This is a genomic window from Flaviflexus ciconiae (assembly GCF_003971195.1).
GTDB classification, from domain to species: Bacteria; Actinomycetota; Actinomycetes; order Actinomycetales; family Actinomycetaceae; genus Flaviflexus; species Flaviflexus ciconiae.
The window spans coordinates 1-230,686 of the sequence record NZ_CP034593.1; the positions used below are offsets into that span (position 1 = coordinate 1).

General features: G+C 60.1%; 208 protein-coding genes, 4 tRNA genes, 12 pseudogenes and 1 riboswitch (1 of these 225 cut by a window edge). Of the genes and pseudogenes, 158 read left to right on the top strand and 66 right to left on the bottom strand.

The window, feature by feature from the left end; translation table 11 throughout:
* Nucleotides 1–1,845 precede the first annotated feature (1,845 nt).
* The 4 genes and pseudogenes from EJ997_RS12785 to gndA all read right to left on the bottom strand — a co-directional run bounded on the left by EJ997_RS12785 (nt 1,846) and on the right by gndA (nt 4,371).
* The gene (locus EJ997_RS12785; RefSeq protein WP_164719642.1) at nt 1,846–1,983 is read right to left on the bottom strand and encodes a hypothetical protein; all 138 of its coding nucleotides are present in this window, start codon (nt 1,981–1,983) and stop codon (nt 1,846–1,848) included.
* A gap of 256 nt (nt 1,984–2,239) precedes the next feature.
* The gene (locus EJ997_RS14010) at nt 2,240–2,434 is read right to left on the bottom strand and encodes a DNA-3-methyladenine glycosylase I (protein ID WP_407644333.1); all 195 of its coding nucleotides are present in this window, start codon (nt 2,432–2,434) and stop codon (nt 2,240–2,242) included.
* Complete coding sequence (locus tag EJ997_RS14015) at nt 2,361–2,642, bottom strand: DNA-3-methyladenine glycosylase I (protein WP_407644334.1); 282 nt, start codon at nt 2,640–2,642, stop codon at nt 2,361–2,363. The genes EJ997_RS14010 and EJ997_RS14015 overlap by 74 nt, the downstream gene beginning before the upstream one ends.
* Nucleotides 2,643–2,934: 292 nt before the next feature.
* Nucleotides 2,935–4,371, bottom strand: a pseudogene (gene gndA, locus EJ997_RS00015) (NADP-dependent phosphogluconate dehydrogenase).
* A gap of 232 nt (nt 4,372–4,603) precedes the next feature.
* On the opposite strand from gndA, the gene EJ997_RS00020 reads away from it, so the two are divergent.
* On the top strand, nt 4,604–5,014 hold the full coding sequence (locus tag EJ997_RS00020) for a hypothetical protein (RefSeq protein ID WP_126702754.1): 411 nt from the start codon (nt 4,604–4,606) through the stop codon (nt 5,012–5,014).
* Between the two features lie 21 nt (nt 5,015–5,035).
* On the opposite strand, the gene EJ997_RS00025 is transcribed toward EJ997_RS00020, so the two are convergent.
* From EJ997_RS00025 to EJ997_RS00035, 3 genes are all read right to left on the bottom strand, one after another.
* Nucleotides 5,036–5,389 (bottom strand): hypothetical protein, encoded by a 354-nt coding sequence (locus tag EJ997_RS00025; protein WP_126702755.1) that lies wholly within the window; start codon nt 5,387–5,389, stop codon nt 5,036–5,038.
* 1,084 nt (nt 5,390–6,473) lie between these two features.
* Nucleotides 6,474–8,687: an NADP-dependent isocitrate dehydrogenase gene (locus EJ997_RS00030; RefSeq protein WP_126702756.1), complete on the bottom strand. Its 2,214-nt coding sequence runs from the start codon at nt 8,685–8,687 to the stop codon at nt 6,474–6,476.
* Nucleotides 8,688–8,871: 184 nt separating this feature from the next.
* On the bottom strand, nt 8,872–10,056 hold the full coding sequence (locus tag EJ997_RS00035; protein ID WP_126702757.1) for a DUF808 domain-containing protein: 1,185 nt from the start codon (nt 10,054–10,056) through the stop codon (nt 8,872–8,874).
* A gap of 124 nt (nt 10,057–10,180) precedes the next feature.
* Here EJ997_RS00035 and EJ997_RS00040 point away from each other — a divergent pair, with 124 nt between their 5' ends.
* Entirely contained in the window at nt 10,181–11,806 is a 1,626-nt protein-coding gene (locus EJ997_RS00040; protein WP_126702758.1) for an FAD-binding dehydrogenase, read from the top strand.
* A 108-nt stretch (nt 11,807–11,914) separates the two neighbouring features.
* Here the strand turns inward: EJ997_RS00040 and EJ997_RS00045 are convergent, their stop codons facing one another.
* Nucleotides 11,915–12,799, bottom strand: coding sequence for a patatin-like phospholipase family protein (locus EJ997_RS00045; protein WP_126702759.1), 885 nt, complete (start codon nt 12,797–12,799; stop codon nt 11,915–11,917).
* 63 nt (nt 12,800–12,862) lie between these two features.
* Between EJ997_RS00045 and EJ997_RS00050 the strand changes: the two genes are divergently transcribed.
* On the top strand, nt 12,863–13,216 hold the full coding sequence (locus tag EJ997_RS00050) for a DUF488 domain-containing protein (RefSeq protein ID WP_126702760.1): 354 nt from the start codon (nt 12,863–12,865) through the stop codon (nt 13,214–13,216).
* Nucleotides 13,217–13,342: 126 nt separating this feature from the next.
* On the opposite strand, the gene EJ997_RS00055 is transcribed toward EJ997_RS00050, so the two are convergent.
* From EJ997_RS00055 to EJ997_RS00070, 4 genes are all read right to left on the bottom strand, one after another.
* Nucleotides 13,343–14,065 carry a pseudouridine synthase gene (locus tag EJ997_RS00055; protein ID WP_164719644.1) on the bottom strand — a complete coding sequence of 241 codons (723 nt, stop codon included), beginning with the start codon at nt 14,063–14,065 and terminating at the stop codon, nt 13,343–13,345.
* A gap of 97 nt (nt 14,066–14,162) precedes the next feature.
* Complete coding sequence (locus EJ997_RS00060; protein ID WP_126702762.1) at nt 14,163–15,278, bottom strand: ATP-binding protein; 1,116 nt, start codon at nt 15,276–15,278, stop codon at nt 14,163–14,165.
* On the bottom strand, nt 15,275–16,750 hold the full coding sequence (locus EJ997_RS00065; RefSeq protein WP_126702763.1) for an AAA family ATPase: 1,476 nt from the start codon (nt 16,748–16,750) through the stop codon (nt 15,275–15,277). The genes EJ997_RS00060 and EJ997_RS00065 overlap by 4 nt, the downstream gene beginning before the upstream one ends.
* Entirely contained in the window at nt 16,747–17,874 is a 1,128-nt protein-coding gene (locus tag EJ997_RS00070; RefSeq protein ID WP_126702764.1) for a metallophosphoesterase family protein, read from the bottom strand. Before EJ997_RS00070 ends, EJ997_RS00065 begins: the two co-directional genes overlap by 4 nt.
* Before the next feature lie 101 nt (nt 17,875–17,975).
* On the opposite strand from EJ997_RS00070, the gene tpx reads away from it, so the two are divergent.
* Nucleotides 17,976–18,476, top strand: a complete 501-nt coding sequence (gene tpx / locus EJ997_RS00075) for a thiol peroxidase (protein WP_407644335.1) — start codon at nt 17,976–17,978, stop codon at nt 18,474–18,476.
* A gap of 328 nt (nt 18,477–18,804) precedes the next feature.
* Nucleotides 18,805–19,878: a patatin-like phospholipase family protein gene (locus EJ997_RS00080; protein WP_126702765.1), complete on the top strand. Its 1,074-nt coding sequence runs from the start codon at nt 18,805–18,807 to the stop codon at nt 19,876–19,878.
* A 113-nt stretch (nt 19,879–19,991) separates the two neighbouring features.
* On the opposite strand, the gene zupT is transcribed toward EJ997_RS00080, so the two are convergent.
* The gene (gene zupT, locus EJ997_RS00085; RefSeq protein ID WP_126702766.1) at nt 19,992–20,792 is read right to left on the bottom strand and encodes a zinc transporter ZupT; all 801 of its coding nucleotides are present in this window, start codon (nt 20,790–20,792) and stop codon (nt 19,992–19,994) included.
* A gap of 158 nt (nt 20,793–20,950) precedes the next feature.
* On the opposite strand from zupT, the gene EJ997_RS00090 reads away from it, so the two are divergent.
* The gene (locus EJ997_RS00090) at nt 20,951–21,799 is read left to right on the top strand and encodes a ketopantoate reductase family protein (protein ID WP_126702767.1); all 849 of its coding nucleotides are present in this window, start codon (nt 20,951–20,953) and stop codon (nt 21,797–21,799) included.
* Nucleotides 21,796–22,389: a GNAT family N-acetyltransferase gene (locus EJ997_RS00095; RefSeq protein WP_126702768.1), complete on the top strand. Its 594-nt coding sequence runs from the start codon at nt 21,796–21,798 to the stop codon at nt 22,387–22,389. The genes EJ997_RS00090 and EJ997_RS00095 overlap by 4 nt, the downstream gene beginning before the upstream one ends.
* 184 nt (nt 22,390–22,573) lie before the next feature.
* On the opposite strand, the gene EJ997_RS00100 is transcribed toward EJ997_RS00095, so the two are convergent.
* Together EJ997_RS00100 and EJ997_RS12790 are read right to left on the bottom strand one after the other, a co-directional pair.
* A complete protein-coding gene (locus EJ997_RS00100) occupies nt 22,574–23,116 on the bottom strand; it encodes a YceI family protein (protein ID WP_126702769.1) in 543 nt (180 codons plus the stop codon).
* Between the two features lie 192 nt (nt 23,117–23,308).
* Nucleotides 23,309–23,476: a hypothetical protein gene (locus tag EJ997_RS12790; RefSeq protein WP_164719647.1), complete on the bottom strand. Its 168-nt coding sequence runs from the start codon at nt 23,474–23,476 to the stop codon at nt 23,309–23,311.
* 53 nt (nt 23,477–23,529) lie between these two features.
* On the opposite strand from EJ997_RS12790, the gene EJ997_RS00105 reads away from it, so the two are divergent.
* The 5 genes from EJ997_RS00105 to EJ997_RS00125 all read left to right on the top strand — a co-directional run bounded on the left by EJ997_RS00105 (nt 23,530) and on the right by EJ997_RS00125 (nt 31,853).
* Complete coding sequence (locus tag EJ997_RS00105) at nt 23,530–24,783, top strand: M18 family aminopeptidase (RefSeq protein WP_126702770.1); 1,254 nt, start codon at nt 23,530–23,532, stop codon at nt 24,781–24,783.
* Nucleotides 24,784–25,365: 582 nt separating this feature from the next.
* On the top strand, nt 25,366–27,216 hold the full coding sequence (locus tag EJ997_RS00110) for an ABC transporter substrate-binding protein (RefSeq protein ID WP_126702771.1): 1,851 nt from the start codon (nt 25,366–25,368) through the stop codon (nt 27,214–27,216).
* Between the two features lie 305 nt (nt 27,217–27,521).
* The gene (locus EJ997_RS00115) at nt 27,522–29,006 is read left to right on the top strand and encodes an ABC transporter permease (RefSeq protein ID WP_228201516.1); all 1,485 of its coding nucleotides are present in this window, start codon (nt 27,522–27,524) and stop codon (nt 29,004–29,006) included.
* Between the two features lie 43 nt (nt 29,007–29,049).
* Nucleotides 29,050–30,078 (top strand): ABC transporter permease, encoded by a 1,029-nt coding sequence (locus EJ997_RS00120; protein ID WP_126702773.1) that lies wholly within the window; start codon nt 29,050–29,052, stop codon nt 30,076–30,078.
* Entirely contained in the window at nt 30,075–31,853 is a 1,779-nt protein-coding gene (locus tag EJ997_RS00125; protein ID WP_126702774.1) for an ABC transporter ATP-binding protein, read from the top strand. Before EJ997_RS00120 ends, EJ997_RS00125 begins: the two co-directional genes overlap by 4 nt.
* 264 nt (nt 31,854–32,117) lie before the next feature.
* On the opposite strand, the gene EJ997_RS13665 is transcribed toward EJ997_RS00125, so the two are convergent.
* The gene (locus EJ997_RS13665) at nt 32,118–32,249 is read right to left on the bottom strand and encodes a hypothetical protein (RefSeq protein ID WP_265936832.1); all 132 of its coding nucleotides are present in this window, start codon (nt 32,247–32,249) and stop codon (nt 32,118–32,120) included.
* A gap of 54 nt (nt 32,250–32,303) precedes the next feature.
* On the opposite strand from EJ997_RS13665, the gene EJ997_RS00130 reads away from it, so the two are divergent.
* A protein-coding gene (locus EJ997_RS00130) for an IS3 family transposase (protein ID WP_126702775.1) occupies nt 32,304–33,526 on the top strand; the annotation gives its coding sequence in 2 pieces (ribosomal slippage) (nt 32,304–32,589 and nt 32,589–33,526; 1,224 coding nt in all).
* Here EJ997_RS00130 and EJ997_RS00135 read toward each other — a convergent pair.
* A complete protein-coding gene (locus tag EJ997_RS00135; protein WP_126702776.1) occupies nt 33,487–34,047 on the bottom strand; it encodes a PH domain-containing protein in 561 nt (186 codons plus the stop codon). The genes EJ997_RS00130 and EJ997_RS00135 overlap by 40 nt on opposite strands.
* A gap of 365 nt (nt 34,048–34,412) precedes the next feature.
* On the opposite strand from EJ997_RS00135, the pseudogene typA reads away from it, so the two are divergent.
* The 5 genes and pseudogenes from typA (at nt 34,413) to dapC (ending at nt 40,073) form a co-directional block, all read left to right on the top strand.
* A pseudogene (typA, locus tag EJ997_RS00140) lies at nt 34,413–36,340 on the top strand (translational GTPase TypA).
* Nucleotides 36,340–36,798: a hypothetical protein gene (locus tag EJ997_RS00145; RefSeq protein WP_126702777.1), complete on the top strand. Its 459-nt coding sequence runs from the start codon at nt 36,340–36,342 to the stop codon at nt 36,796–36,798. The pseudogene typA and the gene EJ997_RS00145 overlap by 1 nt, the downstream one beginning before the upstream one ends.
* A gap of 205 nt (nt 36,799–37,003) precedes the next feature.
* Nucleotides 37,004–38,563: a VanW family protein gene (locus EJ997_RS00150; protein ID WP_126702778.1), complete on the top strand. Its 1,560-nt coding sequence runs from the start codon at nt 37,004–37,006 to the stop codon at nt 38,561–38,563.
* 53 nt (nt 38,564–38,616) lie between these two features.
* Complete coding sequence (gene fdxA / locus EJ997_RS00155; protein ID WP_126702779.1) at nt 38,617–38,940, top strand: ferredoxin; 324 nt, start codon at nt 38,617–38,619, stop codon at nt 38,938–38,940.
* On the top strand, nt 38,940–40,073 hold the full coding sequence (gene dapC / locus EJ997_RS00160; protein WP_126702780.1) for a succinyldiaminopimelate transaminase: 1,134 nt from the start codon (nt 38,940–38,942) through the stop codon (nt 40,071–40,073). Before fdxA ends, dapC begins: the two co-directional genes overlap by 1 nt.
* A gap of 292 nt (nt 40,074–40,365) precedes the next feature.
* On the opposite strand, the gene EJ997_RS00165 is transcribed toward dapC, so the two are convergent.
* The 3 genes from EJ997_RS00165 to EJ997_RS00175 are packed head-to-tail and all read right to left on the bottom strand — an operon-like array spanning nt 40,366 to nt 43,322.
* Nucleotides 40,366–41,199 carry an NUDIX domain-containing protein gene (locus EJ997_RS00165; RefSeq protein WP_126702781.1) on the bottom strand — a complete coding sequence of 278 codons (834 nt, stop codon included), beginning with the start codon at nt 41,197–41,199 and terminating at the stop codon, nt 40,366–40,368.
* Entirely contained in the window at nt 41,189–41,785 is a 597-nt protein-coding gene (locus EJ997_RS00170; protein ID WP_126702782.1) for a Maf family protein, read from the bottom strand. The genes EJ997_RS00165 and EJ997_RS00170 overlap by 11 nt, the downstream gene beginning before the upstream one ends.
* Nucleotides 41,763–43,322 carry a DUF885 domain-containing protein gene (locus EJ997_RS00175; protein WP_126702783.1) on the bottom strand — a complete coding sequence of 520 codons (1,560 nt, stop codon included), beginning with the start codon at nt 43,320–43,322 and terminating at the stop codon, nt 41,763–41,765. The genes EJ997_RS00170 and EJ997_RS00175 overlap by 23 nt, the downstream gene beginning before the upstream one ends.
* Before the next feature lie 97 nt (nt 43,323–43,419).
* Here EJ997_RS00175 and EJ997_RS00180 point away from each other — a divergent pair, with 97 nt between their 5' ends.
* The 3 genes from EJ997_RS00180 (at nt 43,420) to EJ997_RS00190 (ending at nt 46,538) form a co-directional block, all read left to right on the top strand.
* Nucleotides 43,420–44,427: an adenylate/guanylate cyclase domain-containing protein gene (locus EJ997_RS00180; RefSeq protein ID WP_126702784.1), complete on the top strand. Its 1,008-nt coding sequence runs from the start codon at nt 43,420–43,422 to the stop codon at nt 44,425–44,427.
* Between the two features lie 110 nt (nt 44,428–44,537).
* Complete coding sequence (locus tag EJ997_RS00185; RefSeq protein WP_126702785.1) at nt 44,538–45,215, top strand: response regulator transcription factor; 678 nt, start codon at nt 44,538–44,540, stop codon at nt 45,213–45,215.
* Between the two features lie 3 nt (nt 45,216–45,218).
* On the top strand, nt 45,219–46,538 hold the full coding sequence (locus tag EJ997_RS00190) for a sensor histidine kinase (RefSeq protein WP_126702786.1): 1,320 nt from the start codon (nt 45,219–45,221) through the stop codon (nt 46,536–46,538).
* A 325-nt stretch (nt 46,539–46,863) separates the two neighbouring features.
* Here the strand turns inward: EJ997_RS00190 and EJ997_RS00195 are convergent, their stop codons facing one another.
* Nucleotides 46,864–47,346 (bottom strand): GtrA family protein, encoded by a 483-nt coding sequence (locus tag EJ997_RS00195; protein WP_126702787.1) that lies wholly within the window; start codon nt 47,344–47,346, stop codon nt 46,864–46,866.
* An 18-nt stretch (nt 47,347–47,364) separates the two neighbouring features.
* Here EJ997_RS00195 and EJ997_RS00200 point away from each other — a divergent pair, with 18 nt between their 5' ends.
* On the top strand, nt 47,365–48,498 hold the full coding sequence (locus tag EJ997_RS00200; RefSeq protein ID WP_126702788.1) for a 5-(carboxyamino)imidazole ribonucleotide synthase: 1,134 nt from the start codon (nt 47,365–47,367) through the stop codon (nt 48,496–48,498).
* Nucleotides 48,495–48,983: a 5-(carboxyamino)imidazole ribonucleotide mutase gene (gene purE / locus EJ997_RS00205; RefSeq protein ID WP_126702789.1), complete on the top strand. Its 489-nt coding sequence runs from the start codon at nt 48,495–48,497 to the stop codon at nt 48,981–48,983. The genes EJ997_RS00200 and purE overlap by 4 nt, the downstream gene beginning before the upstream one ends.
* Here purE and EJ997_RS00210 read toward each other — a convergent pair.
* From EJ997_RS00210 to EJ997_RS00225, 4 genes are all read right to left on the bottom strand, one after another.
* The gene (locus EJ997_RS00210) at nt 48,949–50,292 is read right to left on the bottom strand and encodes an LCP family protein (protein ID WP_228201517.1); all 1,344 of its coding nucleotides are present in this window, start codon (nt 50,290–50,292) and stop codon (nt 48,949–48,951) included. The two genes, purE and EJ997_RS00210, sit on opposite strands and share 35 nt — an antisense overlap.
* Before the next feature lie 82 nt (nt 50,293–50,374).
* Complete coding sequence (locus EJ997_RS00215; protein ID WP_126702790.1) at nt 50,375–51,538, bottom strand: LCP family protein; 1,164 nt, start codon at nt 51,536–51,538, stop codon at nt 50,375–50,377.
* 184 nt (nt 51,539–51,722) lie between these two features.
* A complete protein-coding gene (gene rfbB / locus EJ997_RS00220) occupies nt 51,723–52,712 on the bottom strand; it encodes a dTDP-glucose 4,6-dehydratase (RefSeq protein WP_126702791.1) in 990 nt (329 codons plus the stop codon).
* A gap of 23 nt (nt 52,713–52,735) precedes the next feature.
* Nucleotides 52,736–54,043: a UDP-glucose dehydrogenase family protein gene (locus tag EJ997_RS00225; protein ID WP_126702792.1), complete on the bottom strand. Its 1,308-nt coding sequence runs from the start codon at nt 54,041–54,043 to the stop codon at nt 52,736–52,738.
* A gap of 436 nt (nt 54,044–54,479) precedes the next feature.
* On the opposite strand from EJ997_RS00225, the gene EJ997_RS00230 reads away from it, so the two are divergent.
* The 10 genes and pseudogenes from EJ997_RS00230 to EJ997_RS00275 all read left to right on the top strand — a co-directional run bounded on the left by EJ997_RS00230 (nt 54,480) and on the right by EJ997_RS00275 (nt 67,696).
* On the top strand, nt 54,480–56,450 hold the full coding sequence (locus tag EJ997_RS00230; protein ID WP_126702793.1) for a peptidoglycan recognition protein family protein: 1,971 nt from the start codon (nt 54,480–54,482) through the stop codon (nt 56,448–56,450).
* A gap of 359 nt (nt 56,451–56,809) precedes the next feature.
* Nucleotides 56,810–58,789, top strand: coding sequence for a S9 family peptidase (locus EJ997_RS00235; RefSeq protein WP_126702794.1), 1,980 nt, complete (start codon nt 56,810–56,812; stop codon nt 58,787–58,789).
* A 293-nt stretch (nt 58,790–59,082) separates the two neighbouring features.
* On the top strand, nt 59,083–60,096 hold the full coding sequence (locus EJ997_RS00240) for a glycosyltransferase family 2 protein (RefSeq protein ID WP_126702795.1): 1,014 nt from the start codon (nt 59,083–59,085) through the stop codon (nt 60,094–60,096).
* Nucleotides 60,093–61,042: pseudogene (locus EJ997_RS00245) on the top strand (glycosyltransferase); the annotation flags it as partial. The gene EJ997_RS00240 and the pseudogene EJ997_RS00245, both read left to right, overlap by 4 nt.
* Nucleotides 61,043–61,259: 217 nt before the next feature.
* The gene (locus EJ997_RS00255; RefSeq protein WP_126702798.1) at nt 61,260–62,168 is read left to right on the top strand and encodes an NAD-dependent epimerase/dehydratase family protein; all 909 of its coding nucleotides are present in this window, start codon (nt 61,260–61,262) and stop codon (nt 62,166–62,168) included.
* A complete protein-coding gene (locus tag EJ997_RS00260; protein ID WP_126702799.1) occupies nt 62,165–63,247 on the top strand; it encodes a glycosyltransferase family 4 protein in 1,083 nt (360 codons plus the stop codon). Before EJ997_RS00255 ends, EJ997_RS00260 begins: the two co-directional genes overlap by 4 nt.
* Nucleotides 63,244–63,786, top strand: a complete 543-nt coding sequence (locus EJ997_RS13305; protein ID WP_228201518.1) for a lysylphosphatidylglycerol synthase domain-containing protein — start codon at nt 63,244–63,246, stop codon at nt 63,784–63,786. Before EJ997_RS00260 ends, EJ997_RS13305 begins: the two co-directional genes overlap by 4 nt.
* A complete protein-coding gene (locus tag EJ997_RS13310) occupies nt 63,705–64,169 on the top strand; it encodes a lysylphosphatidylglycerol synthase domain-containing protein (RefSeq protein WP_228201519.1) in 465 nt (154 codons plus the stop codon). Before EJ997_RS13305 ends, EJ997_RS13310 begins: the two co-directional genes overlap by 82 nt.
* Nucleotides 64,166–65,899, top strand: coding sequence for a DUF2142 domain-containing protein (locus tag EJ997_RS00270; protein ID WP_126702800.1), 1,734 nt, complete (start codon nt 64,166–64,168; stop codon nt 65,897–65,899). The genes EJ997_RS13310 and EJ997_RS00270 overlap by 4 nt, the downstream gene beginning before the upstream one ends.
* Nucleotides 65,900–65,974: 75 nt before the next feature.
* On the top strand, nt 65,975–67,696 hold the full coding sequence (locus EJ997_RS00275; protein ID WP_126702801.1) for a DUF2142 domain-containing protein: 1,722 nt from the start codon (nt 65,975–65,977) through the stop codon (nt 67,694–67,696).
* Between the two features lie 287 nt (nt 67,697–67,983).
* Here the strand turns inward: EJ997_RS00275 and EJ997_RS00280 are convergent, their stop codons facing one another.
* The gene (locus EJ997_RS00280; RefSeq protein ID WP_126702802.1) at nt 67,984–68,598 is read right to left on the bottom strand and encodes a dTDP-4-dehydrorhamnose 3,5-epimerase family protein; all 615 of its coding nucleotides are present in this window, start codon (nt 68,596–68,598) and stop codon (nt 67,984–67,986) included.
* A 111-nt stretch (nt 68,599–68,709) separates the two neighbouring features.
* Here EJ997_RS00280 and rfbD point away from each other — a divergent pair, with 111 nt between their 5' ends.
* Nucleotides 68,710–69,567, top strand: a complete 858-nt coding sequence (gene rfbD / locus EJ997_RS00285; protein ID WP_126702803.1) for a dTDP-4-dehydrorhamnose reductase — start codon at nt 68,710–68,712, stop codon at nt 69,565–69,567.
* Between the two features lie 262 nt (nt 69,568–69,829).
* Here the strand turns inward: rfbD and rfbA are convergent, their stop codons facing one another.
* The 3 genes from rfbA to EJ997_RS00300 form a co-directional block, all read right to left on the bottom strand.
* Complete coding sequence (gene rfbA, locus EJ997_RS00290) at nt 69,830–70,699, bottom strand: glucose-1-phosphate thymidylyltransferase RfbA (protein ID WP_126702804.1); 870 nt, start codon at nt 70,697–70,699, stop codon at nt 69,830–69,832.
* A gap of 344 nt (nt 70,700–71,043) precedes the next feature.
* Nucleotides 71,044–71,679: a TIGR03089 family protein gene (locus EJ997_RS00295; RefSeq protein ID WP_126702805.1), complete on the bottom strand. Its 636-nt coding sequence runs from the start codon at nt 71,677–71,679 to the stop codon at nt 71,044–71,046.
* On the bottom strand, nt 71,676–72,509 hold the full coding sequence (locus EJ997_RS00300; RefSeq protein WP_126702806.1) for an inositol monophosphatase family protein: 834 nt from the start codon (nt 72,507–72,509) through the stop codon (nt 71,676–71,678). Before EJ997_RS00300 ends, EJ997_RS00295 begins: the two co-directional genes overlap by 4 nt.
* Before the next feature lie 197 nt (nt 72,510–72,706).
* Between EJ997_RS00300 and EJ997_RS00305 the strand changes: the two genes are divergently transcribed.
* From EJ997_RS00305 to EJ997_RS00315, 3 genes are read left to right on the top strand one after another with little or no spacing between them, the layout of a single operon-like run.
* On the top strand, nt 72,707–73,072 hold the full coding sequence (locus tag EJ997_RS00305) for a WhiB family transcriptional regulator (protein ID WP_126702807.1): 366 nt from the start codon (nt 72,707–72,709) through the stop codon (nt 73,070–73,072).
* 6 nt (nt 73,073–73,078) lie between these two features.
* Nucleotides 73,079–75,982 carry a glycosyltransferase gene (locus EJ997_RS00310; protein ID WP_126702808.1) on the top strand — a complete coding sequence of 968 codons (2,904 nt, stop codon included), beginning with the start codon at nt 73,079–73,081 and terminating at the stop codon, nt 75,980–75,982.
* Nucleotides 75,979–77,367 (top strand): DUF5719 family protein, encoded by a 1,389-nt coding sequence (locus EJ997_RS00315; protein WP_126702809.1) that lies wholly within the window; start codon nt 75,979–75,981, stop codon nt 77,365–77,367. Before EJ997_RS00310 ends, EJ997_RS00315 begins: the two co-directional genes overlap by 4 nt.
* 148 nt (nt 77,368–77,515) lie before the next feature.
* Here EJ997_RS00315 and EJ997_RS00320 read toward each other — a convergent pair whose 3' ends face one another.
* Nucleotides 77,516–77,962, bottom strand: a complete 447-nt coding sequence (locus EJ997_RS00320; RefSeq protein WP_228201520.1) for a metallopeptidase family protein — start codon at nt 77,960–77,962, stop codon at nt 77,516–77,518.
* 36 nt (nt 77,963–77,998) lie between these two features.
* Between EJ997_RS00320 and EJ997_RS00325 the strand changes: the two genes are divergently transcribed.
* The gene (locus tag EJ997_RS00325; protein ID WP_228201523.1) at nt 77,999–78,379 is read left to right on the top strand and encodes a DUF3499 domain-containing protein; all 381 of its coding nucleotides are present in this window, start codon (nt 77,999–78,001) and stop codon (nt 78,377–78,379) included.
* Nucleotides 78,372–78,533 (top strand): hypothetical protein, encoded by a 162-nt coding sequence (locus EJ997_RS12795; protein ID WP_164719649.1) that lies wholly within the window; start codon nt 78,372–78,374, stop codon nt 78,531–78,533. Before EJ997_RS00325 ends, EJ997_RS12795 begins: the two co-directional genes overlap by 8 nt.
* 219 nt (nt 78,534–78,752) lie before the next feature.
* Here the strand turns inward: EJ997_RS12795 and EJ997_RS00330 are convergent, their stop codons facing one another.
* Entirely contained in the window at nt 78,753–79,616 is an 864-nt protein-coding gene (locus EJ997_RS00330) for an RDD family protein (protein WP_164719651.1), read from the bottom strand.
* 84 nt (nt 79,617–79,700) lie between these two features.
* Here EJ997_RS00330 and EJ997_RS00335 point away from each other — a divergent pair, with 84 nt between their 5' ends.
* Complete coding sequence (locus EJ997_RS00335; protein ID WP_126702812.1) at nt 79,701–80,705, top strand: stage II sporulation protein M; 1,005 nt, start codon at nt 79,701–79,703, stop codon at nt 80,703–80,705.
* A 104-nt stretch (nt 80,706–80,809) separates the two neighbouring features.
* Here EJ997_RS00335 and EJ997_RS13315 read toward each other — a convergent pair whose 3' ends face one another.
* The 5 genes and pseudogenes from EJ997_RS13315 to EJ997_RS00360 all read right to left on the bottom strand — a co-directional run bounded on the left by EJ997_RS13315 (nt 80,810) and on the right by EJ997_RS00360 (nt 86,038).
* Nucleotides 80,810–81,640: a DUF58 domain-containing protein gene (locus EJ997_RS13315; RefSeq protein ID WP_323052644.1), complete on the bottom strand. Its 831-nt coding sequence runs from the start codon at nt 81,638–81,640 to the stop codon at nt 80,810–80,812.
* A 451-nt stretch (nt 81,641–82,091) separates the two neighbouring features.
* Nucleotides 82,092–83,062: pseudogene (locus EJ997_RS00345) on the bottom strand (AAA family ATPase).
* Between the two features lie 25 nt (nt 83,063–83,087).
* The gene (locus EJ997_RS00350) at nt 83,088–84,212 is read right to left on the bottom strand and encodes a DUF4350 domain-containing protein (protein ID WP_164719652.1); all 1,125 of its coding nucleotides are present in this window, start codon (nt 84,210–84,212) and stop codon (nt 83,088–83,090) included.
* Complete coding sequence (locus tag EJ997_RS00355) at nt 84,209–84,832, bottom strand: hypothetical protein (protein WP_126702815.1); 624 nt, start codon at nt 84,830–84,832, stop codon at nt 84,209–84,211. Before EJ997_RS00355 ends, EJ997_RS00350 begins: the two co-directional genes overlap by 4 nt.
* 3 nt (nt 84,833–84,835) lie before the next feature.
* A complete protein-coding gene (locus EJ997_RS00360; protein WP_126702816.1) occupies nt 84,836–86,038 on the bottom strand; it encodes a hypothetical protein in 1,203 nt (400 codons plus the stop codon).
* Nucleotides 86,039–86,360: 322 nt separating this feature from the next.
* On the opposite strand from EJ997_RS00360, the gene mtrA reads away from it, so the two are divergent.
* The 7 genes and pseudogenes from mtrA to EJ997_RS00395 all read left to right on the top strand — a co-directional run bounded on the left by mtrA (nt 86,361) and on the right by EJ997_RS00395 (nt 94,816).
* Nucleotides 86,361–87,041 carry an MtrAB system response regulator MtrA gene (mtrA, locus tag EJ997_RS00365; protein ID WP_126702817.1) on the top strand — a complete coding sequence of 227 codons (681 nt, stop codon included), beginning with the start codon at nt 86,361–86,363 and terminating at the stop codon, nt 87,039–87,041.
* A complete protein-coding gene (mtrB, locus tag EJ997_RS00370; RefSeq protein ID WP_126702818.1) occupies nt 87,038–88,669 on the top strand; it encodes an MtrAB system histidine kinase MtrB in 1,632 nt (543 codons plus the stop codon). Before mtrA ends, mtrB begins: the two co-directional genes overlap by 4 nt.
* Nucleotides 88,666–90,327 (top strand): LpqB family beta-propeller domain-containing protein, encoded by a 1,662-nt coding sequence (locus EJ997_RS00375; RefSeq protein WP_126702819.1) that lies wholly within the window; start codon nt 88,666–88,668, stop codon nt 90,325–90,327. Before mtrB ends, EJ997_RS00375 begins: the two co-directional genes overlap by 4 nt.
* 121 nt (nt 90,328–90,448) lie before the next feature.
* Nucleotides 90,449–91,315, top strand: a complete 867-nt coding sequence (locus EJ997_RS00380; protein ID WP_126702820.1) for a ComF family protein — start codon at nt 90,449–90,451, stop codon at nt 91,313–91,315.
* A 120-nt stretch (nt 91,316–91,435) separates the two neighbouring features.
* On the top strand, nt 91,436–92,077 hold the full coding sequence (gene hpf / locus EJ997_RS00385) for a ribosome hibernation-promoting factor, HPF/YfiA family (RefSeq protein WP_126702821.1): 642 nt from the start codon (nt 91,436–91,438) through the stop codon (nt 92,075–92,077).
* 263 nt (nt 92,078–92,340) lie between these two features.
* Nucleotides 92,341–93,768, top strand: a complete 1,428-nt coding sequence (locus EJ997_RS00390) for an FAD-dependent oxidoreductase (protein ID WP_126702822.1) — start codon at nt 92,341–92,343, stop codon at nt 93,766–93,768.
* Nucleotides 93,768–94,816, top strand: a pseudogene (locus EJ997_RS00395) (lipoate--protein ligase family protein). Before EJ997_RS00390 ends, EJ997_RS00395 begins: the two are co-directional and overlap by 1 nt.
* A 424-nt stretch (nt 94,817–95,240) precedes the next feature.
* On the opposite strand, the gene EJ997_RS00400 reads toward EJ997_RS00395, so the two are convergent.
* The 3 genes from EJ997_RS00400 to EJ997_RS00410 form a co-directional block, all read right to left on the bottom strand.
* Nucleotides 95,241–96,269 (bottom strand): FtsX-like permease family protein, encoded by a 1,029-nt coding sequence (locus tag EJ997_RS00400; RefSeq protein WP_164719654.1) that lies wholly within the window; start codon nt 96,267–96,269, stop codon nt 95,241–95,243.
* A gap of 68 nt (nt 96,270–96,337) precedes the next feature.
* Nucleotides 96,338–97,027, bottom strand: coding sequence for an ABC transporter ATP-binding protein (locus EJ997_RS00405; protein WP_206501715.1), 690 nt, complete (start codon nt 97,025–97,027; stop codon nt 96,338–96,340).
* On the bottom strand, nt 97,024–97,881 hold the full coding sequence (locus EJ997_RS00410; protein WP_126702824.1) for a peptidoglycan-binding domain-containing protein: 858 nt from the start codon (nt 97,879–97,881) through the stop codon (nt 97,024–97,026). The genes EJ997_RS00405 and EJ997_RS00410 overlap by 4 nt, the downstream gene beginning before the upstream one ends.
* A 725-nt stretch (nt 97,882–98,606) precedes the next feature.
* Here EJ997_RS00410 and EJ997_RS00415 point away from each other — a divergent pair.
* Together EJ997_RS00415 and htpX are read left to right on the top strand one after the other, a co-directional pair.
* Nucleotides 98,607–99,350, top strand: coding sequence for a hypothetical protein (locus EJ997_RS00415; protein ID WP_126702825.1), 744 nt, complete (start codon nt 98,607–98,609; stop codon nt 99,348–99,350).
* Between the two features lie 407 nt (nt 99,351–99,757).
* Nucleotides 99,758–100,627: a zinc metalloprotease HtpX gene (gene htpX / locus EJ997_RS00420; RefSeq protein WP_126702826.1), complete on the top strand. Its 870-nt coding sequence runs from the start codon at nt 99,758–99,760 to the stop codon at nt 100,625–100,627.
* Between the two features lie 135 nt (nt 100,628–100,762).
* Here the strand turns inward: htpX and EJ997_RS00425 are convergent, their stop codons facing one another.
* The gene (locus EJ997_RS00425) at nt 100,763–101,260 is read right to left on the bottom strand and encodes a YajQ family cyclic di-GMP-binding protein (protein WP_126704882.1); all 498 of its coding nucleotides are present in this window, start codon (nt 101,258–101,260) and stop codon (nt 100,763–100,765) included.
* Nucleotides 101,261–101,381: 121 nt separating this feature from the next.
* Between EJ997_RS00425 and EJ997_RS00430 the strand changes: the two genes are divergently transcribed.
* The 5 genes from EJ997_RS00430 (at nt 101,382) to ppk2 (ending at nt 103,081) form a co-directional block, all read left to right on the top strand.
* Nucleotides 101,382–101,462 (top strand) — tRNA-Tyr (locus EJ997_RS00430).
* 99 nt (nt 101,463–101,561) lie between these two features.
* Nucleotides 101,562–101,637: transfer RNA gene (locus EJ997_RS00435), tRNA-Thr, on the top strand.
* A 32-nt stretch (nt 101,638–101,669) separates the two neighbouring features.
* Nucleotides 101,670–101,743: transfer RNA gene (locus EJ997_RS00440), tRNA-Met, on the top strand.
* Nucleotides 101,744–101,797: 54 nt separating this feature from the next.
* Nucleotides 101,798–101,968 (top strand): 50S ribosomal protein L33, encoded by a 171-nt coding sequence (gene rpmG / locus EJ997_RS00445; RefSeq protein ID WP_054953237.1) that lies wholly within the window; start codon nt 101,798–101,800, stop codon nt 101,966–101,968.
* Between the two features lie 264 nt (nt 101,969–102,232).
* Nucleotides 102,233–103,081: a polyphosphate kinase 2 gene (ppk2, locus tag EJ997_RS00450; protein WP_126702827.1), complete on the top strand. Its 849-nt coding sequence runs from the start codon at nt 102,233–102,235 to the stop codon at nt 103,079–103,081.
* Between the two features lie 66 nt (nt 103,082–103,147).
* Here the strand turns inward: ppk2 and EJ997_RS00455 are convergent, their stop codons facing one another.
* Entirely contained in the window at nt 103,148–103,930 is a 783-nt protein-coding gene (locus tag EJ997_RS00455) for an META domain-containing protein (protein WP_164719656.1), read from the bottom strand.
* A gap of 169 nt (nt 103,931–104,099) precedes the next feature.
* On the opposite strand from EJ997_RS00455, the gene EJ997_RS00460 reads away from it, so the two are divergent.
* Nucleotides 104,100–104,975: a phosphotransferase family protein gene (locus EJ997_RS00460; RefSeq protein ID WP_126702829.1), complete on the top strand. Its 876-nt coding sequence runs from the start codon at nt 104,100–104,102 to the stop codon at nt 104,973–104,975.
* A 413-nt stretch (nt 104,976–105,388) separates the two neighbouring features.
* On the opposite strand, the gene EJ997_RS00465 is transcribed toward EJ997_RS00460, so the two are convergent.
* The gene (locus EJ997_RS00465; protein ID WP_126702830.1) at nt 105,389–106,276 is read right to left on the bottom strand and encodes a macrolide 2'-phosphotransferase; all 888 of its coding nucleotides are present in this window, start codon (nt 106,274–106,276) and stop codon (nt 105,389–105,391) included.
* A 168-nt stretch (nt 106,277–106,444) separates the two neighbouring features.
* Here EJ997_RS00465 and EJ997_RS00470 point away from each other — a divergent pair, with 168 nt between their 5' ends.
* Complete coding sequence (locus EJ997_RS00470; RefSeq protein WP_126702831.1) at nt 106,445–107,563, top strand: UDP-N-acetylmuramate dehydrogenase; 1,119 nt, start codon at nt 106,445–106,447, stop codon at nt 107,561–107,563.
* Nucleotides 107,564–107,909: 346 nt separating this feature from the next.
* Here EJ997_RS00470 and EJ997_RS00475 read toward each other — a convergent pair whose 3' ends face one another.
* Nucleotides 107,910–109,142, bottom strand: a complete 1,233-nt coding sequence (locus EJ997_RS00475) for an MFS transporter (protein ID WP_206501719.1) — start codon at nt 109,140–109,142, stop codon at nt 107,910–107,912.
* Between the two features lie 71 nt (nt 109,143–109,213).
* Between EJ997_RS00475 and EJ997_RS00480 the strand changes: the two genes are divergently transcribed.
* Nucleotides 109,214–109,765 (top strand): TetR/AcrR family transcriptional regulator, encoded by a 552-nt coding sequence (locus tag EJ997_RS00480; RefSeq protein ID WP_126702832.1) that lies wholly within the window; start codon nt 109,214–109,216, stop codon nt 109,763–109,765.
* Nucleotides 109,766–109,892: 127 nt separating this feature from the next.
* On the opposite strand, the gene EJ997_RS00485 is transcribed toward EJ997_RS00480, so the two are convergent.
* From EJ997_RS00485 to EJ997_RS00495, 4 genes and pseudogenes are all read right to left on the bottom strand, one after another.
* Nucleotides 109,893–110,438: a Na+/H+ antiporter NhaC family protein gene (locus EJ997_RS00485; protein WP_126702833.1), complete on the bottom strand. Its 546-nt coding sequence runs from the start codon at nt 110,436–110,438 to the stop codon at nt 109,893–109,895.
* Between the two features lie 196 nt (nt 110,439–110,634).
* Complete coding sequence (locus tag EJ997_RS13320) at nt 110,635–111,567, bottom strand: FAD-dependent oxidoreductase (RefSeq protein ID WP_265936864.1); 933 nt, start codon at nt 111,565–111,567, stop codon at nt 110,635–110,637.
* Nucleotides 111,550–112,575: pseudogene (locus EJ997_RS13325) on the bottom strand (NADH:flavin oxidoreductase); the annotation flags it as partial. The gene EJ997_RS13320 and the pseudogene EJ997_RS13325, both read right to left, overlap by 18 nt.
* Nucleotides 112,576–112,974: 399 nt before the next feature.
* Nucleotides 112,975–114,015 (bottom strand): adenosine deaminase, encoded by a 1,041-nt coding sequence (locus EJ997_RS00495; protein WP_126702834.1) that lies wholly within the window; start codon nt 114,013–114,015, stop codon nt 112,975–112,977.
* Between the two features lie 81 nt (nt 114,016–114,096).
* Here EJ997_RS00495 and EJ997_RS00500 point away from each other — a divergent pair, with 81 nt between their 5' ends.
* Complete coding sequence (locus EJ997_RS00500; RefSeq protein WP_126702835.1) at nt 114,097–115,380, top strand: phosphotransferase; 1,284 nt, start codon at nt 114,097–114,099, stop codon at nt 115,378–115,380.
* Between the two features lie 128 nt (nt 115,381–115,508).
* On the opposite strand, the gene EJ997_RS00505 is transcribed toward EJ997_RS00500, so the two are convergent.
* The 4 genes and pseudogenes from EJ997_RS00505 to EJ997_RS00520 all read right to left on the bottom strand — a co-directional run bounded on the left by EJ997_RS00505 (nt 115,509) and on the right by EJ997_RS00520 (nt 121,234).
* A complete protein-coding gene (locus EJ997_RS00505; RefSeq protein ID WP_126702836.1) occupies nt 115,509–117,620 on the bottom strand; it encodes an acyltransferase family protein in 2,112 nt (703 codons plus the stop codon).
* Between the two features lie 29 nt (nt 117,621–117,649).
* Nucleotides 117,650–118,336 carry a response regulator transcription factor gene (locus EJ997_RS00510; RefSeq protein ID WP_126702837.1) on the bottom strand — a complete coding sequence of 229 codons (687 nt, stop codon included), beginning with the start codon at nt 118,334–118,336 and terminating at the stop codon, nt 117,650–117,652.
* Nucleotides 118,321–119,742: a sensor histidine kinase gene (locus EJ997_RS00515; RefSeq protein ID WP_126702838.1), complete on the bottom strand. Its 1,422-nt coding sequence runs from the start codon at nt 119,740–119,742 to the stop codon at nt 118,321–118,323. The genes EJ997_RS00510 and EJ997_RS00515 overlap by 16 nt, the downstream gene beginning before the upstream one ends.
* A gap of 281 nt (nt 119,743–120,023) precedes the next feature.
* Nucleotides 120,024–121,234 (bottom strand): annotated as a pseudogene (locus EJ997_RS00520) (pyridoxal phosphate-dependent aminotransferase).
* 480 nt (nt 121,235–121,714) lie between these two features.
* On the opposite strand from EJ997_RS00520, the gene EJ997_RS00525 reads away from it, so the two are divergent.
* The 8 genes from EJ997_RS00525 to rplL all read left to right on the top strand — a co-directional run bounded on the left by EJ997_RS00525 (nt 121,715) and on the right by rplL (nt 126,768).
* A tRNA-Trp gene (locus tag EJ997_RS00525) sits at nt 121,715–121,790 on the top strand.
* 56 nt (nt 121,791–121,846) lie between these two features.
* A complete protein-coding gene (gene secE / locus EJ997_RS00530; RefSeq protein ID WP_164719658.1) occupies nt 121,847–122,098 on the top strand; it encodes a preprotein translocase subunit SecE in 252 nt (83 codons plus the stop codon).
* 14 nt (nt 122,099–122,112) lie between these two features.
* A complete protein-coding gene (nusG, locus tag EJ997_RS00535; protein ID WP_228201524.1) occupies nt 122,113–122,886 on the top strand; it encodes a transcription termination/antitermination protein NusG in 774 nt (257 codons plus the stop codon).
* 64 nt (nt 122,887–122,950) lie between these two features.
* Nucleotides 122,951–123,379, top strand: a complete 429-nt coding sequence (rplK, locus tag EJ997_RS00540) for a 50S ribosomal protein L11 (RefSeq protein WP_126702840.1) — start codon at nt 122,951–122,953, stop codon at nt 123,377–123,379.
* 92 nt (nt 123,380–123,471) lie between these two features.
* Nucleotides 123,472–124,182, top strand: a complete 711-nt coding sequence (gene rplA / locus EJ997_RS00545) for a 50S ribosomal protein L1 (RefSeq protein ID WP_126702841.1) — start codon at nt 123,472–123,474, stop codon at nt 124,180–124,182.
* A 2-nt stretch (nt 124,183–124,184) separates the two neighbouring features.
* Nucleotides 124,185–125,549: a glycosyltransferase family 39 protein gene (locus tag EJ997_RS00550; protein WP_126702842.1), complete on the top strand. Its 1,365-nt coding sequence runs from the start codon at nt 124,185–124,187 to the stop codon at nt 125,547–125,549.
* Nucleotides 125,550–125,800: 251 nt separating this feature from the next.
* On the top strand, nt 125,801–126,322 hold the full coding sequence (rplJ, locus tag EJ997_RS00555) for a 50S ribosomal protein L10 (protein ID WP_126702843.1): 522 nt from the start codon (nt 125,801–125,803) through the stop codon (nt 126,320–126,322).
* A gap of 53 nt (nt 126,323–126,375) precedes the next feature.
* Nucleotides 126,376–126,768 carry a 50S ribosomal protein L7/L12 gene (gene rplL / locus EJ997_RS00560; RefSeq protein WP_126702844.1) on the top strand — a complete coding sequence of 131 codons (393 nt, stop codon included), beginning with the start codon at nt 126,376–126,378 and terminating at the stop codon, nt 126,766–126,768.
* A gap of 121 nt (nt 126,769–126,889) precedes the next feature.
* Here rplL and EJ997_RS00565 read toward each other — a convergent pair whose 3' ends face one another.
* Nucleotides 126,890–127,474: an N-acetylmuramic acid 6-phosphate etherase gene (locus EJ997_RS00565; protein ID WP_206501867.1), complete on the bottom strand. Its 585-nt coding sequence runs from the start codon at nt 127,472–127,474 to the stop codon at nt 126,890–126,892.
* A 117-nt stretch (nt 127,475–127,591) separates the two neighbouring features.
* Here EJ997_RS00565 and EJ997_RS13040 point away from each other — a divergent pair, with 117 nt between their 5' ends.
* The 12 genes and pseudogenes from EJ997_RS13040 to EJ997_RS00620 all read left to right on the top strand — a co-directional run bounded on the left by EJ997_RS13040 (nt 127,592) and on the right by EJ997_RS00620 (nt 141,987).
* Nucleotides 127,592–127,747, top strand: a complete 156-nt coding sequence (locus EJ997_RS13040) for a hypothetical protein (protein ID WP_206501725.1) — start codon at nt 127,592–127,594, stop codon at nt 127,745–127,747.
* Nucleotides 127,748–127,947: 200 nt separating this feature from the next.
* Nucleotides 127,948–129,591 carry a glycoside hydrolase family 3 protein gene (locus tag EJ997_RS00570; protein WP_164719660.1) on the top strand — a complete coding sequence of 548 codons (1,644 nt, stop codon included), beginning with the start codon at nt 127,948–127,950 and terminating at the stop codon, nt 129,589–129,591.
* Nucleotides 129,546–130,721, top strand: coding sequence for an exo-beta-N-acetylmuramidase NamZ family protein (locus EJ997_RS00575; protein ID WP_126702846.1), 1,176 nt, complete (start codon nt 129,546–129,548; stop codon nt 130,719–130,721). The genes EJ997_RS00570 and EJ997_RS00575 overlap by 46 nt, the downstream gene beginning before the upstream one ends.
* A 138-nt stretch (nt 130,722–130,859) precedes the next feature.
* On the top strand, nt 130,860–132,554 hold the full coding sequence (locus tag EJ997_RS00580; protein WP_126702847.1) for an ABC transporter substrate-binding protein: 1,695 nt from the start codon (nt 130,860–130,862) through the stop codon (nt 132,552–132,554).
* 70 nt (nt 132,555–132,624) lie between these two features.
* Nucleotides 132,625–133,620 carry an ABC transporter permease gene (locus EJ997_RS00585; RefSeq protein WP_126702848.1) on the top strand — a complete coding sequence of 332 codons (996 nt, stop codon included), beginning with the start codon at nt 132,625–132,627 and terminating at the stop codon, nt 133,618–133,620.
* The gene (locus EJ997_RS00590; protein ID WP_206501727.1) at nt 133,613–134,620 is read left to right on the top strand and encodes an ABC transporter permease; all 1,008 of its coding nucleotides are present in this window, start codon (nt 133,613–133,615) and stop codon (nt 134,618–134,620) included. The genes EJ997_RS00585 and EJ997_RS00590 overlap by 8 nt, the downstream gene beginning before the upstream one ends.
* Nucleotides 134,617–135,513 carry an ABC transporter ATP-binding protein gene (locus EJ997_RS00595; protein ID WP_126702849.1) on the top strand — a complete coding sequence of 299 codons (897 nt, stop codon included), beginning with the start codon at nt 134,617–134,619 and terminating at the stop codon, nt 135,511–135,513. Before EJ997_RS00590 ends, EJ997_RS00595 begins: the two co-directional genes overlap by 4 nt.
* Entirely contained in the window at nt 135,510–136,385 is an 876-nt protein-coding gene (locus EJ997_RS00600) for an ABC transporter ATP-binding protein (protein WP_126702850.1), read from the top strand. The genes EJ997_RS00595 and EJ997_RS00600 overlap by 4 nt, the downstream gene beginning before the upstream one ends.
* A 2-nt stretch (nt 136,386–136,387) precedes the next feature.
* The gene (locus EJ997_RS00605; RefSeq protein ID WP_206501728.1) at nt 136,388–137,269 is read left to right on the top strand and encodes a MurR/RpiR family transcriptional regulator; all 882 of its coding nucleotides are present in this window, start codon (nt 136,388–136,390) and stop codon (nt 137,267–137,269) included.
* A 129-nt stretch (nt 137,270–137,398) separates the two neighbouring features.
* A pseudogene (locus EJ997_RS00610) lies at nt 137,399–138,274 on the top strand (N-acetylglucosamine kinase); the annotation flags it as partial.
* Nucleotides 138,259–140,982, top strand: a complete 2,724-nt coding sequence (locus EJ997_RS00615; protein WP_126702853.1) for an FAD-binding and (Fe-S)-binding domain-containing protein — start codon at nt 138,259–138,261, stop codon at nt 140,980–140,982. The pseudogene EJ997_RS00610 and the gene EJ997_RS00615, both read left to right, overlap by 16 nt.
* A gap of 18 nt (nt 140,983–141,000) precedes the next feature.
* Entirely contained in the window at nt 141,001–141,987 is a 987-nt protein-coding gene (locus EJ997_RS00620) for an acetylxylan esterase (protein ID WP_126702854.1), read from the top strand.
* A gap of 191 nt (nt 141,988–142,178) precedes the next feature.
* Here the strand turns inward: EJ997_RS00620 and EJ997_RS00625 are convergent, their stop codons facing one another.
* The 4 genes from EJ997_RS00625 to EJ997_RS00640 are packed head-to-tail and all read right to left on the bottom strand — an operon-like array spanning nt 142,179 to nt 145,907.
* Entirely contained in the window at nt 142,179–142,670 is a 492-nt protein-coding gene (locus EJ997_RS00625) for a response regulator (protein ID WP_126702855.1), read from the bottom strand.
* Nucleotides 142,667–144,343 (bottom strand): ATP-binding protein, encoded by a 1,677-nt coding sequence (locus tag EJ997_RS00630; RefSeq protein WP_126702856.1) that lies wholly within the window; start codon nt 144,341–144,343, stop codon nt 142,667–142,669. The genes EJ997_RS00625 and EJ997_RS00630 overlap by 4 nt, the downstream gene beginning before the upstream one ends.
* Nucleotides 144,340–144,531, bottom strand: a complete 192-nt coding sequence (locus EJ997_RS00635) for a hypothetical protein (RefSeq protein WP_126702857.1) — start codon at nt 144,529–144,531, stop codon at nt 144,340–144,342. Before EJ997_RS00635 ends, EJ997_RS00630 begins: the two co-directional genes overlap by 4 nt.
* Complete coding sequence (locus tag EJ997_RS00640) at nt 144,528–145,907, bottom strand: SLC13 family permease (protein WP_228201525.1); 1,380 nt, start codon at nt 145,905–145,907, stop codon at nt 144,528–144,530. The genes EJ997_RS00635 and EJ997_RS00640 overlap by 4 nt, the downstream gene beginning before the upstream one ends.
* Nucleotides 145,908–146,918: 1,011 nt before the next feature.
* On the opposite strand from EJ997_RS00640, the gene rpoB reads away from it, so the two are divergent.
* From rpoB to tuf, 6 genes and pseudogenes are all read left to right on the top strand, one after another.
* Entirely contained in the window at nt 146,919–150,365 is a 3,447-nt protein-coding gene (rpoB, locus tag EJ997_RS00645; RefSeq protein ID WP_126702859.1) for a DNA-directed RNA polymerase subunit beta, read from the top strand.
* Between the two features lie 76 nt (nt 150,366–150,441).
* Nucleotides 150,442–154,332 (top strand): DNA-directed RNA polymerase subunit beta', encoded by a 3,891-nt coding sequence (locus tag EJ997_RS00650; protein WP_126702860.1) that lies wholly within the window; start codon nt 150,442–150,444, stop codon nt 154,330–154,332.
* Between the two features lie 249 nt (nt 154,333–154,581).
* The gene (gene rpsL, locus EJ997_RS00655) at nt 154,582–154,956 is read left to right on the top strand and encodes a 30S ribosomal protein S12 (RefSeq protein ID WP_126702861.1); all 375 of its coding nucleotides are present in this window, start codon (nt 154,582–154,584) and stop codon (nt 154,954–154,956) included.
* Nucleotides 154,956–155,426 (top strand): 30S ribosomal protein S7, encoded by a 471-nt coding sequence (rpsG, locus tag EJ997_RS00660; RefSeq protein ID WP_126702862.1) that lies wholly within the window; start codon nt 154,956–154,958, stop codon nt 155,424–155,426. Before rpsL ends, rpsG begins: the two co-directional genes overlap by 1 nt.
* Before the next feature lie 38 nt (nt 155,427–155,464).
* Nucleotides 155,465–157,582, top strand: a complete 2,118-nt coding sequence (gene fusA / locus EJ997_RS00665; protein WP_126702863.1) for an elongation factor G — start codon at nt 155,465–155,467, stop codon at nt 157,580–157,582.
* Nucleotides 157,583–157,690: 108 nt separating this feature from the next.
* Nucleotides 157,691–158,883: pseudogene (tuf, locus tag EJ997_RS00670) on the top strand (elongation factor Tu).
* Between the two features lie 432 nt (nt 158,884–159,315).
* On the opposite strand, the gene EJ997_RS00675 reads toward tuf, so the two are convergent.
* Nucleotides 159,316–160,299 carry an MFS transporter gene (locus EJ997_RS00675; protein ID WP_126702864.1) on the bottom strand — a complete coding sequence of 328 codons (984 nt, stop codon included), beginning with the start codon at nt 160,297–160,299 and terminating at the stop codon, nt 159,316–159,318.
* A gap of 69 nt (nt 160,300–160,368) precedes the next feature.
* Between EJ997_RS00675 and EJ997_RS00680 the strand changes: the two genes are divergently transcribed.
* The 12 genes from EJ997_RS00680 to EJ997_RS00730 all read left to right on the top strand — a co-directional run bounded on the left by EJ997_RS00680 (nt 160,369) and on the right by EJ997_RS00730 (nt 172,261).
* Entirely contained in the window at nt 160,369–161,010 is a 642-nt protein-coding gene (locus tag EJ997_RS00680; protein ID WP_126702865.1) for an HAD family hydrolase, read from the top strand.
* A gap of 69 nt (nt 161,011–161,079) precedes the next feature.
* Complete coding sequence (locus EJ997_RS00685; RefSeq protein ID WP_126702866.1) at nt 161,080–161,889, top strand: aldo/keto reductase; 810 nt, start codon at nt 161,080–161,082, stop codon at nt 161,887–161,889.
* Nucleotides 161,890–162,114: 225 nt separating this feature from the next.
* Nucleotides 162,115–162,201: riboswitch (SAM riboswitch) on the top strand.
* Between the two features lie 5 nt (nt 162,202–162,206).
* Nucleotides 162,207–163,178 carry a methionine ABC transporter ATP-binding protein gene (locus EJ997_RS00690; protein WP_126702867.1) on the top strand — a complete coding sequence of 324 codons (972 nt, stop codon included), beginning with the start codon at nt 162,207–162,209 and terminating at the stop codon, nt 163,176–163,178.
* Nucleotides 163,175–163,861, top strand: coding sequence for a methionine ABC transporter permease (locus tag EJ997_RS00695; RefSeq protein ID WP_126702868.1), 687 nt, complete (start codon nt 163,175–163,177; stop codon nt 163,859–163,861). Before EJ997_RS00690 ends, EJ997_RS00695 begins: the two co-directional genes overlap by 4 nt.
* 310 nt (nt 163,862–164,171) lie before the next feature.
* The gene (locus EJ997_RS00700; protein ID WP_126702869.1) at nt 164,172–165,014 is read left to right on the top strand and encodes a MetQ/NlpA family ABC transporter substrate-binding protein; all 843 of its coding nucleotides are present in this window, start codon (nt 164,172–164,174) and stop codon (nt 165,012–165,014) included.
* 245 nt (nt 165,015–165,259) lie between these two features.
* Nucleotides 165,260–166,024: an isocitrate lyase/PEP mutase family protein gene (locus tag EJ997_RS00705; RefSeq protein ID WP_126702870.1), complete on the top strand. Its 765-nt coding sequence runs from the start codon at nt 165,260–165,262 to the stop codon at nt 166,022–166,024.
* 320 nt (nt 166,025–166,344) lie between these two features.
* The gene (locus EJ997_RS00710) at nt 166,345–167,115 is read left to right on the top strand and encodes a DeoR/GlpR family DNA-binding transcription regulator (RefSeq protein ID WP_126702871.1); all 771 of its coding nucleotides are present in this window, start codon (nt 166,345–166,347) and stop codon (nt 167,113–167,115) included.
* A 45-nt stretch (nt 167,116–167,160) separates the two neighbouring features.
* Nucleotides 167,161–168,576 carry an FGGY family carbohydrate kinase gene (locus EJ997_RS00715; RefSeq protein WP_126702872.1) on the top strand — a complete coding sequence of 472 codons (1,416 nt, stop codon included), beginning with the start codon at nt 167,161–167,163 and terminating at the stop codon, nt 168,574–168,576.
* Nucleotides 168,577–168,606: 30 nt separating this feature from the next.
* Nucleotides 168,607–169,995 (top strand): NAD(P)/FAD-dependent oxidoreductase, encoded by a 1,389-nt coding sequence (locus tag EJ997_RS00720; protein WP_206501729.1) that lies wholly within the window; start codon nt 168,607–168,609, stop codon nt 169,993–169,995.
* 1 nt (nt 169,996) lies between these two features.
* Nucleotides 169,997–170,161 carry a hypothetical protein gene (locus EJ997_RS13045; protein WP_206501730.1) on the top strand — a complete coding sequence of 55 codons (165 nt, stop codon included), beginning with the start codon at nt 169,997–169,999 and terminating at the stop codon, nt 170,159–170,161.
* 5 nt (nt 170,162–170,166) lie between these two features.
* Nucleotides 170,167–171,237 carry an NAD(P)/FAD-dependent oxidoreductase gene (locus EJ997_RS00725; protein ID WP_206501731.1) on the top strand — a complete coding sequence of 357 codons (1,071 nt, stop codon included), beginning with the start codon at nt 170,167–170,169 and terminating at the stop codon, nt 171,235–171,237.
* 484 nt (nt 171,238–171,721) lie between these two features.
* A complete protein-coding gene (locus EJ997_RS00730) occupies nt 171,722–172,261 on the top strand; it encodes a hypothetical protein (protein WP_126702873.1) in 540 nt (179 codons plus the stop codon).
* A 144-nt stretch (nt 172,262–172,405) separates the two neighbouring features.
* Here the strand turns inward: EJ997_RS00730 and EJ997_RS00735 are convergent, their stop codons facing one another.
* Nucleotides 172,406–173,740, bottom strand: coding sequence for a family 4 glycosyl hydrolase (locus EJ997_RS00735; RefSeq protein ID WP_126702874.1), 1,335 nt, complete (start codon nt 173,738–173,740; stop codon nt 172,406–172,408).
* Nucleotides 173,737–174,477, bottom strand: coding sequence for a DeoR/GlpR family DNA-binding transcription regulator (locus EJ997_RS00740; RefSeq protein WP_126702875.1), 741 nt, complete (start codon nt 174,475–174,477; stop codon nt 173,737–173,739). Before EJ997_RS00740 ends, EJ997_RS00735 begins: the two co-directional genes overlap by 4 nt.
* Before the next feature lie 89 nt (nt 174,478–174,566).
* Between EJ997_RS00740 and EJ997_RS00745 the strand changes: the two genes are divergently transcribed.
* From EJ997_RS00745 to EJ997_RS00780, 8 genes are all read left to right on the top strand, one after another.
* Nucleotides 174,567–175,559, top strand: coding sequence for a carbohydrate kinase family protein (locus EJ997_RS00745; RefSeq protein ID WP_126702876.1), 993 nt, complete (start codon nt 174,567–174,569; stop codon nt 175,557–175,559).
* A gap of 25 nt (nt 175,560–175,584) precedes the next feature.
* Nucleotides 175,585–176,931 (top strand): ABC transporter substrate-binding protein, encoded by a 1,347-nt coding sequence (locus tag EJ997_RS00750; RefSeq protein WP_126702877.1) that lies wholly within the window; start codon nt 175,585–175,587, stop codon nt 176,929–176,931.
* 2 nt (nt 176,932–176,933) lie between these two features.
* Nucleotides 176,934–177,872 carry a carbohydrate ABC transporter permease gene (locus EJ997_RS00755; RefSeq protein ID WP_126702878.1) on the top strand — a complete coding sequence of 313 codons (939 nt, stop codon included), beginning with the start codon at nt 176,934–176,936 and terminating at the stop codon, nt 177,870–177,872.
* Nucleotides 177,872–178,675, top strand: a complete 804-nt coding sequence (locus EJ997_RS00760) for a carbohydrate ABC transporter permease (RefSeq protein ID WP_126702879.1) — start codon at nt 177,872–177,874, stop codon at nt 178,673–178,675. The genes EJ997_RS00755 and EJ997_RS00760 overlap by 1 nt, the downstream gene beginning before the upstream one ends.
* Nucleotides 178,676–179,018: 343 nt before the next feature.
* Complete coding sequence (locus EJ997_RS00765) at nt 179,019–182,720, top strand: sugar-binding protein (RefSeq protein ID WP_126702880.1); 3,702 nt, start codon at nt 179,019–179,021, stop codon at nt 182,718–182,720.
* A 182-nt stretch (nt 182,721–182,902) separates the two neighbouring features.
* On the top strand, nt 182,903–183,505 hold the full coding sequence (locus EJ997_RS00770) for an HAD family hydrolase (RefSeq protein ID WP_164719665.1): 603 nt from the start codon (nt 182,903–182,905) through the stop codon (nt 183,503–183,505).
* 183 nt (nt 183,506–183,688) lie between these two features.
* Nucleotides 183,689–183,886, top strand: a complete 198-nt coding sequence (locus EJ997_RS00775) for a hypothetical protein (RefSeq protein WP_126702882.1) — start codon at nt 183,689–183,691, stop codon at nt 183,884–183,886.
* 350 nt (nt 183,887–184,236) lie between these two features.
* On the top strand, nt 184,237–185,898 hold the full coding sequence (locus tag EJ997_RS00780; protein WP_206501733.1) for a SulP family inorganic anion transporter: 1,662 nt from the start codon (nt 184,237–184,239) through the stop codon (nt 185,896–185,898).
* Between the two features lie 187 nt (nt 185,899–186,085).
* On the opposite strand, the gene EJ997_RS00785 is transcribed toward EJ997_RS00780, so the two are convergent.
* The gene (locus EJ997_RS00785) at nt 186,086–187,477 is read right to left on the bottom strand and encodes a uracil-xanthine permease family protein (RefSeq protein ID WP_126702883.1); all 1,392 of its coding nucleotides are present in this window, start codon (nt 187,475–187,477) and stop codon (nt 186,086–186,088) included.
* A 205-nt stretch (nt 187,478–187,682) separates the two neighbouring features.
* Here EJ997_RS00785 and EJ997_RS00790 point away from each other — a divergent pair, with 205 nt between their 5' ends.
* The 33 genes and pseudogenes from EJ997_RS00790 to EJ997_RS00950 all read left to right on the top strand — a co-directional run bounded on the left by EJ997_RS00790 (nt 187,683) and on the right by EJ997_RS00950 (nt 207,694).
* A complete protein-coding gene (locus tag EJ997_RS00790; protein ID WP_126702884.1) occupies nt 187,683–188,306 on the top strand; it encodes a MerR family transcriptional regulator in 624 nt (207 codons plus the stop codon).
* 103 nt (nt 188,307–188,409) lie between these two features.
* Nucleotides 188,410–189,360: an NAD-dependent epimerase/dehydratase family protein gene (locus tag EJ997_RS00795; protein WP_126702885.1), complete on the top strand. Its 951-nt coding sequence runs from the start codon at nt 188,410–188,412 to the stop codon at nt 189,358–189,360.
* Nucleotides 189,361–189,825: 465 nt separating this feature from the next.
* On the top strand, nt 189,826–190,134 hold the full coding sequence (gene rpsJ, locus EJ997_RS00800) for a 30S ribosomal protein S10 (RefSeq protein WP_126702886.1): 309 nt from the start codon (nt 189,826–189,828) through the stop codon (nt 190,132–190,134).
* 8 nt (nt 190,135–190,142) lie between these two features.
* On the top strand, nt 190,143–190,808 hold the full coding sequence (gene rplC, locus EJ997_RS00805; RefSeq protein WP_126702887.1) for a 50S ribosomal protein L3: 666 nt from the start codon (nt 190,143–190,145) through the stop codon (nt 190,806–190,808).
* Nucleotides 190,809–190,810: 2 nt separating this feature from the next.
* On the top strand, nt 190,811–191,455 hold the full coding sequence (gene rplD, locus EJ997_RS00810) for a 50S ribosomal protein L4 (protein WP_126702888.1): 645 nt from the start codon (nt 190,811–190,813) through the stop codon (nt 191,453–191,455).
* A complete protein-coding gene (rplW, locus tag EJ997_RS00815; protein WP_126702889.1) occupies nt 191,452–191,751 on the top strand; it encodes a 50S ribosomal protein L23 in 300 nt (99 codons plus the stop codon). The genes rplD and rplW overlap by 4 nt, the downstream gene beginning before the upstream one ends.
* Before the next feature lie 29 nt (nt 191,752–191,780).
* The gene (rplB, locus tag EJ997_RS00820; RefSeq protein ID WP_126702890.1) at nt 191,781–192,617 is read left to right on the top strand and encodes a 50S ribosomal protein L2; all 837 of its coding nucleotides are present in this window, start codon (nt 191,781–191,783) and stop codon (nt 192,615–192,617) included.
* 9 nt (nt 192,618–192,626) lie between these two features.
* Complete coding sequence (gene rpsS / locus EJ997_RS00825; RefSeq protein WP_126702891.1) at nt 192,627–192,908, top strand: 30S ribosomal protein S19; 282 nt, start codon at nt 192,627–192,629, stop codon at nt 192,906–192,908.
* A 34-nt stretch (nt 192,909–192,942) separates the two neighbouring features.
* Nucleotides 192,943–193,320, top strand: coding sequence for a 50S ribosomal protein L22 (rplV, locus tag EJ997_RS00830; protein WP_126702892.1), 378 nt, complete (start codon nt 192,943–192,945; stop codon nt 193,318–193,320).
* On the top strand, nt 193,320–194,096 hold the full coding sequence (gene rpsC, locus EJ997_RS00835) for a 30S ribosomal protein S3 (protein WP_126702893.1): 777 nt from the start codon (nt 193,320–193,322) through the stop codon (nt 194,094–194,096). Before rplV ends, rpsC begins: the two co-directional genes overlap by 1 nt.
* Nucleotides 194,097–194,098: 2 nt before the next feature.
* On the top strand, nt 194,099–194,518 hold the full coding sequence (gene rplP, locus EJ997_RS00840; protein WP_126702894.1) for a 50S ribosomal protein L16: 420 nt from the start codon (nt 194,099–194,101) through the stop codon (nt 194,516–194,518).
* Nucleotides 194,518–194,757, top strand: a complete 240-nt coding sequence (gene rpmC / locus EJ997_RS00845) for a 50S ribosomal protein L29 (protein ID WP_126702895.1) — start codon at nt 194,518–194,520, stop codon at nt 194,755–194,757. The genes rplP and rpmC overlap by 1 nt, the downstream gene beginning before the upstream one ends.
* 8 nt (nt 194,758–194,765) lie before the next feature.
* Complete coding sequence (gene rpsQ / locus EJ997_RS00850) at nt 194,766–195,047, top strand: 30S ribosomal protein S17 (protein ID WP_407644336.1); 282 nt, start codon at nt 194,766–194,768, stop codon at nt 195,045–195,047.
* A gap of 68 nt (nt 195,048–195,115) precedes the next feature.
* Complete coding sequence (rplN, locus tag EJ997_RS00855; protein ID WP_126702897.1) at nt 195,116–195,487, top strand: 50S ribosomal protein L14; 372 nt, start codon at nt 195,116–195,118, stop codon at nt 195,485–195,487.
* Nucleotides 195,488–195,829, top strand: a complete 342-nt coding sequence (rplX, locus tag EJ997_RS00860; protein ID WP_126702898.1) for a 50S ribosomal protein L24 — start codon at nt 195,488–195,490, stop codon at nt 195,827–195,829.
* On the top strand, nt 195,826–196,395 hold the full coding sequence (rplE, locus tag EJ997_RS00865; protein WP_126702899.1) for a 50S ribosomal protein L5: 570 nt from the start codon (nt 195,826–195,828) through the stop codon (nt 196,393–196,395). Before rplX ends, rplE begins: the two co-directional genes overlap by 4 nt.
* An 87-nt stretch (nt 196,396–196,482) precedes the next feature.
* Complete coding sequence (rpsH, locus tag EJ997_RS00870; RefSeq protein ID WP_126702900.1) at nt 196,483–196,881, top strand: 30S ribosomal protein S8; 399 nt, start codon at nt 196,483–196,485, stop codon at nt 196,879–196,881.
* 15 nt (nt 196,882–196,896) lie between these two features.
* Nucleotides 196,897–197,433 carry a 50S ribosomal protein L6 gene (rplF, locus tag EJ997_RS00875; protein WP_126702901.1) on the top strand — a complete coding sequence of 179 codons (537 nt, stop codon included), beginning with the start codon at nt 196,897–196,899 and terminating at the stop codon, nt 197,431–197,433.
* On the top strand, nt 197,433–197,804 hold the full coding sequence (rplR, locus tag EJ997_RS00880; RefSeq protein WP_126702902.1) for a 50S ribosomal protein L18: 372 nt from the start codon (nt 197,433–197,435) through the stop codon (nt 197,802–197,804). The genes rplF and rplR overlap by 1 nt, the downstream gene beginning before the upstream one ends.
* 26 nt (nt 197,805–197,830) lie before the next feature.
* A complete protein-coding gene (rpsE, locus tag EJ997_RS00885) occupies nt 197,831–198,535 on the top strand; it encodes a 30S ribosomal protein S5 (RefSeq protein WP_126702903.1) in 705 nt (234 codons plus the stop codon).
* Complete coding sequence (rpmD, locus tag EJ997_RS00890) at nt 198,535–198,708, top strand: 50S ribosomal protein L30 (RefSeq protein ID WP_126704888.1); 174 nt, start codon at nt 198,535–198,537, stop codon at nt 198,706–198,708. The genes rpsE and rpmD overlap by 1 nt, the downstream gene beginning before the upstream one ends.
* Nucleotides 198,708–199,165 (top strand): annotated as a pseudogene (rplO, locus tag EJ997_RS00895) (50S ribosomal protein L15). The gene rpmD and the pseudogene rplO overlap by 1 nt, the downstream one beginning before the upstream one ends.
* Nucleotides 199,166–199,326: 161 nt before the next feature.
* Nucleotides 199,327–200,613: a preprotein translocase subunit SecY gene (gene secY / locus EJ997_RS00900; protein ID WP_126702904.1), complete on the top strand. Its 1,287-nt coding sequence runs from the start codon at nt 199,327–199,329 to the stop codon at nt 200,611–200,613.
* Between the two features lie 5 nt (nt 200,614–200,618).
* Entirely contained in the window at nt 200,619–201,179 is a 561-nt protein-coding gene (locus EJ997_RS00905) for an adenylate kinase (RefSeq protein ID WP_126704889.1), read from the top strand.
* Entirely contained in the window at nt 201,179–202,006 is an 828-nt protein-coding gene (gene map / locus EJ997_RS00910; protein ID WP_126702905.1) for a type I methionyl aminopeptidase, read from the top strand. Before EJ997_RS00905 ends, map begins: the two co-directional genes overlap by 1 nt.
* 304 nt (nt 202,007–202,310) lie before the next feature.
* A complete protein-coding gene (infA, locus tag EJ997_RS00915) occupies nt 202,311–202,532 on the top strand; it encodes a translation initiation factor IF-1 (protein ID WP_126702906.1) in 222 nt (73 codons plus the stop codon).
* A gap of 53 nt (nt 202,533–202,585) precedes the next feature.
* Entirely contained in the window at nt 202,586–202,699 is a 114-nt protein-coding gene (gene rpmJ / locus EJ997_RS00920; protein WP_126702907.1) for a 50S ribosomal protein L36, read from the top strand.
* Between the two features lie 120 nt (nt 202,700–202,819).
* A pseudogene (gene rpsM / locus EJ997_RS00925) lies at nt 202,820–203,187 on the top strand (30S ribosomal protein S13).
* A 41-nt stretch (nt 203,188–203,228) separates the two neighbouring features.
* Nucleotides 203,229–203,627, top strand: a complete 399-nt coding sequence (gene rpsK, locus EJ997_RS00930) for a 30S ribosomal protein S11 (protein WP_126702908.1) — start codon at nt 203,229–203,231, stop codon at nt 203,625–203,627.
* A 76-nt stretch (nt 203,628–203,703) separates the two neighbouring features.
* Nucleotides 203,704–204,708 carry a DNA-directed RNA polymerase subunit alpha gene (locus EJ997_RS00935; protein WP_126702909.1) on the top strand — a complete coding sequence of 335 codons (1,005 nt, stop codon included), beginning with the start codon at nt 203,704–203,706 and terminating at the stop codon, nt 204,706–204,708.
* Between the two features lie 21 nt (nt 204,709–204,729).
* Nucleotides 204,730–205,305 (top strand): 50S ribosomal protein L17, encoded by a 576-nt coding sequence (gene rplQ / locus EJ997_RS00940; protein ID WP_126702910.1) that lies wholly within the window; start codon nt 204,730–204,732, stop codon nt 205,303–205,305.
* Between the two features lie 215 nt (nt 205,306–205,520).
* Complete coding sequence (locus tag EJ997_RS00945) at nt 205,521–205,877, top strand: cupin domain-containing protein (protein ID WP_228201529.1); 357 nt, start codon at nt 205,521–205,523, stop codon at nt 205,875–205,877.
* Between the two features lie 173 nt (nt 205,878–206,050).
* On the top strand, nt 206,051–207,694 hold the full coding sequence (locus EJ997_RS00950; RefSeq protein WP_126702912.1) for a CAP domain-containing protein: 1,644 nt from the start codon (nt 206,051–206,053) through the stop codon (nt 207,692–207,694).
* A gap of 69 nt (nt 207,695–207,763) precedes the next feature.
* Here the strand turns inward: EJ997_RS00950 and EJ997_RS00955 are convergent, their stop codons facing one another.
* The 3 genes from EJ997_RS00955 to EJ997_RS00965 all read right to left on the bottom strand — a co-directional run bounded on the left by EJ997_RS00955 (nt 207,764) and on the right by EJ997_RS00965 (nt 209,214).
* A complete protein-coding gene (locus EJ997_RS00955) occupies nt 207,764–207,958 on the bottom strand; it encodes a hypothetical protein (protein WP_126702913.1) in 195 nt (64 codons plus the stop codon).
* Nucleotide 207,959: 1 nt separating this feature from the next.
* Nucleotides 207,960–208,292 carry a hypothetical protein gene (locus EJ997_RS00960; protein ID WP_126702914.1) on the bottom strand — a complete coding sequence of 111 codons (333 nt, stop codon included), beginning with the start codon at nt 208,290–208,292 and terminating at the stop codon, nt 207,960–207,962.
* A 151-nt stretch (nt 208,293–208,443) separates the two neighbouring features.
* On the bottom strand, nt 208,444–209,214 hold the full coding sequence (locus EJ997_RS00965) for an ROK family protein (protein WP_126702915.1): 771 nt from the start codon (nt 209,212–209,214) through the stop codon (nt 208,444–208,446).
* Nucleotides 209,215–209,272: 58 nt separating this feature from the next.
* Here EJ997_RS00965 and truA point away from each other — a divergent pair, with 58 nt between their 5' ends.
* The 7 genes from truA to EJ997_RS01000 all read left to right on the top strand — a co-directional run bounded on the left by truA (nt 209,273) and on the right by EJ997_RS01000 (nt 215,311).
* Complete coding sequence (gene truA, locus EJ997_RS00970) at nt 209,273–210,187, top strand: tRNA pseudouridine(38-40) synthase TruA (RefSeq protein WP_126702916.1); 915 nt, start codon at nt 209,273–209,275, stop codon at nt 210,185–210,187.
* Nucleotides 210,188–210,343: 156 nt separating this feature from the next.
* Complete coding sequence (rplM, locus tag EJ997_RS00975) at nt 210,344–210,787, top strand: 50S ribosomal protein L13 (RefSeq protein WP_126702917.1); 444 nt, start codon at nt 210,344–210,346, stop codon at nt 210,785–210,787.
* Between the two features lie 36 nt (nt 210,788–210,823).
* Complete coding sequence (rpsI, locus tag EJ997_RS00980; protein WP_126702918.1) at nt 210,824–211,312, top strand: 30S ribosomal protein S9; 489 nt, start codon at nt 210,824–210,826, stop codon at nt 211,310–211,312.
* Between the two features lie 409 nt (nt 211,313–211,721).
* The gene (gene glmM, locus EJ997_RS00985; protein WP_126702919.1) at nt 211,722–213,068 is read left to right on the top strand and encodes a phosphoglucosamine mutase; all 1,347 of its coding nucleotides are present in this window, start codon (nt 211,722–211,724) and stop codon (nt 213,066–213,068) included.
* Nucleotides 213,069–213,074: 6 nt separating this feature from the next.
* On the top strand, nt 213,075–213,776 hold the full coding sequence (locus tag EJ997_RS00990; RefSeq protein WP_126702920.1) for a DedA family protein: 702 nt from the start codon (nt 213,075–213,077) through the stop codon (nt 213,774–213,776).
* A gap of 55 nt (nt 213,777–213,831) precedes the next feature.
* On the top strand, nt 213,832–214,173 hold the full coding sequence (locus EJ997_RS00995; RefSeq protein ID WP_126702921.1) for a hypothetical protein: 342 nt from the start codon (nt 213,832–213,834) through the stop codon (nt 214,171–214,173).
* 376 nt (nt 214,174–214,549) lie between these two features.
* Nucleotides 214,550–215,311: a nucleotidyltransferase domain-containing protein gene (locus EJ997_RS01000; RefSeq protein ID WP_126702922.1), complete on the top strand. Its 762-nt coding sequence runs from the start codon at nt 214,550–214,552 to the stop codon at nt 215,309–215,311.
* Nucleotides 215,312–215,402: 91 nt separating this feature from the next.
* Here the strand turns inward: EJ997_RS01000 and EJ997_RS01005 are convergent, their stop codons facing one another.
* Together EJ997_RS01005 and coaA are read right to left on the bottom strand one after the other, a co-directional pair.
* A complete protein-coding gene (locus EJ997_RS01005) occupies nt 215,403–216,431 on the bottom strand; it encodes an alpha/beta hydrolase fold domain-containing protein (RefSeq protein WP_126702923.1) in 1,029 nt (342 codons plus the stop codon).
* A 271-nt stretch (nt 216,432–216,702) separates the two neighbouring features.
* Complete coding sequence (gene coaA, locus EJ997_RS01010; protein WP_126702924.1) at nt 216,703–217,656, bottom strand: type I pantothenate kinase; 954 nt, start codon at nt 217,654–217,656, stop codon at nt 216,703–216,705.
* A gap of 50 nt (nt 217,657–217,706) precedes the next feature.
* Between coaA and glmS the strand changes: the two are divergent.
* From glmS to tsaD, 14 genes and pseudogenes are all read left to right on the top strand, one after another.
* Nucleotides 217,707–219,555: pseudogene (gene glmS / locus EJ997_RS01015) on the top strand (glutamine--fructose-6-phosphate transaminase (isomerizing)).
* A gap of 4 nt (nt 219,556–219,559) precedes the next feature.
* A complete protein-coding gene (locus tag EJ997_RS01020) occupies nt 219,560–221,053 on the top strand; it encodes an NAD(P)H-hydrate epimerase (protein WP_126702925.1) in 1,494 nt (497 codons plus the stop codon).
* Complete coding sequence (gene alr / locus EJ997_RS01025; protein WP_126702926.1) at nt 221,046–222,170, top strand: alanine racemase; 1,125 nt, start codon at nt 221,046–221,048, stop codon at nt 222,168–222,170. Before EJ997_RS01020 ends, alr begins: the two co-directional genes overlap by 8 nt.
* A gap of 25 nt (nt 222,171–222,195) precedes the next feature.
* Nucleotides 222,196–222,492, top strand: coding sequence for a tRNA (adenosine(37)-N6)-threonylcarbamoyltransferase complex ATPase subunit type 1 TsaE (gene tsaE / locus EJ997_RS13870; protein WP_323052618.1), 297 nt, complete (start codon nt 222,196–222,198; stop codon nt 222,490–222,492).
* Nucleotides 222,489–222,683 (top strand): hypothetical protein, encoded by a 195-nt coding sequence (locus EJ997_RS13875; RefSeq protein ID WP_323052619.1) that lies wholly within the window; start codon nt 222,489–222,491, stop codon nt 222,681–222,683. Before tsaE ends, EJ997_RS13875 begins: the two co-directional genes overlap by 4 nt.
* Nucleotides 222,683–223,012: a hypothetical protein gene (locus EJ997_RS01035; RefSeq protein WP_126702927.1), complete on the top strand. Its 330-nt coding sequence runs from the start codon at nt 222,683–222,685 to the stop codon at nt 223,010–223,012. Before EJ997_RS13875 ends, EJ997_RS01035 begins: the two co-directional genes overlap by 1 nt.
* 113 nt (nt 223,013–223,125) lie before the next feature.
* The gene (locus tag EJ997_RS01040; protein ID WP_126702928.1) at nt 223,126–223,383 is read left to right on the top strand and encodes a hypothetical protein; all 258 of its coding nucleotides are present in this window, start codon (nt 223,126–223,128) and stop codon (nt 223,381–223,383) included.
* A 45-nt stretch (nt 223,384–223,428) separates the two neighbouring features.
* On the top strand, nt 223,429–223,818 hold the full coding sequence (tsaB, locus tag EJ997_RS01045) for a tRNA (adenosine(37)-N6)-threonylcarbamoyltransferase complex dimerization subunit type 1 TsaB (RefSeq protein ID WP_126702929.1): 390 nt from the start codon (nt 223,429–223,431) through the stop codon (nt 223,816–223,818).
* Nucleotides 223,815–224,138, top strand: a complete 324-nt coding sequence (locus tag EJ997_RS01050; protein WP_126702930.1) for a hypothetical protein — start codon at nt 223,815–223,817, stop codon at nt 224,136–224,138. The genes tsaB and EJ997_RS01050 overlap by 4 nt, the downstream gene beginning before the upstream one ends.
* Nucleotides 224,135–224,803 (top strand): GNAT family N-acetyltransferase, encoded by a 669-nt coding sequence (locus tag EJ997_RS01055; protein WP_126702931.1) that lies wholly within the window; start codon nt 224,135–224,137, stop codon nt 224,801–224,803. The genes EJ997_RS01050 and EJ997_RS01055 overlap by 4 nt, the downstream gene beginning before the upstream one ends.
* Before the next feature lie 185 nt (nt 224,804–224,988).
* Nucleotides 224,989–225,711 (top strand): succinate dehydrogenase cytochrome b subunit, encoded by a 723-nt coding sequence (locus EJ997_RS01060; RefSeq protein WP_126702932.1) that lies wholly within the window; start codon nt 224,989–224,991, stop codon nt 225,709–225,711.
* Between the two features lie 14 nt (nt 225,712–225,725).
* Entirely contained in the window at nt 225,726–227,690 is a 1,965-nt protein-coding gene (locus EJ997_RS01065; RefSeq protein ID WP_126702933.1) for a fumarate reductase/succinate dehydrogenase flavoprotein subunit, read from the top strand.
* Nucleotides 227,687–228,421: a succinate dehydrogenase/fumarate reductase iron-sulfur subunit gene (locus EJ997_RS01070; protein WP_164719667.1), complete on the top strand. Its 735-nt coding sequence runs from the start codon at nt 227,687–227,689 to the stop codon at nt 228,419–228,421. Before EJ997_RS01065 ends, EJ997_RS01070 begins: the two co-directional genes overlap by 4 nt.
* A gap of 113 nt (nt 228,422–228,534) precedes the next feature.
* On the top strand, nt 228,535–229,578 hold the full coding sequence (gene tsaD, locus EJ997_RS01075) for a tRNA (adenosine(37)-N6)-threonylcarbamoyltransferase complex transferase subunit TsaD (RefSeq protein ID WP_126702935.1): 1,044 nt from the start codon (nt 228,535–228,537) through the stop codon (nt 229,576–229,578).
* 229 nt (nt 229,579–229,807) lie between these two features.
* On the opposite strand, the gene EJ997_RS01080 is transcribed toward tsaD, so the two are convergent.
* Nucleotides 229,808–230,686: the 3' portion of a class I SAM-dependent methyltransferase gene (locus EJ997_RS01080; protein WP_126702936.1), read on the bottom strand. It continues 276 nt past the right edge of the window; 879 of the gene's 1,155 nt are visible here — the last part of the coding sequence; the start codon falls outside the window, past its right edge — the gene reads right to left on this strand; it ends in the stop codon at nt 229,808–229,810.

Here is a 230,686-nt window from a genome sequence, read left to right on the forward strand (position 1 = left end):
AAAACATCAGCCTAATGCCGCGAGAGTCGTAGTGATTCAACCCTCCGGGAATATAGTTGCACTTTCAATGGTTTACCCAGATGTGACCAGTACACGATCAGGAAGAAGAACAATGGCTCAGACAGGTGCCCCAGGTGACCATGGAGTTCGGGCTCAACTCTTTTGGCGACATCACTCCGGATGCTACGGGGAAAGCCCAGTCTGCAGCGCAAGTCATCCGGGAAGTTGTGAGGAAGCTGTTTTGCCGACTCCGTGGGCATCGATGCCATTGGCTCGGTGAGCATCACCGAGATGATTACGCGATATCGTCTCCCGACATGGTCCTCGCTGCCATTGCCTCCCGCACCGAAAGAATTAAGCTCGCACCGCGGTAACGTTCTGTCGTCCGATGATCCCCTGCGGGTGTACGAGCGCTTCGCGACCCTCGATGCTGTCAGCAACGCAGGGCCGAGGTCGTTGTCGGTCGCGGTTCTTTCACGGAATCCTCCGCTGTTTGGCTATAAGCTTTCTGACTACAACAGCTCTTTGAAGAGAAGTTCGAGATCTTCGCGGAGGCACCAAGGAACGCCCGATCCGCTGGTCCGGTTCTCACCGAGCACCGATCGAGGCGCGATCCTGACGCCCCGCACCGAGAATGGCTGTCGGCCTGGTAGGCGTGGGTGCTCCCCGGAGTCCGTGATTCGTTCCGTCCAGCCGGTATCCCATGATGCTTGCCATCATCGGCGTACCCCGCCCGCTTCCGCCCTTCGTTGACTTACGAGGGGCTCAGAAGGAGTTCGGAGTGAAGGAGCCGATGAGGCTCGGCATGCATTCGCCTGGCACATTGCCGAGACGGACGAGAAGGCTCGTGAAGAGCTGTGGAAGCCTTCCGCAGAACCGTAGCCGCATTGGACGGGAGAGGGATGGCGGACCCCACCTACGAAAGCTACATTGATGAGATCGAGAACGGCGCGCTGTCGTCGGTTCACCCGAGACGGTTGCTCAGAAGATGTTCGAAGCTATCAGGATCTCGGCGTTGATCGCTTCGACTTCAAGTACGCCAACGGCCCATGCTCACGAGCAATGATGAACTCAATCGAGCTGTACGACACCAAGGTGCTCCCGAGGGTTCGTGAGATGATCCTCAGAGTTCTAAGGTTCCTCTCATCTAACCTGCCATTCTAAAAGTAGACGGAAATGCCAATCATTCAGTCTGTAAAGAGATGGAACTACGTAGCGGTAGTCGGCTTTGCCGAATACGAAGTAGACGGTGACACGGTCACCGCCCGCACACCGAGGTCGATCCTGACCACGGCGGCAAGGGCTACGCAGAAGATCGTCGAGCAACTACTGGCGGATGCTAAGTCGGCTGGCCAGGATGTCCTCCCAGTCTGCCCTACGTTGCCTCCTACATCGCAAGCATCCCGAATACTCGAGCTTGTCCCGAGGAACAGAGGCACGGTTCCGACTTGCCTGAGATCCGCTAAGCGGAACAACCTAACGAGATGGGTGATGACGGGTGCGAAAGCACTCTTCATCACCCATTTCGCTATCACTTTTGGACAGTTTGTAGGGTGTTGCCGATCGTGGTGGACCTTGGTTGCTTGACCGACTCCGTAGTGCTACGCCAGCGCTTTATTCTTAGCCACGCCATGTCCAGCCCTGGGAGGCCTCTCCGGACCTGTCAGTCGCCTCCGTATGACTGGTGCGGAACGTCGCTATATCAAGGGAAAGTTGTCATTCCGTCCTGATTGTGCGCCGCTTTTCCGCGGGGGAGCTCCGTGGGAGTTCTCATTCTGCCGGTGTGTGATGAGCGGTTTAGCCTCGAGGCATGAATATTGAAACAGGCCGAAACGCGACGTCGTTCTACCTCGACTGTGCACTCACCGCTGCCGCCGCGTGGGCGGTGCCACGGCCGCGCAGTCCAAGTCGTGGCATCCTCATCCCGTGCTCGCGGCCTTCGTCGGCTTCTACCTCGCCGTGCTCGTCCTCGGTATTCTGCACGTTTTGGAATCAGTCCCGGCCAGCTCACCACCGGCGGTGAGCGCACACGCTCCGAACGCTCCATCTTTGCTCACGCCACGATCTTTGCCAGTGGCGTTACCATGACCCTGATCTTCGCCGTGGGATGCGGACTATTCCAGCTCCTCAAGCCCTCCGCTGGAATCTAGCCAAACCGGAGTACGGTCCTGGGCCCTGCCAGCTTGTTTGTGAGCCCTTCAGCTCCCCTGGGTGAGCACCTCTTCGACGGCTTGCGCCACTATCGGACGCCTCCACGACCCTTTGGATGATCGTTCACGATCCCCACGGCCTGCATCAGCGCATACATCGTGACCGGTCCGACGTGTAGGAAACGCGAGACTTGAGGTCCTTTGCTAATGTCATCGATTCGGGGATTTGCGCTGGAATATTGATCTCGTCGTAGGTCGGATGATTGCTCGGCCTGTACGACCACACGAGCGCTGGAAGCCCGACTCAAGTCGTCCCCTACTTGCCAGGGTTGGATCATTCCTCAGCTCAACGGTTGCCTGAGCATTCGCGATGATAGAAATGACCTTCCGACGGTTCCGGATGATTCTCTCGTCTTCCAACAGTCTGCCGATATCGGAGGCGTCAAAAGCGGCCACCGTATCGACATCGAAGTTGCTGAATGCTTCGCGCATACCCGGCCGGCGCTTAAGAATGGTTGTCCATGACAGGCCGGACTGGAAAACTTCGAGCTCATGCGCTCAAAGATTCCATTTTCGCTCACCACCGGCATGCCCCACTCGGTGTCGTAGTAGTTCCGTTCAAAGTCGGTGCGTTCCGCCCACGCTGGGCGCTTCCTGTCGTTCATGCCGTCATCCTAGAAGAGCCAGAGGGAGGCCCTTCCGCTATCCACCTGTGGACGCAAGGAGCGGCCTCCCTCAATTTAGCTAGCTACTTTCCGCTTTTCCCATGGGATGTGGGGAAGGTTTAGCTCCAGCGGGACTCGGAGCGGTCTCCCGACCACTCGGTGTGGTAGGTGCCTTCCTTATCTATCCGCTTGTAGGTGTGCGATCCGAAGAAATCACGCTGTCCCTGGATAAGGGCCGCGGGAAGTCGGTCGGCGCGGACACCGTCGAAGTACGACAGGGAGGAGCTGAAGGCGGGGAGAGGGATACCCGAGAAGACGCCGAGGGCAACAACTTCCCGCCACGCTGGCACGCAGGCGTTGATCTTGTCGGCAAACTTGTCGTCAGCCATGAGGAGCGGCAGGTTCGGATTGGCCTCGTAGGCTTCCGTAATGTCGCCGAGGAAGACTGCGCGAATAATGCAGCCGGCGCGCCAGATCTTCGCAAGAGCGCCCTTGTCGATCGTCCAGCCGTACTCTTCGCTACCGGCCTGGATCAGGTCGAAGCCCTGCGAGTAGGCAACAATCTTGGAAGCGTAGAGGGCCTGGCGCACCTGTTCGATGAAGGTGTTGCGGTCCTCGACCGCGATAGGGATCTCGTGGCCTTCGAGTGGACCGGAGGCTCCGCGCTGAACGGGGGAGGAGGACAGTCCGCGAGCGAAGGTTGCTTCACCAATGCCGGTGACGGAACGCCGAGCTCGAGGGCGGTCTGGACCGTCCATGCTCCCGTGCCCTTCTGGGAGGCGGCATCGACAATAATGTCGACGAGTGCCTTGCCGGTTTCGGCGTCCTCCTGGCGGAGGACTTCGGCAGTGATTTCGATGAGGTAGGAGTTCAGTTCGGTGTCCATCCAGGACTCGAAAATGTCGGCAATCTGTTTGGGCGAATCGCCCAGTCCCTTGCGGAGCAGGTCGTAGGCCTCGGCAATGAGCTGCATGTCGGCGTACTCGATGCCGTTGTGCACCATCTTGACGAAGTGGCCGGCACCGTCCTTTGAGATATAGGTGCAGCAGGGCTCGCCGTCAACGTGTGCGGAAATTTCTTCGAGCATCGGGCCGAGACGGTCGTACGACTCGGGGTTCCGCCCGGCATGATCGACGGGCCTTCGAGCGCACCCTCTTCGCCGCCCGAAACACCGGCACCCACGAAGTGGAGTCCGCGGCCTGGATGGCCTTCTCGCGGCGGATCGTGTCCTTGAAGTAGGCGTTGCCGCAGTCGACAATAATGTCGCCCTCTTCCATGTGTTCAGCCAGCTGCTCGATGACGGCATCGGTGCCGGCACCGGCCTGAACGAGAATCATGGCGACGCGGGGCTTGGACAGGGAAGTAACGAAGTCAGCGATCTCTTCAGAGGGAATGAACGTCCCCTCATCGCCGTGCTCCTCGATGAGCTTCTCCGTGCGAGCATACGTGCGGTTGTAGACAGCAACCTTGTATCCCTTGTGGGCAAGGTTCCGGGCAATGTTTGCTCCCATCACTGCCAGGCCAACAACACCAATATCCGCAGTTCCTACACTCATGACTGTTCTCCTTCGCCGCGGGACCGTCCCACCGTACGCAACGATCTTCCCACTTGTCCGGTTCCAGCGGAAATGATTGATAGGAAAACTCGGTGGTAACCGAGCCCCGGTAAGTGCTTCATACCTGGTCACAGCGGCAGTCCAAGCCTTGGAGAGAGATCCGCATGCTGATACGACAGGGGACCATTCTTGAACAGCCCGCGCGAAGCGAGCGTCCGCCGTAAGATGGGCTATGAAGGTCGTTGCCGTACGCACTCCCGGCTCGGTGCTGTCGGCACTCGAGATCCGGGGTGATCTTTCGATGGTTGAACGCCGCAGCTCCACTATGGGTAGCGGTCTCAGCGTTGCTGTCGCATCGGCCCGCTCCGAAATCGTCCTGTCTTGTCGGTCACACGGGGACCAGCCTGCGACGATCGTGACTGCCCCGACAGATAACCCGACGAGCCTCGATGGCCAGATTCTGGCAATCGGAACGACCCGATTTAAAGCAGTTGAAGTGGATGGCGACCGCCTGTGGATGAAGCCAATCCGCCGGGCGTCGTTCAGGCCGGTGATGTGGTGCGGGTTATTCCTCGGGAGTTGCTTGGCTCAGATGACTTCTTCCCGAGAATTCCAGACGGTCTACCGAATGCGTGGACAGTGAGGAACCCAGGTACAGCGCCGGCTACGAGAAGCGTGCGGAACTGATCTGGAATGCTATGACCGACCTCGGTTTCTTCCCGACAATCGAATGGGCGGGAAGTGAGGATGGCGAAGCCATTGTGGCCCGCGGAAAGACAGCAAGGCCCTCCTCATCGTCGACCTGGAAGATCCCGAACAGCAAAAAACCATGGATCTCCTTATCGCAGAGGATGGCTTGGCTTTCTGGATTCGCGAGCAAATTGCCCACCTGAGCGGAACCGGGGAGTAGGTAACCACCCCGACTGGCTTCGGTGGACGGAGCCGCTACCGGTTTGCGCCTGGAAGGCGATGAGAAGTTCTTCTTCGCAACCGGGCGGTAAATAACGTTGACGACCATGCCAAGCTGGGTTTCGGGAACCGGTTCTGGTCGAGTGGATTCTGGGTGCGAACATCAATCGTGGCACCATCATTGCGAGTGATACGCACATCGAGTTCGATAACCGATCGGCCCTGCCGGATTTCACCGGTCGGGTTGAAGCCGGTGATGACACACTTAGCTGAAGTCCCCGCTCCGCGATCTGCACCTGCATCGGGCTGAGAAGCCCCGACTGAATCTGTCGCTGGGGAGCATCGCATTCACGACATTCCTGTCCCCATCCTGTGCGACCTTGAGGTTGTCATCGGACTTTGTTGAATCGTAGGAGACCGGTAGCACCAGCCCTGGGGTCATGACGTGGAATTCGTCGAGACCAACGATCTCGCGGGCAACGCCCCGGAACTGCCTACCACCAGGTGCGTCAACATCGTATGTGAGAGCTAGCTACGGCTGTTGGTTGATCAGAACGCCAGTGCGTTTGGTGGAAACAAGAGTGCCAATTGCCAGGGCTCTGTCCTTCATGGAAACCCTGCCACCGCCGAGGGTGAACCGACGTCGAGATACCGAGGGTTAGAGCGACAATGAGAACCGGGCCCCGAATGATGCCAGGTCCGAGTCTTGAGGCAACGTTAGCGGGTAAATAAAGAAGCCGACTCTTCCGAGAATCGCGAGACTTAAGATACCGCGCAGAGCACTCTTTAAAGTGTTCCGCTCCATATTTTGTTATATCGGAGGGCTTGTAACCGGCCTCGCATTGAGTCTGGGCGCTTGGTCCGACAACAACCGCAGCGGAACGAGAAATCCGACCACTGTTCACTACGCCTTCATGGGGTAAATCGAGCCCATAGATCCCATAAGACAGGTGTTTTCCCCGCAATCGCGCGACTAAACACCCGCCGTTGCAATAGGGCACATGGACATGGTCGGTTCTCCGGGACTTACTCGTGCCGGTTTATAAGCACCAGCACGAGCATCTGCCTTGGGGTATTTGCCGGGATGAAACCTGTGCTTTCAAAGGGAGCCTTATCCGGGCGGCCGCGACCGGCTTGGGTCAAAGTAAAGCCGCTCCCCGGCAGGTGCCGGGGAGCGGGATAAGTGGCCGGTCCTAGCGGAGCGGATCGATGATTTCGTTCAGGGTGGCCGAAGGTCTCATTGCGGCGCCTGCCTTGGCGGAGTCGGGACGGTAGTAGCCGCCGAGATCAACCGGCTGGCCCTGGACGTCCAGTAATTCGCCTGCGATCTTGTCGGCGTTCTCCTCGAGGCTGTTGGCCACGGGTGCGAAGACAGCGGCAAGGTCCTTATCTTCGGTCTGGTCCGCAAGAGCGCGAGCCCAGTACACGGCCAGGTAGAAGTGGCTACCGCGGTTGTCGATCTCCCCGACCTTGCGGGACGGCGACTGGCCCTCGTTGAGCAGCCGCTCGGTTGCGACATCCAGAGCGTCGGCGAGGATTCCGGGGCGGTCGGTGCCGTCCGTGCGGCCCTGGTGGCGTAGTGACTCGGCAAGGGCAAGGAACTCGCCGAGTGAATCCCAGCGCAGGTGGTTCTCCTCCTGGAGCTGCTGGACGTGCTTCGGTGCGGAACCACCGGCTCCGGTCTCGAAAAGGCCGCCACCCTTCATGAGGGGAACCACCGACAGCATCTTGGCGGAAGTGCCCAGCTCGAGGATCGGGAACAGGTCGGTGAGGTAGTCGCGCAGAACGTTACCGGTTACCGAGATCGTGTCCTCGCCGCGGCGGAGACGGTCGGCGGTCTCTTGGGCGGCTTCGATGGGGGAGAGGATCCGCAGGTCCAGACCATCCGTATCCTCATCCTGGAGGTAGGTGCGGACCTTCTCCGTGAGAGCACGGTCGTGCGAGCGTTCCGGATCAAGCCAGAAGATAGCTGTCATGCCAGACAGGCGTGCGCGGCGAACTGCCAGCGATACCCAGTCGCGGATCGGGGCGTCCTTGGTCTGGCAGGCACGGAAGATGTCTCCCACTGCTACGTTGTGGCTCATGAGAACCTCGCCGGCGGAATTGCGGACCTCGACGGTTCCAGCGGAAGCGATCTCGAAGGTCTTGTCGTGGGAGCCGTACTCTTCGGCCTTCTGTGCCATGAGGCCCACGTTCGGAACTGTTCCCATCGTGGTCGGATCGAAGGCGCCGTTCTTCTTGCAGTCATCAATGATGGTGGAGTAAACACCGGCGTATGAAGAGTCCGGAATAACGGCGAGGGTGTCGGCTTCCTTCCCATCGGGGCCCCACATGTGGCCCGAGGATCGGATCATGGCCGGCATGGAGGCGTCAATGATGACGTCAGACGGCACGTGCAGGTTCGTGATCCCCCTGTCGGAGTTCACCATCGCAAGGGCCGGGCCGTCCTCAAGTTCCTTCTCGAAGGATGCTCGGATCTCTGCGCCGTTCTCAAGACCGCCGAGACCATCGAGGATAGCGCCAAGGCCGTTATCCGCAGTCAGACCGGCCTCGGTGAGGACTGAGCCGTACTGGGAGAAAGTGGCGGGGAAGAAGGCGCGGACAACGTGACCGAAAATGATCGGGTCCGACACCTTCATCATCGTTGCCTTGAGATGAACGGAGAACAGGACGCCCGACTGTTTTGCGGCATTGACCTGCTCGACAAGGAACCGGTCTAGAGCTGCCGCGGACATGATCGTCGAGTCAACCACCTCGTCGGACAGGACCGGAAGCTTTTCCTTCAGGAATGTCTCATTGCCCTCGGCGTCGACGTGCACAATCGACAGAACATCATCGGAGGGAAGAACAATCGACTGCTCGTTCGCGCGGAAGTCATCGCCGGACATGGTGGCGACAGCGGTCTTGGAGTCCGCGGTCCACGCCCCCATCGAGTGCGGGTGATTGCGGGTGTAGTTCTTAATGACCTGGGGTGCCCTGCGGTCGGAGTTGCCTTCGCGCAGGACCGGGTTCACGGCCGAGCCTTTCACGGCGTCGTAGCGGGCGCGGATGTCCTTTTCCTCATCGGTGGAGGGGCTGTCCGGGTAGTCGGGGAGGGGAATACCTGATTCCTGAAGCTCGGCAATCGCGGCCTTCAGCTGCGGCATCGAAGCCGAAATGTTGGGAAGCTTAATGATGTTGGCGTCCGGTGACTTAGCGAGCTCGCCAAGCTCCGCAAGAGCGTCGGACTCCCGCAGCTCCTCCGGCAGGTAATCCGACAGGGCGGCCACAATGCGGCCAGCTAGGGAGATGTCCCGCGTCTCCACGGCCACGTCCGCCTGGGACGCGAAGGCCTGAAGAATAGGCAGGAACGATTCCGTGGCGAGCATCGGTGCTTCGTCGGTATGGGTGTAGATCATGGGCGACATGCGCGGGCCCTCCTCGTTGAGACTGGTTCGCTTCAACAATAGCCAAGAAGACGCCAATACTCTTAACCGATCGCGCTGACAGCGATCACCGGACTCAAGATTGAGACGCGAGGGAAAGCAAGTGGGCCGGCACTCCTGCCGGCCCACTGGAGGGCGCCCGGCTAGGGGCGACCCGCGTACTGTCCTACTCTTGGTTGCTTGAGGAGGCTCCCGGATTGGCCGGATCGTCGCCAGCGTTGGTGCCGGTATTGCTATGGTCAGGACCAGTTCCGGTGTCAGTGCTGGTGGCGTCGCCAGTGCGGGCGCCCTGCGTTGCCGTGGCGGCGTTGTTCTCGGTGACCAGCGCGCTGGTGCCGCTTGCGGTTGTGGCCGCGGGGGTCTGAACGGTTGCCTTATGGGGGCCGTTCTTGGAATCGGCGCCAAGCGCCTTACCGTGGCCCTTTCCGAGCGACTTGAGAACAAAGTGGACGATGAAGACGACAATCAGGCCCCACACCAAACCAAAGATCAGGGAGACGACCGTGTCGGCCAGCCAGGCGAGGAGGCCGCCGACGGTGGCGATGTCCTCAACTCCGCCCTGGAGGAAGCCGACGAAGTCGTGGATTGGGGTAAACCCGAATTCGTGAACGCCAACGAGAATCAGGTGGCCGCCGACCCAGAGCATCGCGAAGGTGCCGACAACGGAAATGAAGTCCATGACCTTCGGCATGGCGGTAACGAGGCTCTTACCGACCTTCTGGGAGAATTCCGAGCTCTTCTTCGTCATGGATAGGCCAATGTCGTCCATTTTCACCAGGATGGCGACCGCTCCGTAGACAACGGCAGTGATGAGAACGGCAACGACGACCAGGATGAGTGCGCGGATCCAGAAGGATTCGTCAACCACCTGGTCGAGGGAAATCACCATGATTTCGGCCGACAGGATGAAGTCGGTCGTCACGGCGCTCTTCACGATCTGGTCCTCGGCGCCCGCGCCCTGCTCAACGGCGGGGGCGTCCTTCTCCGCGTGCTTGCCCCGGACCTTCTCATACACCTTCTCTGCGCCCTCAAAACACAGATAGGTACCTCCCAACATGAGCAAAGGTGTTAGGACCTGGGGGAGGAACTCCGACAGAAGGAGGATGACGGGAAGGATAAAGATCAGCTTGTTGCGGATCGAGCCGGTTGAGATCTTCTTGATGATGGGCAGTTCCCGGTTGGGCTTCACACCATCCAAGTACTGCGGAGTGACCGCCGCATCGTCAATGACGACACCGGCGGCTTTAGCGCTTGCCTTCATGGTGCCCGCTGCCACATCGTCGATCGAAGCCGCCGCTAAGCGAGCAAGCGCCGCGACGTCATCCAGAAGTGCAACTAGTCCACCAGCCATGATTTTCTTCCTCCGTGGGAGATATGCCGTTGACCATGCTAGTCGCAGGTACGACTAGCGCAACTATCTCATACCGGCCCCCTTTGTGGTTGCAATCACACGTGAGTGCCTGTTGGATGGTCGCATGAATGTGGTTGTTATCGGTGCGGGGCTCGCTGGCCTCGTGGCAGCAAGCGAAGCGGCGGACCGCGGTAGGCACGTTATCCTCGTCGACCAAGAAGGGGAACAGTCACTCGGCGGACAAGCCTTCTGGTCGTTTGGTGGCCTGTTCCTCGTTGACTCCCCGGAGCAACGAAGAATGGGCATCAAAGACTCGTTCGAGTTAGCCCGCTCCGACTGGCAGGGCTCAGCCCAGTTCGACCGTGAAGAAGACAAATGGGGCAGGGCATGGGCCGACGCCTATCTCGACTTTTCGGCAGGCCCGAAGCGTGAGTGGCTCTCATCCAAAGGAGTCTCGTTCTTCCCGGTTGTGGGATGGGCGGAACGAGGAGACGGCAGAGCGGACGGCCACGGAAACTCGGTGCCCCGCTTCCACATTGTATGGGGCACCGGCCCGGGAATTGTTGCCCCGTTCGAGGAGTCCGTCCGGGAACATGCGGAGGCTGGCCGCATTGAATTCCGGTTCCGCCACCAGGTCGACGAACTCATCGGTACCGACGGGGCGGTCACGGGCGTTCGAGGAACCATTCTTGAACCGACGAACGTGGAGCGGGGCCGCTCCTCCTCACGGGAAGCGGTAGGTGACTTCGAGATCGAGGCCGACGCCGTGATTGTTGCCTCGGGTGGTATCGGCGGCAATCTCGACCTGGTTCGGCAGAATTGGCCGGAACGACTCGGCACCCCACCGGAATCCATGATCATCGGTGTGCCCGACCACGTGGATGGTCGGATGCTCGGAATCGCGGAGAATGCTGGCGGCAGGGTCGTGAACCGCGACCGCATGTGGCACTACACGGAGGGCATTAAGAACTATGCGTCCATATGGCTGGGGCATGGGATTCGGATCCTCCCCGGACCATCTTCGCTCTGGCTCGACGGGGATGGAAACAGGCTCCCCGCACCCGCCTACCCGGGATTCGACACTCTCTCAACTCTTCGCCACCTGCGCGCTACGGGGCATGACCACTCCTGGTTCATCCTTACCCAGAAGATCCTTGAGAAAGAGTTCGCGCTGTCCGGATCCGAACAGAACCCGGATCTCACAAACAAGGACTTGAAGCTGTTGGCGACCCGCCTCAAGTCGGGGGCACCCGGACCGGTCGAAGCGTTTAAGACACAGGGCGAGGACTTCCTTGTCGCGGACAGCATCGAGGACCTCGTTGCCGCGATGAACCGCCTTGAAAACGGAAACCTGGACCCGGTAAAGATCCGTGCACTAGTCGAGGCCCGCGACCGGCAACTTGACAACGAGTTCGGTAAGGATGCCCAGCTAGCCGCAATTCGAGGGGCTCGGAAATCCCGCGGTGACAAGCTCATTCGAGTTGCCTCCCCGCACAAGTTTCTCGATCCAAAGAACGGACCGCTGGTCGCCGTACGTCTGCACATCCTCTCCCGCAAAACACTCGGCGGCCTACAAACCAATCTTTCTTCCCAGGTTCTTGGCCACGACGGGAACCCAGTACCTGGCCTCTATGCGGCGGGGGAAGCCGCAGGCTTCGGCGGCGGCGGCGTCCACGGATACAACTCTCTCGAAGGAACGTTCCTCGGAGGATGCCTGTTCTCTGGGAAGCTTGCGGGCGAATCGGTTTAACGGTTGGGACGCAATGTCCTCCGTCCAACCGGAGAGCGTGCTGCCCAACCAGAGGGTTGGGCAACATGATTGCGTTTGATGACGAAGCTGAATTCGTCGGTCGGCGGGCTAGAGTCCGACGAAGTCCTTCCAGATTGGTAGGTCGCGCTTGGCCTGGTCGAGTCCGGCAATGTAGTTGGCGCGGAGCTTGTTAATATTCCGTTCCGCCGTGCCCACCATCATGTTTTCCGGGAAGAACAGGACCGCGCGTCCGTGCTTCTCCAGTTCGAGGAGCTTTTCCTTGGTTGCGTTGTAGCGGACGTGGCGGGTGATAAGGGCCTCGGCTACCGCGGGATACTTGCGGAAGTGCCGTTCAAAGAACTTCGTGTTGCGGGGGACGGACTTCCAGTAGTTACGAGGTCGAGTCATGATGACAAGGAATCGTTCGAAACCGTCTGCTTCCGCGGCGTCGAGCGCCACGCCTCCCGAGGAACCGATCGCTCCATCGACCCATTGCACCCCGTCAATATCCACCACCGGCATCAGCCCCGGCATGGTCGATGAGGCTTGAACCTTCTTCATGATGTCCGCGTTGGTGCTCAAATCTTCCCGGCCCCAGTAGGCGGTCTCGCCAGTCTCCGCATTGAATCCACCGATGCGGAGGCGTGCCGGATTCGAGAAGAACACTTTGGAATTGAACGGAAGGGCTTCGTCCGGTCCGGAAGTCTGCTGGTAAATGTAGTTCGCGTTGAACAGTCCCTCGCCTCGCAGGAACGTTCGAAAGTTCCCGAAGTTTGGATCGCCAGCAAAGTCCGTGAAGGAGAGACGGGCACGCCTCGAATCCCGCGACACGTAGTTGACCGTGTTTGTCGAACCGGCAGAGATCCCCGCAGTCCAGTCGAAATAGATGTCGTTCTTGAGGAGAACGTTGACGACAGGCGCAGTATAGGACGCCCTCATCGCACCTCCCTCAAAGATCAAAGCGGTGTCGAAGACATTGCTGGATAGCGACATGGGACTCCCTTCCCCGCCAACGATACCCTGGTCAAGTGAAACGCTCAGCCGTAGCCTGGTTTCATGTTGGTGACGAGCAGGAGAATCTACAGCGACAAACGACAGGGCAAGGAATATCGTGTCCTCGCTGATCGGCTGTGGCCGCGGGGAGTCTCAAAAGAGGACGCGGATGTTGATATGTGGGCGAAAGATCTCGCACCATCAGACGACCTTCGCAAGTGGTTCCACGATGATCGGGACAGCAGATATGAGGAATTTGCCGAGAAGTACCGGCACGAACTCGAAGACCTGACTCCCGACCTCGATGAGCTCCGCAACCGCAGTGAAATCGTTCTTCTCACGGCGGCCAAGGATGTCGATCACAGCCACATCCCCACCCTGACGGACTACCTGACAGACGTTCTCAACGACAAATAGTCGGCACGTTGGGCAGCGGTGCACGCCGTGGCGAAGTGGTGGCCCGCTTCGTCGGGTGTACAGAAAACCAATCTAGCCGTCTGCTTGGTGATGGCAAGCCTGCGCGGATCCGCGGGGCCGATGTGTTCACTCGGGGAAACTGAGTTCCTGCTTGGAAAGAATATCCATGCTCGTCTCGTCGACGGGATCGGTGAACGACAGGCGTTGCGCCAAGAGTTCGATCCGGTCGGGGAAGCCCTCGCCCGGTCCGTAGAGAGTGTCTCCAAGAATCGCAAATCCGGCGCCTGCGGCATGCACTCTGATCTGATGGGTTTTTCCGGTTAGCGGCACAGCCTCGTATCGGCCCCGCGTGCCCGAAGAATCCTTATCCAGTAGACGGAACTTCGTGCGAGCGTTCGGTTCCCCCGGTACCTCAAGGGACTGCCCGCCTTGAGCCACCAGGCGGGAGGCTCGTTCCCGCGGCACATCGGCAACCGCACGCGCCAGGAACTCGTAAGTCTTGGACGCGGTCTCGTTCTCAAACATCTGCTGGTAGGTGCCGCGGTAGGCGGGATCCTTCACAAGGAGCATGACTCCCGAGGTGGCGCGATCGAGCCGGTGAGCGCACGTCACCTTATCTCCGAACTGTCTGCGTGCCTGGACAAGGACAGACCTGGCAACGAAAGAACCCTGCGGTGTTGACGAAATCCCGGCAGGCTTATCGACGGCAATAATCCGATCGTTTTCGAGGAGAACTGGAAGATCAATGTCGGCCTCGTCGGGAATCGGGCGGTGTATGTAAGCAGTCTCGTCATTCTCGTAACCGATGTCCCCAGCTCCTATTGCCGCCACAACATCGGCGCGGCTCACGGCGGCTCCCTTGCCGGCTAAAGCGATGAACACTTGCTCTGCAAGATCAGCACCGGGAGGAAGACGGAGCAGTGTGGGGGAGACCCCGCGCCGCGGGCTAGAGTCGGATATGCGTGGCATTTGTCAGTCCAGCGAACCGGTCATCGTTCGCCGTGAAGATGATGACCTGCCCGGCAGACGTATTGTTTTCGATTGCCGACACAACACGATGGAGTCTCCGGCGGTCCGAATAGCCGAGCGTGTCATCAAACATGACAGGAACCGCATCTTCATCGGACACGAGCTGAGCGGTGGCGAGCTTAATGAGAATCGACAGCTGTTCCTTCGCACCCGTTGAAAGCTGATCGAAAGGAATCAATACCCCATCCATAATCCGGTGGGTCACCGCCAGTTCCTCGTCAATATCAACGCCGAATGTGGGGTTCTGGTAGGTGGCACGGCCCAGTTCCTCCAGGGCATGCCGGAACGGTGCGATGTACTTGCGGTGCGCCGCCTGCTGGTGGCGGATCAATACCTCTTCGAGAAGTTTCGCCGATTCTGCCCTGGAAAGAAGCGACTCGAGCTCTTGTTCAGCACGTTGCATTTCACTCGTCGACGCGTCCAGCTTCTGCTGGATGCCGACCGTGTTCTTCGAATCAAGGACGGCCTTGTCCTGTCCGTACTGTCGCCTCACCTCATCGAGCCGCTGCTCGAGACCGGCAATGTGCTTCAGAGTGGACTCGTGGTCCTCGAGCAGGGCGTCGCCACCCGACTCTTCAAGCTTTTCCTTGGCGGCGTTGAGCTCGGCAATGTGCTGATCGAGGGCTTTCGAGGCCGATGCGAGTGTCTTATCAAGTTCCTCGTCGGAGTTGCGCTCGCGGGCCTCAGCAAGAGCAGTGACCGCGCGGGAGTGTGTGCCCCTCTGGTTCTCGACCCGCCCCTCGAGGGTGGCGAGTTGGTTGCGCGCTGTTTCTGCTTCTGCCTTCTTGGCTGACAGAACTGCCTCCGTGTCCGAAACCTGGCCTGAGAGTTCCTTTTCCTGTGCCGTGAGGGCATCAATGTCGCCCTCCTTCGCATCCCCCTGCTCCGCAACCCAGGTCTTCTGCGTCGCGAGATCGTCACGAATGTCGTCCGCGCTCTTTCCATCCAGAAGGTCCGTGCGTGACTCCTTGAGAGCGGCCAACTTGCGTTCCTGCTCTTCAAAGAAAACGCGAGCTGATCGGAGAGCCTTCACTGACTCTGCGCCATTGTCTGCCAGCAGGTACTTAAGCTCGTCCCGTTGCGCCTCAAGGCGCGAGAGCGCTTCGGCGGATGTGGCGTGCGGGGAGACAGTGAATCGAAGCTCCCCGGGCACTTCGACCGTGACATCGGTGAGAACGGGAATGTTGTGGGGGATTCCCCGAGCGATATGTCTTCACCGTCGAGGAGGACGTGGCGGTCGCCGGCGAGCGCCACCATGCTGATCTGAGCGGCACCGGCCTTAGCTACCGTCTCGGCGATCTCGATCTCTCGCTCAAGGTCGGTGACTTTCTCGACGGTTTTGGGGTCGATGGGGGACAGGCCGGCGGTTACTTGAGCGATCTCGCTGGTCAAGACCTCGTATTTGGTGAGCAATGCTTCCATCGCCTTGATGTCTTCGCGTGCCCGCTTACTCCGGTCAAAACGATTGGCCTGTGCGAGAAGGTCCGAAACAACCCTATGTTTCTCTCGCTCTTCCTTGGCGCGCGCCGCGAGGTCGCTGATTTCCTTTTCGAGGGGAGCCGCATCTTCCCTGGCCCTGTCGCGCTTTTCCTTGAGGGCGGCCAGTTCGTCCTCGGCCTCCTTGGCGGAAGCAATAAGAAGGCTGCGCGCATCGAGGCTTGCCTGTGCGGAATCGACATCCTTTTGTGCGGATGCGACGGTCTTCTCCGACTCCTTGATAGTTGCCTTGGCGGCGTGAGCGACGGTTACTTGCTCCTCAAGAGGGGCAAGCCGTTCATGCTCCAGCTTGAGGTCGCCTGTGCGCTGATTGATCTCCTCCTCGAGAGCAGTCAGTGCCGCAATGTCTGTTTCGAGAGCCTCGAGTGCAGACGTTGAATCGGTGACATCGTTCTGGGCCTCCTGGACTCGTTTCCGTGCGTCCTTGAGGAGCTTTCCTTCGGCTCGCCCCTTTGTGTAGAACTCGTCGACAATCTCGCTGACGCGGGTACGAACGGGAGTCGACGAGGTGTCGTCGATAACCTCTCCGGCCTGGACCGACAGTGCCTTCTGCAGTGAGGAAGAGGAACTGAGCGGGCTAACCTCGAGTGCGGTTGCCTGCATGAGCCGCGAAGCCTTCCACAGAGTTGTGTCCATGCCCTCCCACAGATCCGTGAGGACATTGTGGGCAGCATCCCCGGTCTCCGACTGGCCCCTGCGGGGACCCTCAAGGAATGTTAGTTCGGTGGTCTTGCTTTTCAGCCATCGCTTGAAATAGCGGACCTTGTGGGGGCCAACGGTGAAAACAGCCTCGACCTCGGGCCCCACGTCCTTACCCACGGGTTGGACGCTTCGGACCTTGCCATTGTTGGATGTGGCCTTGTGCTCGATGAGGTGGTCGAAGGCCTCGATCAGGCTCGTTTTCCCGGCCTCATTGAAGCCCGACACGATGGTAATGCCATCGCCGAACGTAACCTCTTGACTGTCGATACCGCGGAAGTTGCGGGCGGTTAGCGATTCGAGCCTCATGCCTGCACCCCAAAACGGTAGAGAAGTTTCAATGCCCCTGCCGCACTCGGATCATCGACTGCTCGCTCGCTCAGTTCATCGAATGCGTCCCGTGCAAAGCCTGACAGGTCGAGATTGTCGAGATCGAGAGCGTCCGGAACGACGGCAAGATCGGTGCCGCTCTTAGAAGCGTAAAGGGAGGCAAAGAGGTGTTGGTGGTCTTCGGTGACCTGATCGAGGGCCGCGGCTGCCGAGATCGAAAGTGTCCCTTTTAGCTTCGTCTTCACGATCGTTCTGTCCTTCGAAGGGATCCTCTCGAGATCCTCGGCAAACAGATCAACGTCTGCCGAGGAGTCGAGGGTGCGTTCGATCGTTGTGTGCAGCCAGGTACCAACCTCGTGCCGAACCGCGTTCACCCCGTCATCATCGATCGTGACGGAAAGGACGGTGCCCCGGGTTGTCTCTCGTTCGCTCGTTGTTTCGTGGGTTCCCGAATAGTTGATGGCGCCGGTTTCGTCGTCGAGCTTGCAGATGTGCCGGTCCCCGAGAGCCACGTAGTCAACGAGACCGGAACGGACTGCTTCCCTGAGCTTGTCGCTGTCGACATACTCGGTGGACAGATGGTCGGGATCGAGTTCGCGAAGCATGCCGTGGCCGACGAGGATTCGCGTGTTCTCGGTCGGTTCCAGCGTGGGCAGAATTCCGCACACGGGGTCCGTGCCCGGGTTCTTGCCCGTCCAGGGGACGGCCACAATCTCCACGCCAGGTATGGCGTCAAAGGGGCCGGGGCCATTAAGAACGGTGACGTTGTCGGGGATCATGCGCTGAGTATCTGGCGAAAGCCAGATGGAGCCGGGTCCGAGTGGATCGTGGTTGCCGGGAAGAAGGAAGATCGGAATATTCGTTTCCGACATGGCTTCAAAAGCGCGGCCAATATCCCGGGAGGAGAGATTGGCGTGTTCGAAGACATCGCCAGCCACAACGATGAACTGGGATTGCGTTGCCTTGGCAACATCCCCGATTGTTCTGATGGTGTGGACACGGTCTCCGGTGAAACGTGCCTGAGCTTCGTCGCTGAGGTAGTGCCGGACCATGCCAAGCTGCCAGTCGGAGCTGTGGATGAACGTGACGGGTGTCTTGGTCATGGCATTACCTTACGTAATGTTGCGGACAGAACTCGCCCGGGCCTTTCCCCGGTGGCGAATCCTGTTGCTTCCCTTCGTGCGCTCTCGACAGAATGGTGATCATGGATATTACGTACCGTGGCACGCCCGTCAGCACCGGAGGCAACCTTCCCGAGAAGGGTGCGAAGGCCCCGGACTTCACGCTCGTTGGAACTGAACTCAACGACATTACGCTAAAGGATTTTGAGGGCCGCCGCGTCATTCTCAACATCTTCCCGTCGATCGATACGGGAGTGTGTGCGACTGCCGCCCGCACGTTCAATAAGCTTGCGGATGATCTGCCGAACACGACGGTCGTCTGCGTTTCCCGCGACCTGCCCTTTGCGCTTAACCGCTTCTGCGCAACCGAGGGCATCAAGAACGTGGTCACCACCAGCGCATTCCGCTCGACATTTGGTGATGACTACGGCGTAACAATGGAGAATGGTCCGATCGCGTCCCTCCTTGCTCGCTCCGTCGTTGTTCTCGACACGGACGGCAGGGTTCTCTACACCGAGCTGGTTCCCGAAACTTCGCAGGAGCCCGACTATGAGGGCGCGAAGAACGCGATCGAATCCGCTTAACAATTGGTGGCGTAGGTTGGAAGAGGGGCGGGCGCCAGCGGTGCCTGCCCCTCTTCGAACCTGTGCGCAACTCCCGCAATCTGTGCGCAACTCGCGTCGTGCCACTTATGTAGCGGTTTTCCCGATAACGCACCATGCGGTGTCCAATAAAAGATGGACTGTAAACGTTTGCGTGAGGAGGGGCCCGGGACTTGGCTTCGTTCGGTGCTCACTCAGCTATTTGCTGTGAGCTGCTGATTGTTTGCTTGCTTCTGCCAGACGTTCGACTATCAAGATTTGCTCAGCCTTGCCGGGTATCGTTCGGCGTACATGTGAAACAGGAGGAACGATGAAGGTTTCGCTCGTGCTCGGATCCGGTGGTGCCCGCGGTTACGCACACATTGGGGTCATCGAAGAAATCAAACGGCGTGGTCACGAGATCGTGGCAATCTCGGGTACGTCCATGGGATCCTTGATCGGTGGTCTCGAGGCCGCGGGGAAGCTTGATGACTTTGCCGACTGGGCCACGAGCCTGACACATCTTGACGTATTCCGGCTCTACGATCCTGCCTTCTCTCAGCCCGGAGTTATTAAGGCCGACAAGATCTTCCAGATGGTCAACAGCTTTGTCGACAACGTACAAATCGAAGATCTGGAGATACCGTTTACCGCGGTCGCAACCGATATTGTCAACCACCGTGAGGTCTGGTTCCAGCGCGGTGACCTCGTCACCGCTATGCGAGCATCCTGTGCACTGCCCACCTTTATTGCCCCGATCATGGTGAACGGAAAGATCCTTGCCGACGGTGGGCTCGTTAACCCGGTTCCGGTTGAGCCAACCTCGGCGATCCCCTCGGATGTCACCATCTCGGTTTCTCTCAGCGGACGCCCAAACACGATTCTTTCTACCTCTGCCGTTAACGACGAGCACAGCGAGAAGTACGAAGAAGACGATGGGCTCAAGCTCGCTGCTAGGCTTCGTCGCGGGGTTGCTGGCCTTATGGACGCGAACATCTTCCGGCGGGACGATAAGGAATCCGAAGGGGCCGACTCGGCAAGCTCCGAGCCCTCAGAAGGCGCGGGGCTACTCAGCGAGGAGATGTTCGGGGACGAAACGAAGGCACAGCTGGCTGAGACAGAAAGTGCCACACAAGTAACGGGGGAGGGACCTGCGGGGCCCCTCGACGCGTGGAACGAGGTCGGGAAGCTACCCGCGAACCTCAATACGATGGGGGTGGTGAACATGGCGCTGGAGACCATGCAGTCCATGATTGAGCGCTACCGGGCAGCCGCAAATCCCGTCAACGTCAAGATCGATGTTCCATCCGCCGTGTGCGGCACCCTCGACTTCCACAAGGCGTCTGAAGTTATCGAGACGGGTCGCCAGCTCGCCATCGACGCCTTTGACGACATGGGCCTCTGACAACGGGCACCGAAGGTCGGAAACTGTTTTAGGGGGAATCATTGCACCGCTTAGCGACGAAGCGGCAGCTCTGAGTGACGAAGCTGTGGCGCTGAGAGACGGAGCTGTTGGCGTTAGAGAAGCAGAAGCGACAGCGCCATAACCGCCATGCCAGAAACCAGTGAGTACATGGCCACGTGGTGCTTTCCGAACTCTTCGGCCGAAGGCAGGAGCTCGTCCAGGGAAATGAAGATCATGATGCCCGCGACCGCGGCGAACGACATTCCCATTAGGGTGTCCGATACAAAGGTGGACAGGACGAGGTAGCCGACCAGAGCGCCGAGAGGCTCTGCGAGACCCGAGGCGGCGGACAGCCAGAAAGCCTTCTTCCTGCTTCCCGTTGCGTAATAAATGGGAGCGGACACGGCTATGCCCTCGGGAATGTTGTGCAGGGCGATTGCAACGGCAATGGGAATGGCAATCTCGGGATCTTGAAGGGCGGAAAGGAATGTTGCGAAGCCTTCGGGGAAGTTGTGAATCGCGATAGCAATAGCGGTGAAGACTCCCATCCGCATGAGCTTTGCCCGATGCTCCGGCTCAATCTCGGACGAGACATTGCCGAGTTCGTGCGGGTTTGCTTCCGTCGGCACGAATCTGTCGATGACGGCAATGAGTCCGATTCCGCCAAAGAAACCGAGAACCGTTACCCATGGCCCCCACGTCTCACCGAGATCGGAGACGAGGGCCTCCTGTGCCTTTGGGAAGATCTCGATCATCGACACGTAGATCATGACGCCAGCCGAGAAGCCGAGCATCGCGGCCAGGAAGGCGGGGGACTGTTCCTTCTTCAGGAACGCAATGAGAGAGCCGATAGCGGTGGCTAAGCCTGCGGCAAGCGTGATGCCGAAGGCAAACAGCACATCACCAGATTCCATACGCACCTCCTGGGCTGATTCCACGATAAAGTTTCGGTCTTCCGAAATTCTAGGACTTTCGTAGTGTTTCCGTGCGTATTTCGTGCCTGCTGCCAGTGGAGTTCCCTACATCCGGGGGTTCGCGGGCCCGACGGTCCGCTTCACGATAGTCTGGAACCGTGCTCAGTATTTATGGACCAGGTGGAGTCGGCGGCGTCCTCGCGGCAGTCGTTCGACATGCAGGAATCGATGTGGAGATCGTCGCAACCGAGAGAACTGCGGCGACGATCAATGAGGTGGGACTGAACCTCGAATCGGCCCAGTACGGAAGCATCCAGGTGGATGTTCCCGCGCGAACGGAGCCCACACCCGGATCCGCCATCATTGTCGCCACAAAGGCGTACTCGCTACCCGAGATAGCCCAGAACATTGAAGAATCGGCGCCGAGCGAGATCGTCTCCCTCTGCAACGGGGTATCCCACGCCGAGCGGATCCACGACCTTGGTGCTTCCCGCGCCACCTGCGGTGCCATTCGCATCGTCTCCGAACGAACCAGCCCGGGCGTTTTCCTCCACCACTCGAAATTCACCATGATCGATGTCGAGGAAGCGGCGCGGGGATGGGAGATCCCCGAAACCCTCGAGAGGGCCGGACTTACTGTTCGGGTCGGTGGCACGGAAGCAGAAGTGCTCTGGAACAAGCTACGTTTCCTCGCGCCCATGGCACTCCTCACCGCCTCGACCGGCAAGTCGCTCGGCCCTGCAATGGTGCAATCAGAACCCCTCATCGAAGAAGTCGCTCAGATTGCCACGGCCTCCGGTCTTGAGACCGCCCCGGACGACATATACAACTTCCTGAATAAGATCGATCCCGACTCGGACTCATCGCTCGGGCGTGATGTCACAGCAGGGAACCCCACAGAGATTGACGCACTCGGACACGACCTCGTGCGCACCGCTGAACGCGCGGGCATTGACACGCCCGCGCTCGCGGCGGCGATTCAGGCTATCGAGAGTCGGCTCGCATGATCATTAGACCGGCAATCCGCGCTGACCTCGATGCGGTCGCAAGCAATTTAGGAACCGTTTTTGCCGCAGATCCGTCACTTGGTTGGGTCCTGCGGAAAGCGGACGATCCGGAGAGCCTGCTTGCGGACTTCTATCGCCTCATCATCGATTCGGCTTTCGAGCGAGGGATCATCGACGTCGCTGAAGACGAGGGGGATTTCCTGGGCTCCGCGGTGTGGACGGCCCCCGGCCAGGAAGTTCCCGCCAGCGTGCTTCGCAAGGCTCTCCCGTTGGTCCGACGTTTGGGTAAGGCCGCGCCAACCCTGCTCCGGTATCTGAGGGCCTACTCGGCCGTGAAAATTCCATTCCCCGCCTGGCACCTCGAAGTCATTGCCGTTACCGAGCGGGCCCGAGGAAGGGGAGTGGGCTCGGCTCTGTTGGATGCTGGGCTGGAACGATGCGGAGACGAGGCTGCCCGCCTTGAGGCAACATCGACCCGCGCGGCAAAACTCTATGCCTCCCGAGGCTTTGTGCCTCTTGGAGAGGTTAAGACCCCAGCGCCGGTCCCCGAGATCATCATGTGGAAGCCGTCCTCAACCCTGCTTGCGTAGACTCGGCGTTAAAGCCGAAGCCGTGCCGACTATGTCGAGGCTAAACCGGCCCAGCCTTGCAAAGAATCGAAGGGGAGTCACGGAGCGGCACTCCGGTTTGATTATTTCCTTTTAGGTAAAAGATGACCGGCACGGAATAATCCGTGCCGGTCAGTGCTCACGTGGAGCTAGAAGGTGAGGAAGATCAGGCCTGCTTGATGGCCGAGATCTCGAACTCGAGGGTGATCTTCTCGGAAACGAGGAGGCCACCGGTAGCCAGCGGGACGTCGAAGTCGATGTTCCAGTCCTTGCGGTTCACAACGACGGAGCCCTCAAGGCCAACGCGCTCGTTGCCGAACGGGTCCTGTGCTGCGCCCATGAAGTCGAAGTCAACGGTAACGGACCTGGTGATGCCCTTGATGGTGAGGTCACCGGTAACGGTCAGGGTCTCGCCCGAAGCAACAACGTTGGTCGAGTCGAAGGTGATCGTCTTAAAGTTCTCGGTGTCGAAGAAGTCGGCGGTCTGCATGTGACCATCGCGGTCAGCGTTGCCGGAGTTAACCGAAGCAGCCTGGATAACGATGTTGATCTTGGCGTCCTGGAGGTTCTCGCCGGTCGAAGCGGTGCCCTCGAACTCTGCGAAGCGACCGCGGACCTTCGTGACCATCGCGTGACGGGCAACGAAGCCAATCTGGGTGTGGGTGGTGTCGAGGGTGTAGGTGCCGTTCAGCTCGTTGAGGTTAGCCATTGTTTCTTCCTTTGGTTGTCTTATTCAAGATCGCGGGCGGCTATTTGCCGCTCTGAAAAATAGTCTGACACATGTTGGTTGAAGTTTCAACCATTCAAACTTGAAATGTTGAGTGATGGTGGTCACGAGTGCCGTAGGCGGGTTTTCGCCGTTCCGAATAGTCCGTTTCGCTGTCCGTGGAGTTAACGCCCTTCAGCGGGCGGGAGGGAAGTCTGGGTTGAGGTCGCCGGGCTGCTTGATGATGGTCCTTGATCCGTCGGTGCCGGTCCGTGAGCGGCGCAGGTAGAGGACGGGGCGCTGCCAGTGATTGAGGGGAGGAATGCGCTGGAGGGTGGAGTCGGAGAACGCATTCTGCACCATCCGGCCCTGCCGTGTTCGGGGGAGCGGGTGGATGCTCCGGTACGGTTGTGGGCATGAATGCAGTGACACATAGCGAGGATTTCGCATCCTTTATATCCGCCAGTCCTTCTTCCTTCCATGCGGCCCGCGAAGTGGCGGCGCGCCTGGAGGAGGCGGGCTTCCACCGTCAGGAAGAAGAGGAACCCTGGGATGCCAGCAGGGGTGGCCACGTCATGGTTCGCGACGGCGCGGTCATGGTCTGGTGGGTGCCCGAAGAGGTCAAGGAGGTCCGGTTCTCTATCGTCGGTGTCCACACCGATTCCCCGACCTTTAAGGTGAAGCCCAATCCGCAGGCAGATGTCGAGGGCTACGGCCAGGTCAATGCCGAGACCTATGGCGGGCTTCTCGGTAACTCCTGGCTGAACAGAGACCTGGGACTGGCTGGTCGGGTGTTCACCGAATCCGGTGAGCACCTAGTGAAGACCGACCCAATCATGGTGATTCCGCAGCTTGCCATTCACCTCGATCGTTCCGCTCGCGAGGGCGTCACCCTCAATTCGCAGAACCACCTGCACCCGATCTTCTCCGTGTCCGGAGGTTCGCTCGTAGACATCCTGAAGACCGATGCTGGCACTGACGAGGACATTGTGGGCTTCGACCTCGTTGCGTACGACTCGCAAGGCCCCGCAAGGATCGGCCCGGATCGCGAATTCTTTGCGTCGGGCCGGCAGGACAACCTGCTGTCCGTGCACGCGGCGCTTGCGGCCATGGAGAAGGTCTCGGCAACGACCGGGTCGGTCGCGGTACTTGCCGCCTTTGATCATGAGGAGATTGGTTCCCGGACCAACACCGGTGCCGCTGGTCCGATACTCGAAACCGTTCTCCGCCGCACGGCTGGAGCGCTTGGGCTCTCGACCGAGGATGAGGTGCAAAGGGCCTTTGCTCGATCCGCCTGCCTGAGTGCTGACTGCGGTCATGCTGTCCACCCGAACTACGGCGAGAAGCACGATCCTTCCCACCGTCCTGTTCTTGGTCAGGGACCGCTTCTCAAGCACAACGCGAACCAGGCATACATGACGGACGGCTGGGGTACCGCACTGTGGAACCGCGTCTGCCACCACGCGGGAATTGCGTCGCAGGACTTTGTTTCCCGCAATGACGTGCCCTGCGGCTCCACCATTGGCCCGCTGACGGCAACGCGCCTCGGTATCCGCACCATCGATGTTGGCGCACCGCTACTCTCGATGCACTCGGCTCGCGAGCTCAGTCATATCGATGACGTTTACGCGATGTCGCAGGCAATCGCATCCTTCTGGGAGATCGCATAGCGGTTCACTCGTAATAGATAGAGGAGGGGAGTCGGAATGTTTCCGGCTCCCCTTTCCTCCCGTCGGCCCACGTTCACGCGGCGCCCGGTGCGCCCGTTGTTCCTGTTAGGGGCCGCCTCCCTCCGCAGAATGTGCGGATGTAGCGCTCCTCCTGCGTGTTGCGTCGATCTGCCTGCTCGGCCGGGCGCGTAAGAAACCGACCGGCGCCCTATCCGTGTCTGGGGTGGCGCGCCGGGTGTTGTATCAAGTCAGAGTGTCGCGCGTACGTTGCTGGTCCGGCTAGTGAGATTTGGTGAAGGAGGATGGTCACATGTGTCCTGCTATCACACCATTAACGCCGCTCTGATGACGGTGAAATGTTCGACTCGTCCATTTTTAGTGCCGATGATCGAATGTAACAAACTGATAAATTCTGCTTGATCTGCGGACAATGAGTTCGACATCACGAAGTGCTTATGTATACTTCAGTGACTTATACCAGGCGAGGTTCAGCCTTGTTTGTTAAGCCAACCCGTCGCCCTCGGGACCAACCGGGACTGGGAGCGGCGAGCAAATCACTTAATTCTGAACAAAGGTGACACTGTGAAGCGTAGAAAGACATACTCGCTTGTCGCTGCGTCGGCGGCTGTAGCATTGGTGCTCAGCGCTTGTACGTCAGGTGGCGACGAAGAAGAGACAACCACTTCGGGGGATGACACAACCACGTCCGAAGATGAAGGTACCGGTGAAGGTACTGACGAAGGTACCGACGAGGGCTCCGGCCCCGGCGGCACCGTAGCCTTCACCACTGGTGCAGACGAGTACGCCGGCTACAACGGTGTTCTCGACTCCACCTACTCGACCGGCAACTCGGTCATTAACGACCGCCTTGGCGTTGGCTTCGGCTACTTCAACGCAACCGGCGAGTGGCAGAACGGCACGGACCTTGGTTCGTACGAGATGATCTCGGAAGAGCCGCTGACCGTTGAGTACACCATCAACGAAGAGGCCGTTTACCAGGGTGGTACCTCCATCACCTGTGAGGACTACTACATGGACTGGGTTTCCCAGAACCCGCAGTGGATCCTTGATGCTCAGGCAGAAGCTGGCAACACCAACGACGCTGGCGAGGGTACCCCGCTGTTCGAGCACGTCTCTGGCCCCGCCTCCTACGCACTCGCAGTTCCGGCTGGTCCCGAGTGTGAGCCCGGCGATCAGTCGTTCACCATTGAGTACAACGCTCCGAACCCGGACTGGGAGCTCGTTGTTTCCGGCGCCCTTCCCTCGCACGTCATGGCTGAGAAGGTCGGCCTGAGCAAGGAAGAGCTCTTCCAGGCATTCAAGGATGAGGACTTCGAGGTTGCCCAGCAGGTAGCTGAGGAGTGGAACAACTGGTACTCCGAGACCCCGGGCGAACTGCCCCCCATCGAAGAGACCCCCTCGTACGGCCCCTTCACCTACATGGAAGATGGCTGGCAGCCCGGCGAGTACATCACGCTCGTTCCGAACCCGGACTGGTGGGGCGAAGCCCCCGGCGTTGAGGAATTCATCTTCCGCTTCATCGCACCCGAGGGCCAGAACCAGGCTCTCCAGAACGAAGACGTTAACGTCATCGAGCCCCAGGCCAACCAGGACGCGCTTGACGCACTTGAGGCCATGGACAACGTGACCGTCCTTTCCGGATCGACCCTGATCTGGGAGCACATTGACTACAACTGGGCAGAGGGCTCCGTCTTCTCTGATGCCAACGGCGGCCTTGAGCTTCGCCAGGCATTCGCCTACTGCGTCCCCCGTCAGGACATCGTTGACCGTCTCGTGAAGCCCCTCGATGAGGACACGATCGTCATGAACGCTCGCGAGTACTTCCCGACCGACGAGGACTATGACGCAGTCGTTGAGGCTGCTTACGACGGCTCGTACGACGAGGTCAACATCGAGCGCGCTCAGGAGCTCGTCGCCGAGTCTGGCGTCGAGAACCCGACCGTCCGCCTCGGCTACTCCGCACCGAACCAGCGTCGCGCTGACACGGTTGCTCTCATCCAGTCCTCCTGTGCAGAAGCAGGCATCACGGTTGAAGACATCGGCGCGTCCGACTTCTTCGCACCGGGCGGCGGCCTCGACACCGGTAACTACGATGCAGCCCTCTTCGCATGGTCCGGCTCCGGCCAGGTCGTCTCGGGCCGTAACATCTACCACACCGATGGTCAGCAGAACTGGCACGGCTGGTCCAACGAGACCGTCGACGCCGAGTGGGACAAGATCCTTGGATCGCTCGACCCCGAGGTCTGGCTCGAGTCCAAGACCATCATTGAGGAAGAGCTCTGGAACGACCTCTTCGGTCTCCCGCTCTACGCTCACCCGGGTATTGCAGCACACACCACTGGCCTGCAGAACGTTGAGCGCAACGTCACTCAGTCCGGCGTCGTGTGGAACGCTGAAGAGTGGACCTGGTAGGAATCTAATCACTACCGAACCCAACTGATAGGCCGCGTAGCGGCGGGCCTGGTGGATCACCAGACCCCCGCCGCTACGCGGCTTTCCACATGGGAACAATCACCCGAGGCGGTGAGGGGTGCACCAAATACGATTTCGCAATCGGTAAACGTGCACTTAGAATGCCTAACGTGTGCTCTGAGGCCACCCATCTCAACGTACTTGGCACGGGCGGGCTAGCTGCCGAAAAGCTATAGGGACACACCTTCCAGAAAGAAGTACGAGACGTGTTCAAATTTGTCTTAAAAAGAATCGGCATATCCCTGATGATTCTTTTTTTCGCATCGGTCCTGGTGTACGGGCTTGTTGTCCACTCGGGCGACCCCCTCGCGGATCTGCGTGAATCGAATGATCAGAACCGCGAAAACCGAATGGCTCAACGCACCGCGCAGATGCGACTCGATGAGCCATGGGTAGTACGCTACGGCGACTGGTTACGCGGAATAGCCGGTTGTCTCCGACTGCAGTGTGACTTCGGCGAGAACAGGAGCGGCCAGAGCGTTAACGACTTGCTCGCCCTCGCCGCCGGTTCAACCATTCGTCTTGTCCTCCTCGCGACAATTCTCGGCATTGTCGTCGGTATTTTCCTTGGCCTCATGGCCGCGATCCGCCAGTACTCCGGTTTCGACTACTCGGTTACCGCGATCGCCTTTATCTTCTACTCGCTGCCCTCGTTCGTGTTCGCAGTTCTCCTCAAGGAATTCGGTGCGATCCGCTTCAATGACTGGTTGGGCGCGCCAACATTCAACATAATCTTTGTCATTCTCGTCGGCTTGATATTCGCTTTGTTCTGTCAGGCGATTGTTGCCGGCACCCCCAAGAAGCGACTGCTGGTCGGTGGCGTATCGTTTGCTGCCGCCGTTGTCATCCTCCTTGTTGTTGATGCAACCAACTGGATTCGTGAACCAATCTCGGGCCTGTGGATGCCGATCGTCATGGCTATTGCGGCATCGGTGCTGTTTATTAGCCTCCTCGCCAACTTCGGCAACAAGCGGGCAGTCCTCTCCGTCGGCGGTTCGGCTGCCGCGATGCTTATCCTCGTCATCGTTTTCCAGGGACAGCTGGAAGACCCCACCTGGTCGCTACTCGGTGGTCTTCTTATCGCAGGCATCGTTCTCGCGGTCGCTATTTCCCAGGTCTTCGGTGGTTACGCCAAGCGCTCCATTACGTGGGCAAGTATTTGGACCGTCGTTTCGATCGGCTTTGCCGTTGTCGTCGACTTCCTTTGCCGTCACTGGTCCGATTACATCGACATGCGCGGACGCCCGATCTCCACGATCGGCTCCGAGTCCCCGAACTTCCGCGGCGCCGATGACTTCTGGCTCCAGCTCATGGACACCTCAACGCACCTCATCCTCCCGACGCTGTCGCTGACACTCATGTCGATCGCGTCCTACACGAGGTACACCCGTTCCTCGATGCTTGAGGTACTCGGCCAGGACTACGTCCGCACCGCACGTGCGAAGGGCCTTCCGGAGCACACGGTTATGTCCAGGCACGCTTTCCGTAACGCGCTTCTTCCCGTGACCACGATCGTCGCTTTCGACTTCGCAGGGCTTATCGGTGGCGCCGTTATTACGGAGAAGGTCTTCGGCTGGAAGGGCATGGGTGAGCTGTTCGAAACGGCTCTGAAGCAGGTTGACCCTGATCCCGTCATGGCTTTCTTCCTCGTGACCGGCGGTATTGCTGTCCTCATGAACATGTTCGCCGACCTTCTGTACGCGTACATCGACCCCAGGATCAGAAGGTGAGTCGCGTGATGCAGTATTCGAAAATTCTCAGGAGTGACTCGTAATGGAAAACACTGATCCTAAGGCCCACATGGCCGCAGTGGGCGACTTTAATGCGGCAGAGCTCGACGATGAGGTCTTGGACTCGACAACAAACAAATCCTACTCGCAGGGCCAGCTCGTCCTGCGCCGCTTCCTTCGCCACCGCGCTGCGATGATCTCGCTGTTCATCTTCCTCTTCATCGTCGTCATGGCGTTCACCTCGATCGGCTTCGGGCCCGTCCCCGGCTGGTGGAAGTACGACTACACCTCGACGCACGACATCGTTAATGGAGGCGCCCCGACGCTTGGCTGGTTCACCGTTGGTGAGCACCCGTTCGGCCAGGACAACGTCGGTAAGGACTACTTCGCGCTCATCATGCGCGGAACCCAGCGCTCGATCATTATCGCGTTCATCGTCGGTATCGTATCGACCCTCATCGGCACCCTGATCGGTGCTCTCTCGGGTTACCTGCGCGGCTGGGTCGAGTCCGTTCTCATGCGCCTCACTGACCTCTTCATCGTTATCCCGCTGCTCCTCCTCGCAGCTGTCGTTGGTCAGCTTGCCAGCGAGAGGCTCAACGGTGGTATCGTGATGCTCGCGTTACTTCTCGGCTTCCTGTCATGGACAGGTCTCGCCCGTCTTGTTCGAGGCGAAGTGCTTTCGCTACGAGAACGAGAATTCGTGTATGCGGCGCAGGCGCTTGGCGCCTCCACGCCCCGCATCATCATCAAGCACATCCTCCCGAACTGCCTCGGTACGATCATCGTCTCCGCGACGCTCGCTATCTCCGCAGCAATTCTTCTTGAGACCTCGCTGTCGTTCCTCGGGTTCGGCGTCCGCGCCCCTGACACGTCGCTTGGCCTGCTGATCTCCCAGTACCAGCAGAAGTTCTCAACGCAGCCGTGGCTGTTCTACTGGCCGGCTGGCCTGATCCTCGCCATCGCGCTCAGCGTGAACTTCATTGGTGACGGTCTGCGTGACGCCTTCGACCCCCGCCAGAAGGGCAAGGCAAAGAAGATTAAGTCAAAGAAAGCTGAGGCGAAGGCATGATCTTCGGTAAGAAGAAGTCCGACAAGGACACCGAGCAGGTAAACCGTGCCGGGTCGACCGAGATCGTCAAGGTTCACGAGAAGACGGACACCCCGGTTCTTTCGTTCGGCGATCTTGACGTCCAGTTCGCCACCGAGTTTGGTCGTGTCCACGCCGTCCGCGGTGTCGACATTGATATCCATCCGGGCGAAGTGGTGGCACTCGTTGGTGAGTCCGGTTCCGGTAAGTCCGTGACCTCCATGTCCGCACTGGGCCTCCTGCCCGGCAACGCAAAGGTGGAGGGCGAGATCTCGGTAGCGGGACACAAGGTCCGCAGCATGTCGAGCAGGGGATGGCGTCGCCTCCGCGGCACTGACATCGCCATGGTGTTCCAGGAGCCCATGACTGCCCTGAACCCCGTTCTCACGGTCGGCAGGCAAATCACGGAGGCCCTTGAGCTTCACGAGATTGCCTTCGGTAGCGCCGCTGAGGCACGTGCCGTTGAGCTACTCCGCATGGTTGGTATCGACAACCCGGAAGAGCGAGTGGAACAGTACCCGCACGAGATGTCGGGCGGTCAGCGCCAGCGCGTTGTTATCGCTATTGCGATCTCCTGTAACCCCGCAGTCATCGTTGCCGACGAGCCGACCACGGCTCTCGACGTGACCGTCCAGGCCGATATCCTCGACCTGCTGCGTTCGCTCAAGGACAAGCTCAACACCGGCATTCTCCTCATCACCCACTCCATGGGCGTTGTGGCTGACATGGCGGACCGCGTGCACGTCATGTTCCGCGGCAACATCGTCGAGTCCGGCTCGGTGACCGAGGTTCTTAACAGCCCGAAGCACCCCTACACGCAGCGTCTCCTGACCGCGGTCCCGCACCTTGGACAGGGCCGTCAGCAGTTCGGACTGAAGGAGCTCGACCGGAAGGCATTCGACTCCGCGAAGACGGTCCTCGAGGTCAACGACCTCGTTGTCGAATACGACGTGTGGGGCAAGGAGCCCTTCCGCGCCGTCGACAATGTGTCCTTCGACGTCGCCGAACGCGAGATCGTCGGCCTCGTTGGTGAGTCCGGCTCAGGTAAGTCCACGATCGGTAAGACGATCCTCGGACTTCAGCCGGCCGCCGAAGGCGAGATCAAACTGTTCGGTGAGCCGATGCTCGGTCGTTCCAAGCAGGAGCAGCAGGCGGTACGCAAGTCCGTCGGCGTGGTCTTCCAGGATCCCGCCGCCTCGCTCAACCCCAGGTTCCCGGTCGGTGACTGTATCGCCGAACCCTACGTTGTGCATAAGGAAGGTTCGAAGAAGGAACAGCAGAAGCGCGTCTATGAGCTCCTGGATGCTGTCCAGCTACCCGCATCAACCTTCAACAGGTTCCCGCACGAGCTTTCTGGTGGTCAGCGCCAGCGCGTCTGTATCGCTCGCGCTCTTGCGCTGAACCCGACCCTGCTGATTGCGGATGAGCCGACCTCGGCTCTTGACGTCTCGGTCCAGGCAACGGTCCTTCGCATGCTAGCTGAGCTTCAGGACGAGTTCGGCTTTGCCTGCCTCTTCATCTCCCACGACCTCGCAGTCGTTGACCTCATGGCCAACCGCGTTGTCGTCCTCCAGAACGGTGAAGTTGTCGAGCAGGGTCTCTGCGCCGACGTGCTCCACAACCCCAAGGAGGAGTACACGAAGCGCCTTATCGCCGCGGCCCCGGTTCCGGAGCCTGTCGAGCAGAAGCGTCGCCGCGAAGAACGCCACGCACTCCTGCGCGAGTTCGGTGAAGACATCTCCGAGCTGAGGATCTAAACGCCCAAGCGGATATCAATCAAAGAGGGAGGGAGCAGTCCAAAACTGCTCCCTCCCTCTCCTTATGTCCTTCTGCTCACGGCACCGTCATCGTTTGCGTCCGGAAAGCTACCCCGCGTGCCTGGGCATTGGCCCCACGTAGCTAACTTCCTGCATTCTCATCTCCGTGCCTCACTGCCTACCCGCCGGCCACGCTGACTGAGCGGCCTCGCATGCGATCGATACTGGTTCTTTGGTCCCGCGGCCGGAAGCTATGAGTGGTACTTAGCCGTTGACGGTTCCGGTGAGTCCGAGGGCGATGAGGGAGGCGCCGATGAGGAGAATGGCAACGCGGATGGGCTGAATGGTTTTTGTTCGGGGTGCGTAGGTAGCGTCCCGTGCAAACTCTTTTGCCATCCGGTTGATTCGGCCTGGGTTTAGTTCCGAGCTTTATAGCAGAATAGGAACACTATGCCCAGAAAGTATGACCCCGAACTGAAGCAGCGTGCGGTGCGGATGGTTTCCGAGGCACTTCCCGATCACCCCACTCGCACAGCCGCGGTCCGTCATGTCGCGGACCTGCTCGGGGTAGGCGCAGAGGCCCTGCGAACCTGGCACCGGCAGGCCGAAGTCGACCAAGGTAAAAGGCCCGGCGTGACGACCGACTTAGTCGCAGAGAATAAACGACTGGAGCGTGAGAACGCTGAGCTGCGCAAGGCTAACGAGGTGCTTAAAGCTGCGAGTATATTTTTCGCGAAGGAACTCGACCGGCCACGGACGAAATGATCGCTTTCATCGATACTTATCGTGATCGTTTCGGAGTTGAGTTCCTCTGCGCCACGCTTCGTGGAGCAGTCCGTGGATTTATCACCTCTCGTGGATACCGTGCCGCGAAGAGCCGGCCCCCGTCAGCCCGTCAGCTGAAAGACGAGCTGCTGATCCCAGAAATCCAGCGCCTGCACGAAGAGCATTACAGCGTCTACGGACGACGCAAGATGCATGCGCTCCTGAAACGACAGGGCTGGGACATCGGCCGCGATCAGACCCACAGGCTCATGAAACTCGCCGACGTTGAAGGTGTTCGCAGGTCGAAGAAGGCTTTCACCACGATCCCTGATTCCGGCTTAGCGCTGCCCGGGGACCTGGTGGAGCGCCGGTTTGTTGCTGACCGACCTAACCAATTGTGGGTCTGCGACATCACCTATGTCGCCACCTGGTCCGGGTTCGCCTACGTCTCTTTCATCATCGACGTCTTCGCTCGTCGTATCGCCGGCTGGAATGTTGCCTCGACATTGAAAGCTGACGTGCTGCCACTGCAAGCTTTGGAGATGGCTGCCTGGCAAAACGGCGGTGACCTTGATGGAGTGATCCATCATAGCGATCACGGCTCGAACTACATGTCCCTGGTCTACACGAGCAGGGTCAATGAACTCGGCGCTAAGCCCTCTACCGGGACCGTCGGCGATAGTTTTGACAACGCGATGGCTGAATCGGTTAATGCTCTCTACAAGGCCGAACTGATTCGTCAGCGCGGGCCGTGGAAGACCGTGGAAGAAGTTGAGCTGGCAACCTTGGAATACGTGTGGTGGTGGAACAACAAACGCCTCCACGGTGAACTTGGCTACCGCAGCCCGCTCGAGGTCGAGGACGCCTACTACACTGAACAAGAATCCCGCCTGACACCAGTCCGGTGACAGGAAAAACGGCCGGAACTAAACCCAGGCCGAATCAGGTTGATGAGTGAAGAAGCTTCCTTCTGGGAAGCGGTGTGGTTGTACTGCCCGGATTCATGAATGCGAATGTACTTCTCCTGCTTTTGGGTCTTAGCGAGAGGCGAGGAGGGGCTGAGCTGTTCGCGGCCCTTCGCGATACCACCGGTACCGGGGTAGGAGCTCACAGCATCCGAGTGACCGCCCTCGGACATGATGTACATGCCGTACCGCATGTCGAGCTGGTCGTAGTCCTTCCAGGAGACCGAGCGATCAAAGAACCAATTCGCGGCCGTGATCCCGTCCCGGGTCAGCAGGACGTGGGGCTGGTAGAAAAACACGTAGGCAACGAGAATCCCACCGAGCGCGAAGATCAGCGGGGGAAAGAATCCCTCCGAGTACGGGTCAAGGTACAGCGAGACAACGATAAAAAGGAAGAAAAAGAGAAGCAGTACCAGCTTCGTGTACTGTCCCGTTGACCGCAGCCTGTAAATCGGTTCGTTCATGCCCTCTATTCTGTCAGGTTCTGCGCGCCCGCTTGAACGGGGGAGTGCCACTGCTTTGATCACCTGTCGGTAGGTACCTGGAACGCGTTGGCAGGTGAATGGTGAGATAGCTGATAGGTGAACGAGTTGAGTCCTGCAAGCGTCGATTGCGGAACTGTTGGTGGCTCGCTCATGCCCGCCGTGGCGGGCGTTGAAAGCCACCAAGTTGATGAAAGGAAGCGGCCGAACGGTGAACAATCTGAGAACGCTATGGTGAACTGGCTCGCTCAAACGCATGATTCTGGCTTTGTGCGAGTACCATGTACCGGGACCTACTGGGGTCCTACCCTCGCGCTTAGCGCCCAGAAAGGAACCGAGCAACGCCGGTGAAAGTAACTCGCTCAGATATTCGTAACGTAGCAATCGTGGCCCACGTCGACCACGGCAAAACAACCCTTGTCGACGCCATGCTGTGGCAGTCGGACGTATTCGACTCCCACGCCTCGGTCGAGTCGACCGGCGAGCGGGTCATGGACTCCGGCGATCTGGAACGCGAGAAAGGCATTACGATCCTCGCGAAGAACACCGCCGTCACCTACCGCGGTGAGCACGCCGCAAAGCACGGTGCCCCGAGGGAATCACAATCAACGTTGTTGATACCCCAGGCCACGCCGACTTCGGTGGCGAGGTCGAGCGCGCACTGTCCATGGTTGACGGTGTTGTTCTCCTCGTCGACGCCTCCGAGGGGCCGCTCCCGCAGACCCGCTTCGTGCTTCGTAAGGCCCTTGCTTCGAAGCTCCCCGTTATCGTTGTGGTCAACAAGGTTGACCGCCCGGACTCCCGAATCGAAGCTGTTGTCTCCGAAACGACCGATCTTCTTCTCAACCTCGCCTCGGATCTCGAGGGCGAGGAAGCCGAGGTCGACATCGATGCCCTGCTCGATGTCCCGGTCATTTATGCCTCCGGCAAGGCGGGCCGAGCATCCGCCGAGCAGCCCGCCGATGGCACCCTGCCAGACTCGGAGAACCTCGAGCCGCTGTTCGATGCAATCCTCACGAACATCCCGGCCCCCACATACGACGACGAGGCGCCGGTCGCCGCTCAGGTCACCAACCTTGACGCCTCCCCGTTCCTTGGCAGGCTTGCCCTGATCCGCGTCCACTCCGGCACCATCAAGAAGGGCCAGACGCTGGGATGGCGGAAGCAGGACGGCACCATGTCGAATGTCCGCATCTCCGAACTGCTCCGCACCGTCGGCCTCGAACGTGTTCCCGACAAAGAAGCTGGCCCCGGTGACATCGTCGCCGTCGCGGGTATCCCCGAGATCACCATCGGTGACTCGCTCGTTGACCCGGAGAACCCGATCGACCTGCCCGAGATTCACGTCGATGAGCCGGCGATCTCGCTGACCATTGGCATTAATACGTCCCCGCTGGCCGGCAAGGTGAAGGGCCACAAGCTCACAGCCCGCCAGGTCAAGGAGCGCCTCGATCGCGAGCTGATCGGTAACGTGTCGCTCCGCGTTCTCCCGACCGAGCGTCCCGACTCCTGGGAGGTTCAGGGCCGTGGCGAACTGGCGCTGGCGATTCTTGTTGAGCAGATGAGGCGCGAAGGCTTCGAGCTCACTGTTGGCAAGCCCCAGGTTGTTACCCGCACGGATGAGAACGGTAAGGTTCTCGAACCGTACGAGCAGATGACGATCGATACGCCCGAGGACTACCTCGGGACGATCACGCAGCTCATGGCGGCCAGGAAGGGCCGCATGCTGACCATGACGAACCAGGGGACCGGCTGGGTCCGCATGGAGTACATGATCCCGGCACGCGGCCTCATCGGCTTCCGTACGCACTTCATGACCCTGACTCGAGGCACCGGCATCGGCTCCTCGCTCTTCGCCGGATACGACGAATGGGCTGGTCCCATCGAATCCCGCGTCACCGGTTCCCTTATTTCCGACCGTCAGGGCGCCGTCACGCCGTTCTCCCTGCTACGTCTTGAGGACCGTGGCACCTTCTTCGTGGAGCCCACACAGGAGGTCTACGAGGGTATGGTCGTTGGAGAGAACCCGCGTGCGGAAGACATGGAGGTGAACGTGGTCCGCGAAAAGGAACTAACGAACATGCGTGCCGCCTCTGCCGACGTGTTTGAGACTCTCGTCCCGCCCCGCAAACTCACCCTCGAAGAGTCCCTCGAGTTCATCGAGGATGACGAATGCGTCGAGGTGACCCCTGAGACGATCAGGATCCGCAAGCTTGTCCTCAACTCGCATGAGCGGCTCCGTGCCAACCGCAAGCGAGCACAAGGAAAACTGTAGTGTCGTCCTTCTCCAGGCTAGCCAAGGGATCCGGCCTCACAGGTAAGGTCCTGACCTTCACGGTGGTTGCCGGGGTTATCCTTGGCGCCCTGGCAGGCCTGCTTGGGACAGTCACCCACTCCGGCGGGATCGACGGCGGCGCAACCGGTATTACCGTTGCCCTCCTGACCTTGCTCATTGGCTCGGCCGCCTTCACCCTGCTGGGAGGTGTGCTCGGGTGGGCAGGATTTGGCATAGGTGTTCTCGCTGCCCTTACCCTGTCGACCGCATATTCGGAGGGCGACATGATCGGGGCGATGAGCGAAGGGCTCAGCCAGTGGTGGTTCTACGGCAGCCCCGCTGCCGTTCTCCTTGGACTACCGCTTGCCTGGATCGGCTTCATGTTCACAGGCGCGGGCAAGCCCGGAACCTCCGTTAATAGTGTGCTTGACCAGGAAGAAGAGCCTCCTCAGCGCTAGACTGGATAAGGTCTCACATGGAAGGCATCCGGATGACGTGGAATGATGGCACAATGAACGAACCGACCGGGGGAGCTCGAGGCGAGCAGCCCGAGAAGAAGCGGCTGTTGTGGCCCTGGATCACCGGCGGTTCGATTGCTGTGCTCGCAGGTCTTTACGTTGCCGCGGCTTTCTTCTTCGCGGATCGATCCCGTCAAACACGACGGTGTCCGGCGTTGAGATCGGTGGCATGTCCGAAGAGGCCGCTGCCGAGAAGCTCGAAACGGAGTTGCACGGCGTCCTCAACGAACCCGTTCCCGTCACCGTTGCGGGTACCGAAATATCTGCCGAGATTGATCCGTCAGGAACCGATGTTCGAGTGGACGGGGAGGCAACCGTTGACGGGATGACCGGCCTGTCGTTCAATCCCGCCGACCTGTGGCGCCACCTGTCGGGCTCCGATGAGCTCGTGCCCGTCGTGTCCTTCGACGAGGAGGCACTTGAGTCCACCGTGACATCGCTCAACGAGCAGCTCGGTACCGAGCCCGTCAACGCAACCATTTCGTTCGCTGGCTCCACAATTCAGACCACTCCCCAGGAGAACGGCACCGGAATCGACACCGAGAATGCCGTGGAGGTTCTCAGTGAAGGCTGGCTCTCTGAGAGCCGTCCCATCGTCCTTCAGCCCACCGACCTCGAACCGGAAATCACCGATGAGGACGTGGATCGGGTGCGAAGCGAGATGGCGGAACCCCTCGTGGCAGCACCGCTGACCGTCCTGGTCGGTGAACAAGAGATCGTTCTCGAACCCACTACGCTCGCAGATACGGCCTCGTTCGAAGAGGTCGATGGCGAACTGTCCATGACGATTGATACCGAGCCACTCGTTGCCCGGGTCATTGATGGGGCGGGCGATGATCTTGAGGCCCCCAGGGATGCCGAGATTCTGATTGAGGACCACGACGAGGGGCCGATCATCAAGCCGAGCAAGAACGGCATGGTGATCAACGAGGACGAGACCGCCGCCGTTATCGAACAGGCCGCAATCAGTGAAAATCGTAGCGTTGAAGCGGTTGTGACCGAGGAAGAACCCGAGTTCACGACCGCCGATGCCGAGGCGCTCGGGGTAACCGAAGTGGTCTCCGAGATCTCGACCCCGCTGACGAATGATGCGGTGCGGACCGAAAACCTCGTTGTCGGTACCGCCAAGACCAACAACACTCTCGTTCTCCCGGGCGAGCAGTTCTCCCTGCTTGAAGAGCTCGGAGAGATCACGGAGGAGAACGGATACGTTTCTTCCGGTGTTGTCATGGAAGGGTTCAACGCGACAGCACTCGGCGGCGGCCTTTCCCAGCTGTCCACCAACACCTTCAACCTCGGTTATCGGGGCGGCATGGAAGACGTTACTCACCAGCCGCACTCGAAGTACTTCGATCGTTACCCCATGGGAGTTGAGGCCACGATCTGGCAACCGACTGTCGACATGGTGTGGCAGAACAACTCGCCTTACGCGGTTCTTGTTGAAACCTGGGTTGAGGATGGTGAGGTCCACTCCCGCCTGTGGTCGACCGACTACTACGACGTTGATATTCAGGTGTCGGAACCCTATAACTACGTCCAGCCCACCACGAAGGTCAATACCTCGCCGGACTGCGTCCCCTACGGGGCGGGTGGGCCCGGCTTCACTGTGGATGTCTCCCGCAACGTGACGGCCGAAGGTGAAACGGTCTACCAGAACAGCTATTCGTGGACGTATCAGCCAGTCGACGCGGCGGTCTGTGGTTAAACACGGAAAAAATGGGATACTGGTAAAACCAATTTGAAAGGGAGCTGTGAACAGTGACGTACGTAATCGCATTGCCCTGTGTTGATATCAAGGATCGTGCCTGTGTCGACGAGTGTCCGGTCGACTGCATCTACGAGGGCGAGCGCATGCTCTACATCCATCCCGATGAATGTGTCGACTGCGGCGCTTGTGAGCCTGTCTGCCCTGTCGAAGCGATCTTCTACGAAGATGACACCCCCGAAGAGTGGAGTGAATACTATAAAGCCAACGTCGAATTCTTCGACAAAATTGGCTCCCCAGGAGGGGCCGCAAAGATGGGAGTCATTAACTATGACCACCCGATTGTGGCTGCCCTCCCAGAAGGCATCAACGACTAATGCCGCTCCTGGGGGAAGGGTTACCCGACTTCCCGTGGGACACCCTCACACCCTATAAGGAGCTCGCAACGAGCTATCCCGGGACTGTTGCCGATCTTTCGATCGGCACTCCCGTGGACCCCACGCCGCAGATCGCGATCGATGCAATTCGCTCGGCAGAACAATCCCCGGGATATCCACCGGCACTCGGCACACCGGAACTGCGGGAAGCCATGGTGGGCTGGTGGCAGCGCGTTCGCGGAGCCACGCTCGCTACGGACGCGGTCCTGCCCACCCTTGGCAGTAAAGAGATGGTGGCGCTCCTCCCGTCGCTCATAGGAGCCACAGGGAGTGTCCTCATCCCCGAGGTCGCCTACCCGACCTACGACGTCGGAGCGCGTCTCTCGGGCGCCACACCCGTGCCGATCGACACCGCTTCTGATCCTGGATCTTGGCCCGAGGCCGACCTGGTCTGGTTGAACTCGCCGGGCAATCCCGACGGCCACGTCCTCGACCGGAACCAGCTACGCAGGATTGCGGCATGGGCGAAGGAAACGGGCACAATTGTTGCCTCCGATGAATGCTATGCGGCACTGCCCTGGGAAGAGCCCTACGTGACCGAAGGAGTGCCCTCGATCCTCGCAGACGACGTGTCGGGGCCAGATAAAACCAACCTGCTTGCCCTGTACTCGTCCTCGAAACAGTCGAACCTCGCAGGCTACCGCGCAGCCATGATCGCCGGAGACCCAAAGATCCTGACGCCTCTCATCGAGGTCCGCAAACACATGGGGTTCCTCATGCCGGGGCCGGTGCAGAAGGCCATGGCCGCGGTTCTCAACGACGACGGGCACGTTGCTCAGCAGCGAGAGATCTACCGCAGGCGCAGGAATATCCTCACAGACGCGGTAATCGAAGCCGGTCTGGTTACCGACCCCGAAACGAATGCCGGTCTCTACCTGTGGCTGGGAGATGCTCGCGAGAAGGCCGATGCGTGGGAGATCGTTGAAGCCCTCGCACAGCGTGGCATTCTCGTCGCCCCCGGCACCTTCTACGGTGAAGCGAGCCGCATGAAAGTGCGGATGTCGTTGACCGGATCAGACGAAGCCGTCGAGGCCGCGGCACAGCGCCTCAAGGAACGGCCACTCTTCGGCTGAGCAACACCGTTTGTCGTTTTCGATTGAGCGATACCTTTCCCAGACCGGGCAATCCTGATTGTCTGAGCAATCACCCTCGACGATGGGGCGACCCTGACCTTCAGCTACGCATGTCAGAAATCCGCAAATAAACTGCCTCTTCATAGTTGAGTGTGTCATAGGGGGTTTGCGGGTCGGGGCTTGAGACGGGGTCGGGATCTTTCATGATTGGAATAACGACAAACCAATTGGAAAGACCCCGACCTGGACAAGACTGTCCTTACTGCCCCGGATTTGAACGCTCTCTGTGCTCTTAGCCGTTCTTTCGAAGCAGATGATTCCACAATTCTTCATTGACCCGTTCGGCTCCGGGAATGTGTGTGCTTACCATCGCCGCGATGTGGCGATATCCGTCGGTATTGATGTTCTCGACATCCGAGTCCCAGCGGATGCTGGGAGGGATTGCTCCTCTGGCAGCGATCGGCTTCGCGCATTTGCCGGTTCCGAGAAGAACAATGTCGGGGAACCACGCGATAGAGCGGTCGAAGTCCTCATCGGCTGATGCTCTGGCCCCGCGTACTACCGGATCGCGAAATGCTACCGGTGCTACGTTGATGGGGAAGCCGAGGGTGGCAAAGCGCAGGAGGGATTCTTCCCAACCCTCATGAAGAAGCGTGGGATCAAGGACAAGCAGGGAACGCCCCAGGAGGCTGTCGAGAAGAGGAAGGGTTGTTTCGAAGGCCGGCATGAGACGCCTGCCGCGCAGATCCTTCCATTTTGTCCACTCCATGGCATCCGATTCGTGATCTGTGGCGATGGCCCGCTGATCGGGGGAGGCCTCGGCGATTGCCGTGGTGTAGGACCAGTCGGGATGGTGCAGAGTGGTGGAAGCCCAGACCCTCACCGGTCCCATGCCCGCTTCTTCGCGCGCCTCGCGCAGACCACCCTGGATTGGGGTTTCGTCGTAGTCGATGGCGCCACCGGGAATGCCCCACGTGCCGCCGGACATGGACCAGGCGGCACGCAATTGGAGAATCACCGAGGGGTCTTCTGCCTCCTTCCAAGCGAGCACTCCCGCCGCGCCGGCGTGGCCCCAGTGGCGTTTCCCACAGGCGCAGTGGACGATTCCGTCGGCGCTAGCTCCCATGCCAAAAATCCGTCACCGAATATCCGGTCTGGGAAAGAAGGGAGCGGAGGACGGGAAGGGACAGGCCCGTGACGCCGTGCGGATCGCCCTCGATGCGGTCAATGAACGGGCCGCCGTAGCCGTCGATTGTGAAGGAACCCGCCACGTGCAACGGCTCACCGGTGGCAATGTAGGCCTCGATCTCGGCATCCGTCATATTGCCCACGTGCACCGTGGCCGTGGAGACTGCACCGACAGCGCCGTTTGGAGTAATGAGCCAATGCCCGGTGTGGAGGTCGCCTGCACGTCCCCTCATGGCATGGAGGCGCTCGCGCGCCACCTTTTCCGTGTGGGGTTTTCCAACAACCTTTCCGTCCATCTCAAACATGGAATCGCAGCCAATGACAAAGTCATGACTCGTGCTGCTTCCAACGGCCTCTGCCTTTGCGCGGGCTAGGGCAAGAACCAACTCCGTGGCAGTGGCGTCTGGCATGGCTTCGAGAATGGCGTCCTCGTCGACCTCGGACACGATGACATCGGGGGTGATACCGGCACCGGTGAGAACCTGGAGCCGGCCGGGGGATTTACTTGCGAGACAGAGCTTCATGAAGTACATCCAGTCCGACGGAGCCAAGGGCAAGGGCGCGGCTATGGAAGTCTCGCAGGCTCTCCCCGCGCTCGAGAGCGCTATCGCGCTCCTGCATCCACAGCCTCTGGCCGATGAGGTAGGACGGGGCCTGCCCCGGCCACCCGAGGTAGCGGTCCAGTTCGAAGGCGAGGAAGGAGTGATCCATGGCGACATTCTCGGTGAGGAACTCCCAGGCCTGATCGGCGGTCCAGCCCTTTACGTGTGCGCCGATATCAACGCGAACGCGAGCGGCACGCAGGCGCTGAGCGTCGAGCATGCCGAGGTAGTCGGCAGGGTCATCAAGGTAACCAAGATCGGCCATAAGGCGTTCCGCGTACAGCGCCCATCCTTCACCGAAACCGGAGGTCCAGCTGACAAGCCGGCGCCACCTGTTGAGGTTCGGGTTGGCAACGGCAAGGCCCAGCTGCAGGTGGTGGCCGGGAACGCCCTCGTGGTAGACGGTGGTCTTTTCTGTCCAGGTCGTGAACGTGTCGACGCCTTCGGGGACGGACCACCACATCTGGCCCGGGCGGGTCAGATCATCGGAGGGCTGGGTGTAGTAGATCCCGCCCGTACCGGGGTAGAGGACACGTGCGTCGATACGGCGCAGGTCTTCGGGAATGTCGAACTCCGAGGAGACTCCGCGGACAGCCTCATCGGCCGTCTCCTGCATCCACGTCCTCAGGTTCTCCCGGCCGTGGATCTGTCGAGCAGGATCCGCGTTGAGGCGGTCCATGGCTTCCCGCACAGACGTTCCCGGGCCGTACAGGTCGGCTGCAATCTTCTCCTGCTCGGCAATGATGCCAGCCAGCTGATCATCGGCCCAGTCGTAGGTCTCGTCGATGTCGACATCGGAGCCGAGGAAGTACTTGAGGTGCGCCGGGTAGCGTTCTGCCCCGATGCCGTCGACCTCGGTCTGGGGCAGGGTTGGCAGGAACTTTGCGAGATCTGCGAAGGCCTCCTTCGCGGCCGACGTGTCGATGTCCTGCTCCTCAAGCTCGACGAGGATCCCGGATGTTGCCACCTGATTGGCCTGGTCCGCGCAGTTCTTGACCTGCCGGACGGGGAAAGGCCGCCCGTTACCGACTCGCCACGAGAGGGCCTCGCGATACTGACCAATAGCCGCGGGGATCGCGGCAACGCGTTCCGCGATTGCTTCCCAGTCTTCTTCGGTTTTGCGGGACATGAGATCGAAGGAATCGCGAATGTCCTGGATCGGGGAGGCGATGACATTGAGTGCACCGATCTCGTCATCGGCGATTGCAAGAGCGGACTCGAGGCGCTCCGTCATGGCGGCCTTTGTCACCCACTCGTCTTCATTGGTGGGCTCCACCTTTGCCAGGGCCGCAAGCGTGTTACGGTCAAGGTCGTTCATCGCCTCGATTCCCGCAGGTGAGTAGTCATCGAGCTTGCCGGTCTTTTCCAGTCCGGTCTCGGAGGCAAAGAGTGGGGAAAGGGCACACAGCTCGGTCACGTACCGGTCCGCCAGCTGGTTGATGGTGATGAGTTCGCTCATAGTGTCAGCCTACGCTAGGACGTAATGACCACCAGCTTTGGGTTCCGTGAATTCTACTGGTAAACTCATCTATGTGACCCGCGACACAAGACATGAGATGGCCCATAAGACCGTAGAGGCTCGGGCGAATTCTCTTCTTACGGGCGAGGCTCAGTTCACTCTGGTCGAGGCGGCCGAGAGGACGGGTGTCGATGCTCGCACGGTCCGGCGCTTCTGGATCGCCATGGGATTCCCGGCGATCGACGATGAGGAAAACGACAAGATTTTCACGGGTTACGACCTGGAGATGATGCGACGTCACTTCGATAAGCTGTCCGCGGGTCAGTTCGATGCCGACACCCTCAACTCTCTTTTGCGCGCCCAGTCGCACATGGCGGACCGCCTTGTCCTGTGGCAGTACGAGGCTCTTGTCGAATTTGCCGAGTCGACATTCGAACTGGATGATATTTCGGCTCGCTACTGGGTAATCGAGCACATCGACGAATATCTACCGCTCCTCGAAGAGCAGATGAAGTACGTGTGGCGCCGGCACACGGCGGCGTTCCTTCGCCGCTCCGAGGTTGAGCTGCGCAGGCGCTCCCCGGAAGTGGACACGCCGGACCTGCCGCCCCTCCAGCGCGCAGTCGGCTTTATTGATCTCGTTGCCTTCACCTCCCGCTCCCGCGAATTTGGGTCCGATCAGCTCGTGTCATTCATGAGGGACTTCGAGTTCACGTGCCGCGACATCATCACCAGTCATGGCGCCCGCCTCGTCAAAACGGTCGGCGATGCCGTTATCTTCATATCCGAGGACCTGGCAACCGGCGCCAAGGTCGCCACCGAGCTCGTGTCAGCACTCGGCCGAATCGAAGGCATGCTACCCGTTCGAGCCTCCCTACTGTGGGGGAGGGTCGTCTCCTCCTTCGGTGACATCTTCGGTCCCGTCGTTAACCTGGCGAGCCGCCTTGTTGATGTGGCCCCGACCGGCTCGGTCCTCATTGACCGCCCCACGGCGTCCGCGATCCTGAACTCCCTATCGTCCAGCTACCTCGTTCTGCCGTTTGGGCAACAGGATCTGCGCGGAACCGGAAGCGTCGAGATCTTTGAGTTGAAAAAGTTGCGATAAGCTCGTTCTTTGCTCTGGTGTTTCTGTGAGAACGGTAAAGGTTTCGTAAAGAAAGTAAATATTGCCTCTAAATCACGCCGGAAAATGGGTTGGCCATCTATACTCGGAGTGTGACTAAGGTATTACTCGTTGAAGATGATCTCGCAATCTCCGACCCGCTGGTCCGCGCTCTTGGGCGTGAGGGCTACGAGGTGCGGCCGCACGGGACCGGGCGGAGCGCGCTCGATGAGCTCTCGAACGGTGCTGACCTCATCATTCTCGACCTCGGCCTGCCGGACATGGATGGGCTCGACGTTGCTCGTACTATCCGGTCGCAGGGCTCGACCGTCCCGATCTTGATCCTGACGGCTCGCGCCGACGAGGTCGACATGGTTGTTGGCCTCGACGCTGGAGCCGATGACTACGTGACCAAGCCTTTCCGTCTTGCGGAGCTCATGGCCCGTGTGCGGGCACTTCTGCGCCGCGGAAGCGGCGAGGAGAGCGAAGCCGATATTCTGTCCGCCCAGGACGTCAAGGTGGACGTGTCCGCCCACCGCGCGTGGGTGAAGGACAAGGAACTTCACCTGACCGGTAAGGAATTCGATCTCCTCACCGTGCTTTTGAGGGATGCTGGCTCCGTCGTGTCCCGCGAGGACCTCATGGATCAGGTGTGGGGCTCAGACTCCGCTTCCTCTACCAAAAAGCTGGACATGCACGTGTCGTGGCTACGTCGCAAGCTGGGCGACGACGCGAACGAACCGAGGTACATCTCGACCGTTCGCGGCATGGGATTCCGGTTCGAGAACTAAACCATGCGTCGCCGCGCGCTGAGGATGACGCTGCTGGCGGTGCTTCTGGCCGTCCTGATTCTGGGCGTCCCCATGGCCATCTTCGGATCCACCATGCTGTGGAACCAGGAGGTGGCCAACATGCGCGACCAAGCCTCGTCACTTACCGCCATCGTCGATCGCCGTATCGACCGTGGCGCCGAAATCACCCCAGAACTCGTTGTCGGATGGGGTGGGGATGCTGGACATCCCACCAATGTCACAGTGTTTTTGCCCGGCGGGGGACAGATCACGGGAGACCGGGAGCTATCGAGTAATCCACTGACCGTCGTCGAACGAGGCGTCTCCGGTGTTGTTGTACAGGTCCAAACTGACCGGGGCCATATCTTCCGGTCCATCGCTGGATTCATTCTCCTGGTCTCGATCGCCTCGATCGGAGCTCTGCTCGCGGGTGCCCTCCTTGCCGCCAGGCAGTCCCGCAAGCTGTCCGCCCCTCTCATTTACCTGGCTGCCTCTGCCGAGCAGATCGGCTCCGGCACCGTTCGCCCCCACCTGCGAAAGTCCGGGATCGAAGAAATCGATCTGGTCTCCGAAGAACTCGTCCGCACAGCGGACCGTATGGCGGGCAGGCTGTCCGCCGAGCGGCAGTTCGCGGCCGATGCCTCGCACCAGCTCCGCACCCCGCTCACGGCACTTTCGATGAGGCTTGACGAAATCGAGATGATCACAGAAGACGATGAAGTGCTCGAGGAAGTGCGTGCCTGCCAGGACCAGGTAGAGCGCCTCACCGGCGTCGTCACCGAACTCCTGAAGACGTCCCGTTCGGACTCGGGCGGTACCACGGAAGCGGTCAACCTGTCGAAGATCTTCGATCAGCAGCGAGACGAGTGGAAGAAGGTCTTTGCGAAAGCAAAGAGGGAACTTATCTTCGATGGCGACGAGGACGTTACCGTCCTGGCCACCCCGGGATCGCTCTCCCAGATTGTCGCCACTCTGATCGAGAACTCCGTGAACTATGGCGACGGGGATGTGACGATCGGAGCCCGCCGCACCGCAAACGGCAAGGGCATCGTTATCACGGTGAGCGACGAAGGGAAGGGCGTTCCCGAAGAGATCGGTGACGATATTTTCAAGCAGGGTGTATCCACCGGCGGCTCCACGGGGCTGGGTCTCCCGCTTGCCCTCAACCTTGCTCGCGCCGACGGCGGAAAGCTGGAACTTACCCAGAACACCCCGCCGGTCTTTTCCCTCACCCTCAACGCAGTACCCACGTCCCTGGATCCGGACAAGGTCCTTCCCCAGGGAGCTCTCATTTCCATGGGATCGCGCAGGCGCCGCCGCTAAGAGACGGTCCCGAGCTTGCAGTAGTCCCGACATCAGAAGTGAAGTAGGCCAACAAGCTTTGAAATGAAGTAGGCCAACAAGCTTTGGGATGGAGTAGTCCAATAGGCTTTGGGGCACAGGCTGCAAGTAAGCCTGAGGTGGGAGCAAGCCTCAGGTGGGAGCAAGCAAGTCCGAGCTGGGGATAAGCCAGTGCGGTTAAGAGCTGGCCTCTAGCAATAGGTTTGAGTGAAGCGTCGCGGCCCGAACACGACGAAGAACGCTCTGAGAACGGTGCCCGGGACTTACCCGGGTTTGCTTCACCTGGGATGGTGATCCGTGTTGGAAGCTACTTCTTTTGGTTTGCGAGCTCTGGTGGGGCGAACACAATGTAGCGGTAGCACAGGTACCGGAAAGCTGTTCCAAGCACGAGACCAACGACGTTTGCGGCAATGTTGTCAGCGAACTGAGAGTCGAAGTTCAGGATGAATCGTGAGACTGCGAGACAGCCGAGGGCGATCGCCATGCCACCCAGGTTGACGGTAACGAACATGGTGAATTCGCGGCGCCTGTTGTTCTGCTTCTTGTCCCGGAAAGTCCACAGCCGGTTCCCGATCCACGCGACGACGATAGAAACGGCAACCGAGATGAATTTTGCGGACATCGACTGGTCGAAGGGGAGCTCAATGGGCCAGTGGTAAGCCAAGAGATTGAAAAGGCCAATGTCGACAACGTATGCACCAAGTCCAACGGTGCAGAATCGCAGAAATTCGATCAGCCATTCCCTCAGGGTTTGACCGCGGAGCAGCCGCCTAACGAAACGCGAGAACACTCGATTAGCATATAGGACATGACGCAAAAAGTTGTGGGGACAGGAGCCCGCGCGGGCGCACCGGTAGTTTGTGTGATCGGCGGCGGCCAGCTGGCAAGGATGATGCAAGAGGCGGCAATCCCGCTCGGGATTGAACTAAGAGCACTCGTGGAGACCGAGGATGGCTCCGCGGGCCAAGCCATTCCCTACTCCACCGTGGGACACGCCGAAGACCGCGATGCGATCGTGGAATTCGTTGGACAGAACGTCGTCACCGTCGAACACGAGCACATTCCAGATGAGATTCTGCGCGAGATCGGATCCCGCCCGTCGGCGGATGCGCTCCGTTTTGCCCAGGACAAGCTCATCATGAGAAACAGCCTGGATGCTCCGCACCCGCAGTGGCGGGAAGCCCACAGTGCCGAGGAAATCGATGCGGCTATCGTCGAGCTCGGCGGAACAGCAATCGCGAAGACACCGACCGACGGATACGACGGCAAGGGTGTCGCCGTCGTTACCTCGGCCGCAGATATTCCTTGGGACTGGGCCGATGGCGACCGGATCCTCCTGGAGGAGAAGGTGGAATTCACCATGGAGGTGGCGCAGCTGATTGCCCGCAGCCCCTCCGGCGAAGTCAAGGCGTGGCCGCTCGTCCAGTCCACCCAGAAAGACGGGATCTGCTGGGAGGTTATCGCGCCGGCACCCGTTGACTACGCGCTTGCCGAGCGAGCCGAAGAGATCGCTAAGCAGATTGCGGAGCAGACCGGTGTCGTTGGCGTACTCGCCGTCGAAATGTTTGTCGTGGGGGACCGCCTGCTCGTCAACGAGCTCGCCATGAGGCCCCACAACACCGGCCACTGGTCGATCGATGGCGCCGTGACAAGCCAGTTCGAGCAGCACCTGCGTGCCGTCCTCGACCTGCCCCTCGGTGACACGTCGCCCACCCAGCCCTGGTCGGTCATGGTCAACCTGCTCGGCTCGCAGCTGGCAGACCCGCGTGAGGCCCTCGGGGAGGTCTGGAAGCAGGACCCCGGGGTGAAGGTCCACATGTACGGCAAAGAAGTAAAGCCCCTGCGCAAGATCGGTCACGTGACCGTGTGCGGGAATGACCTGGAGGACGTGCGCCGCAGGGCCCACGTCGCAATCACCATTTTCGAAGGGAAAGAATCATGAGAGTCGGCGTCGTCATGGGGTCGGATTCTGACTGGGGGACGATGGAGGCCGCGACCGCGGCCCTCGACGAGTTCGGAATCGAGTGGGAAGCGGATGTTGTCTCTGCGCACCGCATGCCCGAAGAAATGATCGAGTACGGCAAGACCGCTCAGTCGCGCGGAATTAGCGTCATCATTGCCGGCGCCGGCGGTGCAGCCCACCTGCCGGGGATGCTGGCCTCCGTCACGACCCTGCCCGTGATCGGCGTTCCCGTTCCGCTCAAGTACCTGGACGGCATGGATTCACTGCTGTCGATCGTGCAGATGCCGGCGGGCGTGCCCGTCGCGACGGTTTCCATCGGCGGAGCTCGGAATGCAGGGCTGTTGGCCGCACGAATCATCGGTGTCACCGACGAGGACGTCCGGGAGAAGATGGAGGCGTTCCAGGAGGAACTAGCCGATATTGCCCGGGCTAAGGGAGATTCGCTGCGACGTCGTCTTGAGTGATTGAACCGTCCGCAACCTTCGCAAAGAACTCATCGGTTCCCTCGGGATCGAGCAGAACGGTTGAGCCAACGTTTCCGGGCCGGTAGTTCATGTCGAGAATCGGCGGGGTGCCGATAATCCCATCGGCACCAAGGATGCCTCTCATGGGGATCGCAATCCGCCCCAGGTCAAAGATTGAGGTGTCCGGATCCGTGCGGAGCACGGATGCCGTGGAACCAACAAGCTCGTGTTGCTTGACCGGGTTGACGAGAGTCGACACGGTCAGCACCTCGTTCATGACCTTCGCGATGACCTGACGCTGCCGCGCCGTGCGGCCGATGTCGCCGAGCGGATCCTGATACCTCATGCGAGTAAAGGCAAGGGCTGTCTCCCCATCGGAATGATGGCAACCCGCCTCCCACTCGAGGCCAGAATAGGAGTCGGAAACATCGTGGTCGTAACACAGTTCGACACCGCCGACGGCGTCGACGAGTTCCTGGATTCCGTCCATGCCGACCTCAACGTAGTGGTCCACCGTCAGGCCTGAAAGATTCTCGACCGTCTCGACCAAAAGCTCGGGCCCGCCCCGCGAATAGGCGGAGTTGAGCTTCCCCGGGCCGTAGCCCGGGATGACGACATAGGAGTCGCGAGGTAGCGAGATCAGGGAGGCGTTTCCGGATTCGGGAATGTGAACGAGCATGATCGAATCGGAACGTTGGCCGCCGATCTCCTCATCGTCCATCCCCTCAACCTTCCGGTCCGTCCCTGCGAACAGAACGGTCTTGCCGGGTGTGTTCGGGGCGCCCGAGAGTGCATCGGTGTGGCTGAGCTTCGAATTCCCGTACCAGACGAGATAGGACGGCCACGCGATCAGAACAACCAGCAGAATGACGAGAATCGGGATGATGACCCGGCGCTTGCGGAACTTCTTCCTGGCCCTCGGGGGCCGCGGGGGAGGAGCTCCGCTGCCATTGCCGTTTCGGGTGCCCGGCTGGGGCCTGCCCTCGGGGCGCGAAGCAGGCCGCGCCTGAGGGCGGTCATCGATCGGCAGGCCAAGCGGCTGGTTCTTACGCGGCCGTTCACCGCGGGGAGCATACGAAGGTGGAGGGGACGCTGGTGCGGACTCCCGCGGTGCGGGCCGCTCCTGATTGGCGGCAACGCGGGCTGCTGACGGGGTGCTGGCGCCGGCCGGCTTAGGGCCTGTTCCTGGGGTTGCGCTACGGCGTGCCGGCTTCGACATGCGTTTGGTACGGCCCGCGATGATCTTGGCGCCCTCGGATGAGGGGCGCTTGCCAGGCTCCTTAGGCGGATATGACGGTGCTCCTGTCACGGCTGTACTCCGTCCGTGCTGTCTCCCGTCAGACCGTCGGTTCCCGTGGTCTGCTCCGTACCGGGGAGCTCGGTGTTTCCGTTCATGTCCGTACCCTCCGTGCCGGGAGTTGTGCCGTCCTCGGTCGTGCCATCCGTTGGCTCAAGAGTTTCCTCGACGATGGGCTCGCCCTCGGGGTAATCACGGTTTCGAGGGGAATGTCTTCGTCGAGAGCGTCCCACACTATCTGGGCATTTTCGGATGGGAGGACGCGCGCACCGGCAGGATCCCAGGGCATGGTCATGAGGAACATGTCGTTGGTCTTCACGTTGCGAAGAGAGTTCGCAAGGGCGATAAGGGTATCCATGTTTCCGAGCTCGGAGTCGGTCACAACCGACTGGGAGACAGCATCAACAAGCCGGTACAGGGATGGAATGTTCGTGAGGATATTGCGATTGAGTGCCTCATCGACAATCGCGAGGACAAGTTCCTGCTGACGATCCATACGCCCAATGTCGGAGCCGTCCCCGATGCCCTTCCTGGCGCGAGCAAAGGCGAGCGCCTGGTCGCCGTTAAGTGTCTGGCATCCGGCCGGGATCGACAGGTCCGCTGCCGAGTCCTCGAGGGCCTCCTCGAAGCACATTTCAACGCCACCAAGCGCATCAACGAACTGTTCGAAGGAGGAGAAGTTCACGACGACAAAGCCATCGATGTAGAGACCCGTGAGGTCCTCAACGGTGCGGATCGTACACGCGGCTGCGGCGCCGACGTCGTCTGTTTGACCGCCGGTCGCAAAGGCAGAGTTAAAGATTGACATCTGCCGCGGCTGGGTCCACGTACCGTCGGGAAGACGGCACGATGGGATATCGACAAGGGTGTCGCGGGGGAGGGAGATGATTTCGACACGCTCCCGGTCGGCAGAAATGTGAGCCAGCATGGTCGTGTCGGACCGCATGCCGGTCACTTCACTGGTGGTGCTGATGCCGTCGCGCGAGTCGGAACCAATGATCAGAATGTTGATGGCTTCCCCGGGACGGAAGGGCTCAATAATGTCACCCTCCTCGTCCGTTTCCGGTTCACGGTCGAGGTAAATATCGATGTCTTCCGACTGGAAGTTGCCGTCGAGCCTCGCGTAGGCGAAGTAAACGGTGGACCCCAGGAAGAGGAGAATCGCGAGCAGAGCACACAGGACCGGAACGATCCACGGATAGCGTCGTCCGGTGGGTTCGTGGCTGGGCGCTCGAGACGCGAGGGGGGACTGACTCACCTTTCAAATACTAGTGCTAAGGGCAGGTGATCAACGACAGGTGGGTTGCTCAACACTCAAATCCAAGGCGCTTACTTGCGTGGACAACTCCCCATGTTAGGTCAATTATCCCGAAAGTGTGAGGGTGAATACACGGGGCGCCCCGATTGGGGCGCCACCTCATGTGTGGTTGACCAGACCGGCACTACTGGCCGGTTTGTGCGTATTTGGCTTCGACGGCTTCTTTTTGGGGGCGCCACCAGGCTTCGTTGTCGCGGTACCAGGCGATGGTGTCGGCCAGGCCATCGGCAAAGTTCGGGAACTGGGGTTGCCAGCCCAGCTCGAGCAGGCTCGTGTTGTCAATCGCGTATCGCAGATCGTGGCCGGGCCGGTCGGTGACGTGGTCGAAGTCGTCCTTGTCGTAGCCGAACTGTTCCAGGATCAGCTGGACAACCTCCAGGTTGTTTTTCTCACCGTCGGCACCGATCAGGTACGTGTTCCCGATTTCGCCGCGGTCGATAATGGTCCACACAGCCGTGTTGTGGTCTGCCACATGGATCCAGTCCCGCACGTTTAACCCGGCCCCGTACAGGCGGGGCTTGACCCCGTCGATCAGGTTCGTGACAGTGCGGGGAATGAACTTCTCGATGTGCTGGTAGGGGCCATAGTTGTTGGAGCAGTTCGAGATTGTTGCCTCGATGCCGAAGGACCGCACCCAGGCCCGCACCAGGTGATCCGAACCAGCCTTGGATGCCGAGTAGGGCGAGGATGGATGGTAGGGGGTGGTGGGGGTGAACTTTGCTGGATCATCCAGCTCCAGGTCCCCGTACACCTCGTCGGTGGAGATGTGATGGAACCTGACCCCGTGACGGCGGACCGCTTCCAGTAGCGTGAATGTGCCAACCAGGTTGGTCGTAATAAACGGGGAGGGGTCGATCAGTGAGTTGTCGTTGTGCGACTCCGCCGCGAAATGAACAACGAGATCCGAATCCTTGACCAGGGCGTCCACTGTCTCGGGGTTAGCGATATCGCCCTCGATGAGTTTGACTCGGTCTAAGCCCTTGAGGGAGGCCGGGTTCCCCGCATACGTGAGCTTGTCGAGAACCACCACCTCAGCATCGGGACGTTCCTCAATCGTGGCGCGAACAAAGTTGGCACCAATAAACCCGGCACCACCGGTAACCAGAACCTTCATGGCTTCACCTTTCCTGGGAACGTTTAGGAGCGGCCCATGCCGTAGTAGTCCCAGCCCGCGTCCTTCCACACCTGCGGGTCGAGTGCGTTACGTCCGTCGATGATGATCTTGTTCGCGGGGGCCAGTGTGGTGGGGTCGAGATTTTTAAACACGTCCCACTCGGTGAGCAGGAGTGTTACTTCGGAGTTGTTAATCGCGTCGTGAGCGTTGGCTGCGACCGTGATCTCGGGACGCTTGCGCTGCAAGACCGGTCCGGCGGCCGGGTCGGTGACTACGACGGTGGCCCCAGCATCGGCCAGCGTCTTGGCAATATCCAGTGCCGGGGAGTTGCGCATATCGTCGGAGTTCGGCTTAAAAGCCGCACCGAGAACCGCGATCTTCTTCCCCGCAACATCCCCACCCAATGCTTCGATTGCGAGCTCGGCGGAGTGGTTACGCCTACGGTCGTTAATCTCATTAATGGCAGTGAGGAAGTCCAGGGAGTGCAGGCCCAGCTGTTCGGTTCGTGCCTGGAAGGCACGCGTGTCCTTGGGAAGGCAACCCCCGCCGTAGCCAATGCCGGCGCGCAGGAATTTCTTCCCGATTCGGTCATCCATGCCAATTGCCTCGGCCAGCTTGGTCACGTCCGCACCCGTGGCATCGCAGATCTCTGCCATGGCGTTAATGAACGAAATTTTGGTGGCTAAGAACGAGTTCGCCGAGACCTTGACCAGTTCGGCGGTAGGGAAATCCATGACCAGGCGCACCACGCCGGCACCAATAATGTTGGCGTAGACCTCGTCGAGGATGTCCTGGGACACCTGGGCACGTTCCTCGTCCTTGGACACGCCATAGACGAGACGGTCTGGACGGAGCGTGTCCTGCACAGCAAAGGATTCGCGCAGGAATTCGGGGTTCCAGATCAGGATCCCACCCGCTTCCACAACTGCGTCTTCAATCGAGTCGGCGGTGCCCACCGGAACGGTGGACTTACCTACCACGATCGAATGCCCCTCGGCTTTACCCAGGTGGGGCAACAGGGACTGGACAGCGGAGGTCATGTACGTCATGTCTGCCGAGCCATCGGCTGCCTCGGGCGTACCCACCCCGATGAAATGCACCTGGGAATCGGCAACCTCGGCAAAATCCGTGGTGAACCGGAGCCTGCCAGCGTCAACATTCTTGGCAAGCAGTTCTTCGAAATCGGGCTCGTGGAACGGGGCTTGACCAGCGGACAGAAGACCAACCTTCTCCTCGTCCACGTCCACACCCACGACCGTGTGGCCGATCTCGGCCATGCACGCAGCGTGCACGGCACCCAAGTAACCACAGCCAATGACAGAAATGTTCATAGAGACACGGTATCCAAAAAGTGCGGCAATGACCTGCGACATTGCTCAGCCCTGTGTGAACGTTCATGAAATCCCCAGGTGGGGGGACCGGAAAGAGCAGGGCTCCAGAAGTGAAGGTGCGTCGAATCAATCTCGGAGAATGGGACATCCCCAAAATTGGTGGCAATAATTTGCCGTCAATTGCACGTTATAAACGTCACGCCCGATATGTCGGAATTGCCGACGTGGCCAGTCCGGCTCTGTGGGTGGGGCCCGGGCACTGGCGTTACTCCGCCATTTCACCCCCGTAATGGATCCTTTGACAGGACATTTCCCGCGTCACTGCAGGTAAAGAAGTAAATGTGAATAACACATAAACAACTTTCATAACATCTTGCTCATTTGTCACAACGCGATACATTAGTTTTCGTAGAGATCTTTGTCCTGGAGTTAAAGCATGCTTTTCCGTTCTGCAGTTCTCGCCTCGGTCCTTGTGCTTTCGCCAGCGGTGGCGGTTGCGGACACGGGGGAGGGAGCCCAACTTGTTGACCTTCTCGGCCATTCCGAGTCGGCCACGCCACTTACTCTTCGCGAGTCCCATCTGAGCGCCGGGGGCGCTGACGATGGATACACGCTACTGACGGAGCCGATGTCTGCCGACTCGTTCTACGTCGCGGGCGTTACCTGGGAGGGCGAGGCTCCGGAATCTGTTGATCTTCGCGTTCTCGAAGCCGGTGCCTGGAGCGATTGGTACAACCTCGAGATCGAAACCGGCGAGGGCGGCAATGATGGTACGGAACCGTTTATTGCCGGCGGCGCCGAAGGCGTTCAGGTGCGGGTTTCCGGTGACACTGTTCCAGACGGCCTCACGCTTGTCCTCACGGATGGTAGCGAGTCCGAGGCGGCAGAGAACACTGATCCTTCGGAGGCCTCCATTGCCCCCGCTGTCGGCACCGAGAGTGTTCCAGCCGTCAACGTTGATGATCCGGTTGATGCTGCGGCACTGCCGGAGCTCGAGCAGATCGCAGAGAGCAGCGACTCGCCCCTGGGTGCGAATGAAGCCACTGCCCAGGAGCAGACCGCAGGTGGGGCCGAGGCTCTCGCCCATGAGCCCGCTTCTATTTCCGGCGGCGTGGTAGCTCCCCGCATCGTGTCTCGTTCCGGGTGGGGCCAGGAACGGATACCACCGGCGTGGACCCCGACCTACGTTGAACTCGGTGGCGCAGTTATCCACCACACGGCCGGCACGAACAACTACACGCAGGCGCAGGCGCCGGGCGTTGTTCGGTCCGTTCACGACTATCACACGTACAGCTGGGGCCGTGGCTGGGACGACATTGGATACAACTTCCTCGTTGACCGCTTCGGCACGATCTATGAGGGCCGCTACGGCTCCCTCACCTCCGCAGACAACGACATGGTGGTCGGCGGACACGCTGCCCCCGCGAACACGGGCTCCATGGGAATCTCTGTCATGGGAACCTACACCGGCTCGATTCAGCCCACGAACGCGTCGATCAACGCGATCACGGACCTGATCTCCTGGAAGTTCTCCGTGGCCGGAGTTGATCCGAAGGGCACGTGGACGTTCTACAATTCCCGCACCGGCGGTTACACGACGGTGAACTCGATCCTCGGTCACCGTGACGTTTCTGCCACAATCTGCCCGGGTAACATCTACCCGCTCCTTCCAAGCATTCGGAACAACGTCCAGTCGACCATCGCGGAAGCAACGAGTGGCCCGACCCTGGCGATTTACCGAACGAACGATTTCTCGCCGATCTCTAGCGACGTTCAGTTCTTCGGTAAGCCCGGCGACGAGTTCTACGTCGGTAACCTTCTCGGTAAGGGCGACCTCCCCTTCATTCGTCGCGGCAACACCTTCACGTTCGCGGAAACGAGCGGCACCCCGACTCGTACTCGGACCTACACGATCGGTCAGCCTGGCCAGGAGGTCTACACCGGAGACATTGACGGTGACGGGAAGGACTCCCTGATCCTCCGTTCCGGCAAGACCTTCTATATCTACGACGACCTGTCGGTGAACAGGCCGACGAGGACGCTCATGTACGGCCGCGAGAACGACGAGGCCTACATCATGGACTGGGACGGCGACGGGAACGACGAGATCATTGTCCGCCGCGGTTACAAGTTCTACATGAAGTGGATGGTGACCGGTGGTAACGCTGACAAGGTCATCAACTACGGCCGTGTTGGCGACGAGGTTCTCATCGGTAACTGGAACGGTGGCAAGTACGACACGATCACCGTGCGCCGCGGCAAGACCTACTACATGAACTACCTCAACGTGTCCGGCCAAGCCGATCTCGAGTTCAAATACGGTAGGGAAGACGACAAGGTCGTCGTTGGCGACTGGGACCGCGACGGCAAGGATGGAATCGGCGTCGTCCGAGAACTCAACCGGTAGTAACCCGGCGGTCGCGCACAAATCAGTTGCGCACGCCGACAAGCACAACACCGAACGGAAGGGTGGCGTAGCCAAGGGGCACGCCGCCCTTCCGCGTACCAGGGCATGACCTATCGCAGCCGGGCATGACCTCTCATACAGCAGGCGGCAGATCTGGTGCAGAAGAGTGGCTGAATCCGCGCATTGCATGTGCCCCTGCCGTGCACGCCGTACGCCGGTGGCTTTGGGCGGGGCTAGGTGAGGACTTCTGGGTATGCTGGGCTAGGCCGATCCACCGCCCGCTATGCGACCCAGAATGACCTGAGCTACTGGGCTGGGTCGGGTTGAGGATTTCGTCGACGAGAGAGAACAAGAAGTACATGACTGAAGAAGCGAACATTTTCGATTCCCTTGAGGATTTCATCGCGGCACCCCGAATCACTGGCCTAACCTCACGCCACGGACGGACCGTTGCCTCCGTGGCCTCCCTGTCCAAGAAAAAGGACACCTACGTGACAAGGCTCGTCGAGGTCGGGGAAGAGCCCGTGCGGCTCACGCGCTCAAAGAAGGGCGATACTCTCCTGGCGATCGGCGAACGCGGAGAAATCTACTTCACGTCCCAAAGGGATGACGATGATTCATCCGAAGATGTCAACAAGGCCATCTGGATGCTTCCCCCGAATGGTGAAGCCCGCGTCGTCCTGCGCCGGCCCGGTGGGGTGAAGTCCATTGTCGCCACCGGTGGCAAGCTCTTCATTGTTGCTCAGACTTTGAAGAATGCTGCCGATGAGGAGAAGAACCTCGAGGTTGCGAAGGACCGGAAGGAACGTGGAGTGTCCGCGATCCTCCACGAAACATTCCCCGTCAGGTTCTGGGACCACGACCTCGGGCCCGCTTATCCGCGGGTGTATGAGGCAGAACTCCCGAGCCTCGACGGTGACGACCTGATCGAACTCAAGCCGGTTGAAATCCCTGAGGGGAGGCTACAGGGCATCGAGGTCTCCGAAGACGGCACCCGAATCCTCGTCACCATCGAGACCCTCGTCGGCGGCACCACTCAGGTGCGTAGCGTCTACTCCGTTCATGACGGCAAGATTGCCGCCGTTGCGCTCGCGGATCACCTCTCCGACACGGCAGCCGAGAACCCGGTGGAATTCGGGGCAGGCCCGATCTCCCCGGATGGCTCGCGCGCCATGATCAGCGCCTCGACCGGCAACCGGGATGGCAAGCCTCGCAGGTCCTGGCTCGAGGTCTACAGCTTCGAGTCCGGCGAGCGGAAGCCGCTCACCGATTCGTTTGACGACTGGACGACCGGTGGCGAGTGGCTCGATAACAACACGCTCGTAGCATCCGCGCCCAGGAAGGGACGTTCCTCCGTATATCGGGTGGATGTTGCCACGGGAGAGTTCACTCTCCTAACCGATGACGACCTGTCCTACAGCTCCGTTGGCCTGGTAGACGGCAAGATCGTGTGCCTGCGCTCCTCGATCGTCCAGCCGGCCACGCCGGTGCAGATCGACCCGGCAACCGGCGCGGTTACCGAGCTTCCGAGGCTCACCCCCGAGATCGCGAGCGTCGGCTCGCTCACCGAGGTGACCGCCAAGGGCGAGGACGGAACCGATATCAGGGCCTGGCTGGCACTGCCGGATTCCTCCGAGCCCGCTCCGCTTGCCGTGTTTGTGCACGGCGGCCCGTGGGGTTCCTGGAACGACTGGACGTGGCGCTGGAACCCGGGACCGTTCATGGCTGCTGGATACGCGGTTCTCATGCCGGACCCGGCGATCTCAACCGGCTACGGCCAGGCCATGATCGACCGCGGCAATGACGAACTTGGCGGAGCCCCCTACACGGACATCCTTGCCCTCATTGACGTGACGGAAGCCCGCGAGGACATTTCGGGTGAGAACACGGCGCTTCTCGGCGGTTCTTACGGTGGCTACATGGCGAACTGGATGGCGGGGCACACGGGGGATCGATTCTCCTGCATTGTCACCCACGCATCCCTGTGGAATGTTGATTTCATGGGACGCACCACCGACAACGGTGAATGGCACGAGTGGATGGCACCCACGCAGGCAAAAACCTATTCACCCCACGCGTTTGCGGAGCAGATTGAAGTTCCCATGCTCGTCATTCATGGCGACAAGGACTACCGTGTTCCGCTGTCGCAGAGCCACGCCCTCTGGCACGCTCTGCTGCGCGATTCGAAGGTCGATGGTCACCGGTTCCTGTACTACCCGGACGAGAACCACTGGATCCTCAAGCCCTCGAACTCGCTCGTCTGGTACGAGACCGTCATGGCATTCCTCGCCCAGCACGTGCGTGGCGACGAGTGGAGGCGTCCCGAACTCCTCGGCTAAGTAAGTGCATCGGAATCTCGATACGCCCGGGCCGGAGATAGCGAGCAGTTGCTACACCCGGCTCGGGCGCTTCTATTTGCCCCATCCACGCGTTCTTTCCTACCGTCGATCGAACCCGGTTGCGGCGACGCGCCGACGGTGCCGGGCCGGAGTTGCGCGAACCGGAATGGGTTGGGATTGGCGCTCTCGGGTGAGCGATAGGATTGGTGCGTGTCGAATCGCTTACAGATGAGGACGAGATTCCCCGCGGTAATGGTAGTTTCTCGTAAGGTAGGGGGTTTGAAGGAGGAGCTATGAAAGTCTTTGTCCAGGTTCCTTGTCTGAACGAGGAGCACACCCTTCCGTTGGTGCTCGAATCGATCCCGAAAGAGATCCCGGGCGTTGACTCGATTGAGATTCTCGTTGTTGACGATGGGTCGACCGACCGTACCGTCGAGGTTGCCAAGTCCTACGGCGTGACACACTTCGTGCGTCACGCTCGCAATATGGGTCTTGCCCGCTCCTTCCGCGACGGGGTTGACTACGCGCTGTCGCATGGCGCCGATATTGTCGTGAACACGGATGGCGACAACCAGTATCCACAGCAGCGAATCCCGGACCTGGTTGCCCCGATCGTGGCGGGCCGCGCCGACATCGTGATCGCCGACCGTCAAACCTCAAAGATTGCGCACTTCTCGAAGTTTAAGAAGCTCATGCAAAACGTCGGTTCGAAGGTCGTAAACGTTGCCGCGGGCACGAGACTGCCCGACGCGGCATCGGGCTTCCGTGCCTACTCCCGTTCTGCCCTGTACCGCCTGAATGTCGTCACCCAGTTCTCGTACTGCATGGAAACGATTATTCAGGCGGGTAATAAGAGGCTGCGGATCGAGTCGGTTCCGGTCACGACGAATCCGAAGACTCGCGAATCGCGCCTGTTTAAGAACATTTGGCAGCACATGTTCAAGTCGGGCCTTGCGATCGTCCGTTCTTTCCTCATGTTCAAGCCCTACGTCATCCTCGGATGGCTCGGCGGGCTCATGATGGTGGCTGGTCTTGTCCCGTTCATCCGGTTCTTTATCTTCTGGCTCCAAGGTGACGGCGCCGGCCACATTCAGTCCCTGATTCTTGGTTCCTCGATGCTGGTCGGCGGGCTCCTCTGCCTTGCCCTCCTCGTGATCGCCGATCTGCTACGAACAAACAGGGTTCTCCTCGAAGATCAGCTGGAGCGAATAAAGGCCGTTCAGTACGGTTTGGATCCGGTAACCGAGGATCCGCGGATTGAGGCCCCCGATGGTCTTCTCGAGCAGGAAGCAGATGAAACCCGGTGACTGAACGGCGCACGAGAGTCCTCCTCCTCGCATCGACCTTCCCTGCCGAGCCGGGTGACGGCACGCCGGAATTCGTCGGCGACCTAGCCGTGGAACTGGCGAAAACCATGGACGTGAGGATTCTTGTCCCGTCCGTGCCGGACGCGCCGACGCGCTCGACATATCGCGGCGTCGACATTTACCGCTTCCGGTTTTTCCCGCGCCGCTGGGAAGACCTTGCCGACGGTGCGATCCTGGAGAACATTCGGGGCCGCAGGATCCGCGCACTCCAAATCGTTCCCTTCTTCGTTTCCGAGATCTATAACGTGGCCCGCCACATCCGCTCCTTCAAACCGGATGTCATTCATGCCTTCTGGATCATCCCTCAGGGATTGTCCGCCTTTGTCGTGAACCGGAAAATCCCGGTCCTCCTGACCACCCTCGGCGGTGATCTCTACGCCCTCGTCGACACTCCGCTACGCGGCCTAATCACGCGGATCGTGAAGCATGCGAAGCACACGACCGTCATGAATGCTCAGATGAAGGGGGAAGTGGAGAGGCTCGGAATTGATTCCTCCGCGGTGTCCGTTGAGCCGATGGGTGCCGACCTGTCCGGAATTGTTCCCCACGACGTTAGAGAAACCGATACCGTTGAGATTCTTTTCGTGGGCCGCCTCGTCGAAAAGAAGGGCCTGCGCCACCTCATCGCTGCCCTCAAAAATGTTGAAACCAATTATCGCCTGACCGTGATCGGGCACGGCCCCTCGAAGAGGAACTCAAGCAACTGGCGGATGGCATGCCCGTCTCGTTCGTTGGCGAGAAACCAAAGACTGAACTGCGTGCCTGCTATTCGTCTGCCGACATGATCATCCTCCCGTCCGTCCGGGCCGCCTCCGGCGACCAGGATGGTCTTCCCGTTGTTCTCCTGGAATCCCTTGCCTCCGGCCTACCCACCATTGCCTCCGACCTTCCCGGAATTGACACCGTCGTCTCCCACCGGAAAACCGGACTCCTCGTCACCCCGGCGACGAAGCGGCGCTCACCCGCGCCATCGATGAGCTTGCAGCCGATACGGAATTGCGCCGCACCCTTTCCGAAGCGGGCAAGGACCGCGTTGCCGACCGCTCCGTCGTTGCCGTCGGAGAGCGTTATGCGCCGTTGCTCAAAAAGATCGCGGGTATGCGATGAGAATCGGAATTGTTGGGGCCAACGGCTTCATCGGAAGTGCCCTCACCGCAGCCGTACAGAAGGCGGGCCACAGCGCCGTACCCTTCACGCGCGCAAACCCGATCTCGGGCGGTAACCGTTATCGCCCGGTCAGCGCCGGCGCCGACCAGAACAGGGTTGCCGGTGAAGACGCTGCTCGAGCAGGCGCCGGGGACCTCGACGCCGTCGTGTGGGCGGCCACGTCATCGACTCCCGCCACGATCGCAGCTGATCCCGGCACGGGGGAAACTGAGCTCAAAGAGTTCGAAGAAACCTGCGCGGCCCTGGCTCGCGGCGGCGACACCCGGTTTATTCTCCTCTCGTCGGGAGGAACCGTTTACGGCCATGGTCACCCGCCCCACCGCGAAGACGATGCGCTGTCGCCAACGAACGATTATGGAAAATTCAAGGTTCGGATGGAAGAGGTTTGTCGGAGCATCTTCCCGGACTCGACAATCCTGCGGATCTCGAATGTTTACGGCCCCGGCCAGCGCGCCAGAGGAGGCCAGGGCGTTCTCGGCCACTGGATGAAGGCGCTCCGCAACGGCGGAACTCCCGTGATCTACGGGGATCCAACGGTCGCTCGCGACTACGTCTACATCGCTGATTGCGCGTGCGCTATTGTGGCGGCAACTGAAACTCCGTCCGCGTCCGGCCAGACCATCAATATTGGCTCCGGAGAGCCCACCTCGCTGGAGGCACTTGCCGGAGTTCTTGCGGGCGTCACCGGCATTGATACTGCCCCTCAGATTCTTGAGGGACGGCCCTACGACAACAGGTCGACGTGGCTCGCCACGACCCGTGCCCGGGACCTGCTTGGCTGGTCCGCAACAACACCCCTCACCGAGGGTGTGCGAGCCATGTGGGAATGGAGGGATGAACGATGAAGATCCTTGGCTTTGGTACCTACAACACGTCCGTCCATCCACGCGCCGGCATCCTCCTCGAAGGACTCAAAGACGCAGGCCATACGGTCCGGGAAATTAACGAGCCCTCAACGGTCAGCACCGAATCGCGCGTTGAAGCACTGTCCTCCCCGAAGGCGGCGGCAGGCTTCTTCGGGAACCTAGCGAAGAACTGGAGCAGGCTCATAAAGGCCAGTGCGCAATACCGCGGGGAATACAGTCCTGACGTGGTCGTGGTCGGCTACCTCGGACACTTCGATGTTGTGCTTGCCCGGATCCTGTTCCCGAAGGCAACGATCGTCCTCGACCACCTCATCTACGCGGCCGACACGGCAGCGGACAGAGGAGCGCGCGGACGAGCACTCGCTTCCGTCCTATCGATCCTCGACAGGCTTGCCATTGGCGCTGCCACCGTCGTCGTCTACGACACCCCGGCACACGCGCAGCTTGCGCCGCAGTCCATGAGGCACAAGGGCGTTGTCGTTCCCGTCGGTGCACCGGATGCATGGTTCGAGGCACGCCGGCAGGACCCCGACAACGGGATTGTTTTCTTCGGGCTGTACACGCCCCTGCAGGGCGCCCCGGTCATTGCCCACGCACTCGCCCTGCTCAACAAGTCAGGGGATCTGCCAAAAACCACCATGATCGGCACGGGCCAGGACTACGACGAGGTCCGCACCATCGTTGGGGATGCACCGGTTACCTGGATTGACTGGGTCGAATCCGGTGATCTGCCCGACATCGTTGCGAACCATTCCATTGCCCTCGGCATCTTTGGAACCACCGAGAAAGCCCAGCGGGTTGTTCCCAACAAGGTGTACCAGTCGATGGCGGCGGGATGTGCGGTGATAACCTCCAGGACCGATCCCCAGCAAAAGCTCCTCGGGGACGGTGCAACCTACGTGGCACCGGGCGACCCGCAGGCGCTCGCGGATGCCATCAGAACCCTCCTGGGCGACCGAGAACTGCGCGAGGACATGCGTTCCCGGGCCGCGAAGGTCTCCGACTCTGCGTTCTCCCATGCGGCCGTTGTTGGTCCGCTCGTGGAGCGGCTCTCGTGAGGGCCGTCCTCGACGCCCTCCGGTCGCCTGCCTTCCGCGCGATCTTCATGGTTGCCGCCATAGCGGCAGCGATCTGGGCCGTGATCGGCAACTGGGATGAAGTCTCGGCCGCGCTGTCGCGCCTCGACTGGTGGATCGTTGTCCTCTCGCTTGTCGTCTCCATCATCTTCGTCATCCTCACGATGCTGGCGTGGCGAGTAATTCTGAATGATGCTGGGGAGCCCGTGGGAAAGGGACCTGCCTGCAGGATCTTTTACGTCTCCCAGGTCGCTAAGTACCTGCCCGGCGGCGTCTGGAACTTTGTTGCGGCGGCCGAGATGGGAGCGGACTACAACATTTCCCGCAGGCGTTCCGTCACCGTTCTACTGATGTCGATGGCGGTCAGTGTTGTGACGGGCCTTGCCCTTGCAGCTATCGCGATCGTCTTTGGCCCTCGGGCACGAGCGCCTACTGGTGGGTGCTGCTGGTCCTCCCGGTTCTTGCGATCGTTCTGTACCCACCGGTCCTTAATCGCCTTATCGATAAGGGCCTGGCCCTGATCAAACGGGACCGTCTTGAGCGTCCCTTCACCGGGAAAGCCATTACCGTTGCAGCGCTGTTCTCCACGGCCAGCTGGATCATTGCTGGCCTCCAGGTCTTCCTGATCCTCACCGGGCTCGGTAACGAGGCCCGGATCGACACCTACATCCTGACCGTCGGCGGCTACGCTCTCGCCTGGGTCGTGGGCTTCCTCGTCTTCTTCATTCCCGCCGGCGTTGGCGTTCGCGAACTTGCCCTCGGCGCGACCCTGGCGGGCCTCGTCCCCGGGGGCGATGTCGTTGTCGTCGTTCTTCTCAGCCGCATCCTCTTCACCGTGGCCGACCTGCTTCTGGGCCTGGGAGCATCGTTCCAGATGAGACGTGACGCAAGGAGCATCACGTGACCCGCAGTAGCTTTGTCCGTTCCAGCGCTCTTCTCACGCTTCTCGTCGTCATTGTTCAAACGGTGTGGGCCCTGACCATCCCCGCCTTTCGAGGACCGGACGAACCGCATCACGTGAACTCCATCCTCCGCATCGCCAGCGGCGGTGGATGGCCGGAACCGGGCGACGCGATGCTTGACCCGAAGATCATTGAGGCCGGACAGCAATCCGGCATGATCGTCCCGGACGGTGAAGACTTCACCCGGCAAAACCGCACCCAGCTTCATTTCTCGGGTGCCAGCCAGGCCAACTTTGTTGACATGGAAGTGGCTGACCGCGAGGACAGAATCGTCCTGTTCCCCGTCGAGGCCGCCTCACCGGAGTCTGCCGAAATCGATCAGATGACGCAGCATCCACCCGTGTACTACGCGGGCGGTGCCCTCATTGTTCAAGCTTTCGATCTGGAAGATGCTCCGTGGGATCGTCTCGTTCAGGTGCTCCGCCTGTACGGGATCTTTCTGACGATCCCGCTTGTTCCGTCGATTATCTACACGGCGAGACGGCTCGGGGCCAGCCGACCCTGGGCTCTTGCCGCAGGCTTCCTGCCACTTGCTGTTCCCCAGCTTCTGGCAACCTCCGCTTCCGTCACGAATGACACTCTCGCAATCGGACTGGGAGCACTGACCGTCGCAGCTCTTGCGAAGGCGGGCACGGAAAGAATCTCCTGGAAGACCGTGTTTCTTGTCGGGGGCTCGCTTGGTGCGGCTCTTTGGACGAAGGGACTGCTCCTAGCGCTCGGGCTTCCCCTAATCCTCGTCTTCATGCTCGCGAAGAACGAGCCTTTGAAGAAAAGGATCATCGCCACGCTTGCCTCCGGCACCCTGGCGCTCGCCATTGGTTGGTGGTGGGTTTTGAACATCTTCCGCTACGGCGTAATCCAACCGGCGGGCTTCCACCGGGATCCACCGGTGGGGTGGAGTGCTGATTCTGCCGATTTTGGTAACTTCTTTTCCACGGCCTACCGGACGTTCACAAACTCGTTCTTCTCGTCGTTCGGCTGGCTCGAATCTGACTTCCCGGCAATCATCGGCCAGGGCCTCATCATTCTCCTGATCGTCCTCGTGGTGCTCAGCGTTGTTCGTGCTGGTAACACCCGCCAGACCTACGTCATTCTGCTCAGCCCGTTCGTCGGACTGCTTCTTCTTCTCTACGTCCAAGCCTGGTCGAACTACCTGTCAACAGCGGCCGTGGCAGGAGTCCAGGGCAGGTATCTCTATCCCTGCTTCGCCGTGCTCGGCGGCATTTTTCTCGCAATCCGCAGGTACGGCACCCGCGGCTACCGGATCCTCGTTGGGGCCACTCTGACCATCGGGGCCTTCGGCTACCTGTGGATGCTCCGAAGCGCCTACCCGGGCGGCGTATGGGCGAACATGGAACGCTTTGCAGAGGTTGTCGGCCTGCCCCAGTTCGGCGTTTGGCTGATCGTCCTTGTCTATGTCCTCGTGATCGCAGCCATTGCCATGGTTGGCTTCCGCTGGGCAGAGCTGGCACCTGCCGCAGGGCACCAGGTGACATCGCCGAAGCGTAACGACTGGCTGGGCCGCTGGCAGGTTGCACGCTCACGTAGCCGCGAAGCCCGCCACGAGCATGCTGGTGACGATACGTCGCGACGCGGGAGAGCGGTCCGCGAGCGCGGCAACGCGTTGCCAAGTCCCAAGTCTTCGACGCCGCGCGGATCTTCTGCCGAGTAGGCACTTGCCGTACTTGAGTCGTTGCCCGCGAGCGCTATTCGTACGGTTAGCATCAGGACAGGAAGGGAGTAGGACATGACGAAACGCGTGTTCATGGGGGCGACCCTGCTTCTGACGGGACTTGTCATGGTGTTCCAGGTTGCCTGGGCGCTGTCCCTTCCTGGTTTCCGCGGCCCGGACGAGCCGCACCACGTGAACTCGATCCTGCGGTTAGCGAGCGGTGGGGGATGGCCGGTGCCGGGTGAGGCGATGCTTGATCCTGCCGTTGTGCAGGCGGGACGGGAATCCGGCATTATCGTTGAGCAGGCGGATAGTTTCGTCGGTATGTCTCGCACCCGCCTGGAGAACAGCGGTGTTGAGCAGCGTAGCGAGCCCCCGTTGTATACGTTCTTTGCGGAGCGGGAAGTTGTCCCGGAAGGCGAACGGTCTGCGATTGGCCCGGTGGAGATGGCCGATCCGGAGGCCGTTGAGATTGACCAGATGAGCCAGCACCCGCCGGTTTACTACGCGGGTGGGGCTGCCCTGGTTTCTGTCTTTGATTTGGAGGAGCAGCCGTGGGACAGGATGCTCACCGTGCTCCGCCTCTACGGAATACTCCTCACTGCGCCCGTTGTTCCCGCTCTTGTCTACACGGCACGCAGGCTGGGCGTGCGACGCACATGGGCGCTGGCCGCGGGCTTCCTGCCTTTCGCTATACCCCAGTACTTTGCGATTACGGGGGGCGTGACGAATGATTCGATGGCAATTGGTACGGGGGCTCTCGTTGTTGCCGCGCTAGCCAAGGCGGGTACGGAACCGATTTCTCGGAAGACCGTTCTTCTCGCGGGCGGTTCTTTGGGGCTGGCCCTCTGGAGCAAGGGGCTTCTCTTGGCGCTTGGTCTGGCACTGGTCCTTGTCTTCATGCTCAAGCGAGACGAGTCGTGGAGGCGCCGGATCGTTGCTACCGGCACGTCGGGCGTTCTCGCTCTTGCCATCGGCTGGTGGTGGATTCTCAACGTTGTGCGGTACGGCGTTATCCAGCCCTCTGGTTTCCACCGCGCGCCTGGCGCGGAATGGGATCCGGCCCTTGCCGAACCCGCGGGATTCCTATCATCCGCACTCCGTAGCATTGCCACGTCGTTCTTCTCGTCGTTTGGTTGGCTCGAGGCGAAGTTCCCGAGCGACCTCACTTTCCTGCTTTCGGGCGCCCTCATTGTTGCAGTGATCTGGGGCGTGATCGCCGCAGGCAATCATCGCCGCACGGCGGTTGCTATTCTCTCTCCCGTCGGAGGACTCGTCCTCGTTCTCTTGGCCGAGTCCTGGTCCACCTACGTTGAGACGGGAATGATCGCGGGTGTTCAGGGCAGGTACCTATTCCCGATGATCGCCGCCCTTTCAGTCATCATTCTCGGGTTGCAAAGCAGACGAGGAATCACCCTCGTTATCTTTGTCGCGATTACCGTCATCGTCGGTGCCTACGGCTACGTCTACTTCCTCGAAAGTCTCTACCCCGGTGAGGACACGAGGATTGATCTTGAGCGCTTCTCCGAAGTTACCGGTATCAGCTCCAGGACCACCACGGTCCTCATGACCGGCGTGGTTATCGTCCTTGTTGCCGCACTTGTCCTTGCAGCTATCGTTGCCCGAATCGAATCACGCCTTGACCTATCGAAAGACGAGGCAAAGGTTCGTCCGCTTCTCGGCGAGCGGCTCTTCCGCCCCGCAGGGAAACCACCCCGGGATCTGACGAAGCAGATTCGAACACGCCGGTGGGTGTCGGTGTTGAAGCCTCCGAAGCCCAGAAAGGGCCAGCTCTGAACGGTGACGCCAAGCCGCGCCACGCATCCACGGGCGATGCCGTCCATGACTCCTCTGTTGAAGGCCGCTAAACCGGCTCTTCACAGCTGAGCGAGCCATTGAGGGCTAAGCAACCTGCCGATACGACTGTGGGGAGCAACTGGTGCTCCCCACGGGACCTGATTGGTCCGCGCTAGTACTGGGCGACAGCACCGCGGTGCTAGATCACTGAACCGCGATGCTTATTGACAGAACCGCGATGGGTACTTGGATCTATTTGCTGCGCGTCGACCTATAGTCTGATGCTGCTACTTTTGTCCGCGGACGAAGCCTTCAGCGAGAGCCAGGGTGGGAAGAAGCCCCTGTTCCTTGGACGTATTCAGTCCGGGAGCATTGCGGTCCTTCTCAGAAATGATCTGGGTGATGGGATTGCCGTTGCGGTCCTCCGTGGGCCACTCGATCCCGATCGTGCGGCACAGGGGATTGATGCCGTGTTCGCGCGTCGGCGAGTACGTGGTGGAGCACAGGTAGGTGGCAACGGAGTTGTCATCCAGGGCCATGAATGCGTGGCCGAGGCCCTCGGAAATGAAGACGGCACGGCGGTCAATATCGTCAAGAACGACAGCGTCCCACTGACCAAATGTTGGGGAGTCGGTACGAATATCGACGACGACATCGAGGATCGCACCCTGGGTGCAGAAGACGTACTTGGCCTGTGACGGTGGAATGTCGGCGTAGTGGATGCCGCGGATCGTGCCGACCTTCGAGATTGACGTATTGACCTGAGCAATCTCGAGGGACCTGCCGATTGCCTCATGGAAGGCTGGCTGTTGGAAAGCTTCGAGGAAAACTCCCCGCTCGTCAGGGAATTGCTGGGGAGTGATGCGCCAAGCGCCGCTGATCGAAAGTGGCTGGATGTCCAAGGGGGCCTCCCAAATTCGGTTCAATTGTTGGATCCCACACTAGCACCTGGCATGAATATTGGGCCGGGCGCGCTAGGCTAAGACCACTGTCACCGAACGAAGGGACTGCCGATGAGGTGGATGGTTGTCGGCGCAAAGGGCATGCTCGGAACTGACCTGGTTACGCGGCTCGTTGCGGAAGGCCACGATGTTATGGCCGTGGACCGAACCGAAGTCGATATCACGAACGAAGCATCCGTCGAGCACGCGATCGACAAAGTCGACGTTGTTGTCAACGTTGCCGCATTCACGGCCGTTGATTCCGCCGAAGAAAACGAGGCGGAAGCTTTCCTCACCAACGCCGTAGGCCCTCAACACCTCGCGCGCCGCTGCAAGAAAATCGGTGCCCGGCTTGTACATATCTCCACCGACTATGTTTTCGATGGCTCGAACTCGTCCCCGTACCTGGAAAGCGGTGCCGTCAACCCGGCGGGAGCCTACGGACGGACGAAGGCCGCGGGTGAATGGGCGGTGCGCGCAGGTACCGACGACTACATTATTGTCCGCACAGCATGGCTCTACGGTGCTCACGGCACGTGCTTCCCGAAGACCATGGCCGAGCTTTCAAACAAGAACTCGACCCTGTCTGTCGTTACCGACGAAGTTGGTCAACCGACATGGACCGCCGACCTCGCAGACCTGATCCTCCGCCTCGTGCTCGCCGAGGTGCCTTCCGGCACCTACCATGGCACTTCCTCGGGGCGAACCAATTGGCACAGCTTTGCTCAGGCCATCATGACCTCCCTCGATAAGGACCCGGACATCGTTAAGGAAACAACGGCCGCAGCATTCCAGCGTCCCGCCCCGCGCCCGTCCTTCTCAGTTCTTGGCCACAACCAGCTCGTCGCCGTCGGCGTCGACCCGATCGGTAACTGGCTCGAACGCTGGAACGAAGCCGCCCCGGCAGTCCTTGCAGAGTTCAAGGACTAGAGCGGACGCAACCCAGGTGCTGCACTCCTCGTTCGGAAGACTCTCATCGATCTACCCTAAGAACCGGGATTGAATAGCAATCAAGCTTTCAACGAGACAAGCTTTCATCTAAACAAGCTTTTAACTAGACAAGGTTTCATCTAAATGTCGGTCGGTCACGCACTAAGCGAGACCGACCGACATTTGTATGAGGTTTGAGGGGGCCGTCCCCTTTGTTCATACGGCACCGGCGTTAGCCACAACGTGGTTGGCGTGGTGGCTCTTACTTACCTCGCTCGACGAGGTTGAGGAGGTACTGGCCGTAGCCGGACTTCACGAGAGGCTCCGCGCGTTCGACGAGCTCCTCATCGGTGAGGAATCCCATGCGCCACGCGACCTCTTCTGGCACGCCGATCTTCAGGCCCTGGCGGGCCTCGACTGTACGCACAAAGCTTGTCGCATCAGCAAGAGAATCGAACGTGCCGGTATCGAGCCAGGCCGTGCCGCGGGGGAGGACCTCCACTGACAGCTTGCCTTCACGCAGATAGTGAGCGTTGACGTCCGTGATCTCGTACTCGCCCCGAGCCGAAGGCTTTAGGTCACGAGCAATCGCAACGACGTCATTGTCATAGAAGTACAGGCCAGGAACCGCATAGTTTGACTTCGGCTTTGTTGGCTTCTCCTCAATCGACAGGGCCTTGAACTCGCGATCGAACTCTACCACGCCGTAACGTTCGGGATCGTTGACGTGATAGGCGAAAACCGCACCACCATCGGGATCAATGTGGCGGCGTAGCTTTGCTCCCATACCTGGGCCGTAGAAGATGTTGTCACCCAAGACCAGTGCCGCTGCATCATCGCCAACAAAGTCGGCTCCCAGAACGAAGGCCTGAGCCAGTCCATTGGGAACTTCCTGGACGGTGTAGGAGAGGTTCGCTCCCATCTGGCTACCGTCGCCAAGCAGACGGTGGAAAGACTCCGCGTCATGCGGGGTCGTAATGATGAGAATGTCTTTGATCCCAGCCAGCATAAGAGTCGACAGAGGATAGTAGATCATTGGCTTGTCATAGACCGGAACAAGCTGCTTGGACACACCCAGGGTGATGGGGTGCAGGCGTGTGCCGGAACCACCGGCAAGAATAATGCCACGCATAACTGAACCTTCCGGTAGGGGATGTGCTTCGCCCATTATTGCCTGAAACCCGTGGGAGCGCACGAGTAGTAGCCGGTAACGGGTACTCGAATCAGGGAGGATTCAGGAACTGTTCGTCAACGTCCCAGGCTGAGCAGACATGCATCGCCTTCAAGTCGGGAGGAGGATACTGCGTGACCTTCGCGACCGATCATGCTGGTGCCAAGGGGCGAATAATGCTGGCACTAAGCGGCCGATCCGGGCCCGAACGACCAAAGCTGTCGGATCCAATCCGCCTATGTTCCCAAACTTCTAATTGACTTGCGCTCTCAGGGACGGCATGTTCTTAGGGACGAAGCGTTCTCTCAGACTCGGGGTAGGCGAACGGCTCCCTCAACCTGCTCTGCCTTTTCTGCCGAGTCCGCGTCGGCAACGACAAGGGTCCAGTCCTTTTGAAGGGCGGAAAGGAACGTGGAGAGGAGTTCCTGGGGCGTTGGATCGACGAGAAGGAGGCGGCCGCTTCCCTCCGGCAGATCGACCTGAAAGTCTGCCGCGTTGGAGTCCGCACCAAGAGTTTCGTCGAGGAGAATGTCTGGCTGGGAAAGAACTTCACCGTTGCCGTCGGTTACCCCTGTTGGAAGATCACCGGGGTAGGACAGATCGAGGGCCCCGAGGGAAACGGCAATGACTTCGTCGGCGTCCCCGGAGGGATCGGTGGTGACCAGTGTTTCCCCGTCTTCGAAGCCAACGGTGGCGCCGGCCAGAAGCCCGCCGAGGCCCCAGGTGATGAGACGCCAGTGACTTGGCAGGTCCAGTTCTAGATTGCTACCAGCATCGATCATGAGATCGTCAGCGAGGAAGTTAGCTGCCTTAGCGACGTGGTTGGCGACAACTTTGCCGGAGAGCTCGAGGCGGGGAGCCCCGGCCGAGCTCCCATAAAGCGTGAGCACCGGTAGAGCGCCCCGGCTGAGCAGGGCGCGATACACGTCAATTGCAGTCACAGTCCAAGAGCCTTTCGTCCGGCCGCTACGCAGGCATTAGAGGCGCCTGCAACAAAGGAAGAACCATCCCAGATAGGAGTTGATAGTTCTGCCCCATTGTAGCCTTCGTAGATCCCGCCGGCCTGCTGGATAATGTGGATTCCCGCCGCCACATCCCACGAGTGAACTCCCGTCGAGAACGAGGCAACGGCCCTGCCGTCTGCCACGTAGCAAAGGTCGAGAGCTGTGGAGCCCGGGCGGCGCATCGACCGGAACGAACGTCCCGCTTCCCGCCATCTCACCAGCGCGGAATCATCAGCAGAGTTGATCTTTGGGTATTCCGTGGCGCACAGACCATCCGAAGGAACAGCGTCCCGCTGGACGGAGAGCCTGCGAGTCTCGTAACCGGGCTCATCCAGGTATGCGCCCGTGTCGTCAGCCGACCAAATCCGGTTGACGATGGGCTGGCAGACCCCGGATGCCACAAACTCTCCACCGCGGGCGGCCGAGATTGAGATGCACCAGTAATCCCATCCGCCAGCAAAGTTGGAGGTGCCGTCGATCGGGTCGACGATCCAGATCAGATCGTTTGGGGAGGGCTCCCCAGTGTCACCCGTGCGGTTGGACCATCCGGTCTCTTCACCGAGAACCACCGACTCGGGGAACCGCTCAAAGATTGCTTCCCGGATTGCTACCTCGGTGGCGCGGTCGTGCACGGTCACGACATCGTGAAAATCTGTCTTCGTGTCGATCGCCCCAGCATCCCTGTTCGCGGCCCTCAGACCTGGGGAAAGGGTGGTGCAGAGATCGATAATGAACTGGCGAATTTCGGACGGTGTCGTATCAAGCACATATCAATGCTGACACGCCGGGGAGCAACACGCCAATGAGGCTGTGAAGAGAATCCAATCTTTATGGGCGATTTGTGGCGTGTCTATCGGCCACTTGAGAGAATTCTCGAGATAACTTGCCTTTTTCACCTTGACTAATTGGGTCTTACACGGTTGTAATTTACTCAGTGACCGAATTAGTAAGGGGGTTCGATCAGATGTGGAATCTGACCGGCAACCAGGCGCCTCATCCGCGCCATGAAAGCAAGGGAGCGTCCGTAACGGAGCTTCCCACCAGCACAAGCTCACTGTTCCATAACCTGTGGGGGCTCGGCTACGACGAGGGAGAACTCGGCTGGCTCGACAGAGCGCTGTGCGCCGAAACCGATCCCGATATTTTCTTCCCGGAGAAGGGCGGCTCCACCGCCCCTGCAACCAGCGTGTGCCAGAATTGTGAAGTTCGTGGGGAGTGCCTCGAGTACGCCCTGTCGAACGATATTCGCCACGGCATCTGGGGAGGCATGTCAGATAATGACCGCAGAAGGGCTTCGCGCCAGCGCAGGCGGGCCGCTGGAGAACGGTAATCAGCGGTGAGCGCTAACACCGCGGCCGGCGGCATTCTTGCGATTGTCGTCGGCCGTTCCACGTCCGACCATTTACCGACCACTCTCCAGGCGGTAGCGTCCGGAACCCGCACCCCCGACAGGCTGAACCTCGTCCTCCTGGACGACGGCGAATTCGACGTATCCGTTCTCACGGATGTTGGTATCGAAACCGACATCATTCGCTCTGACGCCACCGCATCGGGTGCCGCCTACGAGGACGGCATGGGGGAGTCGGAGTGGACGTGGCTCCTCCACGCAGACTCGGCACCGGGCGAACGGTGCCTCGCCGACCTGCACCGCGACGGTGAAGCTTCTCGTGCAATCGCAGCGCTCGGCCCGAAGCAGGTTGGCTGGGACGACCCGACGGAGCTTCTTGAAGTTGGCATTACGGCGACCCGGTCAAGCCGCCGTGTCCCCGAGCTGGATCCGAGGGAGAAAGACCAGGGCCAGTTCGACTGGCGCGACGATGTTCTCGGTGTCGGCACCGCAGGAATGCTCCTGCGGACCGCTGACCTGGTCGATGCTGGGGGATTCGATCCCGTCCTGGGGCCCTTCGGTGACGGCCTCGAGCTGTCACGGCGCCTCCGAGCGGCCGGCCACCGCGTCGTTGTTGTTCCCTCCGCAGTTATCAGGCACGCCCGCGAGTCCTTCGCGGACACCCCTGCCTCCTTTGGTCGGCGCCGCGGATCCCAGATGTACACGGCGATTCAGCGAGCCCCGCTCCTTCTCGCCCCGGTCCTTTTCCTCTGGTTCCTGCTCCTGTCCCCCATACGCGCACTCTTCCGTCTCGGCGTGAAAGACACGGTCCGTGCCCGTGGTGAGCTTCGCGGCGGCGCTAGCCTACTTGCGAAGACCGGCGCGCTGTGGCGCGCCCGGAAGCGGCTCAAGCAGGCAACCGTCACAACGTCCTACCGGAGCCTCGAAGCCCGGCACCGCGACGTTCTTGACGGTCGCTCAGATATTCGTAAGGCCCAGCGCGAGGCTCGGCGCCTGCGGCACCTTCCGCCTCAGCACCTGCGCAAAGAAGCGGCCGAGCGCCGCCGTCGCACCCGAGCCAGTGGTCTTGCCCTCGCCGTTATCACCATCGTTGCGGGAATCGTCGCGTTCCTGCCAAATCTCCCGGCTTTCGGGTTGACGGGTGGCGGGTTGCTTCCCGATGACTCGTCGGCAGGCGATCTCCTTCGCCTTGCCATATCGTCGTGGGTTCCCACCGGTGACGGTTATCCCGGATACCTGGACCCGATCTGGGTTCTGGCGATCCCGTTTGTGTACGTGGCGGGCTGGTTTGGTGGCACGCTCACCGAAGTTGTTTTCCTGTTCTTCCTGCTCGCCCCGTTCTTGGCCGGCATGGCGGCCTTCCGCGCCTCCGGTGCGGTCGCGAACTCCCCGGCGGTGCGCTTCGTGGCGGGTGCCGCGTGGGCGGTAGCGCCGCCCCTCCTGTCGTCCCTGTCCGCGGGGCAGGCCGGTGCGGTTCTGCTCCACATTGTGCTTCCCCTCGTCGTGGCAGCGATTGCTCGCTACGTGCGAGCGCAACGCTCTTCCCATCTGGGATCGGCAGCCTGGTGGACTCTTGTGGCGGGCGCCGCCTACCCGGCGTTCCTCCTCCCGCTCGGCGTTGTGGCCCTCGTCCTTGCCGTTGCGCAGCGACGGGCCGCCTGGATGTGGCTTGTCGCCCCCGGCGTCTCCCTCGCGGGTCCCGCCCTCTGGTATCTCCTGAAGGACCTTCCCGGTTCCCTGGTTCGCCTCCCCGGAGCAACGTTCTCCTGGCAGGCCGGAACCGAGTACGAGGTGGTGGCGGGATGGCCGGGAGGAATCGGTTCCTTCAAAGTCGTCATCCTCGTCGCCACCGGTCTCGTTGTTCTAGCCGCGATGGTCTCGCTTGCTCGGGTACGCCGCTTCGGTACGGTCAGAGCGGGATGGGCGCTGGTTGGTCTTGGGGGCCTGCTTGTCTCGTTCTCGCTCACCCAGGAAATCGGTGTGGACGAGCGAGTGTTCGAAACGGCAATCGCCTGGCCGGGCCCGGGCCTCAGCCTGCTGTGGCTCGGCCTGCTCGTTACAATCGTGGGCGGAGCCCACGGTATCCGCGCCGACCTCTCAGATTCGTCCCTGTCATTGCGGCACGCCCTCGTCGGTATCTGCGCCCTGGGCCTCGTTGCCCTTCCCGTCGCGTCGGCGGCCTCGTGGCTCGTTGGCATTCATACCGGATCCCCTCAGCATGCGGTGAGTAGCGCTCCCGAGGTGAGCGTTCCCGCGCTCGCGCAGAAGAGCTCAACGGACCCGGAAAAGGGCCGAACCCTCGTGGTCACTCCCGAAGGGGAGAAGATCACGGTTTCGCTGTGGCGGGGCGACGGTCCGCAACTTACCCACACCGGTCATCTCCCATCCAGCGGGGACGACCTTGGGCAGGCCCTGACCCGGCTCGGTGAGGACGATTTCGCCGACCTTATGGCCGAGCACGCTGTCACCGTTATTCTCATTCCCGGAACCGGAGAGCAGTCGGAGCAGCTCGCGAGGATGCTGGACGCAACCGATTCAATCACCCGGGTGACAACCGCGGATGTTGGCACGTTCTGGCGAGTCGACGTCCCGTCGGGACGCGTCATGCAGGGCGGAGAGGTACTGCCGTCCGGCGTTATCGAGGCGGCAGTTGATGCCGAACCGGGTGTTCTGTACCTTGCCGAGCGTGACAACCCGAAGTGGACCGCAACCCAGAATGGCGAAGAGCTGGAGCGTGCCGATGATGATTGGCGTGCGGCGTGGACCGTTGAAGAGGCCGGCGAGGTCACGATTTCCCACGAGGGCGGGTTCTCGATTATCTGGGTGACCCTGCTCCGGGCTCTTCTCATTATTGGAAACATCACCGTCAGCCTGCCGTGGAGGATCCGATGAGCAAGACTCGTATCGCAACCGGACTGGCCTCCCTTGCCATCGGGGTCGGAGGCGTCTCCCTTGCCCTCCTGACGCCCGCCGCAGACCCGGCAGATCCCGCACTGTCCTCGGTGGAGGGAACGGCACGCGCCGTGTCTTTAGCCTGCGGACCGGACTTCGAGAACACGATGGGGGAGACGACTGCCGGAATCGGCGGGGAAGACTCCACGGACCTCGTGCGCACGAGAACGATCGTTGTGTCCGGCGGCGACGCGAGCCTGGCCGGAACCACTATCGAATCCGAGGGCACGGACAATCTGCGTTCGTCGTTCGAGTCGGGTGCCTTCCCGGGCGAGCTTCGCGTAGAGCCGGGGGATGAGGCGGCTTTAGCTACCGGTACGACCCAGCGTTTCCAGGACCGCGGCGAACTTGCCGGCATGGCGATGACTTCCTGCGTTGCGCCAGCAACCGAACAGTTCCTTGTCGGCGGAGCAACGTCGGCGTCCTCCTCATCCCAGCTGGTCCTGACAAACGTTTCGGGAAGTCCCGCCACGGTCAATATCGATGTCTACACGTCGACCGGCGAAGCGGCCCCATCGATCCTGTCGAGCACAACCGTCGACGCCTATTCGAGCGAAACCCTTCTGGTTGAGGCAGGGGCACGGGATGCTCGCCTTGCCTTCCGCATCACCTCCACGGGAGGTGAGGTGGCGGCCCAGCTGCTCACCCACGAGGTTGATGGCATTGTCGGCTCCGGTGTCGAAACTGTCTCGCCAGGGGCTGCGCCCTCGCAGCGAGTTGTTGTCCCGGGAGCCGACCTATCCGGGGAGAACGGCGATGTCTCTCTCCGGGTAGCGAATCCGGGATCGGAGACGGCGACCGTGTCGGTACTGTCCGCAACGACAGATGGTACGGAAGAAGTGCCGGGTTCGCAGGATGTGGCTCTCGCCCCGGGCACGGTCCTGGACCTGTCGATGGACGGGCTGGGTGGTGACTGGTCCGCCCTGATCGTTGACGCCGACCGTCCAGTTCTTGCCGCGGCGCGGGTAGATTTGGAGGGTGATTTTGCCTGGCTCGCTTCTGGTGAGCCCGTCACGAACGGTGTTGTCACGATCCCGGACTCGGAATCGTATGTGACGCTGTACTCTGCGGAACCGACCGGAGCCACGATCACGTTCTACGACCACCTTGGCGCAGAGGTCGAAGAAACCGAGGTCGACGTTGACGAGATCGCTACAGTGGCGTCGCCGGATAGTGCATCGCACGCGGTTGTTGAAGCAGATGCGGGGGTCTATGCCGGGATTCTCTCAGTCAAGGAGCTGGAGACCATCACCGGAATAGCGGGGCTAACCCTCACGATCCCACCGGCGGGATCCAGCGACCTGGAACTCCAGGTCATCAACTAGGCACGCTTCGTCACGGCAACACGAATGAGTGTCTGCGCCAGTGTCGCAGACGCGTGAGTGATGGGCGTCGAGCGGCGGCAGGCCTAATCTCACATGCTGCTATCCCGTACGTTGCGAGTTTCGGTGAGTTAGCGCGAGGGGCATGCTGTCAGTGACCGTGGTAGTCGATTTCCTCGGGGAATTTTCCGAGGAAGGATGCGAGTTGCTGGGTGACGACCGCGTGGACGAGAAGCGAGAGCGCTCCCGGCGTGGGGGCCAGTTGTTCCATGGGCCTGCGGTAGAAGACAATCCTTCCCTCCACGCCCGATGACTTGTCCATGGGGAAGAAGCGGGCCTGGGGGATGCCGTCCTCCCAGGGCGTCGGATCCGATTCGGGTACGTCGAGAACGCCGTAGTCGAGCCGGTCAACATCGGGACCGAGGTGCCGACGATAGGTGGCGATCTCCATCGACACAATGTCATCGAAGCGTTCCGCACGCGTTCGCCAGGCTGGCGTGCTGGGAGGCATGATCGGCCCTCGGATACCACGGCCGTGGCGGTCGCGGCGCAGGGTCGGATGTGGCTTGGGGAACTGATTCGACGGGTAGGTGGTCACCCGACCAGGATACCCCGCGTGCTACCGTTAGTAGTTGTGGTAAGGCAATGTTCGAGGACTAGATGCACCGGTCGCGCGGTCGTCACGATGACATACGACTACGGTGAAGCGACCGCTGTCGTTGGACCCCTCTCACCCGTCGCACAAAAGGGTGCTCTCGACCTGTGTGAGGATCATGCCCAGTCGGTAACTGTCCCCAGAGGATGGTCGATGGTCCGTCTCGTCACCGAATACGAGCCAGCACCGCCCTCCGACAATGACCTCATGGCGCTCGCCAACGCGATCAAAGAAGCGAGCCAGCGCCGCGCCCCAGAACCCCGCCCCGCGCAACGCGAAGTGCGCAGACAGTCCGATGTCCCCGGCCAAGTCGGGCCGAAGCTGAGGGCCGTACCCAACCCGGAGGAAAACAATGACTGACTGGATCGACAACGCACTCATTTGCCCCAAGACCGGCACGCCGCTCAAGCGTGAAGGAAACTACTACGTGTCCCAGTCCACCCCGGCCTGGAAGTACCGCATCGAGAACGACGTTCCGATCCTCCTTCCGACCGAGGCCGAGCCGGCAAACTAAGGCTCATCCAGCGAGCTAGAACCACGTACGGCCACCGGTGCCAAGCCCGATAACTCAGGCCGATCCTGTTATCTGAAACCGTGCCTAGTCGCCGGGGACGAGACTGCCTACCTAGCTCCGGCGCGCCCTTGAGGAACTCGTCGCACGTTCAGTTTCGCCACGAAAAGGTCCTGGCCCGGCTGAGAAAAAGTTTTGTTCCGTCCGGAAGAACTGGCCGGGCTACCGAACCGAGTAGGGCAGCGTGGTGAGGCGTTCCTCGGTCTTCATCTGACGGACCATCGCCAGCGCCTCACGTTCGTAGTCCGCTGCTTCCCGCACTGCTAGGACGGTTGCGATAAAAGCTTCGGGATTGGTCCCGCGCGGGGGCGGGGGAGCGACGAACATTTCCAGTCCGGCCGCTAGATCCCGAGCCCGAGAGATTCTTGCGTCTTCGGTCATTGGTTTCGCGGAGCGGAGGAAGTCCCGGGAAGCGATGGAAAGATGACCGGGGACGGGACTGATTGTTGCCACCTGGGCCCAGCGGGCCAGTGACGGATCGACGGAATGAGGTTCCGGCCCCCTGTATCGCCTCGGCCATGACACCACGATGGTGCCTGCGAGCAGGTCACCGGAGCGCTGACCCTTGGACGTCAGAAGAATGCTTGAGATGCCAAGGACGCCGAGGGACAGGTGGATATCGAAAAGTCCCGCAACGGAACGAGTGAGCGCATGCCTCATCCCAATAGTTCCCCCGTCGTACCGTACGGTCCGTGAACCGGTCATGACCCTGCCGAGCGAACTGCCCTTTGTTGCGTACTGGACGGCGAACGGGATGAGGACAGCCCACACCATGAGATACGTCGTCAACCACGTGATGATCTGGGCCGCGTTCGACGGCTCCCACACTCGTAGCGTCAGGTAGATAGCGAGACCGGTGACACCTGTATAGAGCGTCGTGTCGATAACTGCCGACATGATCCGCGTACCCAGGGAAACTGTGGGCAGGACAAGGCCCACGCCTTCGCCTGTCACGATATCGGTGCGACTATCGGCAACCTCGATTGCCCGGCCGACCTGGTACCGCTCCTCGGTATCCTTCGTCATGCCACCACAGTACCGACAAAATAAACAATCGTGCGCGGCAGAACTCCCCGCGCACACAGCTTTCTCGCATGCGAGACTTGTGGCATGGACGCTCATGCCTTCGCTCTTGCGCACCGCCCCGAATGGGAGCGGCTCCGCGAACTGTCCAGACGCAAGACCCTAACCGGGCCCGAATCAGATGAGTTCATCCGCCTCTATCAGCGGTCCGCCACCCACCTCGCCATGCTCCGCACCGAGAGCCCCGACCCGAACGTTGTCCTGCGGCTTTCCCAGGTCCTCTCGCGGGCGCGTGCCACCATGACGGGCACGAGAACGGTCAATCGAAACTCCGTCGCCCAGTTCTTCCGGGCCACCCTGCCACTCGCCCTTTACCGGGTGCGGTGGTGGACCGTGTGGGTCATGATCGCCTTCCTCGTTATCGCAACCTCCACGGCAATCTACACCGCCACCAACCCGGAGGTCCTCTCGGCGCTTGGAACCGAAGCGGAACTCGAGCACTACGCCAATGTTGCCTTTGCCTCCTACTATTCCGAGTACCCATCGGCGGACTTTGCCGGACAGGTCTGGTCAAACAATGCGCGAATCGCCGTCCAATCCATTGCCGGGGGAATCACCGGATTCGTGCCCGCCCTCGTCATCTACGAAAACGCCGCGGGAATAGGCTCATCCGCCGCAATCATGCACTCCCAGGGCGGACTTGACGTCTTCTTCAAACTGATTCTTCCCCACGGCCTCCTCGAACTCACCGCGATCTTCATTGCCGCCGGAGCCGGGTTCTCACTGTTTTGGGCGATGGTGTCACCGGGCTATCGAACGCGATCGCAGGCGCTCGCGGAAGAGGGGAGAATCACCGTGATTGTTGCGGCCGGTCTTGTTATTGTCCTCGCGATCTCCGGCATCATCGAAGGCTTCGTCACGCCCTCGGGGCTACATTGGACAGTCAAGGTCTTCATCGGCGCACTGGCACTGGCCGGATACTGGGCGTACACAATCGCGGGTGGACGGTGGGCCTTAAGCCAGGGCTATTCAGCCGATATTGATGAAGACGAAGCGGGCTACAGCGCACCGGTGGCGGTGCAGAAGGCATAGCAGGCACGTTGCAAGTCGGGCACGGTAACGGAACTGGAATCGGGATGATCGGGCGGGACCGAACGCGCTGCTTGAGCTCCCCTGCTTCACCTCCGGTCAAAGCTCTAGAGCCTGCCGGCTTCCTTCAAGGCCAGGTACGTGTCGGCCACCTTGGCGGGCAGATCGTCCGGGGGAGCGGTGACAACAACGGCACCCAGGCGAGACAGATGGTCGGAGAGGGCTCTCTCGTCGAGGAGAGCACGGTGTGCTGCCGCCGCCTCGTAGGCTCCCTGCGACGTTCCATCGGTCTGCGTCATACTCACGATCACCGGGTCGGTTGCGACTGCGACGATGATGGTGTGGCGGTGGAGGAGGCTGATTGCCTCGAGCAGACCGCCGGGCACCGTTCCCGAGTCGAGGGCGGTGGTGATGACAACGAGAGACTTGGCGTTGACCGTCTTGCGAATGTTGCCGGCCACGTCCGCCCAATCCGTTTGGGCAAGCGATGGTTGAACATCGGCGAGAGCCGCCGCCACCGTGTGGATGGTGGATCGACGTGCCGGATCAACGCGAGCCTTGAGAGTGTCGTCGTGGACGAGAACGTGGAGGAGGTCGCCGGACTTCTCGGCAAGGGCCGCAAGAAGAAGCGTGGTTTCGATCGATGAGTCGATCCGTGGTTCCTCACCGATACGGATCGAGGAGGACCTGCCGCAGTCCAGAACCGAGACGATCCGTCGATCGCGCTCGGGCCGCCACGTCTTCACGAGCGTTTGACCCCGCCGGGCGGTGGACCGCCAGTCAATCGATCGAACGTCGTCGCCACGCACGTATTCGCGTAGCGAATCGAATTCGGTTCCCTCACCCGAGACAAGGAGGAGGCTTTTCCCCTCCATTTCCTTCAACCTGGCAATCCTGCTGGGCAGGAACCTGCGGGCTTTGAACGCCGGCATCACCATTAGCTTCGCGGAGTCTTCCCTGTTGCGTTGCCGTCCAGCAAGGCCCAGGGGGCCCGCGGTGCGGACGGTGATCGGGCCGGATTCGATCTTGCCCCGGCGGGAGGGAGAAATGATTGTTGACTGGATGGTGCGGCGGCCGGGGCCAAGATTGAAGGGAATGAGCGACGGCGCCGCTGTTACGGAAGGTGGCCACCCGTTTCGCACGGAGCCGCGCGCCCTGCGCGAAGAATTGTTGCGGATCTCCACGTCGGTAGACTGCACGGTTCCCAGCCGAAGAGTGACATCTAAGCGGGTGACGGCAATGTTCTGCGGATTCGTGGCGAGAAGCCAGTCCGCACCGCACAGGGCAACGACGACCAGGAGAACGACAACCGGCCATACCCAGCTGCCGCCCAACAGCCCGCCGGGATGGCGAGGAGGACGAGGAGTGCGGAACGGAGAGTTGCGAACATTAGCGGGGAACCGGAACCTGCGTGAGAACGTTCTCGACAATCCGCTCGGGCGTGAGCCCGTCGAGTTCGGCCTCGGGTTGAGGCTGATGCGGTGAGCAAGTGCAGGACGTGCCATGGCCTTTACATCATCGGGAGTGCAGTAGTCCCTTCCCGACAGCCAGGCCCAGGACTGACCGGTGCGCAGGAGGGCGGTTGCGCCGCGCGGGGATACTCCGACCGAGACCGAGGGGGCCGTGCGGGTGGCACGCACCAGGTCAACGATGTAGGACTGGATAGCGGGGTGGACCTCGACGGAACGGACCTCGTGGCGGGCTTTGATGACATCTTCTGCCGCCGCGACGGGGTTGATGTTTGCGGTGGAAAGATCGTTCGGATCAAAGTAACCCGCGTGCCGGCGAAGCACCTCGAGTTCGGCGTCCCGCTCGGGGAGCGGAACCTCGAGCTTCAGCAGGAAGCGGTCGAGCTGAGCCTCGGGAAGCGGATACGTTCCCTCGTATTCGATCGGGTTCTGCGTGGCGATCACCATGAACGGCTCGGGAAGGTCTTTCGGGTCGCCGTCGACCGTGACACGCCCCTCGGCCATGGCCTCCAAGAGAGCCGCCTGAGTTTTTGGTGGGGTGCGGTTGATCTCGTCGGCGAGCAACAGCTGGGTGAAGACCGGGCCCGGACGGAACGTGAACTCACCGGTTGCCGAACGATAAATCAGGGAGCCGGTGAGATCGCCCGGCATGAGATCCGGCGTGAATTGCACGCGAGAGTTGTCGAGGCTGAGCGCGGCTGACAGGGAACGCACGAGAAGAGTCTTCGCGGTGCCGGGAACGCCTTCCAGGAGGACGTGACCGCCAGACAGCAGGCCGATCAGCAGGCCAGAGAGGACGCCCTCTTGGCCGATCACAGCCTTGCGGACCTCGGTGGCAATCCCCGCGAAGGCCCGCTGGGATTCAGAGGCACCGGGACCGGGGGTTGGCATGGCAAGAGGTGGGCGGTACGAGGGGCTAGTCATGGATGAGCTCCTTGGTGAGTGCGGTTAGTTCGTGTGCGAGGTCAACAAGCTCACGGTCGGTTGTCGGCGGAGGGCCGTAGAGAACTTGGCTGACCCGGTCCGGATGCCAGCCAGATGCTTCTGAGATCCGGGAAATGACGTTCTCCGGTGTGGCTTCGGAGGGGATGCCGAGCCGGGCGGCGACCCTTGCGATCGTTCCCGCACGTAGAGCCTTGCCGGCATGGCCCGCGTTCCCGCCCCGCTCGTAGAGTCGGGCGCGGCCGCGTGCCGATTCTGCGGAGGGCACGATAACGGGAAGGGATTCGGGGATCAGGGGGCCGACGGGCCTGCGAACACAGATGCCGTACCAGAGGGCCGCGATAGCAAAACCAGCGAGAGCGCCGGTGAGTGCGGGCGGAACGGCCGAGATCGAGGAATCTGTCGCAGTTGTTTCCGTCGGTATGATCCAGGACACGGAATCGGTATGCCCCAGAGCCCTTATGGCAACGGCGGCGTTGTGTGCTCGGTCCAAGTAGTCGTTGGTGAAGACCTCGGGAGAGGCAAAGACCGAAACGTTCCCCTCGACCGCCAGGTAGTGTCCGCTGGTCACCGGGAAACACCCGGTGGCGGGAATATTGTTCGTGTCGATGCCCCAGGTGGCGCCGTCGATGGCGTCCAGATCCGAGACCCAGTCGACCGAACAGTTGGGGCCGGTCGGTGTAGCGGAGGACGATGAGAAGGCGCGGGGATTGCCGGTCAGCCACAGGGATGCACCCCTGCCTTCGTCCATGACAGCCACGACCGGTCTGCCGGACTCGATGAGCGATTCCCGTTCCCGTTCGGTCAGGAGCGAGAACGGGTCCCACACGAGAATCGTGCCTTCATGATCAAGTGCCTCATCGGCGGTGCGGACAACGGTGATGGTGGCACCGCGATCCTCGATGATCGATCCGAGTGCGCCAGCACCATCCGGGGAGACCGAATCCGGGTGCATAGTCTGCTGATTGCCCCTCCCCTGAAGGGTGATGATCGAGAGAGCAAGGAGGCCAATGATGATCGCGGTAAAGATTCCGAACAGGACCTTGTTCTTGAGCGGCTTCTTAGCAACGAGTTGCGCGAACTTCGGATCGGAGCTCATGCGTTCACCACCCGGCCCGCCTGACGGCATCGGTTCGCGAGGTCGGCCATTGCCTGAGCATCAGCGAGCGTTGCCGAGCCGCCGCCGTAGACGACCGAATTGAAGAGTTGCGCGCCCGGGCCCAGTGGCAACCCCGTTGTGGCATTTCCCTGCCAGGCTGCTTCCACGGCAGTCATGCCGGGGGTGGCAAGAATCAGGCCGCGTTCGTCAAGGATGCGGATGCTGGCGCGATAGTAGTCCGCGCACGCTGAAGCGTAGTTGCCTGCGCGCAGCGCCGCGGCAGCGTCCTGCTCGAGCCTGTCGAGCGGCCGCGAATCATCGAGGATGGTCGACGGCCCGGATGCCTTCTTTCGGGCGCCGGGGCGGAGCCTGCCGTAGTAGAGAGCGAAGCCGCCGACGACGAGAAGAAAAATGATGATTGTGACCGACCCCGTCAGCGAGGGATTGAACGTGACGTCGAGACTGAGATGCTGGAGGCGTTCAATGAGCCACGTACCAAGCCGTTCAACGAGGGATTGGCCGGGTTCCTGGTATTTGGCTTTGGACAGTTCTTCCACGGCCCACATGCGCGCCTCGTCCCCCTCGGGGTCGAGGAAACGCAAAGGGAGGGAAGCGAGCACGGCCTAAGAGTCGCGGACCTGGCCGTGGAAGCCCTCCCGGACCATCCGCAGGTTGATGTAGATGACGTTCGTGACTGCCTGGAAGAACGCAACTGACACGGCGGAAATAAGAGCCGATGTGATTGTTGCGTAGATCAGCGTGCCCGTCGTGGTTCCCATGCCGAGGAACGAGAAGATGGCAATGACGATCGAGGCGGCAATCATGAGCACAATGGAAAGGACCACGGCAACGAAGAATGTTGCGAACACCTGGAAGAACATGCCCGACGTCAGCTGGAAGGAACGCGCAATCGACGCGATTGGGCCCCTTTGTTCGGCCACGAGAGCGGGAACAACGCAGGAAAGTCGGACCGCGAAGTAGATGCTGCCGATCAGGAGGAGAAGGGCCAGGATAGCAACGCCGCCGCCTCCCATCGACTCCCCGAACGGAATAAACAGCAGGGAGATCAGGGTCATGATGATAGCCATGGCGACAACGTAGAGAATGTAGGCGACTCCCAGGCGTCCAGCATCGCCCGTCGACATACTGATCGCCCTGCCGATGGTGATCTTGCGGCCGTACACGGCACTCATCGCCGCATTGACGGCCGTCGTGTAAATAAACAGGCCGGCAATGAAGGAAACAAGCGCTGTAAGAATTGTTGAGACCGTGGCCGACGTCGACAAGGCATCCGCATCAACGCTGACGATCTGCGAAGTAGTCAGATAGCTGGCCTCGCCGCCGATAAGAACAATAATTGTAGAAACAATACCGGCGATCAGGTAGACGATCAGCGGGAGTACAACGAACACCTTGGGGTTGTAGCGGATCAGCCGGATCGCGGCATCAATCTGTTCCATTGTTGTGAGCGGGTGCAGAGGGAACGGAGATCCGCTGTAACCGCCGTACGGCCTGCTCCCGTAGTTGCCCGACGATGTTCCGAACTGCCCATAGTTTTCGAGCGTCGAAGGCCGATCGTCGTTTCCAGCGCCACCGTCCCACGGCCCCCGGCTCGGATTCTGATGACCGAAGTAACCGAAACCGCCGCCACCTTGCGTATTGGTGCCGGAACTATTGCCCGGGTCGTTGTTGCCCGAACCATTATTCGGGTAGTTCGGGTAGTTTCCCTGGTTGCTTTCCGGGTTTGGAGCGTTGCCTTCGGAGGCGCCGTCCCGGTCCGCCCAGTCATCGTTCTCCGGATGCCAACGGTGGTTGTCGTTAGACATAATCTTCCCCTCGTGTCAGTGAGACTGGTTTCATCTTGGCACAGTGACCTCTTTGAATGGGAGGTGAGAGGCGGGGAGTTGCATCTCGCAACGTATTTGACAAGGAAAGATCGTCGTTAACGAGACACCGGGGAAGAAGGGCTTTCCGCCGGTGCACGGGTGTATTCGTTATTTCCCTGCTGAGTAAATCAAGCACCAGTAAGAGCGGCGGAATACCTGGTTGGGAGCGATGTGGGATCGTACCTGGTGGATTACGCAGTTAGCCTGTGTGAGGTTGGCGAGTGCTCGGGCAAACTCTGCTCATTCGTGGGAAACTGGTGGCATGAAGTCCCGCATTCTTGTCGTCGATGATGATCCCTCGATCTCGGAGATGGTTGCCATTCTCCTCGAGTCAGAAGGATATGAGGTGACGGTGTGTGCCGACGGGCAGTCGGTGCTCCCGCTCTACCGTGCCGAACGACCCGACCTTGTGCTCCTTGACGTCATGCTCCCCGGCATGAACGGCGTTGAGGTGTGCAAGGCGCTTCGCGACGAGACAGATATTCCCATCATCATGATGAGTGCGCTAACCGACTCCGTTGATGTCATTGCGGGCCTCGAGGCAGGTGCCGACGACTACGTGACAAAGCCGTTTGAGAATTCTGTTCTCATGGCCCGGATTAAGGCTCGCCTGCGCAGGCAGGAGCTGGAGCCGGAGATCCTCAAGGTTGCCGACCTGACGATCGACATTACCGGTCACACCGTGCAGCGTGGCGACGAAAATCTCTCGCTGACGCCGCTCGAGTTTGATCTTCTTGTTGCTCTCGCTCGTAAGCCTCGCCAGGTGTTCTCGCGCGAGGAGCTTCTTGAGCTGGTGTGGGGGTACCGCCACAGTGCGGACACCCGCCTCGTCAACGTCCACGTCCAGAGGCTCCGCGCCAAGGTCGAAAAGGATCAGGATAATCCCGAGGTTGTTCTGACCGTTCGCGGCGTCGGATATCGGGCGGGTGCGGCACAGGAGTGAGCGACCAAGCTCCGGAGCAGGAGCATACAGGCCCTTCGAGGGGCCGACTGATCGCAGAGAACCTGACGGAGCTGGGGCGCTTCTTCAGCCAGCGCCTCCAGGTCCGCGTGATTGCTATCCTCCTGACGATTGTTACGTTCTCCGTTTCCATAACGTTCGGTGTTGCCCTCTGGCAGATTCGCAACCAGGTATTCGACTCCCGCATCGACTCGATCGTCGAAGAATTCGGGGTGGATGCTCGGTCAGCCCAGCAGAACTTCTCGGCAACCATCGGTTCCAACCCCGGTGATGTTCAGTTGCGTGCCAGCCAGATCGTCACCAGCATGTATGACCCGTCATCCTCGATCATCGGCGTTCTGCTCATGCGGTCCGAGGACCAGGCAAGCACGAACATCCAGATCCTGGAGCCGGTTCGTGGACCCGCTGTTACTCGCGATCTCGTCACGGATGAACTAAGAGCACAAATATCCAGTTCGGAAGCGCTTCACTGGCAGTCCGTCTCCATCCCCCTCAGCAGCGGGGAAACCGAGCCGGGTGTCGTCATCGGCGTTTCCGTATCTATCCCGGGGGCCGGTTCGTACGAGCTGTATTCGGTGTTCTCACTGGAGGCGGAGCAACAGCTCCTCAGCCTCGTTACCACCGTTCAGCTAGTTGCTGGCGGAATCCTTCTTATTCTGCTGGTTCTCATGGCGGTGGTTCTTGTCCGCATGGTTCTCGGCCCAATCCGAGAAGCCTCCCGAAACGCGCGCAGGATCGCCGACGGTGCGTTCGAGGTGCGGATGGACGTCAAGGGTGACGACGAACTGGCACAGCTTGCCGAGTCGTTCAACCAGATGGCGTCGTCATTGGATGAACAGTTTACGCGCCTCCAGAAGCTGTCGAAGGTCCAGCAGGACTTCGTCTCCGCCGTTTCCCACGAACTCCGCTCTCCGGTCACGACGATCCGCATGGCGGGGCAGCTCATCTACGACAAGAGGGACGAGCTACCGCCCAGCCTCCAGCGGTCCGCCGAACTCATGCAGCGTCAGCTCGTTAACCTTGACGCAATGCTTGCCGACCTTCTGGAAATCTCGCGATTCGATGCGGGGGCGATGGCACTCAATACCGAATACGTTGACCTCACGACCCTCGTGGAAGACGTAGTGGAGATGGCGGCACCTCTCGCACGCGAAGACGAAGTCACGGTCCGCGTGCACTCGGTCGGCAACACCTATGCAACTGTGGAACACCGGCGAGTGGAACGCATGGTGCGTAACCTGCTGGTCAATGCGATCGAACACGCGGAAGGCGGCAACGTCCGCCTCGACGTTGTCGGTAACGAGACAGCGGTCGCTGTCCGCGTTGTCGACGATGGTGTTGGCATGAGCCAGGAACAGGTTGATCACGTTTTCGACAGGTTCTGGCGTGCCGATGCTGCCCGCGTGCGCAAGGCCGGTGGCACCGGCCTTGGTTTGACGATTGCCCGCGAGGACGCTCACCTCCACGGCGGAGAAATCCGCGTCTGGGGTGTTCTCGGTGAAGGCTCGAGCTTCCTACTGATCCTGCCCAGGGAACCGGGAAGCCCATTCGTTGCTCCCGTCGACGTTGAAGTTGACTTCGACCCGGAGAAGTTCAAGGAGGAAGAATGAAGAAGCTCATGGCGCTCGCCAGCCTCGTCTGCCTTCTTGCCGCGTGCACTTCGCTGCCGACCGAAGGCCCGGTTAACGCAACGCGAGCCCCGACAGATACCGGTCAGAGCGTCGGCCTCCACGCGAACGGCCCCTCGGCCGGAGCCGACCCCGAAGACATCGTTATCGGCTTCCTCACCGCATCCGCCGCCGGCCTCTCCGACGACTTCGAGGTAGCCCGCGAATTCCTGTCACCGCAGGCATCCGAATCGTGGCAGCCCCTCGGGGAAGTCCGGATCTACTCGGATACTCGGGTCCCCGTCACGACACGAACTGACACTCAAGCAGTTCGGCTGAACCTGGGCAGCGAGGGCTCCCTCGATGAGGACGGTCGTTTCATTGCCTCCAACCCCGACGCGGTCATCACCACCGAATTCTCACTCGCCCGCAATGCGGAAGGGGAGTGGCGGATCATTGATCTCGAGAACGGCCTCCTGATCTCGGCAACCCTCTTTGACACGCAGTACGCCAAGTCGGTCCTCTACTTCTTAACTTCTGATTCGCGCTACCTTGTTGCAGACATGCGTTGGTTCCCGCGAACCACGTACGCGACGGCCGCCACGAATGAGCTTTTCGACGGACCATCCGACTGGCTGGCAGCCGCGGTGCGCACCTCGATTCCCGCAGAAACACAGATTGGCGCGCGAGGAGTTGCCATCGACTCCGGGGTCGCCACCGTGTCACTGAATGAGGAGGCACTCGCCGTCACCGGATATCAGCGGCTGCTGTTCCAGGCGCAACTCGAAGAGACCCTGACGCTCCTCTCCGACGTCCAAGAAGTAGAACTCACAATCGACGGCGCTCCGTGGCAGGTGGCGAGTGGCAATCCTCCCTCCAGCTATCCCTTCACAGAATCCCGCGTACTCGTCATGGTGGGGGATGCGCCCGCACTCTACTGGGACGGCACCACCGAGCTGCTCGACATGGCATCCATTCCCGAAGACCTGCACTCCCTTGCCATCGGCTACCTTGACGACCCGCCCATGGTAGGAATCTCGGGCGACCGGCTCGTCTCCCTGCCGAACGACGGGTCGGAACCGGTCACGCTCCTCGAAGTCGACGACCTCATCGCCCCGTCGGTTGATACCTACGGATGGATCTGGACCGGATCAGCCGAAGGGAACGGCACAATCACCGCCGTTAACCGCGAAGGCGGACGCGTCGACATGACAGCAGACTGGCTCCGCGAAGGCACCATCGACTCGATCCACGTCTCCCGCGAAGGATCCCGCGCCATCGTTGTCTGGCACACCGAATCAACAACGTACGTATCGGCAACCGCAATCGTCCGTGACGGAGAGGGCAACCCGGTCTCCCTCGACGACCCGTTCGAACTCGGAGCCGGAATCGAATCCATCACCGACCTTGCCTGGATCGACGAAACCACGGTCGCGGCACTCGCAACCATCCCCGGAAGCAACAGCCCCGCCATCTATGCCATTCCCATTGGCGGCCCCATCCACACCATCACCGAAGCCAACGGCGCCACCTCAATCACCGCGGGTGACGGCGAAGGCTCCATCATCCTCTCCACCGAAAACGGTCAAATTCTTGAACGTTCCGGTGGGGGATGGCGACTGCTGCTCACCGATGGAGACGATCCCGCGCTCGCGGGCTAAACCACCCGATAATGGGCTAAGCCAATCAATTTTCAATCAATATTCCAGAGCAACCCGCTCTGGCTGAGTCCACATCCACAGGCAGACACTTCGCAATTCTGAATCGGGTGACCATGGTGGTGTGAGCTTCCTTGACGTCCTGTTTCCAGTCCAGTGCCCCGGGTGTGGGCAGTGGGATGTTGCGGTCTGCGACGCGTGCCTGGAACGGGTGGGGCCGCCGCTGGAGATCTCCCGCTTCCTTCCGCAACTGTCGCAGATTGGACCGGACGGAGACGAGAACCCGCTCTTTCCCGTGTGGACCATGTCGTCCTACGAGGACATGGGGCGCATCATTCAGGCCTGGAAGAACAGGCCCAATAGCCTGCTGGATCGGCTGCTGGGAGACCGCATCGACGACTGCGCTACCGACATGGCTCTCCGCCTGCCCTTCGGCGTTGAAATCGACGTCGTGCCCGCACCGTCACGCCCCGCCCGATACCGGTCCGACACCTACATTGCGGGAACAATTGCAGACAGAATTGCCGGCGGAATAGCCCGGGGCTTCGCAGAGCGGCTCGCTCGCGCGATCGAATCGAGCCAAGAGGAGCAAAGCTCTGATTATCCGAATAACTCCGACCTTGTATGCGGTACGGTAAACCCGGGTGGCGCCGAAGCCGCGCACCGCCCCGGGCGCCTGCAGAGCACGCTGGCCCCATCTGTTACCGTGACGTCCCGGACGATGTTTCAGCCCCGGCAGGGGCGCCAACGGGGACGGTCCCGTCGGGAGCGTCGGGGACGTGAACCGGTGAGGCTCATGGGGGCGGAAAAGCCTCGGACGGTTCTACTTGTAGATGACGTGGCGACGACCGGATCGACCCTTGAGGCCTGCTGGCAGGCGCTCCATCAGGGCAAACATCGGATCCTTGGAGCTCTCTGTGTAGCGGCCGTTATTCCGCCAGGGGAATTGTCTGTTCACGAGACACTTTTGGGTAAACGTAGAGTAAAATGAGTTAAACGATATCCACAGGGAATCGTGAATTCGAAGGAGGTGGTTTGATCGTCTCGCCACTTCGGCGAGTTTGCCATTTCAAGAGGGCCCTGAGCCCTAACCCCTCATGAGGAGATAATCGTGGAAATCATCGTACAAGGTCGTAATGCAGAGATTTCGGATCGGTTCAAGGAGTATGTCTCGGACAAGCTCTCCAAGGTTGAACAGTTCGCACCCCGTGCGCAGCGAGTAGAAGTAGAAGTCACTCACGAAGCGCACCTGGCACAGACGGACGTCACCGAGAAGATTGAGATTACAGTCATCGACAAGGGCCCCGTTATCCGGGCAGAGGCATCGGCCTCGGACCGCGGAGCGGCACTGGACCTTGCCACCACCAAACTTATTGAGCGCCTTCGCCGTGCACGCGACCGGAAGAAGGACCATCGGAAGAAGGACGGGAACGGCCACGCGTCCACCGAGCTCAACATTGATCTCGACGAACTGAACGCTGGAGTCAAAGCGACGCCGAAGGTCGAGGACACCGTGCCTCGCGAGCCGGGTGTAGCAATTGAGCAGCAGCTGGGAGATTCCCCGGTCATCGTCCGCCAGAAGCTTCATGAGGCCGAGCCCATGAGCGTCGACCAGGCACTGTACGAAATGGAGCTGGTGGGCCACCCCTTCTACCTCTTCATCGACGAAGAAACGAAGCAGCCCTGCGTTGTCTACCACCGCCACGGATGGACGTACGGTGTTATCCGACTTGACACGACAGTTGTTGGCTAGCGGTATCGACCGCGGGAGCAAAACCGGCGCAGACCGAGGATAGACAGCCTCCGAAGAAGATAAGCGAAGACCCGCAGGTATAGCGATGTACCGCGGGTCTTCGCTTGCTCGGGTGCGGAACAATGGGCTTGCCCCCGACATTGGCATATGGGCTATCCCGGTTACCGCATACTGGCCGGTTTGCCATCGGAGGCCCCACGACCGCGAGAGCCATCATGTGGCCTTGCTCTGGTTGGTTTCCGCTTTGTCGGGTCCTCGGTAGAATGGATCAGGTATATCCACCCCCAAGTATCGAGGTGCACGTGAGCGATCGCCCGCTGTCAGTTGCTGTTATCGGAGCCGGCCCGGCAGGAATCTATGCCGCCGACATCCTGTCCAAATCGGACATCGAAACATCGATCGACCTCTATGAGCGGTTACCTGCTCCCTTTGGACTCGTCCGATACGGTGTTGCTCCCGACCATCCGCGAATCAAGCAGATCATCGTTGCTCTGTACAAGATCCTGCAGCGCGGTGACATCCGCCTGGTCGGCAACGTGACCGTCGGTGAGGACATCTCGATCGAGGACATGCGCGAACACTACGACGCAATCATCCTCGCAACCGGCTCGGATCGCGATGCTCCTCTCGATATTCCGGGTGTTGACCTCGAGGGTTGCTACGGCGCTGCCGACTTCGTTTCCTGGTACGACGGTCACCCCGACTATCCGCGGACGTGGCCGCTTGAGGCGAAGGAAGTCGCCGTTATCGGCGTCGGCAACGTTGCTCTGGACGTTGCTCGCATGCTAGCGAAGCACCCGGAAGATCTCATGGTCACCGAGATCCCCGAGAACGTTGAGAAGGGCCTGCGTGCCAACCCCATCACCGACGTTCACATCTTCGGTCGCCGCGGCCCCGCCCAGGTGAAGTTCACGCCCCTTGAGCTCCGCGAGCTCGGCAAGGTCCCGGATGTTGATGTCATCGTCTATGAAGAAGACTTTGATTTCGACGACGGCTCGCAGGAAGCGATTAGCTCCTCGAACCAGACAAAGCAGGTTGTTAACACCCTGACCGACTGGGTCATGCGAGACGAAGAGCCGACGGCCTCCCGCCGTATCCACCTGCACATGATGCAGTCCCCGGTCGAGATTCTTGGAACCGACCGTGTTGAGGGCATCCGCATGGAGAGGAACGAGCTCGTTGGTGACGGCTCCGTCAAGGGAACCGGCGAATACATTGATTACCCCGTCCAGGCTGTCTACCGTGCGGTCGGATACTTCTCGTCCCCGATCACGGACTTGCCTTTCGACGACATTCGTGGCGTGATCCCGAACGTTGAGGGCCGCGTTATCGAAGCCGGTGGCGACCACATTCCCGGCATTTACTCGACCGGCTGGGTTAAGCGCGGCCCCGTGGGCCTCATTGGCTCCACAAAGTCCGACGCGAGGGAAACCATCACCCACCTCGTGGAAGACGCGAAGGCCGGCAAACTCGACCAGCTCGGCGACTCCGCGGGGGTCGGCTACGAGACGATGACGAGAATCCTCGACGAACGAGGCATCAAGTACACGACCTGGCAGGGCTGGGAGATTCTCGAAGAGTTCGAGAAGGCCCTCGGTGCCGAGCAGGGCAGGGAACGCGTCAAGGTTGTCGAGAGGGACACCATGACGGCGATTTCCCGGGGCGAAGAGCACGACGGGAAGCTGTACTGATGCACGGAGAATATAAAGAGCCGGGCCACAAGCTTGTCGTTGTTGACCTCGACGTCGAAGACAAAAAGCTCACTCACGTTCAGATTGCCGGGGACTTCTTCCTTGAACCCGATGATGCTCTTGCCCGGATCACGGCAGCTATCGAAGGCCTCCCGGAGGACTCACATGCCGCCGACATCGCCCAGGCTGTCACGAACGTTCTCAAGCCCACCGACGAACTGCTCGGCCTCAGCCCCCACGGCATCGCCACGGCCGTGCGCCGTGCACTCGGCAAATCAATCGACTGGGACGAGATCGACTTCGAAGTCATCCACGGCCCGGTTGTTTCCCCGATGATCAACGTCGCCATGGACGAGACCCTTATCGAGGACGTTGCGGCGGGGCGCCGCAAGCCCTTTATGCGGATCTGGGAATGGGATTCCCCCTGCGTTGTTATCGGCTCCTTCCAGTCCGTCGAAAACGAGATCGACTGGGATGGCATGAACCGTCACGGCGTCACGCTCTGCCGCCGGGTGACCGGCGGGGAGCGATGTTCATGGAGGCAGGCAACTGCATCACCTACTCCCTTGTTATCCCCACCGCCCTCGTGGACGGCATGAGCTTCAAAGACTCCTACCCGTTCCTCGACGAATGGGTGATGGAAGCGCTCGAGAAGGTCGGTGTGAAGGCCCACTACGTTCCGCTCAACGACATCACGTCCGAGAAGGGCAAGATCGGTGGCGCCGCCCAAAAGCACTTCGCAAACGGGGTCATGGTCCACCACGTGACAATGAGCTACGACATCGATGCCAACAAGATGCTCGAGTGCCTTCGCGTCGGCAAGGAAAAGGTCCGCGATAAGGGGCTCCGTTCAGCTGTTAAGCGCGTGGACCCGATGAAGTCCCAGACGGGTATGGCACGCGAAGACATCATCGACGTGTTCCTCGACCACTTCACCCAGAAGTTCAACGCCAAGCCCGGTGAAATTACTGCCGCCGACATTGAGACCGCGAAGGCACGCTGTGGAACGAAGTTCGACACTGAGGAATGGACCTACCGGCTGCCGTAGGACGTGGCCTGCTCGCGCGTCCAGCGCTCCTTTGGAAGGACCCTCCGATTAGGAGCACCCGAGTGCCCCCTTTCGGAGCCGGTATCCCAGATGGCTAGTCCGAGAACTAGCCCGCACGGATGTCATTACGCCTAAACCAAGGCAAGTCAAATGAGACATCATTCGATGCCTGAAGCACTAGACCATCGCAGGGTCTAGCGCTTCATCAATGTACGATCTGTCATTGTCCGCCGCGGACAAGCACCGCTTTGACGCGCGATCCACTCGAATTGGAAGCCATCAGGATCATAAATGCCGCACTAACGCGAAACAAGAACTGTCACCTGTCCGTGTAGCGGTACCACTCGTCCTTAGGTCCCCATCGACAAGTGCCTCCAACTACCTTCCGCGTCCCCGCTACTACTGGTGGTCTCAGTTCGATGGACTACGGAGTTCGCAGGACAGCGACAGGATCCCGGTAAGCTGCGTACATTGCTGGCGGGATGGAAGAGGCGATAGCTGCAATGATCGATAGGATACCGACCCCAACCATGAATGAGGTAGGTGGCATGGCCTCCAGCCTGTTCGTGAGAGCCGCACTCACACTGATTCCGAGAATAACGCCAATGCATGCTGCTATGACGGTTCTCAGAACCACAAGACCAATGATCGTGTCTCTTGTTGCCCCGAGGGCACGGCGGCGTCCGAGGTCCGCACGCCGGACGAGAACATCTGTCAGCGTCACAATCGCAACCAGGACCGCGCCCGCCAAGAGGACACCAACAAGAAGGGTACGACCAAAGATCGTCACATCCTCCATGATCTGTGCCTGCAACGCTGCAACCCCGATAGGTGACTCGACCCTGAGCTCTTCAGCTTTCCCATCGATAATGCCTAGGACGATAATCTGTGCTTCGTCAGCAACATCAGCATTGGTCAGGATGACCTGGAGGGATGTTGCGGGCATGGGCGATAAGGGGGCGTAGATGATTCCCGACCCGTAATCAGCAAAAGGCTCCTTCGGTTCAAAGCTGCCAACAATGTTGAGGTCATTGAGTCCAGGCTCGGTGACATGATGCACCCACCCCGCTGGATACTCTAGCCCCAGGCTTAGCATCGCTTCCCGAGAGACCAAGGCCTCCCCTGGTCCGGGTACGCGCCCACTCGTCAACTGTGCAACATTCTCCATGTCACCGAGGACACCCCAGGCGGGAACCCTCTCTCCGCCGCCACCCACTTGACCATTAACAACGTCGATCGCATTGTAAATGCCGACAGCCCGCTCAACGTGCGAAACACCATCGGTTGCCGCGACAACCTGTTCCGTCAGGTAGTCACCTGCGGAAGAAATGTCTCGGACAACAAGGAGTCTGGATCCTGCTGACTCGAGGCGGTCCTCGATCTGTGATTCTGTCGCTACAGTACGTCCGACAGTAAGGATTGTTCCTGCGCACATGACGGTCGCGAGTAACACAATCAGGAGTGAAGGCACCTTCGAGGCAAGGATCATTTGCCACGATTCTCGAAGTATGAGTTGCGGCTTCACAGTTCTAAGACCTCGTGTGAGCTCTCAATCACGAAACTGTCGTGGGTCGCAATAATGACGGTGCGCTCTTCGTCTTCGGCAATGGTGGCGAGAGCGGAGAGAACGATTTCTGCGTTCTCGTGGTCGAGATTCCCAGTTGGCTCGTCCGCCAAAATAACCTTGGGATTGTTCATGAGGGCCCGACATACTGCCACGCGTTGCGCTTGACCACCGGAAATCTCACCGGGACGATGATCAGCTCGAATGGAGACGCCCATCATATCCATGAGCTCCATGGCGCGGAGCACAGCAGAATTGCGGTCCCACCCCGCATACAAGGCAGGCTCAATGACCGAGTCGATCACCTGGCGCCTTGGATCGAGGGCAGCATCCTGAAATACGAAACCCATATGTTCTGCTCGAAACCGTGACCTTCTACGATCGGGAAGTGTACTAACAACTTTGCCACCAACTGTCACAGCTCCACTCAACGGTGTGAGCATGAGACCAAGGATGTAGAGGAGGGTGGATTTTCCACGACCGGAAGGGCCCGTCAATGCAGTCATACGCCCGGGAGAGAAGTCGTGGCTCAGGCCATCAAACAGCTCGTCACCATTCTTCCGGTACCGGAATACAAGGTCATCCACTGACAGTACCGAACCCAAATCTCCAATGGCTACATCGAGACGATCAGTCGCGGTGCTCATGACTGCTGATCCGCTTGATTGGATGCGCCTACCGGCAGCTCAACCCGCGTACCGCTGGTAATGCCGTCGACTATGACGATGCCCTGACCGGATCCCGCCACCACTACATCAATCTCGCCATCCTCAGTGACAACGTAGGTCTCACCACTGGGTCGGGTTTGTACGGCCATAGCAGGCACACCCACGCCCGCGACCTCGGGAACAATATTTACTTTAGAAGCGAGCGGCAAATACGAGTCGACCGGGAGCACATCGCAGTCACTCCCACACACCTCCCCACCATCGACTCCCTGGAGGATGAGATCAAAGTTGCCCTCGATGTTCTCCACTCGTTCGACAATGATTCCCTGCCACTCATATTCCTCATATCGGACATCAACGGTGGCTCCAGAGGGAATTAGCTCTGATTGGTAGGAAGCGACAACGACGACAAACGTCCGTTCACCTGTCGGGGCCATGACGGCTTCTTCACCGCCGCTCAAAACAGTGCCGGGCGCGATGCTCTCTGATAGTTCAACTGAGACGGGCAGAGACTTAAAGGCGACAAGTTCTCCATGCCCGATCGTACCCGTCTGATTTTGGGACAAGTCTTTCTGCCAATGCTTGACGGCCGTCAGGGTCGCATTGCCAAAATTCCCATCGACCGCCGTATTCAGGTATCCCAAATCAATAAGTGCCTGCTGAAGGGCTGCGACATCATCGCCGTGAGTACCATACGATATGTCCCTCCAAAACGGTAAGTCCGCTTGCACGGCACGAACGGGAACATCATTGACAACATAGAGAATCTCGCCCTGGTTACGCATCCCCTCATGAGCTTCCCGAACTACACCCGGCAGCACGTTTGCTGCCACAACATTAGTGGGCTGACGAACGGTTGTAGTCAATGCTAGCGATCGCCCCACTTCGGTCTCACTTGCTTCCGCCCAAGCCGTCCGATCAGCCCACTGCTCGGAACTCTGATCGCGATCTGACAATGTCGCTCTCCCGGCCCACCATCCAGCGCCACTAATGAGTGCAATCGCCACTACGAGGCCAAGCCATTTGGTCACAATGCTTCTAGCACTCACTTTTTCTCCTCATCGCCTTACTCCTCAATGCGTTACCGCGGGGTCAAGGCCCGTGGACTGACCGCAGACCTTCCCGGGAGGGCAATACGTCCGCGCAGAATGAGATGTAATGGTTCCCGTGGAAAAGACGGAAGCGAAGACGTTACCCGACCAGTTATGGCTGACTGACGCCTGACTGCCTCCAACATAATTCCCACCCCCGATAACCTGACTCTCCACAGAGTGTGTCCAATAGTGGTTTGTTGTGGTGACTGACGTGATGGAAACGGACTTCCCCACGCCAGCATTAACATACTTGCCCCACGATTCAGCAGAGGCAGCTGAAGGAAATACCAACGCGCTGGCTAGAGCAAGCAGGAATGCGAGACTTGTGAATTTTCGTATAGAGAACATGGTAATCGACTCCTGGTTGTAGTAGGATGTAAGTCACATTATCACCGAAATGCGCTCCAAGTGATAGAAATCGCTACATTCGTAAGCTTTCCTGAAAAACAAGCATTAAGGACGCCATGAGAGGTATTCAGTTATGTTCGGCCGTCACTCTGGTACTGCTCGGCCTTGTAGCATGCTCGAGCGAATCAACCGACGCTGAGCGCCATAATCCGACCATCATCGAGGAGCCAGATTCGGGCCCTATGGCATCGTCTATAGACACCGACTATCCGGAGACGTGGGAAGAAAAAACCAACGGCCAGACCCGCGACGAAATGATCCAAAACAATAGGGAGGATATTTTTGAGGTCATGCAGGAGCATGGGGCAAATGGGGATCACGAAGAAAACTACACGCTCGATGACTTCCCCATCATCGACGTTGTTGACGGAGCCGACAGCGCCCGTGTCCAGGTCGAATGCATGAAGGAACAGGGCTTTGAAGGCACCGCATATGCAAATGGAACATACCTATATGAGCGGATACCAGCGGACCAGGCAAATGCTCAATTTTTAGCCCATTATTCTTGTGTTCTCCAATACCCTGTCGATCCTATGCAAATCGGCCCGCTACCGCGCCAGGAAATCGTCACACTCTACGCGTACTATACGGGCCCGCTCACAACTTGCCTTGAGGGCCACGGGGTCCCAGTTGATGAACCACCAACCCAAGACACCTGGGTCGACGATTATATTACCGGTAAGCAGTCGTGGGACCCCTATGCTGCATTTTGGAGACAAAACACTGAGGCTAGCTTCGACGCGGTCAATGAACTCTACGGAGCCTGCCCACAATTCCCGGCAAATTTTTGGCCCAACTAACGCTGTCAGGTCCTGTATGTGTCTTGGCTAACCCATGATCTTGACCCGACAAGCGGCGAGAGTATCCGCGGCCACCCTCCGCCGCATAGCCTCCATCTTTCTAACACGACTCGTGAAAGTCATGCAATCAAGGAGTCAACCCAGCCCTGAGCAGTTCCGTACGGCACTTTAAGACCGTCCGGTCAGGTTCGTTTCGCTGGCCATTCTGGACCAGGACACGACAATCAATGCGACACAAACTCGCCACATCAGGACCTGAGAACGTAGAATAATCCATGCAGAAGTCATTCTGACCGGTAGCTTAAGTACCCGATCATCGAAAGACCCGGCCTTATCACTACTAAGTTACGCCCAACAGTCACGCCCTCAAAGAGCCGTTTTACCCTCGTGGTAGGCGAAAGGACACCATGAACCGTTCAACGCTTAACGGCGTCAAGACCGCGGTGCTGCTCGGCGCCCTCTGGGCGATCCTTCTCGGGATCGGGGGTCTGCTTGCCGCAGGGACAGGGAACTATATCTTCATCGTCATATTCGCCTTCATCGGGGTCGCCGGAACCGCATACTCGTACTGGAACTCCGACAAGCTCGCGATCCGGGCGATGAACGCACTGCCCGTCAGCGAAGCTGAGTTCCCCTGGTACCACCAGACAGTGCGGGAGCTCGCCGAGAAGGCGGACAAGCCGATGCCGCGCCTTTACATCGCGCCCACACCGTCCCCCAACGCTTTCGCGACGGGCAGGAACCCGAAGAACGCCGCTGTCTGCGTCACGGATGGGATCCTCGACCTCCTCGACAAGCGTGAGCTGAGGGCCGTCCTCGGACACGAGCTCATGCACGTCTACAACCGAGATATCCTCACGTCGTCGATCGCAGCTGGGCTGGCCGGCATCATCTCATCCGTCGCCCAGTTCTTTATGTTCTTCGGCATGCGGGGACGCAACAGCGGCAGCCCGATCGGGATTATTGGAGTCATCCTTATGGCGCTCCTTGCCCCGATCGCGGCGAGCGTCATCCAGCTCGCCGTGTCCCGGACACGGGAATACGATGCGGACCATAGTGGAGCAGAGCTGACAGAAGACCCTCTGGGACTCGCCTCGGCACTCAACAAGATCTCAGGCGGCACCGTCAGAGAGCCCATGCGGGAGACCCCTCAGATGGACACGGTCTCGCACATGATGATCGCCAACCCCTTCGCGGGGAAGGGGCGTGCGCTGTTCTCCACACACCCTCCGATGGAGGAGCGGATTCGGCGCCTGGAGGAGATGGCAGGCTACTGACAGGGCCGGCAGAGCCTTGCATGTAGCAGTGGGTGGGGCCCAGTTCATCAAATCGAACTGGGCCCCACCCATTCCTCTGCCTCCCGGATCTCTGCAGCTGCTCAGCCGCAGAGATGAACGGCTTGACCGTTCCGGTCAGCGGTAGTTCTGGAAGGAGACTGCGAAATCGAAGTCTCCGCCCTTCAGGAGGGCGATTGTTGCCTGCAGATCGTCGCGGGACTTCGAGGTCACGCGGACCTCGTCACCCTGGATCTGGGTCTTCACTGACTTCGGCCCCTCGTCGCGAATGAGCTTCGTGATCTTCTTTGCGTTCTCCTGGGAGATACCCTCCTTGAGGGCACCGACGAGGCGGTACTCCTTACCGGACTGCTGGGGCTCACCCTCGCCCACGTCGAGGGACTTGAGGGAGACGCCGCGGCGGACGAGCTTGGTCTGAAGAACGTCGTAGACCGCCAGGCAACGCTCCTCGGAGTTTGCCTTCATGACGATCGTTTCGCCCTTGAGCTTGACCGAGGCGTCAACACCCTTGAAGTCATAGCGCTGGTTGATCTCCTTCGCGGTCTGATTGACCGCATTGTCGACCTCCTGCATGTCATACTTTGAAACAACGTCGAACGACGAGTCTGCCATGATCCACCCTTTCAAAAGCGGGAAAAGCACCTCTTAAATGAGAGGTCGCGCACTGGTACGCCTACCAGTTTGACACGATAGGGAGGAAACTTGGTAGTCTCCCATATGCACCCTTCGGGTGTGAGGCGGATTGACCGAGCGGCCAATGGTATCTGACTGTAAATCAGACGCGAGAGCTACGGGGGTTCGAATCCCTCATCCGCCACCGCACGACCAGTCGTGCAAAGTGCGTGAGTATCCTCACCGCTTCCAGGGTTCGATCAACTTGGTCGCAATCGGAAGCGCTGATAAGCTTATGCGCGCCGCCCCGATAGCTCAGACGGCAGAGCGTCTCCATGGTAAGGAGAAGGTCCAGGGTTCAATTCCCTGTCGGGGCTCCACATTTTGCGGACAACAGCCCGTGGGATGTTGCGGCGGGGTAGCTCAGCTGGTCAGAGCGCACGACTCATAATCGTGAGGTCGCGGGTTCAAGCCCCGCCCCCGCTACAGGAAACAGAGAATGCGGAACCGCCGTATCTCGCAGAACGAAGTGAGGAAACCGTGGCATCTAAGTCTGCCGACGTTCGCCCCAAGATCACCCTCGCCTGCGAGGTGTGCAAGGAGCGCAACTACATCACGAAGAAGAACCGTCGTAACAACCCCGACCGTCTCGAGATGAAGAAGTACTGCGCACGTTGCAACGCTTCGACCACGCACCGCGAGACCCGCTAATAAGCGACTAAGTCTTGAACCCGCCCGGAACACCCGGGCGGGTTTTATGTTTCCCAGAACATGACAGGCACCGGGAAATCGTCGCTTCCGTACGTGCCATGGATGGCGAGCAGATCGGTCATGCAACGATGTTGAATACTGGGAATCCCCGGATCGCGAGGGGACGGGATGAGGTTCCATTTTCGAGTAGTAATCTCGTCATTCAGTCCGAAACGTCCAGCTGCCCGAATGTATTGTGCGTCACCTTCCATTTAAGATGGGGAGATGACCAGCGATAACGTGAATGGACAGGCCCCGAAGCCCCCGAAGCTCGACAAGAAGAAGTACGAGAAGGAGCTACGGCGCTTGCAGGCCGAGCTTGTTGCCATGCAGCAATGGGTGATTGAGACAGGTGAGCGGGTATGCCTGATCTTCGAAGGTCGAGATGCTGCAGGCAAGGGCTCGGCGATTGCTCGGATCACCCAGTACCTGAACCCCAGGCACGCGAAGGTTGTTGCTCTTCCTGCGCCGACGGAGCGGGAAAAGACGCAGTGGTACTTTCAGCGGTACACGGCCCATTTGCCGGCGGCCGGGGAGATCGTGATCTTTGACAGGTCATGGTACAACCGCGCCGGCGTTGAGCGCGTCATGGGTTTCTGTGGCCCCGAGGAATACCATCGTTTCCTCCGGCAGGCGCCCGATTTTGAGCGGATGCTGGTTGATGATGGGATCCGGATCATCAAGTACTGGTTCTCGGTCTCAGCTCAGGAGCAGGAGGCCAGGTTCCGGTCTCGGTCCGAGGACCCGATGAGACGGTGGAAGCTCTCGCCTATGGACGTTGAGTCAATCTCCCGGTGGGATGACTATTCACGTGCCAAGGACGCCATGTTTGCCGCCACGGACACTCCCTGGGCCCGCTGGCACACGGTGGAGAGCGAAGACAAGAAGCGTTCCCGCATCAACGTCATCAACGACATTTTGAAGCAGATCCCGTGGCAACGGGTCGAGCCCACCGAAGTTGAGATCCCGCACCGTCCGAGCGGTACAGATGATGGTTCACTCGACAGGCTGGACCGCAGGAAGTACGTGTATGTCGACGATGTGGCGGCGGCCCTCGAAAAGGATGCCTCGTAGGAGCCACGCAGGGAGAGCCACTGGCTGACGGCGCCGGAGGCCCGTCGGCATTATTTCCGCTTGGCCCTATTCCTGCCGTTCGGCTGTGAGGAGGGTTTGGCCCGACTGGTCGAGAATTGTGATCTGGTTACCTTCGATGGTGTAGCTTGCGAAGGCGTTGATGACGTCCCCCATTGCTGATTCCTGATCCATGATCCCCTCGGGCTCTACGCATGCCATTTCTGTTTGCGCGAGTTCAGAGACGATTAGGCCCCCGTCATTTGCCATGTAGGTTCCGCTGAAGTGATTGCAGCCCGCCGTGGCAGCCAGCCCGGTTTCGGTTTCGAACGCTACCCACATCTCCGTGTCGACGATAGGGGAGACGGTTCCACTATCGGTGGCATAGCTCGTAACGTTCCACGTGGTCCCAACAAGTTCTTGGCTCGCACGAACATAGGCAACAAGAGTGTCGCCAGAACCGTTATAGAAAGTTAGGCTGTCCTCGGACAGGTCAAATGTTTCAGCATTCGACAACGCCTCGTGGTACTCGGTTTCTTGCCGCATCGATTTCGCATCGCACATCATCTTCGTCAGAGCATGCGAGCCGGGGAAAGAAATACTAGTTCCGTCGGTCTCGTAGTCTCGCCAGTACCTGTTACATCCAGAGCCACCAGCAATGGATTTCGCACTGAAAGCTGCGGTGATCCGCTCATTATCCAAGTCCTCACCCGCAAGTGTTGTGGCAGTCCATGATGTCCCGGCTAGCTCCGCCATGTCTTCCCCCGAGGTGCTGGGATCATCATTCGAAGAGCCGCAGGACGCCAACATAAGCAGGAGGGCGAGAGCGCTCCCAACTGTCTGGAACCTCATGGCACCTACTTTCCTTCTGCTGTGATGCAAGCGTACATCCGCCTCCGCAGGATCTCTACAGCAAGCGGTGCGTGGTCCCATGGCGGGAAAATAACGGCCACGCTTTGTGTCTACCTTGTCCAGAATTGCCCGGTAAGTGCCCCACTGCTTCTCCCATTACAGTTGGAGTATGAGTGACTGGCCGGTGATGGATCGGGAGCAGCGGGACCTTGTTGATGAGTGGCTCCCCGGGGCGGAGGTCGTTGCCGACCTGTCGTGGGGGCTGGTCGATTCGACCGTTGTACGGGTCCGCCACGAGGGCCGTGACCTTATCGTGAAAGCGGGCGGTCCCGATAACCACCATATTGCGCGTGAAATCAATGGACACCGCGACGGCATTGCTGTCCTTGCGCAGCGGGGCCTTGCCCCGCGACTGCTCCGCGCAAGTCCTTCTCACCGCATTCTCGTTACGGAGTACCTGCCGGGGGAGCTGGTGGATGAGGGGGAGATGGAGAGGGACCCGAACGTCCTGCGGCAAGCGGGTGCTGTTCTCGGGGTACTCCACGGACTGAAGAGCCAAACCGACGAAACGCTCGAGAGGAATCTGTTTCGGAAGGCGGTGAAGTGGCTGGACAAGCCGCACAGGATCCCGCCGGATGATTGCGAGCGGGTGCGCGAGGCCCTGGAAGCCTACGAGACCAGTCCGGTGACTGTCGTGCCAAACCATGGAGACTACAGCGGCAGAAACTGGATCCTTCACGAGGGGAGGCTTGCCGTCATTGACTTTGGTCGCTACGGATACCGACCAGCGCACCACGACTTTATCCGCATGTATTTCCGGCGCTGGCACGATCACCCAGACGAGATGAACGCGTTCCTTGAGGGCTACGGCAGTGACCTTCGTGAGAGTCTGGGAAGCACGTGGTGGAAACATGTTCTGAGAGAAGCTGTTGCAACGGCCTGCTGGGCACACAAAGTTGGAGACGAACCCTTTGAACAGACCGGCCTGCGGTTTATTGGCATTGCGCTCGCGGAACTTACAGACATGGACTTTTCCGAGAAATGAATGGGAGCTTGACCAGTGTCCGTGAAGATGCCCGGCTAAGCTCCGAGTCTTGCTTATCTACTTTCGCCGTAGCGGAAAATTGCATCGAGAACACATGGGACACCACCGCTGTTCAGGTGGTTGGGCGACAAGTACGGGGCCCTGCCAAACTTACCTCGTGTCTGGTTCGTACTTGCTCGACCGCCCGTGGTGCTACACGACCACGGGAACGAGATCCCGAATTCCGGTGGGCGCAAGGCTCCGTACCAGGTGGATGGCATGAGAGACGGGCTGTAAATACCAAGTTAAAAGGGGATAAACAGCCAAGTGTGAGGAATAGTGGGGGACGCTACTCGCGTAGTCGAGTAGAACTTTTGTCCAAATGGTCGGTTGGAACTCGAGCTCTCAGACTTCCGAGAAAGCTTGTGCATGATCTAGCCGGCCGTGCTGAGACCGGCCTGAGCTATCTCGCGCTGCTGAGGGTCTCCCGTTTCAATCGCGTATAGGGCATATCCCAGCGGTGAAGCTGCCATGTACTCCGCACAGTGTTCCCTGATCCTCGACCAGACGCTGCCGCCGTGCTCGCGGTATCGATCGAGCATGACGTCAAAAGCTTCGGGTGCGGCGGAGGCATGGAAGAGCGAGAAGTCCCGAACGGGATCGCTAACCTCCGAGGTGGTCCAGTCAAGAACCGCGGTGATTCGATTGCCCTCCACGAGGGTGTGTGCCGCATAAATCTCGCCGTGGGTAAGCACAGAGAAATCCGGCCACAGCTCATCATCAGCCAACCAAGCATTCCACCTATCCATGAGGAATCCCGAGATGCTGAACTCCTGAGATACCCTATCGATCGTGCGCTGCCAATTCTCCCGCACATCTCGTGGGCTACGGACAGGAATTCCGATCTCTGCGGCCCTCCTTGTGTCGATGGAATGAAGTTCGTAGAAGAGATCACCCATGTCCCGCGCGTACTCCACAGACGCCATGTCAACATGAAAAACGGGGTTCCCGTTTTCGTCTAGTGTCAGGCCTGGCTTACCCGGCAACAGCGGGTACGCAATCAGTTCTGGGGATTGGATCCGCCAATCGGGGACCGCAAACGACAGATGTGGGGAGACGAGCTCAAGAACTCTTGCTTCGATAGCAGCACCGTCGGCAAGGCCCTCCCTGCGTGGTACGCGCAGAACCCACTCCTCGCCGCCATAATCAGACCCAATGACCACGCGGTAGTCGAGCCCCATGTCATTGACCTTCAACGACTCAGGGTCGATATTCAGCCCGTGTTTCTGGGCAAGAGCAAGGAGATCGGCCGCCTCATTCATTCCACAACCCTGACGCAAACGAGGATGAAGAGCAAGAAGAGACCAAGGACCATCGGCAAGGCAAAGACGAGAGCGGTGAGAAAAGTGGGGAAGTAGTTTCGCGAGGGTAGTCACGAGTGGTGAACTCTGCGTCTGCCGATGAGTAGCCGGCGGGCCTAAGATGATCGCATGAGCTGTTCAATCATCGAACCGAACGAACCCGTCGACATCGGACCTTCTGTCCCCTCCACCAGGAGAACAGGAGAGTCGTCCTTCGCCGAACTGACCACCATCGGAACCGGTGGCCCCGTGGGGGAACTCGTGAAGGCAACGACCGAAGAAGAGATCGTCGATGCCGTCAGGGACGCTGACGAGAACGGAATCGATGTCCTTGTTCTCGGTGGTGGGTCCAACCTACTCGTGGGGGACAGTGGGTTTGCTGGTCGCACCGTCATCGATATGCGGAACGAGATCGAGCAGGTCCAGGTATCTGGATGTGGGGGAGCGATCCTTAAGGGAACCGCGGGAACCCCCTGGGACGAGTTCGTCAAGGTCGCGATCTCCCAGGGCTGGAATGGCATCGAAGCCCTCTCCGGAATCCCCGGCTCTCTCGGTGCCACTCCCGTTCAAAACGTTGGTGCCTACGGTCAGGAAGTCTCCGAAACGCTCTACTCCGTGCGCGTCTACGACCGCGAGAAGAAGAAGCGTACCGACCTTGCTCCCATTGAACTGGGGCTGTCCTACCGCAATTCGTACCTCAAGAAGTCCACTGCCGAATGGGGTGCAACGGGACGGTGGGTGGTCCTGTCGGTGACGTATCAGCTGGGGCTCGCAACCCGCTCAACCCCGATCGCCTACCAGCAGCTCGCCAATGCTCTAGGCGTTGAAGTAGGCGAGCGAGTACCCACGATAGATCTACGAGAAGCAGTTCTTGACCTCCGCAGGTCCAAGGGCATGGTCCTTGACGATGCTGACCGCGACACCTACTCTCTCGGCTCGTTCTTCACCAACCCCATCATTGACGAAGCGCTCATCCCCGTAAACGCCCCGAAGTACCCGTACGGGAGCCAGTTCAAGACCTCCGCTGCGTGGCTTATCGACAACGCCGGCTGCAAGAAGGGATTCGGTGCCGACCTGACAGAAGGCAGAGCCTCCCTGTCCACCAAACACACCCTCGCCCTCACCAACAGGGGAGGTGCCACAACCGATGACATTCTGACCGTGGCACGGGAAGTGCGCTCGCGGGTGGAGGACGCTTACGGCATCACCCTCGTCAACGAGCCCTTTATCCTCGGGCAGACCCTGTAACGAGACCCGCCTGCCAGCAACAAACCCTACTGTTGGGACTACCTGGTCGAAACATGATGGCGCGGGCGAAAGACTAATACATCATTCGGGCTCAGAGTCCGGATAACCGAATGCGCTAAGAGTTAAGGCATGCTCCCCGCGCCAAGCTGAATTGTCAGCTCAGGACGTGGGGAGCATACCTCTGCGTACTCGGGGTGTTTGTTGTGGAATTGTCCCGTCGATCCAGGCAGGAGCGACGTTCGCATCTGAAGCGGAAAGCCTGCGGTCAGAGAACGTCGTGTTGCGCGGTCGATGTTGCCCCGGTGAGACAACTGGGAACTGCTCAGACGGTGACGTCCGGATGCGACTATGAGCCGCTACGGTTAGCGGGCTTAGGAGACTTCGCTGAGTCTTTCTCCTTGGTGGGGAGGACCACCGAAAGCAGGGCAATGAGAAGGCCGGCGATTGGCAGGAGAATGAGGCCGGTGCGGATACTCGTGCTGTCGGCAATGAAGCCAATCAAGGGCGGAGTACCGAGGAAGCCGAGTCTCATGAGCCACGAGATCATCGTGATTCCCGTGCCCTCCTGGAGTCCTGGAAGCTTATCGGCGCGATCAAAGGCCGAGGGCACAATCGTGGCACAGCCATAGCCGGCTGCGGCGAAACCAATGAGGGTGCCGGGGACCGAGGGGAAAGCCAGAGCGAGCCCAGCGCCCACTGCGCCGACAAGGCCGCCGACGAAGGCGACGCGGCGGTTGCCCCAGCAGTCGACCTGACGGTCACCAAGGATACGGCCAATGAACTGACCGCCGACAAGCGAAATGTATCCGAAGGCCGCGATTGCCTCCGGTGTGTTGAGGAAGTCGGTCATGTACAGCGCTGCCCACGAGTTACCGATCTCCTCGATGATGGAGCCGGCAATCGAAATAAGGACCAGAGCGGCCAACATCCACACCACACGCGGTTTCGCGACGCCAATGCTCGCCTTCATTTCCTCCGAATCGGCCACGTGCTCTTCGTCGGCGACAGGATCTCGCCCCGGTAGGGAGTTCGCCTGAGCAAAGAGACAGACGACTGAGAAGATCACTGCGACGATCCCCAAATGTAGGGGGAGCGGTAGGTCCAGTGCGATGGCGAGAGCCGACATGCCGCCACCGGTGACGGCACCAATTGACCAGATCGCATGGAAAGAATTAATGATTGATCTGCCGTAGGCCTGCTGGACAACCATGGCGTGAGCGTTTTGCCCAACATCAGAAATCGCATCGAGCCCACCCGCCAAGAAAAGCATGATTCCGAACAGGGCAACGCTGGGGGAGGACCCCGCAAGAACGAGTGCGATTGACGTGAGAATCATGCCGGTCGTTGCCACACGAGCGGATCCGAAGCGCCGCACAAGAGTCGCAGAAGCGAGCCCGGCGGCGATCGCTCCCACCGGGAAAAGAGCGATCGTGAATCCGTATGCCGAGTTACTCAGCTCGAACATGTCCTTGATCTCCGGGTAGCGCGGAAGGATATTCGCGAACAGAACGCCGTTCGTGAAGAACATGGCGGCAACCGCGATGCGAGCGCGGCGGATTTCAGTCATCGAAAATGGCACGTGTACGATCGTACAGGTGTAATCGACTGTAGGAAATCGTTGCCGTTGTGTGGTTGGCAACCGGAGGGACAATGAGAACGAAGCATGCGAGGGATCCCGAGCGCAGGCAGAGAATCGTTAACTCGTGCCTGGATTCGATCGTTGAGTACGGTGTTGCTGGAACGTCTCATCGCAAGATTGCGGCCCTTGCAGATGTTCCCCTCGGGTCCATGACCTACTACTTCGACGGCATGGAAGATCTGCTAAGAGAAGCCTTCGGGCTTTTCGTGGAAGAGCGTACGGCGGAACTAGGCCAGCTCATGGGTGATGTTGAGTCTGCTGAACAGCTCCGGGACCGTTATGTCTCCTACGTATCCGATGTGCTTCTCGACTCGCATCGCAATCTTGTTCTTACCCTCGAGCTCTACACCCTCGCGGCACGTAAACCTGACTTCCGGACGCTAACTGGTGGATGGATGGCTGAGACGCAGGAAGCTCTCGGCAGGTTCGTGGACGAGGAAACGGCCGTCCATCTCGATGCCCTTATTGAGGGGCTCTCACTCCACCGTGCGCTTGGTCAAGGCGGAATGGACCGGACATTTGTTGAGAGAGCATTTGACCGTGTTATGGGGGTGTCGGCCTAAACCCTACGGCCTGCCGTGTTGTTCTTCAGAACCTTCGGCAGGTTCGGGTATGTGTGAGTATCCAATAGTGTGGGTGCCAACCGCGATGATCGGGACCCTCACACTCGATCCTGTGGAATCACACTTTTCAGGCGTTTGCGGTACTCGGTGAAAAAGTTTCTACCTTCGCGTAGTCCGAACCATCATCCGGCCTGGACTTGTAGTACCGCATTGCAACGACAACAAGGATTGCGAGAGTGATGAGCGCTGTTATGAGGCCGGCCGGCGTCGACTGGGTGAAGCCGAGAACCAGGTAGCCGAGGATCGAGGCGACGCTCGTAATAACCGCGTACGGCATCTGGGTGACGATGTGGTCGAATGAGTCGACCTGGGATCCAATCGAGGACATGAGCGTCGTATCCGACAGGGGAGAGGTGCGCTCACCGAAGACACAGCCCGCAAAGACGGTGCCGATGACGTGGATGGGGAACCAGGGATCGATGTTGACGACGACTTCTGCGTCGATCGGGATTGTCAGGACTACGGTGCCAAGGGTGGAACCCATGGCGTAGGACATAAATACGGAGACGACGAACAGGCCGAGGGGAAGGCGAGCAACGGAGACGTTGTTGGTCTCGATGACAACGGCCAGGTATGCGCCGACGCCCGTGCCCTTCATGACCTCAGCGGTCACGAGAGTAAGGTAGAGACCGACGGCGGACTGAAGGATGTTGAGGACACCGGTGCCGCCGCTCTTCGCAACGGCTCCGAGATTGACATGTTTCTAGAAGACCCGTCTGCTGACGAGTTCTCTAGTGCGGTGGCCGCGATGTTCAGGGCCACCGCACTATGAGTCAGATTCTGTGTGAATTCTTCTAGCGTAGAACTTGTTAGAGCTCGAATGCGAGAGCGTAGGCGTCGTTGACGGCGTCACCAACCTTGCGGGGTGCCACGCAGTCGCCAACGGTCAGGACCTGGGCGCCGAGTGACCCGCCAAGTTCCGTGGCCGGCTTGAGGCCAAAGGCGGTGACCACGGTATCGGCGTCGAGCTCGACGGTGCCCTCCGCGGTTTCGGCGGTAATGCCGTCGGTGCGGATTGCCTTGACGGTCGTGCCGGTCAGGATCTTGACGTCGTGCTGGTCGAGTACGCGCAGGAGGGAGGTTCGGTTGAGCATGAGCATGTCTCGAGCAACCTCGTCTGCCATCTCAACAATCGTGACTTCATGACCATCCTGTGCCAGTTCGAGGGCTGCGTCAGCACCGGACAGACCGCCGCCGCAGACGATAACACGCTTTCCGATCTCGGCGCCCTTGTGGAAGGCAAGAACGTCAACGCCGTTCTCTGCTCCCTCGATCGAGGACGGAACGAACGGGTGTGAACCGGTGGCGACCACAATGACGTCGGAGCCTTCCAATTCCGGCCCGCCCGGCTTAACCTCGTGGTTGAGCTCGATCGTCACGTTCTCGATCATGGCAATCTGGCGTTCCCACCAACCGATCATCTTGAACAGCTCACGCTTGAACTCCGGTGTTGCTGCCGGCAGGAGTACGCCACCAACGCGTTCCTCCTGGTCGTACACCGTGACGGTGTGCCCGCGCAGACCCGCGACGCGAGCGAACTCGAGCCCAGCGGGACCGGCACCAATGACCGCGATATTCTTCGGGTTGTCGGTGGGAGTGATGATGCGTTCCGCTTCGTAGCCGACCTCGGGGTTGACCGCACAACCGATGGCCTTGCCGAAGAAGGCATTGCCGGTGCAGAGCTGGTTGCAGCGGATGCAGGGGCGGATGTCGTCGGCGCGACCCTCGCGCAGCTTGTTCACCAGATCGGGATCGGCAATGAGGCCGCGACCGATCACAATGAGGTCGGCCTCGCCACGCTCGAGGATATTCTCACCGTTCGCGGGCGTAATATTGCTACACGCACCCACCGGAATCGTGGCGATGGACTTCACGCGAGCAGCTGCTGAGGTCATGCAGTCGTCACCCAGGTAGTAGGGCGGGAACACGTAGTCCATAGCCTCGTACGAGCCGTCGTCGCACAGGATCATGTCGAGGCCGCCGGCCTCGAGTGCGCCAATAAGGTGTTGTGTCTCCTCCCAGGTGCGGCCACCCTCGAAATGGTGGTCGACGGAGATACGGAACGAGGTCGTGACGCCCGGTGCGTTCGCCTTGATCGCCTGGAGGCATTCGACCGCGAAGCGGGCACGGTTCTCCGGGGAACCGCCGTACTGGTCGGTCCTGCGATTCCAAACCTCAGACATGAACTGGTCAATGAGATAACCGGTGTGGCCGTGAAGATCGATGACGTCGAAGCCAGCCTCGCAGGCGCGGCGTGCCGCCTCGCCCGTGCGCTTGACGATGATCTCAATCTCTTCCGTGGTCTGCGCGCGACACTTACGGGACGGATCGAAGAAGTACGTGTTGTCGGAGGAAGAAACGGGCTCCATGCCTATCTCGTCGTAATACTAGTTGTTGCGACCAAGACCCGCCGTCAGCTGAAGACCTGCGAGACCACCCTCGGCGTGAACAGCATCGGCAATGCCCTTGAGGCCGGCTGTGTGTTCATCGGTGTCGGCGCGGGCAAGGCCCGGAGCGATCGGTTCGAGGTCGGACTGCAGAAAGGTCACTCCCGTGAGGACGAGGGCGGTTCCACCGCGTGCGCGAGAGCCGTAGTATGCAGCCTCGCGCGGAGTGGAGCGACCATCCTCAGTTCCCATCTCGGTACCCATGGGTGCGAGGATCACGCGATTCGGCAACGTAATGTTGCCAACCTCAATGGGTGAAAGAATCATATCGTATTGCACTGATGATTCTTTTGTTAAGGTCATGTTTTCTCCTCGTTCCGGATCCGACTGAATCGACGATTAAATACACGACAATCTTCGCGAATCCAGTACTCAAGACTCCGGGGCCTAGGTCATCAGAAGTGATGTATTCCCTTGTGATAAGCGAAATTCTCTGGAAGCAGAGTCATCCTAAGACCATCCGTTTTGCTCGTCTGTGGGACGTCGTTCGCACCTAGGACCACCGACCTAAGACTCGAAGGCAGGCCGCGTTTGCGTATGGAATGGGTAAGGAACCTTATTGGAAACAAGACTCGTCGGTGCGGCACATGGTTGGCAACTATTGCAATGCTGTGGTGGCTGGGCTGAAACGCGGACACGACAACGAGAGACCGTACTCAAAGAACGGGACGAGTGTTGCGACGGTGAGGCATGGTGGGCGACTCAGTCCGTGTTTCCCTGTTCGTATTCGTCAGTTGCCAGCCAGTCCCTAACCTCTGCACGCCACTTCGACTTCGAGTGTTCGGAGGCGAGGGAGGAATTGATGGATGAGATCGCCATGTCAGCCAGCTGGCGATCGGTGGCACCCAGATCGCGTGCGATTCGGTACTGGTCAGTGAGCCGGGAAAGGAACAAGAGCGGGTCGTCCGCCGCAAGCGCGATCTGTGCACCCGACTCGAACAGGACCTGAAGGGGTACCGCGCTCTCGTCGGGGTAGACGCCGAGAGAAACGTTCGAGGCGGGGCACACCTCGAGGGCGATTCCGGCGTCGACGATGCGGGCAAGGAGGTCCGGGTCCTCTGCGGAGCGGACGCCGTGCCCGATTCGCGTGGGCTTCAGGTGGGCAACGACTTCGCGCAAGTGCTCGGGTCCCAGGAGCTCGCCACCGTGCGGCATAGCTGCCAATCCGCCCCGTCGGGCAATGTTGAACGCACCGGCCCACTCCGAGGTATTGCCGCGCCTCTCGTCGTTCGATAGTCCAAAGCCAATGACGTCGCCGGGCTGGTCGCCCGCGAAGGTTGTTGCGAGGCGCGCAAGTGTTCGTGCGTCGAGGGGGTGTTTCATTCGGGAGGCGGCCACAATAACGGCAACTTCGACTCCCGTGACACGACTCGTCGTGCGCGCCTCGTCCACAATGATCTCGAGGGCCGGGGTGAGCCCGCCAACGAATGGCGCATAGGAGGTCGGATCAACCTGGATTTCGAGCCGACGTGAGCCTTCTTGCGCATCGTCCTCCGCCGCTTCGCGGATAATCCGGCGCATCGCTTCCTCGCTGGAGACGACCTTACGGGCAGCGTCGTAGGAGCGCTGGAACCGGAACCAGCCACGCTGGTCAGCGGGGACGGAAAGGGCAACGTTATCGACAAGATTGGCGGGCAGTCGGATACCCTGCTGCTCTGCCATCTCGCGTAGCGTTGAAACCCGCATCGAACCGGTAAAGTGGAGATGCAGGTGCACCTTCGGTAGTTTGTCCAAGTCGCGCACAGACTCAATCTGCCAAAGGAACCGGTTCCGCGCAAACGCCCTCACCGCGCCCGACTGAAGAAAGTTAGGGACAATAGCCACATGAGCATGACTGATCAGGCCATTCGGGAAGCTCGCGAAGTTGAGCTGCTAACCGGCAACGATGCCGGCGATATGCTGAGCGCTGCGCTCGCAAACACCGGGATCGTCCGGTCGTGGAAGGTGCATTCCGTCCACCACCGTCCCGGCGCCGGAGTGACCGTAGGCTACACGGTCCAGATCGAAGGACCCGGAAACCCGCACGTTCTCGTCCCGGGCGGCAAAGTTGCCGACGAATACATCTGTGCCACCACCGGCAAGGTGTCCCCGCCGCCTTCCGACATCCTCGTCCGCATCGACGGCCCCGACGGAATTGTTGTTCACGTGTGGCGCCACCCCAACGACCCGGAACTCCCTGCCCTCAAGGTTGCCTGCGAATCGCGAGCCATGGGCAACCTGATTGGCCAGCGAGTCAAGCTTGAACTCCTCTCGTACCGGCCGACCCGCCGCGGCGTGCTCCGCGTGATCTACCCGGACCAGACGAAGGCCTACGCGAAGGTCGTCCGCCCCGCCCACGCACACTCGCTCGTAAAACGGCACCGGATGCTGGTTGACGCTGGGATCCCGGCACCCCGGGTCCTGCACGACACGCCCGAGGGTCTTGTTCTTATTTCCTCCGGTGAAGGCGAGCCGCTCGCCAATCTGCTGAGCCGGGGCATGGGGGAGAACACCGACAAGGTGCTCGGCAACCTCATTGGTCTGCTCGACAAGCTCCCAGAACAGGCGGCCACTTTGACGAGGCGTCCTGCCTGGTCCGAGCGTGCCGACCACTACGCCAACGCCGCCATCACCGTCCTCCCGCAGTACCGGACGAGGATTGAAATGCTGGCCTACGGTGTCAACTACCTCATGGCCAACTCCGACCCGGGTCCCGTTATCACCACCCACGGCGACTTCTACGAAGCAAACATCCTCATGGATTCTGAAAACAACAGCGTTTCCGCACTGATTGATGTCGACTCGCTGGGCCCCGGATATCGGGTGGATGACCTGGGCTGCTTGCTCGGGCACATCTCCGTCCTGCCGTACCTGGCGCCCCAGGCCTACCCTCATGTTCCCGCGGAGCTGGAACGGTGGGCGCAGGGCTGCGAGGAGCAGGTTGATCCCACGGCCCTCATGGCACGCTGCGCCGGCGTAACCCTTTCTCTGATTGCCGGAGCCCGCCGCGAAGACGGCCGTGAGTGGTTGAGCGACGCCGAGGGCAGGCTTGCTGCCGCAGAACGGTGGCTTGCTCGCGGCTACGGCCACCTGGCCCGGCGCAACCGCATGACGGCCAGCGGCAAATAGTCCCGACAGATAGAGCTTCCCGGGGAAAGCACGGGCGTGAGCCCTGCTCGGCAAAAGAGCCGACACAGCGGGGCTCAGCCGCGCATGGGACGTTGGAGCGAGTTCCACAAACTCCGGCGAGGGGAGGGCTAGTTTATTCCCTCGTCCGCGTAGCTCATCAGTGGGAGGTTGAAGAGCTCCGGGTAAGAAGCCCTCATCTGTTCCTCGATAAAGGGGCGGGCCGAGTTCACGAACGTGGCTGACAGGTGGTTCTCGTCCCGGAGAACGTAGACGTTGCCGACGGTTCCGTAGCATTCACTGTTGTCACACAGGTATTCTGATGTGTCGAACATGTCGATAGTGGGACGGTCCAGCGGGTAACCCTGCTCATCTATGGTGGCGCTGTAGAAGGCATCGCGGTCCTGGCCGCACTCCGTGTGCGCATCGCCGTTGGCTTCTTGAATACAGTAGAACCACTCTTCGGTCTGTTCCGGGTTTTCGCGGAACAGGAAGACGGGGATCCCCATGTCGGTGATTCGATCGACGGCCTGAACCATGCCCTCCGATGTCATCTCGGGCTCGGTACCGAGCCTCGTAGTTCCCGTTGTAATGACAAGATCTGGTTGCCGCTGGGCGATTGTGGCCATGACGTTTTCATTCCACTCGACACAGCTCGGTGTCACCTGGATACCCGCCTCGTTGTCCTCCGGGTCGGTTGTCAGCAGGCAACCGGACTTTTCGTACAGCTCGAGATCCCACCCGTACTCCTCGGCTAGCTCGCCGATTGCGGCGGACCATTGGCCCGTGTGGGAAGACCCCGCCATGATCACCAACGGCCCGCTGTCAGCCACCGGGTGTTGGCAGGAGGTGGGGTCGGTGCCGTCCTTGCGCTGGATGCAGGGGGACTCGAGGTTAGCTTCGCGCTGCCACCCCACATCGACCTTAAGGATGTCTTTCTCCGGTGCCGGGGTGCGGCCCTCAATGACCATGTAGGCCGGAGCCATCATCGCACCGGCGCCCGGGTAGTCGGCGTTGACGAGGGATTCTTCGAACTCAATGACGGTGGCTTCGAGCTCCTCTTCGCTGAAGGCGAGGGCCCCGGAGGCGAGAATGAAGGAAGAAACGACGGCGGTTGTTCCTGTGGCCAGCGACCGGACGGGGTGAGGGAAGGCCAGCTTCCAGTTTGCGGCACCGTCTTCGAAGAACTTCTTACCCAGGTATCCGGCGACAAGCGAAAGTGCGAGCACGAAGACTGCGGTCTGCGTGTCGGCGCGCCCTTGACCGGTTGCTGCCAGGGTGTAAATAAGGATTGGCCAGTGCCACAGGTACAGCGAATAGGAGATATCCCCAATGCGCTGGAACGGCCACTTGCGAAGCATCCTGTCGGCGCCCCAGCGGGTGCGGGTTTTACCTGCCGTGAGAACGAGGCAGACGCCGAGGACGGGCCACAGGGCAGCGGGCCCGGGGAAGAGGGCCGCACCATCCAGCACGAATCCGCAGGAGACAATCAAGGCAATACCCACCCAGGACATGATTCCGCGGGTGACCGGTCCAAGCTTGATGTTGCCGACAACCAGGCCGAGAACGCCGGGGAGGGTGAGTTCCCAGGCCCTGGAGAATGTCGAGAAATACGCGGAGGCCTGGCTGGTCGCCGTGTCGTGTATCGCCCATCCGAACGAGGCGGCACTGACGATAAGGAGAACACCAATGAGGGTGCTCTTCTTCGTAAGACCGGCCTTGGTTGCGATGAACGCGACGAGCATGACGAGGAACGTCATGGCGACATGGAACTGGCCCTGAATAGAGGTAGACCAGATATGTTGAAGCGGGGATGTTTGCGGCCCCGCAGCATCGTAGGTCAGCTGAGAATTAATGAGCTCCCAGTTCTCGTAAAAGAAAATACTTGCCTGCAACTCGGCGTAGAGCTGTGGCTGTTCAGACAGGGGAGTGAGGAAGATTCCGGCTACTCCAACTGCGACAAGGACGGGAAGGAGCGGGATGAAGAGGCGGCGGATCAGGCCGGAGAAACGCTTTGTAAGATCAATGCGCCACGTCTTGCCGGTGCGGCGAAGGAGGCTTGGGGTGGCAAGGAAACCGGTGATGGCGAGGAAGACATCGATGCCTCCCGAGACCTTGCCGGCTCCGAAGATGTGGAAGAGGACGACAAGGAGGATTGCGAGTCCTCTAACACCGTGCAGCTCCGGCCTGAATGAGCGAGAGTCGGAGAATGCACGGGTCGACGAGGCGGGTCTCTTCGGCACACATTAAGGGTACCGAAAGGAGCAAGTGACTATCTGCCCCGGCCTTCGTTGACTGGCTCACTGAGCCGGTACCCCATGTTGCGGACAGTCGTGATCCACTCGTTGCCGATCTTGCGTCGCAGGTAGCGAATGTAGACGTCAACGACGTTCGAATTTGGGTCGAAATCGTAGCCCCAAACCCGATCGAGTAGCTGCTCGCGGGACAGCACCTGATCGGGATGATTCATGAACGCCTCGAGCAGAGAAAACTCGCGGGATGACAGGTCAATGATTCTGCCAGACAGAGTCACCTGGTGCTTGGGCAGGTCCATGACGAGCTCGCCCACCTGAAGCTGGGTGGTTGACTGGGTGGGGGCCTCGGAACGCAGGCGTAGGCGGACGCGGGCGAGAAGCTCCTCGAACCGGAATGGCTTCGCCATGTAGTCGTCTGCACCGGACTCGAGGCCCTGCACGGTGTCACCAACGGAGGACCGAGCGGTCAGGATGATAACGGGAGTGGCTACACCCTGGCCGCGGAGCCTTTCGAGAACCTCGTAGCCGTTAATGTCGGGAAGGCCGATATCGAGAATGATGAGATCGTAGCCTCCGGATAGTCCGTGCATGACACCGTCCTCACCGGTGCTTGCCACGGTGGACAGGTGGCCGGCGGACTTCAAGCCCTTCGAAACGAAGGACGAGATGCCGGCCTCGTCTTCAACGATCAGGATGTTGGCCATGGGGTCTCCTCGTGCGGAATAACAATGGTGAAGGTGGATCCCTTCCCGGGGGTAGATTCAAGGTCGATGCGGCCGCCGTGCGACTGAGCAATTGCGGCAACGATGGGCAGGCCCAGGCCGGCGCCCTCGACCGTCGTATCGGCGCGACCAAAACGCTCGAAGATCTTGGTCTGGCGCTCAGAACTGACGCCGATCCCGCGGTCGTGTACCCAGAGGCGCGCCTCGCGACCAACGGATATTCCAATGCCGATCATCGATCCCTTCGGGGAGAACTTCACGGCATTCGCAGCAAGCTGGACCATTGCCTGCGTCATGCGCTGATCGTCCATTTCAATAATGGACTCGATGCGGGACTCGAGCTGCCACGTATGTTCGGGACTGATTTGCTGAACCAGTTCGTAAACGTGATCAATAAACGGCCCAGCATCCACCGGATGGGTGTGAACAAAGTCGGGGCGCTCAGCCTTGGCGAGCATAACGAGGTCATCTGCGAGCCGGTGCATGCGGTCGAGCTCGTGAATCGAAAGATCGCGAACCGAGCTCACGTCCTCGGGATCGTCGGCATCCATGAGCTCAAGATGACCGCGGACAATTGTGATCGGGGTGCGAAGCTCGTGCCCAGCATCATCCAATAGTCGCATCTGGGAGTCGAAGCTGGCTTGGATACGGTCCAGCATCGTGTTGAAGGTGCGGGCCATGTCGGCCAGGTCATCGTTGGTGTCTACTTCGATGCGAGCATCCAGGTCAGTTTCCCTGATCTGCTCAGCTGTTTCTCGTAGCTCCCTGATGGGGCGCAGTAGCTCGCCCGCGATAAGCCAGGAGGCACCGAGAAGAATGGCGAGACAGATAACCGCGGCGATGAGATAGATCTGGAATGTGTCGACGAGCTGGGATAGTTCCGCATCGAAGTCGTAGGCAACGGCATAGGCGCCGGAGCCAAGATCTCCCAGGGTGATTGGCATCAGGGCGTAGCGGTACGTTGACGTTGCCGTGGCGACCGTGCGGACCTCACCCTCCTGTGACCCCTCGAGCGCTTCAGCGCGAGCATCGAGAGTGTCCATGAGCTCGTCGTCGGCGATCATGTCGAGCCCACCAGGTTGTGTCCACGCGGGCCGAGACCCGACGTAACCAACCATGCCCTCCGATTCCTCGGGCACCCGGTGGCTCAGGACGTCCTGCAAGAGGTCGCTTAAGTTGTTGAAGTTATCGGACTCGTAAGCCTCTACCGCTTCCGTTGCGAACTCTTCGAGTGCAATCTGAAGCTGGTTATTGATCCGATCCTCGATCTGGTTCCGCTGAACCGTGAAAAAGGCAATACCGACAACTGTCAGGGTCATTGTTGTCAGAAGGAAAACGGTGGCCACGATACGCGTGCGCACCGACCAGCGGGGCTTCGGTAACCGCATGGACACCCTTCCTGTTCAGACAACATGTTGGGCGGGATTAGAAACTCTCCCTAGCCCTGATTATCAAGGAAAATTATGAGGGATAGATGAGAAACACCAATATTGCGGAGAAAAAGCACAATATCGACAGATAACCGAGCGAGGGAGGAAGAAACGACTGCGGGCAGGGAAACGAACGAGACTGATGGAAGCAAGAGTTCGGGTAACGAAGAGCGGGCGGCACGTGCCGCCCGCTCTCGAATCTCGCGCCGGCACAAAATGACCGGGAAGAATTCATTTAACTAGTTGTTGAGTAGCTTCTGGATGCGCTGGACGCCCTCGAGAATATCCTCGTCCGCCATCGCGTACGACAGGCGGAGATAGCCGGAGGGACCGAAGGCCTCACCGGGAACAACAGCGACCTCGGCCTCTTCGAGGATGATCTCGGCAAGCTCGGAGGACGTGGTCGGGACGCGCCCGGCGATCTCTCGCCCAAGCACCTTCTCCACGGACGGGTAAGCGTAAAACGCACCCTGCGGGGTGGGGACCTCGAAGCCATCGACCTTGCGCAACTCGGCAACGATAAGCTGGCGGCGACGGTCAAAGGCCTCGCGGAACTCGGCAACGGAAGCCTGGTCGCCGGTGAGAGCCTGGAGGGCGGCTGCCTGGCTGACGTTTGCGACGTTCGAGGTCATATGAGACTGCATGTTCGTGGCGGCCTTAATGATGTCGGCAGGGCCGTACATCCAACCAACCCGCCACCCCGTCATCGCGTATGTCTTGGCAACGCCGTTAAGAACAAGCGTCTGATTTGCGAGCTCGGGAACCTCGGCAAGAATGTACGAGTTCTCCAGGCCGTCGTAAGTCAGGTGCTCGTAGATCTCATCAGTAATGATCCAGATGCCGTGCTCGAGAGCCCACTCGCCAATCGCCTTCGTCTGCTCCTTTGAATAGAGAGCACCGGTTGGGTTCGAAGGCGAGCAGAACAGCAGAACCTTCGTTTTCTCCGTGCGGGCCGCTTCCAGCTGCTCGACGGTGACCTTGTATTCCTGGTCGGCTCCGGCGAACACCTCAACGGGAACGCCACCGGCTAGACGGATAGCCTCGGGGTAGGTGGTCCAGTACGGGGCGGGGAGAATAACCTCGTCGCCCTCGTCAAGGAGCGCGGCGAAAGACTCGAAGACGGCCTGCTTGCCACCATTCGTCACGATGATGTTGTTCGGGTCAACCTCAACACCGGAATCGCGGCGCGTCTTCTCCGCGATCGCCTGGCGAAGTGCCGGCTGTCCCTTCGCGGGGAGTAGCGGTGATTCTTCGGGTCGCGAGCCGCGGTGATAGCGGCCTCGACAATATGATCGGGCGTGGGGAAGTCGGGCTCGCCGGCGCCGAAGCCAATAACCGGGCGTCCGGCGGCCTTCAGGGCCTTGGCCTTAGCGTCGACGGCAAGGGTTGCAGATTCTTGAAGTGCGCCAAGCCGCGCGGATACGCGGCGCGCAGGTGTATTTGTACTCACCCGGTAATCTTTTCACGTCTTCCCCCGCATGTCTGCGCCTTATTACTCTATGGACACAGTTTTCTACCAGGATGGAACAATGACCACCAGAAAGGCGACGCCGGAGAGTGGTGAACGGCAGGCTCCGGGGTGTCGGAAGCTATCGACGCATGTTGGGGGATAGCTGGAACCTCTAGGGCCGGGTGAATTCTGCCGGCGGCGTCCACTGCGGCGTGACGAGGAGCTCCGCTCCCGCGCTGTCAGGGGTACTGTTATCGAACGATGCGCGATACTGTGGTCGATCGCGAGATCGCCGTACTCCATCACTAAGGAAGGTGCGGCCGAACGATGTCAGTGGGATGTAGCCCGTGATGCTCACCACCCTGGCGCCACCCGGTTCGACTTCGAGACTTCAGGGTATTAATGTTGGCAAAGGCGTGAGAACGTTCACTGGCTATTAACCGCTCGGGCGGGCATAATAGACAAGGCTTTCTCAGTCGTAGGGCAGTGGCGCAATTGGTAGCGCACCGGTCTCCAAAACCGGCGGTTGTGGGTTCGAGTCCCTCCTGCCCTGCCAGAGAAGGCGGTTCTTCGGAGCCGCTTTCTTTATCCCAACAAAGGAAGGACATGCGCGTGAGCGACGCATCAACCCAGGCCGGAGACGCCTCGCGCTCGCCCAAATCCGAGAAGAAGCTCGGTCTAGTGGCGCGCATCAAGCTGTTCTTCCGCCAGATCATCGGCGAGATGAAGAAGGTCGTCACCCCGACCCGTAAGGAACTGGGAACCCTGTTCGTCACGGTCATCGTGTTCGTGCTCATTATCATGGCTTTTGTAGGCCTGCTGGACGTTGTCTTTGCACGGCTAGCATTTTTGATCTTCGGCTAGGAAAGTAGGAAATCGTGTCGCAGGACGAGTCGATGAATTCCGAGGAGATCTCGGACGCTGTCGAGACCCCGGCGGAAGACGCTGCCACGGACGCTCCTGCTGAGGAGAATCAGGTCGAGGAAACTCAGGAGACCGCCGCTGAAGCGGACGAGACTGAGGCCCCGGTCGAGGATCCGACCTCACCCGCCGCGATCCGTAAGCGCCTTAAGGGCCTTCCCGGCCGCTGGTACGTGCTCCACACGTACGCCGGTTACGAGAAGCGCGTCAAGCAGAACCTCGAGATCCGCACCAAGTCGATGAACATGGAGGAGTACATCTTCCAGGTCGAGGTGCCGATGGAAGAGGTCTTCGAGGTGAAGCGCGGCGAGCGCAAGCTCGTCACCCGCGTCCGCATGCCCGGATATGCCCTTGTTCGCATGAACATGGACAACGAGGCCTGGCGTACCGTGCAGGAAACTCAGGGCGTCACCGGCTTTGTCGGTAACGGCCGCGACCCGGTCGCTCTCACCGAGCCCGAGGTCATCAAAATGCTTACCCCGGTTGTTGAGGCCGAGGTTGCTCAGGAGCTCCGCTCTCAGGGCAAGCCCACGAAGGGCCAGCCCGCCGTTGTCTCCGTCGAGTTCGAGGTTGGCGAGAACGTCATCCTTACCACCGAGCCGTGGGTCGGTATGCCGGCCACGATCGATGCGGTCGACGCAGCAAACCAGCGCCTCACGGTGCTCATGACACTTGTCGGCCAGGAAACCCCGGTCGATCTGTCCTTCGGTCAGGTCAAGAAGGCCGACTAGAAGGAAACCAGGGCGGACCCCTCTGCCATTGGGTTCCGTCAACACTCAAGAAATAAGGATCATCATGCCTCCCAAGAAGAAGGTTGCTGGCCTGATCAAGCTCCAGATTCAGGCTGGCGCAGCTACCCCGGCACCGCCCATCGGTCCGGCTCTCGGTCAGCACGGCGTCAACATCATGGAGTTCTGCAAGGCCTACAACGCCGCGACAGAATCCCAGCGTGGAAACGTCATCCCTGTCGAGATCACCGTGTACGAGGACCGCTCGTTCACGTTCATCACGAAGACCCCGCCCGCAGCAGAGCTCATTAAGAAGGCTGCTGGCGTCAAGAAGGCTTCGGCCACCCCGCACACCGTCAAGGTCGGCAAGCTGACCAAGGACCAGGTGCGCGAAATCGCCGAGATGAAGATGCCCGACCTTAATGCCAATGACATTGAGGCAGCATCCGCCATCGTCGCAGGCACCGCCCGCTCCATGGGCATCACGGTCGAGTAATCGACAACCACAGAACTAGAAATCCGCAACCGCGGAATGTGGAAGGGCCTGCGCAGGTCCGCTAACCACAACTGCTAAGGAGAAAAGCAGCAATGGCAAAGCGCTCAAAGAACTACAAGAGGTCGGCGGAGAAGATCCACGCCGGCGAAGTTTACCACCCGAAGAAGGCCTTCGAGCTCGCCAAGGAGACGTCGACCGTTAAGTTCGACGCCACCGTCGAGGTCATGTTCCGTCTCGGCGTTGACCCCCGCAAGGCGGACCAGATGGTCCGCGGCACCGTCAACCTGCCCCACGGCACAGGTAAGACTGCTCGCGTTATCGTTTTCGCCACCGGCGAGCGTGCACAGCAGGCAATCGACGCTGGCGCTGACGAGGTCGGCGGCGACGAGCTTATCGAGAAGGTCGCAGCTGGCTGGACCGACTTCGACTCGGCTGTCGCAACCCCGGATCTCATGGGCAAGGTCGGCCGCCTCGGCCGCGTGCTCGGCCCCCGTGGCCTCATGCCCAACCCGAAGACCGGCACGGTCACGATGGACGTAGCGAAGGCTGTTAACGACATCAAGGGTGGCCGCATCGAGTTCCGCGTCGACAAGCACGGCAACCTCGCCTTCATCGTCGGCAAGACCTCCTTCACCGCCGAGCAGCTCGTCGACAACTACGCAGCAGCTCAGGAGGAGATCCTTCGTCTCAAGCCGTCCTCCTCGAAGGGCCGCTACATTTCGAAGGCAACCGTCTCGACCACCATGGGCCCAGGCATCCCGCTTGATGCCACCAAGACCCGTGGACTGAACGAAGAGGACTGACCTTGGTCAGTTCACCAAAGTCAGCCCCCGACCGTCAGGTCGGGGGCTGGCGTTTACCCGATTGGGGCATCGCCGGAATCCTTGCGTTGCTCTCGATTATCTGGTCAACCGTGGCCGCCTTAGCGGCCCCCGCCCTGTCCAACATTGGTGAATGGACGTACGTTGACTACGCCTACCGAATCTCGATCGGTGAACTGCCCGTCCAGGGCGACGATCTGAGCCCGTACACCCTTGAGACGTGGTCGTGTCGGGGCATGGATGGAGATATTCGCGGGGAGACCCCGCCACCGTGCGATGAGGTCACAGAGCGTCCCGTTACCGACTGGCCGCTCGAAGGCGAAAATTACAACACCTTCCACCCGCCCCTCTACTTCGCTTTCGCGGCCGGAGTCGGCAAGATAGCCGATACCGTGGGCATTGACTTCACCGACGGTGCGCGCTTCGCATCCGCACTGTTTGGCGCCGTGGGAGTAGCCGCACTTTATGGCGCCATTCGGTGCTGGGGCATTGGTAAGAGAAACAGTGCCGGAGCCACGCTCATTGCCATGAGCGTGCCAGCACTCGCACTGTCGTCCGTGATTGTTCACAACGACGCGGTGAGCATGATGGCGGGAGCCGCTGCCGTCTGGCTCGCGGCGAGAGTCGTTAAGCACGGCAACTACGGCTGGATACCGCCGTTCCTCATAGCGGCGGGAATATCGTTAACGAGAACAATGTCCGTCGTTGCGGTTCTCGCCGTGGGCGGACTAGCCATTCTTATGGGGCTGTTCCAGAAGGATCAGCGCGGCGCTCTCAAGCCCGGCTTTGCCATCGCACTTGGGACGATGCTGTCGTACGTGGCGTGGACCGTATTCCAGAATGGGCGTCGCCCCGAGGACTACGTTCCCTCAATCACCGGGTTATCGACCGATCCGTTCACTGCAGGGGACACCCTTGCTGTCATCAACACGATCGTGGGTGCGGGAGCCCCCTGGGGGCTCACGAGACCCTCCCGCGACTGGTACCTCGACCCGAGTCTCAACTCCTGGCTACTGGAGGGATGGAGCTGGCTGCTCTTTGCGGTCTTCCTGATCGCAGTTCCGGTCGGGATCTACTGCGCAATGAAGCGCACAGGAGCGCTCCGCTACCTGGGTATCCTCGTCGTCCTGCTCCCGATCCTCACAGGCCTCATCGTGCAGGCCCGCGAAATAGCTTCCGTGACCGCCTACTTCCGCGTCGTTCCCGGCCGATATGCGATCACGGCCGTGCCCCTCTACGTCGCTTTTATCGCGGCTCTGGCGCAGCAGAAAGACACTGTACGCTGGGTCCTTCCCGCGGCTGGCATGGCAGGCTATGCAGTGCTTCTCCTGTCCCCACTTCTGCCATAATTCGACATCAAATCGGACCCGTGGCAAGGCTGGCTGAGTCCTCGCGCACACTTCGGTCCATCCGCTTGGCAGATTGGGCCTGATCTCGTAATCTGGTATGTGCCGAAGACCGCCGGTCACCCGTGAGCCAGACGGGGTGAAATTCGTAAAGAAGCCAGCGCAGGTGAGTATAGAGCTTTCATGCCCCGTGCCGCCTGCACGGGGCATTTTTTATGAATTGTGGCCAGGCGGCACAAGTGGAAGGAGGCCCTATGGCAAGGCCGGATAAGAGCGAAGCAATCGCTGAACTTGCGGACCTGTTCCGTGAGTCGAGCGGTGCGCTCCTGACCGAGTACCGCGGTCTGACCGTTGAGCAGCTGAAGGACCTTCGGCGCGCAATGGGCGACAACGCCGAGTACAAGGTCGCGAAGAACACGCTCACGAAGATTGCCGCGAAGGAAGCCGGCGTTGAGGGCCTCGACGAAGAACTCGTTGGTCCCACCGCTATTGCCTTCGTCAAGGGCGACATCTCTGTCGTTGCTAAGGCGCTTCGTGACTTCGCTAAGGACAACGAAAAGCTTGTTATCAAGAACGGTGTTCTCGAAGGGGCAATCATCCCCGCAGAGGATGTCGCCAAGCTTGCGAACCTCGAGTCGCGCGAAGTACTGCTCGCCAAGGCTGCAGGTGCCCTCAAGGCATCGCTGTTCAAGGCTGCTTACGTTCTCCAGGCGCCGGTCACCAAGACCGTGCGCACCGTCGATGCCCTGCGCGAGAAGCAGGAATCCGCTGCCTAAGTTGGCGGCATAAACACAATCTGCTCGCGTAGCAGGAAGGAAGGAAGGCTAGCATGGCTAAGCTCACCCCCGAAGAGCTCATTGAGGCTTTCAAGGAGCTCACCCTCGTAGAGCTCAACGACTTCGTCAAGAAGTTCGAAGAGGAATTTGAAGTTACCGCTGCTGCTCCGGTTGCTGCTGTTGCAGCCGGTGGAGCTCCCGCCGCTGGTGGCGAGGCTGCTGCTGAGGAAGAGAAGTCGGACTTCGACGTCATCCTCGCAGAGATCGGCGACAAGAAGGTCCAGGTCATTAAGGAGGTCCGTGCACTCACGTCGCTCGGCCTCAAGGAAGCCAAGGACCTCGTTGACTCCGCTCCCAAGGCTGTCCTTGAGGGTGTCGACAAGGAGGCCGCTGACAAGGCCAAGGAGGCCCTCGAGGCCGCTGGCGCCAAGGTTGAGCTCAAGTAACTTGTTGACTCAATGAGTCACACTTGAAAGTTCCGGGGAAGGTAATCCTTCCCCGGAACTTTTGTGTGGGTTGTGGAGACGAGTATTTGGATTGTGGAGATGGGCTCGTGGAGTGTGCTGACTACTTGGTGTCGGCCAGTGCGAGCCGAAGTCTGCCGTCTTTCCCTGCGAGGACTTGTTCGGCCTCTGCGGGGCTGATGGAGTGGGTGAGCATTGTGGCTGCGACCTTGACTCGCCACTGTGCTGCCACGAGTGTCTCCAGCGCAGTTTCCTCGCTAGCTCCGGTGATGCGAGTGACGAGGTTGATTGCGCGTTCACGCAGCTTCTCGTTGGTCGGGGAGACATCGACCATGAGATTGCCGTAGGTCTTTCCCAGCTTAACCATGGTGGCGGTGGTCAGGATGTTGAGCACGCGTTTTTGCGCTGAACCAGCCTTGAGCCTGGTTGATCCCGCGAGGACTTCCGGGCCGACGGGAACCTCGATGGGAATATCGACCAGGGAGCCCAGTTTGGAGCCGTCGTTGTTGGAGATGCCAACAGTCGTGGCTCCGGCCCGCTGTGCGGCCTGGACCGCACCCAGAACGTAGGGCGTGCGCCCCGACGCTGTGATGCCGACGACGACGTCACAATTGGTGATTGAGTGGGCGAGAAGATCTTGCGCCCCTGCGTCGGCGTCGTCCTCGGCCCCCTCAATGGCAGTGCGCAGGGCATCATCGCCCCGGCAATAATTCCGATGATGTCATCGGGGTGGGAGGAAAAAGTTGGTGGGCATTCAGACGCGTCGAGAACCCCGAGCCGTCCGGACGTTCCTGAACCGATGTAGATGAGCCGACCGCCCGACGTCATCCCCGTGACGATTGCGTCGATCGCCTGGCCGATCGCAGGTATTGCCTTGTCGATTGCGAGCGTGACCAGCGATTCGGCCTCATTCATCGCCGTGGCGATCTCCGTGGGCGAAAAGGTGTCCAGGTTCGAGTAGGCGGGGTCGATGGTCTCGGTAGTCCGTGTGTGAGCTCGCAATGAATGGTCGGTCATCATGTCTCCGTTCTTGTTGATTGGGAGCCGGCCCTTTATCGTTGTAGGTAACTGACCAAAATGAAGTGTATTACGAAAGTATCTTACATACTACGTGTTTGGTCCAGGATTATTGCTCGATACCAAAAAGATTTGAGGAACGAAATGGCGACGACAGTGCGGTCTGCGCTCGAAAGCGTGGATGAGTGGAGCGACGAAAAGCTCGTAGGGCAACTGTTTTGCGTGGCGAGCGGCAGGCATGCCGCGCAGAATGTCATGGGGTTTGGCTCCGCTGACGGGGCGAGTGCCGAGGAACTCCATGCGGAGCTGCGGGACATGATCGATCAGTACAAACTTGGTGCGGTTATTTACTTCCCACCCGGTGGGGACCATGAGCCCGTCGAAAACATTCGCACCACCATGCTCGACCTGCAGACGGCAGCCGATGTGCCGCTACTGATTTCGACCGACCAGGAAAATGGCACCGTCGCTCGCGTGCGGGTGGGTGCGGTTCACATGCCCGGGGCAATGGCCCTTGTGGCAACCGGGGACCGTGACCTCTGCGCAGAGGTGGGGAGGGTGACTGCGGAGCAATTGAGGGCGGTGGGTATTCATCAGAACCTCGCACCCGTGGCCGACGTGATGATGGTGGCAGATAATCCCGGCGTGAATATTCGGACCACTGGGTCTGATCCGCGTGTTTCGGCGGAATATGTGTCGACCTTCGTCAAAGCCCAAGGGGCGAACGGACTTGCGTCAACCCTCAAGCACTTTCCCGGCTACGGGAGCGCGCGGGTGGATGCGCACTTTGATCTTCCGTCGATTCCCGTATCCCGAGAAGAGTGGGACAGGACCGAACGGATTCCGTTTGAAGCGGCAATCCGCTCGGGTGCCGAGGCGGTCATGCTCGGCCACGTGATCTTTCCCGCCCTTGACCCGGATAACGCTGCGACATTCTCGAAGCCGATTGTGCAGGGGGTGCTGCGCGAGGATCTGGGCTTTGATGGCGTTATCGTGACCGATGCCATGGACATGGGTGGCGCGGCCAGACCGGAAGGCCCCGCCGAGGCATGCGTGTCGGCGCTCCTGGCGGGAGTCGATCAGATCCTCATGCCGAGTGATCTACACAGCGCATACGCCGCGGTGCTGGACGCGCTACGTAATGGGAGGCTCGATCGTGAGCGCCTGTGCGAGTCCGCTCGGCGGATCCTCCGCTTGAAACTCAAGGTGGGACTCGACGACAGTGACATTCCCGGCCTTGATGTCTTCTCGTCCGAACGTCACAAAGAAATCGCGGAGCGAGTTGCTCGAGAATCGCTCACCGTTCGTGATGCCGAGGTCTTTTCCCCACTCGAGCAGTCGGGGTCGGTGCTCATTGCACACCCGGGCATTGATCCGCAAAAACGCGGGGTGAACCCTGGTGAGGTCCTGAAGGGCATGCTGGAAGGTGCTGGACACGATGTGCGGGAGGTGCTGTGGGGCGGTAGTGAAGCCGAGGGAGGACCGTGGAGCAACCCCGATCTCAATGTCAGCCAGGCGGTGCTCATTCTTCGTGATGCGTGGAAGGATGGCGTCGACGTTGCCGGGGTGATTGACGGGCTTGTCGGTGCGGGAATTAGCGTGACAGTGGTTGCCATCCGCTCTCCGCACGATGGGGTCGCGGTGCCCTCGGGTGTGCCTCTCCTGTACACCTACGGGGACAACGGCAGTGCGGTTCGGGCCGCGGGGCGGGTGCTTGTCGGTGATGAGGTCCCGACCGGCAGATGTCCGATGCCGGTGCCGTCGACTGGGAGCCGGACGCAATCGTGAGGGTGCTGACGGGCCTCGAACGCCTCCTTGCCGATCCGACTCTGGTGCCGGGAGAGCGCTGGGCGCTCTTGACGAATGACACGGCGGTGACCGCCGACCTTGTGAGTGCAAAGAATGCGCTGAATGGGACGGGGCAACTCCGTGCCCTTCTCGCGCCCGAGCACGGCTTGCATGGAACGGCGCAGGCAGGCTTCACGGAACAGGATGCGACAGATTCTGCAACGGGCCTGCCCATCATCGATGTGTACGCCGCCGAGAGCTCGGATATTGCCAACGCTCTCCGTGAGATGCGTGTGGATGCTGTCATTGCCGATATTCAGGATGTGGGGACGCGGTACTACACCTATGCCGCGACCGTCATCGATGTCATGACCGCGTCTATCCAGGCCGGAATCCCCTTCTATGTCCTCGATCGCCCCAACCCGCTCAACGGGGTGACGAGAGAAGGTCCGGGCCTCGAGCCGGACTTTGCCAGCCTTGTGGGCAGGTTGGATGTCCCGATTCGGCACGGACTGACCCTCGGTGAGCTCGCCCAGCACGCTGCGCGGAGCGCCGGGATTCAATTGCCGTCGGTAATTCGGATGGAGGGGTGGGGCCGGTCCATGACGTGGGCGGACACCGGGCTGCCGTGGGTGATGCCTTCCCCGAATCTCCCCACGACGGATACGGCGCTCGTGTACCCCGGCACTGCTCTCTTCGAGGGCACCACCCTGTCCGAGGGGCGTGGGACGACCCGACCATTCGAGATCGTGGGGGCGCCGTGGCTCACGGCGAGCTACGCCGCCTCCCTCAACGCCCTTGGCTTGCCGGGAGTGGCGTTTCGCGAGGCACGGTTTGTTCCTACATTCTCGAAGCACCGCGGTGAGGTGTGCGTCGGGGTCCAGGTCCACGTGCTTGATCCAGGTCTCTTTGAGCCGGTTCGCACCGGCGTTGAGATGCTCATGCTGGCCGCGAACCTAGGGGAGGGGTTTGGGTGGCTGACGCCGCCCGATATCGGTCTTGGGGCACAGCACTTCATTGACAAGTTGTGGGGGGCATCGTCTCTTCGGGAGGCCATCCCGGGTGCCCGCCAAGTGTCGGACGTCATGGCACCCATTACTCGGGGAAACATGGGCGAACTCCTGTACTGAAGAGTTCTTCCATGCTCGTCTAAAACCGACTTTGTAAGTAAATAACATTTCTGCTTGATTATTCGAAGGTAATAAACCTACCATTTGAGTGGGCGCTCGGACGCTTGTGGCCGAACAAAGAAGTTCGAAAGGAAAATTATGTCATCACGACGAAATACTCTTCGACGGTTTGCCGCCGTTGCTGCGGTAGCAATGATCGGGTTGGTTGGTGCCTGTGGAGACACGGGTAACGATACTGGCGACTCGACCAATGGTGAAGTTAAGGATGGCCCCACCCTGACCGTGTGGGCAGGATCGAATATCCCGATCGTTGCCAACTTCAACCCGTATTCCCCGACGGCTCTACATGGTGCACTCGGTGGGGTTTACGAGCCGCTCTTCCTGTACAACAAGATCCAGGACGTGGACCCGATCCCCCTTCTGGGTGAGGAAGCTACCTGGAATGACGATGGTACAGAGCTGGAAATCAGCCTCCGCGAGGGAGTGAAGTGGAACGATGGTGAGGACTTCACCGCCGACGATGTTGTTTACTCCTTCACCAATGATGCGGTGCAGCTGGACTTCATTGAGTCCGTGGAAGCAGTCGATGGAAACACGGTGAAGTTCACCTTCACAATCCCGTCTTTCCGAAACGAATATTCGCTTCTTGGTGCCACCTACATCGTTCCTCAGCACGTCTACAGCGACCTGGACGACCTCGTCACCTTCGCTAACGATGACGCACCCGTCGGTACCGGCCCGTTCATGGTCGATTCGGCGACCGATGCTGGATACACGATGGTGGCAAACGAGAACTACTGGGACACGGAGCGTCCGTCCATCGACCGAGTACAGTACCTCGGTATTGATGGCGCAGCTTCTGCCGAATCTCTGCTGAAGTCGAAGGAACTCGACTACACGACCATGTTCGCCCCGCAGCCCGACTCCATCATCAATGCGGCCGATCTGGGCTACCTAAACGTGACCTCCCCGAACCCCACCGTGGGCCTCATTTGCTCGAACGCGGAGCTTGGCTGTCAGGGCATGCAAACCGATAAGGCCGTGCGTCAGGCACTGAGCGTCGCGATCGATCGCGGTGAAATCAACGAAAAGGCATACTACAACCTCGCTCAGTTGGGTTCGCCGGCCTTCGTCCAGCCTGGACGTGATGACGCCTGGGTAGCCGATGGTATCGATACTCTCAACCCGGAGGATGCTCAGCCGGAGGAGGCCAAGAGGATCCTGGAAGAAGCTGGGTACACGATGGGCTCGGACGGCTATTTCGAAAAGGACGGTCAGAGACTGTCGATCAAGATCGAAACCGTTGAGGGCTGGTCTGACCAGAACGCCGCTGCCGACCTCATGACCGCGCAAGCGAAAGATGCCGGTATCGAACTCATCAACAATACGATCACGCAGGACCAGTACTCCGATCGACGGATGACCGGTGACTACGAGATCTTCCTCGGTGCGCTCTTCGGAACCCCGACCTCGGATCCGTTCCAGATCTACCGCAACTCCTTTACAACGGAGTTCACGCAGCCGGTTGGAACTCAGCTTGAGCCGACCCAGACGAACTATTCACGCTACTCGAATCCCGAGGTTGACGCGGCGATTACTGCCGCCGCAGCCACGAATGATGAAGAGGAGCTGAAGGAGCTCTACGCCGAGGTGCAGCGTCACATCGTCGAAGACGTGCCGTACCTGTCGCTGTTCCACGCTGGTTCGCAGACTTTCTACAACCAGACGAACTTCACGGGATGGCCGAGTGAAGACGACCTGTACGTCTTCCCCGCTTCTTGGGATGGCGTATCTGCCGCCTACGTGCTCTCCTCGCTGGAGTACGCCGAGTAGTTGATAGAGGTGGGTGGGGTGTGCGTAGGTGCTCCCCACCCACCTCTCTGATGTGAAGGAGCTGCGCCGCATGAATTACTATCTCAGGCGCCTTACTTTCTACGTTGTCACGCTGTGGGCAGCCGTATCGCTGAACTTTCTGCTGCCCAGGCTTATGCCCGGTGACCCTCGCACGATCTTCATGGACAAGATCATGCGCCGTGGTGGCGAGATTACCCCGGCGATGCGCCGGTCGATCGATACGATCTTCGGTGCAGATGACTCGTCCATGCTCGATCAATACGTCGAGTACTGGGGCAACATTTTCCGGGGAGACCTCGGTGTCTCGTCTTCGATGTTTCCCGCCAAGGTGACTGACCTGATCGGCTCGGCTCTGCCATGGACGCTGGGGCTCGTTGGGCTCACGACCATCATCTCCTTCATTATGGGCGTGGCTATTGGCGCCTTTGCCGGATGGAAGCGCGGAAGCGCAGCTGACGCGCTCATCCCCGCCATGACACTCCTGCAGTCGCTTCCTTATTTCTGGCTCGCCCTCATTTTTGTAGCCGTATTCTCTGTCTCGCTCGGATGGTTCCCCATTATCGGAGGCTATTCCCTGCGGGAGTTCTATGCCGGGCCAGAGTTATCCTGGGGCTTCATTTCTTCCGTGATTTATCACGGCATACTCCCCGCCATCACCATCATCGTTGCCTCCGTTGGTGGATACGTGCTGAGCATGCGCAACATGATGGTGTCGATCATGTCAGAGGACTACGTGACCACAGCCGAGGCCAAGGGCCTGCGGAAGTCGCGCATCTTCTTCTGGTACGCGGGACGAAACGCAGTGCTGCCATCGCTGGCTGGCTTCGGGATCACGCTGGGCTTCGTGGTTGCCGGCTCGATCGTAATGGAGCAGGTGTTCTCCTATCCGGGGATCGGAAAACTCCTCATCACGGCGGTCCAAGACAAGGACTTCGCTCTCATGCAGGGTGTCTTCCTCGTCATCACCGTGACCGTCCTGCTCGCCAATTTCATCATGGATCTTGTCTATGGATTCGTCGACCCGAGGACTCGTAGCAATGTCTAACTCTCATGAAGAACACCTCCCAAACGCTCCGCTCGATCTGACCACCCAAGAAACGGTGGATGAGCGGATGGAGGGGATCCGCACGGAAGCAACTGTTGCTCCCCGCAAGCGCAGGCGTCGGATTGACGTGAAGCTCGGCATTGGTATCGTCCTGACCCTGATCGTGGTCGTCTTTGCCATCATCGGGCCGGGCCTCACCCAGGACCCACGCAACTACGATAACCCCGTCACCTCACCGCCATCGGCAGAAAACCCCCTCGGCACGAACAACCTTGGTGCCGATCTCTTGGCTCAGCTTGCCGAGGGCGCTGCTGGTTCCCTCATGGTGGGTGCGACAGCCGGCCTCATCGCCGTGATCTGCTCCCTCTTCTTCGGTATCGTCGCGGGCTACCGTGGCGGGATCGTCGACGAGATCCTGTCTCTTGCCACCAACATCATGCTGGTGATTCCGGGCCTGCCGCTCGTTGTCGTCATCGCAACCTACCTCGAGACCCGCTCCATGTGGATGATTGCCGTTGTCCTCGGCTTCACCTCGTGGGCAGGCTCAGCGGTTGTCCTGAGATTCCAGGCAAAGTCATTGCGGAGCCGAGACTATGTGGCGGCGGCGAAGACATCGGGAGAGTCAACGTTCCGGATTATTCTCGTGGAGATCCTCCCCAACCTGCTCCCGCTCTTGTCGTCGATGTTCCTCTCGGCAGTGGTCCTCGCTGTTCTTTCCGAGGCGGGTCTTTCCTATCTGGGACTGGGCCCCTCCGGTGCGATCACGTGGGGCACCATACTGAATGATGCCTCCACCCAAAGTGCATTCCATCAGGGTGCCTGGTGGTGGTTTGTGCCGCCAGGGCTGCTGATCGCGATGCTGGGGTGCGGCCTGTCCCTCATCAACTTTGCGATCGATGAAACTATCAACCCGAAGCTCAAACTTGCACCGGAGGCCGTGCGGCAAGTCCGCAAGGCCAAGAAGCAGGCACGACGCACACGAAAGGCGCAAAAACGATGAGTACGCTACCGCTCACGACGGCTGATCACGAAGAATACCTGCGCACTCACACCCCGGTCCTGTCGGCGTCGAGTATTTCCGTTACCTATCACGTGCAACCACCGGTTCGGGCCGTGCAGAATGTCGATCTCGTTCTCAATCGAGGTGAGATCCTGGGCCTTGCCGGGGAGTCCGGATGCGGAAAGTCCACCTTGGCCTACGGTATCAACCGGCTGCTGAAGCCCCCCGCCACCCTGACAAGCGGTGACGTCACGTTCCACGATCGGGATGGAACCGATATTGCCGTGACGCAGCTCGATGGTGATGATCTGCGCGCTTTCCGGTGGAACAAAATATCCATGGTATTTCAGGGTGCAATGAACGCCCTCAACCCGGTGCTATCGGTGCGCGCCCAGCTCCACGATGTCTTTAAGACGCATCGGCCGAACATGTCGAAGAAGGCGAAGGAAGAAGCGTCCAGGAAGCTCCTGGAAATCGTTGGGGTGGACCCCGAGAGAATCAACGCGTTCGCCCACGAACTATCTGGCGGTATGAGGCAGCGCGTCATGATCGCCATGGCGCTCGCCCTCAATCCCCAGGTCATGATCATGGATGAGCCGACGACGGCCCTCGATGTTGTCGTCCAACGTGAGATTCTCCGAGAGATCATGAAACTGCGCGAGCAGCTCGATTTCGCGGTCATTTTTATCACCCATGATCTACCACTCCTCCTCGAGATTTCGGACAGGATCGCGATCATGAGGGAGGGCAGAATCGTGGAACTCAACACCGCACAAAGCATCTACGAGAATCCACAACACGAGTACGCGAAGAAGCTCCTCGGTTCCTTCCCCGCACTCTTCGGGGACGAAGGTGCGTTTGTCCGGGGGCAGAGCGAGGAGGTACGTCGATGAGTCTCATTGTTGACAATGTGTCGAAAGAATTCCGGATCCGGAAGGGCCTGAAATCCTCGAAGCTACGTGCCGTGAACAACGTGTCGCTCACGCTGGAACCGGGGAAGACGATTGCAATCGTCGGAGAGTCTGGTTCGGGAAAGTCGACAATCGCGAAGATGATCATGCGGCTCGAACAACCTACCGAGGGTTCCATTACCGTCGAGGGCCTGCATTCGGATGTCCGGGGATCCCAGAGCCGTGACTATCTCAAGCTCGTTCAAATGGTCTACCAGGATCCGTTTGCCTCCCTAAACCCCTTCCACACGATTGCTCACCACATCGGTCGGCCACTCAAGATCCACGGTCGCGCACGGTCGAAGGACGAAGTAGCGGAGCAGGTGAATGAGCTCCTCTCACGTGTGAACCTCACACCCCCGGAAACCTATGCGCACCGTAAACCCCACGAGCTATCGGGTGGTCAACGCCAGCGCGTGGTTATCGCCCGCGCGCTTGCCCCCGGTGCGAAGTACCTGGTGGCGGACGAGCCGGTCTCCATGCTCGACGTGTCGATTCGGCTCTCCGTACTGAACCTGCTGGCACGGCTCCAGAGGGAGGACAATCTCGGGGTTCTCTACATCACCCACGATCTCGCGACGGCACGGCACTTCTCCGATGAAATCATCGTCCTCTATCGCGGAAACATCGTCGAGCAGGGGCCATCCGACGAGGTCATCCTCAATCCGCAACACGACTACACGAAGAAGCTGCTCGCCGCGGCGCCATCTCCTGCCAACTACGGTAAGCTCCGGGCAAGTGTCCAAGAAGAACTGGCTCGGTCTGGCTCGGACTCCGCCCTGGACACGGTGGAAACACTCGTAGAGGAGCAATGAACATGACCGCAGCACCACTCAGCGCCGTCATCCGGAGGAAGCTTCCCGATCTGCAGCCTGCGATGAGACGAGTTGGGGAGATCATCGTTGCCGATCCTTCGCGGGTTTCGACCATGTCAATCGGATCGCTTGCTGTGGAAGCCAAAACCTCGGAGACAACGGTCGTGAGGTTCTGCCGAGAGGTAGGGGTTGCGGGATATTCGGAACTGCGGATCGGACTCGCCCACGAGGCAGGTGCCAGGAGCCAAGCGGAAGAAGTCTACAGCGATACGGGTGATATTCTCCCCAGCGATAGCCTGAATTCTGTCGTCAAAAAGATTGCGTACGCGGACCTGAAGTCCGTCGAGGACACGTCCCGGATGCTCTCCCTGAGCGATCTCTCGGCTGTTGTCGCCGATGTCGTAGCGGCCGAGCGCATCCAGGTCTTCGGCGTTGGCGCCTCGGGTCTCGTTGCGCTGGATTTCGAGCAGAAGCTGGAACGAATCGGGCTGGTGACAGACTGCTCGATTGACCCCCACCGTGCCATCACGATTGCCGCACTCGCGACAGACAAGACCGTCACATTCGGGTTCTCTCACAGCGGGTCAACGGTCGATACGTTGGAGGCACTACGGATTGCAGGGGCCAATGGTGCGACAACTGTGGGCGTAACCAATTCGCCAGATTCCCCGCTGGCGAAGATGGCCGACAAGACGCTCCTGACCGCGGCCCGTGAAACCACATTCCGGTCGGGGGCCACCGGTTCCAGACTCGCCCAGCTCATGATTGTGGACTGCCTCTTCGTTGCGATTGCGCAGCAGACCTTTGAAGCGTCCATTAGGGCCCTGGAGGTTACCAGGGCCGCCATCGAGGATTCCCGATCCAGAAGGCATTACAAGCCATGAGGATGATCGGCATAGTTCGCGAGAGTGATGGGCGAACGAGTGTGATGGGATGTGCGGGGTTACGAGATTGAGTGCAGAGCTTGACGATGGTCTTGTCCTCGGCATAGACGGCGGGGGACGCGCTCGCGGGTACGGATTGAGCGGGCCGACGGTAGCGTTGTGTCGACGGAATTCGGTGGGGGAGTCAATCCGAACTCCGGCTCCGATCCGTATAGGTCTCTCACCGATGTTCTCCGCCGTGCCCTCGACAAGATCCCCGAGGGCGACCGAGCTCGTATTCTAGCTGGAGTCGCGGGTCTCGCAGGCTTTCTCAGTGGCCCGGATGCCATGACGCAGGCCACCGTTGATGCGTGGCGATCCGTGGGGCTACCCGGAACCCCAACCGTGTGTTCCGACCTTGTTGTTGGCTACTGGTCCGCACTGGCGCAGCCCGGGGTGGAAGTTCCGGCAGACGGTGTCATCCTGGTGGCGGGCACCGGGGCAGTAGCCGCCACGATTCGGGGCATCGCTGTCGACCGGATCATTGACGGCTACGGCTACATCCTCGGCGATCGTGGTGCCGGCGCATGGCTGGGGATGGCGGTGGCTCGAGCCGCTTTGGATTCTGCCACGGACCGTGGCCCGGCGACCGTGCTTGAGGGTCTCGTCCTTGATGGGGTCAGCCCGCACGACTGGATTGGGAATTTCTACAAACAGCCCCCGAACCGCGTTGCCGCGCTGTCCATGCACCTTGATACTGCACAGGCGCGAGACGATGAGGTTGCTGGGCAGATCGTCGCGCAGGCGATTGATGAGCTCGTTCAGTCTGTCCATGCGGCTGCCGGAAAAGACGCCACCAACATAGTCCTCACCGGCTCTATCGCGGCTGGTGACAACCCGATCGGGAACGGCCTGCGGGAGAAGTTGCGCGGTCAAGGCTTCAACCTCATCAAGGGCTTGGATGGTGTCGAGGGGGCCGTGGAACTGGCGAAGAGGAAGATGACGGGACGATGGCCAATGAACTAATGCGGCAGGCACTGGCGCACGATGCCTCTCACTTTGCCGTAGTGCCGGACGCTGTTGTCCGAGCAGACAATATCGAGCACGTGGCGTCGCTGCTGAAAGCAAACCCGTCGCGGCCTGTCACTTTCCGGGGCGGTGGCACAAGCCTGTCGGGTCAGGGACAAGGGGCGGGGCTTCTCGTCGACGTAAGAACGAACTTTCGCGGTGTAGAGGTGCGCGATGATGGTGGAAGAGTAACCTGCCAGCCGGGTACGACCCTCCGGTATACCAATGCCGTCCTCAGCCCATACCACCGAAAGCTTGGCCCCGATCCGGCCTCGGAAGGAGCTGCCACGATCGGGGGCGTGGTGGCGAACAACTCCTCGGGCATGACCTGCGGAACAGAATTAAATTCGTACGAGACGATCGACAGTCTTACCGTGGTTCTCCCGTCCGGAACGATGATCGAAACCGGTGCAGCTGATGCTGACCATCACCTGCACAGCCGCGAGAACGCCATCAGCACGGGGCTTCTTGACCTGCGAGCTCGGATTATGAACCGCCCGGATCTTGTGGGCCACATTCGACGCCAATTCTCATTGAAAAACACGATGGGATACGGCCTCAACTCCTTTCTCGATCACGCGACTCCGGCCAAGATCCTCGAGCATCTCCTCATTGGCTCCGAAGGTACGCTGGGATTCGTGGGGTCTGCAACGTTCCGAACGGTCGAAAAGAAGAAGCATGCCTCCACCGCGCTCCTCGTCTTCTCCTCCGTATTCGATGCCATGAGCTCGCTGGAAGCTCTAAAGGGCACAGGGGCAAGTGCGATTGAGCTGATGGATGCCCAATCCCTCACGGTAGGGAAGGTAATCCCTGGTGTGCCGGGACTCGTACGTGATCTGGATGTGTTCGGTCAGGCGGCCTTGCTCGTCGAGCACGAAGGCTCGACGAGCGATGAGTTGGCCGAACGAGTCAGGGATTTCCGACACGTGCTCCGCGACCTCCCCATTGATTCGAAGATTGACTCGACCACGGATTCAGCAACTCGCTCCGCTCTATGGAGCTTCCGTAAAGGGCTCTACACCTCGGTGGCTGGTGCTCGCCCCAGCGGCAGCACGGCGCTCTTGGAGGATGTGGCCGTCCCCGTGGCAAAACTCGCCGACACGTGCGAGGACCTCTCGGTTCTTTTTGATCAGTTCGGATATGAAAACTCCGTGATTTTTGGGCATGCCAAGGACGGAAATATCCACTTCATGTTGACCGATACGTTCGGGAATGACCGTGCGCGAGACAAATATGAGCGCTTCACCGAGGACATGGTTGACCTCATTCTTAGCCGGGAAGGGACGCTCAAGGCGGAACACGGGACCGGTCGAGTCATGGCACCATTTGTCGAACGCCAATACGGCCCGGAACTGTATGGGATCATGCGGGATATTAAGAAGCTGATCGATCCCCACGGCATTCTTAACCCGGACGCAATCCTGTCCGACAACGATCGCATTTATCTGCAGAACTTTAAGGAATCGACGGCCGTCGACCCCTCCTTTGACCGGTGTACGGAATGTGGGTTCTGTGAACCCGTCTGCCCATCCGAGGACCTGACGCTCACTCCGCGCCAGCGCATTGCAACGATGAGAAACGTGGCAACAGGTGCTCTCCATCCCAGCGATGCTCCCGCCGAGTACGAGTACAGCATGGTCGACACCTGTGCGGCGGATTCGATGTGCGCTGTGGCGTGCCCGCTCGGTATCGATACCGGGGAGCTGGTGAAGGGCCAGCGCGCGGGAACAATGAGCCCGATCGCGGACCGGGGATGGGATGTGGCTGCGAGACACTGGGGTGCATTCACTCGCGTCGCGGCAACCGGCCTCACGGTTGCAAATGTGCTGCCGGGCCCCCTAAAGAAGGCCACGCGTTCGTTGAATGCTGCGGGTCGCCGCATTCTTGATCCCAATGTTCTCCCACAGTGGGAACCCGATCTGCCGGCGGGAGGGAAGAGTAGACGTCGCAGGGAGAGGGAGGCACCCTCCCGATTCCTCTACGTACCGGCCTGTGTCAATTCCATGTTTGGTCCCGAAGGGGAACCCGGAGTCCAGGATGCTCTGCTACAGCTGGCCGATGCTGTCGGCGTCCTGCTATCGATTCCCGACAACGTCGACTCCTTGTGCTGCGGTACGGTCTGGTCGTCGAAAGGGGCAAGGCGGGGCAAGGACACGATGAAGAGTATCGTCGAGGCGGCCATTGCAACCGGCAACGGGAACGTGACCCTCGTATCGGATGCGACCTCGTGCACGCAGGGATTTGCGCGCCTTGTTGACGACATGGAAGGGATCGACATCGAGGTCATCGATGCGATCACCTTCGCTCGGCGCGAGATTCTGCCCCTCCTGGAAGTCGGTACCCGCCTGTCCTCCATCACCCTTCATCCCACCTGCTCATCGACCCAGCTCGGATTGAATGAGGACCTCGAAGCGGTGGCTCGAGCCGTTGCTGAAACTACGGTGGTGCCCGAGGCGTGGAAGTGTTGCGGATTTGCGGGCGACAGGGGGATGCTGCACCCGGAGCTCACGGCCTCGGCCACGGCTGGTCAGAGCCAGGAGGTGGCAGAACTGAGCAGCACTGCACATGCCTCATGTAATCGAACCTGCGAGATAGGAATGACCCGTGCGACAGGTGCCCACTATCGACACATCCTTCAGATCCTGCGCGATTGCGCCCTGGACTAGGGACGAGGTGAAATAACCGTGGCATTCTTTGACTACTCACTTGATCAGCTTCGCACCTACCGGCCCGATGTGACCGAACCCGCTGACTTCGACCGCTTCTGGCTCGATACGCTGTCCGAGCATCCCGCGAACCCCGAGCCTCTCGAACGCACGGTCTGTGCACCGCACCTGGAGCGGCTGATCGTAGAGGACCTCTCGATTTGCGGATTTGGGAAGATGCCGGTCAAGGCGTGGTTTATTCGTCCCCGCGAGAGCTCGAAACCACTGCCCATCGTTGTTTCCTTTGTTGGGTACGGGGGTGGGCGCGGCCTACCGGAGGAGCACCTGCACTGGGCAAGCGCGGGATTTGCGGAACTCGTTATTGATTCGCGCGGACAGGGAGCCCAGTGGGGTGGGGGTGGTGACACCCCCGACATCGGGACGATACAGCCATCAATTCCGGGGCACATGACGCGAGGCATCCACGATCCATCCGAGTACTATTACCGGCGGCTCTATACGGATGCAGCGAATGCCATTGAAACCGCACAGCACCTCGACGGTATTGACCCGGGGCTGCTCGTGACCGCAGGTGGCTCGCAAGGCGGCGCCCTCGCTCTTGTGTCCGCCACCCTGGCGGGCATGAGGGGAACGCCCGTGACAGCAACAATTGCCGACGTGCCCTTCCTCGCGAATTTCGAACGTGCGATCGGCTTGACCGACGCCTATCCCTACGCGGAAATAACGGATTATCTGGCGATTAAGAAGAACATGGTCGACCAGGTGTTCGAGACTCTCTCCTATTTCGACGTTGTTAATTTCTCGAAGCGAGCTCGTGGTCGCGCATTGTTTTCCACGGGACTCATGGACCCGGTGGCTCCGCCCTCAACGGTCTTCGCTGCCCACAACTGGTTTGCGGGACAGGCGGAGATGGAGGTGTACAGGTTTAACGCGCACGCGGGCGGCGGCATCGTGCACACGTCTCATGCAATCCGGTGGCTCCAAGGAATTCTGCGCGAGGGTTAAGAAATACTCCATGTGAGTAATTAACTGTGTCTTACGTTGTGGCGGTCTCCAACCGGACGAGGCACCTTACCTGATGAATTAATGGCCGGGCTGCAGACGTTAATGAATTGATCCCGACTGTACTGACACAGCATCGTGTTGTTAAGCAATGAAAGTGCATAGTTCTGTTACTCAACGAGTACCGAAACTTCCTATGAACCGAGGTCCCCTCGGTCGCGAATGATTGTCATGGCGCGCACGCGGTCAATGAGTCTCATGTAGGGGAGCGGATTGATGTCGTTCTCGTCTATAAAGTCGGTGAGGCAGTCGCTGACAACCGAATGCAGTTCCTTCTGGGTCCACGGTTTTGCGATGTAGTAGTCCAGGTCGGCTGCGTTGACGGCCGTGATCGTGTCGGCAAGATCGGCCTGACCGGTGACGAGAACCTTGCGGGTTTTCTCCGTGCGGGTGTCTCCCATCATTTCGACGAGGAACTCGACGCCCGCTGTCCCGGGCATGCGGTGATCGCAGAGCGCGACAGCGAGGATATCGCCATCCCGATGTATCTCGTCGATAACCTCCCACGCTTCATCAACGTCGGCCGCTATCTCGATGCGGAGAATTCCGGCAGCGTCAATGAGATCGCGTTCGAGTGCGTCCCGTACTTCGGGTTCGTCATCGAGGATAAGTAATGCCAGTGTCATGGTCCCTCCCTGGGTAAATCGACCGTCGCAACAGTCCCTTCGGCACCGGAATCAAGGGTGATCCGACCGTCGTGTCGCTCGATGATGGTTTTGCTAATGGTGAGTCCCAATCCCATTCCGAACTGGATCCGGCCCGACTTCGTCGTAAACCGGGGTTCGAAAATGTGGTCCAGGAGCTCTGCTGGTATGCCGGTGCCGTTGTCCGAGACCGTGACTCGGATCCAGTCGGAGCCCAGCCTCTTTGTTGTGACCGTTACTTCGGCGCCCGCTTGGTCCGCCACGGCGTCGGCTGAATTGGTGAGGAGATTCGTCCACACCTGCGATAGCTGACCCGGGTAACCGCTGATCGGGGGTAGGTCGCCGAATTCTGTGATGACCTCGACGCTTTTGAGCCGGTGCGAGGTGAGCCTGAGGGTGTCCTCGATAGTTTCGTTCACGTCCACATCGACAAGCGGATCACCGTCCGGTCTCGCATAGGAGCGGAGCGAGTCAACCAAGCTGTTGATCCTGCTCGAGGCGGAGCGGAGGTTGCGCAGGCCCGTTCCGATTGAGGCCGCCTTCTCCACTACCCTGATCCGGTCCTTCTGCTTCGGGGTGATGCCTTCGAGATCGCTTTCCCGCAGGCCCGCAAGGATCAGCCTGCTGGCAAGCTCAGGATCATTTGTTTTCTTCGTGAAGGTTCTCTTGAGTGCGCGGGCCTCCCGGGTGGATAGCGGGGGAGAGGTCTTTGCGGAAGCAAGAGCGGACTGGGCTGCAGCAGATTCCTTCTTAGGAAGAAGGGAAACGAGGTCTGTGATGTCCTCAGTGACGTGCGCGATTGTGCGTGTGATAGCGGCAATCGGGTTGTTGACCTCGTGGGCGACTCCTGAGGCAAGCTCACCGAGGGTGGCGAAGCGGGCCTGGCTCATGAGCTCTGCCCGGGCCTCCTCGAGGGCCGTATAGGTCTCTTGGAGGGCCCTTTGTTCGGCCTCGAGCTGGGCGGTGAGCTCGACCTTCTCAATCTGAATGTCCTCCGCCCTGCGCAGCCGCCGGTCGAGCGAACGAATAAGGAGAACGGCGATGAGGACCTCGGTTTCGGGCCTGGTCCGGATCACGTGGTTGAGCTGCTCAAAGGTGATGCGTATACCGGTGACCTCGGTTGTTGTTCGTGACGTGAAAAATGCCGTGCGCTGATTGGACAGCGCAAGCAGGCCAATGACTCGTCCCGTGCTGGCGTGGTGCATGAGGACGTTACCGGCGTGGGATTCCCGTTCGAGAGAGACCCGGCCGCTCAAACACAGCATGGCTTCTTCAGCGTCTGAGCCCTCCTGGGTGAGCCGAACGCCAGCAGGCAAGACAACCCGGGGCTGATATCCGAGGCATTCGTCGATGCCGCGGACGATTTCCGCCATGATCTCGTCATCGGTCAGTGGCAGGGAGAAGATAAACGTCTCCCGTTCTCTCGTCAGCTCCTGATTCTTCAGATTGGCTCGCTGGGAGTACCTGCGAAGCTGATTCTTCATGTCGATAACAAACCGGCGCTCATCAAAAGACGGTGTGTAAACGAGAAGATCGGCGCCGCCCCGGTCCACCAGTTCTTCCACCCCCGTCACCGAAGGGCTATCGATCAAAAGGATGGACCTGGCAAGCGGGTCCCTTTCCAGGAACGGAATGATGATGTCATCCGCATTCATCCCGTCCAAAGGAACCGAGACGATGAGGAAGGCAAGGGGGTGGAATCGTCGAAATCCTGTACTGCTACCCGTGCCTCATCGATGTTGTCTGCCTGGACTGTGTCGACGTCCGTGAACTCGCGCTTCATTACCGCAGCTACCTCGGCGGTAGCCGCGTCCCTTCCAATCACGAGGCCGGTGAGTGTCATACCAATCCCATGAGCTCCCATAGCGGTGGCATGGCAAACACGAGCAGGAGCGTGCCGACAATGCCAACGATGACTCCGACGATCGCCATGTTCTTCACTGAAACCACGCCCGTCGAGTAAGCAATAGCGTTCGGGGGAGTGGAGATCGGCAGAGACATGCCGAGCGAACAGGCGAGCGCCACAATAACGGCAAGGACGACAACGTTTGCGTTATCGAGGGAGACCGCGAGCGAGACCGCCAGAGGAACGAGCAGGTTCGCTGCGGCCGAGTGGGAAATGACGTTGGCGATTCCCAGAGAAATAAATGCGAACACGAACAGGAGCATCGTGATAGAGAACGAATCCCACGGGACCGAGTCCACAAGCCAAATATCAAGGCCGGTTGCGCCAACGCCGGTGCCAAGAGCGATACCGCCGGACACGAGCCACAGAACGGGCCAGTCAAGCTTCTTAATGTCTGAGCCTTCCATGACCTTGAGGCAGAGCATGGCTACAACAGGGAAGAAGCCAACAATGTTCGAGGAGACCCCGTGGAGCGGCTCGGTCATCCACAGCAGGATCGTGATAGCGGTGACGGTATAGAAGAGCTTGGCATTACGGGACTTATCCCAGTTCTTACCAAGGTCCACTTCCATCTTCCCTTCCTTGGGGAGGAAGAGTACGCACAGCAGCAACCAGGAGGCAAAGAGGATGACCAGCATCAGCGGGATCGCCAGGATCATCCAGTCAACAAAGGAGACCTGGTAGCCCCGCTCTGCAAGAGCACCAACCGCGATCGCGTTCGGGGGAGTGCCGACCGGGGTGCCGATACCGCCAACGTTTGCGGACAGGGGAATTGCTAGCCCGAGCCCGGCCTTGGCCTTGGTGCCATCAACATTGGCAAGGATCGGGAGAATAACGGCGAACATTGTTGCCGTGGTCGCCGTGTTCGACATGAACATAGAGAGCAGGGCCGTGATGATCATGAGCCCCAGCACGGTCATGCGAATAGAGCCGGCGAAAGGCTTGAGAAGAACCGAGGCAATGTTTCGGTCAAGCCGGTACTTCTCCGCTCCCTCCGCAATCATGAAGCCGCCCAGGAAAAGGATGATGACGGGGTTGGCCAGAGCCGCAAAGAAGTCGGCCGCGGGCAGGGCCTCAACGGAGCCACCCGCTTCGACGATGGCCCCGGTCGAGACCATCAGCACCTCGAGGAAAATCACGAGAACCGCTGTTGCAACGAGGGGAATGGGCTCGGTAATCCAGAAGACGATAGCGAGCAGGAAGATTGCCATCATCCGCTCGCCGGGCTCTTCTAGATTCGGGATGTCAACGAAAAGCGGGAACAGAAAGGCAAGGATTCCAACAGCGAGGCCTACCCGCTTTGTCAGGCTCATGGAAGATTCTTGCTTCCGGCTAGCTTTGGCAGCCGTGTCACCTTTGATTGGCGTGCTCATAATGGCTCAATTCTAGTTTTCGAACCTGACTAACAATGGGACCTAGGACTAGGGCAAAAGGAATGATCCGGAAGATTCACGAACCACCTGCATCGTAGCCCAGCAAAGCAGGACAAAGCGGGACAATGCGAAGGGTGCTGAGGAAGTTCCCTCGGCTACTTGGCAGCACGGTGAGGAGCTTTGCCGACGAGATACTGCGCAACGCTGCCTGCTGTGGAGGACGGGAAGTGAGCTCCTAAGGACAGGAAATGAGCTACGGAGGGCAGGATGTGAGCTCCGGAGGACGGGAAGCGACGGCCACTGCCGTGCGTGATGAAGAGAGGACTACCATGCAAGGAGGGGTTGCCTGATGCTCGTGCCGGGCGGGGATGCTCGCTCATGCCGGGGGTCCATTGCTGTGGCCCCGCCACTGGTCTCAGATGGTCCATCGGCCCCCTTCCAGGGTGAGAGTGGGCGATGACGGCCTGCCGTCTTTGGAGTTTTGGCAATCGGGAATATTATTGATCGGAGCCTGGTTGACCCAGGTAGCGCACAACGCCCCACAGCACTGTGAGCATGCAAAAGCAAATAAGTAGAGCGATGAGCTCTGCGCGGTTCTCCCCAAGCGAGAGAACTGCACATCCCGACCCCCGGAGCACTTCTCTTTCGGGCAGTAACTCGGTTATTGCCGTTGAGGATCCCGGGCGCACTCGCGGAGTGATCTCGTTAGACACGAGGGCACCGGCAGGGTTTATACTGGCATTCATAACGAAGTCAGGGTAGTCTGGCCTCGATACGTGACCCCTTACACAGGCGTTAGGGCTAGACCTGCCTGCGCCGACAGTGTACATTTAATAGTTGCGCTTACTTGTGTGGGGTGACGTGTATCCTCCGTTGGATAGTCGGTAGTGACGCGACCCTGCCCTGCACGAGTGAGTATACGCCTTACCATCTCCAGGGAAGGGATCCCACTTGGCTGCTTCGCCTTTGACAGCATCCGCTTCGCACGGTCGCAAGGCCCGCGTATCTTTCGCCAAGATCAAGGAGCCGATGCAAGCTCCTGATCTGCTTGGTCTGCAGACCGAAAGCTTCAATTGGCTGATTGGTTCTCCGTCATGGAGGGCCGGCGCAGGACCGGACGAGAAGTCCGGGCTGGAAGAGATCTTTGAAGAGGTCTCGCCGATCGAAAACTCGGCAAACACCATGAAACTGTCGTTCTCCGAGCCGAAGCTCGAGGACCCGAAGTACACGGTTGAGATGTGCAAGGAGAAGGACCTCACCTACTCCGCACCCCTGTACGTCAAGGCAGATTTCTACTACAAGGAAACCGGTGAGATTAAGTCTCAGACCACGTTCCTTGGCGACTTCCCGCTCATGACTCCGGGAGGCACCTTTATCATCAACGGAACCGAGCGCGTCGTCGTGTCGCAGCTCGTTCGTTCCCCCGGTGTGTACTTCGAGAGCGAGCGGGACAAGACGTCCGACAAGCTCATTTACACCTCGAAGTTCATCCCGTCGCGTGGCGCCTGGCTCGAGTTCGAGATCGACAAGCGTGACTCCGTCGGCGTCCGCGTCGACCGTAAGCGTAAGCAGTCGGTGACCGTTTTCCTCAAGGCTTGGGGAATGACCGAGGAGGAGATCCGCGAGGAATTCGCCGATTACCCGATCCTCATCGACGCCCTCGAGAAGGACACGGTCCACACCAAGGAAGAGGCGCTGACCGACGTCTACCGCAAGCTCCGCCCCGGCGAGCCGCCGTCGGCGCGCGCTGGCGAGAACCTCCTCTCGAACCTCTACCTCTCCGATAAGCGCTACGACCTTGCGAAGGTTGGTCGCTACAAGATCAACAAGAAGCTCGGCCTCGACCCGGAGAACCGTGGCCGCCAGCTGACCCTCGAGGACATTGTCGGAGCCATCCACTACATCCTCGCCCTCCACGCCGACAAGGCCGAGGCGAACTGCGGTGGCCCGAACGACGTCCAGGTCGAGTTTGACGACATCGACCACTTTGGTAACCGTCGTATTCGCGCCGTTGGCGAGCTCATCCAGAACCAGGTCCGCACCGGTCTGTCGCGCCTTGACCGCATGGTCCGCGAGCGGATGACGACGCAGGAGGCTGCGGCAATCACGCCGTCCTCGCTGATCAACATCCGTCCCATCGTTGCCGCGATCAAGGAGTTCTTCGGAACCTCCCAGCTGTCGCAGTTCATGGATCAGAACAACCCGCTCTCCGGACTGACGCACAAGCGTCGTCTGTCGGCACTCGGCCCGGGCGGTCTTGCCCGTGACCGCGCCGGCATGGAGGTCCGTGACGTTCACCCCTCGCACTACGGCCGTATGTGCCCGATCGAGACCCCGGAAGGCCCGAACATTGGTCTTATCGGCTCGCTCGCGACCTTCGCCCGCGTCAACTCCTTCGGCTTCCTTGAGACGCCGTACCGGAAGGTAGAGAACGGTGTCGTGACCGACACGATCGAATACCTGACCGCTGACGACGAGGACCGCTACGTTATCGCCCAGGCAACGGACCGTCTCGAAGACGACGGAACGTTCATGGACGAGGAAGCTCTCTGTCGCGAGGCAGGTGGCGAACCCGCACTGCTCGCCATCGATCAGATTGAATACATGGACGTGTCGGCACGCCAGATGGTTTCCGTCGGCACCGCCATGATCCCCTTCCTCGAGCACGACGACGCGCACCGCGCACTCATGGGTGCGAACATGCAGCGTCAGGCCGTTCCGCTCCTGCGTACCGATGCTCCTCTCGTGGGCACCGGCATGGAGCAGCGTGCGGCTGTCGACGCCGGCGAAGTTCTCTTGTCCGATGTTGCGGGCGTCGTCGAGGAGGCTTCGGCCGACCTCATTCGCATCGCAACCGACGAGGGCGACTACCGCTCCTACCGGATCACGAAGTTCGAACGCGCCAACCAGGGCAACTGCTACAACCAGAAGGTTGTTGTCTCCGAAGGTGACCGCGTCGAGGTCGGAACGATTCTCGCTGACGGCCCGGCAACGGAAGACGGCGAGCTCGCGCTCGGTCGCAACCTGCTTGTCGCCTTCATGGCCTGGGAAGGCTTCAACTACGAGGACGCGATCATCCTGTCGCAGCGCGTCGTCACCGAAGACATGCTCACGTCGATTCACATCGAAGAGTACGAGGTTGACGCACGTGACACGAAGCTTGGCCCCGAGGAGATCACCCGGGACATCCCGAACGTCTCCGAAGAAGTCCTGTCCCACCTGGACGAGCGTGGCATCATCCGCATCGGTGCAGAGGTCAACGCCGGCGACATTCTCGTCGGTAAGATCACGCCGAAGGGCGAGACCGAGCTGACTTCGGAAGAGCGCCTCCTGCGCGCCATCTTCGGTGAGAAGGCCAAGGAAGTCCGCGACACGTCCCTGCGCGTCCCGCACGGCGAGTCCGGCATCGTCATCGGTGTCCGCGAGTTCTCTGCCGAGAATGACGACGAGCTGGCAGCCGATGTGCGCCAGACCGTCCGCGTCTACGTGGCTCAGCGCCGCAAGATCACGATCGGTGACAAGATGGCTGGCCGCCACGGCAACAAGGGTGTTATCTCCCGGATCCTTCCGGTTGAGGACATGCCCTTCCTGCCGGACGGCACCCCCGTTGACATCATCCTGAACCCGCTTGGTGTTCCCGGCCGTATGAACCTCGGCCAGGTCTTCGAGCTTCACCTTGGTTGGATCGCGGCGAACGGCTGGGATGCGACCGAGGCCCGCATGGACGGCGAGGAGTGGGCTCTGCGCCTGCCCGAGACCGCGGTGACCGGTGTTCCCGGTCAGACCGTTGCGACCCCCGTCTTCGACGGTGTTGAGCCAGACGAGATCGAGGGCCTCCTCGGAGCGACCCTCCCGAACCGCGATGGCGACCACATGGTTGGCCAGGACGGTAAGGCGAAGCTGTTCGACGGCCGCTCCGGTGAGCCGTTCCCGGATGAGATCTCGGTCGGCTACATGTACATGCTGAAGCTGCACCACCTGGTTGACGACAAGATTCACGCACGTTCCACGGGTCCGTACTCGATGGTTACCCAGCAGCCCCTTGGCGGTAAGGCCCAGTTTGGTGGCCAGCGCCTTGGTGAGATGGAGGTGTGGGCCCTCGAGGCCTACGGTGCCGCTCACACGCTGCAGGAAATGCTGACGATCAAGTCGGACGACACCGTTGGCCGCGTCAAGGTTTACGAGGCGATCGTGAAGGGTGACAACATTCCCGAGCCGGGAATCCCCGAGTCCTTCCGCGTCCTCATTCAGGAAATGCGCTCCCTCTGCCTCAACGTCGAAGCGCTCGATGCTAGTGGCAACACAATTAACCTTCAGGATACCGAAGACGACTTCAGGCCCGCGGAGAAGCCAGCTATCTCCACCGGTCTTGAAGACTTCGGTGCAATGGAATTCTGATTCTCGGAGAAAAGGCTGGGTTCAGCGCCCACCCAGCCTTTCTCCGTGGCAGGGTGCTTAGGAAGAAGTAGGAAACTTGCTCGACGTTAATCTCTTCGATCAGCTCCATATCTCGCTTGCGACCTCACAGGACGTTCACTCCTGGTCGCACGGCGAGGTCAAGAAGCCCGAGACCATCAACTACCGCACGCTCAAGGCCGAGAAGGATGGTCTGTTCTGCGAACGCATCTTCGGTCCGACCAGGGACTGGGAGTGCGCGTGCGGTAAGTACAAGCGTCCCCGCTACAAGGGGATTGAATGTGAGCGCTGCGGTGTTGAAGTCACCCGCGCCAAGGTGCGTCGCGAGCGGATGGGTCACATCCAGCTCGCCGCCCCCGTTACCCACATCTGGTACTTCAAGGGTGTCCCGTCACGCCTGGGATACCTCCTCGACATTGCCCCGAAGGACCTCGAAAAGGTCATCTACTTCGCCGCCTACATGGTGACGGACGTTGATGAAGAGGGCCGTTCGGAGGCCATGCCGGAACTCCGCGGTGAACTCGACCTGGAACTCAAGGAAATTGAGAACCAGATGCATGTAGACATCAACGAACGCGCCGAAGAAATGGAGCGCGAACTCGAAGCCGCCGAAGCCGAGAACGCTTCCGCTAAGGAAAAGAAGGCGATCAAGGACGCCGGCGAAAAGGACCAGGGGAACATCCGCAAGTCCGCCGAAGCCGAGCGCGATCACGTTGAAGAGGTCTGGGACCGCTTCATGAAGCTCAAGGTCGGCGACCTTGAGGGTGATGAGGACCTGTACCGCGAAATGTACGCCCGCTGGGGCATGTACTTCGAGGCATCGCGCGGCGCCGAGGCAATCCAGGAGCGCCTGCGCACCTTCGACCTTGAAGCCGAAGCTGAAATCCTCCAGGAGGTCATCAAGACCGGCACCGCTCAGCGCAAAACCCGTGCGCTCAAGCGCCTTAAGGTTGTGAACGCGTTCCGCACGACAGGCACGAAGCCCGAGTCGATGGTTCTTGACGTCCTCCCGGTGCTTCCCCCGGACCTGCGCCCCATGGTGCAGCTCGACGGTGGGCGCTTCGCGACCTCGGATCTTAACGACCTCTACCGTCGTGTCATCAACCGCAACAACCGACTCAAGCGCATGCTTGACCTCGATGCTCCCGAGATCATGGTGAACAACGAGAAGCGCATGCTTCAGGAGTCGGTGGATGCCCTCTTCGACAACGGCCGTCGCGGCCGTCCCGTTCAGGGCGCCGGTAACCGTCCCCTCAAGTCGCTGTCCGACATGCTCAAGGGCAAGCAGGGCCGCTTCCGTCAGAACCTGCTCGGTAAGCGCGTTGACTACTCGGGCCGTTCCGTTATCGTTGTGGGCCCGACCCTCAAGCTGCACCAGTGCGGCCTTCCGAAGGCCATGGCTCTCGAGCTCTTCAAGCCCTTCGTGCAGAAGCGTCTCGTCGACCAGCAGGTTGCGAAGAACATTAAGGCTGCGAAGCGTCTCATTGAGCGCCAGCGCACCGAGGTGTGGGACATCCTCGAAGAGGTCATCACGGATCACCCGGTCCTGCTGAACCGTGCACCAACCCTGCACCGTCTCGGCATCCAGGCATTTGAGCCGCAGCTCGTTGAGGGTAAGGCCATTCAGCTGCACCCGCTCGTCTGTGCGGCCTTCAACGCCGACTTCGACGGTGACCAGATGGCAGTGCACCTGCCGCTGTCCGCCGAGGCGCAGGCAGAAGCCCGTATCCTCATGCTGTCGGCCAACAACATCCTCAAGCCGTCCGACGGTCGTCCGGTCACCATGCCCTCGCAGGACATGATTATCGGCCTGTACCACCTGACGAGCGAGAACGATCACGAGGGCGAGAAGCGTTCCTTCTCCGCAGTCGGCGAGGCCGTCATGGCCCACGACAACGGCGATATTGCCCTTGGCGAGCCGATCCGCATCCGCTTCTCCGAGCTGGTCCCGCCGCGCGGCTGGGTTGCCCCGGAGGGCTGGGAAGAGGGTCAGCCGATCATGCTGGAGACCACGCTTGGCCGTGCGCTCTTCAACGACGCTCTCCCCGTCAAGTTCCCGTACGTGAACGAGGTTGTCGACAAGAAGCGCCTCGGCTCGATCATCAACGAGCTTGCCGAGCGCTACCCGAAGGTTGATGTCGGTGCGTCGCTCGATGCTCTGAAGTCGACCGGTTTCTACTGGGCCGGACGTTCCGGTGTCTCGATCTCGCTTGCCGACATTGAGGTTCCCGAGTCGAAGGCCGGAATCCTCGAGGCTGCCGAAGCGCAGGCCGCGAAGATTGAGGAACTGTTCGAGGACGGCATGATTCAGGACGCCGACCGTCGCCGCGACCTGTTCGACCTCTGGACCGAAGTCACCGACCGCGTGGCGAAGGAAATGAGGGACAACTTCTCGGGCAACAACTCGGTGAACCGCATGGTGACCTCCGGTGCTCGTGGTAACTGGACGCAGGTCCGTCAGCTTGCAGGTATGCGCGGCCTCGTGGCTAACCCGAAGGGCGAGATCATCTCCCGCCCGATCAAGTCGAACTACTTCGAAGGCCTCTCGGTTCTCGAATACTTCTCGGCAACGCACGGTGCCCGTAAGGGAACGGCCGATACGGCTCTCCGTACCGCCGACTCCGGTTACCTGACGCGTCGACTTGTTGACGTTGCCCAGGACGTCATCATTCGTGAAAACGACTGTGGCACCAACAAGGGCCTGACGAACAGGATTGCCTTCGTTGACGAGGACGGCTCCCGCCGCCTCGATCCGGCGGTCGAGACCTCGGTCTACGCCCGTACGCTCGCCCAGGACGTCGCCGACGCCGATGGCAATGTCATCGTGAGCGCCGGCACCGACCTTGGCGACGTGGAGATCGAGAGGCTGTTCAACCTCGGCATCGACGAGGTTACGGTTCGCTCGGTTCTTACCTGTAACTCGCGTTCCGGTGCCTGTGCACTATGCTACGGACGTTCGCTTGCAACCGGCCTGCTGGTCGACATCGGTGAGGCAATCGGTATTGTCTCCGCACAGTCGATTGGTGAGCCAGGCACGCAGCTGACGATGCGTACGTTCCACACCGGTGGCGTTGCTTCGGCAGACGACATCACGCAGGGTCTTCCGCGTGTCCAGGAGCTCTTCGAGGCCCGTACCCCCAAGGGTGAGGCCCCGATCACGGAGGCCGCAGGCACCGTGTCCATCGAGGACTCCGAGCGCTCCCGCCAGATCGTTATTAAGCGTGACGACGGCGGTGAGGACCTGGCGTACCAGGTCTCGCGTTCCGCGAAGCTTCTCGTCGAGGACGGCAGTCATGTCGCTGTTGGCGAGCAGCTGACCGAGGGCTCGGTTGACCCGAAGAAGGTCCTCCGCATCTCGAACCGTCGTCGTGCACAGCTCTACCTGGTCGAACAGGTGCAGGCCGTGTACCGCTCGCAGGGCGTCGAGATCCATGACAAGCACATCGAGGTTATTGTTCGCCAGATGCTGCGTCGCGTCACGGTCATCGAGTCCGGCGACACGAACCTCCTTCCCGGTGAGCTCGCTGACGTCAAAGACTACGAGTCCGCAAGCCGCGAGGCAGTGGCACGTGGCGGCAAGCCCGCAACGGCCCGCCCGGAGCTCATGGGCATCACGAAGGCGTCGCTCGCGACCGACTCGTGGCTGTCCGCTGCTTCGTTCCAGGAGACCACCAAGGTCCTCACCGAGGCCGCGCTCAACTCGAAGCGCGACCCGCTGAACGGCCTCAAGGAGAACGTCATTCTCGGTAAGCTCATCCCGGCCGGCACCGGTCTGGAGAAGCTCCGCCAGGTCAAGGCAGAGCCGACGACCGAGGCTCGCCTCGAGTTCGAGAAGATGACCGGATTCATCCGCCAGGATCTTGACCCGTACGATTCGGGACTGGATCTCGGCGCTGGCCTCTACGGAACCGGATACTCCGGCTACGGACCGGCCTTCGGTGGAAACTAACCACCATCATCGCTGATTAGGGGATTGGCCTGTGTCGAGTACCACCGCTCGATACAGGCCAATCCTTTGACCTAGCGGAAGCAATAACGCTAATCTGATATACGGTGTTCGTATTATCGAACATCCCTCGCGCGCGGGAGTTGCACCTGCAAGGGAGGAGACCGTCCGGCGTTGCTGCGAAAGACCGTTCGGTCACGGGCTCGTAACTACTCGAGCCCTTCCACCAGTTAATAATGAGCAGGAGATAGAGTGCCCACTATTCAGCAGCTGATCCGCAAGGGTCGGTCATCGAAGCCAGGCGCCTCCAAGACGCCGGCGCTCCAGGGTAGCCCGCAGCGTCGTGGGGTGTGCACCCGCGTATACACAACTACCCCCAAGAAGCCGAACTCGGCCCTTCGTAAGGTCGCCCGCGTGCGCCTTTCGACCGGCATCGAGGTTTCCGCATACATCCCCGGTGAAGGCCACAACCTTCAGGAGCACTCGATCGTGCTCGTCCGTGGCGGCCGCGTGAAGGACCTCCCCGGTGTTCGCTACAAGATCGTCCGCGGTTCGCACGACACCCAGGGTGTTAAGAACCGCAAGCAGGCACGTTCCCGCTACGGCGCAAAGAAGGAGAAGAACTAATGCCCCGTAAAGGCCCCGCTCCGAAGCGCCCCCTCGTTGCAGATCCCGTCTACGGCCAGGAGCTCGTGACCCAGCTGGTCAACCGTGTGCTCCGCGACGGCAAGAAATCGACCGCTCAGGCGATCGTCTACGGCGCCCTTTCCGGTGTTGCCGAGAAGTCCGGCCAGGATGCCATCGAGGTTCTCAAGCGCGCCATGGACAACATCAAGCCTTCGCTCGAGGTGCGGTCCCGCCGCGTCGGCGGTGCGACCTACCAGGTCCCCGTCGAGGTTAAGGCAGGTCGTTCCACGACTCTCGCGCTCCGCTGGCTCGTTGACTACTCGAGGCAGCGCCGCGAGAACTCGATGACCGAGCGACTCATGAACGAGATCCTCGACGCCTCGAACGGTCTCGGCGCCGCTGTCAAGCGTCGCGAAGACACCCATCGCATGGCAGAGTCCAACAAGGCCTTTGCTCACTACCGCTGGTAAGCGGCCGTCCGACAACCTCGAACTGAAGAGAGCTAATAGTGGCACAGGAAGTGCTTTCCGACCTTAAGAAGGTCCGCAATATCGGCATCATGGCGCACATCGATGCCGGCAAGACGACAACGACCGAGCGTATTCTGTTCTACACCGGCATCAACTACAAGCTCGGTGAGACACACGACGGCGCTTCGACGACCGACTGGATGGAAGACGAGAAGAACCGTGGTATCACGATCACCTCGGCTGCCGTAACCGCGTTCTGGAAGAACCACCAGATCAACGTTATCGACACCCCCGGTCACGTCGACTTCACAGTCGAGGTTGAGCGCTCACTGCGCGTCCTCGACGGCGCTGTCGCAGTCTTCGACGGCAAGGAGGGCGTTGAGCCCCAGTCGGAGACCGTGTGGCGTCAGGCGGATAAGTACAACGTTCCCCGTATCTGCTTCGTCAACAAGATGGACAAGCTCGGAGCCAACTTCGAGTTCACCGTCTCGACGATCAAGGATCGCCTCAAGGCGACCCCGCTCGTCGTGACCCTCCCCATCGGTGCAGAGTCCGACCTGGCTGGCGTCGTTGACGTCATCAAGCAGGTTGCGTACCGCTTCCCGGCAGAGCAGAACGGTGAGAAGACCTACGGCACCGTTGTCATCGAGGAAGAGATTCCCGCCGACATGGTGGACGCCGTTGAGGCCGCTCGCGCCGAGCTGCTCGAGTCGGTTGCAGAGACCGACGAGGACCTGCTCGACAAGTACCTCGGTGGCGAAGAGCTCACGATCGACGAGATCAAGGGCGCCATCCGTAAGCTCACGATCGCTGGCGAGGCCTACCCGGTCTTCTGCGGTTCCGCCTACAAGAACATTGGCGTCCAGCCGATGCTCGACGGCGTTCTCGACTACCTCCCGTCCCCGCTCGACGTCCCGGCCATCGAAGGTCACGCCGTCGGCAACGAAGAGGAAGTTGTTACCCGCTCCGCCAACGAGGACGAGCCCTTCGCGGCTCTCGCGTTCAAGGTTGCCGTTCACCCGTTTTTCGGCAAGCTCACCTACATCCGCGTCTACTCGGGCAAGCTCGAGGCAGGTTCGCAGATCCAGAACTCGACGAAGTCGAACAAGGAACGCATCTCCCGCATCTTCCAGATGCACTCCAACAAGGAGAACCCCGTTGACGTTGCCCACGCGGGCCACATCTACGCGGTCATCGGACTCAAGAACACGACCACGGGCGACACGCTCTGCGACGCGCAGAAGCCTGTCATCCTCGAGTCGATGACGTTCCCCGAGCCCGTTATCCACGTTGCTATCGAGCCCAAGTCGAAGGGCGACCAGGAGAAGCTCGGCACCGCCATTCAGCGTCTTGCTGAAGAGGACCCGACGTTCTCCGTCCGCCTCGACGAGGAAACCGGCCAGACCGTTATCGGCGGTATGGGCGAGCTCCACCTCGACATCCTTGTCACGCGCATGAAGCGCGAGTTCAAGGTTGACGCCAACGTTGGCGCACCCCAGGTTGCGTACCGCGAGACCATCCGCCGCAAGGTCGACAAGGTCGACTTCACGCACAAGAAGCAGACCGGTGGTTCGGGTCAGTTCGCTAAGGTCCAGGTCGCTTTCGAGCCGATCCCGCAGACCGAAGACAGCGAAGTTTACGAATTCGTTGACGCCGTGACCGGCGGCCGTGTTCCCCGCGAATACATTCCGTCGGTTGACCAGGGCATCCAGGCTGCCATGGAGAACGGTATCCTCGCCGGATACCCGATGGTTGGCGTTAAGGCCACCCTCCTCGACGGCGCCTACCACGATGTCGACTCCTCGGAGATGGCATTCAAGATCGCCGGCCAGGGTGTCTTCCGCGAAGGCATCAAGCAGGCAGATCCGGTTCTCCTCGAGCCCATGATGGACGTCGAGGTCAGGACCCCCGAAGAGTACATGGGCGATGTGATTGGCGATCTTAACTCTCGCCGTGGCATGATTCAGTCCATGGAGGACGCGACCGGCATCAAGATCGTTCGCGCCCAGGTTCCGCTGTCCGAAATGTTCGGGTACGTTGGTGATCTGCGTTCCAAGACGCAGGGTCGCGCGGTGTACACCATGCAGTTCGCGACTTACGCGGAAGTTCCGAGGAATGTCTCCGAGGAAATCATCAAGAAGACCCGGGGCGAGTGAGCCTAGGTCATTTGTAAGAAAAATAACCGATAGTAGATCGCTCCGCCCCGAGGATGCTCCTGTATCCTTTTCAAGCAGAGAAACTACCCGAGTCCTACAGGAGGACAAGTGGCCAAGGCCAAGTACGACAAGTCCAAGCCGCATATGAACATCGGCACCATCGGTCACGTCGATCACGGTAAGACGACGACGACCGCTGCCATCTCGAAGGTTCTTGCTGACCAGTACCCGGATCTGAACGAGTTCACCCCGTTCGACCAGGTCGACAACGCTCCCGAGGAGCGTCAGCGCGGCATCACCATCAACGTTTCGCACGTTGAGTACCAGACCGAGAAGCGTCACTACGCACACGTTGACGCCCCCGGTCACGCCGACTACATCAAGAACATGATCACCGGTGCCGCACAGATGGACGGCGCGATTCTCGTTGTCGCCGCCACCGACGGCCCGATGGCTCAGACCCGTGAGCACGTTCTTCTCGCCCGCCAGGTTGGCGTTCCGCAGCTCATCGTTGCGCTGAACAAGTCCGACATGGTTGACGACGAGGAAATCCTCGAGCTCGTCGAGATGGAGGTCCGTGACCTTCTCTCGTCGCAGGGCTTCGACGGCGACAACGCTCCCGTCATGCAGATCTCGGCTCTCAAGGCACTCGAGGGCGACGAGAAGTGGGTCAAGTCCGTTCAGGACCTCATGGAGCAGGTTGACACCTACTTCGACGACCCGGTCCGCGACATGGACAAGCCGTTCCTCATGCCCATCGAGGACGTCTTCACCATCACCGGCCGTGGCACCGTTGTCACCGGTCGTGTCGAGCGTGGTCAGCTCCAGATCAACTCCGATGTCGAGATCCTCGGCATCAAGGAGAAGCCGATGACGACCACCGTCACCGGTATCGAGATGTTCCACAAGCAGATGGACCACGCCGACGCAGGCGAGAACTGTGGTCTCCTCATCCGCGGCATCAAGCGCGAAGAGGTCGAGCGCGGCCAGGTCGTTTGCAAGCCCGGCTCCATCACCCCGCACACCAAGTTCGAGGCACAGACCTACGTGCTCAAGAAGGAAGAGGGCGGCCGTCACAACCCGTTCTTCTCCAACTACCGCCCGCAGTTCTACTTCCGTACCACGGACGTTACCGGCGTCATCACCCTCCCGAGGGCACCGAGATGGTTATGCCCGGTGACAACACCGAGATGACCGTTGAGCTGATCCAGCCCATCGCCATGGAAGAGGGCCTCGGCTTCGCTATCCGCGAGGGTGGCCACACCGTTGGTTCAGGTAAGGTCACCAAGATCCTCGGCTAATTCAAACGCCTAGATCTATCGATCTCATGAGTGCGCCCCGGCTTTCGCCGGGGCGTACTTGTCTCAACGGGTTGCATGTCCCGAGAGGGGAGTGATTTCAAACAGGGGAGCATTGTCGGGCGCGATGGGCCGACATCGAAAGGAGCTATCTCGGGAAGTGCTGTGTCTGGGATTCCCCTGCGGCGCTGACGTACTGAAGAGGTACCCGAGGATGCTCGTCCGATCGGAACCGGGACTGCTTCGACAGCGAAGGAGCGATTGTGCTCTCGTGCAACGCGGAGGTGATGCCGGTGCGGCTAGTGCAGACCATCTACCGCGACTGGGACTATGGGTGGAGCATATGCCCAGGGCTCCTCAGTTCATGGCACGTAAGCGGTGGGTCAGTGGGAGGTGGCCGACTACGGTCCAGTCAATCCACCGGCCCGCAGACAACTAGCGGTAATCTTCGAGGGAGCGTTTGGCGAGGATGGGGAGAGTTGCAAGGCCCGCTAGCTCCGCCCATACCACCAGCATCGGTACCGAACCCGCCACTGTTCCAAGGGCGCCACCGATAAGGGCTGAGATCGGCATGATCCCTAGCGTGATGGTGCGCTGTGAAGCTGCGACCGATGCGAGCTGTTCTTGGCTGATTGTCTTGGGTAGTACCTCGGCTCCGGACACCGCTGAGATACTGACGAGCAGATTCCACGAGAAGCCTTGGATCGCTAGCCAGATTAGTTCCGGGCCCGGCAGTCGCTGGCAGAACACCGCGAGGAGAACGGCGGAAACCGCAACGAGTGCGCAGGCGATACGTAGTCGGCGCAGACCGTTGTGTCCTGAGAGGCGGGGCGCGAGCCCGGCACCGATGATAGCGCCGATGGTTGAGATGACACCAAGGGCTGCGTAGATGGCGGGAGAGAAACCAAGGTCGCTGAGAATGAACACCGGCAGAATTGTGTTGCCGAGCATCACCCCAGCGTTTGTCAATGCTGCCGAGGTGGTAAGGGCCCGGAGGGCAGGAATCTCCCAGAAGGCAACGAAGCCATCGCGTAGACGAGCCTTCGGTCTGATCTGCATAGTCTCTGGTTGAGCAGGTGCCCGGATCCCAAGCTGGCTGAGCAGGGATGAAACGTAGGACGTGACTGCTAGGGTGATCATCCCGGGCATCCCGAGAAAGCCCAATGCCAGGCTGCCGGTGCCCGCCGCGGCAGCTGATGCTGACTGACTTGTGACTGCCAGGCGGGAGTAGGCGTGTTTGAGCCGCTTCTTCGGGACAAGAGCGGGGATCACGGTCGTCTCTGCGGTTGTGAAGACGACGTCGGCTATTCCGATGATTCCGGCAGCGAGTAGGAGAACTGGGCCGGACAGTGTCTGAGCTGGGCGAGCATCGGTGAATCTTTGGGCATGTCCCGCCAGTCCGCATGGGAGAGGTTCCATCCGCACGTGGAAGGGTGATGGAGTGCGCGTCGAGTCGTACCATCAGGTGGCTTCGCGTACCCTGGCAGTATGAGCCTTGTTGACGTGTACCGCGCCTGCGGACTCAATTCTGAACCCTCCGCCATCCTCTGGGACCTGGATGGAACGATCACGGATACCGAGTCCCAGTGGGTTGCCAACACGAAGAAGATCATTGAAGCACGGGGTGGAAGCTGGTTGAAATCCGATGAAGAAGCTCTCCACGGATCATCCACGGAAGATCATGCCGAACACATGGAATTTGTTCTCCGGCGCGATGGTGGGGACGTTGCTGACGGCATGGTTCTCTTCGAAGAGGTAGCGGTCCTCATGGCCGAGCAGGTCTATTCGGATCCGGACCTCATGCCCGGAGCTATTGAACTTCTCGATGCGTTTGCAGATGCTGGAATGCCCCAAGCTCTAGTGACTGCCACCCCGATGAATCTAGCTGGGCCGGCCATTGAAAGCCTGCCGCGAGACTACTTCTCTGCGCGTGTCACCGGGGATCAGGTGCAGCGTGGCAAGCCGGACCCCGAGCCCTATGCCACCGCTATCAGCAGACTCGGTGTGAACCCCGCCGAATGCTTGGCCTTTGAAGACTCAATCCCGGGGGAGACGTCGGCACGCGGTGCGGGAGCGAGAGTCGTTAACGTGTTGAAGCTGGAGCTCGCGGCACTCGCAGGCCTCCTCTGAGTTCGTTTCGGATTCTGCCAGGGGCTTGGAACTCTCGTCGCCGAGGTTACGCGTTGGTAGCCTGGGTGAATGAACGCACAGGTTGATTTCAATTCACTGAAGATCGGATTCGGCACTTCTCCCCTCATGGGAGAGGAAGCGACAACTGCTGTCGCTTCGGCGCTCGATGCTGGCTATACCTTTATCGACACGGCATCGAAGTACGAGAACGAAGAGGCCGTCGGTCAGGGAATCAAGGCCTCCGGCGTTGCTCGCGAGGACGTTATTCTCCAAACCAAGCTCCGCGGCAATGATCATGGGGATGTTCGGGGAGCGCTCGAGCGTAGCCTTAGCAGGCTCGGCGTCGACTACCTCGATGCGTGGCTTATTCATTGGCCGCTCCCCATGCTTGGCCTTTACCCCGAGGCGTACGAGGAGATGGCCAAGGCGCAGGAGGAAGGTCTTGTCCGCACCCTCGGCGTCTCCAACTTCCTCATCGAACACCTGGATGAACTGAAGGCTAAGACCGGCCTCGTCCCTGCCACGAACCAGGTGCAGGTTGACCCGGGCCTGCACCGCCCCGAATACCGCAAGGAACTTGCTGATCGCGGGATTGCTGTCCAGTCCTGGTCCCCGCTTTCAAAGGGTGGTGACCTGTTCGAGACAGAAGCTGTGGTCTCCGCGGCCGAAGCGCACAGCATCACGCCCTCGCAGGCAGTCCTGGCCTGGCACCGTGCGATCGGTGCCATCCCGATTGTCCGCTCCACGAACGAGGAGCGTAGGAAGCAGAACCTTGAGGCTGTCGAGGTTCAGCTGACCCCCGCAGAGGTGGAAGCGATCTCCGCACTCCCGCAGCGCGAACTTGGCGAATGGGATCCTGCAACGCACGACGAGCGATAGACCTAAGCACTTAAAGTGTAGAACCAAACTTCAGAGGCGCCCCGGCGGTAGTTATGCCTCGCACATTTCCTGTACAGGAACGTGCGGGTGACTGTCGTCGGGGCTCTCCCTTGCCCATGAATAAAGTGGACATAGGTTGACATAACGTGCTCGGTGTCACACGGCCAACTGCGTCCAAATCCTGAGATTGTTTGGCGCTCTGACCTGGGGCGTTGTCTAATGGGGGAACCATCAAGAGTGGCTGAGAGACCTGGCTCGTCGACGCCGCAGCAACCGAGAAAAACCCGGTGCTAAGGCCAGGACCGATGGAGGAATCAATGATCACATTGGACGGTGTCCGCAAGGTGTACCCGGGAGTTGTCGCTCTCGACGGTATCGATCTCAATATCCCTGCAGGCCAAATTCACGGAATTGTGGGCCAGTCGGGTGCGGGCAAGTCCACTCTGATCAGGTGCCTGACGGCACTCGAAAGGCCAACCGAAGGCCATATTTGGGTCGATGAGCAGGACCTTTCCTCGCTCACCCCCAACCAGCTACGGACAGCACGCCGCTCAATCGGCATGGTGTTCCAGGGCGGCAACCTGCTTGATGCTCGTACCGCCGGTCAAAACATTGCGTACCCGCTGAAGGTTGCCGGCCTTGATAGGGGAGGGCGGCGCGAACGCGTACAAGAGCTCCTTGACCTCGTCGGCCTTGGTGACCGTGGCGACTCCTATCCGTCCCAGCTTTCCGGTGGTCAGCGCCAGCGCGTCGCCATTGCCCGTGCGCTCGCGGCACGGCCCGCAGTGCTCCTGTGCGATGAACCGACCTCGGCTCTCGATACTCAAACCACCGAACAGATTCTCGACCTCATTAAGGATGTTCGCGACCAGACCGGTGTCACGGTCGTCATCATCACGCACGAGATGTCGGTGGTGCGCGAAACCTGTGACGCCGTCACGCTCCTGTCGAAGGGCAAGGTTGTTCAGTCCGGCAGGCTTGACGAGATCATCACGGACACCGGCTCCCGCCTAGGTGCTGCCATTGTTCCGCCTCCGAAGGTTGACGAGATCCCGCCGGGAACGACACTGATCGACATTGCCTTTACGTCCCGTCCGGGGGAGCCCTCCGGTTCCCACGTTCTCAGCCTGGTGGCCGAGCTCGGGGCAGATGTTACCGCTGGAACGTTCGAGACTCTGGGCTCCGCCCAGATCGCACGCCTCGTTCTCTCGGTTGAAAATGCTCGGGTCGATTCGACCATTGCGGCGCTCGCTGCTCAGGGCATTGATGCGAAGGAGCGTGCAGCATGAATACTTTGACTCAGGACGGCACGTGGTTCAATAACCAGATCGTCCAAGAGACGCTGTGGGACGCGACCGTGGAAACCCTGCTCATGGTCGGCTGGTCCACCCTCGCAACGGTGGTCATTGGATTGCCTCTCGGTATCCTTCTCGTTGCCACCGCGAAGGGCGGAATCCGTCCTAACAAGATCGTCAACGCCATTCTTTCCCTGATCGTTAACGTCGGGCGTTCGATCCCGTTCATCATCCTTCTGATCCTCTTGCTACCGGTCACGGACTGGGTCATGCAGACCAACATTGGATGGCGGGGCATGGTGTTCCCGCTCGCAATCGGATCCATTCCGTTCTTTGCTCGCCTGGTCGAGACGAACCTTCTGGCTGTTGATTCAGGCAAGATCGAAGCCGCTCAGATGATGGGGGCAACACGAACGAGGATCATGGGGGACGTGATTCTCCGTGAGGCCCTTCCCGGAATCATCCAGTCGATCACCGTTCTCATCATCATGATTATTGGCTTCTCCGCCATGGGAGGCACGGTTGGAGGCGGCGGGCTCGGAGCTCTTGCCTACAACTACGGCTACCAGAGGTACTTCCTCGACGTCCTCATCATCACCGTTGTTGTTCTTGTTGTTATCGTTCAAATCGTCCAAATGCTCGGCGACATGCTCAGCCGATATGTAGACCACCGCTGAGTCTCTGCATATCGGAACGAACGACTCGCGACAAACACCTGATCCGAATCGCAGGAAGCAACTCATTCGAGTGACCTCCACCGAAACAGTTCTTCGAATGGAAGCGCTCGCACAAGGCTTCTTGGCTCGCTCCTCGTGACCGTAATTCACCGAGATCTCTCTCGAGTCACGTCATCCCCGTAACTCTGGGCTATGCCCGCACCGTCAACACAATCTCCGCCACGACCGCACCCATAGTGCGGACTGGCAATCCGAGCAGAGGGTTCCAAGGATCCCACTTGCTCATTTAATAACAAAAGGAAGTAAACCAATGCGTCGTAAAATTTTTGCTCTCACAGCAGCCGCAGCCCTTGCCCTCTCGGCATGCTCGTCCAATGAAGAGGAATCCGAGGAGACCACCTCGGATTCGACCGCGGCCTCCGGTGAGGTTGTCACCCTCAAGGTTGGAGCCTCCCCGGTTCCCCACGCAGACATCCTCAACTACATCGATGAAAACCTGGCCGAAGAGGCCGGTATTGACATCGAGGTTGTCGAGTACTCCGACTACGTCCTGCCGAACCGTAACCTCGACTCGGGTGACCTGGATGCTAACTTCTTCCAGCACGTCCCCTACTTCGAGACTGAGATCGCCGATAACGGTTACGAGTTCGACCGTGGCGAAGGCGTCCACATTGAGCCCTACGCTGCCTACTCCGAGACTCTTGAGTCCATCGACGACCTCCCGGACGGTGCCAAGGTCTCTATCGTCAACGATCCCTCCAACCAGGCTCGCGCTCTCTGGCTGCTTGAGGACAATGGTGTGCTGACCCTCGACGACTCCGTCGAGAATCCCACCATCTTCGATATTGCTGACAATCCGAAGAACATCGAGTTCGTTGAACTTGAGGCCCCGAACCTTGTTCGTACCCTCGACCAGGTCGATCTCTCCATCATCAACGGTAACTTCGCCCTTGACGGTGGGCTTGTTCCCTCCGAAGACTCGATCGCCATCGAGTCCGGTGAAGACAACCCCTACGCGAACGTGCTCGCTTGGAACACCGACACCGACAAGCTCGAGGCCATCCAGGCACTCGACGAACTCCTCCACTCGCAGGAAGTCGCCGACTTTATCACCGAAACCTACCCCAACGGTGAGGTTGTTCCTGCCTTCTAAGTAACACCGAGAAAGGGGGTGACTGGCTACGACCGGTTGCCCCCTTTCGCAATCACTTTCGACATAAACATGTTCTGAGGATTGAGCGGTACTAAGAAGCGCTGTTGCTTGAAAAGTCTGACCAAGCACCGTGTTTGAACCGTGTTAGGTGCGGATGCTCGGCCTGATAAAAGCTCTTGGTGAAAGCCCTAGGGATTGTTCAGGTACCCCGCATAGTCTCGAGATGACTCTGGGAGGGAACACGGATGTCAAACATCAAAGAACAAGCAAAACTATTCGCCAATCAACATGAATCGGGTGAGATTTTAGTCCTGCCAACTGTGTGGGACACGTGGAGTGGTCGGATAGCGGCAGATGTTGGCTTCGCAGGACTCACCGTCGGTAGCCACCCGGTTGCCGACGCTATCGGTAGCTCCGATGGCGAGAATATGGATTTCGGCGAATACCTGGACATAGTCAAGAGGATCGTCGACTCCGTCGACATTCCTGTCAGTGCTGATGTCGAGTCGGGATATGGGCTCGATCCGAAAGAACTCATCGAGCGCATCATCGAATCGGGTGCCGTCGGAGCCAACATCGAGGACGTTGTTCACCGGGAAGACGACCGGGTTCGTGACCGCCAGGAGCATGCGGACTATATTGCCGCCGCCCGGCAGGCCGCAGATGGCGCAGGAGTCGACTTCGTCATTAATGGACGAACCGATGCCATCAGGCTTGGAACCGACGTTTATGATGATCCCCTCGCAGAAGCAGTAGAACGGATCAAACTCATTGAGCAGGCCGGTGCCCGCTCTGTTTATCCCGTCAGGGCATCAACCGTCGAACAGGTCTCAGCACTTGTGGAGGCTGTCTCCGTCCCCGTCAATATCGGCGTTCACCCAGTGGATGGTAACGGCGCCGGTGACCTTGCTGGCTTGAAGCGCCTCGGCGTCCGTCGCATCTCCTTCGGTCCGCGCTGGCAGTCCTGGCTGACCGATGTCTCGGCAAAGCAACTAGAAGCCTGGCTCTAAAACCACAAATCAACATGCCCCGGTGACGCCTCAAGGGAGGCGGTCACCGGGGCTATGTGTTATCAGGAAGTCTTACGTTCACGCCTGGGGCCGGGGGCCGAATTTACACGGATGCGGCGGAAGTGTATTCATCAATAGCTGTTGTCTTCATGATTATCCTGTCGTGGTTTGGTGCCGCAGTAAGGTTTCAGAGCGCCAAAACAACCGGGGTGAGATTCAGCCATCGTGCATTGGGAAAGTGTGCGAAGTCGAGTTCTTGTGGATTGTTGCCCGATTGCGTGGATTTGGTTTAGTGTTCGAGTTAGTCAGAGAGGTAGAGCATGCTTGCACAGGAGCGCCGGAGCCTGATCCTCGAGGATCTTCGCACGCAGGGTGGTGTCGAGACCGACGATATTGCTCAACGATACGGAGTGTCGGTTGAGACGGTCCGGCGAGATCTTCTTGAGCTCGAGAAGCTGGCTCTGCTGAAGCGCGTTTATGGGGGAGCAATCAGTATTGCTGTTACCTCCCGTAGCGAAGCTCCGCACTCGGAACGCGAGAACATTGCTTCCGAGCAGAAGGCACAGATCGCGGAGCGGGTTGCTGAGCTCATACCGGAATCGGGAACCGTGTTCCTTGATCTGGGAACAACGGTTGAAGCCGTTGCTCGAGCATTCCCATCATCTTTCTCGGGAACTATCGTGACGGCATCATTGCGTGCCGTTGGCACACTGTCACGTCTTGAACGTGCCGAGATCATTGTGTCAGGCGGGCGCCTGCGCAAGTCTGAACTCTCGCTGTCGGGAACGATGGCGACATCGTTCCTTGATGGTCTGTACCCGGACCTTGCGGTGATTTCAATTGGTGCGATCACAGCTGATGCTGGGGTAACCGACTACGACTTTGATGAGATGCACGTCAAACAGTCGGTCCTTGCAAACTCCCAGACCGCGGTGGTCGTCGCCGATTCCTCGAAGTTCGGTAAGACCGCACCCTTCAAGCTTTGCGATGTTGAGATACCAACGTACATTGCTACCGATAGTGGGCTCGATCAGTCCGCAATCGACGCACTTAAAGACAGGGGAGCACAACTGCTTCTCGCCGACGCGTAAGCGTCACTGAAAAACCCATGTCAATGAAGACTGAAAGGCAATTCAATGGCTATTCTTGCACTCGATCAGGGAACCTCCGGCTCCAAGGCAATTGTCGTCGATGATGATGGCATTCACGCCATTGTCGAAAAGCCCGTTACCCTCAATCACATCTCGAACGACGGGGTTGAGCATGACCCGCACGAACTACTTGCCTCGATTGTGGATGCTGGGCGTGAAGCCATCGAGCAGGCCGGTAAACCAATTGACGGCGTGGCCCTGGCAAACGTCGGGGAAACTGTTCTTGCCTGGGATCCTGAGACCGGCGACCCGCTGACTCCCTGTGTCAATTGGATGGACAAGCGATCGAAGGACATTGTTGCCCGCCTCGAAAGCAAAGCTGATCGCATTCATGAACTAACCGCCCTTGTTCTCGACACCTATTTTGCAGCGCCTAAGCTTGCCTGGGTTCGCGAGAACCTCACGAAGGAAGGTGTGGTGACGATGTCGGATTCGTGGCTGGTATACCAGCTCACCGGCGAATTCGTTTCCGACACCTCAACTGCATCGCGCTCCCTCCTTCTCGATATTGACACGGTCGAATGGAACGATGAGCTCCTGGAGATCTTTGGGCTCCAGGACGAGAAAATGCCGCGTCTTGTGGCGTCCGACGAGATCGTCGGCACGACGACCCTCTTCGGTGGTGAGATCCCCGTTGGCGGTCTCATGGTTGACCAGCAGGCGGCTCTGCTTGCCGAGAGTTGCCTTGATCCCGGTGACTCGAAGTGCACCTACGGGTCCGGCGCCTTCCTGTTCGTTAACACTGGCCATGAAGCACATCGCTTCGAGTCGGGCCTGACAACCTCCGTGGCGTGGACGCTACGGGGCAAGACCTCCTACTGTGTTGACGGCCAGGTCTACACTGCCGCAACGGCGGTGCGGTGGATGAAAGACATGGGAATGATCTCCGGCGTCAAGGAGATCGATAAGGAAGTGGCGAAAGATTCAGGCGGGGTCCTGTGCGGCCCGTCCTTCGCCGGGCTGGCGGCTCCGTGGTGGCGTTCCGATGCTGGAGCTTTTCTCACCGGCATGAAGCTAGCCACCGGTAAGGCAGAGATCTCCCGCGCCATCCTCGAAGGGATCTCCGCCCAGGTTGCCGAGCTCGCTAGCCTAATCGCCGCCGGTGTCGACACGCCCCTGCAGAGACTCAAGGTCGATGGTGGGCTGACCAACTCGAAGGTCCTCATGCAGATCCAGTCGGATCTGCTTCAGGTCCCGATCGATACCTACCCGTCTGCCCACGCCACGGCCCTCGGTGCTGCCGCTGCCATGAGGCTGGCGCTGAACCCGGATATGTCGGTGGAGGAGGGGCCTTATTCGTGGGAGCCCGAAGCCACGTACGAGCCGAAGATGAGTGCTGACGATGCTGCGGCTTTCCGTAAGCGCTGGGTTGCCGCAGTTGAGGCGAACCTCGAATTCTAGTGTTGCCAGATCACGCTGAAAGGAACGGCTATGAACATGACACGACCGTACGATTTTGCGGTCATTGGAGCCGGCGTCATTGGCTCGGCGATAGCACGGCAGCTCGCGGGAACATCGAACACCGTTGTGCTTCTCGACGCTAGAGAAGACGTGTGTGAGGGGACATCCAAAGCAAATACGGCGATCCTCCACACCGGATTCGATGCCTCCCCGGGAACCCTGGAATCTCAGCTCGTACGCGAAGGCTATTTCCTCACTGAAGACTACTGCGAAAAGACCGGTATCGGACTGAAGAAGTCCGGTGCCGTGCTCGTGGCCTGGGACGAGGAGGAGCTTGCCGCACTACCGTCACTCCAAGAGAAGGCTGAGAAAAACGGTTACAACAAGACTGAGATTATTGATACTGACGGAGTTTATGAGCTCCTGCCGCACCTAGGCGACGGGGTGAAGGGTGGTCTCACGGTTCCCGATGAGTCAATTATTGATGCCTGGTCGCTACCTCTCGCTTTTGCAACCGATGCTGTGAATAGGGGAGCGACGCTCCTCCTCGAGCACGAAATCACGATGGTCACCGTTGGTGAGAACACGACAATCCTTGGAACAAACCGGGGTGATATCGAAGCGCGGTGGGTTATCAACGCCGCGGGTCTTGGCGGTGACCACCTTGATCGTAGGTTTGGCTACGACCGGATCCACGTCCATCCCCGTAAGGGAGAACTCTTCGTTTTCGACAAGCTTTCAGCAGAGCTGGTCGACAAGATTGTGCTCGCCGTCCCATCGTCAAAGGGCAAGGGCGTCCTCGTCAGTCCAACAGCGTTCGGTAACGTCATGCTCGGACCGACGGCAGACGATGGGGAGGATAGGACCGACACGTCCACGACCGAAGAAGGTTTTGATTTCCTCATCCAAAAGGGTTCCCACATCTTCCCGCAGCTCCTGGATGAAGAAGTAACCGCTTCCTACGCCGGCCTGCGAGCAGCCCACGACCTCTCCGACTACCTCATCGAGGTCGACGGGGATCAGCGGTACGCGATCGCGGGTGCGATCCGGTCGACCGGCCTGACGTCCGCTATGGCGGTGGCGCAGTACCTTATTGACCTACTGAAGGATGCAGGACTCACACTCGAGGAGCGCTCCAATCTTCCCGAGCCGCCGAAGATGGCTCCGCTTGGACAGCACCAGGTGCGGCCCTACGCGGATGCGGAACTGATTGACAAGGATCCCGCCTATGGCGAGATAGTCTGCTTCTGTGAACGAGTCACTCGCGGAGAGATCCGTGACGCCATGAACTCGGTCATCCCGCCGACAACGATTAACGGTTTGCGTCGCCGCACGCGGGCCATGAACGGCAGGTGCCAGGGCTTCTTCTGCGGCGCAGAGGTTGCGGCCCAGTTCGCCGCTGGAAAGAAGGGGAATTGACATGAAAACTCTTTCGCCCACTGTCCTCATCGTCGGTGCAGGCCCAGCAGGACTCACTGCTGCCGCTGAGCTTGGTAAGAGCCTCGGGGAGAGGTTCTTGTCGTCGACCGGGAGAAGGACGCTGGCGGCATCCCCCGCCACGCCGACCACCCGGGATACGGCATGAGGGACATGAAGAAGTTTGTCTCTGGACCCAAATACGCGCGCCTACTTGTCGAAAAAGCTGAGGCTGCCGGCGTCACGATCATGACCCAAACCCAGGTCACGGGGTACGCCGAAGACGGGGCGCTTGAGGCAACCAGTCCCGAAGGACGGCTCCTCATCAAACCCAAGGCCACAATCCTTGCAACGGGAGCACGTGAACGCCCCCGCATGGCACGCCGGATCCCCGGCGATCGACCCGGTGGTGTGCTGACCACCGGTCAACTCCAGAACATGGTCCACCTGCACGGCGAGAAGCTCAGCGGAAGAGCTGTCATCATCGGCGGTGAGCTCGTCTCCTGGTCGGCGGCGCTCACGCTTAAAGAAGCCGGCGCTCAGCCAGTTGCGCTCGTTACCGAGTACCCGAAGAGCGAGTCGTACCGGATCTTCCGGGGGCCCGGCTCGATCTTCTTCCGCTCCCGCGTCGTCACTCGCTCGAAAGTCGTTCGCGTGATCGGCAGAGGCAGAGTTTCCGCTATTGAAATCGAACATCTCGACACCGGCAGGAGAGCAACGCTCGACTGCGATTGGCTCGTGTTCACCGGTGACTGGGTGCCCGATCACGAGCTCGCCCGCATGGCACATCTCGACATGGATCCCGCAACGAAGTCCCCGAGAGTGGACTCGGGCCTGCGAACCTCCAAGGAGGGCGTGTTTGCCATCGGCAACATTCTGCACCCTGTTGAAACAGCAGATGTTGCCGCCCTCGACGGAAAGCACGTTGCTGCCCAGGTGCTCGATTACCTAGGAGGAGCATCCATTCCATCCGGAGGCATTGACCTCACTGCCGAGAAGCCACTGCGTTGGGTCAGCCCGAACGTTCTCCGTCCGGGCGATGTTGGCCCTGCCCGCGACCGCCTGCTGTTCTGGGTGGACGAATACGTTGCTCGCCCAACGATCGAGGCACGCCAGGGCGGCAAGCTTGTCGGATCAATGAAGACGGCCTGGCCAGCCGCCCCGGGACGCGTTTTCCGAGTACCGGCAAGCATCCTTGAGAAGGTCGACCGCGGCGGGGAGCCGGTAACAATCTCGATCGTATAAGGCCGGTCTGCCGTGACAGGTGGCGGCTGACTTTATGCCGGTACAGGTGAAGGCCGGGAGCGCGTCAGGCGTTCCCGGCCTTCGGCGGCTTGCTCGCGTTGCGGCCCTGCCGTGCTCGATTTGAACGGTGCGGTTGAGGCCGGATTAGGAAATTTGAGTGCCGGCTCGTCAGCGAAACGGTTGGTCTCTGGCTGATCCTTCCGGGGCGCGGATCAAGATGGTCTGAGAGATATTCACGGGTCACGATTCGGTTTCAGTTCGCAAATTGGTGGAAAGACCATCAAGGAACCACTAGGTTGGAGGAACCGAGTCAGACGTATTACGGAGAGCTAATATGATCGAAAACGGCAAACAGTACGAAAATTTGTCGAGCCCCCCCCAATTTTTTTGACGCTCTAATTGAGAGTGGCATAGGTGCCATGCCAGCCATAGTTGATGGATCGGTCAATGCCACGCAGGACCGCGAGTATGAGGGGAGGCAGTCATGACTTCCGTTGAAAAGCGAGCACCAGAAACCGGAGTGCCCGCCGTCCTACGTGGCGTCCTTGCTTTAACGATTGCCCTGCTTGGCATTATCGCTATTGGTTTCTTTGAGATCAGAGCTGATGCCGCGTCGCGCGGAGTGTCGGTCGACTGGTCGAACAACATTGAGAGCGCAGGCTCGTATTCGGCCTTCTGGTGGAATGCGGGGATTGTTGTTGTCGCGCTGATCGTTATTACGGTCGTATGGCCGTATGCTCGCACACTGCTGTCGATGGTGCCGCCACTGGTTGCCGGTCTTGTCTTTGGCGGTAGTGCGCTGTGGTGTCATCTCACGAAAGAGCCGGGCTACGTCTCGATCTTTGAAACTGGGCAGGCGTCAAGCGCGACCGGCCCCGTGCAGGCTGAGGCTGATGCGGCGCTCGGACAGTGGTTCCGCACGGGTGCACTAAGTGCCGTCACCCTGATCCTCGTCGCAGTGATGGTTCTTCTGATCAGCTACGCGCTCCTCCGCGCGAGGGACCGCGCAGTACACGCAGATTGACTGTGTGATTCAGGTGGATCACTTCCCGCCGTCATACGCTGAACCGCGATGACAACTGAAACCAAAGAAACTGCTCCCCGACAGTCGGAACTGAATGATCAGTCTAACCTGCGGGGAGCAGTCTTATGTGTGCGTGGCGACGTCCTATTCGAACGTCTTGGCGATCTGGGGGTTCTTGTCGATGTAGGCGTCGAGGACGTCCTTGGCGACGCCAACGGAATCGACGAGCGGGTGGGCTGCGAGTGCCCGCCATGCCAGCGTCTTGTCCCCTGAGATGGCCGCGTCGATAACGAGCTCTTCGCAGGCTTTGACGGAGGTGACGAGCCCGAGTTCGGGGCCGGAGAGAGGACCCTGGTTGATGGGCGTGATGCCGTTGGAGTCGACAACGCAGGGAACCTCGACAACGGCGTCGTCGCGGAGCTGGGGGATGATGAGGGAGTCGCCGTCGTTGTTGGCGACACCCAGGATCATTCGGGCCGGGGTTCCGGTGGCAAGTGCTGTCATAAGTTCAAGGGCCACGTGCTCGTAGCCGCCACCCATGTCTTCCTCGCGACGCGACTCCCCTTCATCCCGGGACTCCGCCATGTAGGTTGCTTCGCGCTCGTTGTGGGCCTGGGTCCAGAGGTCACCAGCGCGTGCCGGGTCTGCCTGTGCAGCATCGTAGAAGGATCCCTGCTGGGCCTGGAGGAACTCGCCGCGGGTTTGACCGGCGCTGATCTTCTCCACCGATTCGCGGTTGAAGTAGTAGTAGTACAGGTATTCGTTCGGGATCATCCCCAGGGCACGCACCCAGTCGAAACCAACGGTACGGGCCTCTTCGAGCCGGACCAACTGATTATCGTCCGCGAGGATCGAGGGAAGCACGTCATCGCCGCCGGCGTTGAGGGAACGGAGCCAGCCAAGGTGGTTGAGCCCAATGTAGTCGTAGGTAATGTCCTTCTCGTCAAAGCCCGCAATAAGGGAGGCGCGGCGGACAAGGCCGATCGGGGTGTCGCAGATCCCGGTCACGCGGGGATGAACCGTGCGCATGGCCTGGGTGATGATGCCGGCGGGGTTCGTGAAGTTAATGATCCAAGCATCCGGCGCATGCTGCTTGACGGTCTCCGCGAGGCGCATGGCCTCCGGGATGGTGCGGAACGCGTAGGCGTAGCCGCCTGCTCCAACTGTTTCCTGGCCGAGGATGCCGCGGGTGAGTGCCTCGCGTTCGTCGATGACGCGGCCGCAGGTGCCGCCGATTCGCATGGCGGAGAAAATAAAGTCGGCTCCCTTAACTGCGTCAACCATGTCGGTCGTGGTCGTCACCGTCGGGAGGTTCTTATAGCCGAGCTGGTTGACGACGTCTTTCATGACGGCCAGGCGGTCGTCTGCGACGTCGTAGAGGCATACCTCTGTCAGATTAAGGGGAAGGTTGGGGTTTGCCAGGACGGAAAGAATTTGGGGGACGCGGAAACCGCCGCCGCCGACGAGAAGTAGTTTCATGGATGTATCACCTGAGTGCCAGTGGACTTGATCGAATTGATGATTGGCCCGGTTGCGGTTGTAATAACCCCGTCGAAGTCCGTGACGGGGCAGATCTTGAGGATACCTGAGCCGGGAAACTTATCCGGGCTTGCCAGCAGATAGGCAGACGTTGAGTTCCTCAAAATGGATTTCTTGATCGGAACCTCGGTTCCCGTGGAATCGAGGACGGTAAGGTCCGGGCTTACGCCCGAGGTGCCGAGGAAAGCAATATCGGCGCGAAGCTGATCCATGGCCTGCTCTGTAAGAGATCCAACCATGGAGAGATAGGTATTGCGAACGACCCCGCCGAGCACAACCAGTTCGGTGTCGGGGGAGTTCCGCAGAATATCGATGACGGCAAGTGAGGCAGTGAGTACGGTGACCCGCCTGCCGTAGAGTGCCTCGGCTGCGGCGGCCGTGGTGGTGCCGATATCGATAAGGACAATGTCCCCATCGTTCACCAGTTCAGCGGCAGTCTGGCCGATGAGCTGCTTGTCATCGGCTGATTTCGGAGCTATTTGAGCAAACGTGCGTGCGTCAACATCAATTGTTCCACCTCGCACCCGCTGGAGCATCCCCTGAGCATCAAGCAAATTGAGGTCTCGGCGAATGGTCGACTTGGAGACCTGGTAGCGTTCGGACAGGGACACGACGTCGAGTCCCCCGGAATGGCGCACTTCTTCAAGAATGCGCTTCCTACGTTCGGCGGGGAGCATAGTATGAGCATAGTGAATGCTGACAGTGCGCACAAGCACGCACGATCGATCACTTGCATTCAGTAGTTCACACCTTTAGGCTTCCCTGTATGGGTTACGTCACGCGCCACGGCGGTCAGCCAACCGTCTATGTCGCAGGGTCTTTATTCCTCGATATCGTCATGGCTGGTCTTGGTCATGCTCCGCGCCCCGGTGAGGAGCAGTGGGTCGCCGGTAGCGGGATCATGCCGGGCGGTGTCGCCAACCAGGCGGTTGCGTGTGCAAGGCTTGGCCTTGATGCCTCCGTCATCACTTACGTCGGTCAAGACAGGGCCGGTTCGTGGGTGCGAGAAATGCTCGCCGATGAGCACGTGAACATGTCGTTCGCTGAGCACACTCCGACCCAGAACATCACTGTGTCGCTGGTGATGGAGGGGGACCGGGCTCTCACAACCCACGGTTCGGACGATGTTCCGCTCCCTCCCGAAGACCTCGATGCCCCGACGGTATTTATGGCGTCCTTGCCGTACCTGGCGCGGGCGAAAGACAGAATCGCTCAGTGGCGGGAGCAGGGCACCCTGGTCATTGCTGATACGGGCTGGGATGAGACAGGGGAGTGGCCGCGGGAGCATCTTGATGCGCTGTCGGTAGCCGACGTGTTTGTTCCCAACTGCTCGGAAGCCCAACACTACACCCGGACCCTCACGATTGAGGATGCTGCAGAGGCCCTTATCGAGTATGTTCCGTCAGTCGTTGTGACATGCGGTGGGGAAGGTGTCCACGTTATAAACCGCGAGGGCGATACGATTTATCGTGAGGTGTTTCCCGCAATCGAGGTCGAGGCCATCGACACAACCGGTGCGGGCGATGCGTTCAGTGCGGGATTCGCGACGGGCCTGTCGGCCGGGGCCAGCCTCGCCGACTGTGTTCATCTTGGGCAGTGCGCGGCCGCGTGGACAGTCTCGAAGATCGGAGGTTCCTGCGCTGCCCCGCACATGGATGATCTGATGGGCTGGTTAACAAAGGACAGCAAGCTTGAGGCGCTGGTGGGAGATTCCGTCCGCGCCGTAAGGACGAAAATAACTGGTGTTACGGCGCAATGATGCGCCCAACGGAAGGAAGAAAACCATGAGAACGAGTGCCAAGTTTGTTGGACTGGGAGCGGCAGCGCTCCTCGTCCTCACGGCATGTAACCCGTCGGCCGATGAGAGCGACGACGATGCTACGACCGACAACGGCGCAACGTCGGAGGTCACGACCGATATTTCTGATAAGCCGGAGCAAACGCTCCATGTCTGGGACCAGGAAGTCCGTGGCGGCCAGGATGAGCAGATGAGGCTCCTCAACGAGGCCTTCATGGAAAAGTACGACAACATTACGATTGAACGTAACTCGCAGTCCTTCGAGGACCTGCAAACCACGCTCCGTCTCGCCCTGTCCGGTGCGGACGCTCCGGATGTTGTCCAGGCCAACAACGCACGCTCGATGATGGGCCAGTTCGTTGCCTCGGACCAGATCGTCTGCCTTGACGACTACTCTGAGGCCTACGGCTGGGAGGATCGCTTCGGTGACATTCTCGCCTACTCGTCGTATTCCGATGATGCCGCGACCTTCGGTGAGGGCTGTGTCTACGGCCTGCCTCAGGTCGGTGAGACCGTCGGTATCTACTACTCCCAGTCGAAGCTCGATGAGCTCGGCCTGGAATACCCGGAGTCCTGGGAGGAACTCGAAGAGCAGCTACCTCAGATCGTTGAGGCCGGCGAGGTTCCCCTCGTCCTCGGCAACATCGACAAGTGGCCCGCTATCCACGTCTTCGGTGCCATCCAGGGCCAGTACGAAGATGCTGAGAACATCCGTACCCTCGGCTTCGGTAACCCCGGCGGCGAATGGGACACGGACGGCAACCGCGAGGCGGCTGCACAGATGCAGGACTGGGCCAACGAAGGTTACTTCAACTCCGGCGTCAACGGTGAAGACTACGACCAGGTCTGGCAGGACTTCGCCAACGGTGAGGGCGTCTACCTCATCGCGGGCTCCTGGCTGGCAGCTGACCTGAGCGTTGCCATGGGCGACGACGTTCGCTTCGCACTCCCGCCGAGTGAAGGCCCCACCACCACCGGTGGTACCGGCCTGCCCTTCGCGGTGACCTCCGCCGCTGAAGACAACGACGTGGCCGCTGCCTACATTGACTTCATCACCTCCGATGAGGCCATGCAGATCCTCGCCGAGACCGGCAACGTTCCCGTCCTCAACGCATCCCAGTTCACCGACAGCGCCGACCAGGTTGTCGCCGATGTCATGACCGCCTTCGACGAGCTCGTCTCCGACGGCAACATCGTTCCGTACCTCGACTGGGCTACGCCGACGATGGACCAGGTCATGGGCGATGCTCTTCAGAACCTCCTCGCGGGACGAAGCACCCCCGAAGAGTTCGTCACGACCATTGGTGACGCCTACAACGAGGCGCAGAACTAACAATGGTTGCAGCACCAGGGGTACCCGGCACCGTCACTCATGGCGGTGCCGGTCCCCGGCGCAAAGCCCGGTCGAAGAAGCGGACACGTACCGTCACCACGATCGCGCTGATGGCCCTCCCGGTCCTCGTCTACGGCACGTTCATCATCTACCCCGTTATCCGGGTTATTGGACTGTCGTTCTGGCACTGGGATGGGCTTGGGACAGCCGAATGGGCGGGCGTGGAGAACTACACCGCCATCTGGCAAGACGATCGCCTCCGCGACGCCTTCCTCCACGGCCTTGTCCTCATCTTCTTCTTCGCGATCTTGCCCATCATTATCGGGCTTCCTCTCGCATCGCTCCTTGTTCGGTCAAAGGTGCGAGGACTCGGGTTCTTCCGAACCGTCGTGTTCCTCCCGCAGGTCATCGCCATGGTTGTCCTCGCGGTCGCCTGGAGAGATATCTATGACAAGGACGGGCCGCTCAATACGGCCCTCGGATGGTTCGGGCTGGGGCTCGACGTGTCGTTCCTCGGAAGCTACACGTGGGCTCTCCCCGCGGTCGGTTTCATTGGTACATGGGTATCGACAGGACTCGTTACGGTTCTTCTCATGTCCGGTATGGCGCGAGTCTCCGAGTCCTACTACGAGGCGGCCACCCTCGACGGTGTTGGCGCGTTTGGCAAGTTCCGCTACATCACGCTACCTGCCGTGCGCGCAGAGATCCTCGTTTCCATCACGCTGACAACGATCAACGCCCTCAAGACCTTCGACCTTGTCTACATGACAACGTCCGGTGGTCCCGGCACGTCAACGACAGTGCCAGCCTACGAGGTGTACTACCAGGCGTTCCGGGTCGGCAGCGTCGGGACCGCATCCGCGCTCGCGGTTGTCCTTATGGTTATCATCTTCGCGATCAACATCGTGGTGAACGTTCTTGGTGAGAGGGAAGGGAAGTAATGTCTCGTAACGAGCGCCTTATCTCTCTCGTCATCCTGTGCCTGTTCGCTATTTCATCGCTGTACCCGATCATTTCGGTCTTCATCAGGTCACTTGATTCGACGGTTGCTACCGATCATTCGTGGGGCCACTTCGATAACTACGCGACCGCCTGGGACCAAGGAAACTTCTCCCACTATATGAAGAACTCGGTCATGATCGCGGTCTTCGTCGTCTTGACAGCGCTGATCCTGTCCGTCATGACCGGCTACGTCCTCGGTGTCGTCCGACCCAAGGGCGGGAACATCATCTTCTTCATCTTCCTCGCCGGAATGATGGTGCCCTCCGAAGCTCTCGTTATCCCGCTGTTCTTCGACCTGAATTCGCTCGGGTTAACGGACACAATCTGGGCTGTAGCCCTACCGCAGACAGCCCAATCCTTGGCCTTCGGAACGTTCTGGATGAGAGCGTACTTCCGCAACGTCAACCCTTCCGTTATCGACGCCGCCCGGATGGACGGCGCGAGCGAATGGCAGGTGCTGTGGAAGGTGCTGATCCCGATGGGTAGGCCCGCGATCATCACTCAGGTCATGATCACGTTCATGTGGACGTGGAACGACTTCCTTATCCCGCTCGTCATGTCGCCCAACGGTGACTTCCGAACGGCCCCGATGAGCCTCGCGTTCTTCTCCACAGCCCACACCTCGTCGGCTGTTCTCATGGCAGCGGCCGCAGTGCTCGTCGCCGCACCGATGATCATCCTCTACATTTTCCTGCAGAAGTACTTCATCGCAGGTATGACAGAGGGCGCGGTCAAGGAGTAGCCAGCCGGCCAACATGTTGGCGAAGTTTTGCGGGAGTGGGGAGATCCTTCACGCTCCCGCTCCACTTCCTCAAGCTTCCCGAAGCAGGCTGCGTCATCTGACATATAGTGACCGGTCTATGTCCTTCGCGGAATAGATGCTCACCGAATAGACCCACGAAGCACCACCGATTATGGAACAACATGATCGGTGGTGCTTCTTTATGCGCAAGATTGACACGCCAGCGCGGGAATATGTTCGAGATATTCCATATGTGCGCAGTTATACGTAGGGTGTGACATACACCGCTGAGTAGTGATAAGCCAAAAATTGATAAGCGGTGCCGGAGCTTCAAGGAGGAAGCATGAAACGGAGAATAGGACTGGCGCTCGTTGCGATCGCCGGCCTGATGGTCCCGACGCTCGCAGCAGCGGACGACGGGGCCACTGCCGAAGAAACGTTAGTGATCGAGGAGGGGTCGCGTTCAACGGACGTGTCGCCCGTCAAACTCGATGTGCTGGGAGTGTGGTCGCACCCGGATGACGATGCTGGCATTATCGCCCCCTGTGGAGTCTGGGGCGATCTGGAAGGCATCGATTGCGGCATTATGCTCACCACCCGCGGTGAGGGTGGCTCGAACTCGGTCGGCCCGGAGGCAGGACCCGATCTCGGCCTGCGCCGCGAGAACGAAGACCGTGCATCGCACGTGCGTGCTGGCACGGTTGATATGTACTACCTGGACAAGGTCGATTTCTACTACAACACCTCCGCTCCGCTCACCGAAGAGGCCTGGGGCGGCGAGGACGTTCTCCGCAGGGCAGTTCGCGTCATTCGCGAAACCCAGCCGGAGATCCTTGTAAGTTGGACCGGATCTGTCACGGCAGGTCACGGTAACCACCAGTACGCTGGCCGGCTCACCTACGACGCTGCCGCAGCAGCATCCGATCCGACGATGTTCCCGGAGCAGCTGAGCGGCCCCGACGCTGTTGATACCTGGCAGGTCAAGAAGGTTGTCCAGCAGACATGGGGAGGCGCCGCAGGTTCCGGTGTCGTAACGGATGCCCCGAACTGTATGGCAAACTTCGAACCCGACAATCCGAACGGCTACTCGAACTACGGAACCTGGACGGGTTACGAGTCCGAGTACGAATGGGTCGAAGGCAATACCGCCGGTGTTGAGCCCGGCACCAAGAAGACCTGGGCGCAGGTTGGTCGCGAAGACGGCCAGCTCCACGCGACCCAGGCCCGCACGATGGTCAAGGGCCTTGTGGACCCCAGCTGTGTGAACTACATGGTTGGTGAATCGTGGGTTCCGATCCCCGAGCTGGGAACGGACGCAGCGGGTGAGGATATTGCCGTGCACTACGGTAGCTCGGTCCAGCAGGAAGGCAGCCTTCCGCTGGGCACCATCTACTACCCGTCGGCACCCGACTACTTCGTTGCTCCCGGTGAGCCCACGACAGTCGAGCTGACCGTCGCCGCTGGCGATGTCGCAACCCCGGCAGGCACCGCATCCGCGGACGTGCCCGAGGGCTGGACCGTTGATTCTGACGCTCAGATTCCCGCGCTCAACCCCGGTGAGGAAACCACGGTTGAGTTCGAAGTAACTGCCGCTTCAGACGCCACCCCCGGCGCCGTGAAGATCCCGGTCCGTTTCGCGGCCGATGGTGTAACTGCCTACAACGAAACCCACGTCGAGGTCACCGCACCGATTGATGGCCGGTTTGCTCGCTGGGGCAACTTCCTTGAGTTCGAGGAGTGGGCTGACGATTCCGGCGTTCGCGTCGACGGTGATTCACCCGCGATCAACCAGATTGGTGCGGGCGAATCCGTCACGCTTGACGTTGACGTTGCCAACCGCACCTCGGACGATGCGACCGGAACCGTCGAATTCGACATCCCCGAAGGCTTCGTTGTCTCTGAGGACAGCGTTGACTTCTCGGTTGCTGCCGGTGAAACCATCGTTGTTTCGACAACGCTGACCAGCACGGATCCCGCCGATCAGGGCGGACGTATTGACGAACTGTCGATCACGACCACCTCGGGCACCTCCGTTGCGACGGAGTCCATGCAACTCTACGTTGTTCCGAGCGTCTCGATTCCGGAGCTTGAATCTGCACCGACCGTTGACGGAACCGGCGACGAGTACGATACGACCATCGACATCTCCCGCAGGTGGGAGGGTGGCGACTGCGAGTCCGACACCGACTGTGGTGCCGATTCGGTCACGAAGCTCGGCTGGCACGACGATGCCATCTACATGTGGATCGATGTCGTTGACGACACCGCATCCGCTGCTGCGACCCCGGACCGTTGCTTCGGTCACTGGCTCGTTGACTCCGTAGAGGTTCAGCTTGATCCCCTCGGTAACTCGGTTGACACCTCGTCGACCTTCAAGCTCGGCATCTTCCCGTTCACGGATGATCCTGACAACTTCGGTGGCAACGGTGTAGATGGTCCCTGCTGGACCAGGGATGCTGACAACCACCAGGGCTTCTCGTCCGGTCCGCTGGCGGAGACTATCGAAGGTGGCCTGAACGCCGAAGGTGTTGAGGTTGCAGTCAACGTGGAGCGTGACGGCAATTCCTACGTGGGTGGCCGCTACCAGATTGAGGTGAAAATCCCGTTCGATGCCCTCCCGGCAGCAACCGGACCGACCTCGGCCGCACCTACCGGCGATGCTTCGACGAACGACATTGATCCCACCTACATGGGCTTCAACGTTTCCCCGTACGACACGGACAACCAGGACTTCGTTGGCGACACCAGGCTTGCCTGGTCGCCCTTCGGGTCCCAGCAGTCCGAGCCCTACCGCTGGGGCCACGCCTACCTCGACGGCTACGAACCGCCCGCAGGCAGCACCGGCGAGGTCGATGATCCAATCATCCCGCAAACCGCACTGCAGAGTGCAGAGTCCCCGCAGTCCGTGTGGCAGTCCGCTACGACCGGCAACACCATGGCAGGTCTCCAGCCGAACTCCACCGTTGAGGCAACTCCTGCTCTCTCCGGTGACACCGTGAGCGTCGACGTCACGGGAGCAACCGACGGAACGCTCCGCGCATACGTGTGGCAGGGCGACCCGACCTACATCCCCGTATGGACGAGCTCCTGTGAGTACTCCGAATACGGAAACGACGCGTGCTCGCCCGAAGACGGCAAGGCACGCCCATGGGCTCCGGACATGAACGGACGCCTCCTCGCCGAGGCTGAGGCCGCCGCCTCGGCAGGCACGATTAGCCTTGACTTGGCCGATGTCACGGTTGACACCGAGCAGGAAGCGTACCTGCTCGTCTCCTACCAGGGAGCATCCGACGTTGAGGCATGGTCCTTCCCGATCTCCGCTGCAGATGTGGAAGAACCGCAGGCCCCCGAGGCCGGCAACCTCTTCTTCATTGCCAACAGCTGGGACACGAATATCGCCGATCAGGTCGTGGTCTTCGGTCGCGAAGGCGACGAGGTCCTCGTCGGTGACTGGGACGGCGACGGCGTTGACACCCTCGGTGTACGCCGAGGCAAGGAATTCTTCCTCGACAACGCCATCAAGTCGGGTAATGCCGATATCTCCTTCAAGTACGGTAAGGAAACCGATGAGGTCTTCGTTGGTGACTGGGACGGAGACGGAACGGACACCGTTGCGGTACGCCGCGGAGTGACCTTCTACGTCAACAACTCCTTCGAAGGTGGCAATGCCGATTCCACGTTCAAGTATGGACGTGACGGCGATGAAGCCTACGTGGGTGACTTCGACGGAGACGGCGAAGACACGTTCGTGGTGCGCCGCGGTGACGAATTCTTCGTCGCCAACGCCCTCGTTGGCGGCAACGCCGACATTTCCTTCCACTACGGCAAGGCAAGCGACGAGGTCTTCGTTGGTAACTTCGACGGAGAAGATGGCGACACGATCGCGCTCCGCCGAGGAACGATCTTCTACGTGAAGAACACCCTCGTTGGCGGAGTAGCAGATACAACCATCTCCTACGGTCGAGTTGACGATCGCGCCTACGTTGGTGACTTCGACGGCGACGGTATCGACACCCCGGTGGTGAACCGCTACGTCAACCCGTAGTGCCAACCGCTGACTCAATAGCAACAGGGAGGTGCTCCCCGGATCGAAAGGTCCGGGGAGCACCTCTTTTTGGAAGCGCCCGGAGATCGCGTGGCCAGAGCTTGACCTGGCTGACCTTGGGTAGGCTGAGGAACATTGCATTAACGGACCTGTACACCGAGCTCGGCTTGAAGAATGCGCCCGTGGCAATCCTGTCGGATAAGGATGGGACGATCGTCGACACGGAGCCCGGATGGCGCCCCGCTTCCATCAAAGTGGTCGAAGAAGCCGGCGGAGTCTGGCTACCGAATGAAGATCCGCAACGCATCCTCGGCGTCTCCTCCAAAGACCATGCGACGGCACTCGCGCAGGCAGTGACGCGCGGAACGGGGGAGAAGGCCGATCCCCAGATGCTGTTCGATTACGTTGGTAATGCTATTGAAGCCCGCATGCGTAAGGGCCTGGTTCTTATGCCTGGAGCCGGGGAGCTCCTGTCGGCTTTTGAAACCGCCGGGCTGCCCCAGGCCCTCGTGACAGCATCCCCCAAGAGTCTCGTTCAGGCACTTGTTGACGGGCTTGGGGACCATCCGCTCAGCACCTATGTTTCCGGAGATGATGAAATCCCGGGGCAGCCCGACCCTGCTCCCTACCTGCTCGGCGCGGAAAGGCTCGGAGTAGATATCAACGACTGTCCAGTCTTCGAGGACTCGGATACTGGGTTGGCCGCGGCACGTGCCGCAGGAGCCACGGTCCACTCGGTGACGGAAAGGCCCCTGGCGGAGCTACTCGTCCACCTGTCGGAGTAGCTCCGTGCGCCGGTGCCACCTTCCATCCCCGAGCGGGTGCCACAGCTGATTCATAGGCCGGAAGAAGCCCGGTAATCATCCGTTTACCAACCGTTTACTTAAGGCGGTTTTTCGTGACGCAAGGCTCGCATTTCGGTGCTTTCTTGCTTTCTTCACGGTTTGGTCGTGTGAGAGAATCGGAGCATGACCCATGCGATCAAGGCCGCTATCGGATACCTCTTCGGACTGCTTGTCACTTTCTTCGTCATCCTCGTCGGTGCCGAAGTGGTTCTTCACTTCTTCGCGAAGGAACCCAAGGTCACCATCTCCGTGTTCATTGCACTGGTCGGTACAGTGATCGTCGCGGGCGCTGCGTTCTATCGGAAGAAGACGAGCGTCTGATCACCTCATTCCTCTCAGTTGAGCAGCCACCTTGGTGGCTGCTTTTCTGTACTGTTCTATTTTTCCGTGCCGTTCTGTGCCTTTTCCGTGTCGTTCTGTGCGCCAAAACGAGTCGAATTTTCGTGGCGACGTGATTCCGCTGTCCACATTCACCTGTTCTTTGAATTTAGGCCTTCGTAGATTAATAACGAATAAACGCGTGGATAATGGTGGAAGCGTTTTATAGCAACGCAAGATTAAGATTGTGAACTTACCTTACTTTCCTAAAACGATGTTGCAACTCTTGGTATGGTGAAAGTGATTGCGGCGCTGATTCCTCAGCGCCGTCTTCCATGCCCTTCGCTGGCACTATGAAAGGGATTCGAGCCGACCTGCGCAAACATCTTCTGTCCCTGCTTCCTCGCCCTCAAGACTTCACCGTGATGAAGCATCACTGGAAGGGCGACATTCCTGCCGGAATCACAGTCGGCGTTGTTGCCCTCCCGCTGGCGCTCGCCTTCGGAGTGTCTTCCGGTGTTGGTGCTGCCGCAGGTCTAGTTACCGCTATCATCGCTGGCTTAGTTGCCACGATCTTTGGTGGTTCGAACCTTCAGGTCTCCGGGCCGACGGGCGCGATGGTGGTCATCATTGCTCCTCTCGTGGTCACCCACGGCGCGGCAGCGGTTCCACTCCTCTCGGTCCTCGCGGGAGTCATAGTAATCCTCGGGGGAGTGCTCGGTATGGGACGAGCAATCTCCTTGATCCCCTGGCCCGTAATCGAGGGCTTCACGCTCGGGATCGCCACGATCATTGCGCTACAGCAGGTCCCCAACGCCCTCGGCATTGAGGCGCCGGGTGGGGCCAATACGCTGCTGGCGACTGTTGAGGCGTTCAAGATCGCGTCGTGGCCGGAAGCTGCGGGGCCGGTTTTCATGACGGTTGCAACCGTGCTCGTCATCGCCCTTATTGCTAAGGTCTTGCCAAAATGGCCGGCGCAGCTCATTGCCGTTGCCGTTGCGACGATTGCGGTTTATGCGTTCTCGATCCACGTGCCCGTGATTGGGGCGCTACCCGAGGGTCTTCCAGCACCGACGATTCCGGAGGCCACTCCGGAGCTCATTGGGCAGCTCATGCCGGGGGCTATTGCGGTAGCAATCCTTGCCGGGATTGAATCCCTTCTGTCCGCTCGCGTTGCCGCCGGCATGGTGAAGGGCGAGACGTACCATCCGGACCGCGAACTCGTCGGCCAGGGGCTGGCCTCCGTAGCCTCGGGAATGTTTGGTGGCATGCCGGCCACGGGTGCCATGGCGCGCACCGCGGTCAACATTAAAGCGAGTGGCAGGACCAGGCTGTCGGTCATCATCCACGCCCTGTTCTTGCTCGCGGTTGTTTACCTTGCTTCCGGCCTGGTCTCCCAGATTCCGCTGGCGGCTCTCGCCGGGGTCCTGCTTGTTACCGCGTTCAACATGGTTTCCTTCGCGACAGCACGCGTTATCCTTGCGTCCACGAAGTCCGATGCTCTGGTCTTCTGCCTGACCGCGGTCACCACGGTTGTTCTGGACCTCATCTGGGCCATCGGTGTGGGCGTTGCCGTGACCGGCGTTCTCGTGCTGCGGCACTTCGCCAAGCAGTCCGGTGTCTACCGCGAAGATAATCCGGACAGGCACCGCCGGATTGCCATTCTTCGAATTGATGGCGCAATGTTTTTTGGCGTATCCGATCGGATCGAATCGGAGATCCCCACCCTCGACTCCGTTGATGTTGTTATCATCCGGCTGTCACGGGTGGGCGTCATGGATGCGACGGGAGCGAAGGCGCTGGCGGATATCGTGACGAAACTACGCGAAGCCGGCAACGTCGTCTACATCAAGGGGCTGGATCCGTCCCTGCTGGACCTTGCCAACGAGGTCGGCGTCATTGATGAACTTGGGGGACCGCACCACATGTTCAGCACCTTGGATGAGGCCCTCGAAAGGGCTCACACGATCGTCGCCATGAAGGACAGGCAACGCCAAACCGGCCACATCGTCTAAGAGACCCCGCACCAAGAGCTCAGCCCCAAGCGATCTGAGCGCTCGCTCCGAACCTGTGGTCATATGTCGCCACGAACCAACGGTAGGTATCTCGTCGCGAACCGGTGTAAAAGTAACGCCCGAGAATCTCGGGCGTTACGTTTTGGGGTGGGTGGCCTAGCGGTTACCCAGCTCTGCACTACCTTATTTATTTCTTGGGGCGATCATCATCGTCGAACTGATGCTCGCGGATAAGAGCGCCGGGTTCGAGTTCTGTTCCACCCGGCGCGGAAGCGGGGGAGGGAGACTCGACGCTGGTTCCCCGCTTCCGGGAAATCCAGCGCATGGAGTGGTAGATGCCGATCGCGGCAAAGGAGCCAAGGGCAATGCCCTCGAAAACCATGTCGCCCAGGTGCCAGGTGTAGTTGGCGATAGCAAGGACCATGGCAACGGCCGCGGTGTTGAGGTTGACAGGGTCGGAGAAGTCGACGCGGTTCTGCACCCAGATGCGAACGCCAAGCATTCCGATCATGCCGTAAAGGACGGTGGCTGCGCCGCCAAGAACACCGGGCGGAATGGTGGCGATGAGCTGGCCGAACTTGGGGAACATGGACAGTCCGAGCGCGCATAGCGCGGCAACCACGTAAGCCGCCGTTGAATACACGCGGGTTGCTGCCATGACGCCAATGTTCTCGGCATACGTTGTTGTTCCCGAACCGCCGCCGGAGCCGGCGATAGCGGTGGAGATACCGTCAGCAAACAGTGCCCGTCCCGTAATGTCATCGAGATCCTGGCCAGTCATGGCGGACACGGACTTCACGTGGCCAACATTCTCGGCAACAAGAACGAGAACGACAGGAATGAACAGCCCCATGAGGGAGATGTCGAAGGATGGAGCCCGGAACTCGGGAACACCCACCCAGTCGGCGGAGCTGATCGCGGTGAAGTCGACCTCGCCCTGAACGATCGCGGCAATGTAGCCGGCGACAACGCCCAGCAGGATTGACAGCCTGCCGATGATGCCCTTGAAGAATACGGTGATGAAGAGAATGGCGGTGATTGTGACAACCGCGGTCACCGGTGCCTGGGCCACGTTGTTCCACGCGGCAGGTGCCAGGTTGAAACCGATAAGGGCAACGATCGAGCCCGTGACAATTGGCGGCATGAGCTTGTCGATCCAGCGGGCTCCCGCAAAATGCACGATAACGCCGACAACGGCTAGAGATGCACCGGTTGCAACAACGCCACCCTGGGCGAGTGAAGCAAGCTCCTCATCGAGAGGAACACCGCCGTTCGCCACATATCCGGTGACTGCGCCAATCGGGGCAAGCAGGGCAAAAGAAGACCCCAGGTAGCTGGGAAGCCTGCCCGAGGTAATAAGAAGGAACAGAATCGTTCCAACACCCGTGAAGAACAGTGTCGTAGCGGGATCAAAGCCGGTCAGTAGCGGAACGAGGAACGTTGCCCCGAACATTGCAACGACGTGCTGGGCACCAATGCCAATGGTCTGAGGCCACGCCAGCCGTTCATTCGGTAGCACCACCTCTCCCGCTGCAATGGATTTGCCGTCTCCGTGGAGCTTCCAGTTGAACATTGCCATATGCGCCTCCTAAGCGTGATGCCACAGGTGATCTTAGGGCTTCTCGCCGCTTTCACGTCACCCCGTCCATGTGACATTCGTCAGAACCGACAAACCGTACACGGGCACTCGGGTGCTCCGGTGCCGGCATGCTTCGACGGAGTAGGAGGGAGCAATTCTGCATGTGCTCTAGCCAAGCAATACTGGATAGCGACACTATCGGATAGTGAAGATATCTGAACTAGCGCAACAGGCCCATGTGCCGGTATCCGCGGTGAAGTACTACCAACGGGAGGGCCTCCTCCCGCCCGCTGACAAAACCGCACCCAATCAAACCGATTACACAGAAACTCATGTCCGGCGAGTGCGTCTTGTTCGGGCACTTCTTGGGGTGGGTGGCCTCACGGTTGCCGCCGCAAAAGAAATCATAGCCGCACTCGACACCAGCCCAACCTTCGACGTGTTCGGGATCGCCCAGTATGCAATGGGAGTTCCCAAAGCCTCAGGGGATGAGCCAAGCGAAAAAGCGCGGCAACGAATCTTAGATCTTGCCAATAAACAGGGTTGGGACATATCCGAAGGCAACCCGGGGTGGGCGATGGCGGCGAGGGCCCTCGAAGGCATGTGGACCATCGGAGTCGAACTCGATGGTGACTACCTGTCCGCATATGCCTCTGCCGCAAGCACTGTTGCGGCCGCGGATCTCGGTGCGCTTGCGAAACTTTCTGACCCGGATAGGCAAATTGAAGTTATGGTCGTTGGCGGCGTGCTCGGGCACCCGCTATTGATTGGCCTGCGCCGCCTGGCGCAGGAAGATAGCGGCCGGAAACTGTTCCCCTGTTCCGAGTAAGACACGACCTTAGAGCCAAGTCCGAGCGTGCGCGACCGAACTTTTAGACGACGCGGCTACGTCTCTCGACCGGGATGGACCGCCCTCACCAGAGAGACGACCCATGGGGAATCAAAACCACGTTGTCCTCGGAGGCAACGGAGTAACCGGAACGGAAACGATCAAGGCACTTGGGCCCAGGGGAGTCAACGCCATCTCCGTGGGACGGCGCTCGCACCCGGACCGGGCAGTGCGTTCCCATATCGCGGATGTCCTCGATCCTGATCAAGCCGCTCGCGCGCTTGCTGGTGCGGAGGTTGCCTATCTGACGGTCGGATTGCCCTACTCCGCCAAGAGCTGGCAGGAGCGGTGGCCACTCATCCTCGGGAACACCGTCGATGCTGCGACCAAGACTGGCACACACCTTGTCTACCTCGACAACGTGTACGCCTACGGCAAGGTCGATGGTCCAATGACGGAGCAGGTCCGAATAAGGCCATCCAGCAAGAAGGGGCAGGTGCGGGCCGAGGCTCTCGGCATGCTTGGCTCCGCGGCCAGGGAGCGGGGGCTGTCCTATTCCATAGCGCGTAGCTCCGACTTCTACGGGCCGGGTGCTTCCATGAGCGTGTTCAACATGTTTGCCATCGAACCGGCTGCCAAGGGAAAGAAGGGTTCGTGGATATTTAATGCCAACGTGCCGCACTCCCTGACCTATACCCCAGACACCGGGCAAGCGCTCGCCACACTGGGAACGGATCCGCGGGGGAGGAGCGGCACCTGGCACATCCCCACCGCACCCGCGTTGACCGGCAGGCAATGCCTGGAGATTCTGACGGGACCCGGGGTCGGCACGAAGGTCATGTCGCAGATGTACATGCGGATTGGTGGACTGTTCAACGAGGCCGCCAGGGAAACGTTGGAGATGGCGTACCAGTACACCTGCCCCCACATCCTCGACTCCCACTTGTTCGAGTCAACGTTTGGCGTGGCACCGACCCCTATAGAAGAGGGGATAGCTCAAACACTTCGTGCGGCCAGGGCTGAGCTACGGGAGCTGGATGCCACGAGTGCCTGAGAGGCAGCGGTGGTGCTCGACCTGCCTGCCAAGCAGATCACTGTCGGTTTTCGCATGACGCGACCGTGGCTGACTCGTAGCCTGTATGGCTGACAGGGCACCGTCTTCCCTGGGGAGGCGGCATCCTTTGCTTGAGATATAACGTGTTTCACGATGTCAGCTCTTTCGAACCGAACCGGCGCCCGTTAGACTAGACAGGTCGCTTTCTTCCGGGGAATGCACGAGCTGGTGTTAGCCAGAACGCACTTTCCTCAGATGTTTGCACGTCCCATGGCTTTTCTGCCAGACTGGGACGGTTGCTCGAGAGAGCGTGAAAGACGTATGTCGGTCCCCAAGGGTCGGCAGGAAAATAAAAAGGTTCACCGAAACCAACATAGGGCTGATTGTCGCGAGGTCTCTCGCGGTGAGACACTCCCGGATGCGGGTACAGGTGAACACTGCGGTTAAAGAGAGGTAGACGACGCCATGGCGGGACAGAAAATCCGCATCCGGCTCAAGTCATATGACCATGAGGTCATTGATAACGCGGCGAAGAAGCTCGTCGACGAAGTGACTCGTACCGGTGCACAGGTAGTTGGCCCGGTGCCGCTGCCCACCGAGAAGAACGTTTACTGTGTTATTCGTTCGCCCCACAAGTACAAGGACAGCCGCGATCACTTTGAGAAGCGTACGCATAAGCGGCTGATCGACATCATCGATCCCACGCCGAAGACCATCGATTCGCTCCAGCAGATCGACTTTTCAGGCGACGTTAGCGTCGAGATCAAGCTCTGAGGTTCATCATGTCCAACAAAACTGAAGCGGTTGCCGCTGCGCCCAAGGCGCTGCTAGGCACCAAGCTCGGCATGACTCAGGTCTGGGACGAGGCAGGCCGCCTGATCCCGGTCACTGTTGTGCGAGTAGGCACCAACGTTGTTACGCAGGTGCGCACCCCCGAAGTTGACGGTTACTCCGCCATTCAGCTCGCCGTAGGCGACAAGAAGCCGAAGAACGTCACACAGCCCATGCAGGGCCATTTTGCCGCTGCTGGCACCACCCCGAAGCGCTACCTGGCTGAGATTCGTACCTCGGCGGCTGGCGAGTTCGAGAAGGGCCAGGAGCTCAACGCTGACGTCTTCGCCGCTGGCGATTCCGTTGACGTTGTCGGTACCACCAAGGGTAAGGGCACCGCTGGTGTCATGAAGCGCCACGGCTTTGCCGGTGTAGGCGCCTCCCACGGTCAGCACCGTAACCACCGCAAGGCCGGTTCGATCGGTGGGGCTTCGACCCCGTCCCGTGTCTTCCGTGGCCTGCGTATGGCCGGTCGTATGGGCAATGCCCGTCGCACCGTCCAGAACCTCACCATCCAGTCGGTTGATCTCGAGAACGGCCTGCTCCTCGTAGCTGGCGCCGTCCCGGGCAACAAGGGTGGCCTCGTCGTAGTCCGCACCGCCACGAAGGGAGCCTAGTCATGGCAAACCTCACCGTCGACATTCTCGACGCCGCTGGCGCGAAGTCCGGTTCGTTCGATCTCCCCGCGGAGATCTTCGATGTCGAGCTGAACATCCCCCTGATTCACCAGGTTGTCGTCGCCCAGCAGGCAGCAGCCCGCCGCGGCACCGCCGCCACCAAGACCCGCGCGGCAGTGCGCGGTGGTGGTCGCAAGCCGTACAAGCAGAAGGGCACCGGTCGTGCTCGTCAGGGCTCGATCCGCGCTCCGCAGTTCGCCGGAGGTGGCGTGGTCCACGGACCGCAGCCCCGCTCCTACGAGCAGCGCACCCCCAAAAAGATGAAGGCAGCAGCGCTGCGTTCGGCTCTGTCCGACCGCGCCCGCGCAGGCCGCATCCACGTTGTCTCGGCATTCGTCGCTGGTGACACCCCGTCCACCAAGGCCGCTCGCGGTCTCCTCGAGACGGCAGTGGAGAGCCGCAAGGCACTCGTCGTTGTCTCCCGTGAAGACCAGCTCAACACGAAGTCGGTTCGTAACCTCGCAGAGGCACACGTCCTGACCGTGGAGCAGCTCAACACCTATGACGTCATGGTCGCTGACGATGTCGTCTTCACCGAGTCTGCTATCGCGACGTTCGTCGGTGGCGGCCAGGAGGAGGAGAAGTGACTCTGAATCGCAAGGATCCGCGCGACATCATTATTCGCCCGATCGTTACCGAAAAGTCGTACCGACTTGAGGACGAAGGCAAGTATGTATTCGAGGTTGCGCCGAGCGCCAACAAGACCCAGATCAAGATCGCTATCGAGCAGATCTTCGACGTCAAGGTTGACTCGGTCAACACCATGAACCGCAAGGGCAAGACCCGCCGCACCCGTGACGGTATTGGCAAGCGCAAGGACATCAAGCGCGCCATCGTCTCGCTGCGCGAGGGTTCCATCGAACTTTACGGGCAGATCGGCTGAGGCCGGCAGGAAGATTGAGGATTTAACTCATGGGTATCCGCAAGTACAAGCCCACGACCCCGGGTCGTCGCGGCTCGTCCGTGGCTGACTTTGTCGAGCTGACCCGCTCCGAGCCGGAGAAGTCGCTCGTCCGTCCGCTGCACAAGACCGGCGGTCGTAATAACACCGGTCGTATCACCACTCGCCACAAGGGCGGTGGCCACAAGCGCCAGTACCGCGTCATCGACTTCCGTCGTCATGACAAGGACGGCGTGCCGGCAACGGTCGCTCACATCGAGTACGACCCGAACCGCACCGCACGCATCGCTCTTCTGCACTTCGCAGATGGCGACAAGCGCTACATCATTGCTCCCTCCCGCATCAAGCAGGGCGATCGCATCGAGCAGGGACCGTCGGCTGACATCAAGCCCGGCAACAACCTGCCGCTGCGCAACATCCCCGTTGGTACCGTCATCCACGCCGTGGAGATGCGTCCCGGTGGCGGTGCGAAGATCGCTCGCTCGGCAGGCGCCTCGGTCCAGCTGGTCGCTAAGGAAGGCAAGAACGCGCAGCTGCGCATGCCGTCCGGTGAGATCCGCAACGTCGACGCTCGCTGCCGTGCAACGGTTGGCGAGGTCGGCAACGCCGAGCAGCTCAACATCAGCTGGGGCAAGGCAGGCCGCATGCGCTGGAAGGGCGTTCGTCCTTCGGTCCGCGGTGTTGTCATGAACCCGTTCGACCACCCGCACGGCGGTGGCGAGGGCAAGACGTCCGGCGGTCGCCATCCTGTTTCCCCCTGGGGACAGAAGGAAGGCCGTACGCGTCACGCCAACAAGGCCAGCGACAAGCAGATCGTGCGTCGCCGCAAGTCCGGTAAGAACCGATAGGAGAGGGCAATGCCACGCAGTCTTAAGAAGGGCCCCTTCGTCGACGAGCACCTTCAGAAGAAGGTCGATGCTCAGAACGAAAAGGGCAGCAAGAACGTCATCAAGACGTGGTCCCGCCGTTCGGTCATCACGCCGGACTTCCTGGGCCACACATTCGCAGTCCACGACGGCCGCAAGCATGTTCCGGTGTTCGTCACCGAATCGATGGTCGGTCACAAGCTCGGAGAGTTTGCTCCGACCAAGACCTTCCGGGGTCACGACAAGGACGACCGCAAGGGACGCCGCCGCTAAGGCGCGCCGCGAGCCAGAAGAAAGTTAGGAACACATGGAAGCCAAGGCACAGGCGAAATACGTGCGTATTACGCCCATGAAGGCACGCCGTGTCGTGGACCACGTCCGCGGAATGCGTGCTGTCGACGCGGTCGACGTGCTGCGATACGCTCCCCAGGCCGCTGCGGAACCCGTCCGCAAGCTCCTGGAATCGGCAGTGGCGAATGCTCGCCAGTCCGCCGACCAGGCCGGCGAGCGATTCGACATCGACGCGCTTCGCATCGTAGAGAGCTACGTTGACGAGGGCCCGACGATGAAGAGGATCCAGCCCCGCGCTCAGGGTAGGGCCAACCAGATCCTTAAGCGTACGAGCCACATCACGATCATTGTTGGCGACGCCGTCGCCGCTGAGTCCAAGAGGAGGGCCCGATAGTGGGACAAAAGGTCAACCCGACCGGGTTCCGACTCGGCATTACCACCGAACACCGTTCGCGCTGGTTCGCTGACTCGACCGTTAAGGGACAGCGCTACCAGGACTTCGTCGCCGAAGACATTGCCATCCGCAACATGATGGAGGAGGGACTTGAGCGCGCAGGAATTTCCCGCGTCAATATTTCCCGCAAGTCAGGCCGCGTTGAGATCGACATCTACACTGCACGCCCCGGCATCGTTATCGGTCGCCGCGGCGCTGAGGCTGATCGCCTCAAGCAGCAGCTCGAGAAGCTGACCGGCCGTGCCGTCCAGCTGAACATCCTCGAGGTCAAGAACCCCGAAGCAGACGCACAGCTCGTCGCGCAGGGCATCGCGGAGCAGCTCGCTTCCCGCGTGTCCTTCCGCCGTGCCATGCGCAAGGGCGTTCAGTCCGCGCTTCGCTCCGGCGCCAAGGGCATTCGTGTCCAGGTTGCAGGTCGTCTCGGCGGCGCCGAGATGTCCCGCTCGGAGTTCTACCGCGAAGGCCGTGTGCCCCTGCACACCCTGCGCGCCAACATCGACTTTGGCTTCCACGAGGCCAAGACCACCTTTGGTCGTATCGGTGTCAAGGTTTGGATCTACAAGGGCGATATCACGGAGGCCGAGTACCAGCGTCAGCTGAACGAGGCTCCCCGCGGTCGCGGCCGTGGCGGCGACCGCCGCGGTGGCGCGCGTCGTCCCCGTCCGGCTAGGGCACAGGCCGACCAGGCCGCAACGACCAGCGAATCGGAGGCATAGACATGCTTATCCCTCGCAGGACTAAGTACCGCAAGCAGCACCGCCCGACCCGTTCGGGTTACTCCAAGGGCGGCAACCAGATCGCGTTCGGCGATTACGCCATCCAGGCTCTCGAGCCGGCGTACATCACCAACCGTCAGATTGAGGCTGCTCGTATCGCCATGACTCGTCACGTCAAGCGTGGTGGCAAGGTGTGGATTAACATCTTCCCGGACCGCCCCCTGACGAAGAAGCCTGCCGAAGTCCGCATGGGCTCCGGTAAGGGCTCGGTCGAGTTCTGGGTTGCGAACATCAAGCCCGGACGTATCCTCTTCGAGCTGTCCGGCGTTGACGAGCAGCTCGCTCGCGAGGCCATGTCTCGTGCGCAGCACAAGCTCCCCATTAAGACTCGTTTCGTTATGCGTGAAGGCGGTGACAACTGATGGCAGTAGGAACCAAGGGACTTTTCCCCGACGACCTCGACCAGATGACTGACAAGGAGCTCGCAGAGCGCCTCGCCGAGTGCAAGGCTGAGCTCTTCAACCTGCGCTTCTCCGCCGCCACCGGGCAGCTCGAGGACCACGGTCGACTTAAGGCTGTTCGTCGTGACGTCGCCCGCATCTACACGATCGCTCGCGAACGTGAACTCAACATCCGTACCGCTCCCGCTGAGAAGGAATGAGGCAGACAGTGACTGAGACTCAGAACACCGAAACTGTCGAGCGCAACTACCGGAAGACCGCACGCGGCTACGTCGTGTCCGACAAGATGGACAAGACCGTGGTTGTCGAGGTCGAGGAGCAGGTGAAGCACGCCAAGTACGGCAAGGTTATCCGTCGCTCCAAGAAGGTCAAGGCGCACGACGAGAACAACGAAGTGCACGTGGGAGACCTCGTGCGCATCATGGAGACCCGCCCGCTGTCTGCTACCAAGCACTACCGCGTGGTCGAGGTCATCGAGAAGGCCAAGTAGTCTTCCCCAACCACCCATCCGTTCGGCCAGGCTCGCAAGAGAACCGGCACGACGACAGGAGATAGTTCATGATCCAGCAAGAGTCGCGGCTCAAGGTCGCCGATAACACCGGTGCAAAGGAAATCCTCTGCATCAAGGTGCTCGGCGGCTCCGGCCGGCGCTACGCCGGAATCGGCGACGTCATCGTCGCCACCGTCAAGGATGCAATCCCTGGCGGCAATGTTAAGAAGGGCGAGGTCGTCAAGGCCGTTATCGTCCGTACCCGCAAGGAAAGCCGCCGTCCCGACGGCTCGTACATCCGCTTCGACGAGAATGCTGCCGTCATTATCAAGACCGATGGTCTTGAGCCCCGCGGCACCCGTATTTTCGGTCCGGTGGGTCGCGAGCTGCGTGACAAGCAGTTCATGCGTATCGTTTCGCTCGCTCCGGAGGTGCTCTAAATGGCGAAGATCAAGAAGGGCGACCTCGTCCAGGTGATCGCCGGTCGCGATAAGGGTCAGCAGGGCCGCGTGCTCAGCATCGACACCCAGCGTGATCGCGTGATCGTCGAAGGCGTTATGCGCGTCAAGAAGCACACGAAGGCCGGCCAGCCGGGCTCGTCCGCTTCCGGCGGCATCGAGACCGTCGAAGCCCCCATCCACATTTCGAACGTTGCCCTCGTGGGCCCGGACAAGAAGCCGGTTCGCGTTGGTTACAAGGAAGTTGAAGTTGAGCGCGACGGTCGTGTCCGCAAGACTCGCGTCCGCATCGGCCGCCGTGGCGGAGAGGAGATCGAGCTGTGAGCGAAGCAACGACTGAGAAGGTATACCCGCGTCTCAAGACGAAGTACCGCGAAGAGATCGTGCCCGCCCTGATCAAGGAATTCAACATTCCTAACCCCAATCAGGTAGCCAAGCTCGAGAAGATTGTTGTGAACATGGGTGTCGGTGACGCTGCCCGTGACTCGAAGGTCATCGACGGCGCCATCGCCGACCTGACCCTCATCACCGGTCAGAAGCCGCAGATCACCAAGGCACGCAAGTCCATCGCGCAGTTCAAGCTGCGTGAAGGCCAGGCCATCGGTGCGCACACCACACTCCGTGGGGACCGCATGTGGGAGTTCCTCGACAGGCTTCTGTCGCTGGCTCTGCCCCGTATCCGCGATTTCCGCGGCCTCTCCCCGAAGCAGTTCGACGGTCACGGCAACTACACGTTCGGTCTGACCGAGCAGTCGATGTTCCACGAGATCAACCTGGACAAGGTCGATCGCACGCGTGGTATGGACATCACCGTCGTGACCACCGCTGACAACGATGAAGAGGGCCGTGCGCTCCTTCGCAACCTCGGTTTCCCGTTCAAGGAAAACTGAGCACGCTTTGAATAGCATCCACCCGCTGGCAATTCCATCTACGTCGCAGGTCCTAAGGAAACCGCGACGGGAAAGGGCGCAGGCCCGATGACAATGACAGACCCTATCGCAGACATGCTGACGCGTCTGCGAAACGCCAACTCGGCGTACCACGACACGGTTTCCATGCCGTACTCGAAGCTCAAGGGAGCAATCTCTGAGATCCTCGTCCGCGAGGGTTACATCGCGAGCTTCGACGTTGACGATGCAGAGGTCGGTAAGACCCTCACGCTCAACCTGAAATTTGGACCGAACCGTGAGCGCTCGCTCGCCGGCCTTCGTCGTATCTCGAAGCCCGGTCTGCGCGTTTACGCAAAGTCGACAAAGCTGCCCACCGTCCTCGGTGGCCTCGGCGTGGCAATTCTTTCCACGTCCTCTGGCCTGCTGACGGACCGTGAGGCCAAGGATAAGGGTGTAGGCGGAGAAGTCCTCGCCTACATCTGGTAAGGGAGGTACACAGATATGTCTCGTATTGGCAAGCTGCCTGTGACCATCCCGTCCGGTGTTGACGTCACCATCGACGGCCAGCTCGTTACGGTGAAGGGCCCCAAGGGCACCCTCTCCTACGAGGTTCCGGCCCCGATTACGGTCGCTCAGGAGGACGGCGCGGTAGTCGTGTCCCGTCCCGATGACGAGCGCGAGTCGCGTTCGCTGCACGGCCTGGTCCGCACACTCATCTTCAACAACGTTACCGGCGTGACCGAGGGCTTCTCCAAGAAGCTCGAGATCGTTGGCACGGGCTACCGCGCACAGGCCAAGGGTTCCGACCTTGAACTGTCGCTCGGCTACTCGCACACGATCTCGGTCAAGGCTCCCGAAGGAATTACGTTCCAGCTCGAGGGCAACAACAAGATCACGGTTAGCGGTATTGACAAGCAGCAGGTTGGCGAGATCGCGGCTAACATCCGCAAGCTCCGCAAGCCTGAACCGTACAAGGGCAAGGGCGTTCGCTACGAAGGCGAGCACGTCCGCCGCAAGGCCGGAAAGGCTGGTAAGTGATGGCTGTCTCGATCAAGGGCAAGGGCAAGTTTGTTGCCCGCAAGCGTCGGCACCTTCGCCTTCGCAAGAAGATCACCGGTACCGCCGCGCGCCCGCGTCTCGTCGTTACCCGATCCAACCGCCACATCGTGGCCCAGGTTATCGACGATCTGGCTGGCGCAACCATTGCGTCCGCTTCGTCGCTCGAAGCAGACCTCCGGGCAGATGATGGTGACAAGACCGCTAAGGCACGAAAGGTCGGCGAACTCGTCGGCGAACGTGCCAAGGCTGCAGGTGTTGACTCCGTGGTATTCGACCGCGGCGGTAACCAGTACCATGGTCGCGTAGCGGCAGTGGCAGACGGTGCCCGCGAGTCCGGTCTGACCCTGTAGCGACGGAACGAGAGTAGAGGAAAACTATGGCTGCATCGCAGCGTCGGACCAACGGTCCGCAAGACGGCGAGCGCAACAATGAGCGTTCCGGTTCCGACCGTCCCAGGGGACGTCGGGGCAACAACGACCGTCGCAACGAACAGAAAGACGCCTACATCGAGCGCGTCGTCACCATCAACCGTGTGTCGAAGGTGGTGAAGGGTGGCCGTCGCTTCTCCTTCACGGCTCTCGTCGTCGTCGGTGATGGCAACGGCACCGTCGGTGTTGGCTACGGCAAGGCCAAGGAAGTGCCCCAGGCTATTTCCAAGGGCACCGAGGAAGCGAAGAAGAACTTCTTCCGCGTCCCGCTCATTGGCCGCACGATCCCGCACATCACCCAGGGTGAGGACGCCGCAGGCGTTGTCTTCCTGCGCCCGGCGTCCCCGGGTACCGGCGTTATCGCCGGCGGTCCGGTCCGTGCAGTCATGGAAGCCGCTGGCATTCATGACATCCTGACCAAGTCGCTGGGTTCGTCCAACGCCATCAACATCGTCCGCGCAGCCGTGGCAGCGCTTCGCCAGCTCGAGCAGCCCGAGGCTGTTGCCGCACGTCGTGGCAAGTCCCTCGAGCAGGTCGCTCCTGCCGCGATGCTCCGCCAGCGCGCGTCCTACGACGCCGAGCAGCGTGAGAAGCAGGCAGCCGAGGCGGCTGAGGCCGAGAACGAAGCTGCTGCGTCCGGAGTTGGTGCGTGATGCTGAAGATTACCCAGACCAAGTCCACCATCGGTGGAACCAAGAAGCAGAGGGACACGATGCTGTCGCTCGGCCTGCGCAAGATCGGCCAGTCCGTCGAGCGTGAGGATCGTCCCGAGGTTCGTGGAATGATTAACATCGTTTCGCACCTCGTCACCGTAGAGGAGGCATGATGTCGAAAAACACGAACGACGTCACCAAGCTTCACGATCTCGCTCCCGCGCCGGGTTCACACAAGTCGAAGACTCGTGTCGGCCGTGGTGAGGGCTCGAAGGGCAAGACCGCGGGTCGCGGAACCAAGGGCACGAAGGCCCGCTACCAGGTTCCGATCGGCTTCGAAGGTGGCCAGATGCCGCTGCACATGCGTATGCCGAAGCTGCGCGGGTTCAAGAACCCGTTCCGCGTCGAATACCAGGTTGTGAACCTGGATCGCATCAACTCCCTCTTCCCGAGGGCGGCGACGTCACCGTCGAGGAGCTCGTAGCCAAGGGTGCGGTCCGCAAGGGCCACCCGGTGAAGGTTCTCGGCACGGGCGAGATCTCGGTCAAGGTCTCCGTGGCAGTTGACAAGTGGTCGGCTTCCGCGCAGAAGAAGATCGAAGCCGCCGGCGGAACCATTTCCGCGCGATGAAGTTCATCTAGCCAACGAGGCGGGCCAATCGGCCCGCCTCGTTGCACGCTTACCAAGCACGTAAGTATCGAGTTTCAGGCCTTGAATCGGTCATAGCGATTCGCGTCAGTCACGATACACTGACTTGTGGCCCGCACGGGCCATACCATCAAGGAGGAAGTTTGCTTTCCGCATTCGTCTCGGCCTTCCGCACACCGGACCTGCGCCGCAAGCTGCTGTTCACGCTGGGCATTATCGTCATTTACCGATTCGGCACCTACATGCCTGCCCCGGGCGTCAGCTATGAAAACGTCCAGGTGTGTTTGAACCAGTCCGGTTCCGAGGGCCTGCTGCCCATGCTCAACATGTTCTCGGGCGGGGCCATGTTCCAGATGTCGGTGTTTGCGCTCGGCATCATGCCCTACATTACTGCCTCGATTATTGTGCAGCTCCTGCGGGTTGTTATCCCGCGGTTCGAAGAGCTCCAAAAGGAAGGCCAGTCGGGCCAGGCCAAGCTCACGCAGTACACCCGTTACCTCACCATCGGCCTTGCCGTCATGCAGTCCGCCGTTGTTATCACCGTGGCGAACTCCAGCCTCTTCCTCGGATGTACGGTTGATCCGTTCCCCGACACCTCGGCAGGCATGGTCCTCATGGCTATTCTTGCGATGACCGCGGGTACCGGCCTCATCATGTGGATGGGTGAGCAGATCACCGAACGCGGCGTCGGCAATGGCATGTCGATCCTCATCTTCGCCGGTATCTGTGCGTCCTTCCCGCCCGCCATGGGCCAGGTGCTCATGTCGTCCAACGGCGTCCGCAACTTCATCCTGATCCTCGCTCTGTTCCTCGCAATCACCCTTGTTGTTGTGTTTGTTGAGCAGTCGCAGCGCCGCATTCCCGTGCAGTACGCCAAGCGCGTTGTTGGCCGCCGCACCTACGGTGGTTCGACCACTTACATCCCGATCAAGATCAACATGGCGAACGTCATCCCGGTTATCTTCGCGTCCTCCCTCCTGGCACTGCCGACGATGGCGATCCAGTTCGGTGACCCGAATGCGGGCTGGGTTCAGTGGCTGGCAGCTAACTACAACCAGACGTCCTGGCTCTACCTGCTGACCTTCGCTCTTCTCATCATCTTCTTCGCATTCTTCTACACATCGATCACGTTCAACCCCGAAGAGGTTGCGGACAACATGAAGCGCTACGGCGGCTTTATCCCCGGCATCCGTGCCGGTGCTCCAACCGCCCAGTACCTGAAGAACGTCATCACCAGGATTACGTGGGTGGGTTCGTTCTACCTCGCGATTATCGCGCTCATCCCGACTGTGATCTTCACCCAGATGGGCATCACGATGATGGCATTCGGCGGAACGTCGATCATCATTATCGTGGGCGTCGGCCTCCAGACCGTGAAGGACATCGACGCTCAGCTCCAGCAACGACACTACGAAGGTTTCCTCCGATGAAGCGAATGATTATCCTCGGTGCCCCCGGCGCCGGCAAGGGCACCCAAGCAAAGGTTCTCTGCGAGAAGCTCGGCATTCCCCAGATCTCCACCGGAGCGATTTTCCGTGCCAACATTTCTGAAGGCACCGACCTCGGCAAGCTCGCCCAGGGCTACATCGATCGCGGCGAGTTCGTCCCGGACGAGATCACCGATTCCCTGGTGAAGGACCGTCTCCACCAGGAGGACACCCAGGACGGCTTCCTCCTCGACGGCTACCCCCGCACACTCGCGCAGGTTGGTGCTCTTGACGAGATCCTTCTCGAGCAGGGCCACACCCTCGACATCGTCATTGAGCTCGTCACCGAGCGCGAGGCTCTTGTCGAGCGTCTCCTCAAGCGCGCCGAGATCGAAGGCCGCGCGGACGACACCGAGGACGTTATTAGGCGCCGCATGGAGGTCTACCTCGAGCAGACCAAGCCGCTGTCCCGCGTGTACGAGCAGCGTGGCATCCTCGTCGAAATTGATGGTCTTGGCACCATCGAAGAGGTCCAGGAGCGCATCCGCGAAGCGATCCAGGGACGTTGATGTTCGGACGGGAATCGATCGAGTACAAGTCGAACGAGCAGATCCTCAAGATTCGGGAAGCGGCCCTCGTTGTTGCCGACATCCACGATGCTCTGCGCGAGGCCGCGAAACCCGGTGTTACCACCGGGGAACTTGATCTCGTCGCTGCCCGCGTCCTCCAGGACGCGGGAGCCCGCTCCAACTTCCTTGGCTATTACGACTACCCGGCCAACGCCTGCATCTCGGTCAACGAGGTCATCGTGCACGGGATCCCGGGGGACCGGGTCCTCACGGATACCGATATTGTTTCGTTTGACTGCGGGGCAATCGTCGACGGCTGGCATGGGGATGCGTGCTTCACGCTCTGCATGCCGAATGCCTCCGAAGCGGACCGCAAGCTGTCGGAATACACGGAGACCGCCATGTGGGCTGGCATCGCCGCCCTCGCCACCGCCAAGCACGTGGGTGAAGTTGGGGGAGCGATCGAAGACTATGTGGATTCGTTCCCCGAGGACAACCGTCCCGGTCTCGTTGAGGAGTACATGGGCCACGGCATCGGTTCCGCCATGCACCAGCCCCCGGATGTCCTCAACTATCGCGCAAAGAACAAGGGCGCGAAGCTGAAGCCCGGCATGGTGCTTTGCGTAGAGCCGATGCTGACCATCGGCAGCCCCGAGAGCAAGGTTCTCGAGGATGACTGGACGGTCATCACGACCGACGGTTCGAACGCGAGCCACTGGGAGCATGAGGTTGCCATCCACAAGGGCGGCATCTGGGTGCTGACGGCGCGCGATGGGGGAGCGGAAGGCCTGAGGCCCTTCGGCGTGACCCCGGTCCCGCTCGGCTGATCCGTTCGAAACGGAATCAGGACTCCGTTCGAGAAACCGATCGAAAGTTCTGGAATCGGTACCAGATCAGAACGAACTCTATATATTCATGATGAAGGCTCGGTCGGATGAAACATCTGGCCGGGCCTTCATCATTGCCTAAGGTTCCTCTTGCTCTTTCCCCGGGTGTGTGCCGTTACACGCGTATCGGCACTATAAAACGGGGCGCCCATCCTCTAAACTGAATAGTCGGTGCCTTGTACCAGCAGGGATACCGTAGCTATCAACCGATAGCACTAGAAGATTAACTGCGTTAGCGGGGGTTATGGCGAAAAAAGAAGGCGTCATCGAGGTCGAGGGCACTGTCTCAGAGGCATTGCCCAACGCGATGTTCCGTGTAGAGCTGACAAATGGGCACATTGTGCTCGCCCACATTTCGGGCAAGATGCGTCAGCACTACATCAAGATTCTGCCCGAGGACCGGGTCGTTGTGGAGCTCACTCCTTACGATCTGACCCGCGGTCGCATCGTCTATCGCTACAAGTAAGCCCCGCTCTACACCAAGCCCGGGAACCCTTCCGGGCTTAAAGAAGGTTGGACATGAAGGTCAAGCCAAGCGTGAAGCGCATCTGTGACAGCTGCAAGGTGATCCGTCGCCACGGCAACGTCATGGTTATTTGCACGAACCCACGGCACAAGCAGCGCCAGGGCTGAATCCCTGGAAGCGGGCACACGCCCGCGACAGCGCTACAGATCAACCCGGGGCCCGGAGGCCCTGGACCAGGAACTGGACGGTAGCGCACCACACCTCCGGCCTACCAACAGGAGTAAACGTTGGCACGTATTTCAGGTGTTGACCTCCCCGCGAGAAGCGGGTCGAGGTTGCTCTCACCTACATTTATGGCATTGGGCGCACCCGCGCCTCCGAGATCCTTGCCGCAACTGGCGTCTCGCCCGACGTTCGGATGAAGGACATTTCCGAAGAGGACCTGGTGAAGATTCGCCAGTTCATCGAAGGCAACTACGAGGTGGAGGGTGACCTTCGCCGCGAGGTTCAGGCCGACATCCGTCGCAAGATCGAAATTGGCAGCTACCAGGGTATCCGCCACCGTCGCGGCCTGCCCGTCCGCGGCCAGCGCACCAAGACCAACGCACGCACGCGTAAGGGTCCGAAGCGCACCGTTGCAGGCAAGAAGAAGTAGTTCGCGCTAGCGAACCGATGATCTCAAGGAGAATGTAGATAATGCCCCCCAAGTCACGTACTGCTGCTCGCCCGCGTCGGGCGATGCGCAAGAACATTGTTAACGGACAGGTCCACATCAAGTCGACCTTCAATAACACCATCGTTACCATCACCGACCCGACCGGTGCCGTCCTCGCGACCGCATCGTCCGGCATGATGGGTTTCAAGGGCTCTCGTAAGTCCACCCCTTACGCTGCACAGCTCGCCGCCGAGACGGCTGCTCGTCGCGCCATGGAGACCGGCCTCAAGAAGGTTGACGTCTTTGTTAAGGGCCCCGGCTCGGGCCGCGAAACCGCGATCCGTACCCTGACCGCCAACGGCCTCGAGGTCACCTCCATTCAGGACGTCACCCCGCAGGCTCACAACGGTTGCCGCCCGCCCAAGCGCCGCCGCGTCTGATTGTTAATCCGGGCCATCCGGCACCGGTTCCGTACTGCAGTGTCATATAGCGGTCACTGCTGAAAGGAAATACATCGTGCAAATCGCACAGCGTCCCGTCCTCTCCGAGGAAGTCGTCTCCGAGTACCGTGCACGGTTCATTCTTGAGCCGCTCGAGCCGGGCTTCGGCTACACCCTGGGCAACTCCCTTCGCCGCACCCTGCTGTCGTCTATCCCGGGCGCAGCAGTCACTTCGATCAAGATCGACTCGGTTCTTCACGAGTTCACCACGATCGAGGGCGTGAAGGAAGATGTCTCCGAGATCATCCTGAACATCAAGGAACTCGTTGTCTCCTCCGAGAACGACGAGCCCGTTCAGATGTATGTTCGCAAGCAGGGCCCGGGTGTCGTCACCGCTGGTGACATCAACCCGCCCGCAGGTGTAGAGATCCACAACCCGGACCTCGTCATTGCCAATCTCAACGAGAAGGGCAAGATCGAGATCGACCTCATTGTCGAGCGTGGCCGCGGATATGTGTCCGCCGCGCAGAACAAGGACCCCGAGGCCGAGATTGGTCGTATCCCCGTCGATTCGATCTACTCGCCGGTTCTCCAGGTCTCGTACAAGGTCGAAGCTACTCGTGTTGAGCAGCGCACCGACTTCGACAAGCTCATCATTGATGTCGAGACGAAGCCGTCGACGAATCCTCGCGACGCATTTGCTTCTGCTGGCAAGACGCTTGTCGAGCTCTTCGGACTCGCAGCGGAACTCAACCTCGAGGCTGAGGGTATCGAGCTCGGCGAAGCACCGGTGGAGGAAACGCAGTCGTCTGACCTGCAGCGCCCCATCACCATTCTGAATCTCCCCGCACGTTCGCAGAACTGCCTGCAGCGTGAGGGAATCGAAACCATTGGCCAGCTCATCCTGCGCTCTGAGGCAGATCTGCTGGATATTCGTAACTTCGGTGCGAAGTCGATTGAGGACGTGAAGGACGAGCTCGCAAAGCTTGACCTTCAGCTCAAGGATTCGCCGGCCGGCTTCATGGGCGGCTTCGACGATTCCTACGGTTCGTCCATGTTCAGCGACGACGCCTCGCACTGACAATAATTTCAAGGAGACATCATGCCTCAGCCCGCTAAGGGTCCCCGCCTCGGGGGAAGCGCCGCACACGAAAAGGCCATGCTGGCCAATCTCGCGAAGGCCCTGTTCGAGCACGGCTCGATCACGACCACCGAGAAGCGTGCACAGCGCCTCCAGCCGTACGCGGAACGTATCATCACCAAGGCGAAGAAGGGCACGACCGCCGCTCGCCGTGACGTCCTCAAGGACATCACGGACCGCTCGGCCGTTGCCATCCTCTTCGAGGAGCTCGCCCCGACCTTCGCCGAGCGTCAGGGTGGCTACACCCGTATCGTCAAGGTAGGCAACCGCAAGGGTGACAACGCCCCCATGGCCATCATCTCGCTCGTCACCGAGCCCGTCTCGCCGAAGCAGGCTGTTGTTGCCGAGGCCGAGAAGGCTGCCGTCAAGGCTGCTGACGCCGACGAGACCGTTGAGTCGCCGGAGTCCGCTGATTCGGTCGATTCGCCTGAGTCCGCCGATTCCGTTGATTCGCCTGAGTCCGCCGATTCCGTTGATTCGGCAGAGTCCGCCGAGTCGGCAGAGTCCACCGAGGACAAGGTCGAAGACGACAAGTAGAACATTGGAAGTGGTGGGGTCGAGGTTTTCCTCGGCCCCATTACTTATTCCAGGCATCATTCACCGGCGCTGAGGCGCCGGTTTTTTGTATACGCAAGTCGGAACCGCTCGTTGTTCGCGCGGAGGGATTCGACAGTTCTTGTCGTCTGGGCTGGACGAGACCGGTTTGTCCTGATCGAATGGTGGAAGAGAGGAATGGTGTCACCATGAGATTGATGGAAGAGGCGCAGAAAGTACTAGCGAGCGCGTTGGAAGCCGAGAACGGACGCTATGCGGAACTGTTGCTACACGACGGGCCGCTGCGGCAGAGCCTGATTGGGTTGCGTCAGGGGACGGAGCTTGCGGCACACAACTCACCGCCTGCCGCCTCCATGTATGTCATCACCGGTGGGGTTGATATTGTCGGCGCGGAGGCGGACAGTCTCGACGAGGGGGACATGAAGATTCTCACCCATGTGCGGCATGGAGTTTTTGCGCGCGAGGACTCGGTTTTCCTGTTGACAACGGTCACCGGAATTGCCGAGCGGGAGAGCCACGACGAACGGAAATCTGAAGAGCAAGGCTCTCATTAGTAAGTTTGTACTTGATACACAACACATCAGATGTATTCACATAAGTTTCTCCGATAACATCCTTCTGGGTCATCAAATTGTTATAGATTTGAGACCTTAGACCAGATGATTCATATCCGGAGGAAGACATCTTGCCGATCGCACGACGCCTGTATAGTTCACTTCTCGCAGTCTTGCTTATACTCTCCGGCGGACTTATTGCCGCCCCTGCGCTTGGTGCAGGAAGCCCCGGCCTTGGAACTGATCCAGGCCGCGGCACCATCGTTGCATCTGACCTCGATGTCGATCAGGTCGCCATTCAAGCGGCTGCTATGCCCGCGGTGCGGAGCATCCGCGCGCAGATGTACGACGACAAGGAAGTACTTTTCAACGGACAGCCCCTGTATCGGGCCGTCGATCAGGCGGGCCTGTCCCGCTCTGAATACATCAATGGCGTTTCATGGGATACGAATCTTGAGAAGTCCGCGATCCAGCGTGCCTACGAACAGAACATTGTCTGGGGCCACGTACGTCCCGACGGTGGCTCCTACAAGGAAGCGGACCTTCTCGGCAAGTGGCCGGGCGAGATCCTCACAACCCAGGCTGATATTGCGGTTGCTATCGCCGATGTTGAAAAGGGCTCCTGGGCGGGGGAGAGGGACGACCTCATTAGGTACAACGGTGCGTTCAACAACGCCACTGGCCACCTCTACAACCTCATCAACCCGTCATATAAGTCATTCGGTTTCGCTCGCGTAGGCAACGTGACGGTGGGCTGGATGTCCGCCTCGCGGTCATCCGATACGAGGGGAACCCAGCTTGACGGTAACTACACGTTTGAAACGGCCGTGAGCTCCTCCAACATGTCGAACGTGGATGGTGACCTTGACGTTGACTCCTCGCTGACCGCCGGCGAAACCGGAACCGCCGAGGTGACGGGAACAGCTCGTTCGATGTACTGGCTTCCCGCGATTCCCGTCGAGGTTGAAGCCGACTACTCGTCGTCGAACTCGAATGTCCTGAAGGTCAACGTTGATGGCTCCTACACGGCCGTTGGTAACGGCAGCGTGACCGTCACGGCGACGACCGCGACGGGGCAGGACTACACCGCGCGGGTCACGGTGACTGGCAATCTGGTCCAGGAGCCTGCCAAGAAGAACTCCTTCTACCTGACCGACAGCTGGTCCAGCCTGGCAATCAACAATTCGTTCGTTTACGGACGCGCTGGCGACGAGGTTTACGTCGGTGACTGGAATGGCGATGGTCGTGACACTCTCGGTGTGCGCCGTGGTAAGACGTTCTTCCTCAACGATTCGCTTCGTGGTGGCATTGCCGACCACGAGTTCATGTACGGCCGCGAAGGCGACGAGGTGCTCGTCGGCGACTGGGACGGCGATGGTCGTGACACTCTCGGTGTGCGCCGTGGTAAGACGTTCTTCCTCAACGATTCGCTTCGCGGTGGCAATGCTGACCACGAGTTCATGTACGGCCGTCAAGCAGATGAGGTCCTCATCGGTGACTGGAACGGCAACGGCGAAGATACGATCAGCGTCCGTCGGGATGCAACCTATTTCATCAACAATGTCCTCATCGGCGGCAATGCCAACAGGTTCTTTGACTACGGCTACGCCTCCGACGAAGCACTCGTTGGCGACTGGGATGGCGATGGCTACGACACCGTCTCGCTCCGCCGCGGCACCAGCATCCTTCTCAACAACTCCCGTTCGGACGCGGTGACCTCCAGGTCCGTTTCGTTCGGACTAGCGTCCGACAGGGTCTTTGTTGGTGACTGGAACGGTGACGGCATCGACACGCCGGGACTGAACCGACTGGACTAGGTGTACTTCCTTGGGACGTTGTGAACGGGGATGAGTTTGGGAATTTCAACCCGCAGCGGTTCTGACGATTTAGAATGCGACTTCGTCGAGGGCTGTGAGTGCGTCGTCGGGGATCTCCTCTGCCTGGTAGTCGACCGTGATGGTGAGCAGGTTTTCCCCATCGTGGACGTGCAATCTCTGGGTCAACCGCAGGGTTGTCTCATTGCGGTACTGCACTCCGTAACCGGTCTTTGCGCCGAACTCGCGGGTGCCTACATCGGTCACCCTAGACCGTGGGATCTACCTCGAGAGACGACATGTTCCGTGCTGAGTTCTCCTCGGGCTTGCGCATGGTTTCTCGGGTTTGAACGATAGAGCGTCCGCCAGCTCCCTCGTCGTCTCGCTTTTCCATTTCTACCGTGGTGTTAAGCGCACCGGTGGAACCGTATTGCGGAAGCTTCCAACCCTGTCGCTCGAGTGACTCAGCCGCCACGATCGCAGGATCGCGCGACTCGTCCGTGATCGTCGTGTCTGAGTCGGGTGAATCGCCGTCTTTCGAGCATGCAGAGGCACTCACGAGGAGAAGTGCAATAGTCAGAGCTCCCAGTGTTCTTCGCATAAGCCCAGCCTATCGAGGGAACTCCTATCGTCAGGACGGAACAGCAGGATCGTAACCGACGGTTTCCCACGTTCTCTGCAACCTTCGGACAGAGCCGAATGCTCGGATGGTGCCGAAGGCTCGGTTAAGGGAGCCTTCGGCACGGGCCTTGTCAGCGCCCCGACAGGCTCCATGCCCGAACACCGGAGGACATGCCTGCCGCGTTGGAGACGAAGTTGGCTTCCGGGAGTTTCGCGCGGACCGTGGGGACGATGCGGGAGGAGTTACCGCCGCCAATGTAGAGGGTGTCCCAGCGGAACACGGGGAACAGAAGCTCGACGGCGCGCAGGACGCGACGCGACCAGGCGGAATCGCCCAGCCTGCGGCGCTCGTGTTCGCCCAGTACATCATCGAAGGTGAGGCCCCAGCGCATCGGGGCGTGAGACATCTCGAGGTGCGGGGCAAGGATCCCGTTATCAACCAGGGCGGTTCCCAGGCCCGTGCCGAGGGTCATGAAGAACTCCAGCCCCTGTCCTGTAACAATGCCGGAGGCTGCGACCTCCGCATCGTTGAGGACAAGGGAGGGGATGCCGAACTTCTCTGTCAGTGCCCCCTGCATGTTGAACTCTTTCCACATGTCGATCAGTTCGGGAACGGTCTTCGTGCGGGGGCCGGACCGGCAAATGTAGTGCGGGGTGTGGATGACGACGCCGTGCCGGATCATGCCGGGCATACCCATCGTGATCCGGTCAGCCTGAGGAAGCTTCTTCGCCATGCCCTCGACCAAGGAGATCAGTTTCTTGGGAGGCAGGGGATAGGGAACGGGCTCCCGGAGTGCGGGAGCGATCTGAAAGGAACCGGCGTCGAGAACGGTGGCTTTGATGCCGCCTCCGCCGCAGTCCACTCCGAGCGTGAGCGGGCCCTCGTGAGAATTGCTTTCCATGGATATGACGCTAGCACCCCGTCACAGCGTTCAGCCCGTCGTGTGCGAAACTGGAGCTATGATGCGCATCCGACTCGACCTTTCATACGACGGGACACGATTCCACGGGTGGGCCCTTCAGCCCGGGTTGCGAACCGTCGAAGGGGTTCTCACGGCGGCGCTGAAGACCGTTCTCCGTCATGACGTGAAGCTCACCGTCGCGGGACGGACCGACGCCGGTGTGCACGCCGCCCGGCAAACGGCCCACTTCGATGTCGACGAAGCTGCGTGGAATGCCCTGCCGGGAAGATCCGACCGGCACCCGTCCCAGGCGTTGCTGACAAGGCTAGGGGGAGTGCTCGCCCGGGAGAGCGGCGCTAAGTCCATCAATGGCTCCGGAGCCATCGGCGACATTGTTATTGCGGGAGCGGCCGAGGTGAGTACTGACTTCGATGCGAGGTTCTCCGCCGTCGGCCGCGCCTACCGCTATCGGATTGATGATCGGGTTGTGTCCGGGGTTTTCACATCACACATCGCGACCCGGACGGCCCAGCTCGATGATGGGGTGATGGCGGAGGCAGCGTTGCGGCTTCTTGGCGAACACGACTTTCTGTCGTTCTGCAAGCCGCGGGAGGGCGCAACCACGATTCGGACGCTGAGAAAGATCGAGGTGCATCGGCCCGCTATTGGCCCGGATGCTGGGCTGTTAGTTGTGGACCTGGAAGCGGACGCGTTCTGTCACTCCATGGTGCGTTCCATCGTCGGCGCCCTGATCGAAGTGGGCCGAGGAAAGAAGGAATCCACGTGGCCGGCGGAGCGGCTAGCCGAGCAATCCCGCGATCGCGGCGTCATCATTGCGCCCGCCCGCGGGCTCATGTTGGAACGAGTGGATTATCCGGCCGATGATATGCTTGCTGAGCAGGCAAATAAGGCGAGAAGAGTGCGTGAGAACCCACTCACATCGACTGCCCAAGCAATTGACCCTGTTGTCTAGGGCGATTACAGTTATGAAAGTTGTGTTATCCATCTGCGCGTTCCCACTCGCCGGATGTTGAAAACAACAACGAGATTTATTCATTGACCCAGGTGAAGTCCGATCGATTAGCCATGCGATCTACCTCTTTGCCGTATAGAAACGAAGGCATAGCCCGTGCGTACGTACACACCTAAGCCCGGCGACGTTGAATCCAAGTGGTATGTCATTGATGCCACCGACGTTGTGCTCGGCCGTCTGGCAGCGCAGGTTGCCACCCTGCTCCGTGGGAAGCACAAGCCGAACTTTGCTCCCAACGCTGATCTTGGTGATCACGTCATCATTATTAACGCCGAGAAGGTCCGCCTGACCGGCAACAAGCTTCAGCAGAAGTTCGCTTACCATCACTCGGGTTACCCGGGTGGCCTGCGCGCCATGTCTTACGAGGAGCTTCTCACGAAGTTCCCCGAGCGTGCAGTTGAGAAGGCTGTCAAGGGAATGCTCCCGCACAACCGTCTCGCAGCCCAGCAGATCAAGAAGCTCAAGGTCTACGCAGGTGCAGAGCACCCGCACCAGGCCCAGAACCCCGAGGTTTTTGAGCTCACCCAGGTGGCTCAGTAGAGCCCGGTACGGACCAGGAACTTTTAAAGGAGAACTGTGGCAGAAAACACCGCAGCAGACGTTGAGCTCGAGGACGCCCCGAGCTCGTACACAGTGAGCAGCGATGCTCCCGAGACCGGCCAGGGACAGTCCCTGACCGCCCCCGGCCAGGCACTTGGCCGCCGCAAGGAGGCCGTTGCACGCGTCCGTCTCGTCCCGGGAACGGGCGAGTGGAAGATCAACGGTCGCACCCTTGAGGATTACTTCCCGAACAAGCTTCACCAGCAGCTGGTTAGCTCGCCGTTCGCGCTCCTCGACATCGAGGGCCGCTTCGACGTGATCGCCCGCATCGACGGTGGCGGCTCCTCGGGCCAGGCCGGCGCAATGCGTCACGGCATCGCCCGCGCGCTCAACAACATTGACCGCGACCACAACCGCCCCGCCCTCAAGAAGGCTGGCTTCCTCACCCGCGATGCTCGCGCGGTCGAGCGTAAGAAGGCAGGCCTCAAGAAGGCGCGTAAGGCTTCGCAGTTCTCGAAGCGTTAAGCCTCACGAACTGTTACTCACCCCCGCAATTGCGGGGGTGAGTTGTTTATTTGCGAAATCGTTCCCTCGGCGCAAAGCCCAGTTGTACCGCGGGCCCGATCGAAGCACGCATTCACGAATGAATGGCTGACGATCCTTGGCCGGTTTACTGAAGGAAGAATTGCTATTCGGTTTGCTTGAGACGGTATTGTTGATGGATTTGCCCAAGCACTTACGACCTTGGGGAGGCCGATCCTCTCGCGCCTCAGCGGTCTCGTACCTCGCGTGCGGTGTGATCGGTGGTGGCGAACTAGCCGATCAAAGGATGCAACAGCGCGCACTTGTAGCAAATGATCTGAAACAGTCACGGGCTAAGCCGGATCGGTACGGTACATTAGGGACAGTCACATTACCGCTCGAAGGGAATATCGTGGGTCGACTATTTGGGACAGACGGCGTACGCGGACTTGCGAACAGGTTTGTTACCGCGGATCTTGCTCTCAAGCTCGGTGAAACAGCAGCAAGGGTCCTCGTGAAGGAACGGGACTCGGACGCTCGGCCGACCGCGATCATTGGGCGCGACACCCGCCAGTCGGGCGCCATGCTCGCCCAGGCCGTTGCTGCGGGGCTCGCCTCGGCCGGTGTAGATGTCACGCATGTCGACGTCGTTTCCACCCCGGCAATCGCCTATCTGACAGCGAACCTCGACTACGATCTCGGGGTGATGATTTCCGCTTCGCATAACGCGATGCCGGACAACGGAATTAAGTTCTTTGCCCACAGCGGGTACAAGCTCGCGGATGCCACCGAGGAACACATCGAATCGATGCTCGATGAGGAATGGGAGCGTCCCGTCGGCGAAGGCGTCGGCAGGATCAGTGGTGACTACGAAGTCGCTACCCGCGAATACCTCGATCACCTGTCGACCGCGATCACCGCGGACCTGTCCGGGCTCCGGATCGCGGTTGACTGCGCTAACGGTGCGGCCAGCGAACTCGGCCCGGAGGCTCTCCGCAGGGCCGGAGCCGACGTTGTCGTTATCAATGCCTCTCCCGACGGTAAGAACATCAACGACGCCTGCGGGTCCACCCACCCGGAACAGCTCCAGGCCCTCGTTGTCGCCTCCGAGGCAGACTTCGGTGTGGCATTTGATGGTGATGCTGACAGGTGCCTCGCCGTGGACCACACGGGCGAAATGGTCGATGGGGATCAGATCCTCGGCGTTCTTGCCACCGGCATGAAAGACGACGGCAAGCTCGTTGACGACACCCTCGTCATTACCGTTATGTCGAACCTTGGCCTGCTACTTGCTATGGAGGAGCGGGGTATCAAGACCGTCTCCACGAAGGTTGGCGACCGCTACGTTCTCGAAGCAATGAAGGAATCCGGCTACGTCCTTGGCGGTGAACAGTCCGGCCACGTTATCGCAGCCGAGTATGCTACGACCGGTGACGGTGTCCTGACGGCACTTCTGCTTGCCGAACAGGTCGCAAAGAACGGCAAGACACTCCGCGACCTTGCCTCCTTCATTCACCGCCTTCCCCAGACCCTCGTGAACGTCCCCGGTGTTGACAAGACCCGGACGAACAGCGACGAGGTGCTCCTCGCAGCCGTCGCGAAGGCGGAAGAGGACCTGGGCCGGACCGGCCGGGTGCTCCTACGCCCCTCGGGCACAGAGCCGCTGGTACGCGTCATGGTGGAAGCTGCAACGCAGGAAGAAGCCGACCGCATCGCGCAGGACCTTGCCGGAGTTGTCGCCGAGCGTCTCGCTCTCTAACCGCACGTGGACTACTTCTACGCGATCCAGGACTGGGTGATCGCAGCCGGCGGATCCCCCTGGGCTCTCGTAGCTGTACTCGTTCTCTGCAGCCTTGACGGGTTCTTCCCGCCCCTCCCATCCGAGTCGATCGTTATCGCACTCGCGGCACTCACGGTCACGTCCGACGGACCGAATGTCGTGCTCCTGTGGGCGGTCGCGTCGATCGGTGCGTTCCTCGGTGACCAGGTGGCGTATTCGATCGGGGCGAGGATACCTGTCAAGAGAGTTCCGTTCCTCAACCGGGGGACAGGTGCCCGCGCTTACGCCAAGGCCGGGAGCCTTCTCCTCACCCACGGGCCGGTGTTTATTATGGCGGCGCGGTTCGTTCCGATCGGGCGAATCGCGGTCAACATGGGGGCCGGGGCAACCGGCTACCGACGCTCCACGTTCTCTATCGTGGACTCGATTTCGGCAATGCTCTGGGCCGCTTACTCGGTGGCGGTAGGCGTTGGGGCGGCTCACGTTCTGGAGGGTCACCCACTACTGTCCATGGCCCTGGGGATCGTCAGTGGAGTGATCCTCGGATACCTCATTTCGCACCTCATTACGGTCTTGCAGAAGAAGTTCTTCCCGGCCCGATATGTCGAGGCTGAAAGGGCCGCACAGGAGTGGGCACATGACCACCTTGAAGGTGGGGCGGACTCCCCGGGGACCAGTCACCCGTAACGGCGGTTTCCTGCGGTTTTCAGATGTTCTATCTTCGTCTCAGGAGGTAAACATCATGACCGCAATCCAGAACCGCCCCGCCCACTTCACCACCCCGAACTACGCCCCGGCAGCCCGCTTCCAGGCACCGAACATGTACGCACCCGTCGGCCGTAGGAACCAGCCGGTCGGATATGGTGCACCCGTTCAGCACCGCCCCCGAGTCCAGAACCGTCCGCAGGCACAGCCGCAGCGTCAGGCCTTCGTGCCGAACAGGGTGACCCCGCTTCAGGCGGCCTACGCCAACCACCTCGACCGCCCGCAGCTGAGAACCTCGATTCCCATGCCGGTCGTGGTTCTCCTAGCTTCGGTGATCACCGTGATCGCCATCGCCATTGCCTGGAGCGCAGCAGCCTAGTATCGACCATCCGGTGCATTACCACCGCTGCCCTATTGCCGCTTCGCAACACTTGGTCGTTCACCTTGAACACGCGGTCAAGGTAGACCACCCCCTAACTTTCCCGGGGCAGAAGGAATCTCCTTCTGCCCCGAAGTTCTGTCCAGTTCGCATAGCTTTGTCGGCCTCGTAAAACTATGTGGGGAGCACAATGCACTGTCCTAACTGTGCGCTCCCATGTGCCTTCGGTACTCCTCGGATGCTTGGGCGATGCTCGTTTGAATCAACGACCTTTCAAACCGTTGCCCCTCACCCTCGACGCATCTGCCTCGTTCTTCGGCTGCGACAGGTAAGGAATTAGGGCATAGCCAGGGTGTCATGGAAGTACCCTGGGCCCATGAAAGATTACCTGGAGCACCCAAGTGTTGCCGCGATCTATCTCGGTGGCTCGGCTGCCGAGGGACGAAGCGATAAGAATTCCGACACCGACATCTATGTCCTCACCACCGGGCCGGTTGAACTCGAGTGGCGTAAGGACTTTGTTGCGCGTCGGAACCCCTTCAGGGCCAGCATTGCTCCCGGGCATTTTGGTGATGGCGATGCTTGGGCGGACTCGACCGGAACCTATGACGTCATGTTCTGGAACCTGAACGATACGCTCAACAACTTGCGCCGTGTTGTTGTCGATCATCAAGCCGCGAACGGTTACACGACGGCTTTTTGGCACACGATAAGAACATGGCACGAAGTGGGGCGGAAGGACGATCATTCGGGGCTGGTTGATGAGCTGGCGCGCCTCGCTGCCATGCCCTATCCCGGTGAGCTTGCCGACGCGATCGTCAATCGCAACAGGGTGCTCCTGCGTGGCACCATGTTTAGCCTCGAAGAACAGCTGGTCCTCGCAAGCAATCGGAACGATACCGTTTCGATCAATCATCGAACAGCTGCGATCGTTGCCTCGTGGTTCGACATTGTGTTTGCCGTCAACCGGCAAACACACCCGGGGGAGAAGCGCTTACTTGACCGCATGACCGATCTTGAAAGCCTGCCAGATCATGCTCGCACTGAGCTCGAGTCCTTTCTAGAAGCAGGCCCCAATGAGGCTCCTGCTACCTGCCACACCCTGATGGACAGCCTCGAGAATTGGCTGGATGCCTGATCGGAGGGGACGGGCCCGGTACTGGGCAGGCCGGGCCGGTAATGGGGCAGGACCTGTCAACAGGGTAACGGGCAGTGCTGGAGCTTGAGCTTCAGAGCGACTGAATGAACCGGACCTGCTCGACGATTGCCGCTTCCATGATGTTCTCTTTGCCGTGGACGGTGAAGACATGCCCGGCAGGATACTCGGTGAGAGTGTGGGGTTTGCGGGCCTTGGCGAGGCGGCTGGCAAGGGCCCTCCCCTGGTCGGCAATGGGATCCTCCGCGCCAACTTGAATAAGAGTGCGGGGAAGCTTCGTGACGAGAGACAGGTCGAAGGCGGGGCTGGCTAGCGGATCCATCCGATCTTCGTCGGGGACGTAGCTTTCCGCGGCGAAGTCGAACAGCCTCTCGAAGAGGTCGTCTTTCTTTTCCCGCCATTCCAGCATTTTCCCCTTGACTCCGTCTTCGGCCGCTGGCTCAAAGCCGGACATTTGAGCGGATGGTGAGCTCCCGGTGGATGAGTCTGGCTGTTCAGCGTTCTTGCCGCGGGACATCGGTGGAACCGAGCCAGCGCCCGCGCCGGGGGTGGGTAGTGAAACGTCGGTGACAGGTGTGGTGGCGATCAGCCCGGACAGGCGAATTCGCCCTTCGGAAGCCAGCTGAGCGGTGTTGATAGCAAGTTTTGCTCCGGTGCCACCACCGCCGACGGTTATGCGGTCCGGGTTCCGCCCCATGCTGCCTGCCGAAAGCGCCCACTTCAGGGCATCGAAACACTGGTGCTCGGCCACTGGGAAGGAAACTTGAGGGGCCGCATGAAAGTGCGGGGCGAGGATAATGGCTCCGGTTTCTGAGGCCAGGAAGCGGCTGACGTGTTCGTCTTCCCGGATGGCTCTGCCAATGAGGCCGCCGCCGTGTAGCTGAATATGAAGGGGCGGGGTCGAGCGGGAGTGGAGTGCCGCGATCGCGTCGGGCGAACGATAGATGAGGCCGCTCATCTCGCCGTAGCGGGTGGGGATCGTTACCTGGCGTTCCTCGACGGGACGCGAGGGTAACGGAAATGATGAAGCACCTGTCATCCTGCTTCTTGTTTGAAGGACCCATGCGAGGATCCACCGGTCGGGCCGAAACGAACTACTCACACCTTCTCCTTCCTACCTAGATCGTAAACCCTGTGCCTGTAACGATCCTGGGCAACGCCGTCGGGCGTGTACAAGTCCAGAGTCTATTTCCGGGTACCCAAGGTCAGGTTGGGTTGGCGAACGCTAGACCGTGGCGGTGGGCAATGCGATGCTGTGGGATACACATGGGCGTGAAGAGCCTGGGCGGTGTGAAGATGTCCGGTAAGAAAGATCCCGGCCGGTATGAAGATGTCGTGTGGGTTGGCCTGGCTGAGGCTTGGGGCCGGCCCCGCTAGCTCTTACGGAGGTAGACGGATTCCATCCGGTGGTCGGCGCCCTTGCGGAGGATCACGGTGGCGCGTGACTTTGTGGGCTCGATGTTGTCGATGAGGTTCGGCGCGTTCACGCTTCTCCAAATGCCGCCCGCGATCCCGCGTGCCTGATCTTCCGACAGGTCTGCGTAGCGCGTGAAGTATGACTTCGGGTTCGCGAAGGCGGTCTGCTGGAGCTTGATGAACCGCTTGATATACCAGTCTTCGATAGCTTTCACGTCCGCATCGACGTAGATCGACAGATCGAAATAGTCCGATACTGCTGTGAGCTGGCCGGAGGAGCCAAGCTTCGGTGGCTGGAGCACGTTGAGGCCCTCGACGATAAGGATGTCGCAGTCTTCGACGCGTTGCGTGTGGCCAGGCACGATGTCGTAGGTGACGTGATCATAGTTCGGGACGTCAATCGGTAGGTGACCGGCCTTAACGGCTCTCATAAAGCCCATGAAGGAACGGCGGTCGTACGACTCTGGGAAGCCCTTTCGGTGCATGATGCCTTCCTTTTCCAAAACCTCGTTTGGGAAAAGGAAACCGTCAGTTGTGACAAGTTCGACCCGGGGTGTCGATGACCAGCGTTGCAGGAGCCGCTGGAGGAGCCTGGCAACGGAAGACTTACCGACCGCCACGGAACCGGCTATTGCGATGACGAATGGCGTGTGGGCTTCGGAGGTTTTGAGGAACTCGGTGGTGCGAATGTGCCGGCGCAAGGCCGAGGCCACATGAAGCTGGATAAGGGCGGAAAGCGGCCGATAAACGGCATCCACTTCTGCAAGGTCGATCGGGTCACCGAGGGATGACAAACTTGTCACTTCCTCGGGAGATAGCGGAAGTGGTGTGCTTGTCGCCAAGGATTCCCAATGTTCACGAGTAAGATGAAGGAAAGGATCCAGCGAGTTGGCGGCCGTGGTTGAGGTCATGACCTATAGTTTGTCATCCCGAACGATAATCATCAGCGAGGAGCTCGAAAATGTGTGGAATTGTCGGATACGTAGGCGGTGAAACCTCTACCAGGGCCGTCGATGTTGTCCTTGAAGGACTGTCAAGGCTCGAATATCGCGGGTACGACTCGGCCGGAGTCGCCGTGGGGCCCGGAATGATCACCCAAGCAAAGAAAGCTGGAAAGCTCCAGAACCTCCTGGATGACCTGGAGGCAAATCCCCTCCCAGCGTCCCGCAACTCAATCGGACACACCCGGTGGGCAACCCATGGTGGCCCAACCGACGAGAATGCCCACCCCCACCTGTCCTTCGACGGCGCTGTCACCGTCGTCCACAACGGCATCATCGAGAACTTCTTTGACCTTGCTCGACAGCTCGAAGAACAAGGAATTACCCGGGTGACGCAGACCGATACCGAGGTTGTTGCCCACCACTTGGCGCTCCGCCTCAAAGAAACCGGGGACCTCACCGAAGCGCTCCGCGAAACCGTGGGCGAGCTGGAAGGCTCATTTACGATCGTTGCGCTCGCGGGAAGCGAACCGGACCGCGTTGTCGCGGCGCGCCGCAACTCCCCGCTTGTTGTCGGCCTCGGTGATGGGGAGAACTTCGTCGGCTCCGACGTGGCCGCGTTCGTTGGTCAAACGAAACGTGCGATTGAAATGGGCCAGGACGAGATCGTCACGATTACGGCCACTACCGTCGAGATCCAGACCTTCGAGGGTGAGACGGTTGAACGAGACGAGTTCACGGTTGACTGGAACGCCGACGCTGCGGTTAAGGGTGGCTTTGACACATTCATGGAGAAAGAAATCCATGATCAGCCCACCGCCGTTCGGGACACTTTGCTTGGCCGCATGAGCGAAACCGGTTCCCTCATGCTCGATGAGCTTCGTATCGAAGAATCGATCCTCAAGCGGATCGACAAGATCATTGTCGTTGCCTGCGGCACGGCTGCCTATGCCGGGCACGTGGCCAAGTACGCGATCGAGCATTGGTGCCGGATTCCAGTCGAGGTCGAACTTGCCCACGAGTTCCGTTACCGCGACCCCGTTGTTTCTGAGAGGACCCTTGTCGTTGCCATCACCCAGTCGGGTGAAACGATGGATACGCTCATGGCGGTGCGACACGCCCGCGACCAGGGTGCCAAGGTTCTTGCGATCGTCAACACGCACGGCTCGACCATTGCCCGTGAATCGGATGCTGTTCTCTACACGCATGCTGGTCCGGAAGTTGCCGTGGCTTCGACGAAGGCATTCGTCGCGCAGATCACCGCAACCTACCTGCTCGGCCTCTACCTCGCACAGCTACGCGGCAACAAGTACTCCGACGAGGTCCTCACCTACCTCGAGGAGCTCATGGCCATGCCCGACAAGATCGCCGATGTGATCGCGCGCGAGGACGAAGTGAAGGAACTGGCTCGCAGCATGAAGGACGTGACGTCCGTCCTGTTCCTTGGTAGGCACGTCGGATATCCCGTTGCACTGGAAGGCGCTCTCAAGCTTAAGGAGCTCGCCTACATTCATGCCGAAGGCTTCGCGGCCGGCGAGCTGAAGCACGGCCCGATCGCCCTTGTCGAAGAAGGACAGCCGGTCTTCTTCATCGTCCCAACCCCGCGCAGGCCCCTCCTGCACGCCAAAGTCCTCTCGAATGTCCAGGAAGTGAAGGCACGCGGTGCCCGCGTCCTCTGCATCGCAGAACAGGGCGATGATGCCGTTGCGGAGTTCGCTGATCACGTCCTGCGCATCCCCGAGACCCCCACTCTTCTTCACCCCTTGTGTCCGTCGTTCCCCTTCAGATCTTCGCGTGTGCGCTCGCGGGGAGAAGGGACTGGACGTGGACAAGCCAAGGAACCTCGCCAAGTCAGTCACCGTGGAGTAAGTAAATGCTGAGAGCCTATCGATCATCGGAAGTCCGCGAGGCGGAGAAGCCCCTCCTTGAACAGGGAGTGCCCCTCATGGAGCGGGCCTCGTTCGCCGTGGCAACGGCGGCCGTGCGGGAGCTCCGCTCCCGCGGCCATCTCGTCACGGGATCCCAGGTCCTTGTCCTCGCCGGAGGAGGCAACAACGGCGCAGATGCGCTGTACGCCGGTGCGTACCTTGCGGCACGGGGTGCCTCCGTTGAGATTGTCCGTGCCTCCGACTCCGTTCACGCCGAAGCCTTGGCAACCGCCAAGGAAAGCGGCTGCGCACTAGTGGACAGCGGCAAGGACGGAATCCTTAAGGCAGCCCGCCGTGCCGGCCTCTGGATCGATGGGCTCGCAGGCATCGGAGTACGCCCGCCGCTCACCGAACCCCTCTCATCGCTCGTCACACTGCTCGAAGAGGAACGCATCGCGGCACCCGATGAACCAATCGTGATTGCCGTCGACTGCCCCACCGGTATTGGTGTTGACGATGGTGCGCTTGTCGGCCCGGTGCTGACCGCAACCGTCACGGTCACCATGGGAGCCCCAAAGCCAGGGCTGATTGCACCCCCGGCCTCCCGGGTGTGCGGACGCGTTGAGGTTGCCGATATTGGGCTCTGGTTCACCGGGGAGCCCGCTGTCGCGACGCTCTCGGGATCCGATGTGGCAGATCTTCTTCGTGTGCCGGGACCAACCGACCACAAGTACACCCGCGGTGTCGTCCTGCTCGGAACCGGATCGGACTCCTTCCCGGGTGCCGCCGTGCTGACCGTTGGGGGAGCGCTCGGTGCCGGCCCCGGCATGGTCCGCCTCGACTCCCCGGAAGTGGCCGGGCTTGTGCTCCGCAGGTACCCGGAGGTCGTGACCGGCCTTGGTCGAGCCCAGGCCGTTGTCCTCGGCTCCGGGGTCCCCGCCACGGAAACGGAACGCCTCAAGGCACCGCTCGACCGGGCACTCGAAGAAAAATATCCCGTTGTTCTTGACGCTGGGGCACTCGAGCTCGTGAAGACGGAATACACGGACCTGCCCTCCACCGTTGTCCTCACCCCGCACGCCGGTGAGCTTGCCGAGCTACTCTCGGCCCGCGGTGAGGGCATCACCCGGCAGGATGTCGAAGCGGCACCCATCAGGGCGGTGCGCCTGGCTGCCACCATCACAGGCGCAACAATCGTTCTGAAGGGAGCTTCCGACGTCATTGCTGGCCCTGACGGCCCCGTCTATAGCCAGCCGGCACGATCCCACTGGCGAGCAGTTGCCGGAGCAGGTGACGTGTACGCGGGTCTGCTGGGTGCCCTCCTCGCTTCCGCAGGCGAGGACCTTGCCCGGAGCGGGCGCGGCTACGGCAAGCCCGCACTGATTGCTGCGGCGGCCTCTTGGATCCACGCCGAAGCGGCTCATTCTGATGGACCGATCCGTGCCATGGATATTGTCGACGGTATCCCCGCAGCTATTGCCTCCGCCCTCCATGACTGACTTCATTGGCAGGGCCGACGTTGACCTCGGTGCCCTGCGTGCCAACTATCGGCTCCTGCGAAACAAAACAGACGCGAAGATCGCCGCGATCGTCAAAGCCAACGGCTACGGACACGGCCTCCACGAGGTCGGTGCTGCGCTCGCGGATGAGGGGGCGGACTACCTGGGTGTGGCCCAATTATCCGAAGCCCTCGAGCTGAGAAGAACAGTTCCGGATACTCCGATCCTCACCTGGATCTACGGCACAGGTGCAAGCCTGGCGGCCGCGATTCTTTCGAACCTCGATATCTCCATCGGCGCCCGGTGGGCATTGGAGGAAGCAGTCGAGGCAGCAAAGGCCACCGGCGTTCCCGCACGCCTCCACATCGAAATAGATACCGGGATGTCCCGGGGTGGTTTCAGCAAGGCTGACCTCGAGCAAACGGCCGAGGACATTCTCCGTGCGGAGGCCGCGGGCCTAGTGGAGATCATCGGGCTCTGGTCGCACCTGGCGCGAGCCGATGAACCAGATTCCTCGGAGACCTCCCGTCAGCTCAACCGCTTCAACGAGGCATCCAGTCTGCTTGAGAATGTCGGGGTGAAGCCTGTTCTTCGTCACCTTGCCAATACGGCGGGGACCCTCTGGCACCCGGATACTCACTTGGACATGGTGCGCCCCGGTATTGGCCTGTACGGGCTGAGCCCCGATCCTGCCGTTGCCACGGCAGAGGAACTTGGCCTGCTTCCCGTCATGACACTCACCTCCAAGGTGATTGTCGTCCGTGAAGTTCCGGCGGGCACCGGGGTGTCCTACGGGCACACGGAAGTGACCGAGGAAGCTATGAGGCTCGGCACTGTTCCCCTCGGCTACGCCGATGGGATTCCCCGCTCCGCATCGGGCCGCGGTCCCGTGCGAGTCGGAGGCATACGCACTCGCGTTGTTGGCAGGGTTTGCATGGATCAGGTGGTCATCGCCCTGCCAGACGGTGTTGAGGCCGGGGCGGAGGTCGTGTTCTATGGTCATGGCGGTCCAACTGCCGACGAATGGGCTAGCGCGGCTGGCACGATCGGATACGAGATTACGACAAGACTTGGCCGTCATGTTCCCCGCACATATCGGGGTAAAGTAGGGCACTGACACAGGACACCGGCAGGAGGGAACCATGGAGCTGATCGCGCGTAGCGCAGATGACATGAGGGCCATTGGCGCAAAAATCGCCACCCATGTCGGGGCGGGGGACCTCATCATGCTGTCCGGCCCCCTCGGTGCAGGCAAAACCACCTTCGTGCAGGGACTCGCCGAGGGCCTCGGTGTCCGCGGCCGCGTCACCTCACCCACCTTTGTCATCTCCCACGTCCACCGCGGCGAACCAGACTTGGTTCACGTCGATGCCTACCGGCTCGAATCCCTTGACGACGTTGATGCCCTTGACCTCGACACGTCCTCGAAGAGTCCGTGACTGTTGTGGAATGGGGACGGGGCAAAACCGACGGCCTGTCCGAGGACCGGCTTGAGATTGAGATTCACCGGGAAACCGGCGCGGCAGCGGATGAAGACCCCGAGGATCTTCTCGTTGACTCTCCCCGTACCCTTGTTCTCTCGGCAACAGGAGAGCATTCGCAAGCGATTCTTGAGGCATTGGAGCAATAGTGCGTTCCGTCCTCGCCCTGCTTGTTCTCCTGGGACTGGTGCTCCTACCGGGAGTGGCACGTGCCGCCACGGAAGAACGGTCTCCAGAGGAGTCCGCAGAGGAGTGGTTCGAGAACGAGGCGACCGAAACCCTCAGATCCTATGCCGGGACCGTATTCCCGGACCTTACACAGGAGGAACTGGAAGAACTCGTTATCGAAGAGCCCGTTCCCGCGGTAGAAATTTCAGAAGACTCGAGCGATCCTCGGGAAGTCAGGCCGAACCCACGCACTTTGCCGCACCGGTCACCTCGGAAGCCCTCCCGGTCGGCGTTGTCCTTTACGACATAACAGAGGATGGTGGAGAAGGAGCCGTCCACGCAGACGCCTACTTCGCCACCCGTCTACTTACTCGCGAACGCGCCGACCTCCTCATCTTCGAACCCCAGTTCAGTACATACTTCATGATCCGTGGCGACACGATCATTCCGGTCAGTGTCGAAGCCCTCGACCATCTCGCGGGTTCCACCAGCGTTGAATCGTTCCTTGAGCTACGCAAGTCGCTCATGACGGACGATGCGAACGGTCGGGATGAAGCCGTCTCAACAAACAACCGCCCAGCAATTATTGCCGGGATCATTCTTGCCGTGTTCCTCGCGAGCACACTTACCATCACCTGGCTCCGCAGGTCCCCGAACGCCCCGAGCCGCTCGAGAAGCTAGCCAGCCACAAGCGACCCATCCGCATCTACCGCCCAGGAGGTAACCGTGTCAACGCTGACGATTGATACGTCCACCGTGTCCGTCATTGCCCTCGTGGGCGAGAAAACAATCGTCAGGAGGAGCCCGGACAGCCGCCACCACGCCGAAACCCTCGCCCCGCTCGTCGATGAGATCGTCACCGAAGCAGGGGAAACTCCCGACCTTATCGTGGCCGGAACCGGCCCCGCCGCCTTCACCGGCCTACGAGCAGGCCTGGTAACGGCCCGCGTTCTCGCGCGCTCCTGGAACATCCCGATCGTCGGCATTGGTTCCCTCGAGATCATTGGCCGCGCCGCCCTCGATCACGCCCCGGGCGTTGGCAGAGACGTGCACGGTGATGCTGATACGCCACAGACTGACAACGCAACCGGTGCTCTACACGATCCTGCCCCGTGATTGCGGTGGGGGACGCGCGGCGCAAGGAAGTGTACGCGGCAGAGATCGCTCCGATGGGAAATGACGACGTGACTGTGACATGGGGGCCGGAGGTTCTCTCCCCGCAGGCGCTCGCGGACAAGTACCCCGGTGCCCGCTTCGTTGGACCGGGTGCCGAGCTGTACTCCGACATACTTCCCGGAGGTCTCGACCAGGTTATTGAACCCGTCGTCATGGAGAGGCTCGCGAAGGCCCGCCTAGCTCGAGTGGATGCTGGCGAGGAACTGGACCTCGGAACAGAACCCAAGTACCTTCGCCGTCCCGACATTCACGGCGCATGAGGATTCTCGGCCGCGCGGATGCCGCGGCTTTCGCGGCACTCGATGGCGACATTTTTGGTGTTGAGGCATGGCCGCCGGGAATCATCGAGGAGCAACTCGTCTACGACCGGATCGTTGCGGTTGGAATTGACGAGCGCGACCTGCTCGACAGTCACGTCCAACAGGACGGCCGGCAGACAGAGGATGACGGCAGGCACGGCCATCATGACCGCAGGCGCGACCAGGTTGATGGTGGTGACGACCAGGTTGGTCGTCACGAAAATCAGGTCGATGGTAGGCACGGCAAGCTAGACCGCATGGATAATGCTGATCGGGGAGCGTCCCGAAATGGTCAAGGAACCGGCAGGGCTGGAGACACGCCCCCGGGCAGGGGCCGGTTGGCCGCTGCCGGCATGCTCGGACTCGGGATCGAGGCTGAGCTGCTGACGATCTCTGTGCGGCCCGAACACCGCCGGAAAGGCCTGGCGTCACAGATCATTACCGAGCTCCTCCGGCTTGCCGATGGGGCGGAGGCCTGCTTCCTGGAGGTGCGAGCATCGGACAATGGTGCACGGTCACTGTACGAAGGGCTGGGCTTCTACGAGGTTGGGCGCAGGCGCGGATACTACCGGGACGAGGACGCGGTCGTTATGCGAAAGGATTTTGGCAAGCTCGACATCTCGTAAAAGCTTGGTCACGTTAGGGAAACCTAAGTATGACTTAGACATGTCACAAAAGTTCCATTTTGGTTACTTTTGTCGCCATTTGGTGCTCTTGGAGTGTTAGGTCGGAGTGCTTGCCTGTCTCGCCTTATGCCGAAATGGGCCTAATGTCGCGATCTTCGCGGGTGACCGGGGCTACGATGTGATGTATGGCAACCTCAACTCAGACAGTGCCAAAGAAGGTAGGAAAGCTGTCGACGTCTGTGGGTCTCAAGATCCAGATGGCGGTCACTGGCCTCTTCTTTGTGATATTTGTTCTTTTCCACATGTACGGCAACTTGAAAATGTTCAATGGACCGGAAGCGTACAACGGATATGCGCAGTTCCTGCGCGACGTTGGATATCCGATTGTTCCTCACGAGGGCGTGCTGTGGATCCTGCGCGTTCTCCTCCTCGTCTCGGTGATTCTTCACGCGCACGCGGCGATTGTGCTGTGGAGGCGTGGCAAGGTTGCCCGAGGACCGAACGCATACAAGGTGAAGCGCGGTAAGAAGACCGTCCAAACCTACTCATCGAGGACGATGCGTTGGGGCGGAATCATCCTTCTGCTCTTCATCGTGTGGCACATCCTCCAGTTCACCACCCTGTCGATCTCCGTCGGTGCTGACGACTACTCGGCAATGACGCCATACGATCGTATGATCGCGGGATTCCAGCCCGACGTGTGGTGGGGCTACGCAATCTACCTCGTTGCCATTGCCGCCCTGGCTATGCATATCCGCCACGGCGCATGGTCTGCCCTTCAGACGCTCGGCTGGTCCAACCGGTACCGCGAGCCGGTATTAAACGGCATCGCGATCCTTATTGCGGCCGTGATCTTCATTGGCTTCATGGCACCTCCGACGGCCATTCTGTTCGGCCTTATCTCGTGATTGGAAACAGTGACATGACGGAACTTATTGACGGCCTCTACCGCGAGGGCGAACCGATCGCGGACACCAAGGCGCCTGCTGGCCCGCTCGAAGAAAAGTGGGAGAAGCGCAAGTTTGATGCGAAGCTCGTCAACCCGACGAACCGCCGCAAGATGCACGTGATCATGGTGGGCACCGGCCTTGCCGGAGCCTCCGCCGCAGCCTCTCTTGGCGAGATGGGCTACAAGGTCAGCGCCTTCTTCTATCAGGACTCGGCACGCCGTGCACACTCCATTGCTGCCCAGGGCGGCATCAACGCTGCGAAGAACTACCGCAACGACAACGACTCGACCTTCCGCCTGTTCTACGACACGGTCAAGGGCGGCGACTACCGTGCACGCGAATCGAACGTGTACCGTCTCGCAGAAGTCTCCGAAGCCATCATCGACCAGTGCGTGGCCCAGGGTGTTCCCTTTGCTCGCGAATATGGTGGCCTGCTCGACAACCGTTCATTCGGTGGCGTCCAGGTGTCCCGTACGTTCTACGCACGTGGCCAGACCGGCCAGCAGCTCCTCATTGGCGCCTACCAGGCTCTCGAACGCCAGGTAGCGGCAGGCACGGTCACGAACTATGCTCGCCACGAAATGGTGGAGCTCATCGTCGTTGACGGCAAGGCTCGCGGCATCGTTGCTCGCGACATGGTGACCGGTGAACTCCAGACCCACCTCGCTGACGCCGTTGTTCTCGGCACGGGTGGCTACGGCAACGTGTTTTTCCTGTCGACCAACGCCATGGGATGTAACGGCACGGCAATCTGGCGTGCACACCGCAAGGGCGCATACTTTGCGAACCCCTGCTACACGCAGATTCATCCCACCTGTATCCCGCAGGCCGGTGCCTACCAGTCGAAGCTGACTCTCATGTCCGAGTCGCTACGTAACGACGGACGTATTTGGGTTCCGAAGAAGGCAGAAGACTGCGACAAGGATCCCCGTCAGATCCCCGAAGAGGATCGCGACTACTACCTGGAGCGCATCTACCCGGCGTTCGGTAACCTCGTTCCCCGCGACATTGCTTCCCGCCAGGCGAAGAATATGTGCGATGAAGGACGGGGCGTGGGCCCGAAGGTTGATGGTGAACGCCGCGGCGTCTACCTTGACTTCAGCGATGCCATGGAACGTCTCGGTAAGGATGGTGTATCCGAGAAGTACGGCAACCTCTTCGACATGTACAAGCAGATCACCGGTGAAAACCCGTACGATGTGCCGATGCGCATCTACCCGGCCGTTCACTACACGATGGGTGGCCTCTGGGTTGACTACGACCTCCATTCCACGATTCCCGGTCTGTTCGTCACCGGTGAAGCTAACTTCTCCGATCACGGCGCGAACCGTCTTGGTGCTTCGGCTCTCATGCAGGGCCTGGCCGACGGCTACTTCGTCTTACCGAACACGATCAACGACTACCTTGCCGACGGTCCTTTCGAAGATGTGTCCGGCGCCCCCGAGGTGACCGAGACCCTGACCGACGTGAAGAGCCGTATCGACACGCTCATGAGCATCAACGGTGAGCGGTCCGTCGACTCCTTCCACAAGGAACTTGGCAACATCATGTGGGAGAAGTGCGGCATGGAAAGGACCGAGGAAGGCCTGAAGGAAGCGATCGGTGAGATCCGTGCGCTCCGTGAGGAATTCTGGAAGAACGTGAACGTCCCCGGCAGTGCAGCAGACCTCAACCAGTCACTCGAGAAGGCCGGCCGTGTCGCCGACTTCCTCGAACTGGGTGAGCTCATGTGCATCGATGCCCTCCACCGTAGGGAATCCTGTGGTGGACACTTCCGTGCGGAATCGCGCACCGAGGAAGGCGAAGCTCTTCGTCACGACGACGAGTTCGCCTATGTTGGAGCGTGGGAATGGGGCGGCGACAACCAGGCGCCGATCCTCCACAAGGAAGACCTCGTATACGAATTCGTCGAGATGAAGCAGCGGAGCTACAAGTGAGAATTACAGTCGAATACTGGCGCCAGAACGGCCCCACCGATCCTGGCCATTTTGAATCCCGTCAGGTTGAGACCGACGAGCATTCTTCATTCTTGGAGATGCTGGACGTCCTCAACGAGGACCTGTTCGCAGAGGGCAAGGAACCCGTTGCGTTCGACTCCGACTGTCGCGAAGGCATCTGCGGCCAATGTGGCCTCGTCATCAACGGCGACCCGCACGGCCCCGAGAAGACCACGACCTGCCAGCTGCACATGCGTAGCTTCAAGGACGGCGACACGATCACGATCGAACCCTGGCGTTCGACCGGATTCCCAGTCCTCAAGGACCTTGTCGTCGACCGGTCGGCCTTCGACCGCATCATCCAGGCTGGCGGATACATTTCCGTCAACACGGGTGCCGCCCCGGATGCTCACGCACAGCCCGTCCCGAAGGTCGATGCCGACCTCGCATTCGAGGCCGCCGCCTGCATCGGCTGTGGCGCCTGCGTAGCGGCCTGCCCGAACGGCTCCGGCATGCTCTTCACATCCGCGAAGGTTGTTCACCTTGGACTCCTCCCGCAGGGCCAGCCCGAGCGCGCCACCCGCGCACTCAACATGGTTCGTCAGCATGACGATGAGGGCTTCGGCGGATGCACGAACATTGGTGAATGCCAGTCGGCCTGCCCGAAGGACATCCCGATCGAGTTCATTTCGATGCTCAACAAGGACCTCCGTCTCGGAGCCTCCAAGTAACCTCATCGACAATTAACTCCCTCACGGACAGTGACGGACCGGACTGTTAGATCAGCCAAGGAAAGCGGCGGCCCCCTAGGTCGCCGCTTTCCTTTGCACTAGAATGATTCATCGTGGCTGAACCCCTGATTCTTGGTATTGAGACCTCCTGCGACGAAACCGGCATCGCCCTCGTGAGAGGGTACGACCTGCTTGCTGACGTGACGGCGTCGTCGATGGACGAGCATGCTCGCTACGGTGGCATCATCCCCGAGATTGCTTCCCGCGCACACCTTGAGTCCTTCGTGCCTACCCTCGACGCAACCCTTGAGAAGGCCGATGTGGACCTGTCCGAGGTTGATGCCATCGCGGTGACCGCAGGTCCGGGCCTCGTTGGCTCACTCACCGTCGGTGTGTCTGCCGCCAAGGCACTCGCCTTGGCGTTAAATAAGCCGCTGTACGGCGTCAACCACATCATCGGCCACATTGCTGTCGATGAGCTCGTGAACGGCCCGATCCTCGAGAACTCCGTTGGCCTCGTCGTCTCCGGTGGACACTCCTCACTCCTCAAGATCGGGAACATCGCAACCGAAGTTGAAGAGCTTGGTGCCACGCTTGATGATGCCGCGGGGGAGGCCTTCGACAAGGTTGGCCGCCTCCTCGGCCTGCCCTACCCGGGTGGCCCCCACATCGACCGTCTCTCCAAAGAGGGTGATCGGACCGCGATCCGCTTCCCGCGTGGCCTTGTTGGCGGCCGCCACAAGGAAAAGCACCAGTACGACTTCTCTTTCTCCGGACTCAAAACCGCAGTGGCCCGCTACATCGAAGGTCTCGAAGAAGCCGGTACGGAACTGCCTGTCACCGATATTGCGGCAGGCTTCTCCGAATCCGTAGCTGACGTTCTTTCCTCAAAGGCAATTGCTGCCTGCGAGACCAAGGGAACTGACACCCTCATTATTGGCGGCGGCTTCTCAGCTAATTCCCGCTTGCGTGAGCTCATCACCGAGCGCGCACAGAAAGCGGGAGTAACGGTGAGGATCCCCCCGATCCGCTACTGCACTGACAACGGTGCCATGATCGCAGCTCTCGGATCCGCCCTCGTCCGTGCCGGCGTCTCACCCTCGGGACTCGGCATCACGGTGGATACGGGGATGCCCATGGACGTCATTAGGGCCTGAAACTGTCAACGCCGCACTGAGCGTTATTCGGCTTGACCGCAAATCAGAGAGAATCTCGGTGCACCCACCTCAGGGGATTTGATTAAGCGGCCTATGGTGATTTGCTGAACGGGCCCAACGCGAGCTGAATGGGCCCAAGGCGATGGGAAAATGACTAGGTGTTGATGGTACTGCTGGTGCTCCTTGCTTGAGCCATCTGTTTATTGCGGATGCCTTTAGAGATCTTTGCCTAGGGTTGGATTCTGCTGACCAGTAGGGCATTTCTTGAACGAAGGAGCGGTGTCAGTATCAGCGTTGCCGACTCTGTGCCCTTGAGTTTCAACCGCTTCCGCAGTGTCTCTGGAGAGATCTCGAGACCCCGCTTTTTGATCTCAACCGTGCCGATATGTCGGTTGGAGAGCTCCCGTGCCAGCTTCTTCTCCTGAAGGGGAAGGACGTCGATGACCTCGAATGCGGTGAGGAACGGGGAATCGATCCGAGAATTCCCGGTTAGATAGGCGATACCCGGGGCAACGGGAGCAAGGTTGAATTGTGTGCAGAGCTGAGCGATACCACCGGCCCTGATAACGGCGGGGTCGGGCTCGTAAATGAACGTGCCGAGCTCCTGCGGTTCCACCATTTCAGCTGGGGTAGTTGGATCGCCTTCGATTATTAGCTCGGCTTCCCCGAGGAGCACGGCACGCCGGCTGGGCTGACCAAGTCCGAGCCAGATGATGGCCTCGATAAGGTCTCCGCCCGATGACAGCCATTCGACCGTCGCGTCATTCGGTAACTGACCGTAGTCAATCCCCGGGGCTACTTTGATGCCGGCGATACGGGTGCGGCGTGCAGCCTCAAGAACTCTCGATAGTGGCGGCCCCCATTCCTCCGGATTGTTGATACGACCCTTAGGGCCCCGCCGTGCCGGATCTGCCCAGAGAGCATCCTCCGTAACATCGAGAAGACCATCGGCTAGCTCCACTGAAGCGTTTGGGAAAGCTACAAGGTTATATCGTGCAATTTGGGCTCGGTCTTCCTCGAGTTCGCGAGCATGAACGGTGAGTCCCGCCTGCGCGAAAGCGAGGGTGTCTGCCCCAATCCCACATCCGACTTCGCGGATCGATTGCAC

What these genes read in the sequence shown, in the direction of transcription:
- EJ997_RS00640 (WP_228201525.1), bottom strand. Translation starts at nt 145,907, where the DNA reads ATGAGCCTGACAAAGCGGGTAGGCCTCGCTGTTGGAATCCTTGCCTTT.
- coaA (WP_126702924.1), bottom strand. Translation starts at nt 217,656, where the DNA reads ATGACCTCAACCACGGCCGCCAACTCGCTGGATCCTTTCCTTCATCTT.
- EJ997_RS00035 (WP_126702757.1), bottom strand. Translation starts at nt 10,056, where the DNA reads ATGGCTGGTGGACTAGTTGCACTTCTGGATGACGTCGCGGCGCTTGCT.
- EJ997_RS00720 (WP_206501729.1), top strand. Translation starts at nt 168,607, where the DNA reads ATGAACATGACACGACCGTACGATTTTGCGGTCATTGGAGCCGGCGTC.
- EJ997_RS00460 (WP_126702829.1), top strand. Translation starts at nt 104,100, where the DNA reads ATGAGTGACTGGCCGGTGATGGATCGGGAGCAGCGGGACCTTGTTGAT.
- EJ997_RS00105 (WP_126702770.1), top strand. Translation starts at nt 23,530, where the DNA reads ATGAATGCAGTGACACATAGCGAGGATTTCGCATCCTTTATATCCGCC.
- EJ997_RS00615 (WP_126702853.1), top strand. Translation starts at nt 138,259, where the DNA reads ATGGCCAATGAACTAATGCGGCAGGCACTGGCGCACGATGCCTCTCAC.
- EJ997_RS01020 (WP_126702925.1), top strand. Translation starts at nt 219,560, where the DNA reads ATGCTGAGAGCCTATCGATCATCGGAAGTCCGCGAGGCGGAGAAGCCC.
- EJ997_RS12790 (WP_164719647.1), bottom strand. Translation starts at nt 23,476, where the DNA reads ATGGTGCAGAATGCGTTCTCCGACTCCACCCTCCAGCGCATTCCTCCC.
- tsaE (WP_323052618.1), top strand. Translation starts at nt 222,196, where the DNA reads ATGGAGCTGATCGCGCGTAGCGCAGATGACATGAGGGCCATTGGCGCA.
- EJ997_RS00135 (WP_126702776.1), bottom strand. Translation starts at nt 34,047, where the DNA reads ATGAACGAACCGATTTACAGGCTGCGGTCAACGGGACAGTACACGAAG.
- rpmD (WP_126704888.1), top strand. Translation starts at nt 198,535, where the DNA reads ATGCTGAAGATTACCCAGACCAAGTCCACCATCGGTGGAACCAAGAAG.
- rplQ (WP_126702910.1), top strand. Translation starts at nt 204,730, where the DNA reads ATGCCTCAGCCCGCTAAGGGTCCCCGCCTCGGGGGAAGCGCCGCACAC.
- EJ997_RS01040 (WP_126702928.1), top strand. Translation starts at nt 223,126, where the DNA reads ATGATCCGTGGCGACACGATCATTCCGGTCAGTGTCGAAGCCCTCGAC.
- rplF (WP_126702901.1), top strand. Translation starts at nt 196,897, where the DNA reads ATGTCTCGTATTGGCAAGCTGCCTGTGACCATCCCGTCCGGTGTTGAC.
- EJ997_RS00080 (WP_126702765.1), top strand. Translation starts at nt 18,805, where the DNA reads ATGAAGGTTTCGCTCGTGCTCGGATCCGGTGGTGCCCGCGGTTACGCA.
- EJ997_RS00120 (WP_126702773.1), top strand. Translation starts at nt 29,050, where the DNA reads ATGGAAAACACTGATCCTAAGGCCCACATGGCCGCAGTGGGCGACTTT.
- EJ997_RS00595 (WP_126702849.1), top strand. Translation starts at nt 134,617, where the DNA reads ATGAGTACGCTACCGCTCACGACGGCTGATCACGAAGAATACCTGCGC.
- EJ997_RS00760 (WP_126702879.1), top strand. Translation starts at nt 177,872, where the DNA reads ATGTCTCGTAACGAGCGCCTTATCTCTCTCGTCATCCTGTGCCTGTTC.
- EJ997_RS00040 (WP_126702758.1), top strand. Translation starts at nt 10,181, where the DNA reads ATGAATGTGGTTGTTATCGGTGCGGGGCTCGCTGGCCTCGTGGCAGCA.
- infA (WP_126702906.1), top strand. Translation starts at nt 202,311, where the DNA reads ATGGCGAAAAAAGAAGGCGTCATCGAGGTCGAGGGCACTGTCTCAGAG.
- EJ997_RS00625 (WP_126702855.1), bottom strand. Translation starts at nt 142,670, where the DNA reads ATGACACTGGCATTACTTATCCTCGATGACGAACCCGAAGTACGGGAC.
- EJ997_RS13040 (WP_206501725.1), top strand. Translation starts at nt 127,592, where the DNA reads ATGAGCCGACCGCCCGACGTCATCCCCGTGACGATTGCGTCGATCGCC.
- EJ997_RS00070 (WP_126702764.1), bottom strand. Translation starts at nt 17,874, where the DNA reads ATGACCAAGACACCCGTCACGTTCATCCACAGCTCCGACTGGCAGCTT.
- EJ997_RS00575 (WP_126702846.1), top strand. Translation starts at nt 129,546, where the DNA reads ATGTCCGATGCCGGTGCCGTCGACTGGGAGCCGGACGCAATCGTGAGG.
- rpsJ (WP_126702886.1), top strand. Translation starts at nt 189,826, where the DNA reads ATGGCGGGACAGAAAATCCGCATCCGGCTCAAGTCATATGACCATGAG.
- EJ997_RS00115 (WP_228201516.1), top strand. Translation starts at nt 27,522, where the DNA reads ATGATTCTTTTTTTCGCATCGGTCCTGGTGTACGGGCTTGTTGTCCAC.
- EJ997_RS00590 (WP_206501727.1), top strand. Translation starts at nt 133,613, where the DNA reads ATGTCTAACTCTCATGAAGAACACCTCCCAAACGCTCCGCTCGATCTG.
- rfbD (WP_126702803.1), top strand. Translation starts at nt 68,710, where the DNA reads ATGAGGTGGATGGTTGTCGGCGCAAAGGGCATGCTCGGAACTGACCTG.
- EJ997_RS12795 (WP_164719649.1), top strand. Translation starts at nt 78,372, where the DNA reads ATGACTGACTGGATCGACAACGCACTCATTTGCCCCAAGACCGGCACG.
- EJ997_RS00335 (WP_126702812.1), top strand. Translation starts at nt 79,701, where the DNA reads ATGGACGCTCATGCCTTCGCTCTTGCGCACCGCCCCGAATGGGAGCGG.
- EJ997_RS00600 (WP_126702850.1), top strand. Translation starts at nt 135,510, where the DNA reads ATGAGTCTCATTGTTGACAATGTGTCGAAAGAATTCCGGATCCGGAAG.
- EJ997_RS00710 (WP_126702871.1), top strand. Translation starts at nt 166,345, where the DNA reads ATGCTTGCACAGGAGCGCCGGAGCCTGATCCTCGAGGATCTTCGCACG.
- EJ997_RS00405 (WP_206501715.1), bottom strand. Translation starts at nt 97,027, where the DNA reads ATGAGCACCGCGACTGATCGTCTCGATGTAGCCATTGGAGATTTGGGT.
- EJ997_RS00240 (WP_126702795.1), top strand. Translation starts at nt 59,083, where the DNA reads ATGAAAGTCTTTGTCCAGGTTCCTTGTCTGAACGAGGAGCACACCCTT.
- dapC (WP_126702780.1), top strand. Translation starts at nt 38,940, where the DNA reads ATGCCGCTCCTGGGGGAAGGGTTACCCGACTTCCCGTGGGACACCCTC.
- EJ997_RS00965 (WP_126702915.1), bottom strand. Translation starts at nt 209,214, where the DNA reads ATGGAAAGCAATTCTCACGAGGGCCCGCTCACGCTCGGAGTGGACTGC.
- EJ997_RS00375 (WP_126702819.1), top strand. Translation starts at nt 88,666, where the DNA reads ATGAAGAAGCTCATGGCGCTCGCCAGCCTCGTCTGCCTTCTTGCCGCG.
- rplN (WP_126702897.1), top strand. Translation starts at nt 195,116, where the DNA reads ATGATCCAGCAAGAGTCGCGGCTCAAGGTCGCCGATAACACCGGTGCA.
- rplJ (WP_126702843.1), top strand. Translation starts at nt 125,801, where the DNA reads ATGGCAAGGCCGGATAAGAGCGAAGCAATCGCTGAACTTGCGGACCTG.
- EJ997_RS00045 (WP_126702759.1), bottom strand. Translation starts at nt 12,799, where the DNA reads ATGTCGCTATCCAGCAATGTCTTCGACACCGCTTTGATCTTTGAGGGA.
- EJ997_RS00225 (WP_126702792.1), bottom strand. Translation starts at nt 54,043, where the DNA reads ATGAACATTTCTGTCATTGGCTGTGGTTACTTGGGTGCCGTGCACGCT.
- EJ997_RS00680 (WP_126702865.1), top strand. Translation starts at nt 160,369, where the DNA reads ATGAGCCTTGTTGACGTGTACCGCGCCTGCGGACTCAATTCTGAACCC.
- truA (WP_126702916.1), top strand. Translation starts at nt 209,273, where the DNA reads ATGATGCGCATCCGACTCGACCTTTCATACGACGGGACACGATTCCAC.
- EJ997_RS00030 (WP_126702756.1), bottom strand. Translation starts at nt 8,687, where the DNA reads ATGTCGCCCATGATCTACACCCATACCGACGAAGCACCGATGCTCGCC.
- EJ997_RS00415 (WP_126702825.1), top strand. Translation starts at nt 98,607, where the DNA reads ATGAGAGGTATTCAGTTATGTTCGGCCGTCACTCTGGTACTGCTCGGC.
- EJ997_RS00180 (WP_126702784.1), top strand. Translation starts at nt 43,420, where the DNA reads ATGGCCCATAAGACCGTAGAGGCTCGGGCGAATTCTCTTCTTACGGGC.
- rplC (WP_126702887.1), top strand. Translation starts at nt 190,143, where the DNA reads ATGTCCAACAAAACTGAAGCGGTTGCCGCTGCGCCCAAGGCGCTGCTA.
- EJ997_RS00780 (WP_206501733.1), top strand. Translation starts at nt 184,237, where the DNA reads ATGAAAGGGATTCGAGCCGACCTGCGCAAACATCTTCTGTCCCTGCTT.
- EJ997_RS00470 (WP_126702831.1), top strand. Translation starts at nt 106,445, where the DNA reads ATGAGCTGTTCAATCATCGAACCGAACGAACCCGTCGACATCGGACCT.
- EJ997_RS00995 (WP_126702921.1), top strand. Translation starts at nt 213,832, where the DNA reads ATGACCGCAATCCAGAACCGCCCCGCCCACTTCACCACCCCGAACTAC.
- EJ997_RS00690 (WP_126702867.1), top strand. Translation starts at nt 162,207, where the DNA reads ATGATCACATTGGACGGTGTCCGCAAGGTGTACCCGGGAGTTGTCGCT.
- purE (WP_126702789.1), top strand. Translation starts at nt 48,495, where the DNA reads ATGAGAGTCGGCGTCGTCATGGGGTCGGATTCTGACTGGGGGACGATG.
- EJ997_RS00175 (WP_126702783.1), bottom strand. Translation starts at nt 43,322, where the DNA reads ATGAGCGAACTCATCACCATCAACCAGCTGGCGGACCGGTACGTGACC.
- EJ997_RS00170 (WP_126702782.1), bottom strand. Translation starts at nt 41,785, where the DNA reads ATGAAGCTCTGTCTCGCAAGTAAATCCCCCGGCCGGCTCCAGGTTCTC.
- EJ997_RS00685 (WP_126702866.1), top strand. Translation starts at nt 161,080, where the DNA reads ATGAACGCACAGGTTGATTTCAATTCACTGAAGATCGGATTCGGCACT.
- EJ997_RS00020 (WP_126702754.1), top strand. Translation starts at nt 4,604, where the DNA reads ATGAAGGTCGTTGCCGTACGCACTCCCGGCTCGGTGCTGTCGGCACTC.
- EJ997_RS00960 (WP_126702914.1), bottom strand. Translation starts at nt 208,292, where the DNA reads ATGCGAAGAACACTGGGAGCTCTGACTATTGCACTTCTCCTCGTGAGT.
- EJ997_RS00390 (WP_126702822.1), top strand. Translation starts at nt 92,341, where the DNA reads ATGGATCAGGTATATCCACCCCCAAGTATCGAGGTGCACGTGAGCGAT.
- mtrA (WP_126702817.1), top strand. Translation starts at nt 86,361, where the DNA reads ATGAAGTCCCGCATTCTTGTCGTCGATGATGATCCCTCGATCTCGGAG.
- htpX (WP_126702826.1), top strand. Translation starts at nt 99,758, where the DNA reads ATGAACCGTTCAACGCTTAACGGCGTCAAGACCGCGGTGCTGCTCGGC.
- EJ997_RS13665 (WP_265936832.1), bottom strand. Translation starts at nt 32,249, where the DNA reads ATGGCAAAAGAGTTTGCACGGGACGCTACCTACGCACCCCGAACAAAA.
- EJ997_RS00705 (WP_126702870.1), top strand. Translation starts at nt 165,260, where the DNA reads ATGTCAAACATCAAAGAACAAGCAAAACTATTCGCCAATCAACATGAA.
- EJ997_RS00190 (WP_126702786.1), top strand. Translation starts at nt 45,219, where the DNA reads ATGCGTCGCCGCGCGCTGAGGATGACGCTGCTGGCGGTGCTTCTGGCC.
- EJ997_RS00235 (WP_126702794.1), top strand. Translation starts at nt 56,810, where the DNA reads ATGACTGAAGAAGCGAACATTTTCGATTCCCTTGAGGATTTCATCGCG.
- EJ997_RS00725 (WP_206501731.1), top strand. Translation starts at nt 170,167, where the DNA reads ATGAAGAAGTTTGTCTCTGGACCCAAATACGCGCGCCTACTTGTCGAA.
- EJ997_RS00735 (WP_126702874.1), bottom strand. Translation starts at nt 173,740, where the DNA reads ATGAAACTACTTCTCGTCGGCGGCGGCGGTTTCCGCGTCCCCCAAATT.
- EJ997_RS00200 (WP_126702788.1), top strand. Translation starts at nt 47,365, where the DNA reads ATGACGCAAAAAGTTGTGGGGACAGGAGCCCGCGCGGGCGCACCGGTA.
- EJ997_RS00260 (WP_126702799.1), top strand. Translation starts at nt 62,165, where the DNA reads ATGAAGATCCTTGGCTTTGGTACCTACAACACGTCCGTCCATCCACGC.
- EJ997_RS00465 (WP_126702830.1), bottom strand. Translation starts at nt 106,276, where the DNA reads ATGAATGAGGCGGCCGATCTCCTTGCTCTTGCCCAGAAACACGGGCTG.
- rplA (WP_126702841.1), top strand. Translation starts at nt 123,472, where the DNA reads ATGGCAAAGCGCTCAAAGAACTACAAGAGGTCGGCGGAGAAGATCCAC.
- tpx (WP_407644335.1), top strand. Translation starts at nt 17,976, where the DNA reads ATGGATATTACGTACCGTGGCACGCCCGTCAGCACCGGAGGCAACCTT.
- EJ997_RS00765 (WP_126702880.1), top strand. Translation starts at nt 179,019, where the DNA reads ATGAAACGGAGAATAGGACTGGCGCTCGTTGCGATCGCCGGCCTGATG.
- EJ997_RS00255 (WP_126702798.1), top strand. Translation starts at nt 61,260, where the DNA reads ATGAGAATCGGAATTGTTGGGGCCAACGGCTTCATCGGAAGTGCCCTC.
- rplK (WP_126702840.1), top strand. Translation starts at nt 122,951, where the DNA reads ATGCCTCCCAAGAAGAAGGTTGCTGGCCTGATCAAGCTCCAGATTCAG.
- EJ997_RS13315 (WP_323052644.1), bottom strand. Translation starts at nt 81,640, where the DNA reads ATGGTGATGCCGGCGTTCAAAGCCCGCAGGTTCCTGCCCAGCAGGATT.
- rfbB (WP_126702791.1), bottom strand. Translation starts at nt 52,712, where the DNA reads ATGAAGGTTCTGGTTACCGGTGGTGCCGGGTTTATTGGTGCCAACTTT.
- EJ997_RS00775 (WP_126702882.1), top strand. Translation starts at nt 183,689, where the DNA reads ATGACCCATGCGATCAAGGCCGCTATCGGATACCTCTTCGGACTGCTT.
- rpsK (WP_126702908.1), top strand. Translation starts at nt 203,229, where the DNA reads ATGCCCCCCAAGTCACGTACTGCTGCTCGCCCGCGTCGGGCGATGCGC.
- rplL (WP_126702844.1), top strand. Translation starts at nt 126,376, where the DNA reads ATGGCTAAGCTCACCCCCGAAGAGCTCATTGAGGCTTTCAAGGAGCTC.
- EJ997_RS00785 (WP_126702883.1), bottom strand. Translation starts at nt 187,477, where the DNA reads ATGGCAATGTTCAACTGGAAGCTCCACGGAGACGGCAAATCCATTGCA.
- EJ997_RS00945 (WP_228201529.1), top strand. Translation starts at nt 205,521, where the DNA reads ATGGAAGAGGCGCAGAAAGTACTAGCGAGCGCGTTGGAAGCCGAGAAC.
- EJ997_RS00480 (WP_126702832.1), top strand. Translation starts at nt 109,214, where the DNA reads ATGAGAACGAAGCATGCGAGGGATCCCGAGCGCAGGCAGAGAATCGTT.
- EJ997_RS00605 (WP_206501728.1), top strand. Translation starts at nt 136,388, where the DNA reads ATGACCGCAGCACCACTCAGCGCCGTCATCCGGAGGAAGCTTCCCGAT.
- EJ997_RS00755 (WP_126702878.1), top strand. Translation starts at nt 176,934, where the DNA reads ATGGTTGCAGCACCAGGGGTACCCGGCACCGTCACTCATGGCGGTGCC.
- EJ997_RS00700 (WP_126702869.1), top strand. Translation starts at nt 164,172, where the DNA reads ATGCGTCGTAAAATTTTTGCTCTCACAGCAGCCGCAGCCCTTGCCCTC.
- rpmJ (WP_126702907.1), top strand. Translation starts at nt 202,586, where the DNA reads ATGAAGGTCAAGCCAAGCGTGAAGCGCATCTGTGACAGCTGCAAGGTG.
- EJ997_RS00675 (WP_126702864.1), bottom strand. Translation starts at nt 160,299, where the DNA reads ATGGAACCTCTCCCATGCGGACTGGCGGGACATGCCCAAAGATTCACC.
- EJ997_RS00500 (WP_126702835.1), top strand. Translation starts at nt 114,097, where the DNA reads ATGAGCATGACTGATCAGGCCATTCGGGAAGCTCGCGAAGTTGAGCTG.
- EJ997_RS00330 (WP_164719651.1), bottom strand. Translation starts at nt 79,616, where the DNA reads ATGACGAAGGATACCGAGGAGCGGTACCAGGTCGGCCGGGCAATCGAG.
- EJ997_RS00350 (WP_164719652.1), bottom strand. Translation starts at nt 84,212, where the DNA reads ATGAGCTCCGATCCGAAGTTCGCGCAACTCGTTGCTAAGAAGCCGCTC.
- EJ997_RS00165 (WP_126702781.1), bottom strand. Translation starts at nt 41,199, where the DNA reads ATGGGAGCTAGCGCCGACGGAATCGTCCACTGCGCCTGTGGGAAACGC.
- rplD (WP_126702888.1), top strand. Translation starts at nt 190,811, where the DNA reads ATGGCAAACCTCACCGTCGACATTCTCGACGCCGCTGGCGCGAAGTCC.
- EJ997_RS00025 (WP_126702755.1), bottom strand. Translation starts at nt 5,389, where the DNA reads ATGGTCGTCAACGTTATTTACCGCCCGGTTGCGAAGAAGAACTTCTCA.
- EJ997_RS01000 (WP_126702922.1), top strand. Translation starts at nt 214,550, where the DNA reads ATGAAAGATTACCTGGAGCACCCAAGTGTTGCCGCGATCTATCTCGGT.
- rplP (WP_126702894.1), top strand. Translation starts at nt 194,099, where the DNA reads ATGCTTATCCCTCGCAGGACTAAGTACCGCAAGCAGCACCGCCCGACC.
- EJ997_RS00315 (WP_126702809.1), top strand. Translation starts at nt 75,979, where the DNA reads ATGAGCAAGACTCGTATCGCAACCGGACTGGCCTCCCTTGCCATCGGG.
- ppk2 (WP_126702827.1), top strand. Translation starts at nt 102,233, where the DNA reads ATGACCAGCGATAACGTGAATGGACAGGCCCCGAAGCCCCCGAAGCTC.
- alr (WP_126702926.1), top strand. Translation starts at nt 221,046, where the DNA reads ATGACTGACTTCATTGGCAGGGCCGACGTTGACCTCGGTGCCCTGCGT.
- EJ997_RS00095 (WP_126702768.1), top strand. Translation starts at nt 21,796, where the DNA reads ATGATCATTAGACCGGCAATCCGCGCTGACCTCGATGCGGTCGCAAGC.
- EJ997_RS01055 (WP_126702931.1), top strand. Translation starts at nt 224,135, where the DNA reads ATGAGGATTCTCGGCCGCGCGGATGCCGCGGCTTTCGCGGCACTCGAT.
- EJ997_RS14015 (WP_407644334.1), bottom strand. Translation starts at nt 2,642, where the DNA reads ATGCGCGAAGCATTCAGCAACTTCGATGTCGATACGGTGGCCGCTTTT.
- EJ997_RS00100 (WP_126702769.1), bottom strand. Translation starts at nt 23,116, where the DNA reads ATGGCTAACCTCAACGAGCTGAACGGCACCTACACCCTCGACACCACC.
- rpsE (WP_126702903.1), top strand. Translation starts at nt 197,831, where the DNA reads ATGGCTGCATCGCAGCGTCGGACCAACGGTCCGCAAGACGGCGAGCGC.
- EJ997_RS00695 (WP_126702868.1), top strand. Translation starts at nt 163,175, where the DNA reads ATGAATACTTTGACTCAGGACGGCACGTGGTTCAATAACCAGATCGTC.
- EJ997_RS00635 (WP_126702857.1), bottom strand. Translation starts at nt 144,531, where the DNA reads ATGACACTCACCGGCCTCGTGATTGGAAGGGACGCGGCTACCGCCGAG.
- EJ997_RS00905 (WP_126704889.1), top strand. Translation starts at nt 200,619, where the DNA reads ATGATTATCCTCGGTGCCCCCGGCGCCGGCAAGGGCACCCAAGCAAAG.
- EJ997_RS00740 (WP_126702875.1), bottom strand. Translation starts at nt 174,477, where the DNA reads ATGCTCCCCGCCGAACGTAGGAAGCGCATTCTTGAAGAAGTGCGCCAT.
- EJ997_RS00230 (WP_126702793.1), top strand. Translation starts at nt 54,480, where the DNA reads ATGCTTTTCCGTTCTGCAGTTCTCGCCTCGGTCCTTGTGCTTTCGCCA.
- EJ997_RS00305 (WP_126702807.1), top strand. Translation starts at nt 72,707, where the DNA reads ATGTGGAATCTGACCGGCAACCAGGCGCCTCATCCGCGCCATGAAAGC.
- rfbA (WP_126702804.1), bottom strand. Translation starts at nt 70,699, where the DNA reads ATGCGTGGCATTATTCTTGCCGGTGGTTCCGGCACACGCCTGCACCCC.
- rplB (WP_126702890.1), top strand. Translation starts at nt 191,781, where the DNA reads ATGGGTATCCGCAAGTACAAGCCCACGACCCCGGGTCGTCGCGGCTCG.
- EJ997_RS00715 (WP_126702872.1), top strand. Translation starts at nt 167,161, where the DNA reads ATGGCTATTCTTGCACTCGATCAGGGAACCTCCGGCTCCAAGGCAATT.
- EJ997_RS00730 (WP_126702873.1), top strand. Translation starts at nt 171,722, where the DNA reads ATGACTTCCGTTGAAAAGCGAGCACCAGAAACCGGAGTGCCCGCCGTC.
- EJ997_RS00745 (WP_126702876.1), top strand. Translation starts at nt 174,567, where the DNA reads ATGGGTTACGTCACGCGCCACGGCGGTCAGCCAACCGTCTATGTCGCA.
- EJ997_RS13045 (WP_206501730.1), top strand. Translation starts at nt 169,997, where the DNA reads ATGAAAACTCTTTCGCCCACTGTCCTCATCGTCGGTGCAGGCCCAGCA.
- EJ997_RS01060 (WP_126702932.1), top strand. Translation starts at nt 224,989, where the DNA reads ATGGCAACCTCAACTCAGACAGTGCCAAAGAAGGTAGGAAAGCTGTCG.
- rpsS (WP_126702891.1), top strand. Translation starts at nt 192,627, where the DNA reads ATGCCACGCAGTCTTAAGAAGGGCCCCTTCGTCGACGAGCACCTTCAG.
- EJ997_RS00750 (WP_126702877.1), top strand. Translation starts at nt 175,585, where the DNA reads ATGAGAACGAGTGCCAAGTTTGTTGGACTGGGAGCGGCAGCGCTCCTC.
- EJ997_RS00065 (WP_126702763.1), bottom strand. Translation starts at nt 16,750, where the DNA reads ATGAGGCTCGAATCGCTAACCGCCCGCAACTTCCGCGGTATCGACAGT.
- rpmC (WP_126702895.1), top strand. Translation starts at nt 194,518, where the DNA reads ATGGCAGTAGGAACCAAGGGACTTTTCCCCGACGACCTCGACCAGATG.
- EJ997_RS00125 (WP_126702774.1), top strand. Translation starts at nt 30,075, where the DNA reads ATGATCTTCGGTAAGAAGAAGTCCGACAAGGACACCGAGCAGGTAAAC.
- rpsG (WP_126702862.1), top strand. Translation starts at nt 154,956, where the DNA reads ATGCCCCGTAAAGGCCCCGCTCCGAAGCGCCCCCTCGTTGCAGATCCC.
- EJ997_RS00585 (WP_126702848.1), top strand. Translation starts at nt 132,625, where the DNA reads ATGAATTACTATCTCAGGCGCCTTACTTTCTACGTTGTCACGCTGTGG.
- EJ997_RS00510 (WP_126702837.1), bottom strand. Translation starts at nt 118,336, where the DNA reads ATGGCCAACATCCTGATCGTTGAAGACGAGGCCGGCATCTCGTCCTTC.
- EJ997_RS01065 (WP_126702933.1), top strand. Translation starts at nt 225,726, where the DNA reads ATGACGGAACTTATTGACGGCCTCTACCGCGAGGGCGAACCGATCGCG.
- map (WP_126702905.1), top strand. Translation starts at nt 201,179, where the DNA reads ATGTTCGGACGGGAATCGATCGAGTACAAGTCGAACGAGCAGATCCTC.
- EJ997_RS00795 (WP_126702885.1), top strand. Translation starts at nt 188,410, where the DNA reads ATGGGGAATCAAAACCACGTTGTCCTCGGAGGCAACGGAGTAACCGGA.
- EJ997_RS00570 (WP_164719660.1), top strand. Translation starts at nt 127,948, where the DNA reads ATGGCGACGACAGTGCGGTCTGCGCTCGAAAGCGTGGATGAGTGGAGC.
- rplV (WP_126702892.1), top strand. Translation starts at nt 192,943, where the DNA reads ATGGAAGCCAAGGCACAGGCGAAATACGTGCGTATTACGCCCATGAAG.
- rplR (WP_126702902.1), top strand. Translation starts at nt 197,433, where the DNA reads ATGGCTGTCTCGATCAAGGGCAAGGGCAAGTTTGTTGCCCGCAAGCGT.
- EJ997_RS00275 (WP_126702801.1), top strand. Translation starts at nt 65,975, where the DNA reads ATGACGAAACGCGTGTTCATGGGGGCGACCCTGCTTCTGACGGGACTT.
- EJ997_RS00360 (WP_126702816.1), bottom strand. Translation starts at nt 86,038, where the DNA reads ATGTCTAACGACAACCACCGTTGGCATCCGGAGAACGATGACTGGGCG.
- EJ997_RS00050 (WP_126702760.1), top strand. Translation starts at nt 12,863, where the DNA reads ATGTTGGTGACGAGCAGGAGAATCTACAGCGACAAACGACAGGGCAAG.
- EJ997_RS00630 (WP_126702856.1), bottom strand. Translation starts at nt 144,343, where the DNA reads ATGAATGCGGATGACATCATCATTCCGTTCCTGGAAAGGGACCCGCTT.
- rpsH (WP_126702900.1), top strand. Translation starts at nt 196,483, where the DNA reads ATGACAATGACAGACCCTATCGCAGACATGCTGACGCGTCTGCGAAAC.
- EJ997_RS00580 (WP_126702847.1), top strand. Translation starts at nt 130,860, where the DNA reads ATGTCATCACGACGAAATACTCTTCGACGGTTTGCCGCCGTTGCTGCG.
- EJ997_RS00515 (WP_126702838.1), bottom strand. Translation starts at nt 119,742, where the DNA reads ATGCGGTTACCGAAGCCCCGCTGGTCGGTGCGCACGCGTATCGTGGCC.
- zupT (WP_126702766.1), bottom strand. Translation starts at nt 20,792, where the DNA reads ATGGAATCTGGTGATGTGCTGTTTGCCTTCGGCATCACGCTTGCCGCA.
- EJ997_RS00455 (WP_164719656.1), bottom strand. Translation starts at nt 103,930, where the DNA reads ATGAGGTTCCAGACAGTTGGGAGCGCTCTCGCCCTCCTGCTTATGTTG.
- rplX (WP_126702898.1), top strand. Translation starts at nt 195,488, where the DNA reads ATGGCGAAGATCAAGAAGGGCGACCTCGTCCAGGTGATCGCCGGTCGC.